The organism is Streptomyces sp. NPDC090741 (genome assembly GCF_044769045.1).
Classification (GTDB): domain Bacteria; phylum Actinomycetota; class Actinomycetes; order Streptomycetales; family Streptomycetaceae; genus Streptomyces.
In genome coordinates this window covers 279755-500584 of sequence record NZ_JBIVXF010000004.1, presented here as the reverse complement: position 1 = coordinate 500584, position 220830 = coordinate 279755, and the positions used below count along the sequence as shown (strand labels likewise).

Genomic DNA, 220830 nt, shown 5'->3' with positions numbered 1-220830 from the left:
GCAGGTGCTGCTCCAGATCTACGACTCGTTCCGCAAGGAGAACGCGGCCGAGGCCGACCTGGCCGATCCGTCCGACCCGTCCGGCGGGGACGACGCGATGCACCCTACGAACTGAACTGTGATCCGGGAGGACCAGCCACCATGGCCATCGCCGATGACCTGAAGAAGACCCTCACCGACCCGACGCCGCTCTACTTCGCCGCCGGCACCGCCGACCTCGCGGTGCAGCAGGCCAAGAAGGTGCCCGGGCTCATCGAGCAGCTGCGCGCCGAGGCCCCCGCGCGCATCGAGGCCGTGAAGAACACCGACCCGAAGATCGTGCAGGACAAGGCGCGCGAGGCGCAGGAGGCGGTCGCCGCCAAGTTCGCCGAGGTGCTGACCGCGATCGACCCGAAGAAGCTCGGGGAGAGCGCGCAGGACCTGGCGCTGCGCGGGGTCGGCGTGGCCGCCGAGTACGCGGTGCGCGCCAAGGAGACGTACGACAAGGTCGCCGAGCACGGCGAGCAGGCCGTACGGACGTGGCGCGGCGAGGTCTCCGAGGAGATCGTCGACATCGCGGTCGCCGTCGAGCCCAAGCAGGAGCGGCAGCCGGAGCAGGAGGCCGCGCAGGAGCCCGCCGTCGCCGACTTCTCGGCCGATGAGAAGCCCGCCGCCCGGCGGAGCGCGGCGCGCAAGAACAACGTGAAGAAGGCCGCCGTCGTCGCCGGCGACGAGAGCTGAAACCGTGACGGCGGGCCGGGCACCAGTACGGTGTCCGGCCCGTTGTTGTTTGCGAAGGCCGCTCTGCCGGTAGCGTGGAGGCAGGCGGCATCAGGCGTGCAAGCGTGAGAAGGCGGTCAGGCGATGTTGATGAACGGGTTCGATAACGGAGTGCTTCCGTTGCTCGGGTTCGCCATGCTGGCGCTCGCCGTCGTGGCCTTCGTCTTCGCGCTGCTGGCGCGTGAGGACGCGTACCGCGCCGCCGACAAGCAGAGCAAGACGTTCTGGCTGGTCATCCTCGGGGTCACCGTGCTGGTGGACTTCTTCCTGGGGATGTTGTTCCTGGAGATCGCCGGCCTCGTGGCCACCATCGTGTTCTTCGTCGACGTACGTCCCGCCCTCAAGCAGGTCTCGGGCGGTGGCCGGGGTGGCCGGCGCAGCGGTGGGAGCAGCAGCGACGGTCCGTACGGCCCGTACAACGGCGGGCGCTGACCCCGTCAGGATTCGTTGCGCGAGAGCAGGACCACGGCCACGTCGTCGGTGAGCTCGCCGCCGTTGAGGCGCCGGGCCTCGGTGACGGAGGCCTCCAGCAGGCCCTCGCCGCTCAGGCCGCGGTCGAGGTGCCGGTTGATCATCTCGACCATCCCGTCCTGCCCCAGCCGCTCCTTGCCCTCGCCGATGCGGCCCTCGATCAGGCCGTCGGTGTAGAGCATCAGGCTCCAGGTGCCGCCCAGCTCGACCTGGCGGCGCGGCCAGCGGGCCTTGGGCAGCAGGCCGAGCGCCGGGCCGCTGTTCTCGTACGGGAGGAGCTGCGCGCGGCGGCCCGGCCGGGATATCAGCGGGGCCGGATGGCCCGCCAGGCACAGGCCGGCGCGGCGGCCGTCGGGAGAGATGTCGACCGTGCACAGGGTCGCGAAGATCTCGTCGCCGGGGCGCTCCACCTCCAGGACCTCCTGGAGGGTCGACAGCAGGTCGTCGCCGCAGAGGCCGGCCAGGGTCAGGGCGCGCCAGGCGATGCGCAGCTCGACGCCGAGGGCGGCCTCGTCGGGGCCGTGACCGCAGACGTCGCCGATCATGGCGTGGACGGTGCCGTCGGGGGTGCGGACGGTGTCGTAGAAGTCCCCGCCGAGGAGGGCGCGGCTGCGGCCGGGGCGGTAGCGGGCGGCGAAGCGGAGATCGGAGCCTTCGAGGAGGGGGTTGGGGAGCAGGCCCCGCTCCAGGCGGGCGTTCTCCTGGGCCCGAAGTTTCGATTCTGCGAGCTTGTACTGGGCGATGTCCGCGCGCTTTCTCTCCACGGCGTAGCGGATCGCCCGGCTCAGCAGGCGGCCGTCGAGCTCGTCGCGGAAGAGGAAGTCCTGCGCGCCGACCCGTACGGCCTCGGCGGCGCGCTCGGCGTCGGCCTCGGCGGTGAGGACGAGGACGGCGTGGCGGGGCGCGATCCGGAGCACCTCGCGGAGGGTGTCCAACTGGTCGACGACGACGGCGGTGCGCGCGCCGCCCGCCGTCGTGGATCCGGTGGCGGGGAGGGAGAGGTCGAGCAGGATGCAGTGCACGTCGTGGGTGAGCAGGCGTGCGGCCTCGGTGAGGTTGCGGGCGGTGCGGAGACGGATGCGGTGCCGGTCGGCGTCGAGGATCTCGGGGACGGTGAGCCCGCCCGCGGGGTCGTCCTCGATCACCAGCAGGGTCAGTGACGCCTGGGGTGCGGTGGCGTGCGCGGCCGGCGGCGGGGTTGCCTGTGGGATCGCCTGCGGGATTGCCTGAGCACTCTCCGTGGCGGGGGTGTCCCTCTGCCGCGGTACGGGTACGGCCATCGTCTCCGGTTCCTTCCCTCCCCCCGAGGGTGCGTCCGGCAGACCTTAGCGGGCGGTGGCCGGGGAGCGGAATGGCGTTCTGGGCCAGGGCCGCTGTCATATGCCGCTATCGCGGGGGAAAGTCCGCCTCACTGGGTGCCCACTGAATGAGAAACGTCACGGCGTCCGTGATCGCAGTCCCGACCAACGAGACGCAACCCGCCCCTCCGGGGTTCCCTCACCGCGGGGCCGAGCCCGTGCTCCGGAGCCGCGCCCCGGCGGGCGGGGCTCCGGGCCCCTTACGGCCGCGGGCAGCGGTTACGCGTCGGGGCGGACCACTGCCTTGATCGGCATCGAGCCGGCTCCGGCCAGGGTGACGTTGCGGCCCGGGCGGGGGGCGTGGATCATCGCGCCGTCGCCGACATACATCCCGACGTGGCTCGCGTCGTCGAAGTAGATGATCAGGTCACCCGGCCGCATGTCCTTGATCGCGACCTTCGGCAGCAGCCGCAGCTGCTCCTGCGAGGTGCGCGGGATGCCCTTGCCCGCCGCCCGCCAGGCCTGCGAGGTGAGGCCGGAGCAGTCGAACGAGTCCGGGCCCTCGGCGCCCCACACGTACGGCTTGCCCATCTGCGCCGTGGCGTACTGGAGCGCCTTCTTCCCCGACTCCGACGCCGAGCTGTTGATCTCCTTCAGCACGCCCGTCGAGAGCCACGCCGTCTGGGCCTTGTACTGGGCTTCCTGCTCCAGCTGGATCAGCCGGGCCTTCTCCTCGGCCTCCAGCTTGCTCTCCAGCGACTCGGCCGATTTGATCTTCTCCTCGATCTGTTTCTTCGAGGCCTCCTGCTTGATCCGGTTGGCTTCGAGCTTGTCCCACTGCGCGCTCGCGTCCTTCGCGTACTGCTGCAAGTCGCTCTGCGTGCGGTTCATTTCGGACAGCAGGACCGTGGTCGCCTTCTCGCCCTGGCGGATCCGGTCCGCCCCGTCGAGGAACTGGCTCGGGCTGTTGCTCAGCGCCAGTTGGGCGCCGGCCGGCATCCCGCCCGAGCGGTACTGGGCGCGCGCGGCGGCCCCCGCGCGGTTCTTCAGCGCCGTGATCCGGTCCTGGCCGGCCACCACCTGCTTCGCGATCTCGACGATCTTGGCGGACTGCGCCTTGGCCTCGCTCTCCGCGAGGTTGTACGCGTCCGTCGCCGTGCCCGCCTGGCGGTACAGCTCGTCGATCTCCTGGCGCACCCGCTCAAGGGACTTGGCGCCGGGCTCGGGCATCGGCGCCGCCTGGGCCACGCCCGTCATGGCCGACACCGCCAGCAGCGCCGTCGCACACAGCAGCGTGAGAGCGGACGCGCCCCTCCATCGCCTGCGCTCCACGGTCCCCATGGTCCCCCCAAGGTGCCCCGAGTCGGATCCGGTATCAGATCTGACTATTCGTCAGTAACTTTGCCCTGCCTTGGGGATGGTGCCACGAGTGGGTGAATTCCAACACCCTCGCGGATGTCGTCCCGATCTTGGCTCTTGTCCTGGCTCGGCCACGGCTACCGGCCCCGGCTACCGGCCCCGGCTATCGGCCGCGGCCCCGCCCAGTCCCCCACACCCATCCCCGACGACTCAACGGGCCACTTCGGCAACCGGTTCCCCGCCCCGCCACATTCACCCCGCCGGGCGCAACGCCTCCCAGCGCACCGTCAGTTCCCCCTGCCGCCACCGCCCCGGCCCGTCCGCCAGCGGCCAGTCCGCGGCCAGCGCCCGCGCCGTCCGGATCCAGCGCTGGCGCGCGCCGTACGAGGCGTACGGGGCCGCCGCCGCCCACGCGCGGTCGAAGTCGCGCAGGAACGCGTGCACCGGCTCCCCCGGCACATTGCGGTGGATGAGCGCCTTCGGCAGCCGCTCCGCCAGATCCGAGGGGCGCTCCAGGGAGCCCAGCCGGGTCGCGAACGTCACCGTGCGGGCCCCCTCGGGCCCCAACGCGACCCACACGTGGCGGCGTCCGATCTCGTCACAGGTGCCCTCGACGAGCAGCCCGTCCGGGGTCAGCCGGGCGCACAGCCGCTCCCACACCGCCGCCACCTGCTCCTCGTCGTACTGGCGCAGTACGTTCGCCGCGCGGATCAGCGTCGGCCGGGCCCCGCCCTCCAGCGGCACCTCGAACCCGCCGTGCCGGAAGCTCAGCCCCTCCCGCTCGTACGGCTTCGCCCCCGCGACCCGCGCCGGCTCGATCTCGATGCCGACCACCCGTACCCGCGGCGCCGCCTCCCGCAGCCGGGCCAGCAGCTCCACCGCCGTCCACGGCGCGGCCCCGTAGCCGAGGTCCACCGCGACCGGGGCCTCCGAGCGCCGCAGCACCGGCCCGTGCGTGGCCGCGATCCAGCGGTCCATCCGGCGCAGCCGGTTCGGATTCGTCGTCCCGCGCGTCACCGTGCCCACGGGGCGGCGCGGGGGCGGGGCGGCGGAGCGGGAGGACATGCGCCGAGCGTAAGCGGAGGCCGCCCACCTGACGGAATCCGCCCCCGGGCAGGCCCTCGACGCAAACGCCGAGGAAAAAGGCGCGCTCCCCCGGAATGCGGGACGCGGCCATCCGGGTTGCACTCCTTGAAGGGCGCCCCGTGCGCTCCTTCCGTCATGCCCTGCACGTGCCCTGTCCGCGTCCCGCCGGTGGTCCGCCCCTCCCACCGCGCGCCGTCCGAGTGTCGTCCGAGCGAGAGGAACTGCTCCCTTGAGCCAGTACGTGTCCCGCCTCGGCGGCAGCATCGGCGGCCGCATCGCCGCCGCCCGCGGCACCCGCCACGACCCGCCGCGGCTGCGCCTGCCGGCCGTCGGCCACCATCGCAAGCCGCGCCGCGTCGCCATGCTCAGCGTGCACACCTCACCGCTGCACCAGCCGGGCACCGGCGACGCCGGCGGCATGAACGTGTACATCGTGGAGCTGGCCAAGCGCCTCGCCGCGATCAACATCGAGGTCGAGATCTTCACCCGCGCCAGCGAGGGCGGCCTGCCGCCCGTGGTCGAGCTGACCCCCGGGGTCCTCGTACGGCACGTGGACGCGGGCCCGTACGAAGGCCTCGCCAAGGAGGAGCTCCCGGCCCAGCTGTGCGCCTTCACCCACGGCGTCATGCAGGCCTGGGCCGGCCACCGGCCCGGCTACTACGACCTCGTCCACTCCCACTACTGGCTCTCCGGCCACGTCGGCTGGCTCGCCGCCGAGCGCTGGGGCGTCCCCCTCGTCCACGCCATGCACACCATGGCCAAGGTCAAGAACGCCGCGCTCGCCTCGGGCGACACGCCCGAGCCCGCCGCCCGCGTCATCGGCGAGACCCAGATCGTGGCCGCCGCCGACCGGCTCATCGCGAACACCACCGAAGAGGCCGACGAACTCGTCCGGCACTACGAGGCCGACCCCGGCAAGGTGGCCGTCGTCCACCCCGGCGTGAACCTCGACCGCTTCACCGTCGGCGACGGCCGGGCCGCCGCCCGCGCCCGCCTCGGCCTGCCGCAGGACGCCGTCATCCCGCTCTTCGCCGGCCGGATCCAGCCGCTCAAGGCCCCCGACATCCTGCTGCGCGCGGTCGCCGAGCTCGTCGACCGCGACCCCTCGCTGCGCCGGAGCCTCTTCGTCCCGGTCGTCGGCGGGCCCAGCGGCAGCGGGCTCGCCAAGCCGGAGGGGCTCCAGAAGCTCGCCGCGAAGCTCGGCATCGCCGACATCGTCCACTTCCACCCGCCGGTCCGCCAGGACGCGCTCGCCGACTGGTTCCGGGCGGCGTCCGTGCTGGTCATGCCCTCGTACAGCGAGTCCTTCGGGCTCGTCGCGATCGAGGCCCAGGCCACCGGCACCCCGGTACTGGCCGCCGAGGTCGGTGGGCTGCCGGTCGCCGTCAACGACGGCGTGACGGGGATCCTCGTACCCGGGCACGACCCGGTGGACTACGCGCGCGAGCTGCGGCGCTTCGTCGACGAGCCGGGGCTCGCGGACCGGATGGGCGCCGAGGCCGCGCGGCACGCGCAGTTCTTCGGCTGGGACACGGCGGCGAGCGGCACGGCGGACGTGTACACCGCGGCGATGCATGATCACCGCCGTCGCGTACGCTCCCACCATGGCTGACACCGCCGCGATCATCGAGAGCACGCTGACCGAGGCCGGACTGGGCTGGGAGAGCCCCGAGCCCGGTTCGTACGTCGTCCAGCTCCCCGGCACGCGCAAGCTGTCCACCACCTGCTCGCTCCGGGCCGGTCGGCACTCGCTGTCGGTCAACGCGTTCGTGATCCGCCACCCGGACGAGAACGAGGCGGGCGTCCACCGCTGGCTACTGGAACGCAACCTCAAGCTGTACGGGATGGCCTACGCGGTCGATCCGCTCGGCGACATCTACCTGACGGCCCGGCTCCCGCTGTCGGTCGTCACCCCGGAGGACCTGGACCGGCTGCTCGGCACGGTCCTGGAGGCGGCGGACGGCGCGTTCAACACGCTGCTGGAGCTGGGCTTCGCGAGCGCGATCCGGCGCGAGTACGAGTGGCGCGTCTCGCGCGGCGAGCCGACCCGCAACCTGGACGCCTTCAAGCACCTGACGCAGCCTTCGCGGACGTCTTCCTAGGCCTCGACGACGGCCGGGGCCGGGGCCGGGACGGTCGGCGCGGCAGACGGTGCGGGTGTCGGTGTCGGTGCCGGTGTCGATGCCAGTGCCGTGACCACGGACCCGGGCTCGCCCTCCGCCAGTCTCCGCATCAGCAGCCAGTAGCCCACCGCCGCCACCGTGCCCAGCAGCGCCACGGACGCCCAGAGCCAGCCCGCCCCCCACCGGTCGATCATGAATCCGGCCATCAGCGGAGCCACCAGCGAGGCCACCGCCCAGGACATCGTGTACATGCCCTGGTAGCGGCCGCGCCCGTGCACCGGGGAGAGCCGGGCGACCAGGCCCATCTGGGTCGGGGAGTTGACGATCTCGGCCAGCGTCCACACGCAGACCGTCAGCCCCAGGCTCCACACCGACCCGGCGAAGGCCGTCAGCCCGAAGCCGTACCCGGCCAGCAGTGCCGAGAGCACCAGCAGCTTCTGCGGGTCGCCCTTCTCCAGGAACCGGGTGACCGGGATCTGCAGCAGCACGATCAGCACCCCGTTGACGGCGATGACCAGACCGTAGTCCCCGGCGGAGAAGCCGCCCGTGCCCATCGCCAGCGGCAGCCCGAACGAGCCCTGCGTGAAGATCAGCGAGATCAGGAACGACAGCCCGACCACGCCCATGAAGCGCCCGTCCCGCAGCACCGTCCCGAGCCCGATCTCCGGCTCCGCGGCCGCCTGCTCCGCGGCGGTCCGCTCCGGCCGCGACTCCGGCAGCTTCACGTACACGAGGACCGCGCAGACCAGCGTCAGCGCCGCCTCGCCGAGGAACCCGGCCAGGTAGCTGTACTCGGCGACGAAGCCCGCCGCCGTCGCCGAGACGGCGAAGCCGAGGTTGATCGCCCAGTAGTTCAGCGCGAAGGCGCGGACCCGGTCCTCCGGCCGCACGATGTCCGCCATCATCGCCTGCACCGCCGGGCGCGAGGCGTTCGAGGTCATGCCGACTAGCAGTGCCACCGCCGCGATCGAGGCCGGGCGCTCCATGAAGCCGAGCAGCGCCACCGAGAACGCCGTCGAGGCCTGGGCCGCCAGCAGCGTGGGGCGTCGGCCGAGGCGGTCGGTCATCACGCCCGCGCCGAGCGAGGAGACGACCCCGCCGAGCCCGTGCAGGGCCACCACCAGTCCCGCGAAGGAGGCCGAATAGCCCCGGTCCACGGTCAGGTACAAGGTCATGAAAGTGGCGACGAAGGCCCCGAGCCTGTTCACCAGGGTGCTGGTCCACAGCCACCAGAACTCGCGGGGGAGGCCGGCCACGCTCTCACGCGCCGCCCGTCTGAGACTGGCAACGGACATGACGGATTCCCCCCGGTGATGTAAGCGTCTCTACTGCTCACCGCACCCTACGGGCGGGGGGTTCGCGAGGGCCACCGGATTGACGCGCACCGTCAATCCGCGGCGGATCCGCCGCCGATCCGGCCGCCGATCCGCGGCCGTGGACGCGCGCGCGAGCGCTCCCGCACGTCCATTAGGCTCGTACGCATGGCCGACGCACCGTACAAGCTGATCCTCCTCCGCCACGGCGAGAGCGAGTGGAACGCGAAGAACCTGTTCACCGGCTGGGTGGACGTCAATCTCAACGAGAAGGGCGAGAAGGAGGCGGTCCGCGGCGGTGAGCTGCTCAAGGACGCCGGCCTGCTCCCCGATGTCGTGCACACCTCGCTCCAGAAGCGCGCGATCCGCACCGCGCAGATGGCGCTCGAGGCCGCCGACCGCCACTGGATCCCGGTCCACCGCTCCTGGCGCCTGAACGAGCGCCACTACGGTGCGCTCCAGGGCAAGGACAAGGCCCAGACCCTCGCCGAGTTCGGCGAGGAGCAGTTCATGCTGTGGCGCCGCTCGTACGACACCCCGCCGCCGGCCCTTGAGGACGGTACGGAGTTCTCCCAGTCCGAGGACCCGCGCTACGCGACCATCCCGCCGGAGCTGCGCCCGAAGACGGAGTGCCTGAAGGACGTCGTCGTCCGCATGCTCCCGTACTGGTACGACGGCATCGTCCCGGACCTCCTCGCGGGCCGCACCGTCCTGGTCGCCGCGCACGGCAACAGCCTCCGCGCGCTGGTCAAGCACCTGGACGGCATCTCCGACGCCGACATCGCGGGCCTGAACATCCCGACCGGCATCCCGCTCGCCTACGAGCTGGACGCCGAGTTCAAGCCCCTCAAGCCGGGCGGCACCTACCTCGACCCGGCCGCCGCGGCTGCCGCCATCGAAGCCGTCAAGAACCAGGGCAAGAAGTAGTCCTCACGCACGAACAGGCCCTCTACCTGCCGGTTTTCGGCGGGTAGGGGGCCTGTTGGCGTTCGGGCGCGGGGCAGGGGGGCGGCGACGGGGCGGGGATCTTGGTCGCTCGGGTGGACCAACCGGTCACCTGCGCGGGCCCATTATCGGTTCGTCAGGGTGCGGAGCGGGGAGGGTGAGGGTCCGATGGGCTCGCGGGCCGACCGGTCCCGCTTTCCCTCGTCCTCCGCGAGAGCTTCGGCTCCCCGCGGGGAAGGAACTCGCTCCGTGAACCAGAAGCCCGTTTCCCAGCGCTCCCGCGCCCCCCGCCGGGTACTCCTCGCCTCCGCCCTGGCGGCGGTGGCCCTCTCCGGCCAGCTGCTCACCATGGCACCCGCCGCACTCGCGTACGACGGCCCCCACGGCGCGGGCGACAGCGAGCGTCCCCACGGCGCCGGCGACAGCGATCGCCCCCACGGCGGGGGCGACGACTGGCCCAAGCCCAAGGAGCCGCAGGCGCCCACCGTCATCCACGGTCTGCGGGACTTCACCGCGGACGGGTTCTTCACGCCGCCCGAGGGCGTCACCTCGGTGCACGTCCAGGCCTGGGGCGCCGGTGGCGGCGGGGGCGGCGGCGGTGGCGGCGCGAGCGCGGCGCTGACGGGCAACGGAGGCCAGGGCGGTGGCGGCGGCTCCGGCGGGTTCACCTGGTGCGTCATCAAGGTGAAGCCCGGCCAGAGCTACACGGTGGACGTGGGCGCCGGCGGCGCGGCCGGCGCCTTCGGTCCCGGCGGGCCCGCCGGTGGCAACAACGGACTGCCGGGCGGCACCGGCGGGACCGGCAGCCCGACCACGCTGACCTCATCGGGCGGCATCCAGCTCAACGCCACGGGCGGCGCCGGCGGTGGCGGCGGTGGCGGCGGCACCGCCACGACGGGGACCCCGGGTACGGGCGGCACCGGCGGCACCGGCACCTGCAGCAGCCTCGACGTGACGAACCGCAGCGGTGCGAACGGCCAGAGCGGCGCCCAGGGCGGCGTGGGCGGGTCCGCCGTCGACGGCATCGTGCAGCTGCCGTCGACGAACACCGGCGCGGGCGGCAACGGCGGTGGCGGCGGTACGGGCGGTACCACCGTCGGCGGCCCCGGCAGCCCCGGTGGCCTGGGCGGCAACGGGTACCTCGTCGTGTTCTGGTAGGTCAGGCCGAGAAGGCCGAGAGGGCTGCGAGAGGCCCCCTGCCCGCGGATCTCCGCGGGCAGGGGGCCTCTCCTTGCTCCTGTGCCGTGCCGGCCCGGTTCGGCCGGATCAGCCTCCGCACTGGCAGGGCGCGCCGGATTGGCAGCCGCAGCCGCAGCCCGAGCCGCAGCCGCAAGCCGCGAGCAGCGGGAGCCGCAGCGGTTCAGGCCGCGGTTGCTGCTGCTCGTGCTCCGGGGTGATGGGGACGGGGGAATCGGGCATGGATCCTCCTCGCAGGCGGCGTGCGTGGCGTCTTACTGCTTCTCAGAGCCTCTTACTGCCTTCGCCCTCATTCATGCCCAGCCGCACCGGCGCGTCAACGGCGCACTGGTGCAGAACGGCTCAGACGCCGTCGACCACCGTCGGCGCCTGCAGCTCGTCCGCGTGCTCGCCCGTCACCAGGTAGACCACGCGCTTGGCCACCGACACCGCGTGGTCCGCGAAGCGCTCGTAGTAGCGGCCCAGCAGGGTGACGTCCACCGCGGTCTCGATGCCGTGCTTCCAGCGGTCGTCCATCAGGTGCTGGAACAGGGTGCGGTGCAGCTGGTCCATCTCGTCGTCGTCCTGCTCCAGCTGGAGGGCCAGGTCGACGTCCTTCGTGATGATGACCTCGGCCGCCTTCGCCATCAGGCGCTGCGCCAGCTGCCCCATCTCCAGGATGGTCGCGTGCAGGTCCCGCGGTACGGCGGTGTCCGGGAAGCGCAGCCGGGCCAGCTTCGCCACGTGCTGGGCCAGGTCGCCCGAGCGCTCCAGGTCGGCCGACATGCGCAGCGAGGTCACCACGATGCGCAGGTCGGTGGCGACAGGCTGCTGGCGGGCCAGCAGCGCGATGGCGCGGGCCTCCAGGTCGTGCTGGAGGTCGTCCACCTTCTGGTCGGCGGCGATGACGCTCTCGGCGAGCTTCAGGTCGGCGTCGAGCATGGACGTCGTGGCCCGCCCGATCGCGGAACCGACGAGCCGGGCCATCTCGACCAGGCCTTCTCCGATCGAGTCCAGTTCCTCGTGGTACGCGTCACGCATGGGTTGTCCCTCTCTTGCCTGCTGCCTCTGCTGCCCGTGTGGGACGGGCCGGGGCGGCCTCGTGCCCCCACGTTGACACGTTGGGGCGCAAACGCGTCCGACTCCGGCATCACAAGTGAATCAGCCCCGTCGCCACGGTGAACTCTGGGCGACGAGTGTTCGAGGTGCCACCCGAACGGCTGTGGAAGTGCCGTCGAGCCTGCTTAACCTTGAGGCATGGACGTGAACGCGGCGGTCGCCGCAGCTGCAGCGATCGCCGGTCTTTGCACCGGTGTGATCGCGATGCTGGCGTTCCGCTGGAGCGAGCGCGACCAGGCCCGCCCCACCCGGAGCTCCATGCGCCCCGACATCAACGCGGTGCTCCCGCCCGGCGTGGACACCGTCCTCTCCGTGCTCCGCTCCTCCGCCGTCGTACTCGACGAGGGTGACGCGGTGGTCAAGGCCAGCTCGGCGGCGTACGCCCTCGGACTGGTACGCGGCGGCAAACTGGCCGTCGAACCCATGCTCCACATGGCCCGCGACACCCGCCGCGACGGGGAAATACGCCAGGTCGAGCTCGACCTGCCCCGGCGCGGCACCGGCCGCGGCGAGGCCCTCGCGGTCTCGGCGCGCGTCGCCCCGCTCGGCTCACGGCTGGTCCTGCTCCTGGTCGAGGACCTCACAGAGGCCCGCCGCATCGAGGCCGTACGGCGCGACTTCGTCGCGAACGTGTCGCACGAGCTGAAGACGCCGGTGGGAGCCATCTCCCTGCTGTCCGAGGCCGTCATGGACGCCGCGGACGACCCCGAGGCGGTCAGCCGCTTCGCCGGCCGCATGCAGATCGAGGCCACCCGCCTGATCAACCTCGTACAGGAGCTCATCGACCTCTCCCGGGTGCAGAACGACGACCCGCTGGAGGACGCGGAGCCCGTACGGGTGGATACGTTGGTGGCGGAGGCCATCGACCGATGCCGCCACACGGCGTCCTCCAAGCAGATCATCATGGCCGCGGGCGGCACCGCCGACCTGCGCGTCTGGGGCAACCGCGGCCAGCTCGCGGCGGCCCTCGGGAACCTGGTCGAGAACGCCGTCAACTACAGCCCCGCCCGCACCCGCGTCGGCATAGCCGGACGCAAGGTCACGGCACCTGGGGGAGACTTGATCGAGATCGCCGTGACCGACCAGGGCATCGGCATCCCGGAAAAGGACCGCGAGCGCATCTTCGAGCGCTTCTACCGCGTGGACCCGGCCCGCTCCCGTGCCACGGGAGGAACCGGCCTCGGCCTTGCGATCGTGAAGCACGTAGCGGCCTCACACGGCGGGGAGGTGTCCGTATGGAGCTCGGAGGGTCAGGGCTCCACGTTCACCCTGCGCCTGCCGGAAGCAGCCGCTCCGGCACCTGCACCCACGGTCGCCCCGGCCGCGGATCCCGCCCCCGCACCAAGCCACCCCACCCCCGCCTGAACCACGCTTCCCAAAGAACCACGCCAGCCATTCCTGCCCCGGAGGTCCTTCCGTGACCCGAGTGCTCGTCGTCGAGGATGAGGAATCCTTCAGCGACGCCCTGTCCTACATGCTCCGCAAGGAGGGCTTCGAGGTCGCGATCGCCGCGACCGGGCCCGACGGGCTCGACGAGTTCGAGCGCAACGGCGCCGACCTCGTCCTCCTCGACCTGATGCTCCCCGGCCTGCCCGGCACGGAGGTCTGCCGGCAGCTGCGCGGCCGCTCCAACGTGCCCGTCATCATGGTGACGGCCAAGGACAGCGAGATCGACAAGGTCGTCGGGCTGGAGATAGGAGCCGACGACTACGTCACCAAGCCCTTCTCCTCGCGGGAGCTGGTCGCCCGCATCCGCGCGGTCCTGCGCCGCCGCGGCGAGCCGGAGGAGGTCACCCCGGCCGCGCTGGAGGCCGGGCCCGTACGGATGGACGTCGACCGCCACGTGGTCACCGTCGCCGGAGCCAAGGTGGACCTCCCGCTGAAGGAGTTCGACCTGCTGGAGATGCTGCTGCGCAACGCGGGCCGCGTGCTGACCCGCATGCAGCTGATCGACCGGGTCTGGGGCGCCGACTACGTCGGTGACACCAAGACCCTGGACGTCCACGTCAAGCGCCTCCGCGCCAAAATCGAGCCGGACCCGGGCGCGCCGCGCTACCTGGTCACGGTCCGCGGCCTGGGCTACAAGTTCGAGCCGTAAACCGCAAACCGCTGCACGCACGGTGCACGCACGGTGCACGCACGTACGAAAGGGCCCCGTCCGCTTCAGCGGACGGGGCCCTTTCGTACGTGGTGCTGCGGGCTCAGTGGCCGGCGCTGTGCGAGGGGGAACCCGACGGGGTGCCCGAGGCCGCGCCCGACGGGGTGCCGGAAGCGGCGCCCGAGGGGGTCGTGGCCGGGGAGCCGGACGGGGCGCCCGAGGCGCTGCCCGACGGCGTGGCGCCGGGGGCGGCGACCGGGGCCTCGGTCGGGCCGTACCCCGCGTACATGCCGGTGGCCGGGACGACGAAGGCGGCGATCTCCACGTCACCCGCGTTGCTCAGCTGGAAGACGACCGGCTGCGCGTTGCCGTTCTGCACGGCCTCGCCGCCCTCGACCACGGCGGAGGCGTTGCCCTTGCCGCCCAGCACCACCGAGCCGCCGGCCGGCACGGTGATCTTGGCCGCGCCCTCGGCGGGCTTCAGGACGACCTTGCCCTTGCCACCCGGGAGGGTGATGGCGTCAACCGTCTGCGGCTTGATGCCGCTGTTGAAGAGCGTCGCGGAGACGACGGCCTTCTTCTCCTTCTCGCCCTGGGTGATCACCAGTGCGTTCTGGATCTTGATGTTGCCCTTGGTGACGGCGGCGTTGTCCGGCTTGATCTGGAGCGTCTCCGCGTCCTTGCCTGCACCGCAAGCGGCCAGCGAGGCGATCGAGAACACGATGGCGGTGGCGGCGAGGGCGCCGCGTCGAAGGCTGCGGCTCACGGCGGCGGCAACTCCTTGGACGTACGGAACGGAAGGGTGGGCAGTCTCGGAGCGGCCGAGGTAAAGCCGCTCTAAGGGTGTGTCAGCGCGCTTAGGTTACCGAGCCGCCGCCCCGCCCCCGCACCCGACCCTCCGCAGCGCACGGGCCGCCCTGCGCCTGCCCCGCGATCTTGCATTCCGCGGCCGTTCACCCCGGCCGTTCACCCCGCCCTTCCGCTCGGCACTTCCCGTGCCGTTCATCTGCCGATCATGTGCCGCCCGCATATCGCCCGCAGGACCCCCGGTGATCAATTCCGGGATTCCTTCGAACGGCCCACGGTGATCAATTCCCGATTGGGCCTGAACCGCTCCGTACGGGTGGTCGCCAGTCGAACGGAGTAGTTCGGTTTCCCGGCTTCGAAACCGGCAAAACGGGACGTACGTCACGCTGACGGGACCCGTGCCCGGGTGTAGCGTGGCCGTTTCGCCCGGTCCGCACAGCGCCTCCGACCTGCGAATACCCCCCTCCGGAAGCCCTTCGCAGCACGTTCCTGTCGCTGTTGTCAAGCCCCGAGATGTGCCCTGACCTGCGAAAACGCCATTCATAACAGTCAGTTCTCGTGTTACCCTGGATAGCCACGGAAGGGGTACCTGTCACATGACGTTCAAGGTTGGCGACACCGTGGTCTATCCCCATCACGGGGCCGCGCTGATCGAGGCCATCGAAACTCGCCAGATCAAAGGCGTGGACAAGACCTACTTGGTGCTCAAGGTCGCCCAGGGCGACCTGACGGTTCGTGTGCCTGCGGACAATGCGGAGTTCGTCGGCGTTCGCGACGTAGTCGGCCAGGACGGGCTGGACCGGGTCTTCGAGGTGCTTCGTGCACCGTATGCCGAAGAGCCGACGAACTGGTCCCGGCGCTACAAGGCAAATCTGGAGAAGCTCGCTTCTGGCGATGTCATCAAGGTCGCCGAAGTGGTGCGTGACCTGTGGCGTCGCGAGCGTGAGCGCGGGCTTTCCGCGGGCGAGAAGCGCATGCTCGCGAAGGCGCGCCAGATCCTGGTGAGCGAGCTCGCGCTCGCGGAGAACACCAACGAGGACAAGGCAGAGGCCCTCCTCGACGAGGTTCTCGCGTCCTGACGCGGGAAATCCTTCACACAGTTGTGCCGCGGTGCCCGATGACATGCCCTCTCCTCCACGGGAGGGCTGTTGCCGGGCGCTGCGGCATGTCTGTACCCACACCTTTTCTGCACTTTTCCCACCGGCGTGCCGGGTCCTGACAGCCTGCCCGACCAGCCTGCTCGACCGGTCGTCACGGAAGGGGCGAGGGCGTCGCACCCGGCACCCTTCAGGCCATACCCATGTCGGCCGAAGTCACAAACCTGGCTCGGAGCTACTGATGTCTGACGAATCGCGCCCCCACCGCACCGCCGCGGTGATCCCGGCCGCCGGCCGGGGGGTACGCCTCGGCCCCGGCGCCCCCAAGGCCCTGCGGGCCATCGGCGGCACCCCCATGCTCATCCACGCCGTCCGCGCGATGGCCCGCTCCCGGGCCGTCTCCCTCGTGGTGGTCGTGGCCCCGTCCGACGGCACCGCCGAGGTGCGCCGGCTCGTCGACGAGCACGCGCTGCCCGACCGGACCGAGATCCTGGTCGTCCCCGGCGGCGAGACCCGCCAGGAATCCGTGAACGCCGGCCTCGCCGCGCTCCCCGCGGACGTCACCTCCGTCCTCATCCACGACGCGGCCCGCCCGCTCGTCCCCGTGGACACCGTCGACTCCGTCATCGAGGCCGTGCGCGAAGGCTCGCCCGCCGTGGTGCCGGCGCTGCCGCTGGCCGACACCGTCAAGGAGGTCGAGCCCGGCAGGCCCGGCGAGGCCGAGCCGGTCGTCGCCACCCCCGAGCGGGCCCGGCTGCGCGCCGTACAGACCCCGCAGGGCTTCGACCTCGCGACCCTCGTACGGGCGCACGAGGCCATCGCCGTCAACGGCGAGGGCGCCACCGACGACGCCGGAATGGTGGAACAGCTCGGCGTCACCGTCATGGTGGTCCCCGGCCACGAAGAGGCCTTCAAGGTCACCCGCCCGCTCGACCTGGTCCTCGCCGAGGCCGTACTCGCCCGCAGGAGGGCCACCGATGCCTACTAGCCCCGCAGGTTCCGCCGCCCCGCCGACCCCGCCCGTCCCGCTGATCCCGCTCGTCGGGATCGGCACCGACGTGCACGCCTTCGAGGCCGGGCGCGAGCTGTGGTGCGCCGGGCTGCTCTGGGAGGGCGAGGACGGACTGGCCGGGCACTCCGACGGCGACGTCGCCGCCCACGCCGCCTGCGACGCCCTCTTCTCCGCCGCCGGCGTCGGCGACCTCGGCGCGCACTTCGGCACCTCCCGCCCCGAGTGGTCCGGCGCCGCCGGCGTCACCCTCCTGGCGGAGGCCGCCCGCATCGTCCGCGCCGAGGGCTTCGAGATCGGCAACATCGCCATCCAGGTGATCGGCGTACGCCCGAAGATCGGCAAGCGGCGCGAAGAAGCACAGAAGACCCTCTCCGCGGCCGCCGGAGCCCCGGTCTCCGTCTCCGGCACCACCACCGACGGCCTCGGCCTCACCGGCCGCGCGGAAGGCCTCGCCGCCATCGCCACCGCACTGGTGTACCGGAAGAATCCGTAGACCGGACGACACCGCTTCCGCAACAAAGCACCCCCGCGCCCCGAAAGGGTCGCGGGGCACTGCTACAGGCCCACTACCCTGGATGCCGTGACTATTCGCCTGTACGACACCAGCGCCCGGCAGATCCGCGACTTCACCCCGCTCGTTCCGGGCTGCGTCTCGATCTACCTCTGTGGCGCCACCGTCCAGGCGGCCCCTCACATCGGGCACATCCGCTCCGGCCTGAACTTCGACATCATGCGGCGCTGGTTCGAGTACCGGGGCCTCGACGTCACCTTCATCCGCAACGTCACCGACATCGACGACAAGATCATCGCGAAGGCCGAGGTCCAGGGCCGCCCCTGGTGGTCCATCGGCTACGACAACGAGCGGGCCTTCAGCGACGGCTACACCGCCCTCGGCTGCCTCCCGGCCACGTACGAGCCGCGCGCCACCGGCCACGTACCCGAGATGATCGAGATGATGCGCGGGCTCATCGAGCGCGGCCACGCGTACGAGGCCGACGGCAGCGTCTACTTCGACGTGCGCTCGTTCCCGGGCTACCTGGAGCTGTCCAACCAGGACATCGACGACCTGCGCCAGCCCACCGAGCAGGGCATCACCGGCAAGCGCGACCCCCGCGACTTCGCCATGTGGAAGGCCACCAAGCCCGGCGAGCCCGACTGGGAGACCCCGTGGGGCCGCGGACGTCCCGGCTGGCACCTCGAATGCTCCGCGATGGCGCACAAGTACCTCGGCAGCGCCTTCGACATCCACGGCGGCGGACTCGACCTGATCTTCCCGCACCACGAGAACGAGATCGCCCAGGCGAAGGCCTTCGGCGACGCGTTCGCGCAGTACTGGGTCCACAACGCCTGGGTCACCATGTCCGGCGAGAAGATGTCGAAGTCGCTGGGCAACTCGGTGCTCGTCTCCGAGATGGTCAAGGCCTGGCGCCCCATCGTCCTGCGCTACTACCTCGGCACCCCGCACTACCGCTCGATGATCGAGTACAGCGAGGAGTCGCTGCGCGAGGCCGAGTCCGCCTTCGCGCGCATCGAGGGCTTCTACCAGCGCGTCATCGAGAAGGCCGGCAAGACCGTCGACCCGGCCTCCGAGGTCCCGCCGGCCTTCGCCGAGGCCATGGACGACGACCTGGGCGTGCCGCAGGCGCTCGCCATCGTCCACACCACGGTCCGCCAGGGAAACAGCGCCCTCGCCGCCGACGACAAGGACGCCGCCATCGCCCGGCTGTCCGAGGTACGGGCCATGCTCGGCGTCCTCGGCCTGGACCCCCTCGACCCGCACTGGGCCGGGGAGTCCGACCGCGGCGAGGATCTCCACGGCGCCGTCGACACCCTCGTACGCCTCGTCCTGGAGCAGCGCGAGTCCGCCCGGGCCCGCAAGGACTGGGCGACCGCCGACGCCATCCGCGACCAGCTCCAGCAGTCGGGCCTGGTCATCGAGGACAGCCCCACGGGACCGCGCTGGTCGCTCGGCCCGCGCTGAGCCCCCGGCACCCGGAGCACTCCGACTGTGCCGCCCGGCGTTCCGGGCGGCACACTCTTCATACGTACATATCGCAGCATCAACGAAAACAGGTAGAGGTCATGGCCGGGAACAGCCAGCGCAGGAACCGCCGCACGTCCAACAAGAAGGGCGCCACGGTCGGCAGCGGTGGCCAGCGGCGCAAGGGCCTGGAGGGCAAGGGCCCCACGCCCAAGGCCGAGGACCGCAAGAAGCACAAGGCGAACCGCATCAGCAACGCCATGGCCCGCCAGGCCGCCAAGCGCCGCCCCGCGCCCCGCCGCGGCGGCCCCAAGGGCACCAGCGAGATGGTCGTCGGCCGCAACCCGGTCTTCGAGGCGCTGCGCGACGGCGTTCCCGCCACCACCCTCTACGTCCAGCAGTTCATCGACAACGACGAGCGCGTCCGCGAGGCCCTCCAGCTCGCCGGCGAGCGCGGCAACATCAACCTGATGGAAGCCCCGCGCCCCGAGCTCGACCGGATGACCAACGGGCTCAACCACCAGGGCCTGGTCCTCCAGGTCCCGCCCTACGAGTACGCGCACCCGGAGGACCTCACGACCGCCGCGTACGACAACGGCGAGGACCCCCTCATCGTCGCCCTCGACGGCGTCACCGACCCCCGCAACCTCGGCGCGATCGTCCGCTCCGTCTCCGCCTTCGGCGGCCACGGCGTGGTCATCCCCGAGCGCCGCGCCGCCGGCATGACCGCCGGTGCCTGGAAGTCCTCGGCCGGCACCGCCGCCCGCACCCCGGTCTCCCGCGTCACCAACCTGACGCGCGCCCTCCAGGACTACAAGAAGGCCGGCATCACCATCGTCGGCCTCGCCGCCGAGGGCACGCACACCGTCAACGACCTCGCCGAGCTCGCGGGCCCGGTCGTCATCGTCGTCGGCTCCGAGGGCAAGGGCCTCGGCCGCCTCGTCGGCGAGAACTGCGACTACCTCGTCCGCATCCCGATGCCGGGCGGCGCCGAGTCGCTCAACGCCGGTGTCGCCGCGGGCGTCGTGCTCTACGAGGCGGCCCGCCGCCGCGCGACGACGCCCCGCACCTGATCCGCGGATCCACGGGTCTGCGGATCCGGGGATCCATTGATCCACTTGGCTCATCGGGCGTGACCCGTGAGCGTGCCACCCCGCCCGTTTCGGGCGGGGTGGCTTGATCTTGACGGGTCTCGGACACATCCCTCCTGTCAAGGCAGTGTCCTAAACACTGATCACTCGGTTAGATGAGTGTGGACACCAGAACGTCAGGGTTCGACGACCAGCCCGCGCTGAGCATGGTCAAGGTGCCGTGCGACCCCGCACAGGTCATCGTCAACCACGCCAGCTTCCGCGTGCGGCTCGCACCGAGCCCGAGCGCGCGTTCCAAGCCCGCGAACGCCCCCGGCCGCGTGCCCGTCCTCGGCGGCGCCGTGGTCGCCGCCGCTGCCGGCGCAGGCCGCCGCCGGGCCCCCGTCGTCTGGAGCGGCAAGTCCGCCCCCGGCGACACCGCCGCCATGGGCGGACTCCTCCAGGCCGTACGCGAACACGGGCGCGGACACGGCGGCTTCGACGACGGGGATGCCGGCGCCACCCAGACCATTCCCCGCGTCGACCTCGCCCGCGACCTCGCCGAGGACACGCTGGCCACGCCGACCGTCATCGGCCAGCGCACGTACGGAGACCCGGACGAGACCCGTCCGCCGGCCTCCGTACGCGACCTCCCGTACGACCCCCGGTACGCGGGCGGCGGGGGACCGTACGACGGCCCCGGCGCCGACTCCCGCCGCGCCTCCTCCGACGCCCGCGGGCAGTCCTCGTACTACCCCGGCCGCCGGATGAACCTCGGCGTCGTGCTGCTCCCGCTGCGCGTCTTCCTCGGCTTCATCTGCATCTACGCCGGCATGGGCAAGCTGTGCGACCCCGTCTACTTCGACGGCGGCGAACGCGGCTCCATGGTCACCTGGCTGCGCACCCTCCACCCCTGGGCACTCGCCGAACCCCTGCGCGACTTCGCCCTCGCCCACCCCGTCGGGGCCGGGCTCAGCGTGGCCTTCCTCCAGGTCATCGTCGGCGTACTGACCGTCCTGGGCCTGTGGCAGCGGTTCGCCGCCTGCATCGGCGCCCTGCTGTCGGCCGCCCTGCTGATGACGGTCAGCTGGAAGACCGTCCCCGCCTACGACGCCCCCGACATCATCTACCTCGCCGCCTGGAGCCCGCTGATCATCGCCGGCGCCCCCGTCTACTCCCTCGACGGGCGCCTCGCCGGCGAGGCCTGGCGGACCCTCGGGCCGCGCTCGGAGATCTGGCGGCTGCGCCGCCGCGTCCTGCGCCGCGGAACCATCATGGCCACCGTCGTCTGCGGACTCACCCTGCTCATCGGCTCGCTGCTCGGCGGCGCCGTCCGCTCCACCACCGTGGTCACCGTCCCCGGACCCGGCCAGGCCCCCAGCAACTACCTGCCCGGTTCCCCGCTCCCGCAGGCCCCGGCCGGCAAGCAGCAGCGGCCGCAGCAGCAGCCCGCCACCCAGCAGCCCTCCAAGGCGGCCGAACCCAGCGCCAGCGCCTCGGCGCCGGCCGCCAAGTCCGGGCGCGGGGCCACCGGTACCACCGCCAAGGAGACCGCGGGCACCGGCTCGCAGTCGCCGACCGCGACCCGCGGCTCCGGCAACGGCCAGAACCCGGGCAGCTCGCCCAAGCAGTCCACCCCGAAGCCGCCGTCCTCCAGCACCGGCAGCGGAGGCGGCAGCGGCGGCGGGGACGCCCCGCCGAAGAAGCCCGGACTGGTCGGCGGCCTCCTCGGCTGACGACGGTACGGAAAGGGGCCCGGCGCGCACACAGCGCGCCGGGCCCCTTTCCGTGCTCTCCGGTGCTCTCCGGTGCTCTCCGGTGCTCTCCGGTGCTCTCCGACGCTCTGCTGTGCGGACGGCCGCGGCCTCAGGAGCCGCTCTGGGCGGCCAACTCCCGTGCCGCCTCGGTGAGGTCCTTCGCCGTGTCGATCGCCCGCCAGTAGGCCCCCTGCGGCAGCGGGAAGCCCGCCAGCCGCCGTTCCCGCGCCAGCCGCGGGAACGTCGTACGCTCGTGGTCGCCCAAATCCGGCAGCAGCGCCGCGAATTCGGGACCGAAGACGTACACGCCCGCATTGATCAGATACGGCGACGGCGGCGACTCGATGAAGTCCAGCACCTGCCCGAACTCGTTGGTCTCCACCGCCCCCCACGGGATCCGCGGCCGGGCCAGCGCCAGCGTCGCCGTCGCCCCCCGCTCGGCGTGGAACTCCGCCATCTCGCGCAGCGAGAACCGCGTCCAGATGTCCCCGTTCGTCGCGTACCAGGGCCGGTCCGGGTACGGCAGATGACGAGCCGCGTACTTCAGCCCGCCGCCGCGCCCCAGCGGCTCCTCCTCCACCACCGTGGTCACCCGCAGCGGCAGGTCCGCCTTCGCCAGCCAGTCCTGGAGCACCTCCGCGAGATGCCCGCACGACACCACGGCGTCCGTCACCCCCTCGGCCGCCAGCCAGGCCAGCTGGTGCCCGATGATCGGCACCCCGGTCCCCGGGATCTCCACCATCGGCTTCGGCCGGTCGTCCGTATACGGACGCAGCCGCGAACCCTGGCCGCCCGCCAGCACGACTGCCTGAACAGGCGCCTGAGCGAGGGAGGCCGGGTACGCGGCCGCGGAAACGGAGGAGCGGGACACGGGGGGTGCGTCGGTCATGGCCGTCAGGTTAGAGGCCCCGGCGCGGGGGAGGACGGCGACGCCCGGCAGCCGTCAGCCCATCGAGGCGACGCCGGTCGCGTACGCGGTGTCGCAGACGGGACGCGCGAAGGACTGCGCCTTCGTCGGGCCGTACACGTCCACGGCGGCACGGCCCAGCGCCCGCGCGATCCCCACGCAGTGGTCGGCCAGCGACGGGCGCCGGTCCACCTCCTGCTGAAGGTGCGTCAGGACGTCGCCCGGGGCCTCGCCCTGCTGGAGCTCGCCCAGCAGCTTGTCGCGCAGCACGTCCTGCGCGGCGCGCGGCTTCGCGGGGACGGACACGTCCTCGGCGGAGGCGGTCAGGATCTGGGAAGGCGTGTTGTCCGCCCAGGGGACCATGGTGACCGCGAGGGTCCCGGACAGGACCAGGACGACGGGCAGGACCAGGGCGAGGGAACGGCCGATACGGCGGGCAGTGTGGGTCACGAGGGCGAGAGTAGCGCTCGGTGAAGATTTGGCGACATTTAGTCACCCGGTCGGGGGATGGTTCGACGTGGCTTTTCGAATTAAGGGTTGACGGGTGGGGCTGAATGGCCCGGTCTGCCCCGGATGGCGCACGCGGACGGGGGCGCCCCCGGGAAGGAGCGCCCCTGTCCGTACTCACTCGCGACCGACTCGCGACTCAGTCGCGCACGGGGTCAGTCGGAGAGCCGCTCGCCCGACGAGGTCGAGAAGACGTGGATCTCGCCGGCCCGCGGCACCACGTGCAGCGTCGAGCCCTTCTCCGGCACCTGGCGGCCGCCCACGCGCACCACGATGTCCTGCGCGCCCTCGGCCTCGGTCGTGCGGCCGTAGACGTAGCCGTCGGCGCCGAGCTCCTCGACGACGTTGACGATGATCGTCAGGCCGCCCTCGGTGCCGATGTCGAAGTGCTCCGGGCGCACGCCGACCGTGACGGTGCGGTCGCCCGCGTCCGCGGCGGCGGACAGTGCCTCGCGCGACACCGGGACCACGCTGTCGCCGAACTTCACGCCGCCGTCGGCGATCGGGACCTCGACCAGGTTCATGGCGGGGGAGCCGATGAAGCCGGCGACGAAGAGGTTGGCCGGGCGGTCGTACATGTTGCGCGGGGTGTCGACCTGCTGGAGCAGACCGTCCTTGAGGACCGCCACGCGGTCGCCCATCGTCATGGCCTCGACCTGGTCGTGGGTGACGTAGACGGTGGTGATCCCGAGGTCGCGCTGGAGCGCCGCGATCTGCGTGCGGGTGGACACGCGGAGCTTGGCGTCGAGGTTCGACAGCGGCTCGTCCATGAGGAACACCTGCGGCTTGCGCACGATGGCACGGCCCATGGCGACGCGCTGGCGCTGGCCGCCGGAGAGCGCCTTCGGCTTGCGGTCGAGGTACTGGGTGAGGTCGAGCATCTTCGCCGCGTCCTCGACCTTCCTGCGGATGGTCGCCTTGTCCTCGCCGGCGATCTTGAGCGCGAAGCCCATGTTGTCGGCGACGGTCATGTGCGGGTAGAGCGCGTAGTTCTGGAACACCATCGCGATGTCCCGGTCCTTGGGCGGCAGGTGCGTGACGTCGCGGTCGCCGATGCGGATGGCGCCGCCGTTGACGTCCTCCAGGCCGGCCAGCATGCGCAGCGAGGTGGACTTTCCGCAGCCGGAGGGCCCGACGAGGACGAGGAACTCGCCGTCCTCGATGTGCAGCTCCAGCTCGTCGACGGCGGGCTTGTCGCCGCCGGGGTACAGCCGGGTCGCCTTGTCGAAGGTGACAGAAGCCATGGTGATGAATCCCTTCTACCGGCAGGAACGTGCCGGACGATCCGAGTGGAAGGTCTAGTCCAGATACGAGGACTCCGCCCGACGCTACCTCCCCGTTCCCCGTCCTGTCAGCACCCCGGCGACCGTGACTTCCGCCTCTGTCGGAGCCGTCTGCTTGGCTGCGCCCATGAACGTCCACGACCTGATCCGCGTCCTGCCCGACATCCCCGCCCTCCGCGCCCGCTGCCGGGCCATGGCGGCACTGGAGTTGCTGATCGGCGGCGACCCGGAGTACGGCTACTTCTCGTACGACCCCGCGTGGGACCCGGGGGTCGAGGCCGCGCTCATGAACAACGGCGCGGGTGACGAGTACGCGGTCCTCTTCACGCCCGACGGGGTCTTCGGCCGGGGGTTCGACCACGAGTCCTGGATGAGCCCTTACACGAACGAGGACATGGAGCTGTGGCCCGGACTCGTGGACACCCTGCCCGAGGTGTTCCGGCCGCTGCTCTCGGAGCCCGCCTTCTGTGACGACGACGTGCAGGTGGCGACCGTGGTGTTCTGGCGGGAGAGTGCCGACACCGCCTGGCGGGCGGGGCCGGTGGAGATCCCCGCGGACACGGACGACGGCACGGGCCACCTCTTCCGCGTCCTGGCGGCGGGCACTGCGGAGGCCTACCGGGAGTTCGCCGAGGGCTACCACGGAACGGTCCTCGACCCGGCGGCGATCCGGCACGTCTGGAACCTCCGCCCCCTCACGGAGACCGTCCTGAAGGCCCTCAATCCGAACCTCACCCTTGCCCGGGCGGCCTCGATGACCGGCCGTATCGGGTACCCCGGGGGCGGGACAACGTGATGGCCCGGGGGATGGGGCGCTGTGTAAAGTGAGGGCGGTTACGCCTCCTTAGCTCAGTCCGGCCAGAGCAACGCACTTGTAATGCGTAGGTCGTCGGTTCGAATCCGACAGGGGGCTCTGCCGGAAGCCCTGCTCAGATCTGTTCTGAGCAGGGCTTCCGCGTTTTAGCGGATCTTGCGGCGGCGCCGGGCGCGAGCCGCACGGGTGCTCTCTGTCTCAGTTCTGGTCTCAGACAGGGGTCCGGGGCCAGGGTCGGGAGTCTGCGCGCGGCCGGGTGCGGGGCCCGGCATGAAGGCCTCACCCATCCGCCGCATCGCCTCGCGGGACAGCTCGGAGCGGCCCTTCACGTACCGGCGCGTCTGACTGATCTGGGTGTGCCGGAGGATCTCCATGATGGTGGGCATGTCCACCCCCAGCTCGTTCAGGATCGTTCCCGCCGTGTGACGGCTCCCGTCGTGCTGGCGTCGGTCGCTGATCCCGGACTCGGCGAGCAGCTTCTTGAATTCCGCCCAGTCGGCTCGCGGGTCCAAAGGCCGCCCGTCCTCGCGGGTGAATACCGCGTCGAACTCCTCCCACAGTTCCCCGGCCGCCCGCCGCTGCTCTGTCTGCCTCGCCTTGTGCTCCAGGAGGTAGGGCAGGAAGGGCGGCGGGATCGGCACAGGGTTCTGGCTCTTCTTCGTCTTGGGCCGGGTGAAGGCCAGGCCTCCTCCCTTCCGCTCGGGGCAGGCACTCGCGTGCCGGCGGCAGGTCTTCGGGCACGGCGCCGGGCAGCCGCGGACGTAGTTCTTGTGCGTCGAGCAGTCGGGCAGGCACGGTTCGAACCGGTGGAGCCGGGCTCCGCAGACGTGAGCGTCCTGGCACCCGTGCTTCCACGTGAGCCGCTGGAGCTGCCAGGCGGGATGGAACAGCCCGTGCTCCAGGTCGACGTAAGACCAGCGCAGGCCCAGGGCCTCACCTTGTCGGAAGCCCATGCCGACCCCGATCGCCCACCGCATGAACGTCGGACGCTTCGCGGCAGCGGCGAGGAAGGCCTTCGATTCGTCCCGCGAGAACGGGTTCGCCTCTGTCTCGTCCACGGACGGGGGGTCCACGAGGGTGGCGACGTTCTCGTTGATGATCCGGCGGCGGTGGGCGATCTTCAGAGCCCGGGAGAGGATCCGGTGCACCTTCAGCACGTGCGAGGCGGCGTGTCCCTCCTCCAGCATGGCCGCGTACATCACCTCCAGGTGCTCCGGAGCGAGCTTGTCGAGCCGGTGCTTGCCGATGCTGGGGACGATGTCGTTGCGGGTCTTGGACCAGTAGTCGTCCAGGGACCGCGGTTTGAGCTTCAGGCTCGCGATCGTGGACAGGTACGTGTCCATCCACTCCGCGACGGTCGGCTTCCGCCCGGCCTTCGTGGCCCGGCCCTCGTCGCGCAGCTTCTCCAGCTCGCGGACCTTCTTTGCGACGGCGGTCTCGGTCTTGGCCCTGCGGTGCCGGCGGTCGGGGCCTCCGTCGGGCTTCACGCCCATCGTGACGCGGCCGTGCCACCACCCGTCGCTGCCCAGGTAGATGGACGACTCCATGTTCGGCTTGCGGGTGCTCATGTACTCCTGTGCTCCTCCATGCGGAAGGCGGCCCCGGGGGATTCCCGGGGCCGCCTCGGATTGCGCTGAGATCAGACGGACTGCGGCTGGAGCTGGGCGGCGAACGTGTCGATGTCGGTCCGGCGGATGCGGCGGGCCCTGCCGACCTTGACGAACGGCAGCTCGCCGGCGGCCATCAGCTCGTAGAGTGTGGAGCGGCCGAGCGAGAGCAGCTCGGCCGCGAACTCCACCGTGCAGAGGACCGGGGCGACGGGCGTGACTGCGGTGGTCATCGAAGTGCCTCCACGGCGATCGGGTGTTGGGGTTCTGCGCCCCACCTGTAGAAATCCGCTACTGCCGCTACCTCCGCTACCGCCCTGGTCAGAGGCTTGATCGAGGTAGCGGATTGGGTAGCGGTAGCGGATAGATGCGCGACCGGCCCGGCCATCGGAGGCCGGGCCGGTAGCGGGAGTTGCTGTTGGGGTAGCGGATGTTTTCGGGCTTCCCGCTACCTCCGCATGGCCTCTGACCTGCGCGGTAGCGGAGGTAGCGGAAGTAGCGGATTCTCAGGGGGTGGGGGGTGGGCAGTACCTCGCCCACGCGTCCGCGAGGTCGGCCGCGTAGTAGCCCTTGAGGACCGCTCCGCCGCTCTTGATGTTGCGGGGCTCGATGGGCTTGTTGTCCCCGGTCATGTACTCGCCGAGCATCTTCGCCAGGCCCCGGGAGGTCAGCGGCTTGCCGCCCATGTCCGCCCACGGCGCTTCTTCCAGCGCGTAGAGGCGGTCCAGTACGGAGATGGTGGGCAGGCGCTCGATCCCGTTCAGGACGTGGTCGCGCAGGTCGGTCAGCAGCCGGATCCCGATGCTGCCCTTGTCGTCCTGCTTGGACGCGGCCACGATCTGCGCGCACGCGGCGCGGGCCCGGGCCGGCCAGTCGCCCCCAGCAGCGTCCGCGACGGCGATGAGCGGCTCCCATACGTCGGCGGGCCGGTCAGTCACCTCGTCGGGCATCTCGGGGAACACGCCGTCGACCAGGTGCCGGACGCTGTCCGCCCATACGGCGAGCCGGTCGCGCAGGGCGTGGCCCTCGGGGGCGTGCAGGCGGCGGCGGAACGGCTGGACGCGCTCATTGCGGGCCCGGCGGCGCATGCGGATGATGACCGACCTGGTCAGGATCGTGTCCGGCAACGAGCCGAGCCCCGCCATGGCGACCACGCAGAAGCTGGGGAACTCCTGGACGGTCTGGTTGGTGCCGTCCCCAACGCACCGCCACATGCCGGCGCCCCGGTGGTGGCCCGCGTTGAGGAACCCGCGCAGGGGCTCGTTGTCCCCGGCCTTGGGGCCGAAGATCGTGTCAACCTCGTCGAAGAGGATCGTGGGACGCGTGTCCAGAGTGGAGACGGCCCGGAACAGGACCGGTGCGGACGCGTTCGCGGCTACGAGCGGCTGGGGGACCAGGGTTTCCACGATCTCCAGCGCGCGGGACTTCCCAGACCCGGGCTCGGGGGAGAGGAACGCGAGGCGCGGGGTGGAGTCGAAGCAGTCCAGCAGGTGCGCGTGCGCGTCCCACAGAGCGACGGCGACATAGGCGGCTTCGGTGGGGAAGACGTTGAAGCGCCGGTGGAAGGCCTCCACCTCGTCCAGCAGGCGGGAGCCGTCCGTGGTCGTCTGGGCGGGCGCGGGCAGGGTCTGGGTGTCGACGGTCATGCGGCCTTCCTCCGGTGTGTGGCGACGCGGTCCAGCGGGCACACGTCGCGGTGATCAGTGTGGAGCTGGATGAGCGCGAGGACCTGTCGCTGCCCAACGGCGGAGCGGTTGTGGCCGCACTCGCACTTCGAGGTGGCGATGGGGACGGCGCCGCGCGGGGCGCAGATGTGCAGGACGGCGACGACGTACCGGCCGTCCGCCGGGCGCGGGTCAGAGCGAAGAGATGAAGGGACGCCTTCGGCGACGACCTTCGGCGCCCCACCGCCGCCCGTGGCCGGGGCCGGTTCGGCGAGGCTGGGGCTGATGGAGGGCTGGGTGAGGCTCTTCAAGGAGGAGCGGGGGCGGCGGTTCATGCCGTCCGCCTCATCGCGTTGCGGGCGATGGACCAGTTCAGACCGGAGCGGATCGTGGTGCGGCACTCGGCAGACGGCAGGCCGGCCGACTCCCCTGCTCCTTGAAGAGCCTCCTCCACCACCTCGCGGGGAAGGTCGCCCGCGGCGATGAACCGCCCCAGAGCCCGGGCGGCCCGCAGCAGGGTCCCGTTGCGCTCACCGGTCGGAGCCGACTCGACCGACGCGGTCTCCGCGTTCAGGGCGGCGGCCGCGTACCGGCCGGTTCGGTGGGTGGTCGCGGGGCGGCCGGTGAGCTGGCGCAGGGCCTGCCGGGGCGCGAGCAGGGAGTACAGCCACGTCGGGAACGGCGCCGGAGCCACCGGGTCGGTGACCTCGTACGCTCCGGCGGCCGTGACACTGCCGGGGGCGACGACGTAGCCGCCCCACGCGCGGGTGTCGATGAGCGGGCCGAGCCTGCCCGCCGAGTTCCCCAGCCTGACCCCATGGGGGGCGGTGAAGTACAGGTGGGATCCGCCGGTGGGCGTCCGCACCGAGAGCGTGGCCGGGAGGGGCTGCCCGGCGCGCTCGCAGAGCGCCTGGAAGGTGTCCGCGCCGTATGGCGCGTCCGAACTGCCCTTGCCCTTCGGTACATCGAGGTCGACCACGACGAGGTGGGAGGGGCCGGTGGCGATGCCGACGTTGAAGGGGAGCCGGTCCCACGCGCGGCGGATCCGGTCGGGGTCGCTGGTGGCCCGGACCTCCCACTTGCGGTGCCCGCCGGCGCAGTCCCCCAGAGCGGGGCAGTGCTCTTCCCCGTGGAGAGCGGGACGCTTCTGCCCGGGGCGGAGCGGGAACACGCTCCAGCCCAGGGCAGCGGCATCGAGCGCGGCCGTCAGCAGCGCGGATGCGGGTTGATGGGTCATTCTGGATTCCTCCAGTGAGAGCTGGAAGAGGGCGGCCCGGACTTTGGCGAGACGGGGCCGCCCTCGTCATGTCAGTGGCGGGTGTGGTCGGTGGCGACGTCGGTCAGGTGCCTGGCCTCGTCGGGCGTGACGTGGCCGTAGCGGACGCTGACGCGGCAACCCGGGTGGGGGCAGCGGATCGTGCGTTTGCCGGTCAGGAGGGCGACCGCGTCGGATACGCGTTCACTCAGGGGGCTCTGGTCCACGGGTGCGCCTTTCAGCGGTTGTTGAGGGTTCCGGTAGCGCGGCCGAAGAGGCCGGTGGCGCTGATGTTCTGGGTGATGTGCTGGACCGGCGCCCCGCCCCGGCCGCCCCTGCCGCGGCCGGTGCGGAGGATCAGGGGTAGGGCGGCGCCGGCGGCGATGAGTGCGACGAGGGCCCAGAGGGCTTCGGCCATGGCGAGGACTCCGGGGGCGGCGTAGGAGATTCCGATTCCGGCGGCGCCGATGCCTCCCCCGACGGTCGGGGCCAACAGGGCGGTGGTCTTGGCCCACGTCGGCACCGTGGCCAGAGGCGCCGGGGCGGGGGCGACCTCGATGGGGGCGGGGTGGGTGTAGGCGAGGGTGCGGGTGCCGTCGGGGAGGGTGACCCAGCTGATGCCTGAGCCAGTGGGCAGCACCGGCACGGGGGCGGCGGGGTGCTGGTTCGGGACGGGGGGCCAGGAGATCGGGACGGGGTGGTGCAGGACCGGTTCGTGGGGCATGACCATGCCTCCGGGGTGTGGGTCGGGCCCGCGCCGTGTGGGTGGCGCGGGCCCGCGGGGCGAGGTGTCAGGGCGTGGTGTCAGGTGGTGTCAGACAGCCGGTGTCAGGGGGTCTGACAGCGGGTTTGCCTAAGGGTTTGGGTGTCAGGGCGCGTGAGGGTGTCAGGTGTCAGGCGGCCATGAGGGAAGGGACGATCCGCCACCGGCCAGTGGCCGAGGTCGGCTCCAGGCGGCCGTCAAGGGCGGCTTCCTTGAGGCGCTCTGAGACCCAGGGCCGGGAGAGGTTGTGGCGGTCGCACCAGTCCATGAAGTCCTTCGGGCCGACGACCATCTGCCCGGTCGTCTCGAAGTCGTCCAGGGCGCGTGCGAAGAGTTCGCGAGCCTCAGCGGGGGACGGTTTACGCCCCGGGGACTCCCACAGCGGGATCTCGTCCCCGTCCTCGGCGTCGGGGAGTTCGGCCGTGGGGTCGATGCCCGCGTCCTCGGGATCGGTCAGCAGGCCGTGGGATTCCACTTCCATACCGGGCCGTTCCGCGTCGGCGGCCAGCCGCGGGGCCGGGCCGCCACCCTCGGCAAGGCGGCCGGTGTAGTTCTGTCCGGCCACCGCCCGCGCCGCGCCGGCAGTGATGGGGTCGGCGGTGGCGCCGTGGCGCTGGGCCCAGGCGGCGAGGGCTTCCATGGTGGGCGTGGCGGTGTGGGGGACCGCGAAGGTGCGGCCCGGGGAGGGGTAGCGGTCCTCGGGGATGCCGGGTGAGACGACGTAGCAGTAGCCGGGCCTGCGGTTGCCCCAGGCACCGGGGTGGGCGCCGGCGTCGATGACCGCGTCGGGGAGGGAGAACCCTTCGTCGCGGGGGTCGCAGCCCAGGGCGATCACGGACGGCAGGGACGCCCGGGTGCTGGTGGACATCTGGTCGTAGGAGGGGCGTTGGAGGGAGACGATCAGGGCGACGCCGGCGGAGCGGGCTTCCTGGGCGATTCCGGTGAACGCGTCGTCCCCCAGCGCGCGGAGGGTGTTCGCGGCCTCTTCCATCCAGGCGACCAGGAACTGCATGCCCTCACAGCCGCAGGGCTGGCCATCGGGGCGGCAGGTGTGGTCGCGGCTGGTCTGCCGTTCGGCGGCTTCGGGGATCCACTGGCGGTAGCTGTGCGCGCCGAGCCAGCGGGTTCGGGCGGGGATGACGGCCTTGATGGCCTCGACCATGACCTCGGTGTCGGGTCCGCCCTCGGCGGCCCAGTCCATGCCGGGCAGCAGCGGCCGGAAGTCCTGGAACATCTTCGGGTCGGACACCCAGAGCAGCACGTCGCGGCGGGAGAGGATCTCCGTCATCAGGTTGAGGGCGGTCTCGCCCTTGCCGGATCCGGTGCCGCCCGCGACCAGGACGTGCGTGCTGTTCCTCTTGGTCTCCGGATCGCCCGGCAGCCACACGACGAGGGGCGAGCCATCGTCATAGCGGCCGATGACCAGCGGCTCCGCGATGCTCCCGCCCAGACTGGACGGGCCGGGCCAGTCCGCGACCTGGGCGAGCATGTCCTCCGGGACGATGACCAGTTCACCGCGGCGCGCGGAGCTGGGGTCGCCCAGGTAGCGGACCGCGGACGTCGGCAGGTCCAGTGCGGACGCAAGTCGCGGCAGGACCTTCGAGACGTCCTCGTTGGTCTGCTCCCCGGCTTCCAGGACCATCTTTGCGGTGACCCGGTTCGGCTCCACCGAGGTCGCCCCGATCTGCGCCCGCGCCAGGCCGACCTTCTCCAGCAGACCTTTGTCGGTGCTGCCGGCCGGGGCGCCGTCGACGTTGCGGCGCAGGATCATGCGGATGTTCCACGACAGGGCGAGCGCCGGGCCGCCCATCAGGTACAGGTCCGGCAGCGGCCCGGTGAGCGGACCGGCCAGGCAGGCGCCGGTCAGCCAGGCGGAGCCCGCGGCCACGGTGATGGCCGAGTGCAGACGACGCTGCTGCCCGGTGGCCTTCCCTGCCCACCAGGTCACCCCGGTCAGGGCGACCGAGGCCAGAGTCAGACCGACCCCGGCGGCCGCACTGCCCTGCCACTGCAGACTGCCGAGCGCACCGGCGAGGCCGAGTCCGCCCGCGGCGAGCCAGGGCGGCAGGTGGGGCTTGGCCCGGTGCAGGACGTACGCGGTGACGCCGGCGCCGTCGGCAGACCCGCGGAGCTGGTCCTCGTACTGCTGCTCAACGCTGTGCTTGTGCTCGACCATCGGAGGGCCCTCCTTTCTAGAGTTGGCCCCAGTCCATGCGCGGCTGCGAGGGACGGCGGGCACGGTGACGGACGCGGTTGATCTCTTCCTCGTACTCCTGCTGGAACAGGGCGTACGTCGCGGCGGCGTTCTTCGCCGCGTCGCGCAGGGCGTCGGCGGCGCGCTGCATCTTCCGGGCGACCTTCGCCGCACGGATCCGCGAGCCGCCGATGCGGCCGTCGGGGTCGGGGACCTGGACGAGGGTGGCCTTGAGGATCTCCGCGCCCATCGCGACCTCGATTGACAGAGCGACCCCGGCGGCGCGGACGCTGTTGCAGTACTGGCGGACCTGCGCCGGGGAGGTGAACTCCGGCGCAGGCAGCAGCGACTGCGACCGGCCCCCGCCCTGCCCACCGGCGGCGGGGGCGGCGTGGCGGCCGCCGTTGTTGCCGCGGCCACCGGCGTTGACGTTCAGGGTGAAGCCGGGGGAGAACGTCTTGTTGTTGACCTTGGTCTGCGAGCCGTTCGCGCCGGCACGCGGCGCGGACCGGGGACGCGGTGTACGGGCCTGCTGCTGCTTGCCGGGTGCCTTCCATCCGGCGCCGTTGGTACCCCAGTTCGTGCCCGAGGTGGTGTTCGCCATCAGCTGCTCTCCTTCTCGGTACCGGAGGTGAGGCGGCGGGCCGCGAGCCAGCTGATCTGCGAGACGAGCGTCAGCACGGCCCAGGCGGCGGACAGGACCCGGTGGGTCGGGGCGAACCACACGGCCGCCGCCAGCCATGCCGCGCAGGCCGTGGCGAAGGCAGCGAACTCGGCCCGCCAGAGCGCGGCATGCCGGGAAGTGGGGCGGCGGCGCAGCTGGGCCCACCACCAGATGCCGACCGGGGCCAGTGCGAGCACGGCGAAAGCCCAGGCCGCGCGGTGCTCGATCAGGTGAACGGCACCGGTCACGGCGAAAAGGGCGGTGGCGATGCCGGTGGGAGCCCACGAGCGGCGGTGCTTCCACACCCACCGACCCACCGCTTGAGCTGCGCGGGAGGTCAGGGTGGGGGAAGGCTCGGAGCTCACGACGAGGATCACCGGCTCCTGTCGGCCGCCACGCTGACGCGGGATGTGGATCGTGGATGCGGCCGAGGGCCGTGTACGACGAGACACAGCAGAACTCCTTATGAGGGGTGGGGAGGTTCAGGCGGCGCGCTGTTCGGAGTCGGGGAAGGCACATGGAATGCACTCGCCGAGCCGTACGGGGATCACATAGCCCGCGTCCCGCCGACAGGTCGGGCAGGTGCGGCGGGCCGTGTTCGCAGCAGCCAGGGCTGCCTGCCGCCCCGCGGTCATCGGCCGGACCGGCAGAGCACGGTCGACGCGGTAGAGGAACGCGATCAGCGGGCCCCGCCGATAGCGGGGCCGTTCCAGCTGCGCGACAACGTCCTGGCCGCCGGGCCGGAGCCCCAGCGAGCGGAGCTGCCTGCGGGTGGCAAGACCGTCCGGAGCCAGCCGCCAGGAGTAGACGGGGAGGCCGGCCATCAGCTGAGAGCCGGGGTGGTGGTGGTTACGTCACGGAGTTCCTGATAGCGCGCGGACGCCCAGCCGACGGACCAGCCGGACAGCTCCGCGGCCACCCGTACGGCGAGTCCGGCGTCGAATGCGGCGCGGACGACCATACGAGCGCGGTCCTCGGAGAGCTTCTCGGCCGGAGGGCCGGCGGACAGCAGCGCGGCGCGTTCACGCTCCAGGCGTTCCTGTTCACGGATCGCTTCACGGCGTTCACGCTCGGCCCGCTCTTGGGCCTCCAGCTCGCGCCGCTGCGCGGCCTGGCGCTCAAGGCGTTCACGCTCGGCCTCGGCCTGTTCACGCTCACGTTCACGGCGTTCACGGGCCTCCTGCTCAGCCCGCTCGGCGGCCTCCACTCGCTCGCGTTCCTCGCGGCGGATCCGGTCCTGCCGGTCGGCTTCCTCGCGGGCCAGCCTCTCCACGTGTTCACGCTGTTCACGGGCGATCGCGGCTTCGTGGTCTCGCTGTTCACGAGCGGCGCGGAGCCGGTTCTCCTCCCGCTCCGCCGCCTTCCGCTCCCGGGCGTCCTGCTCGGCCTTCTTGCGGGCATCGACGGCCAGGACGGCAGCGGTCAGGGCCCGTCGGTAGGCGAGTCCCGCTTCCGCGGTGACGATCAGGAGGAGCGGGGCCACGGAGTGCACGGCGACCCCGACCAGGTCTCCGGCCAGCGCGGATGCGCCGATGTTCAAAGCCAGGGTCATGGCGCCGGTCATCCACCGCAGCGCGACCGGCCACGGTCCGCCGTGCCCGCCGAGGCGGGCCAGGACCGAGTCGAGGCGAACCACGATCACGACCGCCGCGTCGACCACGATGGGCAGGATCGGCGCCGTCCACCGCCACGCGGCGGGGGTGTGCGAGGCCATGAGCGGGGTGACCGTGAGGACGGAGTAGAGCATCGCCCCACCGACGATCAGCCACATGCCCACGGCCAGCGCGCGCTCCGCTGAACGGACGTGAACGTCGTTCATGACGCCCCGCTTTCCAGCGGCCGGACCTTGACGGCGCCCAGGAGGAGGACGCGCACCGGGTGGGGGTGGTACTCCGGTCCGGTGTGCTCGGTCCACTCCCACTCGGCGTCCTCGGTGAGCGTGAACCCGAGGTACGCCAGAGCCGCCTTGCGCGCTTCGACGCTCGGGACCTCGGTGGAGGTAGGCCAGGTGAAGGTGGGCCACTCGCTGACGAGACCGGTCATGGCCACGTACAGCTGCCAGCAGGGGCCGGCCGTCCGTTCCGGCGCGGTGGTACCGCAGCAGCGCAGCGACAGCTGCGCGCCGAAGATCTGCTTGCTCATGCCGCGTCCCCCGGCATGCTCGTGTCGGGGGTGCGGTTGGTCAGGTCACGCCGGGCCGCCAGAACCCGCTTGCGGGCCCGGCGGATCCGGCGGGCGTCGAACTCCGACGCGGGCCGGTCCAGCAGCGCGATCAGGGCGTCGAGGAGGTCGACCTCCGCCAGGATCAGCGGCATCTCGGCCTCGATCGCGTCCAGCTCCGCGTCGGACGGCTCCAAGCCGCCAGGCCATGAGGTAACACGGTTCTGAAGTGCAGCGATGGACTTCACGGGTCTTGCTCCTTCGGTAGAGGAACGGGACCCAACAGCAGCCCCGGGTCTAGCCACCCGGGGCTGCGCTGTGTTGGGGGTGAAGCGGAAGAACTCCGGCTCCCCTCAACCCCGCCCGTACGACGCCGAAGCGCCGGACGGGCGGGGGAGGCAACCGGCCGGGCTACTACGGCCCGGAAGGTTGAAGATCAAGATTCATGTCCACTGTTGAGTTCTCAAGGCACCACCGCTTCCTTCGAGCCGGAGCTCTCCGGGCGCCGAGAGCAGCCCAAAGAAGGCCCCTCTCTGCCTGCTGTCCTAGGACTGCGGGCGTCTGTGGATGACTATGGACGCACAGTCCCAGGACTGTCAACAGTCCTGGGACTGTGTTTGACTGGACCCCATCGAGAGGAGTTCGCGTGGCACCCAAGTGGCGAGAGCTGGCCGACAAGCTGGCCGAACAGATCAGGCGGGGCGACTACACCCCTGGCCAGCAGCTACCGCACATCCGAGACCTGGTGGATGCGGGTGAGGGATCGAAGTCCACCGTTCACGCGGCGTACAAGGCCCTCGAAGCCGAAGGGCTGGTGACCTCTTCGCGGGGCCACGGGACGGTTGTACGGGAGCAGGCGCCGCTGAAGCGGCTCGGCATCGCTCGGTACGACAAGGCGAAGTGGCGGGACGGCGACGAGGTCGCGTTCATCGCGGACCGGGTCGCGTCGGGCCGGGCGTACAAGCGCGGCGAGCAGACGCAGAGCGTCAGCCGGGTGCCGGCGCCTCCACTAGTGGCTGCGGCGCACGGGCTTCCTGAGGGCGCCGAGGTGTACGCGCGGGCCAGGCTCGTGAAGGAAGGCGATCAGCCGACCCACACTCTGACCAGCTACTACCGCCCCGAGCATGTTGAGGGAACGCGGATCGTGGACCCGAGCCCGGGTCCGGCCGGCCGCGGTGGCGGCTTCCGAGTCCTGTACGACGCCGGGTACGAGATCGACCACATGCGTGAGGAGCTGTTCGCGCGCGTCGCGACCTCCGACGAGGCGGCGCTCCTCCAGTTGGCGCCTGGCGAATGGGTGGTTGAACTCCATCGCACCACGTACACGGCGGACGGAACCGTGGTCGAGTTCGCCATCGGCCTGCATTCAGCGACTCGATTCGCCTGGGCCTACGACTTCAAGGTTCCAGACTCGGCCGAGGAGGCGACTCAGTGATTTCGGGCCAAGCCTTGGCAGATGCCCAATGTCTTTGGGACTTTCAGCAGTTGCATCATGTGCCTCAACCCTGCTCGGTAGGCATCGCACTCGGCAGCCACGACTTGGGCGTGGCCGATGTGGCATCAGACCTGTACCACCGCGGGCTGGTGCCTCTCCTCGTGTTCACGGGCGCCACGAGTTTGACCACGCGTGAACGAATGCCGCGAGGCGAGGCGGAACACTACCGAGAGCGGGCATTGGAACGTGGTGTGCCGCCGGATGCCGTGCTCGTTGAGCCAAACGCACGAAACACCGGGGAAAACATCCGGTTCTCCCGAGACCTCCTTGCAGAGCTAGGAATCGCCGTTTCATCGGTGCTGCTAATCAGTAAGCCGTACGAAGAGCGGCGTGCATACGCGACGGCACGGAAACTCTGGCCCGAGGTTGAGATCATCAGCGCTTCCACGTCAATGACGCTCGCGGAGTACGTGGCTTCGATCAAAGATCCGCGACTTGTCCTAGACATGCTCGTGGGAGCCCAACAACGTTTGCTCCTTTATCCGCGGCAAGGATTCATGGTGAGCATGGAAGTGCCCTCAACTGTGAGTGCAGCTTATAGCCGCCTTCTGGCCGCAGGGTTTACGGCCCGTATCATCCCCGAGCCCTGAGAAGGCTATAGACTCGTGTGCACGTAAGGGGTGATCCAGCAAGGACTCCAGCAAGGTCTCGGTGTGGTGCCTAGTTGACCCATATTTCGAGACCGGCGTCGAATTTATCACCCAGAATGCGTCGCGCATTTGCGTGACCTACCGCAATCCCGACACCGGTGAGCTGGCATCGTCGAAGGTTGCCGCCATTCCAGACGGACGTTAGATTCTTCAAGTCTGGATGAATCTCGGAGAATTCCGCATCGATTTCTTCAGCCGACATTAGGTTTAGATTGAGGAGGCGCTCCAGCTCGGATCTATGCCTTTCCATGCCCGGCTGTGAGGTGATGTGACTGTGTAGGACTTTCGAATTCATGGCGCCGACCTGAAACTTGGCAGGGTCGCGGAGGCATGGGATTATGGACGGCAGGCCAAGGTCTCTCTGATCTTCGGCGATTTCGTCGCGCGAAAATCCGTTGCTGAAGAGTGCGGGATAAGCCTGGGAGAGCATTCCGCCCATTGGCATATCGGTAATCTCCATTGAGATGCAACCGGTGTACTGCAGGTGCCAGAGGTCTGCGTCTGTAGCGCGAAGCCCTGCCACAGATGGGGCGACAAAATCAATAAAGCGACCGTACAGCTCATCCAGATTTCTGACATTGTTGAACTGGGTCTTGGTTGCGAACAGCAGGGCGCTGAGAATGGTGAAATGATTTTTGGTGAGCCTAGCTGCGGTTTTGATTGACTCGTTGAGTGTTATTTGCCGGATATTCCTCTCAGTGATTGCCGCTCGATCCACCAATATATCCACTAGGACGGCACCGAGATCTCCATCTCCCGAGCATGCATATTCCTCTTGGGCGTGGAATATGGAACGTTGCATGTCGGGGTCTGATATGGAGCCTATGGCGTCCGGTGCGCGTTCGGACAGCTTCTTGAAGAAGTTATCCGTCAGCTCTTCGGCGCGCTCGCGGGCTGTCGCGCGGGCGATTTCCGAAAGTTCCAAGGCGTTATTTCGGAAAACGTCCAGGGCTATCTGCTTGGCGTCCGCATAGGTTATGCCGCTGAAATGCATGTTTTGTGCCTGGTAGTTTGTGTTGTCATTGCCGGTGCTTTGGATTTGCTTCAACGGATTCTCCCCCGAGGTTCTAATTCCTAGCTTCCGCCGAGCTTATTGTTGTCTCCGATTGTCATGTCGCCTGCGGATTGAATGTTCGTTGACCCAGTTCCGCTCTGCTGGCTCATGCGCACATTTTGAGCCCGGGTTGCCGCTTGGGGTGAGCGTGTCTGCATTACGCCAATGGCGGAAATGCCGAGACCTATAACGGAAATGAACATTCCAATGATTCCGGAAACTGCGTTGGCCTGATTCAGGCCGATTCGTGTGAAATAAATCCCAAGGCCGACGAGAGCGAGCCCTACAACGGATGCAAGGATCCACAGGACCCTCTTGGTTTGCGGAGTCATCAGGCCATTTTGGCCTGATGAGGGGACCTGTGGCTACGGACTTGGCGAATCTGACGTCACGAGAGGTCATGCGGCGGGTGACGAGCAGCCCGTCCAGCCGCCTGTCCTTCAGCGAAGGATGAGATGGGCTCAGTTGTGGGCTCAGTAGTAAGAGAATCCGTACTTGTGTGCGGGTGTCCACGGGTGGCGGGTGGACGGTCTGAGCTGCCATCGTGGGCAGTTGGGCGATGCCTGCGGACAGGCCTGGACCATGATCGGACAACTTGTAATGCGTAGGTCGTCGGTTCGAATCCGACAGGGGGCTCCGTCCCAGGTCAGAGGGTTTCTGATCGAGGGAATCGGATGGAAGTGGAAGGCCCCGGACTCTTGTGGTCCGGGGCCTTTCGCGTGGGCGCGGAGGCGTCAGTGGCGGCCCGAGATGCGGTTGGCCAGGCGGGCCAGGGGGGTTGTGGTCGGGGTGTGGGTCGCCGATTCGAGGCGGTCGGCCTCGCGGTAGGCCGCGTAGAGGGCCTGGACGCCGAGCCAGCGGAAGGGTTCCGGCTCCCAGCGGCGGACGCGGTGGTTGACCCAGGGGAGTGTGGTGAGGTCTGTGGAGCTCCCCAGGACCAGGTCGCGCAGCGTGCGGGCCGCGAGGTTCGAGGTGGCCACGCCCGAGCCGACGTAGCCGCCGGCCCAGCCGAGACCCGTCGTGCGGTCCAGGGTGACCGTCGCGCACCAGTCGCGGGGGACGCCGAGGACGCCCGACCAGGCGTGGGTGATCTCCACTCCCGTGAGGATCGGGAAGAAGGACGTCAGGAGCGCGGTCAGGGAATCGATCGTCGACTGCTGCGTGGTGCCGTCCGTGTCCGTGCGGGAGCCGAAGCGGTACGGGACGCCGCGGCCGCCGATCGCGATGCGGTCGTCCGCGGTGCGCTGGGCGTACATGTAGGCGTGGGCCATGTCGCCGAGGGTGCAGGCGTCCGACCAGCCGATGCGGGACCACACCTCGGGCGGCAGCGGGGCCGTCGCGATCATCGAGGAGTTCATCGGGAGCCATGAGCGCTTCTGGCCCTTGAGGGCGGCGGTGAAGCCCTCGGTGCAGCGCAGCACGTACGGGGCGCGGACGGTGCCGTACGGGGTGATGGCCCGGCGGGGGGCGATTTCGGTGACGGGCGTGGATTCGTGGATGACCACGCCGAGGCGTTCGCAGGCGGCGGCCAGGCCCTTGACCAGCTTGAGGGGGTGGATGCGGGCGCCGTGCGGGGTCCAACTGGAGCCGACGGCGTCGGCGATGTCGATGCGGGCGCGGGTGTCGGTGGCGTCGTAGAGCTCGCGGTCGGTCTCGCCGAAGGCGAGTTCGGCGGCGTGGAAGGCCTTGAGGCGGCTGAGCTGGGCGGGGGTGCGGGCGACTTCGAGGACGCCGCCGCGGTGGATGTCGGCGTCGATGTCCTCCTTGGCGGCGGTGTCGATGACCTCGGTGACGGTCTCGTTCATGGCCTGCTGGAGGCGGAGCGCGGCCTGGCGGCCGTGGAGTTCGGCGTAGCGGTCGCGGCCGGCGATGCCGTTGTAGAGCCAGCCGCCGTTGCGGCCGGAGGCTCCGTAGCCGCAGAACTTCTGCTCCAGGACGGTGACGCGGAGGTCGGGGGCGGCGGTCTTGAGGTAGTAGGCGGTCCACAGGCCGGTGTAGCCGCCGCCGACGATGACGACGTCGGCCGTGGCGTGGCCGGTGAGCGGGGCGCGGGGTGGCTGCTGAGTGGCGGTGCGGTCCGTCGCGTACCAGAAGGAGATGCCGCCGTTGATCGTCATGGGGAGTTGGTACAGGGCGTTCCGGATGGGTGTCCAGGTACCGGATGCCGGGTTTTGGGGCGCGAGAGGTGGCCTTTTGGCTGATGTGGCGGGGGTGCTGGGGTCCGTAGGGTGCCGATGGGGGGTTTTGTCCGTGTTGTGAGAGGTTTGGTCGATGGTGGGCGTACGTAAGGCAGGGCGCGCGGGGCGTGTGGTCGGGGCGGTCGCGGCGGGGCGATGTTCGACGCGGCGGCGTTCGCGCAGGCGCTGAAGGCCGTCGGTATCGGCCCGGCGGACACCCGCTAGGGGCGCGGCCTAGGGTGCTCGCATGATCCGTAGCGCCGTCGTCGAAGACGTTCCCGTCATCCATTCCATGATCCGCGAGCTGGCGGAGTACGAGAAGGTGCCGCACGAGGCGCGGGCCACGCAGGAGCAGTTGCGGGAGGCGCTGTTCGGGATGCGGCCGGCGGCGTTCGCGCACATCGCGGAGACGGAGGACGGGGAGGCCGTCGGGTTCTCGGTCTGGTTCCTGAACTTCTCGACGTGGCGCGGGGTGCACGGGATCTACCTGGAGGACCTGTACGTACGGCCCGGCGCGCGCGGCGGCGGGTACGGGAAGGCGCTGCTGGCGGAGCTGGCGCGGATCTGTGTGGAGCGCGGGTACGAGCGCCTGGAGTGGGCGGTGCTGAAGTGGAACGCGCCGACGATCGCGTTCTACGAGGCCCTGGGCGCACGGCCGCAGGACGAGTGGTCGGTGTACCGGCTGACCGATGAGCCGTTGAAGAGGCTTGGCTCGGCGCAGGGCTGATGCCGCTGCGCCGGGCCGGGGTGCGGCTTCATGCGGTGATCTTGGCCGTGAAGGAGTCGAGGTTGGTGCGGGTGCGCTCGATCTTCTCGGCGAGCGTGAGGGTCTCCTCGTACCGGCCCGCCCGCAGCTTCGGCTGTCGCTTGCCCCGGACGTAGAGGGAGCAGGCGAGGTCGGAGCAGACGTAGATGCCGACGGTGTTGCCCTCGCGGCCGCGGGCCCCGGCGAGGGGCGCGACCAGGAGGGAGACGCCGGAGGCGGCGTGGCCGGTGAGGCAGATCTGGCAGACGCTGGACTTGAGGGCGCTGGTGCGGCTCGTGCCCGGGACGCGCAGGGTGATGCCGACGGGGGTGCCGTCGGCGTCCTGGCGTACGAGGTGGGCGCGCAGCGGTGCGCTGGGGTCGACCCAGCCGAGGAAGTCGAGGTCTTCCCAGGGGAGTTCGCTGAAGTCCAGCGGGAGCTTGAGGCGAGCTGCCTCGCCCTTCGTGCAGTTCACGAAGGACGAACGGATCTGTTTTTCGGTGAGCGGGTCCACGTCGGTGGACGGTACGTGGGGATACGGGCCGCTGTCATCCGATATTACCGGCGGGGGCCCGGTACCCCTCAGGGTTCGAGGACGACCTTGCCGGCGGTGGCGCGGGTTTCCAAAGCGTGGTGGGCGGCGGCCGCTTCGGCGAGCGGGTAGCGCTGGAGGGCGGGCCGGAGCCGGCCGGCGGCGGCTTCGGCGAGGGCGCGGGTTTCGAGCAGACGCAGGGGGTTTTCGCCGCCGGCGCGCTGGAGCATGGCGGGGCCGAGGACGTTCTCGGTGGTGACGGCGCGGGCGGTGAGGCGGGCGCGGTCGGCCTCGGTGAGGGGGATGGGGCCGGCGGACCGGCCGAAGACGAGGTGGCGGCCGCCGGGGGCGAGGAGGTCGAGGGCGGCGCGGGCGGTGGGGCCGCCGACGGAGTCGAAGAGGATTGTGGCGCCGGCCGGGTGGGCTTCGCGTACGGCCTGCGGCCAGTCGGGGGCGGTGTAGTCGAGGGCGAGGTGGGCGCCGTTGGCGGCGGCCAGGGCGGTTTTGGCGGGGCCGCCGGCGAGGGCGACGACGGTGGCGCCGGCGGCCCGGGCGTACTGGACGAGCAGGGTGCCGATGCCGCCGGCGGCGGCGGGGACGAGGGCGGTGGAGCCCGGGCCGAGGTCGGCGAACTGGAGGATCCCGAGGGCGGTGCGGCCGGTGCCGATCATGGCGACGGCCTGGGCGGGGTCGAGGCCGGGCGGTACGGGGTGCAGTCGGTCGGCGTCGGCGACGGCGTACTCGGCGTAGCCTCCGGGCGTCAAACCGAGGTGGACGACGACCTGGCGGCCGAGCCAGGCGGGGTCGGTGCCGGGGCCGAGGGCGTCGACGGTGCCGGCGACCTCGCGGCCGGGGATGGTCGGGAGCTCGGGCAGGGCGTGGACGGGGGACTGCATGCCCTGGCGCAGGGCGGTGTCGAGGAGGTGGACTCCGGCGGCGGCCACGGCGATGCGGACCTGGCCGGGGGCCGGTACGGGGGTCTCGGTGCGCTCGTGGACGAGGTTCTCGGCGGGGCCGAAGGCGTGGAGGCGGATGGCGCGCATGGTGTCCATGCCGACAGGCTCTGACCTCGAGCGCGGTTGAGGTCAAGGCCCCGGCGGGCGTTGTCAGTGGGGCGGGGGACGATGGGGGGATGGCGCGCAAAGAGCAGCAGGGACAGCAGGAGCAGCAGGGGCAGCAGGGGCGGCAGGGGCGGCGGGAGACGGTGAAGGCGGCACGGCTGCCGGAGGTGCGGCTGCCGGAGCTGAGCCTGTGGCAGGGCGGTGAGCTGGAGCCGGACGGGGACTACGACGGGCTGGAGTTCACGGACCTGGATCTGGCGGGGCAGGAGGGCATCGGGGCCCGGTTCATGGACTGCGCGCTGCGGCGGTGCGCGCTGGACGAGACGGGGCTGGGGAAGGCCCGGATCCTGGACTCGGTGCTGGAGGGGGTCCGGGGGGTGGGGACGGACCTGTCCGGGGCTTCGCTGCGGGACGTGGAGCTGGTGGAGGCGCGGCTCGGAGGCGTGCAGTTGCACGGGGCCGTGCTGGAGCGGGTGGTGTTCCGCGGGGGCAAGATCGACTACCTGAACCTGCGGCAGGCGCGGCTCAAGGACGTGGTCTTCGACGGGTGCGTGCTGGTGGAGGCGGACTTCGCGGGCGCGGTCCTGGAGCGGGTGGAGTTCCGCGGGTGCGCGCTGCGGGGGGCCGATTTCACGGGGGCGCGGATGGCGGACGTGGACCTGCGGGGGGCCGCGGAGCTGGACATCGCGCGCGGGGTGGAAGCGCTGTCCGGTGCGGTGATCAGCCCGTCCCAGCTCTTCGACCTGGCCCCGGCCCTGGCGGCCCAGCTGGGCCTGCGCGTGCTGTCGTAACCCCTACGCCGGGACTCGGGGGAAGCGGGACTGGAGGGTCCAGATGACGGGGTTGTCGGCCAGGGTGTCGTGCATGTCGGTCAGGTCCGCGATCAGGTCGTGCAGGAAGTCGCGGGCCTCGCGGCGCAGCAGGCGGTGGCTGAAGGTCAGCGGCTCCTCCTCCGGCGGCATCCAGTCGGCCTCGACGTCCACCCAGCCGAAGCGGCGCTCGAAGAGCATGCGGTCGGTGGACTCGGTGAAGTCGAGTTCGGCGTACTGGCGGTGGGCGGAGCGGCTGCCGCGCGGGTCCTGGTCGAGCTGCTCGACGATGTCGCAGAGCGCCCAGGCGAAGTCCAGTACGGGCACCCATCCCCAGGCTGTGGACACTTCCCGGTCCTTGGTGGTGTCGGCGAGGTAGACGTCCCCGCAGAACAGGTCGTGGCGCAGGGAGTGGACGTCCGCCGAGCGGTAGTCGGTCTGCGGGGAGTCCGGGAAGCGCCGGGAGAGGGAGTAGCCGATGTCGAGCACGTACCCGATGGTGTCACGGGTGCGAGCCGATGGTGTTACCGGTGCGATCCGGCCGCGCCCGCCGGCCGTGCGGCTCTCCCCGTCCCGGCGGTGGCCGTGCGGCCGGGTCAGCGGACGTTGACGGCGGTCCAGGCGGCGGCGACGCGACCGTATTCCACGCTCGCGGGGCCGTAGAGGTCGGCGGCGGCCCTGAGGGTGGCGGTACGGGCGCGGGCGTAGTCGGTGGTGGAGGTCATGTAGGTGCTCAGGGCCCGGTACCAGATGCGGACGGCCTTGTCCTGGCCGATGCCGAGCAGCTTCGAGCCGTCGTAGGTGGGGGAGTCGTAGGAGATCTTGTTGATCTCCTTGGGGCCGCTGCCCTCGGCGAGGAGGTAGAAGAAGTGCCGGGCGGGGCCGGAGGCGGCGTACGGATCCAGGGTGCCGATGTCGCGTGACCAGTAGTCGCGGGAGTGGCCGTCGAGGCTGGGGTGGTCCATGCGGCGCAGGGGGCCGTCGGTGAAGACGCGTTCGCCGATGAAGTAGTCGCCGACGTCGGTGGTGCTGTCGGCGAAGAACTCGATCGCGGTGCCGAGGATGTCGGCCGTGCCTTCGTTGAGCCCGCCAGGCTCGCCGGAGGAGCCGAGGCCGGCGGTGGAGGCGATCACGCCGTGGGTGAGCTCGTGGCCGACGATGTCGAGGGTGGCGAGGGTCTTGCCGGTGGCGGGGTCGTCGCCGTAGTTGGCGCAGAAGCAGCTCGGGTCGAAGAAGGCGTTGGGGTAGTTGCTGCCGTAGTGCACGCGGGAGGTGACGCCGGTGCCGTCGCCGCGGATGCCGTTGCGGCCGAGGACGCCCTTGTAGAAGTCCCAGGTGACGGCGGTGGCGTAGTGGGCGTCCACGCCGGCGGACTGGCGGTCGGCGGGGGTGCCGGTGCCGCCCCAGTCGTTGTCGGGGTCGGTGAAGAGGGTGCCGCCGCCGGTCTGGTTCATGGCGTCGAGGGTGCGCTGGTTGCCGCGGGTGGTGTCGCGGAGCTGGTAGGCGCTGCCGGTGAAGTAGGTGGTGAGGGGGACGGTGCCGGCATGCTGGCTGTGGCCGGTGCCGGTGGCGGCGCCGGGTCCGGTGGCGGCGCCGGGTCCGGGTCCGATTCCCGTTCCGGGTCCGACTCCGAGTCCGGCGCCGACGGCGGCGTACGGGGTCTCGGCCGCGGCCGTCGCCGGTGCCGTCACCGCCGTGGCCGTCAGGACGGCGGCCGTCCCGAGGAGGACGGCGAGGCGGGTGCGGCGAGAGGACGTGGGGTGGGTCACTCGGGCTCCTTCGCGGTGGCCGGGGTGGCGGCGCGAGAGAGCGTGACAGGGCGCGGCACGGCTTTGGCAGGTCTACGACAAGGATTCCCGGGGATCCCGGGACGGTTGTCCGAACACGCCCCGCCCGGTGTCCGGATCCCGCCCCCTACAGGCCCGTTACGGCAGGAGGCGCTGCTCCTTGGCCACCGAGACCGCTCCCGCCCGGGTGTCCACGCCGAGCTTGTCGTAGATGCGGCCCAGGTGGGTCTTGACCGTGGCCTCGCTGATGAACAGGGCCCGGGCGATGTCCCGGTTGCCCAGGCCCCGCGCCAGCTGGCCCAGGATGTCCAGTTCGCGGTCCGTCAGCGTCGGGCGCGAGCCCCGCATGTGGGCCATCACACGGCTCGCCACCGGCGGGGAGAGCGTGGTGCGGCCCGCCGCCGCCGAGTGGATCGCGGCGAACAGCTCCTCCGGGCGCTCCGCCTTCAGCAGGTAGCCCGTGGCGCCCGCCGCGATGGCCCGGGTGACGTCCGCGTCCGTGTCGTACGTCGTCAGGACCAGTACGTGCGGCGGGTCGGTCACCGCCGTGATGCGGCGGGTGGCCTCGACCCCGTCGATGCCCTCGCCCAGCTGGAGGTCCATCAGCACCACGTCCGGGCGCAGTTTCGCGGCCAGGGCCACGGCCTCCTCGCCGCTGCCCGCCTCGCCCAGGACCTCGATGTCGGGCGCGCTGCCGAGCAGCGCCAGCAGGCCGGCGCGGACCACCGCGTGGTCGTCGCAGAGCAGGATCGTGGTCATCGGGGTCGGGCCGGTTCCGGTTCCGGTCGTCATGCGGGGGGCTCCAGGGGGATGGCCGCGGAGAGGACCGTGCCCTCGCCGGGGGTGGATTCGAGGGTCAGGGCGCCGCCGAGCTGGCGGACGCGGGCGCGCATCGCCGGGAGCCCGTGCCCGCGGTCCCCGGCCGCGCCCGCCCCGCGCGGCTCGGTGAAGCCCTCGCCGTCGTCCGCGACGTCCAGGACCACCTGTTCGCCCAGGAAGCTCAGGGTCAGGGCCGCGGTCCGGGCGTGCGCGTGCTCCCTTACGTTGGCCAGCGCGCCCTGCGCGATCCGCAGCAGCGCCGACTGGACCCGGTCCGGGAGCGGGGCCGGCGTGCCCTCCAGGTGGAAGCGGACCTCGATGTCCGGGCCCGCGTCGAGCGCGCGCAGCGCGTCCGCGAGGCCGCCGCCCCCTTCGAGCTCCGGCGGGGCCAGGTCGTGGACCAGGCGCCGCGCCTCCGCCAGCCCGCGCGCCGCGATTGCGGTGGCGGTACGGACGTGCGCGCGGGCGGTGGCCGGGTCGCTGTCCCAGGTGCGGTCCGCGGCCTGGAGCAGCATCTGCTGGCTGGACAGGTGCTGGGCGAGCGTGTCGTGGATCTCCATCGACAGCCGCTGCCGCTCGGCGAGGGTGCCCTCGCGGCGCTCGGTGGCGGCCAGCTCGCGGCGGGTGCGGATCAGGTCGTCGATCAGGGCGCGCTGGGACTCGGCCTGGCGCTCCATGTGGACGAAGACGGCGGTGGCCAGGGCCGCGATCGCGGGCGGGGCCAGCAGCAGGTTCGGGTCGAACTCTCGCGAGAGCTGGAGCTGGGCCGCCACCACGAACACCGTCAGCAGGGCGACCAGGACGATCGCCGCGCGGGGCGGCAGCGTGCGCAGGGCGGTGAAGAAGAGGGGGACGGCGCACCAGGCGAAGCTGGGCGCGAGGACGACCAGGACCACCCAGACCGCCACCACCAGCCCGAGCCAGAGCAGCCGGCGCACCGTGGGCGCGGCCCCGAGCGCGGGGCCGAGTACGTACAGCAGGGCCAGCGTGATGCTGAGGGCGAGGATCCACGGGGTGCTGGGCGAGCCGGGGTGGCGCAGCAGGAAGCGGGCCACCGAGGCGCCGAGGAGCAGGAAGAACGCCGTGTGCATGACGGCTGCCAGGGCCCGCGTGTCCGCCTTCCCGGGCGCACCCGGCACCCCGGGTACCCCCGGCACCCCGGGTACCCCCGGCACCCCGGGTACCCCCGGCACCCCGGGCGCACCCGGCACCCCCGGCGCCTGTGGCGGTACGCGGCTCACGTGGCTCACAGCGGGCTCCCGGGTCGGTGTCTGGCTCCTCCATCGTGCCTGGTCGTACACGATGGCGCCGACCAGCCAATCCGCACCCGTACCCGCTCCGCATCGACCGATCGGTTGACCCCGGGGTCAACCGGTGCGCCAGCTGTCGCGAGCCGGTACGGGGACCGGCCGGGGCCGGGTGCGGCCCCAGGCTTGGAGCAGCAGAACGAGCCGACGTACTCAGCCGACGCACCCAGGAGCAGCAGACATGAACACCCGCACCCGCGTTCTCACCGGTACCGCTCTCGCCGTCGCGCTCGGCGCCGGGACCTTCGGCGCGGTCAGCGCCAGCGCCGCGCAGGCCGAGACCGCCCCGGCCGCCGCTGCCGCCGCCACCGCGAAGAAGGACGGCGGGGCGGACGAGAGGAACTTCACCACCACGACCCACCTCACCGTCGACGCCGCCACCCGCGCCGCCCAGGCCGCGCTGGACGCCGCGCAGAAGGAGAACCAGAAGGTGACGGTCGCGGTCGTGGACCGCAACGGCAACACCATCGTCACCCTGCGCGGCGACGGCGCGGGCCCGCAGTCCTACGAGTCGGCGCAGCGCAAGGCCTTCACCGCCGTGTCCTGGAACGCCCCGACCTCGGTGCTCGCGGGCCGCCTCGCCCAGACCCCGAACCTGAAGGACATCCCCGGCACCCTCTTCCTCGGCGGCGGCACCCCGGTGCAGGCCAAGGGCGCCCCGGTCGCCGGCATCGGCGTGGCCGGCGCCCCGAGCGGCGACCTGGACGAGAAGTACGCCAAGGCCGGCGTCGACTCCCTGGAGAAGTAATCCCCCCGAAGTACGACATCGGGCCCCCATAGGATCGGGCGCGTGGAACACCGCCGCGCACCCTCCCGCCTCGCCGCCGCCCCTGCAGCCGCCGCTGCCGTCCTGCTCGCCCTCACCACGGCGTGTACGGCCGGCACGGTGCAGGGGCGGCCGGGTGCGTCCGGGCTGCGCGATCCGTACTTCCCCAAGGCCGGCAACGGCGGCTACCAGATCGAGCACTACGACCTGGACCTCGACTACGACCCCGCCGACGGGGAGTTGAACGCCACCGCCGTCATCACGGCCCGCGCGGGGCAGGGGCTCAGCTCCTTCAACCTCGACCTCGCGGGCCTGGAGGTCGAGGACGTCACCGTGCAGGGCGAGCGCGCCCGGTACAACCGCACCGGCCGGGAGCTGACGGTGCGTCCTGCCAAGGACCTCAAGAAGGGCGAGGTCTTCCGTACGGAGATCGACTACCGCGGCAAGCCGAAGCCCATCGCGGACGCGGACGGCTCCAAGGAGGGCTGGATCGCCACGGCCGACGGGGCCGTCGGGGTCGGCGAGCCGATCGGGTCGATGGCCTGGTTCCCCGGGAACCACCACCCCAGCGACAAGGCCACCTACGACATCACCCTGACCGTGCCCAAGGGCTACGAGGCGGTCTCGAACGGCGAGTTGACCTCCCGGACCGACACCCCCGGCGGGCAGACGGAATTCGTGTGGCACAGCCCGCAGCCGATGGCGAGCTACCTGGCCACCGCCGCGATCGGGAAGTTCAAGGTGACCACCGGCCGGACCCCCTCCGGGGTCGCCCTGTACGAGGCCGTCGCGCCCGCCGAGGCGGCCGCGAGCGCCCCGGCGCTGGCTCGGCTGCCGGAGATCGTGGAGTGGGGCAGCCGCAGGTTCGGCCCGTACCCCTTCGGCACCGCCGGGGCGATCGTGCTGCCGGCCGAGTCCCTCACGTACGCGCTGGAGACGCAGACCAAACCCGTCTTCTCCGGAGCGCCCGACGAGAATCTCGTCCTGCACGAGACGGCCCACCAGTGGTTCGGCGACTCGGTGTCGCCGAAGTCCTGGAAGGACATGTGGCTCAACGAGGGCTTCGCGACCTACGCCGAATGGCTGTGGTCCGAGGACCACGGCGGCACCACCGCCCAGCAGCACTTCGACGCCTTCCGCACGGGCGACACCGCGGTGGACAAGGAAGCCGACTCCGACTGGGCCGCCTTCCCGCCCGCCGACCCGCCCGGCGCGAAGGACATCTCCGAGACCCCGGTGTACGTCCGGGGCGCGATGGTCCTCCAGCGGATCCGGCAGGAGGTCGGCGACGAGAAGTTCTTCGCCCTGCTGCGCGGCTGGGCCACCGACCACCGGTACGGGAACGCGAGTACGGCCGACTTCACCGCGTACGCGGAGCGGTCGACGGGGCACGACCTGAAGAAGGTCTGGGACGTATGGCTGTACGGGCAGGACCGGCCGACGTAGGCACCGCTACAGCGCCTTGCGCAGCACCGTGCAGTCGCGGCCGTGTTCGCGGTCCTGGGCGTGGCGCAGCGCGGCGTAGCCCCGGGACTGCCAGAACGCCAGGCCGGCGGGGTTGTTGTCGAGTACGGCGAGCCGTACGCCGGTCCGGCCCGCGGCGCGGAAGCGTTCCTCGACGAGGCCTGCGACGGCGCTCCCGTACCCCGCGCGGTGCGCGGTGGCGTCGATGAGCAGCAGGCCGATCCACGGGTCCGGGTCGCCGGAGGCTGGGTCAGGGTGGTGGGCGAGGGTGGCGGCCAGGCCGACCAGCCGGCCGGCGGAGCGGGCCAGGAGCACCTCGGCGCCGTCGTGGGCGAGTTCGTCGGCGAGGGCCGCGGCGACCTGGTCGACCGTGATGCGGTCCGGGTCGGGGAAATCGCCGCTGAGCTCGAAGAAGGCGCGGTTGGTCGCGTAGAGGGCGGCGATCTCGGTCAGGACCGGGCCCGGCAGGGCGCCGTCCACGGGTGCGAGCGGTTGCAGGATCACCTGCCGAACGTAGCGAAGCCCCCTCCCCGGACGGCCGGGAGGGGGCTTCGGCTGCGGCGCTTTCGGCCGGTCGGTCTCAGGCTCGGCCTCGGACGCAGGCTCAGACGTTGACGCCGAAGTCCTGGGCGATGCCGGTCAGGCCGGAGGCGTAACCCTGGCCGACCGCGCGGAACTTCCACTCCGCGCCGTTGCGGTAGAGCTCGCCGAAGACCATGGCGGTCTCGGTGGCCGCGTCCTCGGAGAGGTCGTAGCGGGCGATCTCGGCGCCGCCGGCCTGGTTCACGACGCGGATGTACGCGTTGCGGACCTGGCCGAAGTTCTGGCTGCGGGCGTCGGCGTCGTAGATCGAGACCGGGAAGACGATCTTGTCCACGTCGGCCGCGAGGGTGGCGAGGTTGACGTTGATGGACTCGTCGTCGCCGGAGCCCTCGCCGGTGCGGTTGTCACCGGTGTGGACGATGCTCTGGTCCGGGGTGGACTTGTTGTTGAAGAAGACGAAGTGACCGTCGGAGACGACCTTGCCCATCGGGTTGACCGCGATGGCGGAGGCGTCCAGGTCGAAGTCGACACCGGTCGTCGTACGGACGTCCCAGCCGAGGCCGACCGTGACGGCGCTGAGGCCGGGGGCCTCCTTCGTGAGCGAGACGTTGCCGCCCTTGGACAGGCTTACTGCCATTTTGACTGGTGTCCCTTCCTCTTCGCATGGCCGCGAGATCGTGGCCACGGTACCGCTGACCTACATAACGCGGGGAGGGGGCCGGTAGGTTCCGCGCGGCGAAATACGCGCGGTGAAATACGGGTGACGGGCATCGCGCGGGGCGGGATCATAGGGGGCATGCCTGGTCCCCATGTCATTCGCGGTTCGGTCGTGCTCCCCGAGGCGGAGCTCGCCTGGCGCTTTTCGCGGTCCTCCGGGCCGGGCGGGCAGCATGTGAACACCTCGGACTCGCGGGTGGAGCTGCTGTTCGACGTGGCGGCGACGAAGGCGCTGCCGGACGTCTGGAAGGAGCGGGCGCTGGAGCGGCTCGCGGGCCGGCTGGTGGACGGGGTGCTGACCGTACGGGCCTCCGAGCACCGGTCGCAGTTCCGCAACCGGGAGATGGCGCTGGTCCGGATGGCGTCCGTGCTCGCGGAGGCCACCGCCCCGCCGCCGAAGGCGCGCCGCGCCACGAAGATCCCCCGGGGGATCAACGAACGCCGCCTGCGCGAGAAGAAGGCCCGGGCGGAGACCAAGCGCGGCCGCACCGGCCGCGACTGGTAGCCACTGGCGGCGACTGGCGGCGACTGGCGGTGCAGCCTGGTCCTCAGCCCGCCAGGTGGCGGTAGCGGCCGCGGAAGTACGTGAGCGGCGGGGAGTCCGGGGACGGGAGCGACGCGGTCAGGACGCGGCCGATGACCAAGGTGTGGTCGCCCGCCTCGACGCGGTTCTCCGTACGGCATTCGAGGGTGGCCAGCGCGCCCGTCAGCAGCGGGGCCCCCGAGACCTCGCCGCGCCCGTGGGGCAGGTCCGCGAAGAGCAGCCGGTCGCTGATGCGGTTCTTCATCGAGAAGCGGCTCGCCACCTGCACCTGGTGGTCGGCGAGCACCGAGACCGCCCACAGCGGCTGCTCGGCCAGCAGGTCGTCCATCCGGGAGCCCTCGCGCAGGCTCACCAGCACCAGCGGCGGGTCCAGGGACACGGACATGAAGGCGGTCGCCGTCATGCCGATGTCCTCGCCGGCCGGGCCGGTCGGCGTCAGGGGCGGCTCGTGCGCGGTGATCAGGCACACGCCCGCCGCCAGTCGGGACATCGCGGCCAGGAACTCGTCGTTGCTCACGCCCTCAGAATGAAGGGTGGCGGGGGTCGGCATGGGTACAGGGGTCGTCTTCGGCACGTTCGGAACGCTAGTCTCGCCCTCCCGCGCCGCGCATCGGGCCCGAGTCCGATCCGCGTCCCGGCCCGTCGACCTAGGCCGCCCCGGGCCCGGGCGTATCGTTTGCTCCCGGGAATGCAGGGGAGCGCCTCCAGGTGACACGACCCCCACCGCCCACTTTTAATCATCTCATGTGACTTGAGTCACAGAGGGCAAGATTTGTTGACCCTGTGTACCTGCCGCACAGCTCACTGTGATTCAGTGGACGGGACACCGCAACGAAACGCCGATGACAAACCTGGAGTTGCTGTCGAGGTCTCGGGGAGAGCGAGCAATGGAGACCGAGTCGGAGCCGTACGTCCGTCTTGCGACCCTGCGGCAGCTCCATCAGGTGGTGGCCGAGCTCAATACGGCCAGGAGCCTGGCGGACACCCTGCAGACCGTCGTGGACGGCATCGTCGTGGGCCTCGGCTACGAACTCGCCTGTGTCAACCTCGTACGCCCTGACGGGGATCTCGTCGTCGCCGCCTTCGCGGGCGACCCCGCCGCCGAGGCGCTCATCACCGGCCGCGTCGGCTCCCGCGCCTCCTGGGAGCGCCGTCTGACGATGGGTGAGAGCTGGGACGGGCTCCGCTTCATCCCGCACACCGAGGGCTGGGTCCTCCTGGAGGACGACGTGCCCCAGTGGCACACGGACGGCCCCGACCCGCGCTTCGCGGACGAGTGGCACCCCGAGGACCGGCTCTACGCCCCCATGTATGCGTCCGGCGGGGAACTTCTGGGTGTCATTTCTGTGGACAGACCGCGCAACGGGCGCCGCCCCGGCGCGTGGGGGCGCGAGGCGCTCCAGATGTACGCGTTCCAAGCGGCGATTGCGATCAGCAACGCACGGCTGCGCGCGAACATGCAGCGGGCCCTGGTCCGGCTGGAGCGTGAACAGCAGGCGCTGCGCGCGAGCGAGGAGTCCTTCCGGCAGGCCTTCGAGTACGCGCCCAGCGGCATGGCGATCGCCGAGATGGGCGGGGACCAGCACGGGCGGCTGCTGCGGACCAACGACGCGCTGTGCCGGCTGCTGGGCCGGCCCGCCTCCGTACTGCGCCGGTACTCCTTCTCCGACCTGGTCCACCCGGAGGACATCGGGACCCTGCTGCGGACCTCCGCCGAGGGCGGCCGGGCCGAGCTGAGGCTCGGGCGGCGCGACGGCACGTACGTATGGGTCTCGCTGCGCAACTCCGTCGTCGCGGACGCCGCCGACGGGCCGCGCTTCCTGCTCACGCACGTCGAGGACATCGAGGAGCGCAAGCGCCACGAGCTCCAGCTCGCCCACCGGGCCAGCCACGACTCGCTGACCGGCCTCCCCAACAGCGCCGAGCTGCGCTCCCGCCTCGGCGCGCGGCTGTGCCGCAGGCCGCAGTCGGTCCGCGCGACCGCCGTGGAGGCGCTCGACGCGGCGTACGAGGGGCACGGGGCGAAGGGGGCGCACGGGGCGCACGGCGGCCACGGCGGGCACGGCGGCGGCGGGATCGAGGCCGGTGGTGCCGTCGGGGAGCACGGCTTTCGGCCCGACGCCTACCCCGAGCCCTTCGAGTACCCCGGCGCCCCGGCGGTGCCCGCTCCCGGTGTCCCGGGGGTGCCCGGGCCCGGCGGGCCCGGCGCGGGCCCGGGCCCGTACGACCACCACGTGCACATGGTGGCGCCCGCGACGGACATCGACGACGGGACGAAGGGGCTCGCGGTGCTCTTCTGCGACCTCGACGGGTTCAAGTCGATCAACGACCGGTTCGGGCACCACACGGGTGACGCCGTCCTGATCGAGGTGGCCCGGCGGCTGACGACGGGCGTCAGGGACGGTGACACCGTCGCTCGGCTGGGTGGTGACGAATTCGTCGTCCTCGCGGACGGACTGGGCGCGGCCGACGCCGCCGACCTGGCCGTCCGGCTGCGCAACGCGATCATCCCGCCGATCCGGGTGGACGGCCGCGCGGTCCGTGTGGGCGCGAGTTTCGGGATCGGCTGGGCCAGCTGCGGCATGTCGGCGGACGAGGTGCTGCGCTCCGCCGACCAGCGGATGTACATCGAGAAAAGGTCCCGTTCCAAGGCGCACCGCCGGGCCGGCTGAGGCGATCGGCCGCTCGTGGGTGCACGTGTTCGGGGTAGGCTCCCGTGGGTCGAAAGGAGTGACCTGCGATGACGACGCCCGCGAACCACGGCCCGAACAGTGGGGCGAACAAGCCCGAGGACGACGACCCGTTCGGCTATCTCTACGCGGACGGCCAGGCCGCCGGAGCCGCCCCGCCCCCATCGGGCGGTGGATACGGCTACCCCGGCCCGACGGTCGGTGGCCAGCCCGGCGTGCAGCCCGGTGTCCCCCGTACCTCGTACAACCAGGTGCGCACGGTCGGTGAGCGGACGTACGGCGGCCAGCGCGGCGCCCAGGTTCCGCCCCAGCAGCAGCCGGCCTACCAGGCCCAGTACCAGGCCCCGGAAGCGCTCCAGGCGGGCGGCTACGGGGTTCCGCCGCAGCAGGGGCAGGCCACGGCGGCGATCCCGGCGACGGGCGGCCACGGCGGCGGCGGCGCAGGCGGCCGTTCCAGCCGCAAGGGCATGCTCATCGCGGCGGTCGCGGTGGTCGCCGCGGTCGCGATCGGCATCGGTGCGGCCGTGGCCTTCGGCGACAAGGGCAAGGACAAGAACGGCAAGGACGGCGCGGCGGGCGGGCAGCAGTCCGCGCAGCCGCAGAACTCCTCGTCGGCCCAGCCGAGCCCCTCGCAGTCCCCGGAGGCCCCGCTGCCCAAGGCGGACGCCTCGGGCGCGGGCATGTCCCTCACGGGCGGCGCGCACCTGGAGGCCACGGTCCCGGGTGCGAAGAGCGCGGGCGGCCAGTACGTGGGCGGCTTCAACCAGACCGGTTCGGCGCTGACCTGGACGGTCGACGTCCCGACCGCCGGTGACTACACGCTCTTCGTGAACTACGGCGTGCCCGGTAAGGACGCGAAGGCGACCCTCACGGTCAACGGGCAGAGCCCGACGCAGTCACTGAACCTGTCGAACTTCGCCAAGGCCGAGGCCGGAGCCTGGGACAAGGGGTGGACCCGCACGTTCGCGTGGATCAGCCTGAAGAAGGGCACCAACACGATGAAGATCTCGTGTGAGGCCGGCAACCAGTGCGATGCGGTCTTCGACCAGCTCGACCTGGGCCAGGGCCACGTCAAGCGCTGACCTCCCACCGGCACGCGGGCCCCGCCCGCCGCCGGCCCGGAACGAGTCCGGCCCCACCACGCATGCGGTGGGGCCGGATCCCGTTGTGCCCGTCGGTGCGTCAGCCGCAGTGGACCCAGCCGGTGTTCTCGCTGTGCGTCTTCGCCAGGTAGGCGGAGTTCTTCCAGGCGCCCGTGATGTTGGCGGTGATCTGAACGCATGCGCCGCGGGCGGAGACGTACACCGGGCCCGCGTACTGGGTGTAGGCCCGCTGGCCGTCGCTGTCGACGCCGCCGCTGCTGGACTTCAGGGTGATGCCCATGCCGTCCGAGACGAGGAAGTCGGCGTCACGGCGCAGGATCGCGCAGTTCTTGCCGGTGGAGCTGCTGTAGTACAGGAAGATGACGCCGGCGCCGGTGGCGCCCTGGCTGTCCCCCAGCGGGTAGGCGTCCTGCTGGTAGTAGCCCGCGCCGCAGGATCCGCCCGAGACGGTCTGGGCCTCGGCGGGGACCGCGGCCAGTGCGGAGACGGCCGCCACGCCGGTGCCGATGGCGAGTGCCCTGCGGAGGATTCGGTTCATGTGGTTCAACCTTGCGTCATTCGAAGATCAAATAGTGTGGTGATCTTAACGGCCGGATCGGCGGCCTCCTGCCCGTCGGTCCGTCAAGTGCACGCAGGCAGATGTGTCTTGACGCCGGCTCAGCGGCCCGGACGGGTGTTCCGCGGTCGGGTCGTCAGTTGCCTCCGGTGACGGAGATGGCGTGCCGCAGCTCCTCGTAGGTGCGGGGGTCGAAGTCCCCCGCCGTCGGGGCGTGGACGGTGGCCGCCGAGAGGGCGACCGCGCGGGTCAGGCGGGCCGGCCAGTCCAGGCCCTCCGTGAGGGCCGACAGCAGCCCCGCCACCGCGGAATCGCCGGCTCCGGTCGGGTTGCCCGTCAGGGCGCGCGGCGGGGCCGCCCGCCAGGTGCCCTGGGCCGTGGCCGCCAGCAGTCCGTCGGGGCCGAGGGAGGTCACCACGGCGTGCGCGCCGCGGCGGCGGGCGTCGCGGGTGGCCTGGAGCGGCTCGCGGGAGCCGGTCAGCTCGGCGAGTTCGGCGGCGTTCGGCTTGATCATCTCGGGCCGGGCGGCGACCCCGCGGCGCAGGGCCTCGCCGCTGGTGTCCAGGAGGACCGGGACCCCGGCCGCGCGGGCGGCCCGTACGAGCACCGCGTACGCGCCCACCGGCACGCCCGGCGGGAGGCTGCCGCACAGGGCCACCGCGGCGGCCCCGGCCAGCAGCTCCTCGTAGCGGTCGAGGAACCCGGCCCATTCCGCGGAACCGATCAGCGGGCCCGGCTCGTTGAACTGCGTGGTGTCGCCCGAGGCCGCGTCGACCACGGCCAGGGTGCGCCGGGTGGTGCCCGCGCAGGGGACCAGAGCGTCCGTCACCCGTGGGGCGGCAGCGAGCAGTTCGCGTACGACGGCGCCCGTGCGCCCGCCCGCGAAGCCGGTCGCGGTGACCTCGTGGCCGAGCGCGGCCAGCACCCGGGCGACGTTGAGGCCCTTGCCGCCGGGCCGCTCGGTCACGGCGGTGACCCGGTGCGAGGTGTGCGGAATCAGCTTCGGTACATGGTGGGTGACGTCGAGTGCGGTGTTGAGCGTCACGGTGAGGATCATGGCAGGCCCCGGTCTCGGTATGTGCCGGGATCATGCCAAACAGCAGTACGGGCGGCCCAGTCCCGCGGGCCGCCCGTTTCCCTCCGCACCCGCTCGGACCAGCGGCCTCACCCGCCTCAGACCAGCGGCTCGACGATCCACTCGCCGCGCCGCATGACGCCCTTGACGTCGAACGCGGCGTCCAGGACGACCAGGTCGGCGTACTTGCCCGGCTCCAGCGAGCCGACCTCGCCGTACAGGCCGATCAGCTTGGCGGGATTGGCCGAGATCGCCTGGACCACGGACTCGACGGGCAGCTTGTCCAGGGTCACCGACCGCTTGAACGCGGTGTCCAGGGTCAGCGTGGAGCCGGCGATCGAACCGCCCTCGACGAGGCGGGCCACGCCCTCCTTGACCTCGACCTCCAGCGGCCCCAGGTGGTAGATCCCGTCGCCGAAGCCCGCCGCGTCCATCGCGTCGGTGATCAGCGCCACGCGGTGCGCGCCCGCGTGGTGGAAAGCCAGCTCCAGCATCGCCGGGTGCAGGTGGGTGCCGTCGTTGATCAGCTCGACGGTGACCCGCTCGTCCTCCAGCAGCGCGGCGATCGGGCCGGGGGCGCGGTGCTCCATGCCGGGCATCGCGTTGTAGAGGTGGGTGGCCACGGTCGCGCCCGCGTCGATGGCCTGGCGGGTCTGCTCGTACGTGGAGTCGGTGTGGCCGATCGCGGCGATGACCCCGTGCTCGGCCAGCAGCCGTACGGAGTCCAGCCCGCCCGGGAGCTCGGTGGCGAGGGTGAACATCCGGGCGGCGCCGTGCGCGGCGTCGATCAGCTTGCGGACCTCGGCCGGGTCGGGGTCGCGGAGCAGGTCCTCCTTGTGCGCGCCCTTGCGGCAGGGGTTGATGAACGGCCCCTCGAAGTGGATGCCGGCGATCTCGCCCGCCTGCGTCAGCTCGGCGAGCAGCCCGGCGCGGCGGGCCAGTTCGTCCAGGTCGCCCGTGACGGTGGAGGCGACGAGCGTGGTGGTGCCGTGCTCGCGGTGGGTCCGTACGCCCTTGAGGACCTCCTCGGCGGTGCCGGAGGTGAAGGAGGCGCCGCCTCCGCCGTGGTTGTGCATGTCCACGAAGCCGGGGACGAGCCAGTGTCCGGACAGGTCGACGATCCGCGCGCCCTCGCCGGCGCTGCCGGAGATGCGCTCGCCGTCGACGATGACGCGGCCGCCCGCCACGGTCCCGGTGGGCAGGACCACCCTGGCGCCGGAGAGAACGGTGCTGTGTGCGCTTCCGGACATCAGGCAGGTACCTCCGTGGCGAGTAGGTCCCAGGCGAGCAGCCCTGCGCCCAGGCATCCGGCGGTGTCCCCGAGGGCCGCCGGAACGATGTCGGGCAGCCGCTGGAACGTCACGCGCTCCTCGACGGCCGTCCGTAGTGGTGTGAACAAGGTTTCCCCCGCTTCGGCGAGCCCGCCACCGATGATCAGCGTGCGCGGGTCCAGCAGGGTGATCGCGGTGACCAGGCCGTCGGCGAGGGCGCCGACCGCGGCCAGCCACACCTCGTGGGCGCGCGCGTCGCCGGACTCGACGGCCTTGGCGCAGTCCGCGGCGTCCGCGGACGGGTCGCCGGAGGCGGCCGCCCAGGCGCGGCTGACGGCGGATGCGGAGGCGAGGGTCTCCAGGCAGCCGTACTGGCCGCAGCCGCAGGCGGGGCCGCCGGGGCGGACCACGATGTGGCCGATCTCGCCGGCGTAGCCGTGGGCGCCGGCCTCGATGCGGCCGGCGATGCCGATGGCGCCGGCGATGCCGGTGCCGAGGGGGACGAACAGGAAGCGGTCGGCGCCCCGGCCGGCGCCGATGCGGCCTTCGGCGAGTCCGCCCGTGCGGACGTCGTGGCCCAGGGCCACCGGGATGCCGCCGAGCCGCCTGCTGAGCAGCTCGCGCATCGGTACGTCGCGCCAGCCCAGGTTCGCCGCGTAGACGGCGATCCCGTTCTCGGCGTCGACGATGCCGGGGACGGCGACGCCGGCCGCGCTGGCGGGTACTCCGAAGCGCTCGCGGCCGAGCCCGGAAAGCTCGGCGGCGAACTCCAGGATCGTCTCGACGACGGCGTCGGGGCCCCGGTCGCGGCCGGTGGCGCGGCGCGCTTCGTGCAGCAGGGCGCCGTCGTCGGCGATGAGGGCGGCCTTCATCCCGGTGCCGCCCACATCGAGGGCGATGACGTGTTTCACGGGTTTCACAGGTGACAGTCTCGCGTGCTCGGCGGGGAAAGGTCTAGTCCATTGGAGGGGATTGTTGAGTGGCCATACAAAATCGAAGACCTTGGTCGGGCCGCGAACGGGACACCGTGCGTTCCGGATGTGGACGAGCCGCCAAAGTGGTGTAGACCTTACGTGGATCGTACGTACAACAAGGGGTGGATCGAGAACTGTGAAGGGCCGTTACCTGAGCCTGGCCGCGACCGGCGCCGCGCTGAGCCTGACCGCCGCGGCACTGACGGGCTGCGGAGCCGTGGGGAGTCTCACGGGTGACAACGAGGTGACCCTGCGGGTCGTGGCGGCCGACTACGGGGACAATCCGCAGAACTCCTCGGCGGGCTACTGGAAGGACCTCGCCGCCGGCTTCCAGAAGGACCACCCCGGCGTCAAGGTCGAGGTCAGCGTCTACTCCTGGTCCGAGGTCGACGCCAAGGTCGCGGAGATGGTCAAGGCCGGCAAGGCCCCCGACATCGCGCAGATCGGCGCCTACGCCGACTACGCGGCCGCCGGCAAGCTCTACACGGCGGAGGAGCTGCTCTCCGTCAGCACCGAGGCCGACTTCCTGGCGCCGCTCGCGGACGCCGGCAAGGTCCGGCGGGTCCAGTACGGGATGCCCTTCGTGGCCAGCACCCGCCTGCTCTTCTACAACGAGAAGCTGCTGACGGACGCCGGGGTCATGCCGAAGGACGCCAAGGGCGGCTGGCAGCCGAAGAGCTGGACCGACCTGGAGGCCGCCGCGAAGAAGCTCAAGGCCGCGGGCGTGCCGACGCCGCTCGCGCTGCCGCTGGGCCGCGAGGAGGCGCAGGCCGAGACGATGATGTGGATGCTCGCGGGCGGTGGCGGCTACACCGACAACGAAGAGGCCTACTCGATCGACTCCGCGGACAACATCAAGACGTTCGAGTTCCTGCGCGACAAGATGGTCGGCCAGGGGCTGACCGGACCGCTGGAACCGGCGAAGACCGACCGGCAGGCGGCGTTCGACGCCTTCACGCGGGGCGAGGTCGGCATGCTCAACGGTCACCCCACGCTGCTGAAGCAGGCGGCGGAGAAGGGCGTGAAATTCGGCATGGTGGCCATGCCGACCGCCGACGGGACCGACCACCCGGCGATGGGCGTCGCGGACTGGGTGATGGCCTTCAAGAACGGCCACCGCAAGGAGTCCGGGAAGTTCCTGGACTACCTGTACGAGGCGAAGAACGTGACGGCCTTCACCAACAAGTACGACCTGCTGCCGGTCACGACGACCGGCTACCGGGCGATGGACGCCAGTACGGGCGGCTCGGCCACGCAGCTGAAGACGTTCCTGCAGGCGCTGCCGAACGCGCGGCTCTACCCGGTCGGCAAGAAGTCCTGGGCCGGGGTGAGCGAGGACGTCAAGCAGAACATCGGCAAGAGCGTGCAGCCGGGAGGGCAGCCGGCGAAGGTCCTGGAGGACATCGCGGAGTCGGCGCGCAGGGCGGACGCGCACTGAGGGCGGGCGCCGAGGGGCGTGGTCCGAGCGGCGTGGGCCGAGGGGCGTGGCCCGAGCGGTGTGGCCCGAGGGGCGTGGGCCGGGTGGGTGTGGGCCGGGTGGGTGTCACAGGGCGGCGTTAATCTGGCGGTATGACGGACGACGTGGGGCTGACGGCCACCGAGGCCGCGGTGCTCGCGTACGAGGGACGCACCTGGCCCGGGCCCGGGGCCAAGGAGCGGGCGATACGGGAAGGGCTGGGGCTCACCCCGGTCCGCTACTACCAGCTGCTCAACGTGCTGATGGACGACCCGCGGGCGCTGGCCCACGCCCCCGGCACCGTCAACCGGCTCCGCCGCATCCGCGAGGCCCAGCGGGCCCGGCGCTGAGGGACGGTCACCCCCAGGCCTTCGCCAGGCCCTCGCGCGCCGTAGCCGTGACCCGGCGGGGCCGTTAGGGTCGTCCGTATGGGGAGCCATCCGCACGACTTGCCGATGCCCGTCACCGCTGCCGGACGCGAGGGCCTCGAAGCCCTGCTCCGCGCACCCCGCCGTTCCGTCGTCGCACTCGACTTCGACGGCACCCTCGCCGAGATCGTCCCCGACCCGGACCAGGCCCGGGCCCACCCCAGGGCCGTCCCGGCCCTCTCCGCACTCGCCCCCGAGGTCGACTCGGTGGCCGTGATCACCGGCCGGCCGGCCGGTGTCGCCGTCCGCTACGGGGGCTTCGCCGGTGTCCCCGGGCTGGAGCACCTCGTCGTCCTCGGCCACTACGGCGCCGAGCGCTGGGACGCGGTGACCGGCATCGTCCACGCGCCGGCCGAGCACCCGGGAGTCGCCGCCGTACGGGCCGAGCTGCCCGGGTTCCTGGACTCCATCGGCGCCTGGCGCGGTACCTGGATCGAGGAGAAGGGCCGGGCGCTGGCCGTCCACACCCGGCGCGCGGACGACCCGGCGGCGGCCTTCGCGGCGCTGCGCGAACCCCTGGCCGAACTGGCCGCCCGCCACGGGCTCATGGTGGAGCCGGGCCGGGCGGTCCTGGAGCTGCGTCCGCCGGGCATGGACAAGGGTGTCGCCCTGTCGGAGTTCGTGGCGGAACGGGGCGCGGAGGCGGTCCTGTACGCGGGCGACGACCTCGGCGACCTCGCCGCGTACTCCGCGGTGGAGAAGCGCCGGGCCGACGGTCTGCCCGGGCTGCTGGTGTGCAGCGGCTCCGCCGAGGTCCCGGAGCTCGCCGCCCGGGCGGACCTGGTCCTGCCGGGCCCCGGCGCGGTGGCGGACTTCCTGGCCGTCCTGGCCGAGGCCATCCGCGGCTGACGGGGCCCCGCGGGGCCTTCAGGGCCCCGCACCGCGGCGGCGGTCACGCCTCGCGCAGGGCGTCCAGCTGGGCCGTGAACCAGTCCGTCGGGGGGAGGGCCGTGGCGGCGGCGGCCAGGCGCTTCGTGCGCTCAAGCCGCTCACCCGCCGGCATGGCCAGCGCCGCGTGCAGGGCCTCGGCCGTCGCCGTCACGTCGTACGGGTTCACCGTCAGCGCGTCCTCGCGGAGCTCCCCGTACGCCCCCGCACCCGTCGACAGCACGAGGGCGCACCCCGCGTCCGACACCACCGGGATCTCCTTCGCCACCAGGTTCATCCCGTCCCGTACCGGGTTGACCAGCGCCACGTCCGCCAGCCGGTACGCCGCCAGGGAGCGGGCGAAGTCGTCCTGCACCGACACCAGCACCGGCTGCCAGTCCTCCGTACCGAACTCCTCGTTGATCCGCTCCGCCAGCTCCCGTACCGCCTCCGTGTAGGACCGGTACACCGCCAGGTCCTGCCGGGACGGGTACGCCGACGCCAGGTGCACCACCCGCCCGCGCCACTCGGGGTGCACCGTCAGCAGCTCCCGGTAGGCCAGCAGCCCCCGAATGATGTTCTTCGACAGCTCCGTCCGGTCCACCCGGACGATCGTCTTGCGGTCCCCGGCCTCCGCCCGCAGCGCCGCCAGCTTGTCGTTCACCTCCGGCCGGTGCGCCAGCGCCCGCAGCTCGTCCCCGTCCACGCCCAGCGGGTACACGGCCACGTCCGTGCGCCGGTGCCGCACCGGGCCGCGCGGGACCTTCTCGACGAACCGCTCACCCGTCCCCGGCGGGGAGCACGGCTCGGCCACGCCCCGCTCGTCGTCCAGGTGTGCGCCGGCCATGAAGCTGTCCGCCCACGCCCAGGTGTGGAAGCCCACGATGTCCGCTCCGAGCATCCCCCACACCAGCTGCGAGCGGATGTCGTCGGGGAGCATCTCCAGGAACTCCGGCGAGGCCCACGGGGTGTGCGTGAAGTGGCTGATCTTCAGGTCGGGCCGCAGCTCCCGCAGCTCACCCGGGACCAGCGCCAGGTGGTAGTCCTGCACGAGCACCGCCGCGCCCTCGCCCGCCTCCTCGGCCAGCGCCAGCGCGAAGGCGTGGTTGTACGCGGCGTACGACTGCCACTGCCGCCGGAACCGCGCGTCGAAGACCGGCTCGCGCGGGATGTCGTACAGGTGGTGGTGGGTGAACCACAGCACCGAGTTCGCGATGCCGTTGTACGCGTCGTCGTACGTCGTGGGATCGATGTCCAGCATCCGGACGCCGGGCTCGGAAACGCACCGGCGGACCGCCTCCCGGTCCGCGTCCGACAGCGCCGCGCAGATCCACAGCGCCTCCGGCTGGCGGGCGAGGGCGGCGGAGAGGCCGGAGACGAGTCCGCCCCCGCCGCGCCGGGCCGTGAGGGTGCCGTCGTCGTCGAGTGCGTAGGAGAGCGGGCCGCGGTTCGCTGCAACGAGTACCTGGGAAGCCATGCGGCGAACCTAGCCCGGGGCCCGCCCGCTCAAACGTCAGTTCCCTCACGCCACCCGGCGACCGGAGTACTCCTTGACCCCGGCCATCGGCGGCCGCTCCTCGGTGTCCACGGCGTACGTGCGCGGCGTGAACCCCTCCGGGCCGCGCTCGAACTGCGTCAGCTCCGGCCGTACGAGATGCCCGCGCGAGAGCCGCAGCTGCGCCGTCCGGTAGATCGCCGCGGCCATGCGGCCCAGCGCCCGGCCGTCCTGATGGCGGTGGAGCCGTACGCCCACGTCCACCTGGGCCAGCGCGTCCAGTCCGACGGTGTGCAGCGCGTCCACCAGCAGGCCGAGCTCGACCCCGTACCCGACGGGGAAGGGCAAACGTTCCAGCAGGGCCCGGCGCACGGCGTACTCGCCGCCCAGCGGCTGGACGAAGCCGGCCAGCTGCGGCCAGTGGAGATTGAGGAGCGGACGGGCGACCAGCTCGGTGACCCGGCCGCCCTGGCCCGGAGCGTCCCCGAGCGGGCGGTCGTACATCGCCTTGACGAACTGCACGTCGGGCTCGGTCAGCAGCGGGCCCACGGTTCCGGACACGAAGGCGGAGGAGAAGTCCCGCAGGTCCGCGTCCACGAAGCAGACGACGTCCCCGGTGGTCGCCAGCAGCGAGCGCCACAGCACCTCGCCCTTGCCGTGCACGGCCGGGATCCGCGGCAGGATGTCGTCGCGGTGCACCACCCGGGCGCCGGCCTTGGCGGCCACCTCGGCGGTCCGGTCGGTGGAGCCCGAGTCGATCACGACCAGTTCGTCGACCAGCGGCAGCGGAAGCCCGTCGATCAGATCGCGCCGGATCACCTCGACGATCGCGCCGACCGTCTCCTCCTCGTCGAGCGCGGGCAGGACGACGCTGACCGTGGTGCCCGCCGCCCGCTTGGCGGAAAGCAGCTGGTCGAGCGGTCGGTCGGCCGCGGACCAGGAGCGGTCCGCGAACCAGCGCTCCACCTCTTCCAGCACGTTCAGCACTCCCTGGTCGTCGCTCGCTCCTCGGCGGTTTCGGCCGAAAAGTGATCCATCTCGCGGTTCGGACGGCTGTCTCAACCGCCCGGACCTTCAGTTACAGTCTTGAACAACGCGAAGGACCACCGCATGCCGGGGGTCCCCGCGTACAAACGCCCGGACGCGCCGCAGAGCGCGCGGCCCGGTGCCATACCGCTCATCCAGAGGGGCAGAGGGACACGGCCCGTTGAAGCCCCGGCAACCCTCCAGTCGGTTCTCGCGCTTGCTTGCGGCAGCGAGGTCCCCGGCTAGGGAAGGTGCCAATTCCGTCTCATGGCGAAGTGCGCCATGGGGAAGATGAGGAGAAAGGGCCTCGCCATCATGGCTGCACAGACTGTTGCCACCTCTGTCGATCTCGGACCTGCCACCGGCCTCTCGTGTCGTGAGTGCGGTACCCGATTCGAACTCGGACCCATCTTCGCCTGCGTCGAGTGCTTCGGTCCGCTGGAAGTCGCCTACGACCTTCCCACCGCAGACCCCGAGGCGCTGCGCGCCGCGATCGAGGCCGGCCCGAACAACATCTGGCGCTACGCCCCGCTGCTGCCCGTCCCCGCGGACGTGGCCTCCAAGCCCAGCCTGAACCCCGGCTTCACCAAGCTCGTGGACGCGGCCAACCTGGCCAAGGAGCTCGGCGTCACGGGCAAGCTGTACGTCAAGGACGACTCCGGCAACCCGACGCACTCCTTCAAGGACCGCGTCGTGGCCATCGCCGTCGAGGCCGCCCGCGCCTTCGGATTCACCACCCTGTCCTGCTCCTCCACCGGCAACCTGGCCGGCGCCGTCGGCGCCGCGGCCGCCCGGGCCGGCTTCCGCTCCTGCGTGTTCATCCCGCACGACCTGGAGCAGGGCAAGGTCGTCATGGCCGGTGTGTACGGCGGCGACCTCATCGGCATCGAGGGCAACTACGACGACGTCAACCGCTTCTGCTCCGAGCTCATCGGCGACCCGCTCGGCGAGGGCTGGGGCTTCGTCAACGTCAACCTGCGTCCGTACTACGGCGAGGGCTCCAAGACCCTGGCGTACGAGATCTGCGAGCAGCTCGGCTGGCAGCTGCCCGACCAGATCGTGATCCCGATCGCGTCCGGCTCGCAGCTGACGAAGATCGACAAGGGTCTGCAGGAGCTGATCAAGCTCGGGCTCGTCGAGGACAAGCCGTACAAGATCTTCGGCGCGCAGGCCGAGGGCTGCTCCCCGGTCTCCACCGCCTTCAAGGCCGGCCACGACGTGGTCCGCCCGCAGAAGCCGAACACCATCGCCAAGTCGCTCGCCATCGGCAACCCGGCCGACGGCCCGTACGTCCTGGACATCGCCCGCCGTACGGGCGGCTACGTCGAGGACGTCACCGACGAGCAGGTCGTCGAGGCCATCAAGATCCTCGCGCAGACCGAGGGCATCTTCGCCGAGACCGCGGGCGGCGTGACCGTCGGCGTGACCAAGAAGCTCATCGAGAACGGGCAGCTCGACCCGGCGCTGACCACGGTGGTCCTCAACACCGGTGACGGCCTCAAGACCCTGGAGGCGGTGGCTGCGGACAGCGGGCAGACCGCCACCATCCGCCCGAGCCTGGACGCGTTCCGCGCCGCCGGCCTGGCCTGATCCCCGATCTCCCCCTCGCACCCGGAAAGGCGGTAGCGCCATGAGCGTCAACGTCCGCATCCCCACCATCCTGCGCACCTACACCGGCGGCCAGGCCGAGGTCTCCGCCGAGGGCGCGACCCTCTCCGAGGTCATCGCCTCCCTGGAAGTGAGCCACCCGGGCATCGCCGCCCGCGTCCTGGACGACCAGGGCAAGCTGCGCCGCTTCGTGAACGTCTACGTCAACGACGACGACGTGCGCTTCGAGGGCGGTCTGGACGCGGTGACGCCGGACGGCGCGGGCGTCTCGATCATTCCCGCCGTCGCCGGCGGCTGCTAACACGCGAAAGCCCAGAATTACCCCCTCCGGTAAAAGCGGAGGGGGTAATTCTGCTTGGTTGGGCGCGGTAGAGTTGGGGAAGTCCCCTCCGCCGTTCTTGCCCGCCGCATATGAGCGGGTCGCGTGATGGTTGACATTGAGTCAATGTGCAAGTGCGGTATGGGGCTTTGGCGAGATATGCCGGGTCCGAGTTGCCCGGGAATATGCCAACTTTTCACTCTATTTCAATGTATCCCCGTGTCCAGAATTCTCGTCGGATTGACCTGTTGCAGACAGCAGCGGTGCGGATACATTCAGCCCCGGTCGAGGCGTTCCGGCGCAAGTTCTGACCCGGGACCGCGAAGTGCGGTCCTGCGCAAGGGCCAGTAATAGGGGAGTTAGGCATGGCTCAGGGCACCGTCAAGTGGTTCAACGCGGAGAAGGGCTACGGCTTCATCGCGGTCGACGGTGGTGCGGATGTGTTCGTCCACTACAGCGCCATCCAGATGGACGGGTACCGCACCCTTGAAGAGGGTCAGCGGGTCGAGTTCGAGATCTCGCAGGGCCAGAAGGGTCCGCAGGCGGACATGGTCAAGCTCGCCGTCTAGCCCCGGCGCGATCGACCAGCGACGCATTACGTACGAGGGTCCACATCCTGGAGGAGGGATGTGGACCCTCGACGCATGTCCGGCCTCCGCGCCGGGCGGCGGCCGGGCCGTGCGCCCGAAGCCGCTTGCACTCGGAGGGGTCGAGTGCTAATCATTGGCGTTAGCACTCTCCTGGTGAGAGTGCTACTACACAGGACCGGGTCGGTGAGGCCCGCACGGTCCGGCGGGAAGGAACCGCCGGGCACGCAGGCCGTCCGTCGCGGGCGCGGGCGCGGTCCGGAGCAATCCAACCCTCCCCTCGTACCGACGTGCAGGGGGAACCCCAGTCCTGGAGGACCACTTCAGATGGCCAAGATCATTGCGTTCGACGAGGAGGCCCGGCGCGGTCTCGAGCGCGGGATGAACCAGCTCGCCGACGCCGTCAAGGTCACCCTTGGCCCCAAGGGTCGCAACGTCGTCCTTGAGAAGAAGTGGGGCGCCCCCACGATCACCAACGATGGTGTCTCCATCGCCAAGGAGATCGAGCTCGAGGACCCGTACGAGAAGATCGGCGCCGAGCTGGTCAAGGAAGTCGCCAAGAAGACGGACGACGTCGCGGGCGACGGTACGACCACCGCCACCGTGCTCGCCCAGGCGCTCGTCCGCGAGGGCCTGCGCAACGTGGCCGCCGGCGCCAACCCGATGGCCCTCAAGCGCGGCATCGAGAAGGCCGTCGAGGCCGTCTCCGCCGCCCTGCTGGCGCAGGCCAAGGATGTCGAGACCAAGGAGCAGATCGCTTCCACGGCCTCCATCTCCGCCGCCGACACCCAGATCGGCGAGCTCATCGCCGAGGCCATGGACAAGGTCGGCAAGGAAGGCGTCATCACCGTCGAGGAGTCCCAGACCTTCGGTCTGGAGCTTGAGCTCACCGAGGGCATGCGCTTCGACAAGGGCTACATCTCGGCGTACTTCGCCACCGACATGGAGCGTATGGAGGCGTCGCTCGACGACCCGTACATCCTGATCGTCAACTCGAAGATCGGCTCGGTCAAGGACCTGCTGCCGCTCCTTGAGAAGGTCATGCAGTCCGGCAAGCCGCTGCTGATCATCGCCGAGGACGTCGAGGGCGAGGCCCTGTCGACCCTGGTCGTCAACAAGATCCGCGGCACCTTCCGCTCCGTCGCCGTCAAGGCCCCGGGCTTCGGTGACCGCCGCAAGGCCATGCTCGGCGACATCGCCATCCTCACGGGCGGCACGGTCGTCTCCGAGGAGGTCGGCCTCAAGCTCGAGAACGCGGGCCTGGACCTGCTCGGCCGCGCCCGCAAGGTCGTCATCACCAAGGACGAGACCACGATCGTCGACGGTTCGGGCGACAGCGACCAGGTTCAGGGTCGCGTCAACCAGATCCGCGCCGAGATCGAGAACTCCGACTCGGACTACGACCGCGAGAAGCTCCAGGAGCGCCTCGCGAAGCTGGCCGGCGGCGTGGCCGTCATCAAGGCCGGCGCCGCGACCGAGGTGGAGCTCAAGGAGCGCAAGCACCGCATCGAGGACGCCGTTCGCAACGCGAAGGCGGCCGTCGAGGAGGGCATCGTCGCCGGTGGTGGCGTGGCCCTGCTCCAGGCTTCCTCGGTCTTCGAGAAGCTCGACCTGTCGGGTGACGAGGCGACCGGCGCCAACGCCGTGAAGCTCGCCCTGGAGGCCCCGCTCAAGCAGATCGCCGTCAACGGTGGTCTCGAGGGTGGCGTCGTCGTGGAGAAGGTCCGCAACCTGACCGTCGGCTGGGGCCTGAACGCCGCGACCGGCGAGTACGTGGACATGATCGCCGAGGGCATCATCGACCCGGCGAAGGTCACCCGCTCCGCGCTGCAGAACGCGGCGTCGATCGCGGCCCTCTTCCTCACCACCGAGGCCGTCATCGCCGACAAGCCCGAGAAGGCCGGTGCCCCCGCGGGCGGCGGCATGCCGGGCGGTGACATGGACTTCTGATCGGCCCCTGGCTGATCGGCTGTTCTTCGACCGAGGGCGGCACTCCCCGTACAGGGGGGTGCCGCCCTCGGGCGTTTCCCGTCATCTGGAAGCCGGTGGTGCCGAGGGAGAAGTCGAAGGGCTCGGGGATCTGCAGACGGACGTGAACTCCCCGACCAGCGACAGCGCCGCTCCGTCCGCGTGCCGGCCCTCGCCCTCGAAGGCCGATTCGTCCGCCACGAAGAGGTCGGGCCCGTAGGCGCGCTCCGCTGCCGAGAACCGGAAGAGGAAGGGTGCGGTCTCCACGATGTGACCGTCCTGAGCGTGGGACTCCAGCTGTAGGCGCAGCGCGCGCATGGGGCGGGAGTAGCGCAGCTCGGGCCAGAGCGAAACGATGATCTTCCCTCGGATGAGCTCGGCCTTGAACCCGTCCGGTGTGTCCATCTCCTCGACGGTGCGCAGGAGGTCCTCGAACGCATTCAACGGCACGTGCCTTGCCTATGCCACTCGTCGTGCGACGAAGGTGACCTCTTCGTGGTCCTCGCCCAGGGCGATGTTCAGAGAGGCGTCCAAGGCGTGCGCGAGGCGGCGCAGAAGGGGGAGCGTGGGTACGGCGTCGGCGCCTTCCACGCGGGAGATCTTCGCCTGGGTGAGCCCGGCTCGCTCGGCCAGCTGGGCCTGGGACAGCCCCAACGCCTTGCGCCGGTCGTACACGGCCTTGGCGAAGGCCATGGCCAGGCGGATCTCGGCCCTCTCGGCCTCGACCTCGGCGGGCTCGGTGTACTCGGTCGTGGCCTTCTTCTCACGGGCCAGCTTCCAGCGGGCGTGGTTCATGACGCGTCCCCTTCCTCGCCGCGGATGTACGTCGTGCGGGCCGGGCCGTGCTCCCTTTCGCACACGATACGGGCGGCCACTGCCCGGCTGACTTCGCTCGACTCGTGCATCCGCGTCTTGCGGAAGACGGTGAGGAGCACGATCCTGCGGCCCGGAGCGAACCAGTAGGTGATGCGCGTGGCAACACCGTCCAGCGTGGGCCGCAGCTCGTAGACCCCGTCTCTGAGCGGACGGGCGAAAGGCATGGGGGTGAGGACTCCGTGGACGCTCAGCAGGTCCGCGTACTCCTCGACCTTTCGGTACTGCCTGATCGGCAGTAGTTCGAGCCAGGTTCGCACCTCCGGCTCCACCTCGATCGCATACATGCGGCGACCGTATTATGTCGTTGACGACATGATACGTACCGTGCGGACACCTGACCCCTTCGAATGAGACGGTCCTTCACCATTGACGCGGGGCTTTGGTTGACTGGGGGGATGAGCGAGCTGTTCGTGAAGATCTGTGGTCTGAAGACCGGGCCGGACGTCGACGTGGCCGTGGCGGCCGGGGCCGATGCCGTCGGGTTCGTCTTCGCGCCGGGGAGCCCCCGTACGATCGGCGCCGCCGAGGCGCGGGAGCTCGCGGCGCGGGTACCGGACTCGGTGCTGACCGTCGGGGTGTTCCGGGGGCAGCCGGTCGAGGAGGTGCGGCGGCTGGCCGGGGAGAGCGGCGTACGGGGAGTGCAGCTGCACGGGGACGAGGGCCCGGAGTACTACGAGGCGCTGCGCGCCGAGGGCCGGACCCTGCTGCGGGCCACCGCCGAGCACGTGAAGCGCTGCGGGGAGTACGGGGAGGACCTGCTGCTGCTCGACGCCCCGGACCCCGGCTCCGGCAAGCCGTGGAACTGGGGCTCGGCGGAGTTCACCGCCCCCGAGGGCCGCTGGCTGCTGGCCGGCGGGCTGACCCCGGGGAACGTCCGGGAGGCCGTGGAAACCACCGGCGCCTGGGGCGTGGACGTCTCCAGCGGGGTGGAGCGGGAGCGCGGGGTGAAGGACCCCGACCTGATCCGCGCCTTCATCGAGGCCGCCCGGGGCTGATCTCCCGGCGGGTGGGCCGCCGTCAGGCCGCGCGCCAGAGCGTCATGTCCGCGCTGATCCAGTCGGGCAGGCCGTTCAGCCGTACGACCGACTTGATCTGGATCACGAGCAGCGCGATGTCTCCCGAGGGGTGCCGGACACAGATCTCGGTGCCGGGCGCCGCTGCGGCCAGCGGGAGCGTGTGCTGGGTGGAGGCCTTCGTGAGGAGGCCGCACGTGTCGAGGTTGCCGGTGCCGGGGTCGGCGTACAGCTGGACGAGCACGCTCGTGTCGCTCACCAGCTCACAGCTCTTCTTCTCGCAGTCCAGGCGGATGTCCCCCGTACGGTCCTGCCGTTTGACCGGGTCCGTGATGCCGATCGAGTTCTTCTCGTCCAGCCAGACCTGGGGGTAGGGGACGGGCGCGGGCGGCTTGGAGGCCTTGGGCGTACTCGATGCGGCTCCACCGGCTCCGGTGGCCTTGCCGCCGCTCGCCGGGCCGGGGGACGTGGCCGCGGCCGCGCTCCGTTCGCGTACCCGGTCCGCCGCGTCCATGACCGTCCAGGCCAGCCCTGTCAGCAGGGCTGCCGACGCCGTCACCGCCGCGGTGACGATCAGAGCGGTACGCCGCCTGCGCCCCCGCCGCTCCTGCGGCGTGAGCGGCGTCGTCATCGGCGGCTGCCAGGCCATCGGGGACGGCTGCGGCGGCTGCGGGTCCAGGGCCCGTGTGTGGACCGGGGTGGGGTGCGGTACCGGGGCCGGGACCTCCGGCTCCGGCCCCGCCACCTCCCGCCAGACGGCCGGACCGCCGCCCGCGTCCGCGTCTTTGCCCAGCCGCTGCCTGCACCACGCCACGATCTCCGCCGGGGTGGCGCGATCGTCCGGATCGGCTGCCAGACACCGGGCGATCAGCGGGCGCAGCGACTCCGGCAGCCGGGACAGGTCGGGGTCGGAGTGCACGATCCGGAACAGCACGCTGACGGAGGGGCCGTCTCCGTACAAGGGCTCGCCCAGCGCGGCGAACGCCGCCGTCTGGCCCAGCGCGAAGACATCGGTGGCCGCCGTCGTCTCGCCTGCCAGCGCCTGCTCGGGCGCCATGTACTGGGGCGTGCCGATGGCGCTGCCCGTGGCGGTGGGCGAGGTGGTACCGGACGCCAGCGAGATGCCGAAATCGATGACCCGGGGCCCGTCGGCGGCCAGCAGTACGTTCGACGGCTTCAGATCGCGGTGCACGATCCCCGCACCGTGGATGACCTCCAAGGCCTCGGCCACCCCGGCCACCAGCCACAGCACCGCGGGCACCGGCAGCGGTCCGCGCCGGGCCACGGCCTCCGACAGCGAGGGCCCCGGCACGTACACGGTGGCCAGCCAGGGCGGCGTTCCGTCCGCGTCGGCGTCGATCAGCTCGGCGGTGTACGCACCCCGGACCCGCCGGGCCGCCTCCACCTCCCGGCGGAACCGCCGTCGGAACGCCGGGTCCTCGGCCAGCTCCGGCCGCACCACCTTGATCGCCACGGGGCGGCCGCCCCGGGTGTGCGACAGGTAGACCCGGCCCATGCCGCCCGCACCGAGCCGGGCCGCGAGGCGGTAGCCGGCAACGGTCTGCGGATCGTCCTCCCGCAGGGGCTGGAACACCTCGGTCGCGCTGTTCATCGGCTTCCCCCCGACTCCCCCGATCAACCGATGAGTTGATCGCCCTCACCCTAAGTGGCGGGCAGGGAGGCGGAACGGCCGGGCGCCCGTCAGCCGGCCGAGGCGGTGCCGTCCTCCTCGACGGCCTCGACGCCCGGCAGCGCGTGCAGGGCCGCGACCTGGCCGGGGCTGAGCGGGGCGGCGAAGCCGTGCAGGGCGGAGCGGAACACGTGGACCGGGGTGGCACCGACCAGCTGCGCCACGTCGGCCGGGTCGAGGTCCTTCCGTACGGTGACGATGTACGTGGGGTGGTCGACGGGAGCCGCGTACGGCGCGGGCGCCGGCACGGCGGCTCCGGCCGCCGACACGGGCAGGGCGGAGAAGGCGGCCAGGACGACGGCGGCCACGGGCAGGGCCCGGCTCAGACGGGTGCGCATGGGGCGAGGCCATCACGTGCAACGGCGCAGGTCAACGACGTCTGCGGGGGTGGCGGGAGCCCCGGGGGCGCACCGGCCGTGCGCTCGCTTGTGTGGGGGCGGACCATACGGGTGATCTTGCCGGCGGCCCGTCGGCGGTGCGGGTCGGGACCGCGGGGGCACGGGCTTGACGCCACAGGGGGATAACCCTTTCTGCAGTTTGTGAGACAGGGCGTGTTCACGAGGACACCGGCCGATCGGCCGGGCGGTGGGCGGTGGTTCAGAACGCGCCGCAGTGGCACCCATGGAACGGAAGGCCTCACCCGGTCAGGCGCTCCTCGCCGCGGGGCGGCTCTCTCATGCCGATCCTCCGCGCCCTTCAGGGAGTTCTTTCCATGCGCCTGCTCGCACGCCTGGCCACCGCCGCGCTCCTCACCGTGACCCCGGTCGCGGCCGGTTCGGCCTCCGCCGACACCCCGGAACCGACTCCGGTCCCGCTGCACACCTCGGCGAACGCGGTCCCCGGCAAGTACATCGTGACCCTGGAGAAGGGCGTGGACGCGGCGAAGGCCGCGACGAGGCTGGGCCTGAAGCCGTCGTTCGTCTACACGTCGGCGATGAACGGCTTCGCGGTCCCGCTGACCCCGCTCCAGTTGCAGATCATCCGGGTGAGCCTCGGGGTGAAGTCGGTCGAGGAGGACGCCGCGGTCCAGTCCGTGCCGACGCCGACCAAGACGCCGGGTATGCGGGCGCCGTCCTCGTCGTGGGGCCTGGACCGGATCGACCAGAAGAACCTGCCGCTGGACAACGACTTCACCACCGAGGGCAACGGCGCCGGGGTGACCGCGTACATCCTCGACACCGGCATCGACTACGCCCACACCGAGTTCGGCGGCCGCGCCACCTTCGGCTACGACGCCGTCAACGACGGGCGCCTCGGCCAGGACTGCCAGGGCCACGGCACGCACGTCGCGGGCACGGTAGCCGGCAAGACGTACGGGGTCGCGCGGAAGGCGAACCTGGTCAGCGTCCGCGTCCTGGGCTGTGACGGCAAGGGCACGTGGTCGGGGATCATCGCGGGCATGGACTGGGTGGCCAAGAACGCCAAGAAGCCCGCCGTGATGAACGGCTCCCTGGGCGGGGACAAGTCGGATGCCGTCAACAACGCCGCCAACGCGGTCACCGACAGCGGCGTGCTGCCGGTCATCGCGGCCGGCAACTCCTCCATCGACGCCTGCGGGGTCTCCCCGGCCTCGGCCAGCCGTGTGGTGACGGTGGCGGCGACCACCAAGTACGACCAGGAGACGGACTTCTCCAACTTCGGCAAGTGCGTCTCCATCTACGCGCCGGGCCAGGACATCCTCTCGGCCAAGCTCGGCGGCGGCTCCGTCTCGCTGGACGGCACCTCCATGGCCGCCCCGCACGTAGCCGGAGTGGCGGCCCTCTACGTGGCGAAGCACCCGGAGGCGGAGGCGGACGAGGTCGCGGCCTTCCTCGATGACGAGTCCACCAAGGACGTTCTGACCAGCGTCAGCCCGGCCACCCCCAACAGGCTGCTGTTCACCGGCGGTCTCTGACCGTCAGAGCGCTCTGACGAAGTCGCCCCGGCCCGTGCGCGGCGGCCCGCGAACGGGCCGGGGCATGCCCCGCCGGATCGCGGCTAGGCTGCGGGCCGGGGGGATCATGGACACGCCACCGCCGCTCGTGAAGCGGCTGAGGGACCACGTACGGCTCGCCGCGGCCTGCGCGTTCAGCGCGGTCGCGGTGCTGTACGCCGTCCTGTGTGTGAAGTTGACCGCCGCGGACATGGCCTCCGACCTCGTGTGCGTCGACGGCGGATGCCCGCGCGGGCTGGGCCCGCTGGTGCTGTGGGCCGTGGCCGCCGGGCTCGTCGCGGGCGGCTTGTGGTGGTCGGCCGTGAAGGGACGCGGGTACCGCTCCGGCGTCGGCTGGACCGTGGCCGTCGCCGTTGCGCTCGTCGCGCTGTGGCCCGGCTGGCTCGGATTCTCGTGGCTGCGCGGCCCGCACATGGACCTCTTCTCGTACCAGGTCCCGGAGGGCGGGGCCGCCGGGAAGCCGCTCGGCTCCTGGGCGGGGGACCCGGCCACGGGGTTCGTGATCCGGGGCCGCGCGGACGGTGTGACCGGCTACGACGGGGAGGGCCGCCACGGCTGGGCCCTCCCCGCCCCGGCCGGCGGCGCGGTATGCGCGATGAGCGGAGACACCCCCTCCGGTACCGGCCTGCTGACCTTGACCACCGCGGAGGGCCCGTGCGGCAACCGCCTGGTGGCGGTGGACGTCACGTCCGGCAAGCAGCTCTGGACCAAGGACATTCCGAAACTCGTGGGCAAGCCGTCCGCGGCAGGCTCCCTGGCCGTGACCGCGACCGCGGACGCCGTACTCGCCCACGACCTGGTCACCGGCGCCGAGCTGTGGCGCTCCCCGCTGCCCGCGGGCGCCGTCGCCATGGAGGTCGCCGCCGGCCCCGACCGGGTCCTGCTCCTGGCCCGGACCGACAAGGGTGTCGAGCTCTTCGCGCTCGGCGCCCGCACCGGCGCCGTCGCCTGGCGGTTCGCGATGCCGGTCGGGTACGAATCCCCGCGCATCGTGTCGGCCTCCCCGGCCGCCGCCGTCGGCGACGGGCGCCTGCTGCTGTTCGACGACGCGGGCCGCCCGCGCGCCGAGGCGGAGGCGCCGGCGCCGTACGTCCCGACCACGGGTGAGGCGGAGTGGCTGGTCGCAGGTGACGTGCTGTACGCGTCGGCCCCGGAACGGGAGAAGCGCGAGGTCCTGGCGGCGTTCTCGCTGAAGGACGGCCGCCACCTGTGGACCCGCGCCTTCGACCACGACTGGCGGATCCGCGCGCTGGCCGCCGACCGGACCGGCCGGATCGCCGTGGTCACGGAGGGCGGGTACACCCACCTCTGGCACCTCGACCCGGGCACCGGGAAGCCGACCGGTGAGTCGACGGTCCTGCGAGGCCTCCGGCTGGGCGAGTCGTTCGCCCTCTACGGCAGGACGTTCGTCAACCTCGACGACGACGCCCGCCTCCCGCCGATCTTCGACGTGGCCCCGACGATCGGCTGGTGAGTCAGGCCGCGTAGTCCTTCAGGGGCTCGGTATCCAGGGTGATGCCCACGGGGTCGAGGAGCTTGACCGTTGCGCCGTGCGGGAAGGAAGGGCTCTCGCGGTACGAGCCGCCGCCGGGATCGCTGTGGACGGTCACCGTGCAGTTCTGCCGGTCGATGAGCAGGTAGACCGGGATGCCGGCCGCCACGTACCCGTCGCGCTTCTCTTTGCGGTCGCGCCGGTCGGTGTCGGCGTCGTGGGAGGTCACCTCCAGCACCATCAGGACCCCTGCCGGATCGGCCCACTCGCCCGCACCGGCGAACGTCCCGACGGGCGCCAGAGCTCCATCCACCCGGGCGCGGCCCGTCCGGTACCGCTCGACCTCCAGCCCCCGCTCCTGGTAGAGCCCCAGCTCGGGGCGCTGCTGCATGCACTGTTGCAGCACCCACATGATGATCTCGTCGTGGTCGCCGTCAGGCACGGGCTTGACCTCTAGCTTTCCCTGGATGAACTCAAGGGTCACCGTTTCCGGGGTCGCTAGGGCGATCTGCTCGAACTCCTCGACCGTCATCTGTGGGTGCTCGGCAAAGCTCGGGGTCATGGCGTCGCCTCGTCGACACCATGGTGCCCCGTGAGCCCACCTCCGGATCGACTGAATCGTCATATGCGGCTCCGTTCGGGTGCGGATGACGCATGCGCTAGAGGCATATGACGGAACGCGCCCTCGCGGCGACGCGTAGTTAGCCCGGATGGGTGAGGTCGCTCAGAGGGCGGAGAGGAAGGCTCTCCAAGCGGCCGTGCCGAACACGAGGTGGGCGCCGTCGGGCTGCTTGGAGTCCCGGACGGGGACGAGGGTGGGGTGGCCGTCGGCGACTTCGAGGCAGTCGCCGCCAGTGCCGTCGCTGTAGGTGGACTTGCGCCAAGTGGCCATCTCCAGGCAGTTGCCGCCGTCGCCACCGCTATAGCTGGACTTGTGCCAGGTGACTGCCGACAGATCGTACTCAGGCGTGCTGATCATGTTCGTAATCCTCCGCCACCGATTCGATCAGGGCCAGGGACTTGCGCGGTGACAGCGCGCTGGCCGTAAGGAGATCGTAGGTCAGGGTGTGGCGGGCGACGGTGGCCGGATCGTCGAACAACTGGCCCATCCCGATGCCGTCCACGTAGGCGAGTGGGGGTGCGTCGTCGAAGGACATGAGTTTTAGGGCGCCGTCCAGGCCCGCGTGGAAGCCTGCGCTGAACGGCAGTACCTGCACGATGATTCTGCGCGACCGAATCAGGCTCGCGATGTGGCGCAGGGCCTCGGCCAGGATTGCCGGGTTCTCCCCGGCCCGTCGGAGTGCTGCCTCGTCAAGGACGCACCACAACAGGGGAGTTGTTGGGTCACTGAGTAGGGCGGCCCTGGCCAGCCGGTTCCTGACCAGCTCGTCGATGGTCTCTTCCGTCGCCGTCGGCTGGTACGCGCGGCAGACCTCGCGTGCGTACGCCTCGGTCTGGAGCAGTCCCGGGATGATCTGAGGCGCGTACTCGCGGATGGCCTTCGCCAGAGCCTCGGCCTCGGCCGCCGCCGCGAAGTGGTCCGGGTACTTGGACTTGGCCGCCGCCCCGCAGTTGCGGACGAAGAAGCCGTTCGTGTCGAGGATCTCGTCTATCTGCCGGGCGAATTCGATGTGCATGCGCCGCGTACCCGCTTCGAGCTGGCCGATGAACGAGCCGCTGACGAAGAGAGGTTCGCCGAGCTCGGCCTGGCTGAGGCCGGCGCGTTCGCGGGCCACGCGCAGTTCGGCGCCGAGCAGGGCGCGGGGTGAGGAGGACGGGTCTAGGTTCTTACCTGCCATGGCAACTCTCCTGGCAACACGTGCCGTTGTTGCGGTGTCCGTGTGGAAAGGCTAGCGAGTCCGCCGCCACTCTGTGTGTCGAAGCTGAACACTCAGAGTGGAAAGGTGACATGTCATGGTGCTGTCTCCGCAGGAGCGGATGCAGGCGGCCGAAGAGGCCGTTCGGCAGCTGAAGGAGTCCCTGGCCGGGGTGGGGGTGCTGTTCCCCTCGCTGGGTGTGGAGCGGGTCTCGGCCGCCGGTACGTACGGCCTGCCGCTCGTCGACCTGGGCCGCTGCAACCTGGACACCGCGCTCCGGCTGGCCGCCGTGCTCCACGAGCGGGCCAACCCGTGATCGGGGACGCCGCCGCCGAATGGGGCTTCGAACTCGGATGGAAGCTGCGGGGACTGGAGCACGCCCTGCTCGGCGAAGGGTGGAAGCGCCCGGGCACGGGGCTTTCCGTACGCGTGCGGTGCGAGGAGGGCGACGGGGTATGGACGGCCGTCGGGGTCGACGGGCGGCGGCGGGAGAGCCGTACGGCCGGTACGGAGGCGGAGGCGACCGCCCTGGTCCGGGAGGCGTTCGGGGTGAAGGCGGGGCGGGCGCAGCCGCCCGCGCCGGGCGTGCAGCGGTTCACGCTGATCCACTGGCCGGTGGGGGAGGGCGCGCGGTTCGCGGACGCCCGCTACGAGGGGATCAAGGCGGGGCCGCCGACGGGTTGTGCGGTCGAGGACGTCGGCGGGTACTTCGGGCTGCGGTGCGAGCGGCCGGGTGCGCGGCTGCTGGACGCGGTGGGCGAGCTGTGCGGGGAGATCCGGGCCGAGTACGGGCTGCTCATGACCGACCTCGGGATCGAGAAGCTGTGGGAGTGGTCGGCGGACGGTACGGACGGCTGGGGCGCCGAGATCGTCGGCCAGCTGCTGCTCATGGCCGCCGAGCGGGGCCCGCGCCTCGGCTACGGCGTCGATGACCTGGTCCGCTTCCTGCGGACCGCGGCCGGGTCGTGCCGTGACGGGTCGGGCCCCGCGGGGGTGGTCAGACCTTGACCGTGGCGAGGCGTTTGCCGCAGAGGGCTGTCAGGTCCTCCGGGTCGGAGGTCAGGACGGTGACGGGCCCGGGCGCCGCGAGCGCGGTGGCGGCGAGCATGGCGTCGATGGCGTGCTTGTGCCCGTGCAGTCCGGCTTCGCGGAGCAGATCGGTGGCATGGTGGGCGATCTCTTCCGTGACGGGTTCGACCACCACGCGGGACAGCGCCCACTTCAGTGCCGGCACGTTGATCTGAGGGTGGATCACTTCGACGAGGGTGGCCGTGCTGGTGATGACGCGCACGTCCCGGGCGTGGGCTGCCGCCAGCCAGGCCACGGTTTCACGGTCGCGGGAGACATACTTCGCGAGTCCCTCGCTGTCGAGGACGAGAGTGCCGGCGGGGGTGGCCTTCTGGGGCGTCATGCGGCGCTCCGCCTGTCTTCGGTAACGGCCGGTTCTTCCTCGTGCGTGCGCACGAGGAGGTCGCCCTTCTCCCGGATTTCCTCGGCTGTGATCGGGCCGATCTCCGCCTCGGCGACGGCGATGAGCTCGGCCAGGTTGTCCCGCTCGATCTGGCGGGCCACGGCGGCGGTGACGTAGGCGGACAGGCCCGAGGGGCCGCTGCGGGCGCGAGCGGCCTCGGCGACGTCGCGGGGCATCGAGATCGAGTACTTCTGGGTGGGCTCACTCATGCCACCCATGCTACTTCCGATGCTACCGCCGTGCCCGGCGTGTGGGGTGAGGGAATACATGTGCATAGGCTGCTGGCATATGCGGACTCGTGAAGCGTTCATCGCAGTGTGTTAGCTCGATGGTGTGATCATGCGGCGAGCTTCAGGCGGGGGCCGGGCCGTCCGTGCGCAGGCGGGCGTGGAGGTGTTCGTCGTGCCAGCCGTCCGCGTGGAGGAGGGCTCCGCGCATGGTGCCCTCCAGGGGGAATCCGGCCTTTTCCGCGATGCGGCAGGAGGCCGGGTTGGCCACGGAGTGGGTGATGCGCAGGCGGTGCAGGCCGAGTTCCTCGAAGGCCCAGCGGCTGACCCGGGCCACGGCCCCGGCCATGACACCGCTGCCACGGCCCGCGGGCAGCAGCCAGTACAGGATCTCGCCGCTTCCGCCGGGCAGATCGAGGTCGGCCAGGCCGATCAGGCCGGCGGCCGGGACGCCGGCGGCGGGGGCGACCGCCCAGATCGCGGCCTTCTCGGTCTCCCAGTTGGCGCGGTAGCGCGCGATGCGCTCCTCCGCCCGGGCCTCGGTGAACCGGCCCGTGCGGTTCCAGTGCTGGATGTCCGGGTCCGTGCCGGAGGCGACCAGCGCGGGGGCGTCGTACGGCTCCCAGGGCCGCAGGAGCCAGCCGCCCGGGAGGCCGAGCACGGTCTGGGGCAGCCCGCTCATCCGGCCGGGCGGGACGACGGGGGGTATCTCCATGCCGGAGAGTATGCCGAGGCTCCGGCTCAAGAGCCGAGTGCGTCCTCGATGTTCTGCTGCCAGTACGTGACCGTCAGCGAGCTGTCGTAGTAGACACCCTTGGCCGGCAGGGACGGGGTGGCGGAGGCGCCGCCGCTGCTGTTGGGCGTACGGCCCTGGAAGGCGATCGTGAGCTTCTGTCCGGTCGTTCCGCCCTCGCCGCTGCCGTCGGCCGCCGCCAGCATGGCTCCCGCGTGGCCCGACTGGCCGGGCGCGAGGGACACCACCGCCTGGGGGTGGGTCTCCTTCAGCGGGGCCGGGGCCCACTGCATCTCGTCGAAGCGGAGCACCGGGTAGTACGTCAGGTCGCAGGGCTTCGAGCCGGTGTTCTTCACCGAGATCAGCATGTGGTTGAGCGGACGGGCGACCGGCTGGACGGTCACCTCGGTGTTGGAGCCGTTGCACAGGACGCGGTTGCCCGCGGCGGCGGTTGGGTCCGGCGAGCCGCCCTTCGCGCCTCCGGTGCCTGTGCCTGTGCCCGTGCCGGTACCGGTCTTCGTGGAGCCCGGGGCGGGGGTGCTCGGGGCATTGCTCGTGGTGCCCGTCGGCGAGGGGGTCGCCGGGGTGGAGTCCGAGGCGGTCGCGGCTCCTCCGTCCTTGAGGCCCGTGCCGTTCTGGCACGCGGTGAGGGCGAGCGCGGCGAGGGCGACGACGGCGGCACTCGCGAGACGTCGGGTCGTGCGGGTCGTGCGGGCCGTGCGGGGGATGCGGGGCGCGGTCATGGCTGATTCCCTTTCATATGGCGCGGCAGGGGCGGCCGTCTGTCGAGACCGGCGCCAGGAGCCGTGTGCTTGGATGACCTCAGCCTGTGCGGTGATCCGTCCCAGCCGCGACACCCGAGGGGTGGTCAGGGACGCTGGGATGCTGAAACAGGCTCTGAGCTGCTGAAACAGCCTGTCGCTGGGATGCGGGACGGGACACGGGGTGGGAGGAACAGTGTCGGAAGACACTGCTGATGCCGGGTTCGCCCGGCTGCTGCGAGAGCTGAAGGACCGGTCCGGGCTCAGCTACGGAACGCTCGCCAAGCGGCTCCACATGAGTACGTCGACCCTGCACCGGTACTGCATCGGCGACGTCGTTCCCGCGGACTACGCACCGGTCGAACGGCTCGCCCGCCTCTGCAAGGCAGGGCCCGAGGAACTCGTCGAACTGCACCGGGCCTGGGTGCTGGCGGACGCCAACCGCCCGCGCAAGGGCGGTGAGCCGGGCGCCAGGACACCGAGCGCGGAGGCGCCCGTAGAGACGCTTCCGGCGGATGCGGCGGATGCGGCGGATGCGGCCGAGCCGGCGGATCCGGCCGAGCCGGCGGATGCGGCGGATCCGGCCGCGCCGGCCGAGTCGGCGGATCCGGCCGGTCCTTACGATCCGCCCGCGCCGAAGAGGCGCCGCCGGATCCGCACGGTCGTCCTCGCGGGGATCGCCGTGGCCGTCGTAGCCGCGGCGGTCGCGCTCACCGCGTACCTGCCGACACGAGAGGGCGACGTCCGGGAGCGCCCCGCCGGCGCCGTGTCCCTCGCGGACGGCGGCGGGCAGCGTACGGACGGCGGGACGACGGCGGCGCCCGAGGCGGCACGGTCGGCGGCCTCGCCCTCGGACTCCGTGCCGGCGGCCGGCACCGCCCCCACCGCCCCCGCGGTGAGCCCGTCCCCCGCCGGCCGCGGCGACGACACCGCGTCCGGTACGCCGGTGAAGGTGACCACCCAGCCCTACACCTGGGAAGCACCGTGCGGCCAGCACTACCTCATCGAGAAGCCTCCGGCCCAGGTGGCCCCGCCACCCCTGGAACGGGACGCGCCCGCGTGGGTGGGAGCGGTCGGAGCCGTTTCCGCGGGCGAGCAGTACGTCACGCTGACCCTCCAGGGCTCCGGCAAGGACACCGTGGTCCTGGACAGCCTGACCGTCCGTACGGCGGGCAAGCGTGCGCCGCTCGCCTGGAACGACTACGCCATGGGCTACCCGGGCGTCGGCTGCGGCGCCGGCGTGCCGACGCGCTCCTTCACCGTCGCCCTCGACGCCGTGCGCCCGGCCGTCGTACCCGAGGCGGGGCAGCCGAACTTCCCGTTCAAGGTGAGCGAGTCCGAGCCGGAGGTGTTCTACGTCAAGGCCGACGCCTCCGCGTACGACGTGAGCTGGTACCTGGAGCTCGCCTGGTCCAGCGGGTCCCGCCACGGCACCGTCAGGATCGACAACAGCGGAAAGCCCTTCCGTACCAGCGGTCACAACGGGCGGCCCGGCTACGAGTTCCCCCTCGGCGGCGACGGCTGGGTCAGGGCGGGAACGACTTCCTGACGGGCCGGGCCGCCACGTCGGACGAGGGCGCCGTCAGGTCATGGCCGGTTCCTTGTCGGCGTCCGCGGTCGGGGCGGTGTTCGCCGAGGGCTGCGGGTCGGTGTTGAGGTCCGTCAGCATCTGGCGGGTGAAGCCGAAGAACCAGGTGGCGGCGAAGCCCACCAGGTAGCCGACCGCGAGGCCGCCCGCGTAGACGGCGACGGTGACGCCCGCGCCGGATTCGCCGTCCAGCAGGGGGAACAGGGCCCAGCCCGACGGGCCGATGGCGGTCGAGCCGAAGGCGACGCCCAGCTGGTTGAAGAGCCCGACGAACGCGCCGCCCGCCGCGCCGCCCACGCAGGCGGTGACGAAGGGGCGCCCGAGGGGGAGCGAGACCCCGTAGATCAGCGGCTCGCCGACGCCCAGGAAGCCCGCCGGGAGCGCGGACTTGATGGTCGTCCGCAGGGACCGGTTGCGCGGGAGGCGGCAGTAGACCGCGAGCGCCGCGCCGACCTGGCCCGCGCCCGCCATGGCGAGGATCGGCAGGAGGGCGGTGTGGCCGGTCTGCTCGATGAGGGTGGTGTGGATGGGGATCAGGGCCTGGTGCAGGCCCAGCATCACCAGCGGCAGGAACAGGCCGCCCAGGACCAGCCCGGCGAAGGCGCCGCCGCCCGCGAGCATCCAGGTGGCGAAGGAGCCGATGGCGGTGGCGACCTCACCGGCCAGGAACATCAGGCCGAAGATCGTGACCAGCCCGGAGACCAGGACGGTGAGGGTGGGGGTGACCAGCGCGTCCAGCGACTCCGGAACCCACCTGCGGCACACCTTCTCCACCTGCACGGCGAGGAACGCGGCCGCCAGGGCCCCGAGGACCCCGCCCTGTCCGGGGGAGAGGTGCTGGCCGAAGGCGTCGATCTTCGCCACGCCCGGGAAGACGATGATGGCGGCGACGGCCCCGCCGAGGATCGGCGTACCGCCGAACTCCTTGGCCGTGTTGTAGCCGACGAACACCGCGATCAGCGACATGAACCCGGACGCGATCGCGGCGAGCGCCGGGACGACGGCCGGCAGCCAACCCGTGTTGAGCAGCACGCCGTTCAGGCCCGCGATGATGCCGCAGCCGATGAGCGCCGGGATCAGCGGGACGAAGACGTTCGCGATCCGGCGCAGGAACAGCTTGACCGGGGTGCTGTTGCGGGCCTTCTGCGCCTGCTTCAACGCGGCGCCCTGGGCGGCGAGTTCCTCGGCGGTGACGGCCGTACGCGGTGGGTGCCCGGCCGCGCGGCCCTCCTCGACCAGCGCCTCGAACTCCGGGGTCACCCGGGCGACGGTCCCCGGTCCGAGCACGATCTGGTACGTGTCGTCCTCGACGACGCCCAGCACCGCGGGCAGCGCCCGCAGCCCCTCGTCGTCGACCAGCGAGCGGTCGTGCAGCGCGATGCGCAGCCGGGTCATGCAGTGCGCGACCGAGCTGATGTTGTCCGGGCCGCCGACCAGGGGGAGGATCGCGGCGGCCGTGGCGCGGTTCTTGTCAGTGGACATGTGGTGATCGCCTTGCGTCGGGGAAACGGGGCAGTCAGCAGGGGCATCAGGGGCAGCAGGGGCAGGAGGTGCGGCAGGGGCAGCAGGTCAGCGAGCCGAAGTCAGGGCCAGGGCCAGGGCCTCGCGGAGGTGGCCGCGCGCGGCCGTGAGCAGTCCGGCCGCCGCCGGGCCGTCCACGCCGCCGAGCAGGACGAGCACGGCCTGTTTGACCTCGCCGCCGGTGGCGTCGAGCGCGGCCTCGATCTCCTCGTCGGGCGCGCCGGTGGCCAGTGCCACGATCCTGCGGGACCGCGCGCGCAGCTTCTCGTTGGAGGCGCGCAGGTCGACCATCAGGTTCCCGTACGTCTTGCCGAGCCGGATCATGGTGATGGTCGAGATGAGGTTCAGTACGAGCTTCTGCGCGGTGCCGGCCTTCAGCCGGGTGGACCCGGTCAGCAGCTCGGGCCCGGTGACCACCTCGATGCCGTGCTCGGCGGCCGCGGCGAGCGCCGATCCGGCGTTGCAGGACAGGCCGACGGTGAGCGCGCCGCGCGTACGGGCGTACTCGACGGCGCCGATCGCGTACGGGGTGCGGCCGGAGGCGGAGACGCCGATGACCGTGTCGTCCGGTCCGATGTCCAGCGCGGTGAGGTCCTCGGCGGCCAGCTCCCGGGAGTCCTCGGCGCCTTCGACCGACCGGACCATGGCGCCGGGCCCGCCCGCGATCAGGCCGACGACCTGCGCCGGGTCGGTGTTGAAGGTGGGCGGGCACTCGCTGGCGTCCAGTACGCCCATCCGGCCGGCCGTGCCGGCGCCCGCGTACACGAGCCGCCCGCCGCGGGCCATCCGTACGGCGATGGCGTCGATCGCGGCGGCGATCCCCGGCAGCTGCGCGGCGACGGCGGCCGGGACGGTGGCGTCACCGGCGTTCATGGTGCGGGCGATGTCGAGGGTGGACTGCCGGTCGATCTCGGCCAGTTCGGGGCGGAAGGCCTCGGTGGTCAGGGTGTCGAGCTGGGCGCGGAGTGCGGCGTACGAGCTTTCGGTGTACGAGCTGTCGGTGTACGAGCTGTCGGTGTGCGAGCCGGTCATGGGCGGGGGCTCCTGGCGGATCGGCGGGGGGCGAGCGCCTCGTACGAGGCGGCGAGCGCGGGGGCGGCGGTCTCGTACGTCTGCTGCGCGACGGCGACGAACAGGCAGTCGACGACGAGGAGTTGGCTGGTCCGGCTGGACATGGCGGCCGGGCGCAGCCGGGTCTCGCGGGCGGCGGAGGTGGCCAGTACGAGGTCGGCGTAGTGGGAGACGGGGGCGTTCGGGCGGCCGGTGAGCGCGATGGTGGTGGCGCCGCGCTCGAAGGCCGTACGGAGGGGGTCGATCACGTCGCCGGTGGCGCCGGAGTGGGTGATCGCGACGGCGGCGTCGCCGGGGCGCAGCTGGACGGCGCCGGTGACGGCCAGGTGGGGGTCGCCGTGGGCGTGGGCAACGAGGCCGATGCGCAGGAGCTTCTGGGCCAGGTCCTGGCCGACGAGGGCGGAGGCGCCGACGCCGTAGATGTCGATCCGGCGGGCGGTCGCGAGCGCGGTGACGGCGGCGGCGAGCGCGGTGAGGTCGAGTCCGGCGGCGGTGTCGGCGAGGGTCTGGGCCTCCTCGTGGGCCAGTTTGGCGACGACGTCGGCGATGGGGTCGTCGACGGCTATGTCGGCGGTGACGGCGGGGGCCGCGCCGGACTCCTGCTGCGCGGCGAGCGCGGCGAGGGCCAGGCGCAGGTCGCGGTAGCCGGGGTAGCCGAGGAGGCGGGCGGTGCGGACGACGGTGGCCTCGCTCGTGCCGGTGCGCGCGGCGAGCGCGCTGACGGTGAGGCGGGAGCAGCCGGCGGGGTCGGCGGCGACGGTTTCGGCGACGGCCCGGACGGAGCGGGTCATGGAGGGGCCGAGGCTGCGGACGCGGGCCCGCAGCGGGACGGCGGATGCGGTCGCGCCGCCTTCCACTTCGTCGCTGAAAGTTACTTTCGGGTCGGCGCTCATTCTTGAAATCTATTTTCGGCCCGGGTGGCGGTCAAGGCACCATTCGGTACCGGTGGGGGCGGACCTTCACCACTTGGCCCATACGGGGCCACAATGGGCCCATGGACCACGCGACCCCACTGGAGCAGGCGCTGCACGTCGCCCGTGCACTTGTTCTCGCCGATCTCGCCGCGGGCGAGGTCGCCGACGCCGATGTCGTCTCCCTCGTCGAGGACTCGGTCACGCACCGTCGGTGGTGGGTGGAGCAGTGGCCGGAGGGGGTCGACTACCTTCCCGGACTCGTAGCCCAGGACGTACAGGACGCGCTGCTGGCGAAGTACGGCCGCTGGCCGCTGTGCCCGGTCTGCTCGCACGGCGATCCGCACGCGCTGGACGTGGACCCGGAGTTGGGACCCGATCCGCACTGGGTGTGCGCCAAGGCAGGGGTGAAGGTCGCCGCGGTCGGCGCCCTCGGCCCCGTGTTCGGCGCCGGCCGGTGAGCCGCCGGTGACGCTCTACATCGACCCGCCGACCTGGCCGGGCCACGGCCGCATGTGGTCGCACCTGGTCAGCGACGTCTCGTACGAGGAACTGCACGCCTTCGCGGCGTCGATCGGCTGCCCGGCGAAGGCGTTCGAGCGCGACCACTACGACGTGCCGTCGCACCGCTACGCGGACGCGGTGGGCGCGGGCGCGGTGGAGATCGGCAGCAAGGAGCTCGTACGCCGGCTGACGGACGCGGGCCTGCGCCGCCCGAAGGGGCGGCCGGCGGCGTAGCGGCCGGGCTCGGCGGTGCCCGGCCGGGTCAGGGGTCAGCGGGTGGCGGCCCGTGCGGTGGCTGCGTCCGGTGCCTGCGGGGTCGACGACGCGATCACCCGGGTCGGGGGCTGCGGCGTGCGCGTGTGGAGGCGCAGCGCGATCGCGCCCAGGGCGATGGCCGTCACCGTCATCGCCGCGCCCGCCCAGGCGGTGGCGGCGAAGCCGCGGCCGGCGTCGATCACCGTGCCGCCGAGCCACGGGCCGCCCGTGTTGCCGAGGTTGAACGCCGCCGTGGTGGTGGCTCCGGCCAGGGTCGGGGCCGCGCCCGCCACGTTGAACATGCGGGCGTTGAGCGCCGGCGCCGTGAAGAACGCCGAGACGCCCATCAGGAACGACAGCCCGACGGCCGCCACCGCCGACGACGCGAACAGGGCCAGCGCGACGAGGAAGACCGTCGACGCGGTGATCCCCCACAGCATCACGCCGAACAGGTGCGCGTCGGCGATCCGCCCGCCGATCGTCGTGCCGACGAGCGCGCCGACCCCGAAGAGGCCGAGGATCCACGGCACCCACGCCGCGTCCAGCCCGGCGACCTCCGTCAGCAGCGGCGACAGGTAGCTGAAGGCGCAGAAGACCCCGCCCGCGGCCAGTGCCGTCACGCCGATCGACAGCCACACCTGGCGGTCGCGGTAGATGCGCAGCTCGCGCGCCAGGGTGGGCCGTACGGCGGGCCGCGGGATGTCCGGGATCAGCGCCAGGATGCCGGCGAGGGCGACCGCCGAGGCCGCGCCGACCGACCAGAACGCGGACCGCCAGCCCAGGTGCTCCCCGAGGAAGGCGCCCGCGGGGACGCCGAGGACGTTGGCGATGGACAGGCCGCCGATCATGACGGCCATGGCGCGGGCCCGCTGGTCCTTGTCCACCATCGCGATGGCGACGGCCGCGCCGACCGCCCAGAAGCCGGCGCAGGCGAGCGCGGAGACGATGCGCGAGGCGAAGAGGAGCTCGTACGAGGGGGCCAGCGCGCCCGCGACCTGCCCGAGGCCGAAGAGGCTGATGAGGGCGATGAGGGTGGTGCGGCGCGGGAGCCGCAGGGTGGCGACCGCCAGCAGCGGCGCCCCGACGACCATGCCGATCGCGAAGGCCGATATGAGCAGGCCGGCCTGCGGGATGGTGACGTCCATGTCCTCCGCGACGGGCGGCAGCAGCCCCGAGAGCATGAACTCGCTGGTCCCGAGCGCGAAGACGGACAGGCCGAGGACGTACACGGCGACGGGCATGCGGGGGCGTGCGGCGGCGGAGGGCATGTTCTGCACGAACCGCCACGAAGCGGATCTCATTCCCCGGCGGCGGGATCGGTGACCGGGTCGGCGCTCAGAACAGCGAGCTCGGCGGCCAGGTTGCGGCGGGCCGGGGTCTCCCAGTGCGCGGTGCCGTACGGGGTGCGGAAGAGGCGGGGCAGGCCGAGCAGCTGGCGCAGTACGGCGGCCCTGCCGGTACGGAAGGTCTCCTCGGGCACGAAGCCGTACTCGGCGCGGACGGCGGCGACGTACGCCGCGTACGCGTCGGGCGCGCCCGCGAGCACGGCCAGGTCGGCGTCGCAGAGCACCTCGCCGTTGGTGTCGCCGGGGGCGGGGTCGTGGGTGACGGTGAGCCGGACCAGGCGGGCCACCTCGGCGGTGCGGGCTGCGTCGATGCCGAGCTCGGGCAGGGCGCGCTCGGCGAGGGCGGCGCTGCGCTCCTCGTTCTCGGAGCGGTCGGGGCGGTAGACGGCGTCGTGGAACCAGGCGGCGAGCTCGACGGCGGCGGGGTCGGCGGCGTGCGCGGCCAGTACGTCGATCCGCGCGAGTACGTCGGCCAGGTGAGCGGTGGTGTGGTAGCGGCGCCGGGGCTCGGCCCAGGCGGCGAGGAGCCGGTCGGCGTAGGGGGCGGGGTCGCGATCGGCGGCGGCGCCGGCGGCGGCGGTGGTCGCGTGCCAGCGGGCGCGGAGCGGGGCGGTGTCGGGCGCGGTGTCGGGCGCGGTGTCCATGCGCACATTGTGCGGGTGGCGTGATTGTGCTGGTGGAGGGTGGGCGGAGGCCCGTACTCTGGATATTGGACTAGACCTATTTTCCATACCAGCAGCTTTCCGGAGGAGTGGGGCCCAATGAGCAACCGTGCAGTCCTGGAGGTGATCGCCCTCGACGTGGAGGACGCGGTCGCGGCCCAGGTGGGTGGGGCGGACCGCCTCGAACTGGTCACCGACATGGCCGCCGACGGGCTCACCCCGCCGCGCGAGACCTTCGCGGCGATCAGGGCGGCGGTCGACATCCCGCTGCGCGTGATGCTCCGTACCACCGACGGTTTCGCGGCGGGCCCGGCCGCGGACGTGGAACTGCTGGCCGGGCAGGCGCGGGCGCTGCGGGCGGAGGGGGCGGACGAGTTCGTCCTCGGGTTCCTGGACCGGGCGGGCAGCCCGGACCTGGCCGCGATCGAGGCGGTCGTGGCGGAGCTGGGCGGCTGCAAGTGGACCTTCCACCGGGCCATCGACCGGGCCGCGGACCGGGACCAGCTGCGCAAGGCGCTCGCGGAGCTGCCGGAGTCCGCCGGGCCGGACACGTACCTGACGGCGGGGTCGGCGGCCGGGGTCGACGCCGGGCTGCCGGTGCTGCTGGCCGAGGCGGCGCGGCGGGGCGAGCCGGGGTACACGGCGCAGATCCTGGTGGGCGGCGGGCTGGCGCTGGCCCACCTGCCGGAGCTGCGCGCGGCGGGGATCGACGCGTTCCACATCGGCGGCGCGGCTCGCCCCGACGGCTGGTCGGCCCCGGTCTCCGCGTCGGCGGTGGCCGACTGGCGCGCGGCCCTTTCCTGACGGCCCGCGCCTGGAGGGCCGGCGGGGTGAGCCTGCCGGCGGTCGGGGCGCGGGGGCCGGGGCGGAGCAACCCCCGGCCCTGCCCCGGCGTGGCTCCGGCTACGCCAGCGCCGCCGGCAGCGGATCCGCGTGGAGCAGCGTCAGGCCGGAGACGGCTCGGGTGAGGCAGACGTACAGGCGGCGCAGGCCCGTCCGCTCGTCCGGCTCGCCCGCCACGATCGCGGCGGGCTCGTCCAGGACCACGTAGTCGTACTCCAGGCCCTTCGCCAGCGACGCCGGAACGAGGGTGAGGCGCGACTGCGCCGTCGTCTCCTCGCCGGGCGACAGGTACGCCATCCCGGCCGCCTCCAGCGCCTTCGCCAGTTCCGGGATCCGGGCGTCCGCCGCGATCAGGCCGATCGAGCCCTCGTGGCCGAGCGAGGCGCGGCAGGCGTCGATCACCGAGGCGGTCAGGTCCGACGGGTCCGACGGGTCCGCCGGGTCCGCCGCCCGTGCGACGACCAGCGAGCCCGGCGTCTCACGCACCGAGGAGACCGGGGCCAGCCCCGGCGAGATCGACGGCAGCAGCCGCGAGGCGTACGCGATCACCTCGCGCGGTACGCGGAAGCCCGCCGTCAGCTCCTCCAGCACCGCCTCCGGCTTGCCCAGGTGCGCCAGCGCCTCGTCCCAGCCGCGCGTGGCCCACGGGGTCGTGCCCTGCGCGAGGTCGCCGAGGACCGTCGCGGAGCCGGTCGTACAGCGCCGCCCGACCGCCCGGTACTGCATCGGCGACAGGTCCTGGGCCTCGTCGAGGACGACGTGGCCCAGCGAGTGCGTGCGCTCCACCAGATCGGCCGCCTCGTCGATCAGGACCAGGTCGGCCGCCGACCACTTCGCCGACTTCACGCTGCGGAAGGGCTTCGCCCACAGCAGCAGCTCCTGCTCGTCGTCCGAGAGCACCCCCTGCGCGTGCTCCGCCAGGAACTCCGGGTCGGACAGCAGGCGCAGCACCAGCTTCGCCGGGTCCACGGCCGGCCACATCGCCTTGACCGCCGCCTTCACGGCGGCGCCCCGGGCCACCGCGTCCTGGACGCGGTCGTCCGGCGCCTCGCCCGCCTGCTCCATCCGTACGAGCACGGTGTGCGCGATGCGCTGCGGCAGCGCGTCGCGGGCGGCGCCGTAGCGGATGTCGCGGTCGAGGAGTTCCGCCACGATCTCCTCCAGCTCGTACGTCGGCACCCGCCACCGGCGCGAACCGCGCACCACCATCAGCGGCTCGGCGGGCGGGCTGACGTGCGAGCGGACCGCGCGGCGCAGTACCTCCGCCATGCGGGCGTCGCCCTTGACGACGGCGGTCGCGGCGGCGTCGGTGCCGCGGATCTCCAGGCCGTCGCGGGAGACGAGGTCCTCGACGGTGGCCTGCTTGACCTCCAGCTCGCCGAGGGCCGGGAGGACCTGCTCGATGTAGTGCAGGAAGGAACGGTTCGGCCCGATGACGAGGGTGCCGGTGCGGGCGAGCCGCTCGCGGTGGGCGTACAGCAGGTACGCGACGCGGTGCAGGCCGACCGCCGTCTTCCCGGTGCCGGGGCCGCCCTGCACGCAGACGGAACCGGACAGGCCGGAGCGGACGATCTCGTCCTGCTCGGGCTGGATCGTCGCGACGATGTCGCGCATGGGGCCGACGCGCGGGCGCTCGATCTCCTGCTGGAGCAGCTTGCTTACGGCGGCCGCCTCGGAGGGGTCGGAGAGGTGCTCGTCCTCGTACGCGGTGAGCTCGCCGCCGGTGTAGCCGAAGCGGCGGCGCAGCGCGATGTCCTGCGGGTCGTTCTTGGACGCCCGGTAGAAGGGCTGGGAGACGGGCGCGCGCCAGTCGATCACCATGGGGTCGCCGTCGGCGTCGTGGACGTGGCGGCGGCCGATGTAGAACTGCTCGCCTTCCGCGCCTTCGGCGAGGTCCGCGCCGGGGGCGTGCAGGTAGTTGAGGCGGCCGAAGAAGAGCGGGGTGTGCGCGAGGTCGGCGAGGGCCTTGATCCGGTCGTCGATCTGGGCCTGGAGGACGATCGCGTTGACCCAGTTCGCGGTGACGTCGCGGATGTCGAGGGCCTCGACGTCCGCGCGCATGGCGCGGAGCGCGGCGCGGGAGGCGGTGAGGTGGGCCTGCTCGCGGGCGAGGGGGTGGGTTGCGGCGGTCTCGGAGTCGGCTTCGGGGGCGTGCGCGGACACGGAAATGCCTCCAGCTGCTGATCGGGTACGGAACGATGCCCGCCGGTTTCCGTCCGGCGGGCGGCTCTCCCCGAAACGGCGGCGGGAGGCGGCAAGAGCGGAGATTGTAGTCAGCGGGTGGTCGGGGCGCGAACGGATTTACCGGCGGGAGGTCCCTCCGGAGGGGTAGGCCCGTACGGGTGTCATACCGGGGAGTGTCAGACCTCGGGCAGAGCCACTAGGGGACGGCATGGGCCGGGAGGAGTAGGCGGGAGGGCATGCGGTTCCACCCGTAGACCGATGTGATATCCGGGAAGAAAACGCACCATGGATACATGAGCACCGCAACCTTCACCCCGATCCAGGGCGGCCGCCCTAGCGGCGCCACCGCCACTTCCGACTCCCGCCCCCGCCACCTGGTGGGCAACACCCTGCGCGCCGCGAAAGTCTTCGCGGCTGCGGCCGTCAGCGTGGTCGTCCTGGGCGAGTACGCCGAGGACGCAGGCGTCATACGCCGCTGACCCGCGGCCCCGCTCCGCCTGGCCGGATAGCGGCGGGGCGGCCGCGGTGATCCACTAGGGTCACGCGCGTGACCCGGAGCCTCCATCCCAGCCCCCCGACGTCGCCCCTGGTCGGCGTGCTGGTCACGGGCTCGCTCCTCGTGCTCGGCGTGCTCTGCATCATGGTGCGGATCCCGATTGCCGACGGCCTCGCCGCCGGGTTCGGCGCCGGTTTCAGCGCCGCCGAGTGGCGGCCTCCCGCCGCGTACCCGCCCTTCGCGGCGATCCTGTTCACCCCGGCCGCCTGGCTTCCCGCGGGCGTCCTGAAGGCCGTCTTCGTGCTCGGCAACGCCGGCCTGCTCGCCCTGCTGATCCTGATGTCCTGCCGCCTCGCGGGACTGCGGGCCCGGCCCGGGCCCGTCCTGGCCGCCACCATCGCCGGGCTCTGGGTGGAGCCGCTGTTCCAGAGCCTGCTCGCCGGGCAGATCAACCTGGCGCTGGCCTGCCTGGTCCTGTGGGACCTGCGCCGGCCCCGCGCCGCCCTCGGCAAGGGCTTCGCCCTGGGCACCGCCGCCGGGATCACCCTGACCCCGGCGCTGCTCATCCCGTACCTGCTGCTGACCGGCCGGATCCGGGCCGGGCTGACGGCACTGGGCGCCCTCGCCGGTACCGCCCTGCTCGGGCTGCTGGTCCTCCCGCAGGCCTCCGCCGAGTTCTGGGCCCGGCACCTGCCCGCCTCCGGCCGGGCCCTGCTGCCGGACTGGCCGCACCTGTGGGTCTGGTCCGTCCCGCTGCTCGCCCTCCTGGCCCGGACGGCGGCCTGGACGGCGGCCCGGACGGCGGCCCGGACGGCGGCCCGCCACCGCCCGAAGCCCCCGCCGGACCTCGTCCTGATCCCGGTCCCGGTCCCGGTCCCGGTCCCGGTCCGCAGATCACCCCTCGGGCAGCAGGATGTCCGCGTCGTCGAAGATCCTCAGCACCACGAGCAGCAGCCGCCCCCGCGACACCACGTACTCGGCCACGATCTGTGAGGTGAGCCGGATCTCGCGGTTCTGCTCGCCCGCCCCTATCGGCCGGGACAGCTCGGTGTACGGATCGCGCGCCAGGATCTCCACGGCCTTGTCGAAGGAGGCACGGCGCGCGGGGTCCAGCCCGTCCCGGTCACGTCCCGCAGACTCCGTGTAGAGGACGTCGTAGATCTCCTGGCGCGTCATGCGTCTCTCCTCGCCGGACTTGCGTCTCTTCCTGCGTAGTGCCCGGGCGCCGGACGGTCAGTCCGTCAGTCCGTCAGTCCGTCGGGCCGTCGGTCGTCAGGAGTTCGTCGGCGTCCATGATGCGGTAGGCGTAACCCTGTTCGGCCAGGAAGCGCTGGCGGTGGGCGGCGAAGTCCTGGTCGATCGTGTCGCGCGCGACGACCGAGTAGAACCGGGCCTCGTGGCCGTCCGCCTTCGGGCGCAGCACGCGGCCCAGCCGCTGTGCCTCCTCCTGCCTGGAACCGAAGGTTCCGGACACCTGGATGGCGACGGTCGCCTCCGGCAGGTCGATGGAGAAGTTCGCCACCTTCGAGACGACCAGCACGCTGATCTCGCCCTCGCGGAAGGCGCCGAAGAGCTTCTCCCGCTGCGCGTTGGAGGTCTCGCCCTTGATGACGGGCGCGTCCAGGTGCTCGCCGAGCTCGTCGAGCTGGTCGATGTACTGCCCGATGACCAGCGTCTGCTCGCCCCGGTGCTTGGCGACGAGCGCCTCGGTGACCTTCCGCTTCGTCGCCGTCGTCGCGCAGAAGCGGTACTTCTCCTCCGTCTCGGCGGTCGCGTACGCCAGCCGCTCGCTCTCGGTCAGGTTCACCCGGACCTCGACGCAGTCCGCCGGCGCGATGTAGCCCTGCGCCTCGATCTCCTTCCACGGCGCGTCGAACCGCTTCGGGCCGATCAGCGAGAACACGTCCGACTCGCGGCCGTCCTCCCGGACCAGCGTCGCGGTCAGACCGAGCCGCCGCCGGGCCTGGAGGTCGGCGGTGAACTTGAACACCGGCGCCGGCAGCAGGTGCACCTCGTCGTAGAGGATCAGGCCCCAGTCCCGGGAGTCGAACAGCTCCAGGTGCGGGTAGACGCCCTTCCGCTTCGTCGTCAGGACCTGGTACGTGGCGATGGTGACCGGCCGGATCTCCTTGCGGGTGCCGGAGTACTCGCCGATCTCCTCCTCCGTCAGCGAGGTCCGCTTGACCAGCTCGTGCTTCCACTGGCGGGCCGAGACGGTGTTCGTGACCAGGATCAGCGTCGTCGCCTTGGCCTTCGCCATGGCCCCGGCGCCGACCAGCGTCTTTCCGGCGCCGCAGGGCAGGACGACCACGCCCGAGCCGCCGTGCCAGAAGCCCTCGACGGCCTGCTGCTGGTACGGCCGCAGCGCCCAGCCGTCCTCGACGAGGTCGATGGCGTGCGCCTCGCCGTCGACGTACCCGGCGAGGTCCTCGGCCGGCCAGCCCAGCTTCAGCAGGGTCTGCTTGATCTGCCCGCGCTCGGAGGGGTGCACGGCCACCGTGTCGGGGTCGAGCCGGGCGCCGACGAGCGGGGCGATCCGCTTGGAGCGCAGGATCTCCTCCAGCACGGGCCGGTCGGTGCTGGTCAGGACCAGCCCGTGCACGGGGTGCTTGGAGAGGGTGAGGCGGCCGTAGCGCGCCATGGTCTCGGCGACGTCGACGAGCAGCGCGTGCGGGACCGGGTAGCGGGAGAACTCGACGAGCGCGTCGACGACCTGCTCGGCGTCGTGCCCCGCGGCCCGCGCGTTCCACAGGCCGAGCGGGGTGATCCGGTACGTGTGGATGTGCTCGGGGGCCCGCTCCAGCTCGGCGAAGGGGGCGATGGCCCGCCGCGCCGCCCCGGCGAGCTCGTGGTCGACCTCGAGAAGCAGTGTCTTGTCGCTCTGGACGATGAGAGGCCCGTTCACAAACGTCCCTTTCCTGCGGGGGGTGGCCGTCCGGGCGCGGACGGCCAAACCTCCAGTCTGCCGTATCAGGGGCCCGGTGTCCGGGGCCCTGATCGCCGGAGCCACCCGGGCAGCTGCCGTGTGCGCATTCTCCCGGTCTCGTCGTGGAGCCGCAGGACCTGGGTGAGGAGGTGCTCGTCGCCGGTTTCCCGGAAGGCGGCGGCGGACTCCTGGAACGCGTCCTGCGCCGAGGCCAGGTCGCTGGTGCGCCGTAGGGCGAGGCCGAGGTTGAGCAGGGCCTTCGCCTCGTAGTGGCGCTCGCCCAGCTGCCGGTAGAGGGCGACGGACTCCGTCTGGGCCCGCACCGCATCCTCGTACCGGCCGCTCAGCTCCAGCGCCGTGCCCAGGTTGGTCAGCGTCATCGCCGCGGTGTACGCATCGCCGGCCCTGCGGCTCGTCTCGACCACCGACGTGAGCGGGGCGATCGCTTCCGATGCTTGGCCGGACCGGATCAGGACCAGGCCGAGGTGGCTCTGTGCCAGAGCCGCCATGTGCTCGTCACCCAGCGATTCCAGGATGTCCAAGGCCCTCGTGAGCCGGTCGATCGCCTCCCGGGGGCCGCGTTCGTCGCGGTCCATGGCGAGGGCCAGCCCGCTGTTCGACAGGGCGAGACCCGCGCTGTGCAGGTCCCCGGTCTCCTCGGCTGCTGCCAGTGCCTCTTCATGGGCCTCGACGGCGGCGCCGTATTGCCCCATGTCCCGCAGCACCATCCCCAGGTTGTTGAGCGCGATGCCCTCACCCCTGCGGTCGCCGGCCGTCCGGCAGATGGCGATGTCCTCGGCGAAGGCCTCGGAGGCCTCAGGGAGTCTGCGTAGATCGTGCAGGGCCTTGCCGAGGTTGTTGTACGCCATGCCCCGGGCGCGCGGGTCGGTCTCAGGCGGGTAGCGGTCCAGGGCCTGCCGGAGCATGTCCACGGCCTCCTCCGGCCGGTTCATCTGCTGGTAGGTCAGGCCGAGATTGGTCAGGGTGGCCGCCGCCGAGAAGGGGTCCCCGTTCCGTTCGTGCAGGGCCAGGGCCTCCCGGTACGCGGCCGACGCGTCGTCGAAGCCGCGCAGCTCGCGCCGGGCCGTGCCCAGGTTGTTCAGGATGTCCGCCTCGGTGGCCCGCAGCACCGGATCGTCCGAGGAGCGGACGGCCGCCAGTGCGGCGTCGGCCAGTTCGGCGAACTCGTCGAAGTGCCGGCGCAGGGAGTGGAATTCGAGCAGGCACGACTGCAGGTGGACCAGCGCCGCGGGCCTTCCCAGCCCCGGCGCGGCGAGGGCCGCGGCACGCAGGTTGTGCCGTTCGGCGTCCAGCCAGGCCAGGGCCGCGTCCCGGTCGGGGAAGAGCGGATCGGGCGGGAGTCCGGCGTCCACGTGGGTGTCGGCGGCATGAGCGTTGCTCAGGTAGTGCCGGTACAACCGGTCCGCGGCCGCCTCCCGTTCGTGCGGCTCGTCCTGTGCCCGGCACAGTTCGTCCGCGTACAGGCGCATGAGGTCGTGCATGCGCCAGCGTCCGTACGAGGGCCCGGTCTCGATGAAGTGCCCGCGCGCGAGCGGCAGCAGCAGGTCCTCCGTGTCGTCGGGCGCGGTGCCGGCCAGCCGGGCCACGGCCTCGGTGGCCAGGTCGGGGCCCGGGTTGAGGGTCAGCAGCCGGAAGAGCCGGGCCTGCTCCGGCCCCAGGTGCCGGTACGAGAGGTCGAAGGCCGCACGGACGGCGAGGTCTTCGCGGCTGAGCCGTTCCAGCCGGCGCCGGGCGTCGCCGAGGGCCGTCGCCATCGAGTGCAGCGGCCGGGCGGGGATGTCGGCCAGCAGGGCGCTGACGACGGAGAGCGCAAGGGGCAGCCGACCGCAGAGTGCCGCCAGCTCGGCGGCCGCCGCCGGCTCGTCCGCGACCCGGGTTTCCGCGGGGCCCACGACGCTCCGCAGGTTCCGGCCGATGAGGTCCACCGCTGCCTGCTGCCCGAGGACGGAGAGGTCGAGCACGCGGGCCCCGAGGTCGCTCAGGGTGTGCCGGGAGGTGATCAGCACGGGGATGCCCGGGTCGCCCGGCAGCAGCGGCCGGACCTGGGCGCTGTCCATCGCGTTGTCCAGGACCACCAGGATCCGCCGCCCGTCCGCCGCGTAGGCGGCGAGGACGGACCGGTACAGGGCGGCCCGCTCCTCCACGTCCTCCGGGACGTACTCGTTCGGGACGGCCAGGGCGCGGAGCAGGGAGCCAAGGGCCCGATGTGCGCCTACGCGGCGCCGGTCGTCGTAGCCGAAGAGGTCGATGAAGAGAACGCCGCCCGGCAGCAGGTCCGTCGTGTCGCGTGCGCGGTGAGCCGTCTGGACGGCGAGCTCGGTCTTGCCCACCCCTGGCAGCCCCGCGATCACCTGGCGGGTGGCGGCGGCGGCCGACGACGGGCCGGGCAGGAGCGCCGTGAGTAGCGCTTCTTCCTCCGCCTCCCGGCCCGTGAAGGCGGGGGAAGGGGCGGGCATCCCGGTCAGAGCGGCCGGGATGGTGGCCGGGAGCTGGAGGGTCACGTTGGCGCCCTGCACCACGGCGTTGAAGTACAGCCCGCCGCTGATGTGGTTGCGGATGCCGTGCCTGTCGTCTGATCCGGTCATGGGTCCAACGGTAGGAGCTCGCCCTAGGGTCGGGGGATGGATGATCGGCATTCTTTTGTGCCGGACGGGTTCGAGGTGCCGCTCGGGCTGGACGGGGACGGGTTCCGGCTGGAGCTGTTGGGGGAGCGGCACAATGCGCGCGATCTCGCCGCCTAGAGCGGGAGCATCGCGCACGTGCGGGCCACGCCCGGGTTCCGGGGGCCGGGGTGGCCGCTGGTCGAGGGGATGAGGCGAGGCGAACCTGGTGATCTGGTGCGGCACGCGCGGGACTTCGCGGACCGGAAGGTCATCGGCTGACGCGCCGGAGCGGGTGAGTGTCAGCTCCTGGGTACGGGCGGACCGGGCGCCGCTCGACGCGGTGAACGCCGGAGGGGCCCGGCACTTGTGTGCCGGGCCCCTCCGGTCGGTCTTAGCCGCGTACGGTGCGGCGGCGGGCGCCGAGCCAGGCGGCGGCACCGCCGAGGGCGACGAGGACGGCGGCCAGGCCGGAGTACAGCCCGGTGTTCGAGTCGGCGCCGGTGTGGGCCAGGGAGCCGGTGGCGCCGGTGGCCTTGGTGTTGTTGTTCGCGGCGACGACCGCGGTGGCGGAGGCCGAGGCGGACGGGGACGGGCTGGTGGACGGCTGCGTGGTGGCGGACTTGCTCGGGGTCGGCGCCGGCGAGGGCGTGGTGGTGGCCGGGGCGAACTGGAACTTGGCCTCGGTGCTCGCGAACGGGTAGGTGTTGCCCTCGGCGAGGCCGATCTGCGCACCCAGGGTGACCGTGGTCTCCTTCTTCAGCGTCGACTTCGGGTCGAGCTTGGCCCGCAGGTGCACCTTGCGCTCGCCGGAGGCCTTGCCGAAGCCCTTCGCGATGTCGGGCAGACGGTAGGAGCCGTCCTTCGCCGACAGGTCCTTCCACTGGCCGTCGGTCTGGATCTGGAGCTGGACACCTTCGAGGTCCACGTCCAGGTAGGTGGCCAGCGCCGTGTTGAACTCGCCGTCGCCCGTGGCGCGGTAGCGCAGGTCCATCTCGCGGCACTGGTACTCGCCGGTCTTGTCCTGGCAGGGGTTGACCTGGTCGAACCAGGCCTCCAGCTTGCCGGCCTTGACCGCCGGGTCCGCCTTGAAGGTCAGCGACGGGGAGCCGCCCTCCGCCACCTCGTTCTGGTAGCTCGTGGCGCGCAGCTCGAAGTCACCGTCGTTGGTCGGGTAGTTCTTGCCGAGGCCGATCGTGACCTTCCAGGTCAGGTTCCCGCCCGCCGGGATCTCGAAGCCCTCCGAGGCCCCCTTGCCCGCCGGGTGGAACATGCCCTGCCATTCGCCGTCCTGCTGCCCGATGGAGGACTCGGTCGCCGGCGCGGTCACGCCCTCGACCTTGAAGGTCACGTCGGTCTGCTGGAGCGGGCTCGCGCCGGCCGGCTTGCCGATCATCCACGGGTGGTACGAGTGGGGCTTGTCCGAGGGGTTGGCGACCGTCAGCTCGAAGGTCTCCGTCGCACCGCCGCGGGTCAGCGGGCCGCTCGGCGCCGGGGCACCCATCGTGATCTTCAGCGCGTGCAGGTTCTCGGCGGCCGGGGCGGCGTACGCCGACAGCGGCATCAGGACGGTACCGGCGACGGCGGCGACGACGGCGGTGGCGGCCGCGGAGCGGAGGGTGCGGTGGGTGGCGGTGCGAGCGGACATGGTGGACTCCCCCCAAGGAATCACGAAGGCAGGCGAGCAGCGCAGAGCGGTGGCAGCCGGCGGAACAGACGGAACAGACGGAACAGACGGAACAGACAGAAGAGGCATGCGAGATGCCGCGGCAGAGCGCCGGGGCGGGTGGTGCCGGGTGTCGCTCTCGCGCCGGTTCGTTTTCCTCGGCCGCTGCTGCGATGAACTGATCTTCACACATCGCGGATCGCCAATCCATCTCCCGTGTGTCACCGCTCTGCAACAGGGACCACAGGGGCCCTTCAACCCCTCTGAGCTGCGAAAACGATGCTTCGCATTCCGCTTTTCGCGCCGCGGACCGCTACGCGCCCAGGTGCTCCAGCGACCCCGCCGGATACGGCGTCTCCACCGGCAGCAGCGCCCGCGCCGCCGCCTCGTCGCCGGACCGGACCAGGCCGTGGATCTCCCGGGCCAGCGGGGTCACATCGCGGATGGAGACCGTCCACTCGTCGGCGTACGCGCGCGAGGCCGGCCCGGACAGGCCCAGCTGGAGCGAGCGGTGGGCCAGCGGGTTCAGGTGCAGGTCGCGCTCCGGGTCCCACTGGACGCGGGCGGGGGCGTCGCGCAGGGCCTGCTGCCAGGCCTCGTGGTCGGTGTGCGTGCCGCGTTCGTAGTGGGACAGGCAGGCGCGGCGCAGCGCGTGGTCGAAGCCCTCGCGGGTGATCTCGACGGCCAGCACCGTCTCCTGGTCGGCCTTGGTGGCCCAGCCGCAGCGGTACATCATCCACAGGAACGACGGCTTGATCCACGTCATCCGCTCCCGCTTCCAGGCGGGCGGGAACCGGCCGTCGCGGGCCGCGGGCAGCCCCAGCGCGGGCGCGTACGCCTGGTAGACGGTCACCGTGGTGTCGGTGTGGGCGGCCCTGATCTGCCGATTGTTCTGCGCGTCTTGCATGCGGCAAGGGTGCTCGGTCGCAACCCCTCGCCGCGAGCCGTTTTACAGGTGCTCCTCCGCCAGCTCCGCGACCCCCGTGATGCGGTGCAGGGCGTACGTCCGGACCTCGTCCGCCGTGTGGTCGTAGCCGGTGACGAAGCCGCCCTCCACCCGGACCGGGGCGATGACCCGCTGGCTCGCCGCGCCGTCCGCGTTCACGTACCCGATCCACACCGCCGACCCGGTCATCGCGGCCGCCTGCACCGTGGCCAGGGTCTCCGCCGCGCTCGTACGCGGGAGTTCGCCCGGGACCACGGATGCCGAGGTGGGCTCCTTGCGCACCGCCGTCGCGGCCAGATCGCCCGCGCGGATCGCCCGTACGGCCGCCCCCAGCAGGGTCGCGTCCGGGACCGGCGGCCCGTCCGGCACCGGGACCGGCGCCGACCGCGCCGGCGTCCGGTGGGCGTCGGCCCGCGCCACGACCACGTCCCCGGTCAGCGACTCCGCGGCCGGCGCGTACCCCATCGCCCGCAACCCGTCGAGCAGCGCGCCCGGTTCGGCCTGCGCCGCCAGCACCGTCGGGGCGAGGCGCCGCAACCCCAGCCCGGCGGACCGCCGGTCGGCCAGGATCTCGTTCAGCATGCCGTCGTCGTCGCAGCGCACGTACGAGGAGGCCACCCCGACCCGCAGGTGCCCGTGCCGCCGGGCCACGTCGTCGATCAGGTACGCCAGCGGCTGCGGAACCGGCGTGATGCTGTGCTCGGCGAGGAAGGCGTGCAGGTCGGAGGCGGTCCGCCCGGAGTCCAGGGCCCGCCGTACGGAGCCGGGCGTGAAGCGGTAGACGGTCGCCCCGCCCTTGGACTCCACGTCCGCGAGGACGGCCAGCACATCGCTGAGCGCCCGGCGCAGCGGCCCCGGGGCCACCGCCGTCAGGTCGGCCTGGAGCAGTACGTGGTCCACCGGCTCCGGAAACAGCGGCGCCAGCAGCGGCGCCGGGTCACGGTGCTCCAGCAGCGCGCGGCCGTGCGCCGCGAGCGCGCCGCGGCCGGTCACGCCGAGCACCTCGGCCTCGGTCAGCGTCCACCGCGCGAGGTGGGCGCGCAGCGCGCTCGTCCCCCGTACCGGCCGCTCCCAGCCGAGCCGGGCGAGCAGGGCGCCGGCGTCGGCGGAGCCGCCCTCGGGCAGGGCGGCGAGGAGTTCGAGGACGCGCCGGCGCACCTCGGGGGCGGCGGAGCGGTCGAGTTCGGGGCCCAGCGCGGACAGGGTGCGGCCCTTGGCGTCCTGGTCGCCGACCAGGCCGGCGGTCCGGGTGGCCGGCAGCCAGGCCGCGGCGAGGGCCGACCACCGTTCGGCGGGCGGGAGTTCGACCCAGTCGTCGAAGGCGGGGGTGGGCGCGTACCGCTCGTCCGCCTCCCCGTCGCCGGCCAGCAGCCCGGCCGCGTAGGCGAGTTCGATCCAGAACGCGGCCGCCGGCTCGGTGGCGTCCAGGGTGGCCGCGGTCCGCTTCAGGTCCCGTACGGACAGTCCGCCGGCCCGCAGCACCGGCGGCCCGGCGTGCTCCCAGGACTTCACCAGCTCCTCGACGGCGGCCAGCGCGGCCAGCGCCTGCCCGGCCGCGTTGGCGTCCACAAGCTGTGGACGGTGCTCGCGGTCCGCGGGCACCGCCGGGGCCAGCGGCTCCGTCTCCCGGTGCGCGAGGCCGCCGCGCAGGTGCAGCGCCACCTCGCGGGGCAGTACGACGGTCCGCGCCGACGCCGGCAGCAGCAGCCCGCGGTCGCGCAGCCAGCGCACGGGCGGGGTCGGGTTCGGCGTGACCTCCCCGTACGGAGGCCCCCACACGAGCCGGCCGAGCACCTGGTGGGCCTCCGCGGGGGCCTCGTCCAGCAGCGCCGACATCCGCTCCGGGTCGGTGAACAGCCCGGTCAGCGCCGTCACGGCGGACACCGGGTCGTGCGTGGCGGGCAGCCCGGCGGCCGCCACGATCTCCTGGATCCGCGTCGGCGACATCCCGGCGGTTGCCTCCGCGACGGTCGGCCCGAGGCCGGTCGGGGAGGGCCGGCCGGCGGACGGCGCGAGCAGCTCGCGGGCGGTGCGGACCAGCCGCAGCCGCTCGTCGTCGCCCCATACCAGGGCCTGGTCGCGCAGGGTGGTCACGGCGCGCGGGAGTTCGGCGCGGGCGCCGTTGTCCCCACCCCCGGTGGTGCCGTGCTCGCCGGCCAGCAGCGACTCCAGCACCGGGTACGGGCACGGGTCCGGGGCCACCGCGAGGGCCTCCGCGGTCTGCAGGGCGAACCGGTCGAGCCGGTCCAGCGCGCGCACCACCGATGCCCGGGTGCCGGCCCGGGTGGCCAGCTGCGTCATGTCACCCGGCACCGGGCCGAGCAGGTCCGGGCGTGCGTGCAGCAGAGTGGCGAGCGACGCGTCGTCGCGGGCGCGCAGCGCCTCGGCGAGGGAGCGCGGGGCGCTGCTCGCTGTGGCGCTTCCCGCAGCGCTGCTTGGCTCAGGCACGGTCGCCTCCATGGTCGCGTCGGCCGGTCCCCATCCGGCCAACGGTATCCGCTGAGCCCTCGGCCGCTCCACGGGCGCACGCGCTACCGTTCCGGTGGGTGGTACGGGAGGAGCCGGGCATGGGGATCGAGAGCGACCATCTGGTCTACGAATATCTGAGCCGGGTCGGGGACTTGGCGCAGCGGCGGCAGCTGTCCTCGGGGGACCGGATGCGGCTGGTGGCGGGCTTGCGGGACGAGATCGACCGGCGGCGCGCCAAGTACGAGCCGGAGACCCCGGCGGCCGTACGGCGCATCCTGGAGCGGATCGGTACGCCGGAGGATGTCCTCGACGGCATGGGCGCGTCGCCGGCTCCCCGGACGCGGGCCGCCACCCCCGATCCGGCTCCGTCGGTGCCGACCCAGCGGGGGCCCGGCCGGCTGCGCCGCAAGTCCGTGCCGGAGCCGCGCCAGGCCGACAGCGCGCCCGCGCCGCCGCACCTGGCGGGGCTCGACGAACTCGGCGCCGACGGCGGGGCGGAGCCCGACTGGTGGCGCGTCGCGCCGGGCCCGTTCGGCGCCGGGCCGCAGGTGGAGGGCTTCGCGGGCGGGATCGAGATCCCGGAGCTGTTCAGGAACCCGGTGGAGGAGGAGAAGCCGGAGGCCGCGGCCGGTCCCGCGGGTGCGCCCGCCGCCGGAGGCGGTTCGGCCGTACGGGGCCTCGTACGGTTCCTGAAGCAGCGCCGGCAGGCCACGGCGCAGGCCAAGGCGGCGGCCGGGGCCGCGGCCGATCCGCAGGCGGCGGCCGCCGCCCCGCGCCCGAAGCCGCACGCCTTCCTGCTGCTGTCCGCGGCCGTGCTCGTGGCGGGCGCGGTCACCGGCTCCTGGCTGCTGCTGATCGGCGGTTGGCTGCTCGCGTACGCCTCGCGGGTGCTGGGGCCGGCCGAGCGCAAGGCGGTCGTGTTCGGGCTGCCGGGGGCCGTCTTCGCGGGTGCGGTGGTGTGGCTGTGGGGCCGCCTGGAGGGCCGCTGGGGCGCGCCGCTGACGGACGAGGGGCTGGGCGGGGTCTTCCAGGGCATGTGGCCCTGGCTGGCCCGGGGTGCGGCCGTCGCCTCGGCCCTCTACCTGGCCTGGCGCTCCCGCCGCCGCTGAGGCTTGTGCGGGCGGGCGCTGACATGGCACCAAATTTCACTGTCCGGTAAGGCGAGGCCAAGTCTCTGTTCCCGCCCGTCCGCCCCGGCTCGGCACAATGGGTGCATGAGCTCCGAGACCCCCGCCGTGCCCGCCGTGCCCGCCGTGCCCGCCGCGTCCGCCCAGCTGACGGTCGGCTTCGACCTCGACATGACCCTCATCGACTCCCGCCCCGGAATCAAGGCCGCCTACCAGGCGCTTTCCGCCGAGACGGGTACGTTCATCGATGCCGACGAGGCGGTCACGCGGCTCGGTCCGCCGCTGGACGAGGAGCTCGCGTACTGGTTCCCGGAGGCGGAGATCCCCGCCATGGCCGACCGCTACCGCGAGATCTATCCCACACACGCCATCGAGCCGACCCCGGCGATGCCCGGTGCCCGCGAGGCGATCGAGGCCGTCCAGGCGCTCGGCGGCCGCGCGATCGTCGTCACGGCCAAGCACGAGCCCAACGCCCGGCTGCACCTCGCGCACCTCGGCATCGAGCCGGACGCGGTCGTGGGCCGGCTGTGGGCCGAGGCCAAGGCGGGCGCGCTGCGCGAGTACGGGGCGCAGGTCTACGTCGGCGACCACGTGGGCGACGTACGCGGCGCCCGTACGGCCGGCGCGCTGTCGGTGGCGGTGCCGACCGGCCCGTGCCCCGAGCCGGAACTGCGGGAGGCGGGCGCCGACGTGGTGCTGCCGGACCTCACCGCGCTGCCGCAGTGGCTCGCGGAGTACGTCCGCACGCACGCGGTCTGAGCCGGGGGTCCGATCCGGGGGTCCGATCCGGAGGCCCGAGCCCGCAGGTCCGAGCCCGCAGGTCCGGCCCGAGGGGGCGTCAGGTCTGGGACGCGCGGGCGGCCCGGCGCTGGGCCGCCGCCGAGCGCAGCACGCCCGCCGCCGAGATCGCGAAGCCGACGCCCATCATCATGCACACGGCCCACGCGGACGGCGGGAACGGGGGGATGTGCAGGAACAGCGGGGCCATCGTCACGAGGGTCGCCACGGCGCCCACGATGAACACGATGCCGCCGGCGCGCACCAGGCCGTCGCCGGGCCGCGCTTCATCGCCATGAGGAGTAACAGTCACCCCACCAGGGTAGTTCCCTGGCCGAAGCAGCCGACAGCGCAGCCGAAATGCGAAGAGCCGGCGAAGGACCGGGGAACGTCTTGTCTCCTGTCGATCGCCCACTAGCCTGGATACGGCGGGTCACCATGACCCGCTGCGCTGTTGTCCGGACCCGCCGCGCGGCGTACCGGACCCCGACGAGCACAAGGACAGAGGACGGACGTGCCTACCGGCAAGGTCAAGTGGTTCAACAGTGAGAAGGGCTTCGGCTTTCTCTCCCGCGACGACGGCGGAGACGTCTTCGTCCACTCGTCGGTGCTCCCGGCCGGGGTCGACGCCCTCAAGCCCGGCCAGCGCGTCGAGTTCGGCGTTGTCGCCGGACAGCGCGGTGACCAGGCGCTTTCCGTGACGGTGCTGGACCCGGCGCCCTCGGTCGCGGCCGCTCAGCGCCGCAAGCCCGACGAGCTCGCCTCGATCGTGCAGGACCTCACGACCCTGCTGGAGAACATCACTCCGATGCTGGAGCGCGGCCGCTACCCCGACAAGGTGCACGGCACGAAGATCGCCGGCCTGCTGCGCGCGGTGGCCGACCAGCTCGACGTCTGAGCCCGTACCGAGCCCGTTCGTACGACGGTGCCCCGGCCCTCCGAGAGGGCCGGGGCACCGTCGTACCTGCGTGGAAGCGGCCCGGAAGCGGCCTGAAACGGCCTACGGGAAGTCCAGCGCACCCGGCGCGATGGCCGGTACCAGACCCTCCGCCGCGGCCCGCGTCAACAGCCCGCGCACCGCCGCGTACCCGGAATCGCCCAGGTCGGCGGTGAACTCGTTGACGTACAGCCCGATGTGCTGGTCGGCGACGGCCGGGTCCAGCTCCTGCGCGTGGGCGCGGACGTACGGGCGGGAAGCCTCCGGGTCCTCCCATGCCATCCGGACCGACGTACGGGCCGACTCGGCCAGCGCGCGCAGCGTCTCGGCGCCCAGCGAGCGCTTCGCGATGATCGCGCCGAGCGGGATCGGCAGGCCGGTCGTGTGCTCCCAGTGCTCGCCCATGTCGGCCAGGCAGTGCAGCCCGTAGTCCTGATAGGTGAACCGGGCCTCGTGGATGACCAGTCCGGCGTCGACCCGGCCGTCGCGGACGGCCGGCATGATCTCGTGGAACGGCAGCACGACCACCTTGCCGACGCCCTCGGGCAGCACGTCCGCCGCCCACAGCCGGAACAGCAGGTAGGCGGTGGAGCGTTCGCTGGGCACGGCGACGGTCTTGCCGGCCAGGTCCACCCCCGCTTCACGCGTCAGGACGAGCGGCCCGCAGCCGCGCCCGAGCGCCCCGCCGCACGGCAGCAGTGCGTACTCCTCCAGCACCCACGGCAGCACGGCGTACGACACCTTCAGCACGTCCAGCTCGCCGCGCTCGGCCATGCCGTTGGTGATGTCGATGTCGGCGAAGGTGACGTCGAGGACGGGCGCGCCCGGGACCCGGCCGTGGGCCCAGGCGTCGAAGACGAACGTGTCGTTCGGGCAGGGCGAATAGGCGATGGCGAGCGGTTCGGCGGGCCGTCCGGGCGGCTGTGCAGCGGGCCGTTCAGCGGTGCTCATGGCGTTCTCCCCAGGTGACGAGTACGGGCCCCAGGGCGCGGAATCCGGCGGTGAGCGCGGCCAGCGCGTCCCCGATCCGCCAGGCGTCGCGGTCGCGGGGGCCGACGGCGTTGGACACGGCGCGGACCTCCAGTACGGGCAGCCCGTGGGCGGCGGCCGCCTCGGCGACGCCGAAGCCCTCCATGGCCTCGGCCCCGGCGAGCGGATGCCGGGCGGCGAGCCGGGCCGCGCCCTCGGCGGTGCCGGTGACGGTGGAGACGGTCAGCACGGGCGCGAGCAGCGCCCCGGTGGCCTCGGCGGCGCGGGCGGCGAGCTCGGCGGGCGGCAGGTGGACGCTGTGCCCGAAGCCGAGCTGCTGCACGTCGAGGAAGCCGTCGGGGGTCTCGGCCCCGAGGTCGGCGGCGACGACGGCGTCGGCGACCACGAGGGAGCCGACCGGGGCGGCGGGCGGGAACCCGCCGCCGATGCCGGCGGAGACGACGAGGGAGTACTCGGCCAGCGCGAGGGCGGTGGCCGTGGCGGCCGCGGCGGCGGCCGGCCCCACCCCGCCGACGAGGACGTCGGCGGCGAGACCGGGCAGATCGCGCCGGGAGAGGAGGTATCCGCCGGGTAGGGCGCGCGGCTCCGGCGTCACCGGGTCCGGATGAGGGGTGAGACCGGCGGCGACGGAGTCTGCCTCCGCCGCCACCGCGGTCACGATGAGCGCGCGCACCGTCGGTACGTGGCTACTTGAGCTTGACGTTGTAGGCCCAGACGGCGAGCGGCTTGCCGTCCTCGCCGACCTGGACGATGTTCAGCTTCTTGGAGGACGGGGCCTCGCCCTGGCCGCCGGTGGCGAAGAGGTCGGCGCCCGGGAAGCTGCGGTAGGTGTTGGAGGAGGGCTCGGTGATCGGCTGGCCGTCCAGGACCGCCTGCCACCGCTTGCCGTCCTCGACGACTTCCGGCTCGACGCCGAGACGCAGGGTGTCCCCGCGGCCGTAGTCGATGGTCTTGGCGTCCTTCATGTCGGTGAGGCACTCCTGGACCTTGTCCATGGAGAGCTCCTTGGAGTCGGAGCAGACGGCCTCGGTGGACACCGACGACGTGCCGACCGTCACGGTCGCCAGCGGCGTCGGCTTGTCGCAGGCGGAGAGAAGGAGGAGGCCGGCGGACACGGCTCCGAGGGCCGCGACGCTGCGGCGGCCCCTACCCGAGAAAAGCGGTGCGGTCATGAGCCGAAGGCTATCGGGCCACCCCGCTCCGCCGCCGCACGGGGGTGTCCGTGGCCTGCCGCGCGGCGCGCGGTCGGCCCGGCCGGGCCGGTTTGCCCGGCATGACCCACAAGAAACCCCCGCCGGACACGCCCTACGCCACTCGGGGACGGGGCGAGCCCGAGGGGTGGTGGCGGGGGGCGGAGAGGCGGCCGCGCAGGGCCATCACGGTGCCCGCCGCGACGATCGCCGCGGCCACGGCCATCCCCAGGACCCCGTTCAGCGGCAGCACGATGCCGATCGCGCCGCCCAGCACCCACGCCATCTGGAGCAGCGTCTCCGAACGGGCGAACGCGGACGTCCGTACGGCCTCGGGCACGTCCCGCTGGATCATCGCGTCCAGCGACAGCTTGGCCAGCGCCTGGCAGAAGCCCGCCGTGGCCCCCAGTACGGCCATGAACAGCCCGCTGAAGAACACCGCCGCCAGGATCGCGACCCCCAGGGTCACCGACAGCACCGCCGCGATGATCGTCTCCGGTGCCCGGGCCCGCAGCCACGCACCCGCCGCCGTCCCGCAGGCGTTCCCGACGCCCGCCGAGACGCCCACGATGCCCAGGGAGACCGCCGCGCTCTGTCCGGCGAGCGGGTGCTCGCGCAGCAGGAACGCCAGGAAGAAGATCAGGAACCCGGACAGTGCGCGCATCGAGGCGTTCGCCAGCAGACCGCACAGCACCGACGGGCTCACCGTGCGCAGGCCCGGCTTGCGCGAGTGCGGCTCGTGCGTGGACAGCCGGGCCCGCCGCTCGCCCTTGGCCTCGTCCACCTTGTGCGGAAGCGAGAACGCCGCGAACGTGCCCCAGACGAAGATGGCGCAGGCGCCGTACAGCGGCCACGGCGGCCCGATGACGTGCAGCCCCGCCGCGACGGGCGCCGCCGCGCCGGTGGCGAGCAGGCCCGCCAGGGTGACCCGGGAGTTCGCCTTGACGAGTGAGAAATTCGGCGGGAGCAGCCGCGGCACCACCGCGCTGCGCACCACCCCGTACGCCTTGGACGCGACCAGCACGCCCAGCGCCGCCGGGTAGAGCTCCAGCCCGCCCGTGGCCACCGCGCCCGACATCATCACCGCGAGCAGCGCCCGCGCGAGCATCGCGCAGGCCATCGCGGCCCGCCGGCCGTGCGGCAGCCGGTCCAGCGCCGGGCCGATCACCGGGGCGAGGACGGTGAAGGGGGCCATGGTGATCGCCAGATACAGGGCGACCCGGCCGCGTGCCTCGTCCGTGGGTACCGAGAAGAACACCGTCGAGGCCAGCGCCACTGTGATCATCACATCGCCGGCGCCGTTGATGGCGTGCAGTTCGATCAGCTTGCCGAGACCCGATTCGCCGGCCCCGTGCGCGTGCGTGGCCCGCCGGATCCCGCGCGCCGTACCGGTGAAGGGGCGCCGCAGGGCACGCCCGACGGCCCGGCCGGCCCGCCTGGCCGGTCCCGAGCCGCCGCGGGACGACCGTACGGGTGCCACACCCGCCATAGTGCCCCACGCACCCCTCACGGTCCCGTCCCGGCGCGTTACGGGCACCCGACGGATCGCCGTCGGGAGGTCGTAGGGGCGATGTCGTCACAGGGTCTCGTCCGCGAATCGGACCTTGCATGTGGGCCCAAGGCGTCGAAGGAGGTAGCGTGCGTAGCGCGCCACCGGCGGTTGCTCTCGGCCGCGCGCCTCTTCGCTATCCCGCAGAATGGATGGCAGGTAGGTGCGCCCGAGGCCGATCGGGTGCGGACGTCGACGCGGCCCTCTGGTCCGCTCCGCCCGCACCACGTACGGACAGGACCGACGGGTCGTTCAGGACGACAGTACGGACGGCGCACTCGTGAGACGGCGTAGGAGAGAACGAGACCTGTGAGTGCTGCGACGACGCGAAGCCGTACCCCCGACCGCCTGTGCGCCGAGGCGGTAGACCTCGCCCGCACGGCGGCCGAGGAAGCCGCCGCTCCCTCCGTGGTGGGCGAGCACGTCTCCGCCGTGGCGGAGGGTGACCGGGTCGTCACGCACTTCTTCGAGTGCAAGGACCCCGGCTACCGGGGCTGGCGCTGGGCCGTCACCGTCACGCGTGCCTCCCGCGCCAAGAACGTCACCCTCGACGAAACGGTGCTGCTTCCCGGTGAGGGCGCGCTGCTCGCCCCCGAGTGGGTGCCGTGGAGCGAGCGGCTGCGCCCGGGCGACATGGGCCCCGGCGACCTGCTGCCCACCGACGCCGAGGACCTGCGGCTGGAGCCGGGCTGGTCGGGCGAGGACGCGCCGCCGCCGAACTCGGTCGTCTCCACCGAGATGGCCGAACTGGTCGAGGCCGAGGACGCCGAGGTCACCGACCGCGCCGTGGTCCCCGTACGGGGCTCCATCACCTCCGTCGCCGAGGAGCTCGGCATGCGGCGCGCCCGGGTCCTGTCCCGGTACGGGCTGCACAGCGCCGCCGACCGCTGGGACGAGTCCTTCGGCGCCAAGACCCCGATGGCGCAGGCCGCGCCCGCCTCCTGCGTCTCCTGCGGGTTCCTCGTCGCCATCGGCGGCTCGCTGGGCCAGGCCTTCGGCGTCTGCGCCAACGAGTTCGGCCCGGCCGACGGACACCTCGTCTCGCTCTCGTACGGCTGCGGCGGCCACTCGGAGGCCGCGGTCATGCCGAAGCCGCTGCGCCCGGCGCCGCCGGTGCTCGACTCGATGGCCACGGACGAGTTCCCGCTGCGCCCGGCCCCCGACACGGGCTCGGTCCCCTCGGCGGACCTCCCGGCCGCGGACCTCGGGCACTCGTAGAGCCCGGCCCGCCCCGTAAAGCCCGGCCGGCCCCCCCACCGGCGGCGTACCCTCGCCGCATGGGGGAAGACGGCATGGTGGGGCTGGACGGCCGGGTGACCGGCACGGTGGGCCCCGGGCTCGTGGGCGAGGTGATCGTCCGCATCCGGGGCGGCGCTGAGCACTTCCTCGCCCATCCGGCGCACGGGACGGGCCGGCTGGAGGTCGGGACGGTCGTGACCGTCGTCGAGTACCTGCCGCCGCGCACGGTGTACGTGATGGCGGCGTACGACAACTGAGCCCCGGCGCCACCTGCGGGGATCTGGTTCGTATCAAGATGGCGACAAGAAACCGCCAGCGTCTTCTTAACGGCCCCGCACAGGCGCACACTCGCCCTCGTCAGTGTCGAACGGCACTGCGATAAGGGGGCGTTGCCGATGGCTATCGGCGTCGTGGCGGGAATCGTTCTCGCCGCAATCCTGGCTTTGATCGGCCTGTTCAAGCTCATGTGGCGGGTGGCCGAACCGAACGAGGCACTCGTCATCTCCGGCTCCACGCACCGCACCGAGGGCATCGGCGAGGGCATGGGGTTCCGGATCGTCACCGGGCGCGGAACCCTCGTGGTCCCCGGTGTGCAGGCGGTGCGCAAGCTCTCGCTGGACCTCAACGAGACCCAGCTGAACGTGGACTGCGTGACCCACCAGGGCATCCCGCTGCGGGTGAAGGGCGTCGTGATCTTCAAGATCGGCGACGACTTCGTGTCCATCGCGAACGCGGCACGCCGCTTCCTGGACCAGCAGAAGATGATGCCCGAGCGGGTGCACATCGTCTTCGCCGGCCATCTGCGGTCCATCGTGGGCGGGTTGACGGTCGAGGACATGATCCGCGACCGGGAGAAGCTGACGGGGCAGACCCGGGCGGCCTGCGGTACGGAGATGGAGAAGCTCGGCCTCATCGTCGACTCGCTCCAGATCCACGAGATCGAGGACCCGACCGGCTACATCAAGAACCTGGCGATGCCGCACGCGGCCGCCGTCCAGCGGGACGCGCGCATCGCGCAGGCCGAGGCGAACCGTTTGGCCACCGAGGCCGAGCAGACCGCGTTCGCGCGGATGGCGGAGGCCACCCGCGACAGCGAGATCCTCCAGGCCGGCTACCAGGCCCAGCGCGACAAGGCCGCGGCGACCGCCCGCCAGGCGGGCCCGCTCTCGGAGGCGGCGGCCCGCCAGGAGGTCGTCGTACAGGAGACCCGGGTCGCCGAGCTCGAAGCCCACCGGCGCGAGCAGCAGCTCCAGGCGGACGTACGCAAGCCCGCGGACGCGGCGGCGTACGAGACCCGCACCCGCGCCGAGGCCGAGCGCGACGCCCGCATCTCGGCGGCGCAGGCCAAGGCCAAGGAGACCGAGCTGGCGGCCGCGGCCGAGGCCACGCGCGTCACGACGGCGGCGACCGCGGACGCGGCGGCCACCGAGGCCCGGGGTCTGGCGGCCGCGAAGGCCACCCGGGCGACCGGTGAGGCCGAGGCCGCCGCCACGCAGGCGAAGGGCCTCGCGGTCGCGGCGTCGGCGAAGGCGAAGGGCCTCGCCGAGGCCGACGCCATCAAGGCGCGGGCCGCCGCACTGGCCGAGAACCAGGAGGCGGTCGTCGCCCAGCAGCTCGCCGAGAACTGGCCGGCGATCGTGGAGGCGGGCGCGGGTGCCTTCGGCAACGTGGAGCACATGGTCCTCCTGAACGGCGCGGAGGGCATGTCGGAGATGTTCGCCAAGGCGCTGACCATGGGCGGCACGGGCCTGGGCCTGGCCCGCCAGCTGCTCTCGTCGATGTCCCCGCCGGCCGCCCCGGACACCACCCCGGTGAACGGCAAGACGGCGTCGTCGGCGGCGTCGCCGTCGTCGGCGGCTCACCAGATCCCGATCGCGGACGCGTAACCCGCCCGGCGCGAGCCTGACCCGTCGTCCGGGTTAGGCTCGCGCCCATGAGGCTGTTCGCCGCGTTGATGCCGCCCCAGCAGGCTGTCGAGGAGCTGCGCGAAGCAGTGGCGCCCCTCCGGGACGACCGGCTGCGCTGGACGGGGGAGGCGGGCTGGCACTTCACCCTCGCCTTCATGGGCGAGGTGCGTGAGGAGGTCCTGGCGGACCTGCACGCCCGCCTGGCCCGCGCCGCCCACCGCACCGAACCCTTCGGCCTGCGCATCCACGGCTCCGGGCACTTCGGCGACCGCGCCCTGTGGGTCGGCGCGGCCGGCGGGCTCGACCCGATGCGGATGCTCGCCGAGCGCGCCGACGCCGCCGCCCGCCGGGCCGGGGTGCCGATGGAGCACCACCGCCGCTACACCCCCCACCTCACCCTGGCCCGCAGCCGCACCGGCGCCGACATGCACCCGTACGTCGACGCCCTGGCGGGCTTCGAGGGCGCGCCCTGGCAGGTCGGGGAGCTCAGCCTGGTCCGCAGCAACCTCCCGGCGGGCGGGGTCCCCGGGGAGCAGCCCCGCTACGAGGTGGTCGAGGCCTGGCCCCTGGCCGCCTGACGCCCCTCGGTAGGGGAACCCGGGACGCCCGCGTTACGCTCGACGGGTGGATCCCAAGACCCGAAACCGTGTGATGGCCGGTGTACTCGTGCTGATGTTCGTCGTAGTGGCCGTGGCAGCCGCCGTGGGCCAGTAGCCGCGCCCCGGACGGCAGCCCGTCCGCGCGGGGCCTTGCCTGGAGTGGACTCCAGGCAGTTGGCTTGGGGTTCATGAAGTACACACAGCTCGGACGCACCGGACTCAAGGTCAGCCGACTTGTACTCGGCACGATGAACTTCGGTCCGCAGACAGACGAACCCACCAGCCACTCGATCATGGACGCCGCGCTCGGCGCGGGCCTGAACTTCTTCGACACCGCCAACGTCTACGGCTGGGGCGAGAACAAGGGCCGCACCGAGGAGATCCTCGGCACCTGGTTCGCCCAGGGCGGCGGCCGGCGGGACAAGACCGTGCTGGCCACCAAGGTGTACGCGAACATGGCCGGCGAGGGCGACCCGTGGCCCAACTACGACCGGCTCTCGGCGCTGAACATCCGCCGGGCCGTCGAGGCCAGCCTCAAGCGGCTCCAGACGGACTACATCGACCTCTACCAGTTCCACCACGTCGACCGCCGGACTCCGTTCGAGGAGATCTGGCAGGCCGTCGACGTGCTGATCCAGCAGGGCAAGGTGCTGTACGCCGGGTCGTCGAACTTCCCCGGCTACAAGATCGCGCAGGCCAACGAGACGGCCGCCCGGCGCGGTTCGGTCGGGCTGGTCAGCGAGCAGTGCCTCTACAACCTCGCCGAGCGGCGCGCCGAGATGGAGGTCGTCCCGGCGGCGCAGGAGTACGGGCTCGGGGTCATCCCGTGGTCCCCGCTGAACGGCGGGCTGCTGGGCGGGGTCATCAAGAAGGAGGTCGAGGGCGGCCGCCGCGCCTCCGGCCGGTCCGCGGACGCCCTGGCCAACAGCTCCGTACGGGCGCAGGTGCAGGCGTACGAGGACCTGCTCGACAAGCACGGCCTGGAGCCCGGCGAGACGGCGCTGGCGTGGCTGCTGACCCGGCCCGGGGTGACGGGGCCGATCGTGGGTCCCCGTACGGCGGAGCAGCTGGAGAGCGCGCTGCGGGCGCTGGAGCTGGAGCTGTCGGACGAGGTGCTCTCCGGTCTGGACGAGATCTTCCCCGGCCCGGGGGCCTCGCCGGAGGCCTTCGCCTGGTGATCCGGCCGAGGTGACGGCGCGACCGGTCCGCGCCCCGGTGCGGGGCGCGGACCGGGGCGGGGATCAGTCGCGGGGGAACTCGGAGGTGTCGAGCTTCAGGCCCACCACCGTGTCCGTGAGGTCGATCTCGTCCCCGAAGGCGATCTTCGTCTCCGTGGCGTAGTCCCCGTCCTTGGGCTGGGTGTGGAGCACACAGCGGCGGGTGTAGGGATCGACGATGAGGTACGCGGCCACTTCGGCGGTGGCGTACGCGGCCTTCTTGGGGCCGTAGTCGTTCGCCGCGGTGCCCTTGGAGATCACCTCGGCGACGAATTCCACGTCCTCGTGGCGCCAGTGAGCCGAGTCGTCCTTCGTGGCATCGGTACTGAGCAGCGCGACGTCCGGCGCGAACCCGTTCAGCCGACCCGGGAAGTCGATGCGCACGTCCGAGAGGGCTTTGACTCCCATGCCGAACTCGTCCTCCAGTGCACGGACGATCCTGCGGATGATCTCCCAGTGCGTGTCCCGCTGCGGCGACATGTAGACGGTCCCCTCGACGATCTCGACCTTCAATCCCTCGGGGACGGGCTCAAGCGCCTCGAACATCTGGTCCAAGGCCTGCTCGCTGCTGATGTCGGCCATCTCGATCCTGTCGGTCTCTACGACGGTCATCGTGGCGCTCCTCCCCGCTGCCGCGCAGTCGCGGGCAGCCGCGTAGTACAACGATACGCACGGAGACCGGGTCACGGCGGGAACGCCGGGTACGGCCCTACGGGGTGTCAGAGGGTTCGGTAGGGGCCGCCGATGCCCCAGGCCTGGTGCAGTACCGCCGCGAACTCCCCGGCCAGGCGGTGCTCGCCCGAGGCGTTGGGGTGGGTGCCGTCGTACGTGTCGTGCGCGATCTCGTACGAGGCCGGGCGCGCGGCCAGCAGGATCGGCGAGGCGTCGGTCGACAGGTCGGCGACGGCCTTCGCGAGGAGCTCGTTGAACCGGGCCACCTCGGTCGCGAACGGCGCGTCGGACTCGGCCCGGACGTTCGGGATGACCGGGAGCAGGACCATCCGGATGTCCGGCCGGGCCGCCCGGGCCTCCGCGACGAAGCGGCGGGCGTTGGCCGCGGTCTCCTCGGCGCCGGTGTAGAAGCCGAGGTCGATCAGGCCGAGGGAGACGAGCAGGACGTCGGGCTCGCCGGAGCGGACGGCGGAGCCGATGAGGGGGGCCATGTGCTGCCAGCCCTCGCCCCAGCCGGCGAGGTGGCGGCGGGCGTGCTCCGGGAAGCCGGGGTCGGCGTACGCGTGGCTGGTCGGCTCGTTCGCGCCGGTGTCGAAGAGCGCGGTGCGCGGGCCGACGATCTCGTACGGACCGCCCGGGACGGCACCCAGGTGCTGCCACATCCGGTAGCGCCAGGTGTAGTCGCCGGCGCGTCCGATGGTCATGGAATCGCCGACGAACATGAAACGCATCCGGTCATCATCGCGGATCACGCGCCGGGAGCCCCTGTGATGCCGGACACTCGGGGCGGGCTGGCACGCTTGGGGCATGCGCCTGCTGCCGTTGACCGCCGTCATTGCCCTTGTCGTGCTGCCGGGTTCGGCCGCCGCCGCTGCCGAGTCGGCGCCCGCCGGCGCCTCCGGGTTCACGATCACCGATCCGCGGATCAAGGAGTCGAGCGGGCTGGCGGCGAGCCGGATCCACCCGGGCGTGTACTGGACGCACAACGACAGCGACGACGGCCCGTACGTCTACGCGGTGGACTCGGCGACCGGCAAGACCGTGGCCCGGGTGACGCTGACGGGCATCGGCACCCCGCGCGACGTCGAGGCGATCTCGCTGGGCCCGGACGGGCAGCTGTACGTCGGCGACATCGGGGACAACCTGAACGGGACCTGGGACCACGTCTGGATCTACCGCTTCCCGGAGCCGAAGCAGCTGGCCGATGTCACGGTCGAGGCCGAGCAGTTCACGGTGAAGTACGCGGACGGGGCGCGCAACGCGGAGGCGCTGATGGTGCATCCGGTGACGGGCCGGGTGTACATCGCGAGCAAGAGCGAGGACAAGGGCGGGCTGTACGAGGGGCCGGAGAAGCTGTCGGCTTCGGGGACGAACGTGTTCCGGCGGGTCGCGGACCTGCCGTGGGTGACGGACGGGGCCTTCTCCCCGGACGGCGGCCGACTGACGCTGCGCGGCTACTTCTTCGCGAAGACCTATCCGTGGAAGGACGGGAAGCCGGGGGGCGAGGGCGAGCGGGTGGACGCGCCGTGGCAGGGCCAGGCGGAGTCGGTGACGTACTCGGCGGACGGCTCGACGCTGCTGTTCGGATCGGAGGGGGAGTCGAGCCGGGTGGTGGCGGTCGCGGTGAAGCCGGCGTCCGGTGGTTCCGGTACCCCCGCCCCGGCGAAGCCGGGCGCGACCCCGGCCGCCGGGGCCCCCGGCCCTGCGGGTGAGCAGGGCGGGGGCGGCTTCACGAAGGGCGCGGCCGTCCTGGCCGTGGGCACGGCCCTGGTCTTCGGCGCCAAGCGGCTCTTGCGCCGCAAGCCGCGCGACTGACGACAGGGCCTCAGGCCGCCGTCACCAGCTCGCGGGGGCGGGGCGAGGGCACGAACGTGACCCCGTGGCGGCTCACGCTGAGCCGGAGGTTGCCCACCCGGGACAGGATCACCGCGATCGTCGCGGCGGCGGCCAGGGAGACGAGGCCGCCCGCGGCCATGCCGACCCGGGCCCCGTACGTGTCCGTCACCCAGCCGACGACCGGCGCACCGATCGGGGTGCCGCCCGTGAACACCATCATGTACAGCGCCATCACCCGTCCCCGCATCTCGGGGTCGGTGGCCATCTGGACGCTCGCGTTCGAGGTGACGTTGACCGTCAGCCCGAACATCCCGATCGGCACCAGCAGCACCGCGAACAGCCAGAACCCGGGCGCGAAGGCCGTCACGACCTCCAGTGCGGAGAACAGGACCGCCGCCGCGACCAGCAGCCGCAGCCGCGAGTGCCCGCGCCGGGCCGCCAGCAGCGCACCCGCCAGGGAGCCCGCGGCGATCAGCGTGTTGAAGAACCCGTACGTGCCCGCGTCCCCGTGGAACACGTCGCTGACGAACGCCGACAGCCAGATCGGGAAGTTGAACCCGAAGGTGCCGATGAAGCCCACCAGCACGATCGGCCAGATCAGCTCGGGGCGCCCGGCGACGTACCGCAGACCCTCCCGCAGCTGCCCCTTGGCGCGCGGCCGCGGCTCGACCGGGTGCAGTTCGCGGGTCCGCATCAGCAGCAGGCCGGCGACGGGCGCGGCGAAGGACAGCCCGTTCAGCAGGAAGGCCCAGCCGACGCCTACGGCGGTGATCAGCACACCGGCGATCGCCGGGCCGACCAGCCGCGCGGACTGGAAGTTCGCCGAGTTCAGGCTGACGGCGTTGGCGAGCTGCTCCTTGCCGACCATCTCGGAGACGAACGTCTGCCGTGCGGGGTTGTCCACGACGGTGACGAGGCCGAGCAGGAAGGCCGCGAGGTACACGTGCCAGACCTGGACGTGTCCGGCGAGGGTGAGCGCGGCCAGGGCGACACCGGTCAGGCCCATCAGGGTCTGCGTGGCGATCAGCAGCGGCCGCTTGGGCAGCCGGTCCGCGAGTACGCCCCCGTAGAGGCCGAACACCAGCATCGGCAGGAACTGCAGCGCGATCGTGATGCCGACGGCTGAAGCCGAGCCGGTCAGGGACAGGACCAGCCAGTCCTGGGCGATGCGCTGCATCCAGGTGCCGGTGTTGGACACGGCCTGTCCCGTGGCGAAGAGCCGATAGTTCCGGATCTTCAGCGAGCTGAACATCGAGTTGTTCTTGCCCGTGGAGCGTGTGGAGCGCGCGGCGCGCTCGGTGGTAGTGGTGGATAGATGGCCGGGTGCGGAGTCTGCTCCGGTTCCCGTACTCAAAAGCGTTCGCCTCCTGGCGTCGTTCCTTACAAGTGCGCGAGCTTCTCCAGGACGGGCGCGGCCTCGCGCAGCTTGGCCCATTCGTCCTCGGTGAGCTCGGCCGCGAGCCCGGCCAGGAAGGCGTTCCGCTTGCGACGGCTCTCTTCGAGCATCGCTTCGGCCTCCTCGGTCTGGGTGACCACCTTCTGGCGGCGGTCGTCCGGGTGCGGCTGCAGCCTGACCAGTCCCTTGGCCTCCAGCAGCGCCACGATGCGCGTCATCGACGGCGGCTGGACGTGCTCGCGCCGGGCCAGCTCACCGGGGGTGGCCTGGCCGCAGCGGGCGAGGGTGCCGAGGACCGACATCTCGGTCGGGCTCAGCGATTCGTCGACGCGCTGGTGCTTGAGGCGCCGGCCCAGCCGCATGACGGCGGAGCGGAGGTCGTTCACGGCGGCAGCGTCGTCGCCATGGGTAAGGTCGAGCATCTCTTTAGACTACCTCATTACTCTCTCTAAGGAACGCCACTTAAGCGTGTCACTCGTACGGGTGAGTCGGCGGCGGAAAGTGACACGCGTCCACGTCCTGTGCCACGACCCTTTCGGCATGGGGACACACGTGCTGAGCATGCGCATAGACGGGGAGCTGCTCGACCGCCTCCGGACTCATGCCGCGAAACGCGGAATGAGCGTCCAGGACTATGTCGTCCGGACGCTCATTCGCGATGACTTCGACGAGCGCTTCAAGGCGGCCGTCGACGAGACGGAGAAGTTCTACGGGCTTACGTGAGGCCGAGCGCCGGCATCGCGTAGTAGAAGACGAACACCGCCGACACGACGTACAGGGCCGCCGGGACCTCACGGCCCCGGCCGGTCGCCAGCCGCAGCACGCAGAAGGCGATGAAGCCGAAGCCGATGCCGTTGGTGATCGAGTATGTGAACGGCATCATCACCATGGCCAGGAAGGCCGGGACGGCGATGGTGAAGTCGCTCCAGTCGATGTCCCTGACCGAGCCCGCCAGGATCAGGAAGCCGACCGCCACGAGGGCGGGGGTGGCCGCCTGGGACGGGACCATGGTGGCGAGCGGGGTCAGGAACAGCGCCACGGTGAAGAGGCCGCCGGTCACGACGTTCGCGAGGCCCGTACGGGCGCCTTCGCCGACGCCCGCCGTGGACTCCACGAAGCAGGTGGTGGCCGAGGACGAGGTGGCGCCGCCGGAGGCGACGGCCAGGCCGTCGATGAGCAGCACCTTGTTGATGCCGGGGAAGTTGCCGTCCTTGTCGATCAGCTTGGCCTCGTCGCCGACGCCGAGGATCGTGCCCATCGCGTCGAAGAAGCAGGACAGCAGCACGGTGAAGACGAAGAGGATGCCGGTCAGCATCCCGACCTTGCCGAAGCCGCCGAACAGGCTGACCTGGCCGACGAGCCCGAAGTCGGGCGCGGCCACCGGGTTGCCCGGCCACTCGGGGACGGTCAGGCCCCAGCCCGAGTCGGGCAGCCCGGCGATCAGCTGGACGGCGACGGCGATGACGGTCATGACCACGATGGAGATCAGGATCGCGCCGGGCGTCTTGCGGATCAGCAGGGCGAGGGTCAGCAGGACGCCGACGATGAAGATCAGGACGGGCCAGCCGTGCAGGTGGCCGCCGGTGCCGAGGGTGAGCGGCACGGTGGTGTGCGCGGCGTCCGGGATGCGGGTGACGAAGCCCGAGTCGACCAGGCCGATCAGCATGATGAACAGGCCGATACCGATCGCGATGCCCTTGCGCAGGCCGATCGGGACGGCGTTCATGACCCGCTCGCGCAGGCCGGTCGCGACCAGCAGCATCACGACGAAGCCGGCCAGGACCACCATGCCCATGGCGTCGGGCCAGCTCATGCGCGGGGCGAGCTGGAGGGCGACGACGGTGTTCACGCCGAGGCCGGCGGCGAGCGCGATCGGGACGTTGCCGATGACGCCCATGAGGAGCGTGGTGAAGGCCGCCGTCAGGACGGTGGCGGTCACGAGCTGGCCGCTGTCGAGCTGGTGCCCGTACATGTCCTTCGCGCTGCCCAGGATGATCGGGTTCAGCACGATGATGTAGGCCATCGCGAAGAAGGTGGCGAAACCGCCTCGGACCTCGCGGGCGATCGTGGAGCCGCGCTCGGAGATCTTGAAGTGGCGGTCCACGGCGGACCCGCCGCGGGGGGCGGGGTCCGGGAGGGTGGGCGCGGGGGCGGGGGCCGACGTGCTCATGCGGTCCTCTGGGTCTTCATCGCGGGGGCATTGGGTGATTCATACGAAGAAAATGGGCCAAGCCCACACAGTTTCAGTATGAACACATGAACGAAAGCCCGTCCATCTCCGCGCGTAGACCCTGTTTCGGCGCACCTAGACTTGGGGGCATGGCGAAATGGATTGCGAAGCACGAGGCGCCCGCGCCCCTTGAGGGCCCGATCGTCGCGACCGTCACCGGCGGCACGATCCTGTGGTTCGTCATGTTCCTGGCCCAGCTCCCGTTCTACGGCTGGTTCGCCGACCGGGACCTGCTGTGGTGGGTCTGGTGCTGCGCGGCCGGCGGGTTCCTCGGCCTGATCGGCCTCTGGTACGTCCGGGGCCGCGACGCCGCGCTCAAGCGGCACGCCGCCGCACTGGCCGCGCAGGACGAGGAGAGCGGCACCTCCGACTGAGGGGGCGGGGCAGGGGGACCAGGGGACGATTCGGGTCATCCCGAAGTCGGATCTTCGGACTTCTCGGCGGGTGAAGCGGTAGAACCCCCTTTACCGTCGAAAGCATGACGCAGCGGGCAGACATCGAACCGGGCGGTTCCGAGCCGGGAGCCGGCGGGCCCGGCGGCGCGGCCATCGACGCGGGAGCCGAGCTGGATCCGGTACACCCGGTCCGGCCGCCCGCACCCCGGTTCAAGCCCGCCGGCCTGACCACCGCCGAAGTCGCCGAGCGCGTCGCCCGCGGAGCCGTCAACGACGTGCCCGTGCGCAGCAGCCGCTCCACCGCCGACATCGTCCGCGCCAACGTCTTCACCCGGTTCAACGCCATCATCGGCGTGCTCTGGGTGGTCATGCTCATCGTCGCGCCGTTCCAGGACAGCCTGTTCGGCTACGTGATCATCGCGAACACCGGCATCGGGATCATCCAGGAGATGCGGGCCAAGAAGACCCTGGACGGCCTCGCCGTCATCGGCGAGGCCAAACCGAGCGTCCGCCGCGACGGCCGGACCGCCGAGATCTCCACCTCCGAGATCGTCCTCGACGACGTCATCGAGCTCGGTCCCGGCGACAAGGTCGTCGTCGACGGCTCCGTCGGCGAGGCCGAGGGCCTGGAGATCGACGAGTCCCTGCTCACCGGCGAGGCCGACCCCGTCCTGAAGAAGCGCGGCGACCCCGTCATGTCCGGGTCCTTCGTCGTCGCCGGAGGCGGCGCGTTCACCGCCACCAAGGTCGGCCGCGAGGCCTACGCCGCCCAGTTGGCCGAAGAGGCCACCCGCTTCACGCTCGTCCACTCCGAGCTGCGCTCCGGCATCTCCACCATCCTCAAGTACGTCACCTGGATGATGATCCCGACCTCGATCGGCCTGATCATCAGCCAGCTCGTCGTCAAGGACAACAACCTCAAGGACGCCATCGCCCGCACGGTCGGCGGCATCGTCCCGATGATCCCCGAGGGCCTCGTCCTGCTGACCTCCGTCGCCTTCGCGATCGGCGTCATCCGGCTCGGCCGCCAGCAGTGCCTCGTGCAGGAACTGCCGGCCATCGAGGGCCTCGCCCGCGTCGACGTGGTCTGCCTCGACAAGACCGGCACCCTCACCGAGGGCGGCATGGACGTCACCGAGCTCCGGCCGCTCGGCGGCGCGGAGCCCGCGTACGTCAAGAGGGTGCTCGGCGCGCTCGGCGAGTCCGACCCCCGCCCCAACGCCAGCCTCCAGGCGATCATCGACGCCTACCCGGACAGCGCAGAGTGGCGCTGCACCGAGTCCCTGCCGTTCTCCTCCGCCCGCAAGTACAGCGGCGCCAGCTTCAGCGAGGGCGACGGCGAGAACAACACCTGGCTGCTCGGCGCCCCCGACGTGCTCCTCCCGGCCGGTGACCCGGCCCTCGACGAGATCAACGACCTCAACGAGCAGGGCCTGCGCGTCCTGCTGCTCGCCCGGGCCGCGCGCGAACTCGACGACCCGGCCGTCGGTGCCGGGGTCAAGCCGACCGCCCTGATCGTCCTGGAACAGCGGCTGCGACCCGACGCGGCCGACACCCTGCGCTACTTCGAGGACCAGAAGGTCCACGCGAAGGTCATCTCCGGCGACAACGCGGTCTCGGTGGGCGCGGTGGCCGGCAAGCTGGGCCTGCCGGGAGCCGAGAACACGGTCGACGCGCGCAGGCTGCCGGCCGAGCAGGCCGAGATGGCCAAGGTCCTCGACGAGAACGCCGTCTTCGGGCGGGTCACCCCGCAGCAGAAGCGCGACATGGTCGGCGCGCTGCAGTCCAACGGCCACACGGTCGCGATGACGGGCGACGGCGTCAACGACGTCCTGGCCCTCAAGGACGCCGACATCGGCGTGAGCATGGGCTCGGGCTCGGAGGCCACCCGCGCGGTCGCCCAGATCGTCCTCCTGAACAACAGCTTCTCCACCCTCCCCTCGGTGGTCGCCGAGGGCCGCCGGGTCATCGGCAACATCACCCGCGTCGCCACCCTCTTCCTCACGAAGACCGTCTACTCGGTGCTGCTGGCGATCCTGGTGGTCTGCTTCCAGGTCGAGTACCCCTTCCTGCCCCGCCACCTGACGCTGCTGTCCACCCTCACCATCGGCATCCCGGCCTTCTTCCTGGCCCTGGCGCCGAACAAGGAGCGCGCGAAGCCGCACTTCGTGAAACGGGTGATGCGGTACGCGATCCCGGGCGGTGTGATCGCGGCGGTGGCCACCTTCGTGACGTACATCTTCGCCCGCCACCACTACACGGGCCCGGAGGCCCTCCAGGCCGAGACGAGCGCGGCGACGCTGACGCTGTTCCTCACCTCGATGTGGGTCCTGGTGATCATCGCCCGCCCGTACACGTGGTGGCGGGTGGCCCTGGTCGGCGCGATGGGCGGCGCCTTCCTGATCGTCCTGGTCGTCCCCTGGCTCCAGGACTTCTTCGAGCTGAAGCTGGTGGGCACGGAACTCCCCTGGACCGCGGTCGCCATCGCGGCCGCCGCCTCGGCCCTGATCGAGTTCACCTTCCGCTGGGTCAACCGCAGGTTCCCTGCGTAGGCCGCCGGGCGGCTCGTGACGGGGCCGTCAGTCGAACCAGCGGTCGCGGGCCAGTTCCGGGGTGCGGGAGGGGTCTTCCAGGAGGGCGGCCACCTCGAAGCGGCGGGGCCATTGGGCCGCCGACCAGGCGAGGCCCGCGGCCACGCCCTCCAGGGTGGCGGCGTGCAGGGTGCCGTCCGGGGTGCGGCGCCAGTCGAGTTCCACGCCGCCCGCGATCAGCTCCTCGTGCTCCAGGTAGGTCGCCGGGGTCGAGGGGCCCAGGAGGATCCGTACCGACTCCGGGACCTCGTGCTCCTCGCCCGGCGTCGTGACCTCCGCCGGGACCGTCTCCGAGAGGCGGCGGACCTGGAGCAGCTCCGCCAGGTCGGCCGCGCGGGCCGGGGCCACCGGGAGCAGGGGGAGCCCCTCGGCCAGGGGCAGGAGGTCCGGGGCGTCCGCGATCACGGCGTCCGCCGCGTCGACCACGACGACCTCGCCGTCCACCACCGCGCGCAGCTCGTCCGGGAGCGTGACCTGCTCGGGGTCCAGCTCGGCCAGGGCCCCGTACAGGGCGTGCAGCTGGCGGTCCGACACCTCGCGGTCCGGGTCGGCGAGCCGGCCCAGGAGCTCGGCGGCGCCGCCGGGTTCGTCCAGCAGGGCCGGCACGGTCGTGCGTACGCCGAGCGCCCGCAGGACCTGCTCGTCCCCGAAGCCCGTCGCGTCCGCCGGGGTGTAGAGGCCCGCCAGCAGCGGGTCGCCGCCCGCCGCGCGCAGGCCCGCCGGGCGGCGGCCGTCGAGGACGGGGTGGTCGCGCAGCCACCAGGCGGTGTACGGGCGCACCGACTGCGTGGTGCCGTCCGGCAGCAGCACCCGTACGGGCTGGGTCAGCGCGTCGCGCAGCGGCGGCTGCGCGAGCATGGCCAGGGCCTGGGGCCAGCAGTCGTCGTCGACCAGGTCGAGGTCGCGGACCGCGACGAGTTCCGTGGCCACGGGCGGCAGCGGGGTGTCCGGGAGCTGGTCCAGTACGTCCTCGCACCACACGTCCACCGCGTCCAGCAGCCCCGCGTCGTCCGGCTCGGCGAAGTCCCCGTCGCGCGGCTCCAGTTCGTCCGGGTCGAGGACCACGTCCGTGGCGCGGACCAGCTGGAAGACGGCCAGCACCCCGCAGGCGGTCAGCGGCTGGGCGCCCCACTTCCCGGCCAGCTCGCCGTCCACGTACGGGACTTCGTCCTCGCGGATCACCGAGGCCAGCGGCGAGCCCGGCAGCAGCAGCTCGCCCGCGGGCGTGAGCTCGCCGTCCTCGTCCGGCAGGGCCAGCGCCCCCAGCCACGGCTCGTCGCCCGGCGCCAGGTCGGCGTCCCGGACCAGGCCCAGGACCACCTCCGCCAGCTCGTCGGCGTCGAGGGCGTCCTCGTCCCAGATCTCCCCGGCGTCGAGGGAGGCGGCCACCGCGGCCCGCACCTGCGGGGTCGTCAGAACGGCGCGCGGCGTGGCCGGGAGCGCGCCGAGGCGCTCCAGCAGCGGGTGCGCGGCGTCCGGGTGGGCCACCTTCAGCCCCATCCGGGCCAGGTCCTTCGGGGTGTCCGCGTCGGGCAGCAGTACGTGCCGCGGGCCGATCGTGGTCCGTCCGTCGGCCAGCGGCACCGGCAGGCCCGAGAGCCGGTCCGGATCCACCCCGGCCAGGGTGTCGTACAGCCGGTGCCACCACTCGGGGGTGCGCTCGATGCCCGCGATCCGCTCGATGGCGTCGCCCAGCGGCAGCCGGCCCACGCCCAGCGTGCGCAGTTCGGGCCGGCGCTCCAGCCCGGCGGGCAGCAGGGTCGGCAGCACCTCGGCGAGGACCTGTACGGTGTCGGCGCCCGCGCCCTCCACCACCTCGGCCTCGAAGGGGCGCAGGGCGGAGCGCTCCTCCGCGTGCTCGGCGGGGGCCGCCGGGGCGAGGAACGCCGTACGCGGCAGCCGCTGCAGCACGGCCGCGCGCAGCGCCCCGTCCAGCGGGCCCTTGCCGAGCGGCCCGGGTACGAGGTCCACCAGGGCGGTGCCCACCGGGTCCCAGGCGCCCAGCAGTTCGGCGTAGGCGTCGGCCGCGCGCTCCACCAGGAAGTCGGTCAGCGGACCCGGCGCGGGGTGCCGGCGGGCGGTGTCCAGCGGCAGCGTCGCGATGAGCAGGGCCGGGATGCCCAGCGGCTCGTCGGTCGGAGTCGGCGCGTGCACCACGCTTGCGGTGACCGGGCGTACGGGAGCGCCCTCGGTGTCCACGGGAACGGCCCAGGACACCGTCCAGACCGGCCGCAGCCGCTCCTCCACGGGGCGGTCGGCGAGCAGCGCCCGCTCGATGGGGCCGCTGTGGCGGACGGTGCGCCAACGGCGGGTCTCGCCCATGGCGCCCGCCACTCCGGCGCCTCCCGCCGCGTCCTCGATGACGGTGTACGGGCCCTCGTCGCGGCGGCGGAGCGTACGGGTGCCCTCCTGCGGGGTCTCCACGACGATCTCGGCCAGCCCCGGCAGGGTCAGCAGCAGCGCGTCGTCGATGCCGGCCAGCAGCCGCTGCACCAGGTCCCCGGCGGCGGCGTCGCGCAGCGGGAGGACGACCACGGTGTCGTAGCCCTCGGGGGCGGTGCCCTCGGCGGGCAGCGGCAGCCGCAGCAGCGGGACGTGCCCGTCGCGGCGGCGCAGTTCGTCGCCGAGGCCGGGGCTGCCGTTGGCGGCGTCGCGGGCCAGCTCGCGGGCCTCGGCCAGGGACCAGCGGACACCGCCGTGGCGGCCGAGTACGGCGGGCTCGTCGGACACCGCGAGGACGGCCGCGAAGCCGACGCCGAAGCGGCCCACGGTGTCGGCGGAGCCGCTCGTACCGGTCGACCCCGCGGGCGCCCGCTTCGCGGAGGCCCGCAGGGTGCTCAGCGACTCCACGCCCGTCGCGTCCAGCGGGGCACCGGTGTTGGCGACGGCCAGCACGCCGTGCCCGCCCTCGCCGGAGTGCAGGGTGAGCCGCAGCCGGCCGGGCACCTCGGCCCGGGCCGCGGCGTCGGCGGCGTTCTGCGCCAGCTCGACGACGAGCCGGTCGCGGTAGCCGCCGAGGGCCAGGTCCTCCTCGGCGTTGGCGTCCTCGCGGAAGCGGGCCGGGCCCGCGCCCCAGGAGTCGAGCACCCCGCGCCGCAGCCGGGCCGTGCCGAAGGGGTCCGCGCCGCCCTGGGCCGCCGTCACTCGCACGCTCACGCCGCTGCCTCCATGCTGTCCTGCACCGCACTGCATTCACCGAGTGCCGAATGCCGAGGCCCTGAAGGTATCGCGTGCGGGTCCTGGTGGTCGGGGCGGCCGGGCCCACGGCGGAGCCCCTGGCGACACGGAGTCGCCAGGGGCTCGTACGCTGCCGGTCAGGGCGTGATCAGAGCTGCTCGATCACGTAGTCGATGCACGCGGTCAGCGCCTGCACGTCCGCCGGGTCGATCGCCGGGAACATCGCGATGCGGAGCTGGTTGCGGCCGAGCTTGCGGTACGGCTCGGTGTCCACGATGCCGTTGGCGCGCAGCACCTTGGCGACGGCGGCCGCGTCGATGTCGTCCGAGAAGTCGATCGTGCCGATGACGGCGGAGCGCTTGTCGGCGTCCACGACGAACGGGTTGGCGTACTTCGACGCCTCCGCCCAGCCGTACAGGTGGCGCGCGCTGGCCGCCGTACGGCCGGTGGTGAACTCCAGGCCGCCCTGGCTGTTCATCCACTCCAGCTGCTGGTTCAGCAGGAAGAGGGTGGACAGGGCAGGGGTGTTGTACGTCTGGTTCTTCAGCGAGTTGTCGATCGCCGTCGGCAGCGAGAAGAACTCCGGGATGTGCCGGCTGCCGGAGGCGTGCACGCGCGCCGCCCGCTCCAGGGCCGCCGGGGAGAACGCCGCCAGCCACAGGCCGCCGTCGGAGGCGAAGGACTTCTGCGGGGCGAAGTAGTAGACGTCGCTCTCGGTGATGTCCACCGGCAGACCGCCGGCGCCCGAGGTCGCATCCACCAGTACGAGTGAACCGGCGTCGGCGCCCGCGACGCGCTTGACCGGCGCCGCCACACCCGTCGAGGTCTCGTTGTGCGTGTACGCGTACACGTCGACGCCCGCTTCGGCCACCGGCTCGGGGTGCGTGCCCGGCTCGGAGGAGATCACGGTCGGCTCGTCCAGCCACGGCGCGAGCTTCGCGGCCTTGGCGAACTTGGAGGAGAACTCGCCGAAGGTGAGGTGCTGGGACTTCTGCTCGATGAGCCCGGCGGTCGCGATGTCCCAGAAGGCGGTGGAGCCGCCGTTGCCCAGGATCACCTCGTAGCCCTCGGGGAGGGAGAAGAGGTCCCGGATGCCGTCCCGCACCGAGCCGACCAGGTTCTTGACCGGGGCCTGGCGGTGGGAGGTTCCGAGCAGGGAGGTACCGGTGGCGGCGAGGGCGTCCAGCGCCTCGGTCCGCACCTTGGAGGGGCCCGCGCCGAAGCGTCCGTCGGCGGGCTTGATGTCAGCGGGAATCTGGATCTCGGCCACGAGCGGAGCGTATCCGGTCCCGGTCCACGCCTTGGAGGCGCGTCCACCCGATGAGACGAGTCCGGCCGGTGGCAGGGTGGGGCCGTGACGTCACCCGGGGAACTCGAACGGTCATTGCGGGAGAACCTGCGCGGGGAGGTGGACTTCGGGGCCGCGGCCCGCGCCCTCGCGACGATGGACGCCTCGAACTACCGGCGGGTGCCGGTGGGGGTGGTCGCGCCGCGCGACGCCGAGGACGTCGCGGCCGCGCTGCGGATCTGCGCGGAGGCCGGCGTACCGGTCGTCCCGCGCGGCGGCGGGACCTCGATCGCCGGACAGGCCACGGGCATCGGCGTGGTGCTGGACCTGACCCGGCACATGAACGCCCTGGTGTCGCTGGACCCGGCCGCCCGGACCGCCGTGGTCCAGCCGGGGCTGGTGCTCGACCGGCTGCGCGAGGCGGCCCGCCCGTACGGGCTGACCTTCGGCCCGGACCCCTCCACGCACTCCCGCTGCACGCTGGGCGGGATGATCGGCAACAACGCGTGCGGGGCCCACTCGGTGGCCTGGGGGACCACCGCGGACAACGTGGCGGAGCTGGCGGTCACGGCGTACGGGGGCGCGGCGTACCGGCTCGGGACGGGCTGGACGGGAGCCCCGGCGGGTCTGCGGGAGCTGGTGTCGGGGAACCTGGCGGTGCTCCGTACGGGGATGACGGGAGGTTTCTCGCGGCGGATCTCCGGATACGGCGGGCTGGACTCGCTGCTGCCCGAGCGGGGCGTGGAGGTGGCCCGGGCCTTCTGCGGGAGCGAAGGCACGCTCGGGGTGGTGACCGAGGCCGTCGTACGCCTGGTGGAGGCGCCGCGCGCGCCGGCGCTCGCGGTCCTCGGGTACGCCGACGAGAGCGCGGCGGCGGACGCGGCGGCCGGGCTGCTGGGGTTCGGGCCGCTGACGGTGGAGGGCATGGCGGCCGACCTGGTGGGCTCGGCTCCCGGGCTCCCCCGGGGCGGGGGGTGGCTGTTCGTCGAGATGCGGGACGAGGCGGCGGCGCGGTCGCTCGTACGGGCCGCCGACGCGGTGGACTCGGTCGTGGTCACGGACCCGGCGGGGCAGCGGGCGCTGTGGCGGATCCGCGAGGACGCGGCCGGCACGGCGACGCGGATGCCCGACGGGGGGATGGCGTGGCCGGGCTGGGAGGACTGCGCGGTGCCGCCGGCCCGGCTGGGGGCGTACCTGCGGGAGTTCCGGGCGCTGCTGGCCGGGCACGGACTGCGGGGGACTCCGTACGGGCACTTCGGCGAGGGCTGCGTCCACGTACGGATCGACTTCGACCTGGCGTCGGGGGCGGGGGTGGCGCGCTTCCGGGAGTTCTCCTCGGACCTGGCGGACCTGGTGGTCTCCCACGGCGGCTCGCTCTCCGGGGAGCACGGGGACGGGCAGGCGCGGGCGGAGTTCCTGCCGAGGATGTACGGGGCGGAGGTCATCCGGCTCTTCGGCGCGTACAAGGACGTGTGGGACCCGGCGGGCGGGATGAATCCCGGGATGCTGGTCCGCCCGGCCCGGTCGGACGAGAACCTGCGCTTCGCGGTGCTGCCGGCGACGCCCTTCGCGGGGGAGGTGGCCCGCTGCGTGGGCGTGGCGAAATGCCGGTCGACCGCCGCGGCCGGTCCGCAGGTGATGTGCCCCTCGTACCGGGTCACGGGGGAGGAGCGGCACTCCACGCGCGGCCGGGCGAGGCTGCTGCACGAGATGCTGGCCGGGGAGATCGTGACGGACGGCTGGCGCTCGCGGGAGGTCGCGGAGGCGCTCGACCTCTGCCTGGCCTGCAAGGGCTGTCGCAGCGACTGCCCGGTGGGCGTGGACATGGCGTCGTACAAGGCGGAGTTCCTCCACCGCCACTGGGCGGGCCGCATCCGCCCCCTGTCCCACTACACCCTGGGCGGACTGCCTGCCTGGCTCCGGCTGATCGCCTCGCTGCGGCTGGCACGCGTCGCGAACGCGGCCGCCCGCCGCTTCCCGGTCCCGGGCCTGACGAGGGAACGCGCCCTCCCGCCGCTGGCCGCCGAGCCCTTCACCCGCTGGTGGCGGCGCAGGGTCGGGGCGGCCGCGACACCGCCGGGGCCGCTGCACCCGGGCCCGCCCCCGGCCGCCGCCGGGGGCGGGCCAGGCGGTGGCCACTCGGCAGGGGCCGACCTTTCAGCCCGTCCGGCGCCAGAGGGCCGGGGGGCCGGGGGCGGAGCCCCGACCCCGACCCCGTCCGGTGTCACGCTCTGGCCGGACACGTTCACCGAGTACCTGTCCCCGCAGACCGGCAGGGCGGCCGTCCGGGTCCTGCGGGACGCCGGCCTTGCCGTCTCCCTCCCCCCGAAGGGGGTCTGCTGCGGGCTGACCTACATCTCCACCGGCCGCCTCGACCGCGCCCGTACCGTCCTGCGCCGCACCCTCGACGCCGTGGGAGACGTACGAGGACCCGTAACGGTCCTCGAACCCAGCTGCGCCGCCGCCCTCCGTACCGACCTGCCCGCCCTCCTCCCCGACGACCCGCGCGCGCAGCGCCTCGCGGCAGCCGTCCGCACCTTCGCCGAGACCCTGGAGGAGTGCGCCCCCCGCTGGCAGCCGCCTCGCCTGGACCGCCCCGCCGTCGGCCAGACGCACTGCCACCAGCACGCCGTCCTGGGCGACGCCGCCGACCGCCGGCTCCGCGAGCGGGCCGGCCTCGGCGGCGAGCTCAGTGGCGGCTGCTGCGGCCTCGCCGGGAACTTCGGCTTCGAGCCGGGCCACGAGGAGGTGTCCGCGGCCTGCGCCGGGGAACAGCTGCTTCCCGCCCTGCGAGCGGCCCCGCCCGGGGCCGCGATCCTGGCGGACGGGTTCTCGTGCCGTACGCAGATCGCGCAGATCGCGCAGCTCGCCGGGCTCCCCGGCGGGAGCCGGGCCCACCACCTCGCCGAGCTCCTCGCGGAGGGCCTGGCCGAGGGGCTGGCCGAGGGCCTTGCGGACGGCATGTAAGCCAACACACGCCGCCATGGCCCTTACGCACCCCTTAGTCTGGATTAATGCCCGCAACCTCGCCCAAGTCCGACCACGCCCCGGCGGCCGCCGACCTCACGACGGCCCCGGCACTCCCGACGACCGCCGGCTCCTCCCGTTTCGGCCCCGTCGCGCTGGTCGTCGCCGCGGGCATCTCGGTGCAGTTCGGCGCCGCCCTCGCCGTCATGATCATGCCGGCAGCGGGCGCCGCGGGCGTGGTCACGCTGCGGCTCGCGGCCGCCGCGCTGGTGCTGCTGCTCGTGTGCCGCCCGAAGGTCCGCGGGTACTCGCGTGCCGACTGGGGCACGGTCGTCGCCTTCGGCATCGCCATGGCCGGTATGAACGGGCTCTTCTACCAGTCCATCGACCGGATCCCGCTCGGCCCGGCCGTCACCCTCGAAGTGCTCGGCCCCCTCGTCCTGTCGGTCGTCGTCTCGCGGCGCCTGGTCAGCCTGCTGTGGGCCGGCCTGGCCCTCGGCGGTGTCGTCCTGCTCGCCGGCCACGGCGGCGGCAGCGGCTTCGGCGGCCTCGACCTCCTCGGCGCGGCCTTCGCGCTCGGAGCGGGCGCGATGTGGGCGGCGTACATCGTGTTCAGCGCGCGCACGGGCCGCCGCTTCCCGCAGGCGGACGGGCTGGCCCTGGCCATGGCGGTGGCGGCGGTGCTCTCGCTCCCGCTGGGCGTGATCGAGGCCGGCTCCGCGCTCCTGGTGCCGAGCACGATGGCGCTGGGCCTCGGCGTCGCCGTCCTGTCCTCCGTCCTCCCGTACACCCTGGAGCTCCTGGCGCTGCGCCGCGTCCCCGCCCCGACGTTCGCGATCCTGATGAGCCTGGAGCCGGCGATCGCGGCCACGGCCGGGTTCCTGATCCTGAACCAGGCGATGTCGCCGATCGACGCACTGGCGATCGCCCTGGTCATCGCGGCGAGCATGGGCGCGGTCCGCTCCCAGACCCGACAGGCCGCCGCCTGATGCCGGCGACGGCCGAGGTCGACGCGTACCTGGCGCAGGCCCCGGAGGCCCGCCGTGAGGCGCTGACGCGGCTGCGCGAGCTGTGCCTGGCCGAGCTGACGGGCTTCGAGGAGGTCATGGCGTACGGCATGCCGGCGTACGTACGGGCCGGTGCGGAGGCGGCGGAGATCGCCTGGGCGAACCAGAAGCAGTACATCTCGGTCTACCTGATGCGGACGGACGTACGGGACGTCTTCGCGGACCGCCTGGCCGGACACGACATGGGCAAGGCGTGCCTGCGCTTCCGACGCCCGGAGGCAGTGGACTTCACCCTGCTCCGCGACATCCTGCGCAGCACGGCATCAGCACCCCCGGGCCCCATCTGCACGTAGCCGGCCCCTCCGCCCACCCCGCCGCTTAGCGAAGCTGCTGGGCGTTGACTAAGTTGGTGCCACCCGAGGGAGCAATGGAGGCCGGTCATGCCCGAGACGGCGCGTCAGATCGCCGACGATTTGCGGGCGCGCGTCGACTCCGGTGAGTTCGGCCCTGGTGCTCGCCTCCCCGGGGAGCCGACACTCGTCAAGCAGTACGGCGTGGCGAAGATGACCGCCGCTAACGCGTTGAAGCTTCTGGTCGTGGAAGGGGTGGCCTACGCGCGCCCCGGATCCGGCACCTACGTCCGTGACTTCACGCCGATCCGTCGCGTGGCCACGCGACGATTGTCCCGGTCCCAGTGGTCGTCCGGGAGCTCCGTCTGGGCTGCGGATGTGAGCGATCGGGCGATGGAGGTCATCGACATCGAGGTCTACGAGACGGCGACCGCGCCGCAGTGGGTGACACGCGCTCTCCGCCTCGAACCGGGCGAGTCGGTTCTCGTCCGCGGCCGCCGGTACGTCGTGGACGGATCCCCCGTGCAGCTGGCGACTTCGTACTTCGCCGCCGACCCCGTCCGCAACACCCCGATCACCCAGCCCGACCCGGGCCCCGGCGGCGTCTACGCCCGGCTGGCGGATCTGGGTATGGCCCCAGTCGACTTCACGGAGGAGCTCCGGGCCCGTATGCCGAGTTCGGAGGAGGCCGAACTGCTCGCCCTCCTGCCGGCGACCCCCGTGGTCGAGATCTGCCGGACCGCGATGACGGCAGAGGGCAGGCCGGTCGAGCTGAATCACATGCTGCTGGATGCCGGGTCGTACGTGATGCAGTACGACTTCACCAGCTGACGGCTTCACCGTGCGAGGGCCCACTTCGGTGGGCCCTTTTGCGTGGATCCACTCGCGGGGCACCCCGCACCCACCTTGACCTCTGTAGGGAGATTGAGTGTCTCCGGTCTTCTTCGTGAGGAGTGATCTGGTGTGGGCCAAATCCCTGCGGACACCTCCGGCGTCAAGGCGATGACTGTCGCCGGAGCCGCCCTCGTCGCGCGCGCCCTTGTCCCGTACAACCTGAAGCCCGGCGACGAGGAGATCTTGGTACTTCTCCTCGATCTGACACGGCACGGTGAACGCCTCCGCAGCGACGTCGTCCGCCTGGGGAAGCCGATGTTGCTGCCGCCGCGGTGGAGGATTGGCGCACCCTCACCAGCCGCGGTCCCGACGACTCACCCCTCGCCATCTGGAACCATGTCCGCGCACTGGCCCGGGTCGTCAAGGCCTTCCGCCGCGCCATGGAAATCAGCACGTGACGACTCCGCCCGGCTGTCCGACCGGCCGATGGGTCGGCCCACCACCGTCGTGCCCGGGTTGCGGTGCTCGGCCGTTGCCGATCGGCGGGCCGGAAGGCGGGGTGACGGTCCACGAGCCGGGCTGTCCCAAGAGGGTTCCGGGGCGGGACGTTTAGGACGGTCAGGGGCTCGGCCAGTCCACCGGCGATCCGCGGGGACTCAGGCGTAGCGGGACGTCATCGCCGCGAGCGTGGCGCGGATGCGGGTCCGCAGGGGTGGTGGGGAGAGGATCTCCGCTTCCGCGCCCAGGGCCAGGAACTGTTCCTCCGCCTGGGCGTGCGACTCGATCGGGAGGATCGCCCGGGTCCATCCCGCCAGGTCCGGATCCGGGGTGCCCCCGGCGGCCAGGGCCCGCGCCTGGACCCCCGTCAGCCGCGCCGCACCGCGCGGGGAGAGACGTACCAGCGCCTCCTCCGGACGGAGCCGCGCATGGAACTCCTCCTGCGTCCTGCGCCAGTGCTCCGCCAGCTCGAAGCCCTCCGGCAGCCGGCACTCCCGCGCCGTCTCCCGCACCGACAGGATCTGGTCCACCCGGTAGGTCCGCGGCTCCGCCGCGCCCTCGGGCCGCTGCGCCCCCGCCACCAGGTACCAGCGCCCCGCCTTCAGCACCAGCCCGTACGGCTCCAGCCGGCGGTCCACCTCCTGAGGCTCCTGCCACCGCCGGTAGCGGACCTCGATCACCCGCCCCCGCCACACCGCGTCCGCGACCTGCGCCAGGTACGGGGTCTCCTCGTGCTCCGCGTACCACCCCGGCGCGTCCAGGTGGAACCGCAGCCTCATCCGGTCCGCCTGCTCCCGCAACTCCGCCGGCAGCGCCGCCCGCAGCTTCAGCTGCGCCGCCGACAGGGCGCGCCCCAGCCCGAGTTCCGCCGCGGGCCCCGGCATTCCGGTCAGGAACAGCGCCTCCGCCTCGCCCGTGCTCAGCCCGGTCAGCCGGGTCCGGTAGCCGGCCAGCAGCTGGTAGCCGCCGCTGTGCCCGGCGTCCCCGTACAGCGGGACGCCCGCCGCGGCCAGCGCCTCCGCGTCGCGGTAGACCGTGCGTACGGACACCTCCAGTTCCTCCGCGAGCTCGGCGGCGGTCATCCGTCCCCGGGTCTGGAGCAGCAGCAGGATCGACAGCAAGCGGCTCGACTTCACTGACACAGGATGTCAGTGAAGCGGTCCTACGGTCCTCGCATGAACGACTTCGACTTTCTCCTCGGCACCTGGGACGTCACCAACCGCTGGCGCACCGACTTCCTCGACCCGGACAGCGAGTGGGAGGAGTTCCCGGCCGTGTCCCGGGCTTCCCGCCACTTCGACGGCGCCGCGAACTTCGACGAGATCGAGTTCCCGACCAAGGGTTTCGCCGGTCTGACCCTGCGCCTGTACGACCCGGCGAGCGAGCAGTGGTCGCTGTACTGGGCGAGCCGGCGCACCGGAACCCTCTTCCCGCCGGTCACCGGCCGTTTCGCGGACGGCACCGGTGTCTTCGAGGGCGAGGACACGCACGCCGGCAAGACGGTCCGCGTCCGGTTCGTGTGGTCGGGGACCGCCTCCGCCTCCCCCCGCTGGGAGCAGTTCTTCTCGCTCGACGAGGGCACGAGCTGGATCCACAACTGGACGATGGACCTGCGCCCCCGCCCCCGCCCCTGAGACCGCACGCCCGCCCCGCCGGCCACGGGGGTGCTCGGCGGGGCGGGCGGGGCGGGTGGGGCGGGTGGTGCCGGCGGTGGAGGCATCGCCCGGCCGTCAGCCCAGCGGCAGGTCCAGGTAGGACGGCGTGGCCTCCGGGGAGGTGAAGGCCAGCGTCGAGCGCGGCAGGTTGGCATCCCCGTAGAAGGGGTCGCGGGCGTCGATCACCAGCATCAGCCGGTGCCCGCGCGGGACGTCGTACGCCGTCGCCTGGAGCTCGATGTCGGCGCTGACCAGACTGTCGGGCGCCGAGTCGAGGTCCGTGTACGGGGCGTGCGTGACGATGTGCGCCGCACCGTCGGGCGCCACCGCGAGCAGGTACGCGACGAACGACGAGTCGGGGTTCGCGGCCCGGTACGTGACGCGCAGCCGCGGCGTGCCGCGCAGCCGGGCGGTCTCCGCCTCCGGGTCCGCCGTCCAGACCGCGGCGACGGTGCGGTCGATGTCGCCGGTCCGGTACGCCTTCGGGCGGCCCGCGATCTCGTCGTACCCGGAGCGCACGATCTCGTCGGCGACGCTCGCCGGGGTGTCCACCCCGCACAGCACGCCCGCGCTCCAGCCGGCCTCGGGCCGCTCGGTGAGCTCCCCGCCGCTCACCAGGTGCAGCCGGCGCACCTGTTCGGTGACGGAGTCCCAGGTGGGGCGGGGTTCCAGGGTCTGGCCCCACATGACCTCGCTGAGCACCTGGCCCTCGTCGGCGATGCCGTTCTCGATCCCCCTCAGGTGGTGGTCGAACCAGCGGTGGGCGTTGGTCCAGATCCGGTTGGGCAGGCCGATCATGCCCGTCATCTCGGGCCCGGAGTGGTCGCCGATGGAGAGGTCGAGGCGCTTGGGGCCGGTGAGCTCGTTGAACAGCTTCAGCGTCTGGTTGCCCGGGAAGAGCGTCTCGTGCCAGGCGTGCGAGAAGTAGACGGGAACCTGGCGCCGGTTGAGCTCCTTGATGTGGGTGAACGGCGAACGCTGCTCCGCCCAGCGCAGGGTGCCCTGGATGTCGCGGCCCGCGAGGACGTTCTCGAAAACGCTCTGGGTCTGCGGGCTCAGCCGGGCCTTCGAGGCCGCCTTGAGCAGCGCCTCGACGGCGGCCACGTGCCGGGTCCGGTTCTCGTAGAAGGCCTCGCCGAGGTCGCCCCAGGTGCTGAGCGCGACCACCGCGTCGACGCGCGTGTCGTGCGCGGCGACGAGCTGGCCGATTCCGGAGCCGTACGAGTCCCCCAGGAAGCCGATCTTCGTGACCGGTCCTGCGGTGCGCTCGATGAGATGGTCCAAGGCCCGGCTGCCGTCCGCGACGTCGAGCGGGCCGGCCACGTCGACCTGCCCCTCGGAGCCGGCGAAACCGCGGGCGCTGTAGGCGAGGACGTTGTAGCCGCGGGCCGCGAAGACGCTGGCCTGGACGGCGTACGGGAGCCAGCCGTGGTTCGTCCACGGCGAGGGCATCACGATCACCGGCCGCGGCCGGCCCCCGTTGTGCCGCCACAGCGCGGCGTCGAGCAGGTCCCCGTCGGAGCCGGCGACCTTGACCCGGCCGAAGACGGCGACGGAGCGGGCGTCGGCGACCTCTGCGGCGCGGGCGGGGGCGAGGCCGGTGACGTCCCCGGTCTCCAGGGCGGCGACGAATGCGGTGAGGGCGGTCGCGTCGAGTTCGGGATAGAGCGAGAAAGCGGCTGAGATCACGTCGGTTCATCCTCTTCGTCGAGTGACGTTCGGCGAGTGACTTCTTCGAGTGCCTGCTTCGCGAGTGCCTTCGGCGCGGGGGGACTTCGCGGGGGACGAAGCGTTCAGTATCGAGGCGACATCGGCCGGGTTCCGCCGCTTTCCGGCATACGGCCTGAATCGCCCCCTCCGGGCCCGTGGCGGTCATGCCCGCCGACCAGCGCCGGGCCGGCGTCGAACGCCAAATCGCCTTCCCTCCGCGCCGGTTGGCGGCGGTGGCGCGAAGGGGACGCTCCCCGGCCAAATCATGCAAGCATGCTTGATTGTTTTGCGCCCGGCTGCCAGTCTTCCCCTCACGCCGAAAGGGGAGCCCGCCGTGCTCGATCCGTCAGCTGTCGCCGTCTTCGCCGATCTGCGCGAGGAAGGCCTCGCGCTCGAAACCCTGGTACGGGACCTGCCCGGCTCCGGCTGGGCCGAGCCCACCCCCGCACCCGGCTGGACCATCGCCCACCAGATCGCCCACCTGCACTGGACCGACCGGGCCGCGCTGGTCTCCCTCACCGACCCCGAGGGCTTCGCCGCCCTGGTCGACGAGGCGGTCAAGGCACCCGACTCCTTCGTGGACGAGGGCGCGGCGGAGGGCGCCGCGCTGGCGCCCGCCGAGCTGCTGACCCGCTGGCGGGCCGGGCGCAGCGCCCTCGACGAGGCGCTCGCCGCGGCCTCGCCCGACGCCCGCTTCCCCTGGTACGGGCCGCCGATGAAGGCCGCCTCCATGGCCAGCGCCCGCCTCATGGAGACCTGGGCGCACGGCCAGGACGTCGCCGACGCCCTCGGCGTACGCCGCACCCCGACCGCGCGGCTGCGGCACGTGGCGCGGATCGGCGTACGGGCCCGCGACTACGCGTTCGCGGTACGGGGACTGCCCGCGCCCGCCGGGGAGTTCAGGGTGGAACTCGCGGCGCCGGACGGCGGGGAGCCCTGGACCTACGGGCCGCAGGGCGCGGCGGACCGGATCACCGGCCCGGCACTCGACTTCTGCCTGCTGGTGACCCAGCGGGCCCACCGCGCCGACCTGGCCCTGACGGCCACCGGCCCCGACGCCGACCGCTGGCTGGACATCGCCCAGGCCTTCGCGGGCCCGGCGGGCCCCGGCCGCGCACCGGGGGCGGCGCGATGAGCGGGGGCCGCGGCGCGGGCGCGGGCACCCGGCGGCCGCTGCGCATCGGCAACGCCTCGGGGTTCTACGGGGACCGCTTCAGCGCCTTCGAGGAGATGCTGACCGGCGGGCCGCTGGACGTGCTGACCGGCGACTACCTCGCCGAGCTGACCATGCTGATCCTGGGCCGCGACCGGCTGAAGACCCCGGACCTCGGCTACGCCAAGACCTTCCTGCGGCAGTTGGAGGAGGGCCTGGGCCTCGCGCGCGAGCGGGGCGTACGGATCGTCGCCAACGCGGGCGGCCTGAACCCGGCGGGACTGGCCGACGCGATCCGCCTGCTCGCCGCCAAGGCCGGGCTGCCGGTGTCGGTCGCCCATGTCGAGGGCGACGACCTGATGCCGTTCGCGGAGGGCGCGCTGACCGCGAACGCCTACCTGGGCGGCGCCGGCATCACGGCCTGCCTGCGGGCGGGCGCGGACGTGGTCGTCACCGGCCGGGTCACCGACGCGGCCCTGGTCAGCGGGTCGGCGGCCTGGTGGTTCGACTGGGCCCCGGACGACCACGACAAGCTGGCGGGGGCGGTGGTGGCGGGGCACGTCCTGGAGTGCGGGACCCAGGCCACCGGCGGCAACTACGCCTTCTTCACGGCGCACGACGTCCGCCGACCCGGGTTCCCGCTGGCGGAGATCGCGGAGGACGGCTCGTCGGTGATCACGAAGCATCCGGGCACGGGCGGGGTCGTGACCACCGGCACCGTCACCGCCCAACTCCTCTACGAGACCCAGGGCGTGCGCTACCTCGGCCCGGACGTCACCGCCCGCCTGGACACGGTCCGCCTCTCCGAGGACGGCCCCGACCGCGTCCGCGTCTCGGGCGTGCTGGGCGAACCCCCGCCCCCCACCCTCAAAGTGGGCGTCACCCGCATCGGCGGCTGGCGCAACGAGGTCGTCTTCGTCCTGACCGGCCTGGACATCGAGGCGAAGTCGGCGCTGGTCCGCACGCAGCTGTCCGAGGCCCTGGAGGGCGTGGCCACCGCCGACTGGACCCTTGCCCGCACGGACCACGAGGACGCCGGGACGCAGGAGACGGCGAGCGCGCTCCTGCGCCTGGTGGTCCGCGACCCGTCCCCGGAACGGGTGGGCCGCGCCCTGACCTCGACGGCGATCGAGCTGGCCCTGGGCAGCTATCCCGGCTTCCACGTCACCACCCCACCGGGCCCGGCCCAGCCGTACGGGGTCTTCACATCGACCTCGGCCCCGGCGGACTCGGTCCCCCACGTGGCGGTCCTCCCGGACGGCACCCGCCTGCCGGTGCCCGCTGTCCCTCCAGCCCCTCCGGCGTTCGAGGAGCGGGGTCCGGGGCGGAGCCCCGGTTCGGGACGGGGCGGGGTGGGGGAGAGCCCCGCAGGGCCCACCACCCGCGCCCCCCTCGGAGCGGTGGCCGGGGCCCGCAGCGGCGACAAGGGCGGCGACGCCAACATCGGCGTCTGGGTCGATACCGAGGCCGCCTGGGCATGGCTCGACCGCACGCTCACCGTCGAACTGCTGAAGGAGTTGCTCCCCGAAGCCCGGGCCCTGCCCGTGGCACGCCACACGCTCCCGAACCTCCGCGCCCTGAACTTCACCATCACCGGAATCCTCGGCGCCGGCGTCGCCTCCGCCCACCGCTTCGACCCCCAGGCCAAGGCACTCGGCGAATGGCTCCGCGCCCGCCACCTCGACATCCCGACGCACCTACTGTCCGCCCCGGAGGGGACCGGCCCATGACCCGCCTCCGCACCACCGTCGACCCGCACGCACCCGAGCACGCGCAGGCCCGTACCGCCGCGCTGGAACGCCTCGCCGAGCTGGACGCCGAGCACGCCAAGGCCCTCCTCGGCGGCGGCGAGAAGTACACGGCCCGCCACAAGGACCGCGGCAAGCTCCTCGCCCGCGAGCGCATCGAGCTGCTCCTCGACCCGGACACCCCGTTCCTGGAGCTGTCCCCGCTCGCCGCCTGGGGCAGCGACTACCCCGTCGGCGCCTCCATGGTCACCGGCATCGGCACGGTCGAGGGCGTCGAGTGCCTGGTCACCGCCAACGACCCCACCGTCCGCGGCGGCGCCTCCAACCCCTGGACCCTCAAGAAGGCCCTGCGGGCCAACGAGATCGCCCGGCAGAACAACCTCCCCTGCATCAGCCTCGTCGAGTCCGGCGGCGCCGATCTCTCCTCCCAGAAGGAGATCTTCATCCCGGGCGGCGCGATCTTCCGCGACCTGACCCGGCTCTCTGCCGCCGGCATCCCCACCGTCGCCGTCGTCTTCGGCAACTCCACCGCGGGAGGCGCGTACATCCCGGGGATGTCCGACCACACCATCATGATCAAGGACCGCTCCAAGGTGTTCCTCGGCGGTCCGCCCCTCGTCAAGATGGCCACCGGCGAGGAGAGCGACGACGAGTCCCTCGGCGGGGCCGACATGCACGCCCGCACCTCCGGACTCGCCGACTACTACGCCCTCGACGAGCACGACGCGATCCGCCGGGCCCGCCGCGTCGTCGCCCGCCTGAACCACCGCAAGCCCCACCCCGATCCGCAGCCCGCCGAGGAGCCGAAGTACGACCCGGAAGAACTCCTCGGCATCGTCCCCGCCGACCTCAAGACCCCCTTCGACCCCCGCGAGGTCATCGCCCGCATCGTCGACGGCTCCGACTTCGACGAGTTCAAGCCCCTCTACGGCACCAGCCTGGTCACCGGCTGGGCCACCCTCCACGGCTACCCGGTCGGCATCCTCGCCAACGCCCAGGGCGTGCTGTTCAGCGCCGAGTCGCAGAAGGCCGCCCAGTTCATCCAGCTGGCCAACCAGCGCGACATCCCGCTCCTCTTCCTCCACAACACCACCGGCTACATGGTCGGCAAGGAGTACGAGCAGGGCGGCATCATCAAGCACGGCTCGATGATGATCAACGCGGTCTCCAACTCCCGCGTCCCCCACCTCTCCGTCCTCATCGGCGCCAGCTACGGAGCCGGCCACTACGGCATGTGCGGGCGCGCCTACGAGCCCCGCTTCCTCTTCGCCTGGCCCAGCGCCAAATCCGCCGTCATGGGTCCGGCCCAGCTCGCCGGGGTGCTCTCCATCGTGGCCCGGCAGTCCGCCGCCGCGAAGGGGCAGCCGTACGACGACGAGGCCGACGCCGGGATGCGTGCCTTCGTGGAGGCGCAGATCGAGTCGGAGTCCCTGCCGATGTTCCTGTCCGGGCGGCTGTACGACGACGGCGTCATCGACCCGCGCGACACCCGCACCGTCCTCGGCCTGTGCCTGTCGGCCGTCCACAACGCCCCCGTCGAGGGCGCCCGCGGCGGCTTCGGCGTCTTCCGGATGTGAGCCCGCACATGACCCAGCAGCCCTTGACCCAGCAGCCCCTGACCCCGAGGCCCCTGACCCCGAGGCCCCTGACCTCCCTCCTCGTCGCCAACCGCGGCGAGATCGCCGTACGGATCTTCCGCACCGCCCGCGCCCTCGGCCTCGCCACCGTCGCCGTCCACTCCGCCCCCGACGCGGACGCCCTGCACGTACGGGAGGCCGACGCGGCCGTGCGCCTCCCCGGCGCCGCCCCCGCCGACACCTACCTGCGCGGCGATCTCGTCATCAAGGCCGCCCTCGCCGCCGGCGCGGACGCCGTCCACCCCGGCTACGGGTTCCTCTCCGAGAACGCCGGCTTCGCCCGCGAGGTCCTCGCCGCCGGACTCGCCTGGATCGGCCCGCCGCCCGAGGCCATCGAGGCCATGGCCTCCAAGACCCGGGCCAAGGAGCTGATGCGCGCCGCCGGGGTCCCGCTCCTCGACCCCGTCGACCCCGCGGCCGCCACCGCCGCCGACCTGCCCCTCCTGCTCAAGGCCGCCGCGGGCGGCGGCGGGCGCGGCATGCGCGTCGTACGCGACCTCGACACCCTCAAGGAGTCCCTCGACGGCGCCTGCGCCGAGGCGGCCTCCGCCTTCGGCGACGGGGAGGTCTTCGCAGAGCCCTACGTCGAGCGCGGCCGCCACGTCGAGGTCCAGATCCTCGCCGACTCCCACGGCACCGTCTGGGCGCTCGGCACCCGCGACTGCTCCCTCCAGCGGCGCCACCAGAAGGTCATCGAAGAGGCCCCGGCACCCGCCCTGCCGGACAGCCTGCGCGAGAACCTCCACGCTGCCGCGGTGGCCGCCGCCCGCGCCGTCTCCTACGAGGGCGCGGGCACCGTCGAGTTCCTCGTCGCCGCCGACGGACGCCCGTACTTCCTGGAGATGAACACCCGGCTCCAGGTGGAACACCCCGTCACCGAGGCCGTCTTCGGCCTCGACCTCGTCGCCCTGCAACTGCGCATCGCCGAGGGCGCGGCCCTGCCGCTGACGCCCCCCGAGCCCGCCGGGCACGCCGTCGAGGCACGCCTGTACGCCGAGGATCCCGCCCAGGACTGGCGTCCCCAGACCGGTGTCCTGCACACCCTCGCCGTGCCCGGCGAGGTCCGGGTGGACACCGGCTTCGCCGACGGGGACACCGTCGGCGTCCACTACGACCCGATGCTCGCCAAGGTCGTCGCCCACGCCCCCACCCGGGCCGAGGCCGTCCGCGCCCTCGCCCAGGCCCTGGCCGGAGCCCGGATCCACGGGCTCACCACCAACCGCGAGCTCCTCGTACGCTCCCTGCGGCACCCGGAGTTCGCCGAGGCGCGGCTCGACACCGGGTTCTACGAGCGCCACCTCGGGTCCCTCACCGAAGGCGGCCCGGACGCCGCCCTGGCCGCCGTCGCAGCCGCCCTCGCGGACGCAGCGCCGGCCCCGGACGCCCCGCTCGCCACCCGCCTCGGCGGCTGGCGCAACCTCCGTTCACAGCCGCAGATCCGCCGCTACACCGCGGCCGGTACCGCGTACGAGGTCCGCTACCGGCCCACCCGCAGCGGCCCCCCGGAGCTCGTGGACCACCCCGGCGTTCGAGTCCTGGCCGCCGAGCCCGGCCGCGTCGCCCTCGAAGTCGGGGGCGTCCGCCGGATGTTCCACGTGAAACACAAATCGAACACCGAGGGCGCGGGGGCCGGAGCGGCCGAGACCTACGTCGACTCTCCGCTCGGAGCGCACACCCTCACCCCCGTCCCCCGGTTCGCCGATCCCCAGGACCGCACCGAACCCGGCTCCCTGCTCGCCCCCATGCCCGGCACCGTCGTCCGCGTCGCAGAGGGCCTCGCCCCCGGCGCCGCCGTCACCGCCGGACAGCCCCTGCTCTGGCTGGAGGCCATGAAGATGGAGCACCGCATCGTCTCGCCCGCCTCCGGCACGCTCACCGCGCTCCACGCCGCCCTCGGCCACCAGGTCGAGTTCGGCGCCCTGCTCGCCGTAGTCCAGGAGGAATCGCCAGCATGAGCCCCGCCACCAGCACCGTAGAGACCGAGGAACACAGGGCCCTGCGCGCCGCCGTCGCGGCACTCGGGCAGCGGTACGGACGCGAGTACCTCTCCCGCGTCGCCCGCGAGGGCGGCCACCCCGACGAGCTGTGGGCCGACGCCGCCAAGCTCGGCTACCTCGGCGTTAGCCTCCCCGAGGAGTACGGCGGCGGAGGCGGCGGCATCGCCGAACTCTCCATCGTCCTGGAGGAGCTGGGCGCCGCGGGCTGCCCCCTGCTGATGATGGTCGTCTCGCCCGCCATCTGCGGCACGGTCATCTCCCGCTTCGGCACCGAGGCCCAGAAGCAGGCCTGGCTCCCCGGACTCGCCGACGGCAGCCGCACCATGGCCTTCGGCATCACCGAACCCGACGCCGGCTCCAACTCCCACCGCATCACCACCACCGCCCGCCGCGACGGTGACGAGTGGGTGCTGACCGGGCGCAAGGTCTTCATCTCCGGCGTGGACATCGCCGACGCCACGCTCATCGTGGGTCGCACCGAGGACGCGCGTACGGGCAGCCTCAAGCCCTGCCTGTTCATCGTTCCGCGCGATACCCCCGGCTTCTCGCGCTCCGTCATAGAGATGGAACTCCAGGCGGCGGAGAAGCAGTTCGAACTGGTCCTGGACGAGGTACGGCTGCCGGCCGAGGCCCTCGTGGGCGACGAGGACGCCGGCCTGCTCCAGCTCTTCGCCGGGCTCAACCCCGAGCGCATCATGACCGCCGCCTTCGCCATCGGGATGGGCCGTTACGCCCTCGCCAAGGCCGTCGACTACGCGAAGACCCGCCGGGTCTGGAAGGAGGCGATCGGTGCCCACCAGGCCATCGCCCACCCCCTCGCGGCGGCCCACATCGACCTCGAACTCGCCCGCCTGATGATGCAGAAGGCCGCCCACCTGTACGACGCGGGCGACGACACGGGCGCCGGTGAGGCCGCGAACATGGCCAAGTACGCTGCCGCCGAGGCCTGTGTGAAGGCCGTGGACCAGTCCGTCCACACCCTGGGCGGCAACGGCCTCACCCGCGAATACGGGCTGGCCGCCCTCATCACGGCCTCCCGCGTCTCCCGCATCGCCCCCGTAAGCCGCGAGATGATCCTCAACTTCGTCTCGCACCAGACCCTGGGCCTCCCCAAGTCTTACTAATCTGGGCGACGGGAGCTCCCCGGCCGGGGGTGGGGACGGGGTGGGGTGGTGTCCGGGGCCCCAGCGAGATGATTTCGGCGCTAGGGGGTGTCCTCGAACCGGACGCGCTCAGGCGCCGAACATCGAAGCCCGCCCCGGGCACCACCCCACCCCGGCACCGCCCCCGGCCGCGCCCGACCCCGCCGGCACCGCTCCCGGCACGCCGGGCCGAAGGGGCCGCCCACGATCCGCACAACCTCCGGAGGACATGGCATGACCCGCCCCGTCGGCGCCGCGCGAGCGCTCGGCATCACCACCCTCACGCTCGACTCCCCGGCCAACCGCAACGCGCTCTCCGCGGACCTCGTCGGCGAGCTGCGCGCGGCCCTCGCCGCGGCGGCGGCGGACCCGCAGACGCGGGCGATCGTCCTCACCCACGCCGGCACCACGTTCTGCGCCGGCGCCGACCTGAAGTCCCCCTGCGACCCGGCCGACTTCCTCGCCCTGCTCCGCGAGATCGCCGAGCTCCCCAAGCCGGTCGTGGCCCGCGTCACCGGACACGTCCGGGCCGGCGGCCTCGGGCTCCTCGGCATCTGCGACATCGCCGCCGCCGGGCCCGCCTCCACGTACGCCTTCACCGAGACCCACCTGGGCGTGGTCCCGGCCGTGATCTCCGCGCCGCTGCTCCCGCGCCTGGACCCGCGCGCCGCGGCCCGGTACTTCCTGACCGCCGAGGCCTTCGACGCCGCCGAAGCCGCCCGGATCGGCCTGCTCACCCTGCACGGCGAGGACGTGGACCAGGTCCTCGCCCCGGTGCTCACGGGCCTGCGCAAGGCCGGCCCGGAGGCCCTCGCCGCCACCAAGGAACTGCTCACCGCCCCGGTACGGTCCGTCCTGGCGGCCGACGGCGCCGCGCTCACCGAGCTGTCCGCACACCACTTCGGTTCCGCCGAGGCCCGCGAGGGCATCACCGCCCGCTTCGAACGCCGGGACCCGTCATGGGCCCTGTGACCGGCACGCGGTCCACCGAGGACGACCGGCCCGCGGTCGAGTCCCAGCCCGGCCCCAAGCAGGCCCGCAGCCGCGTCACCCGCCGCCACCTCCTGGAGGCGGCCGTCGCCTGCCTCGCCGAACAGGGCTGGGCCGGCTCCACCGTCGCCGTCGTCGCCGAACGCGCCGGGGTCTCCCGCGGCGCGGCCCAGTACCACTTCCCGACGCGCGAGGACCTGTTCACCGCCGCCGTCGCGTACGTCTCCGAGGAGCGCTCCGCCGCCCTGCGCGACCTCTTCCAGGCCGGCCCCGCCGCCCGCCCCGCCGTGGTCGGGGCCCTCGTCGACCTCTACACCGGAGCCCTCTTCCGCGCCGCCCTCCAGCTGTGGGTCGCCGCCTCCAACGAGGAACAGCTGCGCCCCCAGGTCACCGAACTGGAGGCCCGCGTGGGCCGCGAGACCCACCGCATCGCCGTGGAACTCCTCGGCGCGGACGAGTCCGTACCCGGCGTGCGCGAGACCGTGCAGGGCCTCCTCGACATGGCCCGGGGCCTCGGTCTGGCCAACGTCCTCACCGACGACACGGCCCGCCGCGCCCGCGTGGTCGCCCAGTGGTCCCGGATCCTGGACGCCGCCCTCGGCTGAGGCCGGGAACCCCCGAAACACCGAGGGCGTCGCCTCCCGCGCATACGGGAGGCGACGCCCTGACCGGCGTACGAGGCGTACGAGGCGTACGAGGCGTACGAGGCGTACGAGGAAGACTCAGGCCGTGTCGGCGATGTCGGCGTACCCCTCGATCTCGCGCGGGTCGCGCCGCCCCGGGCCGATGTAGCGCGCCGACGGCCGCACCAGGCGGCCCGTGCGCTTCTGCTCCAGGATGTGCGCCGACCAGCCGGCGGTCCGGGCGCAGGTGAACATCGAGGTGAACATGTGCGCCGGGACCTCCGCGAAGTCCAGCATGATCGCGGCCCAGAACTCCACGTTCGTCGCCAGCACCCGGTCGGGGCGGCGCGCGTGCAGCTCCTCCAGCGCGGCCTTCTCCAGCGCGGCGGCCACCTCGTAGCGCGGCGCGTCCAGCTCCTTGGCGGTACGCCGCAGCACCCGGGCGCGCGGGTCCTCGGCCCGGTACACGCGGTGCCCGAAGCCCATCAGCCGCTCGCCCTTGTCCAGGGCCTTCTTCACGTACGCCACGGCGTCGCCGGTGCGCTCGATCTCCTCGATCATGCCGAGGACGCGGGAGGGCGCACCGCCGTGCAGCGGCCCGGACATGGCGCCGACGGCGCCGGACAGCGCGGCGGCCACGTCCGCACCGGTCGAGGCGATCACGCGCGCGGTGAACGTCGAGGCGTTCATGCCGTGTTCCGCGGCCGAGGTCCAGTACGCGTCGACGGCCTTGACGTGCTTCGGGTCGGGCTCGCCACGCCAGCGGATCATGAACCGCTCGACCACGGACTCGGCCTTGTCGATCTCGCTCTGCGGCACCATCGGCCGGCCCTGCCCGCGCGCGGACTGGGCGACGTACGACAGGGCCATCACGGCGGCGCGCGCGAGGTTGTCGCGGGCGGTCCGCTCGTCGATGTCGAGCAGCGGTTTCAGACCCCACACGGGGGCGAGCATGGCGAGGGCGGACTGCACGTCGACGCGGATGTCGCCGGAGTGCACGGGGATCGGGAAGGGCTCGGCGGCGGGCAGGCCGGGGTTGAACGCCCCGTCGACCAGCAGGCCCCAGACATTGCCGAACGAGACGTGCCCGACGAGATCCTCGATGTCGACCCCGCGGTAGCGGAGCGATCCGCCTTCCTTGTCCGGTTCGGCGATCTCGGTCTCGAACGCGACGACCCCTTCGAGCCCGGGTACGAAGTCGGACATCAGGCGGCTCCTCAGATAGTGCGAACACGCGCGGCTCCCGGCGTGACTCGCGGTCCGGCGCGGTCATCCCCGTTGATGCCCGGCACGGCCGTCGGTCACCCGCATGGGGACCTCCGGACCGGCCCCAAGATTTTGGCTGTTCCGGATGGCAGGCGGAAGCGTGACATACGGCACACTGCCGCGTGCCCTCCTGCGGCAGGATGGCACGCGTGACCGACCAGGACATTGACCCCGCCACGATGCGCAAGCAGTACCGCTCGGAGATCGTCCACGAGGACGGCCTCGCCGAGGACCCCATGCGGCAGTTCGCCGAGTGGTTCCAGCAGGCCGCCGACTCGCACCTCTTCGAACCCAACGCGATGGTCGTCTCGACCGCGACCCCCGACGGCCGCCCCAGTTCCCGCACGGTGCTGCTGAAGCAGTTCGACCGGCGGGGCTTCGTCTTCTACACCAACTACGGCTCGCGCAAGGGCCGCGAGATCGACGCGAACCCGCACGTCGCGCTGCTCTTCCCCTGGCACCCCATCTCCCGCCAGGTCATCGTCACCGGCACGGCCTCGCGGATCGGCCGCGACGAGACGGCGGCGTACTTCCGCTCCCGCCCGCACGGCTCGCAGCTGGGCGCCTGGGCGAGCGAGCAGTCCCGGGTGATCGGCTCCCGCGCCGAGCTGGACCGCCGCTACGCCGAGCTCGCGGAGCGCTACCCCGAGGGCGAGCAGGTACCGGTCCCGCCCGAGTGGGGCGGCATCCGGGTCGTTCCCGACGGGATCGAGTTCTGGCAGGGCCACGAGAACCGCCTCCACGACCGGCTGCACTACGTCCTGGAGGACGGGAAGTGGCGCCTGGAGCGGCTCTGCCCGTAGCGGCCGCCGTCACCCGCGCAGAAACGCGCAGAAACGCAGACGACCCGCGAGCTCGGGTTTCTCTCCTGCAGTGAGAGAAGCCGGCCGGACGTACCGGCGAGCTCGCGGGTCGGGTGACTGCTTGGGATTGGCGCCTGGCTACCCGCCGGGCACCGCACTGGGTGCGTGCGACGACGGGCCCTTAGCCCGCAGCCACCTCACGCGTCCGGTTTCCGTACATTTCGGGAACCACCTCCCTTCTCGTGTACAGCAGAGCCTAGAACCGCTCCCCGAGGTCCTCAAGTGATTTATTTCGGGGCGATTCGGGGAATGCGGTGTGGGCTGCGTCACGTTCCAGTTGAATGATCTGACGTGCCGCACACGCGAACACCTGCAGGGGGTGCCAGGTGAGTGCTTCCGGACGTAGTGAGACCACCGACGATCTGCTCGCAGCGCTGCTCGACGGGATGGACGCAGCCTTGTGCGCGTTCGACGCCGACGGCGTGATCACGCACTGGAACCGCGAGGCCGAGCGGATCCTCGGCTGGAGCGCCGCCGAGGCGGTAGGGCGCAAGGGCTTCGCCGGGTGGGCCGTGCGCGCCGCCGATGCGCAGGACGTGGAGGAGCGGCTCATGGCCGCCCAGGACGTGCCCGGGCGGCAGGTGCACGAGTTCGCGCTGCTGACCAAGGAGGGCGGGCGGGTGCTCGTACGGACCCAGTCCGCCGGGGTGCCGGGGGCGGACGGGAAGCCCGCCGGGGTGTACTGCGCCTTCAGCGAGGTGCACGCCCAGATCGACCTGGAGCGGTCCATCGCGCTGAGCGAGGCGCTGATGGACGACGCCTCCTGGGGTGTCGTCCTCGTCGACGTGGACCTGCGGCCCGCCGTGGTCAACGCGCACGCCGCCCGGGCCTTCGGCTCGGGGCGCACCGCCCTGCTCGGCAGGCCCCTGGGGGAGCTGCTGGCCCAGGGCGTCGAGGAGCTGGAGGGGGCGCTGCAGCACGTGCTCGCCGAGGGGTCGCCGCCGGCGCCCATGGAGCTGTGGGTGTCGGTCCGTACGCCGGAGGGGGTGCGGCGGCGGTGCTGGCGGTCCGGGTTCCTGCGGCTGGGCTCCCCGCTGGCGGAGGAGCCGGTGCCGCTCGGGGTCGGCTGGCTGTTCCAGGACATCACCGAGGCCCGGCAGGCCGCGCTGGACACGGCGCAGCTGCGGTTCCGCGCGGGCCAGCTGCACCGCTCGGGCCGGGCGGCCGCCGAGTGCGAGGACCCGGCCGAGGCGGCCGCCGTACGGCTGGACTTCGCGCTGGCCGGCTTCGCCGAGCACGCGCTGCTCGACGTACTGGAGCAGTCGGGCGACCCGGACCGGCGCAGGCTCGTACGGATGGCGGCGTCGCCGCCGCTGCTGCCGGGGGCGGAGGCGATCCCGGCCCGGTACGCGCCCGGGCACCCGGCGCTCCAGGCGCTGGACCGGATCGGCTCGGTCCGTACGAGCGCTCCGCGCGGGGAGGCGGCCGGGAGCTGGGCACGGGAGCGGCAGTGGCCGCAGGACGCGGCGCACGTGCTGTGCACGGTGCTGCGCAGCCGCGGGCGGACCGTGGGGGCGCTGACCTTCGTACGGGCCGCCTCGCGGGCGGCCTTCGAGCAGGCGGACGCGGCGTACGCGGAGGAGGTGGCGGCCCGGGTGGCGGCCGACCTCGACCTGGCGGCCCGGCCGCGGCCGGGCCGGGACGAGGACACCCCGTAGTGCGCGGGGGTTTCAGTGGCGGAAGAAGATCCGGTCGCCGTACTCCTTGAGGACGCGGCCGTTCCATTCGTGGCCGCCGTCCACGTTGCCCGAGCGCAGCAGCGGGGGCTCCAGGCCGCGGGCGGCGAGCTCGCCGGCCGCCGCCGCCATCACGGCCTGCATGATCGCGCTGGTCACGACGGTGGAGGCGGGCGCGAACGGCGCGTCGATGCCGTCGAGGCTCAGCTCGGCGTCGCCGACCGCGATCTTGCTGTCGAGGACGATGTCGCAGTGGTCCTTGAGGAAGGTGCCGGAGACGTGCCGCGACTTGGTCTCCGTCGCGTACGCCACGGAGGTCACACCGATCACCTTGAGGCCGATGGCGCGGGCGTTCATGGCCATCTCGACCGGCAGCGCGTTGCGCCCGGAGAGGGAGATGATCACGAGGACGTCGCCTTCGGTGGCCGGGCTGCTGTCGAGGACGGCGCCGGCGAGGCCGTCGACGCGCTCCAGGGCGCTGCCCAGAGTGGCCGGCATGACGTCGATCCCGACGGTGCCGGGGACGGCGAGGAAGTTCACCAGCGCGAGCCCGCCGGCCCGGTAGACCACGTCCTGCGCGGGAAGCGAGGAGTGTCCGGCGCCGAAGGCGAAGAGCCGGTTCCCGGCGGCGACGGCCTCGGCGATGACGGCGCAGGCCTCGGCGATGTGCGCGGCCTCCTCGTCCCGCACCCGCTCCAGGAGTCCGATCGCCGCGTCCAGGAACTGACCGGCCAGCTTGCTCTCGCTCATACGCCGATGGCCCTTCCAGAGGTGGGGTTCGTCCGTGTCCGCCGCTCACCGTGCGGTCTGGACCAAGGGCGTGTCAATACGAACGTCAATCCTGGGGCCGGGCCGCCCGGGGATGTCCTGGGCGGGCTTGACGTCCGGCACGGGACGGTTGTCGGCGCGATGCGTCAGAATTGGGTGCAGGGCCAGCGCACGATATCCGAGGGGCACGAATGTCCGGACTGATCGATACCACGGAGATGTATCTCCGCACCATCCTCGAGCTGGAAGAGGAAGGCGTGGTCCCCATGCGCGCCCGCATCGCCGAGCGGCTCGACCAGAGCGGCCCGACGGTGAGCCAGACCGTGGCGCGCATGGAGCGCGACGGCCTGGTGGCCGTGGCGAGCGACCGCCACCTGGAGCTGACGGAGGAGGGGCGGCGGCTGGCGACGCGCGTGATGCGCAAGCACCGGCTCGCGGAATGCCTCCTCGTCGACGTCATCGGCCTGGAGTGGGAGCAGGTGCACGCCGAGGCCTGCCGCTGGGAGCACGTGATGAGCGAAGCGGTGGAGCGGCGGGTGCTGGAGCTGCTGCGCCACCCGACGGAGTCGCCGTACGGGAACCCGATCCCGGGGCTGGAGGAGCTGGGCGAGAAGGCCGAGGCGGACCCGTTCCTGGAGGACGGCATGGTCAGCCTGTCGGAGCTGGATCCGGGTGCGGACGGCAAGACGGTGGTCGTGCGCCGGATCGGGGAGCCGATCCAGACGGACGCCCAGCTGATGTACACGCTGCGGCGGGCGGGCGTGCAGCCCGGCTCGGTGGTCAGCGTGACCGAGTCGCCGGGCGGGGTGCTGGTCGGCAGCGGTGGCGAGGCCGCCGAGCTGGATGCGGATATCGCCTCGCACGTGTTCGTGGCCAAGCGCTGAAGGCTTGCGCGAAGGCCGGCACACGGCACTGCCGGTGGTAGACGGTGGTGGACGGGGGTAGATGTGGGCGGTCCCGGCGCCTTGCGGCGCCGGGACCGGTCCTCCCCTTTGCTGACCTGGAGCCCCGAGCTCTCAAGGTCATCCCCTCGGACCGTCTTCCCCGAGCGGCCCGCCTCCCTGTTGAAAGGATCTCCATCGGCAGTGGCGGCCAATCCTTGAGCAAGGTCACTCGAAAGAGCGGTGTTGAAGACGAGAACCCCGTTTTCGAATACGGGTTCGATAGTCTGGCCGCGAGCGAAGGGGGTGCATCTGCCGTGGTACAGCGCATCGATGTGACAGGGGCCGACGGTGTGCGCCTGGCTGCCTGGGAGTTCCGGGAATCGCCCCCCACCGCGCCCCCGGATCCCGACGTGCCCGGGGTGCTGTTACTCCACGGTCTGATGGGCCGCGCCTTCCACTGGGCGGGCACCGCCCGCTGGCTCTCCGAGCACCGCCGCGTCGTCGCCCTCGACCAGCGCGGCCACGGCCAGAGCGAGCGCCCCGCCGCCGGCCCGGGAGCCTCGACCCCCCTGGGGCGCGACGCGTTCGTGGCCGATGCCGAGGCGGTCATCGAGCAGCTCGGCCTGGGCCCCGTGACGCTGATCGGCCACTCCATGGGCGCCCTCACCGGCTGGCAGCTCGCCGCCCGCCGCCCCGACCTGGTCGAGGCCCTGGTCATCTGCGACATGCGCGCCTCCGCCCTCGGCGAGGCCTCCCAGCAGGAATGGGAGGAATGGTTCCGCCGCTGGCCCCTCCCCTTCCCCACCCAGGACGCCGCCCGCCGCTGGTTCGGCGAGGACGACCCCCGGGTGGAACGCCCCGACCCCGGCCGCGGCTCCTTCTTCGCCGAGGTGATGCACCAGGCCCCCGACGGCTGGCGCCCCCTGTTCTCCCGCCGCCAGATGCTGACCGCCCGCGAGACCTGGGTCCACGACGCGCACTGGGAGGAGCTGGCCCAGGTCCGCTGCCCGACCCTGGTCGTCCGCGGCCTCGACGGCGAGCTGGGCCGCGCCGAGGCCCAGGAGATGGTCCGCGTCCTCCCGGCGGGCCAGTACGCCGAGATCACCGACGCCGGCCACTACCTCCACTACGACCAGCCGGCCGCCTGGCGCGCAGCCCTGGAACCCTTCCTGGACCGGATCAGAAGCGCCGCCCGCTGAGAAACGCGGGAGGGGGTGGCGGGCAGCAGCCCGTCACCCCCTCCCGTACGCGGATCACGTATGCCCGCAGCCCAGTCCTTGCAGCTCAGCCCTTGCTGACCGCCAGCAGGATCTCCGGAAGGGTCCTGGCCACCGTCGGCGCCGCCAGGCGCAGGCCCGCCCACGCCGCGAACGTGCCCCAGGCCGCGCCCAGCGGCAGCAGGATCCAGGTCAGGGACTGCTGGTCCGTCACGTTGAGGAAGACCGTCAGCGCGATCACCGGCGAGCAGATCAGCGCCGACGCCAGCATGCCGCCGAAGATGCCCGCCCAGGCGAGGCCGGCCTGGCCCGGGACGACGTTCTTGAAGGCGCCGTCCGTCGGGATCGAGTACGGGAACCGGGCCGAGGCCAGCGCGCCCGTGCACAGCATCGAACCGAGCAGCGCCAGGGCCACCCCGAGCGCCGCCGGGAACGAGGCCCAGTTGTGCACGAGCGCCGCCGTGGCCGTCGTGAGCGCGACCGTGTACGGGACCGTCACCAGGGCCAGGGCGTACGCGCGGGCCCGCAGCTCCTCGAACGCCTCCCGCGGGGTCGAGATGGTCTGCGCGACCATCCAGAACGCCGAGGTGTCCTGCCCGAACTGGTTGTACATCTGCATGCCGAGCATGCCGGCGCCGAAGCAGGCCAGGTACAGCGAGCCCGTGCCCTGGAGGGCGTTGAAGACCGGCACGATCACGCCGATCGCCAGGGCCGTCACCCACGCCGACTTCGTCTTCGGGTCGCGCACCACGTACCGCAGCGTGCGCTGCATGACCGCGCCCGTCCGCCCGGCCGGCAGGAACGCCCAGACACCGGCGCCCCCCGCCGACTCCCGCTTCCCCGACGGCTTCGCCGCCGCGATCGTCGACCCGTCCGGGGTGACCATCAGCGCGGTCAGGCTCCGCTCCCAGAACCGCAGCAGCAGGACCAGCGCGAGGACGGTCAAGGCCAGCTGGGCCGCGGCCACCCCGTACGCGCCCTCGCTCGCCGAGTCCACCATGCCGACGGCCGTCGCGGGCGGCAGCCACCGCACCACGGCCTCGGCCGGCTCCAGCTGCGCCAGACCGCCCGACTGGAACAGGCGCTGGCTGGCGAAGTTCGCCAGCTGCGCGCCGACCGCGATCAGCAGGCCGCTGAGCAGTGCGAGGTCGCGCCCCTTGCGGCTGGTCAGCAGCCGGACGTTGGCCGTGGCCACCGCGCGGGCCAGCGCGACGCAGCCCAGCACCAGCAGCGGCACGGCCACCACGGCCGCCACGATGCCCGCCGCGCCCCGCGCGACGGCCACCACCGAGCCCACTGCCAGGCAGACCGTGAACAGCGGGCCGATGCCGACCAGCGAGGAGGCCAGCAGGGCCCGTACGAGCGGCCGCGGCCGCAGCGGCAGCATGACCAGCCGGCTCGGGTCGAGCGTCTCGTCCCCACTGGGGAAGAACAGCGGCATGAACGTCCAGCCCAGCGCCAGGATCGCCGCGAGCAGCACGACGACCGTGCCCGCGTGCGCGTTCCCGTGCAGCACGGCCAGGCCGATCATCGCGAGGCAGGCCACCGCCAGCGACAGCGCCAGCGAGGTGAAGTACGCGGCCTTGCGCTTCGACGAGCCCTTGAGCCCGTTGCGGATCAGCGAGAGCTTGAGGCGGACGAAGATCGAGGTCAGGTTGACCGCGGGAGCGGCGGCCGGGGCCGCGGCCGAGGTGTGCCCGGCCGTCGGGGCGGAGGCGGATGCGGCGTTCATCGGGCCGCCTGCCCGCCGAGCCAGTCCAGGGAGTCGCCCGCGTCGCGCCCGCCCGCACCGACCAGCTCCAGGAACGCGGCCTGCAGCGAGGGCGCGTCGCCCCGTACGTCGGCCAGCGGGCCCGCGGCGCGGATCCGGCCGGCGGCCATGACGGCCACCCAGTCGCACAGCGACTCGACCAGCTCCATCACGTGGGAGGAGAAGACGACCGTGGCCCCGGAGGAGGTGTACCGCTCCAGCACCCCGCGGATGGTCTGCGCCGACACCGGGTCCACACCCTCGAACGGCTCGTCCAGGAAGAGGACTTCGGGGTTGTGCAGCAGGGCGGCGGCCAGGCCGATCTTCTTCCGCATGCCCGTCGAGTAGTCCACGACCAGCTTGTGCTGCGAGCCCGCGAGGTCCAGGACGTCCAGCAGCTGCGTGGCCCGCTTGTCCGTCTCCTCGCCCGGCAGCCCCCGCAGCCGGCCCATGTAACCGAGCAGCTCGCGGCCCGACAGCCGCTCGAACAGCCGCAGGCCCTCCGGCAGCACGCCGATCCGCGACTTCACCTCGACCGGATCGCTCCACACGTCGTGACCGGCGACGAGGACCCGCCCCATGTCCGGGCGCAGCAGCCCGGTCACCATCGACAGCGTCGTCGTCTTGCCCGCGCCGTTCGGCCCGACCAGGCCGATGAACTGGCCGGCGGGCAGCTCCAGATCGATCCCCGCGACCGCGACCTGGTCGCCGAAGCGCTTCCACAGGCCTTCGACCCGTACCGCCGCCCGTCCGGCGGTCGGCGCGGGTCGCGCGCCGCCCGGTCCGTCCGTCCCACCCGTCGCAACTGCCTGGTCCGGCATGTGCGCCTGCCTCTCGTCCCGTCCCCGTGGTCTTGCCCTCCTCACGATAGGAGGGCGGGGAGAGGCTGGGCAGTTACTTATGTCACGAGTTTCCGGGCACGAACATCCCGGCCCTGACCTGCGATCCCGGGGATGTGGGTCAGGCGCCCCGCCGGTCCCGGTCCGCCGCCGCCTCGCGCCCGCAGGCGTACGCCAGCGCCGCGATCAGCTCCTCCGTGTCCGGCAGCCACCGGTTGGCCGGGGTGGGCCGGCGCGCCCACTGGACCGAGCCCCGGCCGCCGAAGCGGGTGGGCGGGGCGGCCACGTACTCGCCCTCGCCCCGCGCGGCCAGATCGATCGAGGCCGGCGACCAGCCGAGCTTGCGCACCAGGTCCGGCACCTTCGCCCCGGCGCCCGGAAGGACGAAGAACAGCATCCGGTCGTCGGGCGTCAGGGCGACCGGTCCGAGGGTGCGCTCCATCCGCTCCAGGCGCGCCAGCGCCAGGAACCCGGCCGAGTCCGGCACGTCCAGCGCGTCGAACGTCCGGCCCGTCGGCAGCAGGATCGAGGCCTCGGGCCGCTTCGCCCAGATCCGCCGCACCTGGACCGCGCTGCCCGTGGCCAGCGCCGCCCAGTCCTTCACCGTGGGGTGCGCGCCGGGCGCCGGGCAGTCCTGCGCCCCGCAGGAGCACACCTCCCGCCCGTCCGCGGACTCCAGCCAGGTGCCGGCGAAGACGTCCCAGTGCCGTTCTTCCGTGTACCGCACGGCATGGTCCAGCAGCTGCTCGCCGCGCTGCTTGGGGATGGGTGCGGTCTCCGTGACTCCGATGGTCTCTTCCACGCCCATCACAACTCCCGGGGTCACTCGGGGTTACGGGCGTAAACCGGCCGGTGGGCGGTGCATCGACCCTGCATACGGGGCGCACTGGAGCACGCGTGGGGGCGCGTAGGAGGTCGAGGCGCCGCAGTTGGGTAGCGATACGACGCAGAGCGGATGATTCTCCGCACATCAGGCGGGAAGTGATCATTCCAACGATCACCCGCGGCTACTGGGGGTTTTCATGGCAGCCAGGCCTCTCGTCGCGCGCCAGCCGAATGAACGGCTACAGGCGCTCATCCAGGAAGCCGGGTGCTCGAACGCCGGGCTCGCCCGGCGCGTCAACATGTGCGGGGCCGAACACGGCCTCGATCTCCGCTACGACAAGACATCCGTGGCCCGGTGGCTGCGCGGCCAGCAGCCGCGCGGCCGGGCGCCCGGCATCATCGCCGAGGCGCTGGGGCGAAAACTCGGCCGGACCGTCACCATCGACGAGATCGGAATGGCCAACGGCAAGAACCTCGCCTCCGGCATCGGCCTGCAGTTCTCCCCGACCGTCATCGGCGCCATCGAACAGGTCAGCGAGTTGTGGCGGAGCGACGTCGGCCGCCGCGACTTCCTCTCGGGCTCCAGCGTGGCGGCCTCGGCGCTCGTCGAGCCGAGCCGCGACTGGCTGATCACCGGCGCCGACGCGCAGGTGGCGCGCAGCGGCGGCTCGCGCGTCGGGATGCCGGACGTGGAGGCGGTACGGGCGACGACCGACGCCCTCAAGGACCTCGACCACCGCTTCGGCAGCGGGCACGTGCGGCCCGTCGTCGTGCACTACCTCAACTCCGTGGTGTCCGGGCTGATCGGCGGCTCGTACCGGGAGCCGGTCGGGCGGGCGCTGTTCGCGGCGGTGGCCAGACTGACCGAGCTGGCCGGCTACATGGCGGTGGACACCGGCCAGCCGGGCCTGGCGCAGCGCTACTACATCCAGGCGCTACGACTGGCGCAGGCGGCGGGGGACCGGGCGTACGGGGGCTACGTGCTCGCGGCGTCCATGAGCCACCTCGCTGCGGAACTGGGCAATCCGCGGGAGATCGCGCAGCTCGCGCGGGCTGCGCAGGAGGGGACCCGCGGGCAGGTCACGCCACGGGTGGAGGCGATGTTCTACGCCGCCGAGGCGCGCGGGCACGCGCTGCTGGGCGACACCCGGGCGACGGCGGTGCTGTCCTCGCGGGCGGTGACCGCCCTGGAGCGGGCGGAGCCGGAGTCGGGCGACGACCCGGTGTGGATCCGGCACTTCGACGCGGCGTACCTCGCGGACGAGCTGGCGCACTGCCACCGGGACCTGGGGCAGGCGGACGCGGCGGCCCGGCAGGCGGAGGAGGCGCTGCGGGGGCTCCCGGCGGGCAAGGCGCGGCGCCGGGCGATCGGGCTGCTGCTGCTGGCGGTGGCCCAGGTGCAGCAGCGTGAGGTGGAGCAGGCATGCCAGACGGCCGCGAAGGCGGCCGACCTGCTGTCGGGGCTCCGCTCGAACCGGGGCGCGGAGTACCTGGACGACTTCCGGAGCCGGCTCGCCCCGTACCGCGACGAGCCGGCGGCCCGGGAATTCACCGCCCGGCTGGAGGTGGTGGCCTAGGGACATCCCCTGGGTGGCCTCCTGCGCTGGGGGGTGACCGGGTAGCGTGAGCCGACGATTCGGAATACCGGAGTAGTCGGCGAAGGAGTCCCGGTGACGGAGAGCGGACAGGGCGGCGGCCCGCAGGCGGGTACGCCATGGGGCCCCGACCCGACGTACCCGCAGCCCGCAGACGGCTACCCCCCGCCACCCCGACCGGCGTACGGCTACCCGCCGGCGCCGGCGCCGGGGCAGCCGCATCCGGACCAGGCGCAGCCGGCCCAGCCCGCGTACGGGTATCCGCCCGTGTCGGCCCAGGCGGCGCCCGGGCACGTGGTGGGACCCGGCTACGAGGGACCGGGGGATCCGCACGGGTACGGCTACCCGCCGCTGCCCGAGGCGGTCACCCAGTACATCCCGCCGGTCCCGGCCGGGCCCGCGCACGGTGAGGGCGCGACGCAGTACATCCCGCCGGTCCCGGCCGGGCCCGCGCAGGGCGAAGCCGCCACTCAGTACATTCCGCCCGTACCGGCCGGAACCGGGCCGGACGAGGGTGCGACTCAGTACATTCCGCCCGTACCGGGCGGGGCCGCGCACCATGAGGCCGCCACGCAGTACATCCCGCCCGTCACCGACGGGTTCGACGCGCTGTTCCGTGAGGAGGGCGGCGCCGATGCCGGGCACACGCGGCAGTTGCCCCCCGTGCAGGAGCCGGTGCTCCGGCAGCCGCCGCCGCGGGGGTATCCGCCGCGCGGGCAGCGGCCCGGACCGCCCCAGGCCCAGGCCCAGGTCCAGCAGCAGCCGCAGCAGCCGCAGTACGCCCCGCCCCCGCCTCCGCCCCGGCCGGAGGCGACCCGGCGGGTGCCGGTCTGGGTGATCGCCGCCGTCGTCATCGGCCTGGCCGTCGTCGGGCTCGGCGTCGGCGCGCTGCTCAGCGACGGCAAGAAGCAGAACAACGACCCCGCGGCCGCGGCCGTGACCCCCACCGCCGGAAGCTCGGCCGCTGCGGGCGCCGAGGCGCCCGTGGATCCGGCCCGTTCCCAGGCGGTCCAGCTGGACAAGCTCCTCGCGGACAGCAACGACAGCCGCGCCGCCGTGATCCGCTCCGTCGACGACATCAAGGGCTGCCGCAACCTCGGCCAGGCGGCGTCCGACCTGCGCGACGCCGCCCGCCAGCGCGAGGAGCTCGTCACCCGCCTCCAGGACCTGAAGATGGACCAGCTCCCCGACAACGTGAAGCTGGCCGCCTCGCTCACCAAGGCCTGGCAGTCCTCCGGGGCCGCCGACAACAGCTACGCGGCCTGGGCGGACGACACCGCCGGCGACAAGAAGGGCTGCAAGGACGGGCAGGCCAAGGGCACCGGCAACGCCAACGAGGGCAACAAGGCGAGCGGCGAGGCGACCAGGGCGAAGGAGTCGGCCGCGAGCCTGTGGAACGCGATCGCGGCCAAGTACGGCCTCACCAAGCGGGACAAGTCCCAGCTGTAGTCGCAAGCCGGGCGTTACGCAGCGCGGGGCGCCTGCTCCAGGGTCTCCGTCATGTCCATCGACTGCTCGCCGCCCTGCTGGGCGACCAGCCGGCCCGACTGGACGACCTGGAAGTTGACGCGCCCGTTCACCATGCGCGGGAAGCCGGCGACGGCGCGCATGTCCCCGTAACGCCAGCTCAGGTCCGGGGTCAGCCCGCCGGTCTTGACCGGCTCCCGCTGGTTGAGCATGCGCGACAGCTTGCGCGCCGTGACGTCCTCGTCCGGCTTGAACCGCTTCAGGGTCTCGCTGAGCACCGTGTACGCGATCCAGGTGGTCTGCGTCCCGCTGTCGTCCGGGTCCACGGCGTCGTTGCCGAAGGCGTGGTCGGAGATCACCTTCCGCATCGGCTCCCACAGCGCGTCCGTGGACACCGGGTACCAGCTCGTGACGTACGCGCCCTCGAACGGGCTCTCCCTGCCGCCGGTGCGGTCGACCACGGCCTGGCTGACGCTGCCGAGGACCGAGGAGATCTGCGGGTTCTTGTGCTTGCCGTCCTCGCGCCGGAACGCGTCGAAGAACGTCTCCGTGCGCTCGCCGAGCACGGCGGTCACGCAGCCGCGGTCCTTGCCGCCGGAGGAGTTGGCCAGGGCCTCGCGGGCCTGCGCGATGTAGTCCGCGGAGTCCTCGGCGGCCCGGATGTCGTTGGCCTCGGGCGCCTTGTTGAGCTTCAGGCCGGCGTTGAGCAGGATCGGCATGGAGTCGCCCGCGAGGGTGTCCGGGCGGACGATGGCCACCTGGCTGCACGCCTTGCCCAGCTGGTGTCCGGCGCCGGCGAGGAGGACGGGCTGGCCGCCGTTGACCGGGTAGGAGAGGGTGCTCTGGAACTCCTCGGAGGAGACTCCGTACCCGCCTATGAAGGGGATGCCCTCCGCCTCCAGCGGGGCCATGAAGGCGCGTCCGTGCTGGCTGTACGAGCCGACGACCGCGACGGCCTTCTCGTCGATGGCCTTGCGGGCGCAGTCGGCGGCGCCGTTCGGGGTGTTCTTCTCGTTGCAGGTCAGTACGCGCAGTTTGTGCCCGTTGATCCCGCCCTTGGAATTGACCCAGGCCTCATAGGCCTTGGCCATCCCCGGCATTCCGGGCATATTGGTCGCCTTGGTGTTCTGCGGCGCGAAGGTCATGACCGTGATGGTGCTTCCGGAGCCCCCCGAGCCCCCGGGGAGCATCCCGCATCCGGCGACGAGACAGGTGCCCATCGCCGTTGCCACCAAAGTGCGGGTCAGGGGAGCGGTGCGTCGCCATTCGGTCATGTCCATGCACGCTTCCGCCCCAGGGGTAACTGGAGAGTGAGATGGACACAACGCTGGGTGACGCAAAGGTGAATTGCCGGGGGGCGGATTGCGCACAGGCGCTTCAAGATCGCGCAAGCCGTGAACGTAACATCGCAAGCGTGACATTCGCCCAAGGTTCGAAGAACCCTTCCCGCCGAGGTGGCCGCTCCTCCACCATGGGCGGCATGCCCCTGAACGACATGCCGTGGTGGCGCTGGCGCAGCAACGTGCGCTCGGCGCTCCACATGCTTTCCGACCCGGTCTTCCACGAGGAGACCTGGCTCGCCGGTGTCGAGGGGTACGGGGACGTCACCGACGCCGTGTACCGCCTCGTCGAGGACACGTGGCTCGACAGCTGGTCGGCGGACAAATACGTCGGCACGATATTCCGCGACTCCCAGGAGGCCACGCTCGTGGACCTCGCGGTGCTGCGGGTGCTGCGGATCCTGCACCAGGTCGGGCCCGACGCCCCCGTCTCCGCCTACCTGGAGCACCACGCCTGGCCCGAGGCGGTACGTGCCGCGCGCGAGGCGCACGTACGGCTGGCGACGGCGGACGGGGACGAACCGGACGAGCCGCCGCGGTCGCTGGAAGTGCTGAGGATCCTGACCCGCGCGGCGTGAGCCGCGGGGTGTGAAAGGCTGTGGGGTCATGAGCGACGACCCGCAGGCCCAGGCCCCCCAGCAGTACGTATTGACCCTGTCATGCCCGGACAAGCAGGGCATCGTGCACGCCGTGTCCAGTTACCTGTTCATGACCGGATGCAACATCGAGGACAGCCGGCAGTTCGGCGACCACGACACCGGCCTCTTCTTCATGCGGGTCCACTTCTCCGCCGACGCTCCGGTGACGCTCGACAAGCTGCGGGCCAGCTTCGCCGCGATCGGCGACTCGTTCCGGATGGACTGGCAGCTGCACCGCTCCGACGAGCGCATGCGGATCGTGCTGATGGTGTCGAAGTTCGGGCACTGCCTGAACGACCTGCTGTTCCGTTCCAGCATCGGCGCGCTCCCGGTCGAGATCGCGGCGGTGGTCTCGAACCACACCGACTTCGCCGACCTGGTGCGCTCGTACGGCGTCCCCTTCCATCACATCGCGGTGACGAAGGAGACGAAGGCGGACGCGGAGGCGCAGCTGCTGGCACTGGTCCGGGCCGAGAACGTCGAGCTCGTGGTGCTGGCCCGGTACATGCAGGTGCTGTCGGACACCCTGTGCAAGGAGCTGAGCGGGCGGATCATCAACATCCACCACTCCTTCCTGCCGAGCTTCAAGGGCGCGAAGCCGTACCACCAGGCGCACGCGCGCGGTGTGAAGCTGATCGGTGCCACCGCGCACTACGTGACGGCCGACCTGGACGAGGGCCCGATCATCGAGCAGGAGGTCGAGCGGGTGGGCCACGAGGTGACGCCGGACCAGCTGGTGGCGATCGGGCGCGACGTGGAGTGCCAGGCGCTGGCGCGGGCCGTGAAGTGGCACAGCGAGCACCGTGTGCTCCTGAACGGCACCCGCACGGTCGTCTTCGCGTAGGGGGTGTCCCCCGGGCCCCGGGCCCCGGGGCTCCGCCGGGGCGAACCGGCGGAGCGACTCGGCCTAGAGGTGGCTCAGGGAGGCCGCCGCGAAGAGGACGTCGCGGATGGCCTCGCGGTCGCCGTGCTGGCCCACGGCCGCCTCCTCCGGGGAGATGTGCCCGGCGGCCAGCTGGCAGAACTCGGCGCCGTCCAGCGCGATCTGCGCCACCGTGTGCTCCGGCGACGGCTTCGCCGCCGGGGAGTCCAGGGCGATGTCCCAGCTGCCGCCGCCCGCCCCCTCGATCTCCAGGTGCAGGGTCCGCCCCGGTGCGCCCGCCGCGACCAGGCCGCGGGCCGGGGCCGCCAGGCCCGCCCGGCGCCGGTGGGCCAGCGCGCTCGGCAGCAGCCGCGCCGCCAGGTCGATCATCCGGTTCAGGTGGGGCCCGGACGGCGGGTCGTACGGGTAGTCCACCGCCTCCGCGATGTCCCACGCGTGCACCCAGCACTCGAAGGCCCGCTCCAGGAACGCGTCCTCGAGCGGCAGGGCGAAGGGCCCGTAGTCCACCGACAGTTCCCCGACGCCCCGGCCCGCGAACGACACCGTCCGCACGAGCGTGTGGCCCTGCTCCCGCCACGGCTCGCGGATCCGCCGGGTGATGGGCTGCTCGGCGGAGCTCCAGAAGTGCTCGGTGCGGCCCGTCGCGCCCGACGGCGCCTCCGGGCCCAGCGGGTCGTCCAGGCCCAGCGCCGTCGCGACCAGCCCGTCCACCGTCAGCAGGTGCCCGATCACCCCGGCCACCGTCGTCCGGCGCGACTGCCGCCGCTCCTCCTCGAACCACTTCAGCCGTACGGGGGTCTGCCACTCCGAGTCGCCGAAGTCGCGCAGCAGGGCGTCGAGCCGCGCGGTCTCCGTGTCGTACGGGTTCGCCCACGCCGGCACCGGGATGCGGGCGGGCCGTTTGCCGAGGCAGTCCTCCAGCACCCGCGAGCGCAGCAGCGGCTTGAGGTCCAGGCTGTCCTCGGGGTGCAGCAGGCCCACGGCGTCGCGCAGCCGCAGCGCCTCCTCGGCGCACTGCGCGCACTCGGTGAGGTGGTCCTCGACCGCCTGGGTCTCATCGGCGGAGCAGGCCGCGAGGGCCCACGCGCCGAGCAGGGACTTCAGTACGGCGTGGGTGCGCGGCGGCTGCGGTGGTTCCGGTACGGCGGGCGGCTCGGGCAGCGGCTCCGGTGCGTGCCGCGGATCGAGGTCGTCGGCGGCCCCGCGCGGACCCGGTATGCGCGCCGGACCGCCGCGGCGCTGCTCCTCGTATCCCTCGTCGGGCGGGTCTGCGGGGCCGTTCATCGGGGCGTTCCGTATCCTGGCGGGCCGTATCCGGGCGGAGCGGCGTCCTCCTGGGGGAGGACGTTGGCGGTCGACAGCAGTTGGAGGCCCAGTCGCAGCCGGCGCCGGGCCTCGTCCTCGCTGATGCGGAGGTCGGCGGCGGCCTGCCGGTAGTCGCGGCGCTTGAAGTACGCGAGCTCCAGCGCGGCGCGCAGCGGCGCGGGCATGGACGTGACGATGTAGTCCGCGCGGGCGGCGGCGCTGGCACTGCGCACCTTCTGTTCGAGCTCCTCGCGCGAGCCGCGGCCGAGTTCGGCCTGGCGCAGCCGGGCCACGGCCTGGCCCTGGGTGATCCGGGCGACCCAGGAGCGCATGGAGCCCTGCTTGGGGTCGTAGGCGTCGGGGTTCTCCCAGATGTAGCCGAACACTTCGCGGGTGATCCGGTCCGCCGCCGTCTCGTCGCCGAGGACCCGGTGCGCCAGGCTGTGCACGAGCGAGGCGAAGCGGTCGTACAGCTCTCCGAGCGCGGCGGCCTCGCCGCGGGCGAGGCGCTGCTGCATGCGGCGGTCCCAGCGAGGTGGTACGTCCTTCGGCATAACTGCCCCCAGCCGTGTGTCGACGCCTCGAATGTAGTCGCCAGAGGCGGGTTCGCGCCCGTTTTGGGGGAACGCGGCCCTGGAAGAGCGCTCTGCGTGATAGACGCGGTGCGGGGTGTGAACGGTGGGGCCGGGTGCGGCACATGGGTACAGGTGTGCGCGCCCCGCCACGCTTCCCGTGCGCGGGTTCGATGCGGCCACCTGCTTGCCGACTTCGCTTAACGGGCAGGCCACGTAGGCCTTACGCTCCTGCCTTGTCTTGAACTGAACTCCACCGCACATGTGAAGGCGGAACGCCGCATATGGACAGCGCAGAATACGAGCGCAAGATCGCCGCCCGGTTTGCCACGTTCGACCAGGACGGGAACGGATACATCGACCGCGAGGACTTCAGCGCGGCCGCGAGGGCGGTGCTTGCCGAATTCGGCACCGCCGCGCGGTCGGACAGGGGCCAGGGCCTCTTCGCGGGGGCGGAGGCCTTCTGGCAGGGGATGGCCGGTATCGCGGACGTCGACGGGGACCAGCGGGTGACCCGCGAGGAGTTCATCACGGGGGCGGCGAAGCGGCTGCGGGACAACCCGCAGCGGTTCGCGGAGATCGCGCGGCCGTTCCTGCACGGGGTGATCGCGGTGGCGGACGAGGACGGCCGCGGCACGACCCCGACGGCGGCGGCCCGCGTCCTGCGCGTCCTGGGCACCCCGCCCGAACTGGCCGCGCAGATCGCGACGACCCTGGACGCCGACGCCGACGGCCGCATCACGGAGGACGAGATCCTGACCGCCTTCGCCGCGTACTGCGGAGTCGAAGCCCCGGACGCATAGCCGCAGCCGTGGGCGGCGGCGCCGTCGGCGCTGCGGCTCGCCAAGAGCCCCCGGACACCCCCTAGGCGAAGCGCTCGCGGAGTTTGTACTTCATGACTTTGCGGAGGGCTTCGTTGCGGGGGAGGGCTTCGACCAGTTCCAGTTGTTCCGGGAGCTTGTGGGGGGACAGGCCCTGGGCGCGGAGGTGGGCCGTCAGGTGGGGGAGGGCCAGGGGGGTCGCGCCCGGTGGCTGTTCCACGACCGCGCAGACGCGTTCGCCGCGCTCCGGGTCCGGCAGGCCGATCACGGCCACGTCGCCGATGCCCGGGAGCAGGTGCAGGAGATCCTCGATCTCCTTCGCGGAGATGTTCTCGCCCTTGCGGATGATCACGTCCTTGCTGCGGCCGGTGAGGACGAGGTAGCCGTCCGGTGTCAGGTGGCCGAGGTCGCCGGTGATCAGGTAGCCGTCGGCGTCGAAGACCTCCGCCGGGCGGTCCTCCCGGTTCAGGTAGCCCCGGCAGACCGCCTCGCCGCGCAGCCGGACCTCGCCGTCCGTGTCCAGGGGCAGGGGTTCGCCGCCGGGCGTCGTGATGCGGATCGACATGCCGGCCGGGGGGCGGCCCTCCGTCGCGGCCAGGTGCTCCGGGGTGTCGTCCGGGGCGCCCATGGTGATCATCGGGACCTCGGTCATGCCGTAGCCGTGGGTCAGCTGGCAGCCCAGTTCGCGGACGACCGCGTGGTAGATCTCCGGGGGCTTCGGGGCGCCGCCGCCCGCGAGCAGGCGCAGGGTGGGGATGAGCTTGGACCCCGGGTCCTTGCGCTGCTCCGTCAGGAACATCGAGTAGAAGGCCGTCGAGCCGCCGGCCACCGTGACCCCGTGGCGCCGGTAGCCGGCCAGCGCGTCCGGCATCGCGAACTTCTCGAAGAGGACCGCGGGGAAGCCGTACAGGAGCAGCATCACCAGGTAGTCCGGGCCGCCTATGTGCGCGTACGGGAAGGCGATCGAGCCGACGTCGGCCGGGCCCAGGCGCAGGGCGTGGGCCAGGCAGGAGCCGCCCGCGATCAGTGAGCGGTCGGTGTGCAGGACGCCCTTGGGGTCGGAGGTGGTCCCGGAGGTCCAGTAGATCCAGCGGACGGACGTGCCTTCGGACGGGGGTGCGGGGAGTACGGCGGGGTCCGCGGCCGGGAGGGAGCCGTAGGCCTCGAAGACGCCGCGCGCGCCGAGGCGTTCGGCCATCGCGGTGTGGTCGAAGCCCCGCCGGAGACCAGGGACGGCGAAGAACTCGGCCTTGGACTCGCGCAGCGCGAAGCCCACCTCGCGGTCCCGGTAGAAGGGGATCACCGGGGTCTGGACGGCCCCGATCCGGGCCAGGGCGAGGCAGAGCAGCACCGTCTCGATCCGGGTGGGCAGCTGCCAGGCGACGACGGTGCCGGGGCGTACGCCCATCTCGTACAGCCCCGCCGCGACCTGCTCGGAGCGGTCGCGGAGCTCGGCGAAGGTGAGCTTGCGGTCGTCGGCGGGGTCGTCGGCCGCCTCGATCAGCACGGTGGCGCCGGGGCTCAGCGCGGCCCGCGCCGCGACCAGCTCCCACAGGGTGGGGGAGTGGCCCAGCCGTATCGCCGTGTCCTTGGTGTCCGCCATCCCCAGCCTCCCGTAACTGACGTGCCGTCAGATCCAGCGCAGAGCGTAGGGCTCCGGCGCTTGTCGGTCCAGGGGTGGCGGAGCTAGCTTGGTGGCGAAATCATTTCTGACGATCCATCAGATTCGCGTTCGGATTCAGTCGGGCGTTCATCCGGCTTGCGGCGAGGGGAAACCATGGAACTGCCTCGGATCATCAGCGTCGACGACCACGTCATCGAACCCGCGCACCTCTTCGACGTCTGGCTGCCGGCCAAGTACCGCGACCGCGGGCCCAAGGCGCTCACCGCCGGGATCGGCGAGCTCCAGTACACCGGCGGCAAGTACGTGATCTCCATGGACCCCGACGGCCCGCCGACCGACTGGTGGATCTACGAGGACCTGAAGTTCCCGTACAAGCGCAACATCGCAGCCGTCGGCTTCGACCGCGACGACATGACCCTGGAGGGCATCACCCGCGAGGAGATGCGGCGCGGCTGCTGGGACCCGAAGGCGCGCCTCGCCGACATGGACCTCAACCACGTCGAGGCCTCGCTCTGCTTCCCGACCTTCCCGCGCTTCTGCGGCCAGACCTTCGCGGAGGCCCACGACAAGGAGGTCGCCCTCGCCTGCGTGCGCGCGTACAACGACTGGATGGTCGAGGAGTGGTGCGGCGACAGCGGCGGCCGGCTCATCCCGCTCTGCATCATCCCGCTCTGGGACATCGACCTCGCCGTCGCCGAGATCCGGCGCAACGCCGCCCGCGGGGTGCGCGCCGTGACCTTCTCCGAGATCCCGACGTACCTGGGGCTGCCCTCCATCCACTCCGGCTACTGGGACCCCTTCTTCGCCGTCTGCCAGGAGACGGGCACGGTCGTCAACATGCACATCGGGTCCAGCTCCCAGATGCCCGCCGCCTCGCCCGACGCGCCGCCCGCAGTCCAGGCCTCGCTCAGCTTCAACAACGCCATGGCCTCGATGATGGACTTCCTGTTCAGTGGGGTGCTGGTGAAGTTCCCGACGCTGAAGCTGGCGTACAGCGAGGGCCAGATGGGCTGGATCCCGTACGCCCTCGAACGCGCCGACGACGTCTGGCGGGAGCACCGCGCCTGGGGCGGGGTCCGCGACCTCATCCCCGAGCCGCCGTCCACGTACTACTACCGGCAGATGTTCTGCTGCTTCTTCCGCGACAAGCACGGCATCGCCTCGCTCGACGTCGTCGGCCGCGACAACGCCACCTTCGAGACCGACTATCCGCACGTGGACTCGACGTTCCCGCACACCAAGGAGGTCGCCCTCGACCACGTGAAGGGCCTCGACCGGGAGACCGTCCACAAGCTGATGCGCGGCAACGCCATCCGCATGCTCGGCCTGGACCTCATCTGATGGATCTGACGTACACGCAGGAGGAGCAGGACTTCCGGGCCCGGCTGCGCGAGTGGCTCGGCAAGACCCTGCCCGAGCTGCCCGCCAAGCCGTCCCCCGACGACTGGCCCGGCCGGCGCGCGTACGACTGCGGCTGGCAGCGCAGGCTGTACGACGCCGGGTACGCCGGCCTGCACTGGCCCGTGGACGCGGGCGGGCGCGGGGCCACCCCTACCCAGCACCTGATCTTCCTGGAGGAGACCGAGCGCGCCGGCGCCCCGTACGTCGGCGCCAACTTCGTCGGACTCCTGCACGCAGGCCCGACCATCGCCGCCGAGGGCACGGCCGCGCAGCGGGCGCGCTGGCTGCCGCCCGTACTGCGCGGGGACGAGGTGTGGTGCCAGGGGTTCAGCGAGCCCGACGCGGGCTCCGACCTGGCCGCGCTGCGCACGCGCGCCGTGCGCGACGGCGAGGACTACGTGATCACCGGGTCGAAGATCTGGACCTCGCACGCGGAGGTCGCCGACTGGTGCGAGCTGCTCGTACGGACGGATCCCATCAGCGCGGAGACCCCCAAGCACCGCGGGATCTCCTGGCTGGCCATGCCCATGGACGCGCCCGGGATCACCGTCCGGCCGCTGCGCACCCTCGCCGGATCGACCGAGTTCGCGGAGGTGTTCCTCGACGAGGTCCGGGTGCCCGTCGCGAACCGGGTCGGGGAGGAGAACGACGGCTGGCGCGTCACCATGGTCACCCTCTCCTTCGAGCGGGGGACGGCCTTCGTCGGCGAGGTCGTGGCCTGCCGCCGCACCCTGGGCGAGCTCGCGCGCACCGCGAGGGCGAACGGCCGCTGGGACGATCCGGTGCTGCGGCGCCGGCTCGGGCGGCTGTACGGGGAGTTCGGCGCGCTGTGGCGGCTCACCCAGTGGAACGTCAGCGAGTCCGAGGCCTCGGGCGGGGTGCCGGGCGTCGGCGGTTCCGTCTTCAAGCTCGCCTACTCGCACGCGCGCCAGGAGCTGTACGACACCGTCGCCGAGGTGCTGGGCGCCGACTCCCTCGCGCTGGACGGGGAATGGGCCCTGGACCGGCTCTCGTCCCTCTCGTACACGATCGCGGCGGGCACCTCGCAGATCCAGCGGAACATCGTCGCCGAGCGGATACTCGGCCTCCCGAAGGGCCGGTGAGGGCCGTGGACTTCCGGTTGACGGACGAGCAGCGCGACCTGCGGGCCGGTGTACGGGAGCTGCTGGCGGGCCGGTACGGGCGCGAGGCGCTGCGGGCCTCGGTGGACGCGGGCGGGGCCCTGGACCGGGGGCTGTGGCGGGAGCTCGGCGAGGCCGGGTTCTTCGCGCTGCGGCTCCCGGAGGCGCGGGGCGGGGTCGGGCTGGGGCTGCCCGAGGCGGTCCTCGTCTTCGAGGAGGCGGGCCGGGCGCTGCTGCCGGGGCCGCTGGTCGCCACGCACCTGGCGGCGGGAACGGTCGCGGGGGCGGCGGAGGGGCGGGCGGTGGTCACGGCGTTCGACCTGGGCGGGTCGCTGGTGGCCCACCTCGGCGAGGCGGACGCGGTGCTCGCCGCGCCGTTGCTCCTTTCGGGTGAGCCGGTGCCCTCGGCGGACCCGCTCACCCCGCTGTACCGGGTGGCTTCGCGGGCGGCCGGCGGGGAGGCGTACCGCGACGAGGGCGCGCTGCTGACGGCCGCCCTCCAGGTCGGCAGCGCACTGCGCACGGTGGAGCTGGCGGTGCGGTACGGGCGCGAGCGCGAGCAGTTCGGGCAGCCGATCGGAGCGTTCCAGGCGGTCAAGCACCTGTGCGCGCAGATGCTGGTGCGGGCGGAGGTGGCCCGTACGGCGCTCTACGCGGCGGCGGTGACGGCGGACCCGGCGGAGGTGGCCGGGGCCAAGCTGCTGGCCGACGAGGCCGCCGTACGCAATGCCCGCGACTGCCTCCAGGTGCACGGCGGCATGGGGTTCACGTGGGAGGCGGACGTGCACCTGCACCTCAAGCGGGCCTGGGTGCGCGCCGAGCAGTGGCGGACGGCGGGGGAGGCGGAGGAGCTGCTGGCGGCCGAGCTGGCGGCCGGGCCGGCGGCCGGGCCGGCGGCCGGGCCGGCAGCGGCTTCGACGTAGCTCCCTGTCACGAAACGGGGCGGGACGGGAGCGCGACGGGGCACGGTCGGGACAGCCCGGGACGCATGTCCGATTACAGAGAGTTGATATCGGTTTGTGTCCTTGGCCCGGCTCATTGCGGCCCGGACTCCAGGGCCTGCTCCGGTACGCTCCCGGGAATGCGAGCGGCCCAGCAGCGCGAGCGACGCGCAGTATGCACCACGCCTACTCCTTCGCGCTGGAATATGCCCGAAGCGCTTGTTGTGGTGACTGTATGTCAACCATGCTGCTTCGTAAGGGGATCACACTCGGTGATCCCATCCTGTCGCGAGGCGAAGTGTCCGCCGGTTCGGATGGTGTGAGCGGTGCAGGTGCTTCAGGTACAGCTGGAGGTAGGACCGGACCCCGCCGAGGTCGGCCGGGCCCGCCGCTGGGCGCGGTCCCGGCTGGCGGGGTCGGGCATAGGGGACGACGAACCGCTCGCCGAGACGCTGATCCTGCTGATCTCCGAGCTGGTCACCAACGCGGTCGTGCACACCGGCTGTCCGGCCGTCCTGCGGATGCTCTTCGGGGAGCCGGGCGTACGGGTCGAGGTCGCCGACGCCAGCGCCCGCGGCCCGGCCCGCCGGCAGGCCGCCGGGGACGACACGGGCGGGCGCGGGCTGGAGCTGGTGGACGGACTGGCCGACCGCTGGGGGTGGCAGCGCGAGGGTGCGGGCAAACGGATCTGGTGCGAGATCGACCGCGCCGACAAGCCCGCGGACTGTCGGTCGACGTGGGAACCGCGCGTGTACCTCTAACGAGGTGTTGACGGTTCGTCAACTGTTGATCACCCTTGTACTGAGCGATTCGTCGCGAGGGGACGCCAAGGGCAGACCTTGACGAGTGCGGGTCGTGGGGTGGCGGCTTGCCGTGCCGCGCTCGGGGCGTGCACGACCGTACGCCGCCACCCGCTGGTTCTCGTGCGGCCCTACCGGGGCGGCGTGACCAGGCCCATTTCGTAGGCCTTGATCACCAGTTGCACCCGGTCCCGGGCGTCCAGTTTCGTCAGCAGCCGGGCCACGTGCGATTTCGTCGTCGCCACCGTGATGAACAGGTCCTGCGCGATCTCGCTGTTCGACCGGCCCCGCCCCACCAGGGTCAGCACCTCCTGCTCCCGGCCCGTGATCGCCGGGACGCGCTCGGGGGCGGGCGCCGGGCCCGCGACGAAGTCGGCTATCAGGCGGCGCGTGACGCCCGGCGCGATGAGGGCGTCGCCCGCCGCGACCACGCGGACGGCGGCGAGGATGTCGTCCAGCGCCATGTCCTTCACGGCGAAACCGCTGGCACCGGCGCGCAGCGCCCCGTACACGTGCTCGTCCTCGTCGAAGGTGGTCAGGATCAGCACGCGGGCGCCGGCGGGGTCGACGGCCGTGAGCCGGCGGGTGGCCTCGATGCCGTCCATCTCCGGCATCCGTATGTCCATCACCACCACGTCGGGGGCGAGCTCGGCGCTCATGCGGACCGCCTCGGCGCCGTTCGCGGCCTCGCCCACCACCTCCAGGTCCGGGGTGTCGGCCATCAGGACGCGCAGCCCCGAGCGGACCAGGGGCTGGTCGTCGGCGAGCAGGACGCGGATGCCGCTCATTCCTTCTCCTTCCGTTCCTGCGGTGCGGGTTGCTCCGGCTGTGCCAGGGGGAGGGCCGCCGTGACGCGGAAGCCTCCGCCGTCGCGGGCTCCGGTCTCGAAGCGGCCGTTCAGCAGGGCGATGCGCTCCCGCATGCCCGTGAGGCCGAACCCGGGGCCGGGCGCGGCGCCTTCCGGGAGGCCGCACCCGTCGTCGGTGATCTCCAGGGCCAGTTCGTCCCGTCCGTACGCGATCTCCACCCGGCAGCCGTCGGCGCGCGCGTGCCGGACCACGTTGGTCAGCGCCTCCTGCACGATGCGGAACGCGGCCAGCTCGATGTCGCCGGGCAGCGGCCGTCGCTCCCCCGACCACACCACGTCCACCCGTACGCCCGTATCGCCCGCGGTGGCCGCGGCGAGCCGGTCGACGCCGTCCAGGCCCGGCGCGGGCGCCAGCGACGCGGGCTCCAGTGACGCGGGCTCGCTGCGGCGCAGGGCGACCAGCGTGCGGCGCAGCCCCGCGAGGGTCTCGCGGCTGGTGGCCTCGATGGCCCGGAGCGCCTCGCGGGCCTGTGCGGGCTGCGTCTCGATGACCCGGCTGCCGACACCGGCCTGGATGGCGATGACGCCGATGCTGTGGGCGACCATGTCGTGCAACTCGCGGGCGATGCGCAGCCGCTCGTCGGTCAGGGCCTGTTCGGTGGCCCGGGCCTGCGCCTGCGCGGCGGCCTCGCGGCCGCGCCGTACGGAGTCGCCCATCAGCCAGGCGAGGACGACGATCGGCAGCTGGCTCTGGGTGAGGACGCGGGCGGAGCCGGTCCCCGCGGGCAGAGCGAACTGGGCGGTGAGCAGCAGCAGGACGGTGATGCTCACGGCCGACAGGGTCACCCGGCGCGAGCGGGTGGCCGCGACCGCGCCGAGCGCCACCGCGGCGGGCAGCACCGTGACGAGGGTGAGCTCGGGGCTCTGGCCGAGGAAGAGCACCAGGTACGTGCCGAGGAGCATCAGGGCGAGGGTGGTGAGCGGCGCCCGCCGCACCAGGAGGGCGCCGGTCAGCGCGAAGACGATCGCGAGGAGCGGCCCCACTTCGAAGATCCGGTCCCCGACGCCGAGGGGGACGCGGAACGCGAGGTTCCACAGTACGAGGGTGCCGAGCGCGGCGCCCGTCCAAAGGGCCGCGACCCGCCACCGAAAGGCCGGCCGACCCCCGCCCACCTGCCCTGATGAGATGTCCATGCCGCGACCCTAACGGCCGTCCCGGGTACGGACATCGGCCTGCGGGATGCATCCCGCAGGGGGGTGTGGGGGCCGGTGGTAACGCGGCATTCCGCTTCGAGGACAATTGGGGACGCACTCGACGTTACTGAGCAGTAGGAGCAAGCGCGTTGAACCAGGACAGGCGCCGCCAGGCCGAGGACTTCCTGCAGCCCGACGAGCAGTTGATCGCCGTATGTGCCTGCGAACCGGGTCCGGGCGTGCCGAGCCCGCCGGAGGACCTGCTCGCGCCGCCGGAGCCGGCGGCGCTCGGCCGGCGGATCGAGGAGAAGCTCCCGCGCCCCCTCCAGCAGTTCTTCAAGGCCCGCGCGCACGACGAACGCCGGGACGCCCCGGCGGCGGCCGACCGGCGCCCGGACCCGGCGGATGGCACGGGGATGGAGGGTGGCTGGCAGAGCGCGGCCGGCCGGTTCCTGATCGGCCGGGCCAACGCGCGGGGCTCGGCGACGGACGTCCTCGTCGTGACGGACCGGCGCTGGTTCGGCCTGACGGACGTCTCGCCGCTGTGGCAGTCGACGCCCACGATGAAGCAGTTCTGGGAGGTCCCGCGGTCGGCGGTCACGGTCGTCCGCGCGAACGCGACGGGCCTGCACCAGAAGGGCCGTATGCACATCGAGTTCGCCGACCTCTCCTGGGTCGCCGTAGTGGCCCAGACCCCCGCCGAGGCCCCCGCCTTCGCGGCAGCCGCCGCCCGCTACCGCTGAGTCCCGGCCGGGCCCCGGCTCCGGTCGGGCGCACGCGGGCTCGGGCGGAGCCCGAGGGGCGCCGGGTGCGCCCCCCCCGACGTACCCGAGACCGCGAACACCCAGCGCAACTGGCGGTTCTGCGACAAGTGCTTCGTGATGTTCTGGTACGGCGCGCCCAGCGCCGGCCACTGCCCCACCGGCGACGGCCACCGCATGGCCGGCTACGACTTCGTCCTGCCCTACCTGTAGGCGCCCCGGACCCGGGTTCGGGTCCGGGGCGGGTCCGTTGCCCCGGCCGGCGGGGGGCCGGGGCAACGGTGGGTGTGTCTATTCGGGGCGTTCCGGTGCGGTTGCGGTGATCACGGCGAAGGTGCCGCCCTGGGGGTCGGCGAGGACCGCCATCCGGCCGGCCGCCATGTCGAACGCAGGGGCCTTGACGCTGCCGCCGGCCCGGACCAGGGCCGCCTGGATGCTGTCCACGTCATCGACGTGGAAGTACGGCAGCCAGTGCGGCGGAACCTCGGCCGGCAGCGCGGCGAGGTCCATCATCCCGCCGACCGCGCGACCGCCGACCTTGAACTCCGTGTACCCCTCGGCGCCCGGCATCTGCGACTTCTCCGTGCTGATCGGCAGCACGGCGGAGTAGAACGCGGCGGCGGCGTCGGTGTCGCCGGTGCTCAGCTCGTTCCAGATCAGCGCGCCGTGCTCGTTGACGATGCCCGCCCCCGCGAAGGTGCCGTACTGCCAGAGGCCGACGGCGGCGCCGGTCGGGTCGGTGATGACGGCCATCCGCCCGAGGTCCATGACGTCCATCGGGCCCATCATCACGCTGCCGCCCGCGTCGGTGACCGACTTGAGGGTGGAGTCGATGCCGTCTGTGGCCAGGTACGTGGTCCACACGGTCGGCGGCATCGGGTCCGGCACCGTCCCGTCCGGGTTGGAGGCGCGCATGATCCCGGCCACCGGCTTGCCCTTGAGGGTGCAGACGGAGTAGCCGCCGGTCTCCGCCGGGCCGACCTCGCCCTGCCAGCCGAAGAGGTCGCGGTAGAAGTCGAGGGCGGCCTGCTGGTCGGGGACCATCAGGTCGATCCAGCAGGGGGTGCCGGACATGTAGGGACCGTTCATTTCGGGCACGGAGGCCTCCGGGGCTGGCGACGAGGGGTTGGACGGCCCCTCCCTACCCCGCGCCCGGCGGCCGAATCGGGCTGTACGGCTGAATGCGCTCAGAGGACGGCCACCGGGGCGACCGGGGTGCCCACGCCGCCGACGAAGGGCTCCGCCATGGCCGACAGCAGGAAGCTGTAACGGTTCTCTTCTGCACAGGCTGTGGACAACCTTTCGAGGTTCCAGTTCTGGCCCTGGTGCATGCCCATCTCCACCAGGTCCAGCGCGTGCACCGGCAGCCACAGGTTCTCGATCTCCGGCGGGAAGATCTCGAAGGTCAGGGTGTCATTGGCGACGGCCGCCACGTCCCGCGCGTGGAACCACTCCGGCGTACGGACGGACAGCCCGGGTGAGGGGAAGCCGTAGCCGTGCTTGTCCCCCGCCAGGTAGACCTGGATCTGGCCGGTGCGGACCAGGACGATGTCGCCCGCCCGGACGGTGACCCCGCCGAACTCCTCCGCCTCCGCCAGGTCCTCGGGGGTCACCGGGTGGCTCCCCGGCAGCCGGTCCAGGCCCTTCGCGCGGGCCACGTCCAGCAGGACCCCCCGCGAGACGATGGGGGTGGCCTTGTCGATGCCGCTGAACTCGGCGCGCGCGTGTGCGGTGATCGTGGACGCGGGACGGCCGTTGTAGATGCGGCCCGAGTGCGAGACGTGCGTCAGGGCGTCCCAGTGGGTGGCCGACTGGAGGCCCATCGTCACGGCGTCGTCGCTGCACGCCACCGTGCCCGGCCCGAAGAGCTCCTGGTTGATCTGCACCATCGTGTGCAGCGGGTTGACCCGCCCGGGGATCAGCCCCGCCTGCACCCCGTCCTCCTTCAGGGGGAGCGCAAGGGGGATGCGCAGACCGGTGCGGACCTCGGCGGCAGCCGCCCGCACCACCTCCGCCGTGATCAGGTTCAGGGTGCCGATCTCGTCGTCGGCGCCCCAGCGCCCCCAGTTGTTGATGCGCTTGGCGATGTCGTGGAACTCGGCGGGCAGGGTCATGGCTTCCATCAGCTCCTGGGGTGCGCTGGGGCAACTGAGGCCGACTAGGGCTTGTGCCTTGGCATCTGACTGGTCATAGAATCTAACGGACCGTCAGAAAGCGCGGGAAGGGGTCGGGCGTGGGGAACTTCTTGGCCGGCAAGGTCGTGGCCGTCACCGGCGCGGGCCGGGGCATCGGGCGGGCCGTGGCACTCGCGGCGGCCGCCGAGGGCGCCAAGGTCGTCGTCAACGACTACGGCGTCGGCATCGAGGGCGGGGAGCCGACGAGCGAGATCGCCGACGGCGTGGTGAAGGAGATCCAGGCCGCCGGCGGCGAGGCCGTCGCCGTCGCCGACGACATCTCGACCATGGCGGGCGGCCAGCGCATCGTCGACACCGCCCTCGCCCGGTACGGCCGTATCGACGGCGTCGTGTGCGTCGCCGGCATCCTGCGCGAGCGGATGCTGTTCAACATGTCCGAGGAGGAATGGGACCCGGTCGTCGCCACCCACCTCAAGGGCACCTTCACCGTCTTCCGCGCCGCCTCCGCCGTCATGCGCCGCCAGGGCTCCGGCACCCTCATCGGCTTCACCAGCGGCAACCACCAGGGCTCCGTCGCCCAGGCCAACTACAGCGCCGCCAAGGGCGGGATCATCTCCCTCGTCCGCTCCGCCGCGCTCGGGCTGGCCAAGTACGGGGTCACCGCCAACGCCGTCGCACCCGTCGCCCGTACCCGGATGTCGGCCAACGTGCCCATGGAGCTCAAGGAGATCGGCGAGCCCGAGGACGTCGCGGCGCTCGTCACCTACCTGCTCTCCGACAAGGCCGTCGCCGTCGGCGGCGAGAAGATCACCGGGCAGGTCTACACGATCGCCGGCCCGAAGATCGCAGTCTGGGCGCAGCCGCGCGAGCTGCGCGCCGGCTACGCCGAGGGGTCCTGGACCCCCGAGAAGATCGCCGACTTCCTGCCCGGGACGGTGGGCACCGACCCGATGCCGATGCTCGCGCAGCTGGAGGCCATGGCCAAGGCGGCGGCCGCCAAGGACCGCCCCAACGCGTAGGGAGCCCGGACGACATGGACTTCAGCTTCGGGGCCGGGGACGAGGAGCTGCGCGCCCGCGCCCGCGCATGGCTCACCGGGCACCTGGTGGGTCCGTACGCGGACGCCCTCGGCCTCGGCGGGCCGGGCAGTGAGCACGAGGGGGTCGAAGCCCGCCGCGCGTGGGAGCGCGAGCTGGGCCGGGGTGGCTGGATCGGCCAGGGCTGGGAGCTGCCGTCCGGGGCGTACGGGCAGCAGCGGCTCTCGCTGACCGGCCAGGTCGTCTGGGCCGAGGAGTACGCGGCGCTGCGCGCCCCCGGCCGGGTCGGCCACATCGGCGAGAACCTCCTCGCGCCGACCCTGATCGCGTACGGGACCCAGGAGCAGCGGGACCGCTTCCTGCCGGGCATCGCGCGCGGCGAGGAGCTGTGGTGCCAGGGGTACAGCGAGCCGGGAGCCGGCTCGGACCTCGCGGGGATCCGTACGACGGCGGTACGGGGCGCCGCGGGCGGTCTGCTGCGGGTCACCGGGCAGAAGGTCTGGACCTCGCTGGCCCAGGACGCCGACTGGTGCTTCGTCCTGGCCCGGACCGAGCCCGGCTCGCGGCGCCACCGCGGGCTGTCGTTCCTGCTCGTACGGATGGACCAGCCGGGGCGGGTCGAGGTCCGGCCGATCCGCCAGATGTCGGGGACGAGCGAGTTCAACGAGGTGTTCTTCGACGGGGCGGTGGCGGCGGAGGTCGTCGGCGGGGAGGGCAACGGCTGGACCGTGGCCATGGGGCTGCTCGCCCTGGAACGCGGGGTCTCGACGCTCGTCCAGCAGATCGGGTTCGCGGCGGAGCTGGAGCGGGTGGTGGGGGCGTACGTCTCCTCGGGAGGCGCGCGCGGGGCTTCGGGCGCCGGGGATCCCGTACTGCGCGAGCGCCTCGTACGGCAGTGGGCCGAGCTGCGCACGATGCGCTGGAACGCCCTGCGGACCCTCGGCTCCACCGACGACCCGGGCGCGCCGAGCGTGGCCAAGCTGCTGTGGGGCGGCTGGCACCGCCGGCTCGGCGAGCTGGCGGTGGCGGTCCGCGGAGCCGGGGCCTCGGCCGGGCCGGCGGACTGGGAGCCCGGGACCCCGTACGAACTCGGACTCGACGAGGAGCAGCGCCTGTTCCTGTTCACCCGCGCCGACACGATCTACGGCGGCTCGGACGAGATCCAGCGGAACATCATCGCCGAGCGCGTGCTCGGCCTGCCTAAGGAGTCCAGGTGAGAGGCGTCGTGTTCGACGGCAAGCAGGCCCAGGTGGTCGAGGATCTGGAGATCCGCGATCCGGGGCCGGGGGAGGTGCTGGTCGCGATCACGGCGGCCGGGCTGTGCCACAGCGACCTGTCGGTGATCGACGGGACGATACCGTTCCCGCCGCCGGTGGTCCTGGGGCACGAGGGCGCGGGCGTGGTGGAGGCGGTCGGGTCGGGTGTGACGCATGTGGCGCCGGGCGATCACGTCTCCCTGTCCACCCTCGCGAACTGCGGGGCCTGCGCGGACTGCGACCGGGGCCGGCCGACCATGTGCCGCAAGGCGATCGGGATGCCGGGGCAGCCGTTCTCGCGGGGCGGGAAACCGCTGTTCCAGTTCGCGTCCAACTCGGCCTTCGCCGAGCGGACCATCGTCAAGGCCGTCCAGGCGGTGAAGATCCCGGACGACATCCCGCTGACGTCGGCGGCGCTCATCGGCTGCGGTGTCCTGACCGGCGTGGGGGCCGTACTGAACCGGGCGCGGGTCGACCACGGCGAGTCGGTGGTCGTCATCGGCACGGGCGGCATCGGGCTGAACGTGATCCAGGGCGCGCGGATCGCGGGCGCGGGCACCATCGTGGCGGTGGACGCGAACCCGGCGAAGGAGGCCGTGGCCCGGCAGTTCGGGGCCACGCACTTCATCGACGCGTCGGCCGTCCCCGACTCCTCGGCGGCGGTGCGCGAGATCCTCCCGACGGGCGCGGACCACGCCTTCGAGTGCGTGGGCAACGTCAAGCTGATCCGCCAGGCCATCGACCTGCTGGACCGGCACGGGCAGGCGATCCTGCTCGGGGTCCCGGGGTTCAAGGAGGAGGCGTCGTTCATGGTCTCGTCCATGTACCTGGACAAGACCATCATGGGCTGCCGGTACGGCTCCTCCCGCCCGCAACGGGACATCGCCCTGTACGCGGAGCTCTACCGGCAGGGCAAGCTGCTGCTCGACGAACTCGTCACGGAGACCTACCCGATCGAGGACTTCGCGAAGGCCGTGGACGACGCCCAGCACGGCCGGGTGGCGCGTGGAGTGCTCACGTTCTGAGCCGCCCCGACCTCCTCTGCCCGACCTCCTTTGCCCGGCCGCACGGCCGTAGGACCGTGCGGCCGCGACCCCTCATGTCCACTCTGATCGTGACCGTCGGGCTGGCTTTCCTCGGCTACCTCGCCACCTATGCCAACGGGCTGCGCCTCGCGCAGCGGCAGGCCCGACTGGCCCGGGTGAACCAGCAGTTGAGCGAGTTCTACGGGCCGCTCTTCGCGCTGATGGAGACCAACCGTTCCCCGGCCGCGAGATGCGGGAGTACACGCGGGAGCGGTTCGCCCGGCTGAAGGCCGAGCAGTCCCGGCTGCTGGGGCGCCGGGCCGGTCGCTGAGGCAGGGTTCGGCCGCCGGCCGGTTCAGTCGGCGAGGCGGCCGAAGCGGCCCTTGTGGAAGAGGAGCGGGCCGTCCTCCCCGGCGGCGCCCATGGCCTCTACCCGGCCGACCACGATCAGGTGGTCCCCGCCGGTGTGCACGGCGTGGATGCGGCAGTCGATCCAGGCGGGCACGGCGTCGAGCTGCGGTGACCCCGTCACGGGGGCGGGGGTGTGCGCGACCCCGGCGAACTTGTCGGCGCCGCTGACGGCGAAGGCCCGGCACAGCCCGCCCTGCTCGGCGCCCAGGATGTTGACGCAGAACACCCCGGCGCGGGCGATCCGCGGCCAGGTGGTCGACGTACGGGCCACCATGAACGTCACCAGCGGCGGGTCGAGCGACAGCGAGGCGAAGGACTGGCAGGCGAATCCGGCCGGGCCGTCCTCGCCCGCCCCGGCCGGGGCGGTGATGACGGTGACCCCGCTGGCGAAGTGCCCGAGCACGGCCCGGAACTCGGCGGGGCCGACGGGTGCACGCTCGTCGTCGCCGACGGCCCGCAGATCGGGGCGCGGCAGCGCGTCGACGTGGCCGGCGTCCGGGTCCTGCTCCGGCGGGGCGGAGGTGGGGGAGCCGACTGACCTGAGGTATCGGACGACGGTGGCCGCCATCCCTGCGTGTCCCATCACGTCAACGATTGAAGCTGACGGTCCGTCAGATGGGAAGGGGTGCGGGCGGGTGACTCGGAAATGGGAAGGGTGTGTCGTCCCCATCGATTGAACGTGTTCAACTGCCGGCGATGGCGCTGACGCGGCCCCTGGGCAGCCCGTGGTGGGCGGTGCCCTGGACCGCCGTGATCGCCCTGCTCGTCTGCGGGGTCGGCGCGTTCCTCCAGGAGCGGACCGGGTTCACCGCGTACGAGCCGCCCCGGCTGGAGCGGGACCGGTACGTGGGGCAGCGGATCGGCGACGGGGGCGCGCGAAAGCTGCGGCTGAGCGAGAACGGTGAGGTGGTGGCCGGCACGGCCGAACGGCCGGAGCCGTTCTGCGGCATCGGCGATCCGGACGACCTCCACCCCCGCTACGCCGTCACCCTGCACCGCGTGTAGCGCGGGCCGGGTGGTGCGGGGCCGGGCGGGCCGGGCCGGGGTCGCACTGTTCGCCCGTACGGGTGAATCCATCGCCCCGCCGGGACCCGTACGGCGGACAGCCCCGAGGGAGGTCGGCATCGTGGCCCCCGGCCCGATCCACCCGTCCCCCAGGAGGACTCCCATGCTCGGCACCGACTTCCGTATCGGATCGCCCGTCTGGCTCGACCTCGGCAGCCCCGACACCGACGGCGCCGCCGCGTTCTACGGCGCCGTCTTCGGCTGGCAGTTCGTCTCCGCCGGGCCCGACGCCGGCGGGTACGGGTTCTTCCACGTGGACGGGAAGACCGTCGCCGCGCTCGGGCCGCTCACCGAGGAGGGCGCGCGTTCCGCCTGGATGATCCACTTCAAGGCCGAGGACATCCAGGCCACCGTCTCGGCCGTGCGGTCCGGCGGCGGGAAGATCCGCATGGAGCCCATGGACGTCATGGGCGAGGGCTGGCTCGCGCAGGCCACCGACCCGCAGGGCGCCGAGTTCGCGCTCTGGCAGCCCGGGAAGACCGCCGGGCTGGGGCTGGTCTCCGAGGAGAACACCCTGGTGTGGGCGGAGCTGCACGTACCCGACCCGGCCGCGGCCGTCACCTTCTACAACGGCGTCTTCGGCTGGCGCAGCCAGGACATGGAGGCGCCCGGGATGACGTACCGCGTGCTGAGCCTGAAGGACGGCGACCAGCAGCAGACCTCGTTCGGCGGGATCGCGCCCATGGGCGACGGCGCGGGCGGCGAAGGGGCCGAGAAGCCGCGCTGGGTGCCGTACTTCAACGTCGCGGACGTCGACGCCACCGTCTCCGCGGCGAGCGGGAACGGCGGGTCGGTGCTCATGCCCGCGGCGGACGTGCCCGACGTCGGCCGGATCGCGTGGGCGGCGGACCCGTCCGGCGCCGTGTTCGCCCTGCTGAAGCCGAACCCCCGGATGTGAGCCGCCGGTCGACGGCTACCGTCCGAGGTACTTGGGCGAGCGGCGCTCCACGAAGCTCGCCACGCCCTCGTTCGCGTCGGCGGTGGTCATGTTGATCTCCTGAGCGGTGGCCTCGGCGGCCAGCGCGGCCGCCCGGCCACCGTCCAGGGAGGCGTTGACCAGCTGCTTGGTCAGGGCGAGGGCGCGGGTCGGGCCCTGCGCGAGACGCTCCGCCCACTCCCGGGCGGCGGCCTCCAACTCCTCGCCCGGGACCACCCGGTTGACCAGGCCGAGCCGCTCGGCCTCGGCCGCCGGGACGGCGTCGCCGAAGAACATCAGCTCCTTGGCCTTCTGCGGGCCGACGAGGCGCGGGAGCAGGTACGCGCCGCCGCCGTCGGGGACCAGGCCGCGGCGTACGAACACCTCGATGAAGCGGGCCGATTCGGCGGCGATGACGAGGTCGCAGGCGAGGGCGAGGTGGGCGCCGATGCCGGCGGCCGTGCCGTTGACGGCGGCGAGGACCGGCTTCTCGCAGTCGAGCACGGCGGTGATCAGGCGCTGCGCGCCGAGCCGGATCATGCGGACGACGTCGCCGGCGATGCGCTCGCCGCCGGCGCCGCCCGTTGAGGGTGAGCCGCGGAGGTCTGCGCCCGCGCAGAAGCCCTTGCCGGTGGCGGTGACGACGACGGCCCGCACGTCGGGGTCGGCGGATGCCTCGCCGAGCAGCCCGATGACCCGCTCGCGCTGGTCCCAGGTGACGGCGTTCATGGCCTCCGGCCGGTTGAGGGTGATCCACGAGACGCCGCTCTCGATGCGGTGCAGGACTTCGTCGGTCATGGGTTGAACTCCCGTTCGGTGGTGGTGGGGCGGGTGCGGGTAGCCGCTGCGCGGAGCCGCCTCCCCGCCCCGCCCTTTCTCCGTATCCCGGGGCAGCGGCCCCGGACCCCGCACAGGTGCGGCCCCGTTGTGGGGGCTCCGCCCCCGCGCCCCCGCGCCCCCGCGCCCCCGCGCCCCCGCGCCTCAACAACGCCGACGGGGCTGAAATGGCCCGCGCGGCGGCGGCTCAGCGGCAGATGGCGAGCGCGTCCAGCGCCACCGCCCCCTGCCCCCGCGGAAGCACCATCAGCGGGTTGATGTCCAGTTCCGACAGCACACCCCCCAGCTCCAGCGCCATCCGCTGCACCCGCAGCACGACCTCCACCAGCGCGTCCACGTCCGCCGGCGGCGCCCCCCGCACCCCCTCCAGCAGCGCATGCCCGCGCAGTTCGGTCAGCATCGCCCGCGCCTGGTCCTCGCCGAACGGCGGGACGCGTACCGCCGCGTCGTGCAGGACCTCCACCAGGACCCCGCCCAGGCCCACCGTCACCGTCGGGCCGAAGAGGTCGTCCTGGGTGACGCCGACGACCATCTCGACCCCACGCTCCACCATCTGGCAGACGAGGATGCCGTCCAGCGGGACGTTCTCGTAGCGGGCGATGTCCGTCAGCTCCCGGTACGCGTCCCGGATCTGGCTCGCCGAGGTCAGGCCGATCTTGACCAGGCCCAGCTCCGTCTTGTGCGCGAGCTGCGGTCCCGAGGCCTTCATCACCACCGGGTAGCCGACCAGCCCCGCCGCCCGTACCGCGGCCGCCGCGCTGGTCACGAGCTGCTCGCGGGGGACCCGTATCCCGTACGCCCGCAGCAGCTGCTTCGCCGCGTGCTCGCTGAGCTGCTGGCCCGGGCGCATGAGCGCCTGCGCCTTGCGGTACGAGGGGGACGGGGTCCGCGGCGCGTCCTCGAAGGGGGAGCGGTACGCGGCCGTGAACCGGTGGTGGCCGAGGTAGGCGCGGACGGCGGTGATGCAGTTGCCGAACGTACGGAACGTGGCCACGCGGGAGGAGCCGAGCAGGGTGGTGCGGTAGGCCTCCTCGGTGCCGACCGGAGAGCCCCAGATCACGCAGATGAGCTTGTCCGTGGCTTCCGCCGCGTCCGCCAGGTCCTGGGCGAGCTTGTCGCTCATCGGGGGGAAGGGGCCGGTGATCGGGCAGATCAGCACGCCCACCGCCGGGTCGGCGAGGATGGCGTCGATGATCTTGCGGCCGCGCCAGTCGCCGACCGGGTGACCGCCGTTGTCGACGGGGTTGGAGACGTTCAGGTACGGCGGTATCCACTGGTGCAGCTCGTCCTGCTTGGCCCGGGAGAGGGTGGGCAGGCTGAGCCCGGCCTCGGTCGCCAGGTCGGAGAAGTGGGCTCCGGTGCCACCGGAGATGGAGTACACGACCACCCCGTCGGCCAGCGGTTTGCGGGCCCGGGCGAGGAGGGCGGCGGTGTCCTGGAGCTCGTCCAGCCCGTCGACGCGGATGACGCCGAACTGGCGCATCGCGGCGTCGACGACGGTGTCGGCGCCGGTCAGCTTCCCGGTGTGGGAGGCGGCCATCCGGGCGCCGGTCTCGGTGCGGCCGACTTTGACGGCGACGACGGGGACGCCGTTGCGGGCGGCCCGGTCGGCGGCCAGGAGGAACTGGCGGCCGTCCTTGAGGCCCTCGACGTAGCAGGCGATGGCGCCGACCTCGGGCTGCTCGGCGAAGTAGGAGATGAAGTCGGAGGTTTCGAGGTCGGCCTCGTTGCCCGTGGGGGCCCAGTGGGAGAGCCGGATGCCCAGCTCCTGGAGGGTGTAGACGGGCCGGCCCTGGTGGCCGGACTGGGTGATCAGCGCGATCGCCGGGCCGTCGAGGTCCTCGCGGAACTTCTCGAAGGCGTTGAGGTTGGTGTTGGGGCCGAGGAGGCGCAGGCCCGACCGCCGGACGGCGGCGGCGAGCCGCTCCTGCGCGGCGGCGCCCGCGTCGCCGGTCTCGGCGAAGCCGGAGGCGAAGGCGACGGCGAACTTCACCTTGGCCTCCGCCAGTTCCTCGATCACGGGCAGCGGATCGCCGACGAGGAGGACGGCGAGGTCCACCTGCTCGGGCAGGTCGGCCACGGAGGCGTGGCAGGCCAGCCCGAAGACGGTGGGGCGGGTGGGGTGCACGGGGTGGATCCGGGCGCCGACGCGCTCCGCCCAGGCGATGAGCTGGCGGGTGATGCCGGTGTTCGGTCTGCCTTCGGCGTCGGAGGCGCCGATGACGGCCACGGACCCGGGCCGGAAGAACCGGTCGAGGTCGGGGACATCGGCGTGCAGGGGCCGTCCGCTGACGTCCACCGCGACCGCGTCCGCGGCGGACGGCGCCGCCGTGGAGTGGACGGCCGTCCTGGGGGTCTCCCCGCAGGCCTCGACACGTGCGCGGAAGTCGGTGGTGAAGGTGCCGTGAGTAGATCCAAGCATCGTTCCGCCCGCTCCTGCTCGATGAACCTCAATAACTGACGCGTAGTCAGATTACTGAACTGACGTGCCGTCAGGAACAGTGCTGCGCAGGAAAGCTGGTGGAGGTGGTGTGTGGAACGGTGACAGATACCGCCGGAAAGGGTCCAGGGCGCGTTTTCGGCCGCTCACGGGGTCGGTGAAGCCGGTGAAGTACAGGCCGGGGGCCCGGGCCTGAGCCCGGGCGGTCAGACGAGGGGGTCGACCGGGCGCAGGCCCGTGTCCGGGAGGGGGGTGGCCGGTGGCAGGCCGGTCCGGGGGCCGAGGTGGCGGGAGGCCGCCTTGGCGATCTTCTGTGCATCCAGGGCCATCTCGCGGAACATGCCGCTGATGGGGTTGGTGAAGCCGGTGAAGTACAGGCCCGGAGCCTGCGCGGGGGAGCGGGTGCCGTGCGTACGGGGGCGGCCGCGCCCGTCGAGTACGTCCAGATGCCCGACCAGGCCCTCCAGGCCGCGGCGGTATCCGGTGGCCGCGACCACCGCGTCCGGGGTGATGCGGGAGCCGTCGGCGAGAACCACGTCCGCGCCCTCGAACGAGACCACGGCGGCGACCGGTTCGACCCGGCCCGCGCGGACGGCGTCGATCAGGCCGACGTCCTGGACCGGGACCGCGCCCTCCTTGACCCTGCTGTAGAGGCCGGTGTCGGGGCGGGGGAGTCCGTACGCCGTCAGGTCGGGGACGGAGGCCTTGGCGATGAGCGCGCAGAGCCGGTCCACGAGCCGTACCGGCAGCCGCCGCACCAGGATCCCGCTGCGCTGCGCGGGCCAGCCCGCGGTGGAGCGGCGCACGATGTGCGGGGCGGTGCGCACGGCGAGCCGCACCCGGGCGGCCCCGCCCTCGACCAGGTCGACGGCTATCTCGGCGCCCGTGTTGCCGGTACCGACGACGAGCACGTCCCGGCCCTCGTACGGCGTGGCGTTGCGGTAGTCGCGGGCGTGCAGCAGCTGCCCGGTGTACGTGCCCCGGCCCGGCCAGTCGGGGAGCGCGGGCGTGTGGTTGAACCCGGTGGCGACGACGACGGCCCGGGCGTCGAGCACCCGCCCGCCGGTGGCGTGCAGCAGCCAGCCGTCCCCGCCGGGGGCGGGGTCGATCCGGGTCACCTCGACGCCGGTGACGAGCTCCAGCCCGTGGAACTCGGCGTACTTCTCCAGGTACCGCACCACGTTGTCCCGCGACACCCACCGCCCGAACCGGCGCGGCATGGCCAGCCCGGGGAGGGCGGAGAGCCGGCGGGTGGTGTGCAGGTGGAGCCGGTCGTAGTGCCCCCGCCAGGAGGTGGCGACGGCATCGGACTTCTCGACGACCACCGCGCGCACCCCGCGGGCGCGCAGCGCGGCGGCCGCGGCGAGGCCGCCGGGCCCGGCGCCGATCACGTAGACCGGGCGGGGCTGGGTGGACATGTCGGGGGGTGTGGAGACTCCGGGCATGAGGAGTGAGCGTATCGACACACAGCGTTGATGGGTCTCGGACGAGGAGGGAATCGATTGCGGATCGATCACGGGGCGGTTGGGCGGCGGCCCGAGGGAGAGGGGCGGGCCCGGGACGGCCGCCGGCGGCGCGCCTCACACGGGGTACGTCCGGAACGTGACCTTGGCGCGCTGCTCGTCCGTCCACAGGACGAACGAACCTTCCCGCTGGCTGATGCAGCCGCCTTCGAGGACATCGATGCAGGCCTCCCCGGCCGTCCCGGACGGCAGGGCGGCGCCGAACTGCGACACCGCTTCGGAGCGGGGGGAGGGTTGCGTTCCCCAGGTGCCGCCGTCGGCGAACGCCCACAGGAACACCCCGAACCGGACGAGCGGGGGCCCGGGGCCCGAGAGCAGGGCGAGAGCGATCAGCCGCTTCGTGCTCCGCCGCATCGGTGGTGACGGCGGTACGTGGGCGCCCCAGGCGGGCTGCTGCCCCGTGGTCTGTCGGGCGTCGTGGCTCATCGCGCGGCTCTGCTCGAAATTTCGAACACGCTCAATTTTGGGGACGCCCGCGAAGGGTGGGCGGTTGCGTGTGGTTCCGGTTCGGGGCCTTGCGGGAACGGCGCGGATCCGCTGAACTGACGTACCGTCAGATCTAGGAAGGGGTGGGCCGATGCAGACCATCTGGCTCAGTGGGGCCGAGTGGCTCGCCGTGCTCCGGATAGGGCTCGGCCTGTGGTGGCTGGAGAGCTGGCGGCACAAGGACAAGAAGGGCTGGTTCGAACGCGGCACCGGCATCGCCTGGGCCGCGGACGTCGCCGGCAAGCACCGCTGGCCGTTCGTGAAGGGCGGCTTCGAGAAGGTCGTCCAGCCGCGCCCGCGGCTGATGGCGTACGTCGTCGTCTACGCGGAACTCGCCCTCGGACTGGGGCTGGTACTCGGATTCCTGACCCCGATCGCGCTCGTCGGCGGCCTGCTCCTGAACCTGCTGTATTTGGTGCTGATGATCCACGACTGGGCCGAGCAGGGGCAGAACGCGATGATGGCCCTGATCTCGCTCGTCGCGCTCTTCGCGATGGCCTGGCAGACCTGGTCCCTCGACTCGGCGACGGGACTGTTCCTGTGAGTTCTGTGAGTTCGGCGAGCGCGCGCTACGACCTCCCCGAGACCGACGACTTCACCCGCCCCTACTGGGACGCGGCCGCCGAGGGCCGGCTCCTGCTGCGCCGCTGCGCGGACTGCGGGCGGGCCCACCACTACCCGCGCGAGTTCTGCCCGTACTGCTGGGCCGGCGAGGAGCGGGTGGCCTGGGAGCCCGCGAGCGGCCGCGCCACCCTCTACACGTGGTCGGTGATCCACCGCAACGACCTCCCGCCGTTCGGGACGCGCGTCCCGTACACGGCGGCCGTGGTGGACCTGGCCGAGGGCCCGCGCATGATGACGGAGGTCGTCGACCGCGACCCGGCGGACCTGCGGATCGGCATGCGGCTCCAAGTCGCCTTCCGCGAGGCGGCGGAGGGTGTCCGGGTGGCGGTGTTCCGCCCGGACGCCGCCTGACACAGGCGGCCTTCAGGGCCAGAGCAGCTCGCGGGTCCAGGCGGTGGCGGCGGGCGAGCGGCGGTAGCGGAGCCGGATGTGGCGGCGGGCCGGGTCGCCCTGGAAGAACTCGACTTCGGTCGGGTCGAGTACGTACCGGGTCCAGGTCGGGGCCGAGGCGTCCGGCTCCGCCCCGGCCCGCTCCCAGGCGGCCTCGGAGACGCGCCGCAGCTCGTCCACGCTGTCGAGCACCTCGCTCTGCCGGCCGGTCAGCGCCGCCGCGAGCGCACCCCGCGAGCGGACCGCCAGGTCCGCCCGGCTCTCCTGCGGCCCGCGGGCACTGACCCGGCCGCGGATCCGGATCTGCCGGGCCACGGCCGGCCAGTAGAACCCGAGCGCGGCGTCCGGGTGCCCGGCGAGCTGCCGGCCCTTGGCGCTGGTGGCGTGCGAGGCGAAGTGCCAGCCGTGCCCGTCGGCGTCGTGCAGCATCAGGGTGCGTACGTCGGGCCGCCCATCGGCGTCCACGGTGGCCAGGCTCATCGTGTGCGGCTCCGGCTGCCCGGCCGCGGCGGCGTGCAGGAACCACTCCCGGAACAGCGCCAGCGGCTCGGCGGGCGCGGCGTCCGGATCGAAGCCGGGCAGCGGGCCGTCCCACACCCGCAGCGAGTGCAGGGTGGCGTGGAACTCGTCGCTGCTGCTGGTCTCACTGGTCATACCGCCCATCGAACACCATCGCCGCCGGACGGACCGACGCGGACCCGGCGGTGTCGACCGCCGGGTCCGCGCGGAAGCCAAGGGCCCAGGGAGCCAGTGGCTAGTCGGTGCAGTACCTCTTGAGCGCGGCGTTGAACGCGCTGCTGTAGGCCTGGTCGTGGGCGTCCTTGGCCTCCTTCTTCCCCGCTGCATTGGGCACCAGGCCGTGGAAGTTCTGGTTGTTGTTCAGCTTCGGCTCGGCGTCGCAGGTACCGGCCTGGGCCAGCGCCTTTCCGTCGGTGAAGCCCTCCTTGGCGCCGCGCTGCCGTTCGGCGGTGATCAGCTTCTGGTTGATGGCGTCCTGGGCCTCCTGGCCGCCCAGACAGTTGGCGCTGGCGCCGCTGTTCTGGAAGGCCTTGTACTTGCCGGCCGGTACGTCACCGGAGGTGAACTTGCCGTCGTCGCCGACGGTGGCGGTGCCGCCACCCGCGCCGTCGGTCTGGTCGAGGAAGACCTTGCCCTTGGCCTTGTCGAACCCCTCGCCGCTGACGATCGCCTTCGTCGCGTCGCCGGCTTTCGCTTCGACGAAGCACGCGGCCACGGCGGGTGCGGCGGCCGGTGCGGCCTTCGGGGTCGCGGCCCATCCCGTGGCGGCCGCCCCGATGGCGAGCGAACAGGCCATGAGGGGGGTGAACAGAGTCATGCGGATCCGTTGGTTCATCGTCGTTCCTCACCTGTGGTGCGGGAGGGTGGGAATTCGCACGGCCAACACGGCGAGTGGGCGCACACGGTGGGCGCACGGACTCGTGCCCACGATGCCGGCACAGTGCGCGGGGGCGGGTGCGCTCCACGCGCACGTCCCGATCGGCCCTGGAAGAGTCCGTCCCTTCCATCCTCCCCCGCCCCTGCGGACCTGTCGACCGGGAGCCCCGCCGCCCAGGAATCACCGCCCGGGAGTCACCGCCCGGGAGCCCTGCCGCCCCCGAATCACCGCCCCCGAATCGCCGCGCCAGGATCACCGCCCCAGGATCAGCGTCCCCGACGAGCAGAACCAGCCCCCCGTGCCCGACGCCAGGGCCACCTCCGGGCGCCGGCCCCCCTGTTTGGTGACCTGGCGGTCCGGGCCGGCCTCGCCGCGCAGCTGGCGGACCGCCTCGACCAGCAGGAACAGGCCGCGCATGCCCGGGTGGCAGGCCGAGAGGCCGCCGCCGTCGGTGTTGACCGGCAGTTCCCCGTCCCGCAGGAGGCGGCCCTTCTCCACGAAGGCTCCGCCCTCTCCCTTGGCGCAGAAGCCGAGGTCCTCCAGCGTGACCAGGGTCATGTACGTGAAGGCGTCGTAGATTTGGGCGAGGTCCACGTCCGCCGGGGTGAGGCCGGCGCGGGCGAACGCCGTGCGGCCCGAGACCGCCGCCGGGGACACCGTGAAGTCCTCCCACTCCGACATCGTGGTGTGGGAGACCGACGTGCCCGAACCCAGGATCCAGACCGGCTCCTTCGCCGTGTCCGGTACGTAGTCCTCCGCGGCCAGCAGCACCGCGCAGCCGCCGTCCGAGCGGATGCAGCAGTGCAGCTTCGTGAACGGGTCCGCGATCATCTCGCCGGACAGGACGTCCTCCACCGTGATCGGGTCGCGGAACATCGCGTCCGGGTTGGTCGCCGCGTTCGCCCGCGCCTGGACCGCCACCGAGGCGAGCTGCTCCAGCGTCGTCCCGTACTCGTGCATGTGGCGTCGCGCGGCCATCGCGTACTTCGAGACCAGCGTGTGCCCGTACGGCACCTCGAACTGCAGCGGCCCCCGGGCCCCGAACGACAGGTTCGAGGTGCGCCGGCGCGCCTTGATGTCGGCGCGTGCCGTGGATCCGTACACGAGCAGCACGGCGTTGGCGTGTCCCGCCGCGATCGCGTCCGCCGAGTGCGCCGCCATGACCTCCCAGGTCGCGCCGCCCACCGAGGTGGAGTCGACCCAGGTGGGGCGCAGCCCCAGGTACTCGGCCACCTCGACCGGCGCGAGGGTGCCGAGGCCGGCCGAGGCGAAGCCGTCGATGACGGAGCGGTCCAGGCCGGAGTCGGCCAGGGCGCGGCGGGCGGCCTGCGCGTGCAGGGCGTACGGGGTGGGTCCGTCCACCCGGCCGCAGTCGGAGAGGGCGACGCCGACGACGGCGACCCGGCGGCGTCCGGTTCGGGGTCCGGTTCGCGGTCCGGTCGTGGGTCCAGGCGTGGGTCCAGGCATGCCTCGAACCGTACATCTGACGTAGTGTCAGTTTCTAGGCCGTGCCGCGCGGTCCTCGCGATATCTGCGCGCCCCGCCCCCTGTGCATCTGTCGCCGCCCGCCCTAACATGACGGCCCGTCAGATACGGGAGGAGCCCGACGATGGATGCCGCCTTCACCGCGGAGCAGGACGAGATGCGCCGCACCCTGCGCGAGATCCTGGGCAAACGCTGCGGCCCGGACGAGGTCAAGGCCGCCGCCCGCACCGCCGCCGGACATGACCGAGAGCTCTGGCAGCAGCTCGCGCAGCAGCTCGGCCTGCCCGGCATCGCCGTCGCCGAGGAGTACGGGGGCGTCGGCTGCACCCCCGCCGACCTGGCGCTGGCCTGTGAGGAGACCGGCCGGGCGCTGCTGCCCTCGCCGCTGCTGGCCACCGCCGCGCTCTCCGTACCGCTGATCACCGCCCTCGGCACCGCCGCCCAGCGCTCCGCGCTGCTCCCGGCGCTCGCCGCCGGCGGGCTCACCGCAGCCCTCGCCGTCCCCGGCCCGGCGCTGTCCACCGCCCTCGCGCTGACCGGCGACAACACCCCCGGGGAGTGGGCCGGCGGGGGGCGCGCCGGCGGGGTGCAGGCCCGGCCCGGGGAAGACGGCGGCTGGCGGCTGTACGGGGAGGCCGCCCAGGTGCTCGACGGGCACAGCGCCTCCCTGCTGCTGGTCGCCGCACACGCCGGAGGGTTCGCCCGGAGCCGGACCCTGCTGTTCCTCGTGCGGGAGGACGCGGCCGGACTGGCCCGGTCGCGGCAGACCACCCTGGACGAGACCCGGCCGCAAGGCAGCGTCCAACTCCGCGACACCCCCGCCGAGTTGCTCGGTGCGGACGCCGAGAACGCCACCGACGAGGCAGTCCTCGCCGCGTTGGCGTCCACCGGGCGCACCGCCGCCGCCGTCCTCGCCGCCGAGGCGGTCGGCGCGGCCGGGCAGGCGCTGGCCCGCACGGTGGAGTACGTAGGCCGGCGCGAGCAGTTCGGACGGCCCATCGGCTCGTTCCAGGCGGTCAAACACCGGCTGGCCGACCTCTACGTACACGTCCAGGCGGCCCGCTCGGCGGCCTACTACGCCGCCTGGGACCCGCAGCAGGGCGGCCTCGCCCTCGCGCAGGCCCTGGAGGCCCTGCGGATCACGGCGGGCGAGGCGATCCAGCTGCACGGCGGCATCGGCTTCACCTGGGAGCACGACGCGCACCTGTACTTCAAGCGGGCGGCGGCCGACGAGCTGCTGTTCGGCCCCGTCCACCGGCTGCGGGCGCACGCCGCCCACCGTGCGGGCCTGTTCACCACCCCACAAGAGAAGGTGGCCGTCTGATGGCAGTGGCAGCCGGCGTCAAGCTGATGCAGAAGGTCTCCTCGACCATGCTGTTCGCCAAGATCGCTCCGCACTTCATCCCGGCCATGGACAAGGCGGTGCACAAGCTGACCCGTGGCAAGGTCATCCTCAGCGCCCAGATGCTCCCCGGCGTGATCCTGACCGCCAAGGGCGCCAAGACGGGCGAGCCGCGCACCACGCCGCTCGCCTGCATGCCGGAGGAGGGGGGCGTCAGCTGGCTCCTGATCGGCTCCAACTTCGGCCGCCCCGGACACCCGGCGTGGACCGGCAACCTGCTCAAGCATCCTGACGCGGACGTGAGTTGGAAAGGTCAGGACATCGCCGTACGGGCCCGGCTGCTGGAGGGGGCGGAACGCGCGGCGGCGTGGCAGGCCGTGCTGAGGTTCTGGCCGCCGTACGCGACGTACCAGGCGCGCATCGAGCGCGAGATCCGGCTGTTCCGCCTGGAGCGTCGCTGATCGCGGCGGACGGCCGGTATGAGAGCGGAAGAGGGGTGCGGGGGGAGGGGTGCAGCGCGGGAGGGGGAAACGCGGGCAGGGGCGGGGGCGGGTACGGCGAGGGGCGGGAGGGCGGCGGACCCCGGGCAGGGTCCGCCGTTACTTGGTCGGCTTCTTCCCGGTGATGCCCAGGTGGACGAGCAGCGCCAGGTTCGGCTTGAGCTCGGCCTGCTTGACGCCCCAGGTCTGGAAGCCCTTCTGGTGCGAGGCGACCGCCGCCAGCATCGCGACCAGCGAACCCGCCATCGCCGCCGGGCTGACGTCCTTGTCGACCTTGCCCTTGGCCTGGAGCTCCTTCATCGACTCCGTGAGGGAGTTGGTGACGGAGTTCAGGATCTTCATGCGGATCTTGTAGAAGCGTTTGTCGCCCTCGGCCGCGCCGAGGTCGACGACCCGCAGGATCGCGTCGTTGCGCCGCCAGAAGTCGAGGAATCCCTCGACGAGTTCCTCGGCGGCCTGCCAGCCGGCCTTGCCGACCCAGTTGCGGCCCTCGACGAGCGCCGTCAACTGCGCGCCCTCCGTGGCCATTTCCTCGGCGATCTCCAGGACGGCGCCCTCGACGTCCGGGAAGTACTGGTAGAAGGTCGCGGGGGAGGTGCCGGCCTTGCGGGCGACGTCGATCACCTTGACGTCGCGGTACGGCGAGGAGCTGAGCATCTCGCTGAGGCAGTCGAGCAGCTTCTGCCGCGTCGCCTGACCGCGCCGGCCGGCAACGCGGCCGTCGACGGTGCGTACTTGTCCTGTCATGCCGTCAGCTTACCGAGGGGTGATCTGCGCGCGATTCGGCCGCCTGCAAATGGGGTTACGTGACGCCTGGCCTGGGTGAAGGCCGCGCCCCGGGCCGCTGCGGGTGGTGGTTTCCGGGTGACGGACGTGCCGGTTCCGGGCGGTGGACGTGCCGGTTCCGGGCTCATCCCGCACAGATCCGGTGCGAATTCCGCGCGGGCGAAGCCCCGGCCAAGGCCGGTCCCGGGCCGGTCCCGGGCCGATTTCGGGGCGGATTCCGGGGCCGATTTCGAGGCCGGTCCCCGCCCGTTTCCGGGGCGGATTCGCCCGCACCCACCCCGCCCGCTTCCTCTCGAAATCCCCCGATTAGTCTTATCAACAGGCTGTGGACAAGTTTTCGGGCAGATCATGGCTGGGGGGCATAGAAGGGCACAACGGAAGGAACCGGGCCATGGCCGCATTCGCGGAGGGAACACCCTGCTGGGTGGACGCCTCGCTGCCGGACGTCGAGGCCGGCAAGCGTTTCTACGGTGAGCTCTTCGGGTGGACCTTCGCCGCCGGAGCCGGCCCCGAGTACGGCGGCTACACCCAGGCCTACAGCCGCGGCCGCAACGTCGCCGCCCTCGCCCCCAAACCCGACGGCCGCATGCCGACCGTCTGGGGGATCTACCTCTACACCTCCGACGCCTACGCGTGCGCCGCCCGCATCCGCGCCTCCGGCGGCCAGATGGTCATGGATCCCCAGCCGGTGGGCCCGTACGGCGGCGCCGCGCTGGCCGCCGACCCCGGCGGGGCCGTCTTCGGCCTGTGGCAGCCCGGCACCCACCACGGTTTCGAGGCCCAGCAGGAGCCGTACACGTACTGCTGGAGCGAGGTCTACACCCGCGCCCGCGACGCGGTCGACGTCTTCTACGCCAACGTCTTCGGCTACGTCCCCGAGGACCAGGACGACGCGGGCAGCGGCGTCGAGTACCGCCTGTGGTCCCCGCCCGGCAGCCGGCCCGGGGCCGAGACCGCCGTCATGGGGCGCAGCCTGATCACCGACGCGTTCCCGGAGATCATGCCGGCGCACTTCCTCGTGTACTTCGCCGTCCCGGACGTCGACCAGTCCGTCGCGACGGTGAAGCGGCTCGGCGGCCGGGTCACCGCCGACCCCTTCGACACGCCGCACGGGCGGATCGCGGTCGTCGCCGACAACCAGGGCGCGGTGTTCGCCCTGCTCTCGGAGCCCCGTACGGGTCCGCTCGGTCAGTGACGCCCTCCCGGCTTCCTCCCGGCCCGTCCCCGGACTGTGACGACGCGCCCTGCGCGCGGGCCTGACAGAATCGGGGTTGCGCGACTCCGGGCGGCGCCCGGGGTGAGACGCTGCACGGGGCCGACCGCCGTGCCGGCGCGCGTGCAGGTGGGAACGGGCCCGGCAAAGGCCCGTACGGGGATTGTGAGGCGAGTGGTGGAGCAGCTGACGCAGCACGACCCGAGACGGATCGGCCCCTTCGAGGTGCTGGGACGGCTCGGCGCCGGCGGCATGGGGCTGGTCTATCTCGCGCGGTCGGCATCCGGACGCCGGGTGGCGATCAAGACGGTGCGGACCGAGCTCGCCGAGGACCAGCTGTTCCGGGTGCGCTTCACCCGTGAGGTGGAGGCGGCGCGCGCCGTGTCCGGCTTCTACACCGCGGCCGTGGTCGACGCCGACCCGCGGGCCGCCGTGCCGTGGCTGGCGACCGCGTACGTCCCGGCGCCCTCCCTGGAGGAGATCGTCAACGAGTGCGGGCCGATGCCCGCCCAGGCCGTACGGTGGCTCGCCGCCGGCATCGCCGAGGCCCTTCAGTCCATCCACGGGGCGGGCCTCGTCCACCGCGACCTGAAGCCGTCCAACGTGCTCGTCGTCGAGGACGGCCCGCGCGTGATCGACTTCGGCATCGCGAGCGGCGTCTCCAACACCCGCCTGACCATGACGAACGTCGCCGTCGGCACGCCCGCGTACATGTCGCCCGAGCAGGCGAAGGACTCGCGCAGCGTCAAGGGCGCCAGCGACGTCTTCTCGCTCGGCTCGACGCTCGTCTTCGCCGCGACCGGCCATCCGCCGTACCACGGGGCCAACCCGGTGGAGACGGTGTTCATGCTGCTGCGCGACGAGCCCAACCTGGAGGGGCTCCCGGACGAGCTGCGGCCGCTGATCGCCTCCTGCATGCAGATGGACGCGACCCAGCGCCCGACCCCGGCCGACCTCCAGGCGCAGCTCGCCCCGCACCTCTTCGACGGCGGCGACGACAGCGGTACCGCCTCGGCGTGGCTGCCGGGCCGGGCCGTCGCGATGATCGAGGCCCGGCGCGCCGGGCAGCGTACGGCGGCCGCGCCCGTCCCGGCGCCCGGCCGTTCCCCGGGGCGCGGCTCCGACGCGGCGACGCACCGCCGGGAGCCGCGCGGCGGCGCCGGCGGGCCCGCCGACCCCTGGGTCGACCCGCGCACCGGCCAGGCCCTGCCCCAGCGTCCTCAGCACCCGCCGCGGCCGGTCTCCCCGGCGCCGTCCGGCGAGCCGGTCCGGATCGGGGGCTCCCCGGTGCCGATCGGGCCCGGGCCGCGCGCGGCCGCCGCGGCGCCCGCCGCGCACGCGGCCGCCGCCGACTCGGCGACCGGCTGGGTCCGCCCGCCGGGCGGTGGCGCGGCCGCCTCCCAGGCCCACGTCCCGGCGTCCTCCTCCGCGTCGGCCGTGGTGCCCTCGCCCGGCGCGGGCCCCGACAGCGGCCGCTGGCGGCCCTGGCGCTTCCGTATGTCGAACGAGGTCTGGGGCACCCCGACCGTCGCCGGAGACCTGCTGTACGTGACCTCCTTCGAGGTGCACGCGCTGGACGTGGCCAGCGGCCGGCGCCAGTTCAAGACCCGCGACGTCGCCTGGTCCATGGCCGTCTCGGACGGCCGCATCCACGCCTCCGACGGGCCCTCCCTCTACGCGCTCGACGCCGGCGACGGCTCCGAGCGCTGGCGGCTGAACACCGACGCCTGGGTGTACGCGCTGCGCGCCGACCGGGGCACCGTCGTCACCGCCACGCGCGGGGGCGGCGTACAGGGCTGGGAGGCCTCCAACGGCCAGAAGCTGTGGGAGCTGGCCGGCGCCCAGAGCGACTTCGAGACCCCGGAGGCGGCCCCCGTCCTCCACGAGGGCACGGTGTACGTGTGGCAGGACGCGCGGCTGCGCGCCCTGGACGCCCGCAGCGGCCGCGAGGCCTGGTCGTACCCGGTCGGTGACGCAGCCTCCTGCGGCAACGTCCCGGTACGGGTCACCCCGGCCCCGGACGGCAACGTCTACATCGCCGCCGGCACCCGTGTGCTGTCCGTGGACCGGGCCTCGGGCCGGGTCCGCTGGCACTTCGAGGCCCCGGCGGTCTTCCTGGCCGCCCCGGCGTTCGCGCCCGGCGCGGCGGTCACGGGCGGCGGGGTCTACCTCGCCGACTACCTGGGCACCGTGTACGCGCTCGACGCGGCCACCGGCAACGACCGCTGGCGCATCGCCACCGAGCCGCGGCCGTCCTCGGACCCGGTGCTGGTCGCGAACGGCAACGTCCACCTGGGCTCGGGCAGCGCCCTGTACACGCTCGACGCGGTCACCGGCACCCCGAAGTGGCGCTTCGCCGCGGGCGGCGAGATCACCGGCCCGCCGGCGGTCGCGGACGGCCGGGTGCACTTCGGCTCGGCCGACCACTGCCTGTACACCCTGGACGCGGCGGGCGGCCAGCTGCGCTGGAAGCTGGCCACGGGCGGGGAGATCACGGGCGCCCCGGTGGCCGAGGCGGGCGTGGTCTACGCGTGCAGCAAGGACCGGTGCGTGTACGCCCTGGACGCGGCCAAGGGCACGGGCACCCGTACGGCCGGGTGAGGGTTTTCGGGCCCCTCCGGGTCGCGTGCGGCACCGGGAGTGACAGGATGGACCCCATGAGCAACGTTTACTTCGACATCAACATCGACGGCCAGCCCGCCGGCCGCATCGTCTTCAACCTCTTCGACGAGGCTGTCCCGAAGACGGCCCGGAACTTCCGTGAGCTGGCCACCGGCCAGAACGGCTTCGGCTACGCGGGCTCCGGCTTCCACCGCGTCATCCCGCAGTTCATGCTGCAGGGCGGCGACTTCACCAACCACAACGGCACCGGTGGCAAGAGCATCTACGGCGAGAAGTTCGAGGACGAGAACTTCCAGCTGAAGCACGACCGCCCGTACCTGCTGTCGATGGCGAACGCCGGCCGCAACACCAACGGCTCGCAGTTCTTCATCACCACCGTCGTCACCCCGTGGCTTGACGGCAAGCACGTCGTCTTCGGCGAGGTCGTCGAGGGCTCCGAGCTCGTCGACGCGATCGAGAAGCTCGGCACCCCCTCGGGCTCCACCCGCGGCAAGATCGAGATCGCCGCCTCGGGCGTCGTCGAGGCCTGATCCACCCCGCACCACCGCCGTACCGGCTGGTCGGCCCCGCCCCCTCACCGGGGGTCGGGGCCGCCGCCATGTGGTCATGGCTCGTGGAGCGTCACGGCTCGTCGAGCGTCACAGCTTGAGGAGCACCCCGCGCCAGGTCCATCCGGCGTCGAGGACCGCCTGCCGCAGGGGATCCTTCAGCTGGCCCGTGTCGAAGCTGAAGTCCTCGGTCAGGCTCCGCTTGCCGTCGGGTCCCTTCTCGATCGTCCACCGCTTGGACACCGTGGTCACCTGGCCGCGGCTGTACTCGGCTCCGGTGGCCAGCCTCGGCGTGCCGCCGACCCAGCTGACCTCCAGCTGCTCGTCGAGGGCCCGCACCTCCCGCTTGTCGCCGACCAGACGCATCCTGATCTTGAGGGTGCGCTCCAGCTGGGACCGGAAGAAGAAGGTGTGCCAGGCCGGATCCAGGATCCGCCACTCGGCCACCAGGTCGGCCTTCTCCTCGGGCCGGGCGTTGCGCACGACGTACGCCTTGTCCGGCGCGTTGACCGCGAGCAGCGCCTCCCGGACCTGCGGTGCGGTCCGCGGCGCGACGGAGGAGTCAGGGCGCCGGGTGCCGGTGAGCTTGTTGAAGAGACCCATCGTCAGCCCTCCGTCTTCGTGTCCGGGCGCACCGTGCGCAGGAACGCCTGGAAGTCTCCCAGGACGCTGTCGTGCTGTGCGGCGGTGGCGGTCAGGACCGTCCGGATCATCGCGCGCTTGTGCGGGTCCGCGGTGTCCTGGACGGTCATGTACACCTGCGTCTGGACGAGGTCGCGATGGACCCCGGCGACGACGGCCGACAGGGTCAGGCGCTGCGTCAGGCCCGGTGCGGCGGGGGAGTCGATCGCGCGGCGGCCGGCGACCTCCACGGTCTCCGATATCGCGCGGACCCGCACCACCGACGCGTCGGCGAGCTCCTCCAGCGTCGTCCCGTCCGGCAGGAAGTCGCCGTCGACGGTGATGTTGGCGGTGAACCCGGCATCCGGGTGCGGGTGCAGCGCGATGAACGCCACCTCCGGGGCTCCGACCTCGTCCGGAGGAGCCGCTCGCCAGCCCTCCGGCAGGCTGAACTCGATGGGTACGGGCAGTGTCGTGGGCATTTTCTCGGGCCCTCCTTCCTCGTGTTACTCGGGTTCCTCGGAAACGTACATCAGTCGAACCATCCGCCCACGGTGTCCTTGACCCCGCCCGCGAAGTCCCCGACCGTGTCGGCCGCATCGCCGAAGGCTTCGCCGACCTTGTCGGGGTCGACCGTGAACTCGGCGCCCACGGAACCGCCGACCCCGAGGGCGACGCCCACCTTGCCGCCGATGTGCCACTTGCCGTCTTCGCCCTTGCCGAAGGTCGCCTTGGCCTCCGCGCCCGCGCCGACCCAGCCCTCGGCGGTACCGCCGGCGCCGATCCCGGCGACCTCCCCGCCGCCCGCGGCGGTGGCCTTGCCGCCGGCGAACGCCTTCGCGCCGGCGTTGAAGCCGTCCTTGCCGACACCCGCGCTGACCTGGGCCTCGCCGCCGGCGAAGCCCTCGACGCGCCCGTTGGCGCCGAGGTACCCGTACTCGGCGTTGACGCTCGTCAGCGTACGGACGCCCGCGGACACCTCCGCCTTGCCGCTGAGGCCCTTGTCGGTGAAGCCGTAGCTCGCGGAGCCCCGCGCTCCGATGACGAAGTCGTCGACGCCGGAGAGCTTGAGCCCGCCCATGTTCGTCGATCCCTTCGCGGTCGCGTGGAAGAGGTCGGCGTAGGCCTTGACCTGGCCCTCCTTGCCGTTCTTGACGCCGGTGACGGTGACGCCGGCGGACGGCCCGGTCACCTTGACGGAGTCTTCCTTCGTCTTGACGTCCGCTTCGTCGGGCTGGGCCGCCTTGGCTTCCTTCACGGCCTTGTCGAGGTTGCCCTCGGCGCCGGCGTTGAAGCCGTTGAGCGTCTCGTCGGCCCCCTTGCCGAGGGCGTCCTTGTTGCTGTCGACGACTTCGGCGCTCAGGGCGAGCTTGACGTTCTGGTCGAGCTCGTCGACCGCCTTCACGCGGTCGTCGATGTGCTTCTGCCACTTGGTGACGGCGTCGCTGATCGTCTTCTGGCCGTCGGGGTCGTGGTGGTAGGCGCTGCGTTCGGAGGGCGTGAGCTTGCCCCAGTCGAAGGCGACGTGGCCCTGTTCGGAGACCGTCATGCCGGCGGCTATCGCATCGTCGCGGGCGCTCTCCAGCTTCTTCTTCAGGTCGGCGAACTGGGTGTGCGCGTCCCGCAGCAGGCTCGCGATCGCCTTGGCCTGGGTCTGCGCGGCCGTGTACTCGTACCGGGTCGCCGTGAAGTTCGTCCGGGCGGTCTGCTGGCTGACGCCGTTCCAGGTCTCACCGCCCACGGCGACCTTCTGCACGGTGTTTCCGTAGCGGGTCTCGACCTTCTTCAGCTCGCCCGCCATTTCGTCCCATTTGCCGGCTGCTGTCGTCAGCAGGCCCAGGTCCGTGGTCATGACTTCGTAGTAGGTCAGCACCGGATCCCCTCACAGATTTCACAGCGTCCACACCATCGACTGCGCCGCAAGGAACCGGACATGGTGCGCCTCCCCGTTGGCCGGGTTTGATCATATGCATGGCAACTGTGAGCCCGACAAGCGGTGATAGCGTGGCCCGCCGTTGTCCACGGGAGGGGTTTCGAGCCATGGTGGCTGGACGTCGGATCAGGTTCACCGCGGTGCTGGTCGCCGTCGTGTTCGCGCTCACCGGATTTTCGTCCAGCGGGCACGGCCATGGACACGGCTCGAAGAGCAGCGGCAGCGGCAGCGGCGGAGGCTGCTCCAGCTCGAAGAAGCGGAGCAGCTACAACAGCAACAACAGCACCAACAACAGCAACGGCAGCGGGAAGTCGACCCCCTCGCCGAGCAAGAGCGCCGGCCCGCCCGCACACGCCCAGGTCGTCACCTGCGCCGGCCCCGGCAGCCCGAAGGCCGTCCTCAAGGTGACCTCGGACGTCGACACCACGCGCCTCATCGACGTCCCCGTCGTCTTCCAGGGCGCGTCCGGCGTCGTGGAGCGCACCTCCGTCCGGGTCTCGCTCAAGCCCCGCGAAACCCAGACGGTCACCGCGGCGGTGGTCCAGAAGGACAAGGCGGCCGAGGTCACCAGCTGCGTCCTCGGCACGGTCAACTAGCGCACCCGCGGCTCCGGCGCCGCCGCCCGGCGCCCCGTGAACAGGTCCGCCTGCCGCTCCGGCGGCAGGTTCCCCAGCGAGATCAGCGCCGGAGCCTGCGCCAGCGCCTGCGCCAGCGCGGCCTGCTTCGCCGACCACAGGGCCCGTACGGTGCCCTGTACGGCCTCCGTCGGATAGCCGGCCAGCGTCCGCGCCGCCCGCAGCGCCGCCGGGAGCAGCTCCCCGGGCTCGGCCAGCTCCGAGACCAGACCGATCTCGTACGCCCGCCGCGCGGAGAGCCGTTCCGCCGTCCCCATCAGGGACATCCGGGCGGCCTCCCCGAACGGCATCCGCTGCGCCATGTAGACGGCCTCGTACGCGCTGACCATCCCGTACGTCGTGTGCGGGTCGAAGTACGTCGCGGCCGAGGAGGAGACGATGAACTCCGATTCGCCCAGCAGGTAGAAGGCCCCGCCGCACGCCATGCCGTTGACGGCGGCGACCACCGGCTTCCACAGGTCGCTCGCCTTCGGGCCGATGGCCACCAGCGGGTCGTCCACCGAGTACGGGGAGGACGGCTGCGGGACCTCCACCCCGCGGTCGATGCCCGTGCAGAAGGCCGCCCGCCCGGCGCCGGTCAGCACCACCGCCCGTACGTCGTCCTCGTGCCGGAACTCCCGCCACACCGCGGTTAGTTCGGCGGCCGTCGCCAGGTCGATCGCGTTGTGCCTGCGCTCCCGGTCCAGGGTGACGACCGCGACCCCGCTCGCCTTGTCCCGCTCCACCCGCAGCGTCACGGCTTCTCCAGGACCCAGCGCGGTACGGTCATCCCGTGGACGTGCGTGAACGCCACCTGGACGCGGGCGCCGATGCGCAGCCGGGCCGGGTCCACCGAGTTCAGCGGGGCGTCGGCCGAGGTGACCAGGTTCCCGGCGAGGCGGATGTGCGGGGCGTCGGCGAGCTCCACGAGGATCACGTTGTACGGAGCCTGCGCGGCGTACGCGGGCAGCAGTGGCGGGTGCGGCAGGACGTACGACCAGATCCGGCCCCGGCCGCTCATGGGCCGCCACTCGGAGTCGAACGACTGGCAGTGCGGGCAGCACGGGCGGGGCGGGAAGCGGAGCCGGCCGCAGGCGGTGCAGGCCTGGACGCGGAGTTCGCCCCGGGCCGCGTACTCCCAGAAGGGGGCGCCGTCCTCGTCGGGGACGGGCAGGAGCAGCTCGTCCGCGGAAGCGGAGGTGGTGGTCATGGGGTCAGCTCCTCAGCAGGATCGCGGACGTCGGGACACCCTCGCCCGCCGTCACCAGGCAGGTCGCGGCGTCCGGCACCTGGGCGGTGGAGATCCCCCGGAGCTGCTTGACGCCCTCGTTGATCAGGTTGAAGCCGTGCACGTAGGCCTCGGACAGGCCGCCGCCCCCGGTGTTGATGGGGAGCCGGCCGCCCATCTCCAGGGCCCCGCCCTCGGTGAACGCGGCGCCCTCGCCGCGCCCGCAGAAGCCGTAGCCCTCCAGGGACAGCGGGATGAGAGGGGTGAAGGCGTCGTAGATCTGGGCCACGTCCACGTCCTGCGGCCCGAAGTCGGCCTGCTTCCACAGGTGCCGGGCGGCGGTCCAGGCGGGCCCGGACAGCGGGTCGTCGTTCCAGTAGTTGACCATGCCGTGGTGCTGGGCCGGCAGGCCCTGGGCGACGGAGTGGACGTACACGGGCTTCCGGCGGCAGTCGCGGGCCCGCTCGGCGGAGACGATCACGCAGGCCAGCGCCCCGTCCGTCTCCAGGCAGTTGTCGAAGAGGCAGAGCGGGTCGCTGATGACCCGCGAGGTCATGTACATCTCGCGGGTCAGCGGGCGCTCGTACATCATCGCGGCCGGGTTCTCGTTGGCCCGGTTGCGGCAGGCCATCGCGACGTTGAAGAGGTGGTCGCGGGTGGCCCCGTACTCGTGCATGTAGCGCCGGGCCAGCATCCCGATCTCGTCGGCGGGGCGCAGCAGTCCGAAGGGGCGGGTCCACTGGCCGGGGGTGGGCAGCTGGACCGCGGTGTTCTTCCAGGGGCGCGGGCCGGAGCCGCGTTTGCGCGAGCGCCAGGCGACGCCCACGCTCGCCTGCCCGGTGGCGACGGCGGCCGCGAGGTGGCCGACGGTGGCGCAGGAACCGCCGCCGCCGTAGCCGATCTTGGAGAAGAAGGTGATGTCGCCGGCGCCGATGGCCTTGGCGACCTCGACCTCGTCGGTCTCCTCCATCGTGTACGAGGAGAAGGCGTCGACCTCGCAGGGCGCTATTCCGGCGTCCGCGAGCGCCGCGAGGATGGCGCGGCAGGCCAATTCCTTCTCGGACTCGGGGAGTCGTTTGGCAAAGGCGGTCTGGCCGATCCCGACTATCGCCGTAGCGTCCTTGAGTGTTGCCGCCATCGCCACCTCCGGAGCTGCACCAGTACTGACAGCCGCGAAGGCTACAGCTAATCTGACGGATAGTCAGCTATCGGGAGGGGTGTGCGATGACCGAAGACGCGCGGGGGGATCTGCGCTGGGGCAGCATCGCGGGACTGGTGCGCGCGGCGGCCGCACGGTACGCCGACCGCGAGGCCGTCGTCGACGGGCGCGCGCGCATCAGCTACGCGCAGCTCGGCGAGCGCGTGGAGCGGGCCGCGGCCGCCGCGATCGGCGCCGGGGTCGAGCCGGGGGACCGCGTCGCCGTATGGGCCCCCAACACCCTGGAGTGGATCGTCTCCGCGCTCGGAGCGGTCTCGGCGGGCGCCGTCCTCGTTCCCCTCAACACCCGTTTCAAAGGCACCGAAGCCGCGTACGTCCTGCGGCGCAGCCGGGCCAGGCTCCTGTTCGTCACCGGCACCTTCCTCGGCACCTCGTACGTCGCCTCCCTGCGCCGCGCCGCCGCCGAAGGGGAGGGCCACGGGCCGCTGCCCGGGCTCCCGCACCTCGAACAGGTCGTCGTGCTCGCCGAGGACGCCCCGGACGATTTCCGCACCTGGAAGGAGTTCCTGGCCGGCGGGGACGGGGTCGGCGCCGAGACCGTGCGCGAGCGCGCCGAGTCGATCCGCCCCGACGCCCCCTCCGACATCATCTTCACCTCGGGCACCACGGGCAGCCCCAAGGGCGCCGTCATCACCCACGCCCAGTCGCTGCGCTGCTACGACGTGTGGAGCGAGCTCGCCGGCCTGCGCGAGGGCGACCGCTACCTGATCGTGAACCCCTTCTTCCACACCTTCGGCTACAAGGCCGGCATCATCGCCTGCCTGATGCGCGGCGCCACGATGGTCCCGCAGCCCGTCTTCAACGTGGACACCGTCCTCGCCAACATCGCCGCCGAGCGGATCTCCGTACTCCCCGGCCCGCCCACCCTCCACCAGTCCCTCCTCGACCACCCGCAGCGCGACCACCACGACCTGTCGGCGCTGCGCCTGGTGGTCACCGGCGCCGCCGTCGTCCCGCTCCAGCTCGTGGAGCGGCTCCGCGGCGAGCTGCACATATCCACCGTGCTCACCGCGTACGGGCTCTCCGAGGCCAGCGGCATCGTCACGATGTGCCGCCGCGGCGACCCGGCCGAGGTCATCGCCTCGACCTCGGGACGGGCCATCCCGGACACCGAGGTGAGGGTCGCCGACCAGCACGGGCAGGCCTCGCCCGCCGGCACCGCGGGGGAGGTGTGGGTCCGCGGCCACCACGTCATGCAGGGCTACTTCGAGGACCCGGCCGAGACCGCCGAGGCCGTCACCCCCGAAGGCTGGCTGCGCACCGGCGACGTCGGGGTCCTCGACGCCGAGGGCAACCTGCGCATCACCGACCGGATCAAGGACATGTTCATCGTCGGCGGGTTCAACGCCTACCCGGCCGAGATAGAGCAACTCCTCGGCCTGCACCCGGACATCGCCGACATCGCCGTCGTCGGCGTCCCCGACCCGCGCCTCGGCGAGGTCGGCAAGGCGTACGCGGTGCGCCGCCCGGGCGCCACCCTCACCGCCGACGACCTGATCGCCTGGTCCCGCCGGGAGATGGCCAACTACAAGGTCCCGCGCGAGGTCGAGTTCGTCACCGAACTCCCGCGCAACGCGAGCGGAAAGGTCCTGAAACGGGAACTCCGCGCCCCGAAGTAGGCCGTACGGGGGAAAGCGTCGGCAATTCCTGCCGCAGACCGGAGTCCCATGGCAGGTCCATCCGATAGGTAGCCGGTCGTGATCATCGGCTACCGCAGGACAACGACCGACCGCTGCCGACCCGCCGGCGGGACCGTACCCCCGACATGGGATGAAGGGGGGAGCCCGTGTCGACGAGACGGATCCTCCGAATGAACCGACGCATGATGGAACGCAGGATGCGCGCTGCGCGCGGCTGGTCGCGTGCGCTCCTGCTCGCACTCACCGTGACCCTCACCGCGGCTGCACCGGCCGCCGCCGCAGCGCCCGCCGAACCGCGGCCCAGCGCACCGGCCCCGGCCGGCGTCCCCTCGCCTTCGGGGGGCGAGGGGACGCTGTCGCGGGCCGAGCCGAAGCAGCGCGTGGACGTGAGCGCGTTGCCCCGCCCCAAGCGCACCGCCGAGCCCCAGGTGCGGCCCTACCTCGCGCCTCCCAAGCGGCGGGCGCCCGTGGGACCGATGCGGCAGCCGAGTCTGCCGGTCACCACCGGGCTGTTGACCGCGAAGGGCGCGACGACACCGAAGGCGGCGCCATCCTCGGCCGTGGTGGAGCGGCTGAAGACCTTCCCCACGCTCGGGAACGGCGACAACGACGTCGCGTCCCAAACCGCTCCCTCCGACACCAATCTCGCGGTCGGACCGACGTACATCGTCCAGTTCGTCAACCGCGCCGGCCAGATCTACGACAAGGCCGGCAACGCGGTGGGACCCCCGTTCGACCTGGGCACCTTCTTCGGGTTCGCGGCGGACACGGGCGGTGACCCGCGAGTGCACTACGACGCGGGATCCGGCCGGTTCTTCGCCTCGTACGAGGGGCTCCTGGCCGGCGGAGACGAGAACGACGTCGCGGTCAGCGACACCTCCGACCCCCGAGGACACTGGACCGTCTACAACATCGGCAGCAACACCTCCAACGTGCTGCAGGACCGGCCGCTGCTCGGCTACACCAACGACAAGGTCACGCTGGGCTGGAACAACTTCGACCGCAACCAGCCCGAGCCGCTTCCGTTCCTGGGCGCGGTGAACGTCGTTGTCAACAAAGCGGACCTGCTGGCCGGTGGCACGATCAACTTCACGACGTTCGCGCAGGACACCACCCTGGACGACGCCGTACCGGCCACCTCGCTGTCGGCGATCAACGACCAGCTCTCGATGAAGCACGACGGCACCAACGTGATGGTGACCACGATCACCGGCGTGCCCGGCGTCGGTGCGGTCAACCGCACCGTGAACACCATCGCCATCGGAGCCGCCGACCCGCCGCCGGCAGCGGCCCAGCCGCCCGGTGGGGATGCCACGATCGAGACCAACGACGACCGGATGCTGTCGGTCGCCTGGCAGAACAACCGTCTGTGGGGCGTCTTCAACGTCGGCTGCACCCCCATCGGAGACACCGCGGTCCACGCCTGCCAGCGCTTCATCCAGATCGCGACCGGCGGGACCCAGAGCCTGTCGACCAACCTCAACCTCGGCCTCGTGGGCGGAGACATCTACTACGGCTCGCTGACCCTGAACGACGAGGACGACCTGTTCGCGGGATTCACCGCCTCCTCGTCCACCCTCTTCGCAGGCGGGGTCGCGATCGGAGTGCCGGGCGGCAACTTCCCGTCCACCACATTCGGCGACTTCTACGCCGCGGGCACGCAGGCCTACACGTGCGCCTGCAGTGGCGCCCCCCGCTGGGGCGACTACTCGGGCACCGCACGCGACCCGAGCAACCCCAAGGACGTCTGGACGGTCCAGCAGATCGGAGCCACCGGCAACACCGGGATCTTCGGCGGCGACTGGGGCACCGCGATGGACCGCGTCACGCTGTCCCCGCCGACCGTCACGAGCGTCACCCCGAACCACGCGCCGGAACTGGCGCAGTGCGTGAACACCGTGACCGTGCGCGGCACGGAGTTCCCGACGAGCGGCACCACCGTCGCGTTCGGTTCGGTGGCCGCCACGAACGTGAACGTCACCGGGCCGGAGGAGCTGACCGCGCAGGTGCCCCCGCAGGCACGCGGCACGGTGGACGTCACCGTGACCACGCCCAACGGCACCAGCCCGGTCACCGCCGCCGACCGCTTCACGTACGACCCGGACACCTCCGCGCCGACCGTCTCCGCGAGCACCTCACCGGCACCGAACGGGGCCGGATGGAACACCACCAGCCCGGCCACCGTCAACATCGGCGCCGCTGACGGGTCCTGCGGCTCCGGTATCCAGAAGATCACCTACAGCGCGAGCGGCGCCCAGCCCATCGCATCCACCGTCGTGTCCGGAGCGAATGCGGCCGTTCCGATCACGGTGAACGGCGTCACCACCGTGACGTACACCGCCACCGACAACGCGGGCAACACGTCCGCGCCGCAGACGATCACCGTGCGGCTCGACACGGTGGCGCCGACGATCACCATCGTCCGTCCGGCGGCCGGCACGTACCTGTACCGGCAGTCCGTCACCGCGTCCTACTCGTGCACGGACGCCACCTCCGGGCCGGCGAGCTGCGTCGGTACGGTGCCGGTCGGCAGCCCGATCGACACCTCCACCCTCGGCTCGCACACGTTCACGGTGAACGCCAAGGACGTCGCCACGAACCCGGCCACGAAGAGCGTCAGCTACACCGTTGCGTACCGGATCTGCCTGCTCTACGACCCGGCCCGGCCGGTCCGCCTGCTCGGCCAGGTCGTGATCTCCCTGCGGATCTGCGACGCGAACGGCAACAACCTCTCCAGCTCCGGCATCACCGTGACGGCCACCCGGATCACCGGCCCCGTCACGAGGACCGTCGGAACCCGGATGCTCTACACCCCACTGGCCTCCGGATACAGCCTCCCCGTCAGCACGAATGGCCTGCCCAACGGCAACTACAACCTCGAATTCACCATCAGCGGAGCGGACACCACGACCCACGTGGCGCCCTTCACCCTGCGCTGACCCGCGGTACCCGTCGGCCCGGCCCCCACAGCGGGGGCCGGGCCGATGCGCGTCAGTCCGGCTTGCGGGCCAGGAGGAGGCGCCAGCGGGGGGTGCCGTCCGTGCGGCGGCCGAAGTGGTCCAGGGGGGCGGTCTCCACCGTGAAGCCGGCCGCGCGCAGGTCGGCGCTGACGCCGCCCAGCGGGAAGGTCCGGTAGTACATGACGAACGGCGGCCGCCACACGGCGTTGCGCACCCGCATCGCGGCGTCGAAGCCCGTCACCGCCCACCACGCGGGGGAGGTCGGCGGGATCGGCGCCCCGATCGGGAACGCGAAGAGGCCGCCCGGGCGCAGCGCGGTGTGGACGCCGGAGAAGAGGGCGGGCCGCTCGGCCGGCAGGAAGTGCCCGAAGGCCCCGAAGCTGACGGCCAGGTCGTACGAGTGCGCCAGCTCGGGCGGCAGCGCCCGCGCGTCGGCCCGTACGAGGTCGACGCGCTCGTCGGGATGGGCCCGCGCGGCCCCGGCCAGCATGCCCTCGCTCAGGTCCACCCCGGTCACCCGGCCCCGGCACAGCCGCCGCAGCATCCCGAGCCCGGCGCCGGTCCCGCAGCACACGTCGAGCCCGGCCCCGAAGGACCCCTCCCGCTGGGCGAGCGTCTCCTCGACGGCGTCGAGCATGCGGTCGGGGGTGCGGAACGGGGTCTGGTCGAACTTGGGCGAGAGCAGGTCGTACCCGCGCTCGACGGACGAGAGGGCCTGGACGGCGAGCTCGCGGACGGTGGGTCCCTGTGAGGTGAACACGGGCCCAGCCTAGTGAGACGGCCGGCAGCGGCGCTCCGGAGAAGACCCTGCGGATCACCGAGGCGCTGAGCGCGCCCGGCGGCCCGCACCGGCTCGCGGAGGCGGCCGCGGCCTCCGGCGTGCCCAAGTCCAGCACCTGCCGGATCCTGGCCTCGCTCGTCGAGCAGGGGTACGCCGTCACCGACGGGGAGGGCAGCTACGGCATCGGCCTGCGGCTGCGCTCGGTCGCCGCCGGAGTCTGCACCGAGCGGCCCGAGGGCATCGCCGAGCTGCTGGAGTTCCTGCACAAGGGCACCGGCCAGGCCGTCCACCCGGCGCTGCGGCACGGCACGGCCCTCACGTACATCCGGAAGATCGAGAGCGGCCGGCCCTTCCGGGGCCCCGCCCGCATCGGCATGCGGGCCGCCCTGCACTCCACCGCCATCGGCCCCATGCCCCCTGCCCGGACGCGGGCATGCGACGGCGGCCGCGGTGGCTCCCCCTCCGGGCCACCGCGGCCGCCGTCCTTGTTGTGCTCCCCCGTTGGTCGTGCTCCCCTGGGTCCCCCGTGACCCCAGCGGGCCGTGCTCCCCCGTCGACCACGGCGGGTTCCCCCGAATCCCCCCGTGGCCCCCCCGTGCTCCCCCGTTGCCACCGGTCCCCCGAATCCCCCGTGGAACCGGCCCCCCCGTCCCCCGTTATCCCCCGTGGGACGTCTTACGGACGCGGACCGGACGCGTGGTTGTCCATCGCCACGATGTCCTCGCCCGAAGTCGGCTTCTTCTCCTGCGGCTTGATCTCGATTCCGGAGGCGTGGTTGTCCATCGGCGTGATGTCGACGCCCGGTGCAAGACTGTCGTCGAGCGGCTTGATCTCGATGCCGGACGCGTGATTGTCCATCGGCCTCATGTCGCCGTCGTTCGGCAGGATGTTCTCGTTCGTCGTCATCGGTTCTCCTGATGGATGGGTCGGGCCCGTTCGGCGATTCCCCCGCGGACCGCCGAACGGGTGGTCCTCCAGCCGACTCTCGCGCCCCCCGACGCGGTGAGTCGATGTACCTATCGTGACGGGCGGCGATAAACGAACGATGAATGCCTCGTTCATCCGCCGATCAGCGGGTGATCGGCGGGATATGGGCGCAGCTCAGGCCGCTATCTCCGCGGCCAACAGGGCTTGCACCTCGACCAGTTCCGCCGACTTCAGCTGCTTGAACACGACCTCCGCGTCCCGCCAGCACACCCGCGCCCGGTCCCGCTGCCCCAGCCTGCGCAGCGCCTTGCCCAGCACCGTCAGCACCGTCGCCCGCCGCCACTCCCCGCCGATCCCGCGCAGCGCGATGGCCTGCTCGGCGTGCGCGGCGGCCAGCGTGGGCCGGTGCGCGGCCAGATGGGCCACGGCGAGCCGGAAGTGCGTCACGCCCTCCCACAGCGGCTGCCGGTTGTCGTGGAACAGCGAGAGCGCCTCGGTGAGCTGCTCCTGCGCCTCGCCGAGCCGGCCGGCCTCGGTGAGGGCGATGCCCAGCGCGTAGCGGCCGTTGGCCAGGCGCAGCGTCAGGCCCATCCGGTCGTATATGGCGATGCCCTGCTCGGCGAGGTCGATGGCGCTGGTCAGCCGGCCCAGTTCGACGTGGATCCGCGAGAGGTTGCACAGCGCGCTGGCCTCGCCGATGTGGTTGCCGTCGGCGCGGAAGTTCTCGATGGCCTCCAGCAGGTACCGCTCGCCGTCGGCGTGCCGGCCCTGGTAGAGGGCGATGATCCCGCGGTCGTTGGGCGCCCAGCAGCTGGGCAGCGGGTCGCCGGCCTCGCGGGCGAGGTCCATGGCCTGGCGGGCCTCCTCGTCGGCCTCGCCGAAGCGGCCCGCGACCAGGTGGACGTTGGTGAGGGTGGTCCGGGCCCGGCCCTCCGCGTGCGGGTCCTTCGCGGCGTGCGCGGCGTCGCGCAGGGCCACGGCGGCGGACTCGTACTGCTTGGAGTTGGCACCCGACTCGGCGAGGTCCTTGGCCGCCCACAGCAGGTCGACGGCCCGGCGCAGTACGTCCGCCTGCCCGGTCGTGCGTACGGAGGCCTGCCGGACGCACGCCAGCAGCGGGTCCGCCTCGGCGTACAGCCAGTCCAGGGCGGCGCGCGGCTCGGCGAAGCGCAGCCCGGGGTAGTGGGTGGCGGACAGGTGGGCGGGGAGCCGGTCGCCGGGGCGCTCCACCGCGTACACCGCGGAGGCGGTGGCGAGGTAGAAGTCCAGCAGCCGGTCCAGGGCGGCGTCCCGCCCGGTCGGCGGCTGCTCGTCGCGTTCGGCGCAGGCGCGCGCGTAGAGGCGTACGAGGTCGTGGAAGCGGTAGCGGCCGGGCGCGGCCGATTCGAGGAGGGAGCAGTCCACTAAGGCTTCGAGGAGGTCCTCGGTGTCGTACTCGGGCAGGTCGAGTACGGCGGCCGCGGCGGCCAGTGAGATGTCGGGCCCGTCGGCGAGGCCGAGGAGGCGGAACGCCCGCTGCTGCTCGGGCTCCAGCTGCCCGTAGCCGAGCTCGAAGGTGGCTTTGACGGCGAGGTCGCCGGCCTGGAGCTCGTCGAGGCGGCGGCGCTCGTCGGCCAGCTTCGCGGCGAGTACGGACACGGTCCAGGTGCGGCGGGCGGCCAGCCGGGAGGCGGCGATGCGGATGGCGAGCGGCAGGAACCCGCAGGCACCGACCACGTCGAGGGCGGCCTGGCGTTCGGCGCCGACGCGCTCCGCGCCCACGATCCGGGTGAACAGCTGGAGGGCCTCCTCGGGGCTCATCACGTCGAGGTCGACGAGATGGGCACCGGCGAGGCCCGCCATGCGGACCCGGCTGGTGACGAGCGCCGCGCAGCCGGCGGTGCCCGGCAGCAGCGGGCGGACCTGGGCGGCGTCGCGGGCGTTGTCGAGCAGGACCAGGACGCGGCGGCCGTCGAGCGTGGAGCGGTACAGGGCGGCCCGTTCGGCGGCGGAGTCCGGGATGGCCGTGTCGGGGGTGCCCAGCGCCCGCAGGAAGGAGCCGAGGACGGCGACGGGCTCGGCCGGCCGCGGCTCGGTGCCCTGGAGGTCGGCGTAGAGCTGGCCGTCGGGGAAGTGCGGGCGGGCGGCGTGCGCGACGTGCACGGCGAGGGTGGTCTTGCCGACGCCGCCGATGCCGGCGAGCGCGGAGACGGCCATGACCTGGCCACCGGCGTCGGACAGGATCTCGCCGAGCTCGCTGACGAAGGTGGCTCGGCCGGTGAAGTCGGCGACGGTGGCGGGCAATTGGGCGGGCCTTACGAGTGCGGGCGCGGCGGCCGGGGCCGGGTCCTCGGCGCAGGCGAGTTCGGCGTCCGCGCGCAGGATGCGCTGCTGGAGCGCGGAGAGTTCGGGGCGGGGGTCGACGCCGAGTTCGTCGGCGAGGAGCCGGCGGGTGTCGGCGTACACGGCGAGTGCCTCGGCCTGCCGGCCGCTGCGGTACAGGGCGAGCATGAGGAGCTCGCGCAGCCGTTCGCGCAGCGGGTGGGCGGCGGTGAGGGCGGTGAGCTCGGAGACGGCCTCGGCGTGGTGACCGACCTCCAGGTCGAGGTCGAGGCGGGTCTCCAGCAGCTGGAGGCGCCATTCGGCGAGCCGGGTCCGCTCGGTCTCGGCGTGCGGGCCGGGGACCCCGGCGAGCGGTTCGCCGTCCCACAGGTCGAGGGCGCGGCCGAGCAGCGTACGGGCGAGGATGCGGTCGCCGGCGCCGCGCGCCTGGTCGGCGTCGGCGGCGAGGCCGCGGGCGACGCCGAGGTCGAGGGCGTCGGCGGGGGTGTGGATGGCGTAGCCGCCGGACTCGGTGACGAGCATGCCGGGCGCGAGGACCTTGCGCAGGCGGGAGGCGTACGTACGGATCGTGGCGAGGGCCTGCTGCGGGGGGTCCTCGCCCCAGATGGCGTCGATCAGTTCGGGCGCGGTGGCGGTGCGGCCGCCGCGCAGCAGGAGCGCGGCGAGCAGGGCGCGCTGCTGGGGGGTGCCGGAGGGCAGGGTCTCGCCGCCGCGCCAGGCGCGGATGGGGCCGAGGACGGCGAAGCGGCAGGGGCCGGGTGCGGCGGTGGCGTCGGCGGCGGCCGGGGAGTCGGTGACGGGCGTGCCGGCCGGGGCGCCCGGGGCATGCGTGCCGGCCCGGGCGTCCGGGGCGCGAGTGGTCGTGAAGTCAGGCCGAACCCCGGTCGTGGCGTCCGGCGCGGCAGCGGAGTGGCGCCGGGCTGCCTCGGGGTGGTTCCGCTGGTGCGGGATGGCCGGTATGCCGTCCATCTGTCGTCCCCCCTGCCTTCCGTCGGTGTAAGGGCCAGTCTGCCCTGTCTTGCGCTTACCCGTCAGCCCGTGTCGGACCGATCACTTCCCAACTAGCTGACGGTTCGTCAGATCGGCGCTACCGTAGTCCGCATGGAGACCTTCCCGAAGATCATCTCGGTGGACGACCACACGGTTGAGCCTCCCCACGTCTGGCGGGACCGGCTCCCGTCCAAATACCAGGACACCGGCCCCCGGATCGTCCGCGCGCCCCTGAAGGAAATGACCTTCCTCGGCGGGAAGTTCGCTCCCGTCATGGGAGCCAAGGGCGACGACGGTCCGATCGGCGACTGGTGGGTGTACGAGGACCTGCACCGACCCCTCACCCGCCTCGACACCGCCGTCGGCTACGACCGCGACGAGATCAAGCTCGAAGTCATCACGTACGAGCAGATGCGCCCGGGCTCCTTCTCGGTTCCCGAACGCCTCGCGGACATGGACGTCAATCACGTCCAGTCGGCCCTCTGCTTCCCGACCTTCCCCCGCTTCTGCGGCCAGACCTTCACGGAGGCCAAGGACCGCGAGCTCGGGCTGCTCGGCGTACGGGCCTACAACGACTGGATGGTGGAGGAGTGGTGCGGCCCGGACGCCCGCGGCCGCCTGATCCCGCTCACCCTGATCCCCCTCTGGGACGCCCGGCTGGCCGCCGCCGAGGTGCGCCGCAACGCGGAGCGCGGCGTGCGCGCGGTCGCCTTCTCGGAGATACCGCCGCACTTGGGCCTCCCGTCCGTCCACACGGACGAGTGGGACCCCTTCCTCCAGGCGTGCGACGAGACCGGCACGGTCATCGCGATGCACATCGGCTCCTCCTCGCGCATGCCGTCCACCTCGGCGGACGCGCCGCCCGCGGTCGGCTCCACCATCACCTTCGCCAACTGCTGCTTCTCTATGGTCGACTGGCTGATGAGCGGCAAGTTCGAGCGCTTCCCGAACCTCAAGATCATGTACGCGGAGGGCCAGATCGGCTGGATCCCGTACATCCTGGAGCGCGCGAACGTGGTGTGGGAGGAGAACCGCGCCTGGGGCGGGGTCGCGGACAAGGTGCACCGCCCACCGTCGGAGCTCTTCGCGGAGCACGTCTTCGGCTGCTTCTTCGACGACCCCTTCGGTCTGAAGAACCTGGACTCGATCGGCGTCGCGAACGTCCTCTACGAGACCGACTACCCGCACTCGGACTCGACGTGGCCGAAGTCCCGGGAGGTGGGAGAAGCCCAGATGTCCCACCTGGACCCCGCCGTGGTGGACCGCATCGTCCGCGGCAACGCGATCGACCTGCTGGGCCTGACGCCGGAAGGGCTGTGGCCGGGAGCCTAGGGGGTGTCCCGGGGTCCCCTTGCGGCGAAGGCGAACATCAAGGCATGCTTCGCCGGAGCAAAGTGGGAGGGGCGGTGGCGGTGGACAAGCGGACCGTGGTGACCGGGGTGTTGTGCGCGGTGGCGGCGCTGGGCGCGTCCGCTGTCATGACGAAAGTGGTGCCGGCTGCGGAGGGCCGACCGGAGGCGCACGTCAAGGCGGCGGCCCCGGCGAAGCCCTCGCCGAGCGCGCCTTCGCAATCGCAATCAGTGAAGCAGCCGCAGCTGAACACCTCGGGAACACCCCGGCCGGGGAGCCCCGCCGCCTTCACCGGCGCCCTGTTCGAAGGTGGCGTGCAGGGTGACCACTTCTGCACCGCCACCGTCGTGCACAGCCCGGGCAAGAACATGATCGTCACCGCCGGGCACTGCCTGCTCGCCGGGAAGCCCGATGGCGGGGGAGCGGTCTTCGCACCCGCGTACGCGAACGGCGGGGCCCCGTATGGCGCCTGGACCATCGAAGAGGCCTTCGAGGACCCCCGCTGGTCCGAGGGCTCGGACGACGACTACGACCTCGCCTTCGCACGCCTCGCCCCGGACGCCTCGGGCCGCAACATCGAGGACGTCACCGGCGCCGCGACCCTGGACACCACGGGCCGCTCGGGCGAGGAGATCACCGTCACCGGCTACCCGGCGGACCGCAAGGTCCCGCGTACGTGCACGGCGTCGGCGATCCGCGAGACCCCGGCGGAGCAGCGCTTCGACTGCGCGGACTTTCCGGGCGGCACGAGCGGCAGCGCCTGGCTCGCGAAGGACGGCAAGATCATCGGGATCCTGACGGGCGGTGACACGGACGACGTCTCGACGAGCACGATCCTGGGCGAGTACGCGGCGGCGCTGTACGCGAAGGCGACAACGGCTACGCGCTGAGTCGGCGGGGACGTACTGAGCCGGGCGGTGACCGCGATGCGGTCGGCATGGCCGTAAATAATCGGCCACTCGACCGCTCGAAGGACTGGATCGGTGTCACCTCGCACGGGGCCCGCAAGGGTGGGGGAACGCCGCCGCCCTTCGGTCACGGCCGGGGTCGCAGAGGCTGTGGGCGGACGGCGCCGGACATCTGGCGGCGCCGGGCGCGGGGCCGCCTGCCGTCGGGGGAGTCGGCCCGGGCATCGCCTGTTGGGCCGGAAGGCCGTCGCGCCATCAACCCCCGTGACGTGCGTGATCTGTGCGAACTCTACGGCGTCACCGACCAGTCGTTCGTCGCCTCGCTGATGCGGATGGCGAAGGAGTCGGGCCGGCAGGGCTGGTGGGTCGCCTACGGAGACGTCCCCTGCGGCGTGTTCGTCGGGATGGAGACGGAGGCTGCCTCCATTCACTCGTACGAGCCACTGGTGATGCCCCGTCTGCTGCAGACACCCGCCTACGCCGCGGCGGTCATCGGGGAAACGAATCCTCACATCACGGCCGAGCAGGCCGCCACCCGTCTTGAGGTGCGGCTACGGCGCCAGCATCGCGCCCACCACCCCGCCCGCCTCTTGCGTTTATGGGTCATCCTGGACGAATCGGCGTTACATCGCACCGTCGGCACCGCCGACGTCATGCGCGAACAGCTCGAACATCTGAACTGCATCAGCGCCCAGCCGCACATCACCGTGCAGATCCTCCCGTACGCCGCAGGAGCCCACCCCGGTCTCTCGGGGCAGTTCTCCATCCTCACGTTCGCGGACGGCGACGCGGGGGTCGTGTACCTGGAGCGTTTCACCAGCGATCTCTACCTGGAGAAGCCCGCGGACCGACGCCCCTACCACTTCATGTACGACCACCTCCAAGCCCAAGCACTCGGGCCCGAACAGAGCCGCCGCTTCATCCGCGACACCATCCGGATCTACGTGCGACCCTCGTAAGCGGTGGGCAGCGTCGACGCTCAGCCAGGAGCCCCGCCCTCCCATCCGGCCAGGGCTCCGCAGGCAGCACACGTCGCGCTGCCGACGGGTTCTCGCGGCGGCGCGGCAGGCTCCGGGACTTCCTGTTGGAAGAGCCAGGGGGCAGTCGCGTTCCGGTCCAAGACGTACCTGAAGTGCTGTTGGCGCCTCAGTTCGAGGATGTCCTTGTGTCGCATTCGACCCATCCCCGACGACGCCATTGCGGTCCAGAACGCGCCTAGTACTGCACAGATCAGCACGAGCCTCACCAACATGTCTGCCACAGAGGGTCCCTTCCGGTGACGGTTTCGCGCAACGGGGCCCGCGGTCGAGCCCTCGGCAACATCTCCACATAACGCAGCGGCATATGCGGAGTTATGCCCAGCGCTCTCATTGAAGCCATGTGCAGCACCCTGTCGGGTTGCAGTAATTTCCTATTTCCATGTGTTGGCCCGGCGCCGGGCGGGCCGGCGGGAAAACTGGCGGCCCGACGGCACGGTGTCGCCGCCCCACCCCGGCCTGTCCCTCGTCATCACTGCCCTGAGCTGCGGCGAAACGTGGTTCTGACGGTTCGGCGTGACTGCCGAAGTGATAAAAGGAAACGGTCCGGACTCGTGCGCTCCGCCATCATCACCCGCATGGCTCACACCCGTCCCGGTGCTGGGAGCGTTGGTTGGACTATGACAACAGCAAACCTCAGCGCGATCTTTCAGCGGCGTTCAGATGAGGAGGATCTCCCCGTGCGTCCCGGGGCCGCCCGGATGGGTAAGTGGACATTCACACCGGCTTCATCGGACCGCGCCCAGGGCGAGAACGCGTCTCTGCATCATGAAGGTCTGAAAATCGAGCTGAACAACTCGTCCTCGATCTTCGAGGACTTCCTGGAAGTGATCAGCTCGATCCACCACGAGTTCATTCGGCGGTCGCACGGCGTGGCTGTGTCCGGGATGTGCGCGGACGGCCGTTTGAGGCAGGATTCCCGTGTATGAGTCATATGGTTATCCCGACTGGAACGGCTTCCCGATCCAGCCGGATGTCCGCATGTTTCGGCCGGAGCCGGATCCCGTACAGCACATCGGCCTGGGGTATCCGCCACTTGGGCCGGCCGAGGAGACCGGCGCATGGGATCCGGCGGAGGAGCTCGCCTGTCTGCTTCAGGGAAGCATGGCCGGCGACCAGGCGGAGTCCTTCGACCGGGTCGCCTTCGGCGAAGTAGACGACGCGATGAGCACCACCGGGCTGGTGGCCGGACCGCAGGGCATCGGGCCGCAGGGCATCGGGCCGGCGGAGGCGGAAGCGTCCGGCAGACAGCACCGCCGGACCGCCCGGGCGAAGGCATCGGCCGTGGCCCTGATGCGAACGGGCAGCCTGTGCACAGCCGTGTTGGTCGCGCTCATCGCCGCCCTCGTGAGCATCTTCAGCGGGCTCGCCATCTGCGACGCCCTACGGCACAGCGCCGTACCTCACACCGGCCACGGCGTCGTCAGCTGGTGGCCACTGCTGATCTACGGCCCCTGGATGGTCGCCTCTCTGTCCATCCTCAGGGCGGCCCTGCATCAGCGCCGTGCCGTCCACTCCTGGTCCATCGTCCTGCTGTTCTCGACCCTGGCCACGCTCCTGTGCGTGGCCCAGGCGCCGAGGACGCTCCCCGCCCAGGCCGCGGCGACCCTGCCCGCCATCGCCGCACTCGCCTGCTTCCAACAGCTCGTCCGCCAGATCACGCTCACCCGACCGCCCCGCCAGCGGACTCCGCGGCACCGCAACTCCAGGCCCTCCCCTGCCCCCAGACTCCACTACGGGGCATGACGGTCACGTCCGGGAGGTCTGTCCGACATCGGTCCGCAGCCCGTGCGAGGTTCCGCGCCCGGTGGACGGACGCCGGGTGCGGTCGAGGACGGTGAAGGCCGTGACGACGTCTGCGCCGACAGGGAGGGAGTCGGTGCTACCGCGTACGGCGCCGGGGACGAAGGCGCGACAGTCTCTGACCGCATGGAGAACGTGGTCCTTCCCAGAGCCCGCCGGAGTGATCGTTTACACCTGAGGAACGACAACCGAATCCGATAAGTCACGGGCGGTCCGCAATCCGGTCGCGACGGCCTTCGAGCACCGTCCCGTGCACGCGAATCCCGCCCGGACACCTCACTTACGCCCAATGAGAGAGGACAGCAACCATGGCGTACGAGCCCTCATACGCTGAACGAATCCGGTACAAGCGGATCCAGGACACCGCCTACCAGGCGGGCCTGGACGCCGTCACCAATCTCCAGGCAGCCCTCGCGCTGGCAGGAGTTGCCCTCCCCTCCCTGGCCAACGACGGGCCCCTGGGCTCCCGCGGGTTCGTCCGGCTCGGCGGATGCAGCGTCGCCGTCGCCAACCAGCTCGCCGAGGTGATCGCAGCGGGCGCCCATGCCCTGCAGGAGCAGGGGATGTGAGCACCCGTCCCCCGCTGCGCCCGGAGACATCCGGTTCGCCGCCCACCCGCGGCGTCCCCATACAGACCCACCGCAACTTCCCCACCGCCAGGCAGACTCCAGGAGGTCCTTGCATGAAGTGGCGAGATTCCTCGCACGTACCGAGACCACAGGAGGCGCTCGACCCCTACCGCTTCCCCGGCGTACGGGACTTCGAGCACGCGGAGGACATGGGGGGCGTGGGGGGCGTGGGGGGCGTGGGGGACACCCGCCTCCCGAGCTCCGTGCCGATCCCGGGTCCGGACCCGGAAGAGCGGCCTCGCAGCCGAATCAGCGCAGCACACCACCGGCGCCTCGCCCTGCACGCCGCGCTGACCGCGGCCGGCATCCCACCGGTCGCCGGAGACCTTCACGCCATCGAAGTCGTCTCCGCACTGGACGGCGTCACCAACGCGGCCGTCCGACGATGGATCGCCTGCACCCGATGACTCGCCCCACCGTACGGTCCACACGCGGCCCTAGTTGCCCACCAGACCGAGGTGGACGGGCTCGGCCGGCGCGTCGGCCAGCAGCTCGCCGAGCCGCGGCGGCCACAGGGGCTCCCCGAGCGAGGTCAGGGCCTGCTGCGAGAGCCACCGCCAGTGTGCGTCGGGCGACTCGGGCACGGGATCGCGGCGCGGGCCGCTGGTGACGTAGATGTGCTCGTGCTGCCGTACGGGGATCCCCTGATGGGTGAAGTCGTGCTCCCAGGTGCACAGCAGCCGCTGCGGCACGAGATCGGTCCACCCGGTCTCCTCCCGCAACTCCCGCCGCACGCACTCCTCAGGAGTCTCCCCGGGATCGATCCCCCCACCGGGCGGCAGCCAGTGAATCCCGACCTCGATGTTGTTCTCCCGGAAGAGGAACACCGACCCGGTGGGGGAGAGGACAACAATCCGCGCTGCCTGCCGAGGAGTTCGCATCACCTCAGCGTACGGCGGGAGGGGTCCGGTGTCTGTGTGTGAGGGGTCGGGAGAGGCGGTCGGGGTGCCGGGGTCGGGACCGGTCGACTCGGGGTCGGGAGGGGCGGGGCGGGGGTTTCGGGGGTCGGGCCCCCCTCATTCGGGGTCGGGAGGGGCGGTCGGGGGTTTCGGGGGTCGGGTCCCTGTCGTTCGGGGTCGGTGGTGTGTCTGGGGGCGTCCCGTCAGTCCACTGTCCTTCCGTGTCGGGTCGGTCCGTCAAGGGCGCTCACTTCGTTCGCGTCGCTTCGCGATGGCCTTCGGCCACCCTTGACTGACCGCCCCGCCCCGGAATGCCATAAGACTGCCGGGAAGCCCCCGAAGGAATGGCCGGGAGGTTATCCGACCAGGAGCGGCCCTGTCGGAGATGCCGACCAGGACCTCCCTGTCCATCCGCACCCCGCCCACCAGGACCACCAAGCCCGGCCGGTGACGGGGGCCCGGGGAGGGCCAACCTGCAGCAGACAGCGATGAGATGACGATGTAGGCCCCAGGACGCGTCAGATCGCTACGCGCTCCTCTTGGCATAGCGTCCGGCGACCGTCTGGGGCTGGACATAGGCCGCCCACGACCGGCACGGAAGACCCTTGGCCTGCGACAGCAGGCGGTTTGTCCCTTTTGGCGGCCGATCGGGACCCACAAGCGGCCTTGCCGGAGTGGAAGGTCGAGAAATCCGGCATCAGACTCCCCCACACCCCCTTTCCGCCCCCTCTCGCCCTCTTTTCGGCCCAAAGAGCGTCCAGACAGCCCGCAGACGCCCGAAAACCCGCCCACGGACGTCGTCTGGCGGCCCCCCACGACGTGCAGACGCCGGAAAACCGCCCACCTGCGCCGCGTGGGCGGCCTATGTCCAGCCCCAGACGGTCGCCGGACGCTATACCGAGAGAAGCGCGTAGCGATCCGCCGCGCACCGGGGCCCCATC

At 72.3% G+C, this 220830-nt stretch carries 215 protein-coding genes, 1 tRNA gene, 1 pseudogene and 1 riboswitch (1 of these 218 running past the window's edge); of the genes and pseudogenes, 107 read left to right on the top strand and 110 right to left on the bottom strand.

Features of this window, described 5'->3' with window-relative positions; all coding sequences use genetic code 11:
- The 3 genes from ACIQU4_RS14480 to ACIQU4_RS14470 all read left to right on the top strand — a co-directional run.
- On the top strand, positions 1-115 hold the end of the coding sequence (locus ACIQU4_RS14480; RefSeq protein ID WP_403729426.1) for a helix-turn-helix domain-containing protein. It extends 296 nt beyond the left edge of the window; only the last 115 of its 411 coding nucleotides appear in the window; its start codon lies off the left edge, out of view; the stop codon is at positions 113-115.
- Between the two features lie 26 nt (positions 116-141).
- A complete protein-coding gene (locus ACIQU4_RS14475) occupies positions 142-720 on the top strand; it encodes a hypothetical protein (protein ID WP_403729424.1) in 579 nt (192 codons plus the stop codon).
- Positions 721-843: 123 nt separating this feature from the next.
- Entirely contained in the window at positions 844-1191 is a 348-nt protein-coding gene (locus tag ACIQU4_RS14470) for a DUF2516 family protein (protein WP_366100734.1), read from the top strand.
- Between the two features lie 5 nt (positions 1192-1196).
- Here the strand turns inward: ACIQU4_RS14470 and ACIQU4_RS14465 are convergent, their stop codons facing one another.
- From ACIQU4_RS14465 to ACIQU4_RS14455, 3 genes are all read right to left on the bottom strand, one after another.
- On the bottom strand, positions 1197-2510 hold the full coding sequence (locus ACIQU4_RS14465; protein WP_403729421.1) for a PP2C family protein-serine/threonine phosphatase: 1314 nt from the start codon (positions 2508-2510) through the stop codon (positions 1197-1199).
- Between the two features lie 297 nt (positions 2511-2807).
- The gene (locus tag ACIQU4_RS14460; RefSeq protein ID WP_403729418.1) at positions 2808-3869 is read right to left on the bottom strand and encodes an NlpC/P60 family protein; all 1062 of its coding nucleotides are present in this window, start codon (positions 3867-3869) and stop codon (positions 2808-2810) included.
- A gap of 270 nt (positions 3870-4139) precedes the next feature.
- On the bottom strand, positions 4140-4952 hold the full coding sequence (locus ACIQU4_RS14455; protein WP_403729416.1) for a class I SAM-dependent methyltransferase: 813 nt from the start codon (positions 4950-4952) through the stop codon (positions 4140-4142).
- Between the two features lie 250 nt (positions 4953-5202).
- On the opposite strand from ACIQU4_RS14455, the gene mshA reads away from it, so the two are divergent.
- The gene (gene mshA, locus ACIQU4_RS14450; protein ID WP_403729413.1) at positions 5203-6585 is read left to right on the top strand and encodes a D-inositol-3-phosphate glycosyltransferase; all 1383 of its coding nucleotides are present in this window, start codon (positions 5203-5205) and stop codon (positions 6583-6585) included.
- Positions 6578-7075, top strand: a complete 498-nt coding sequence (locus ACIQU4_RS14445) for a YbjN domain-containing protein (RefSeq protein ID WP_030157055.1) — start codon at positions 6578-6580, stop codon at positions 7073-7075. The genes mshA and ACIQU4_RS14445 overlap by 8 nt, the downstream gene beginning before the upstream one ends.
- On the opposite strand, the gene ACIQU4_RS14440 is transcribed toward ACIQU4_RS14445, so the two are convergent.
- A complete protein-coding gene (locus ACIQU4_RS14440; RefSeq protein ID WP_403729410.1) occupies positions 7072-8391 on the bottom strand; it encodes an MDR family MFS transporter in 1320 nt (439 codons plus the stop codon). The genes ACIQU4_RS14445 and ACIQU4_RS14440 overlap by 4 nt on opposite strands.
- A 186-nt stretch (positions 8392-8577) precedes the next feature.
- Here ACIQU4_RS14440 and ACIQU4_RS14435 point away from each other — a divergent pair, with 186 nt between their 5' ends.
- Both ACIQU4_RS14435 and ACIQU4_RS14430 read left to right on the top strand, forming a co-directional pair.
- Positions 8578-9336 (top strand): phosphoglyceromutase, encoded by a 759-nt coding sequence (locus ACIQU4_RS14435; protein ID WP_030858623.1) that lies wholly within the window; start codon positions 8578-8580, stop codon positions 9334-9336.
- 267 nt (positions 9337-9603) lie between these two features.
- Entirely contained in the window at positions 9604-10512 is a 909-nt protein-coding gene (locus tag ACIQU4_RS14430; protein ID WP_403729407.1) for a hypothetical protein, read from the top strand.
- A gap of 381 nt (positions 10513-10893) precedes the next feature.
- Here the strand turns inward: ACIQU4_RS14430 and phoU are convergent, their stop codons facing one another.
- Positions 10894-11571 (bottom strand): phosphate signaling complex protein PhoU, encoded by a 678-nt coding sequence (gene phoU, locus ACIQU4_RS14425; protein WP_030157050.1) that lies wholly within the window; start codon positions 11569-11571, stop codon positions 10894-10896.
- A gap of 216 nt (positions 11572-11787) precedes the next feature.
- On the opposite strand from phoU, the gene ACIQU4_RS14420 reads away from it, so the two are divergent.
- Together ACIQU4_RS14420 and ACIQU4_RS14415 are read left to right on the top strand one after the other, a co-directional pair.
- The gene (locus tag ACIQU4_RS14420) at positions 11788-13014 is read left to right on the top strand and encodes a sensor histidine kinase (RefSeq protein WP_403729405.1); all 1227 of its coding nucleotides are present in this window, start codon (positions 11788-11790) and stop codon (positions 13012-13014) included.
- 52 nt (positions 13015-13066) lie between these two features.
- Positions 13067-13747: a response regulator transcription factor gene (locus ACIQU4_RS14415; protein ID WP_007265514.1), complete on the top strand. Its 681-nt coding sequence runs from the start codon at positions 13067-13069 to the stop codon at positions 13745-13747.
- Positions 13748-13850: 103 nt separating this feature from the next.
- Here the strand turns inward: ACIQU4_RS14415 and ACIQU4_RS14410 are convergent, their stop codons facing one another.
- The gene (locus tag ACIQU4_RS14410) at positions 13851-14513 is read right to left on the bottom strand and encodes a DUF461 domain-containing protein (RefSeq protein WP_403729402.1); all 663 of its coding nucleotides are present in this window, start codon (positions 14511-14513) and stop codon (positions 13851-13853) included.
- A gap of 637 nt (positions 14514-15150) precedes the next feature.
- On the opposite strand from ACIQU4_RS14410, the gene ACIQU4_RS14405 reads away from it, so the two are divergent.
- The 6 genes from ACIQU4_RS14405 (at position 15151) to ACIQU4_RS14380 (ending at position 21450) form a co-directional block, all read left to right on the top strand.
- Positions 15151-15633, top strand: coding sequence for a CarD family transcriptional regulator (locus tag ACIQU4_RS14405; protein WP_003953493.1), 483 nt, complete (start codon positions 15151-15153; stop codon positions 15631-15633).
- A gap of 259 nt (positions 15634-15892) precedes the next feature.
- Positions 15893-16639, top strand: coding sequence for a 2-C-methyl-D-erythritol 4-phosphate cytidylyltransferase (gene ispD, locus ACIQU4_RS14400; protein ID WP_403729400.1), 747 nt, complete (start codon positions 15893-15895; stop codon positions 16637-16639).
- Positions 16629-17156: a 2-C-methyl-D-erythritol 2,4-cyclodiphosphate synthase gene (gene ispF, locus ACIQU4_RS14395; RefSeq protein WP_403729398.1), complete on the top strand. Its 528-nt coding sequence runs from the start codon at positions 16629-16631 to the stop codon at positions 17154-17156. The genes ispD and ispF overlap by 11 nt, the downstream gene beginning before the upstream one ends.
- Positions 17157-17243: 87 nt before the next feature.
- Positions 17244-18644 (top strand): cysteine--tRNA ligase, encoded by a 1401-nt coding sequence (gene cysS, locus ACIQU4_RS14390; protein WP_403729395.1) that lies wholly within the window; start codon positions 17244-17246, stop codon positions 18642-18644.
- 101 nt (positions 18645-18745) lie between these two features.
- Positions 18746-19717, top strand: a complete 972-nt coding sequence (gene rlmB, locus ACIQU4_RS14385) for a 23S rRNA (guanosine(2251)-2'-O)-methyltransferase RlmB (protein ID WP_403729392.1) — start codon at positions 18746-18748, stop codon at positions 19715-19717.
- A gap of 173 nt (positions 19718-19890) precedes the next feature.
- Positions 19891-21450 (top strand): DoxX family protein, encoded by a 1560-nt coding sequence (locus ACIQU4_RS14380; protein ID WP_403729389.1) that lies wholly within the window; start codon positions 19891-19893, stop codon positions 21448-21450.
- A gap of 130 nt (positions 21451-21580) precedes the next feature.
- Here ACIQU4_RS14380 and ACIQU4_RS14375 read toward each other — a convergent pair whose 3' ends face one another.
- From ACIQU4_RS14375 to ACIQU4_RS14365, 3 genes are all read right to left on the bottom strand, one after another.
- Positions 21581-22360, bottom strand: coding sequence for an NDP-sugar synthase (locus tag ACIQU4_RS14375; RefSeq protein WP_403729386.1), 780 nt, complete (start codon positions 22358-22360; stop codon positions 21581-21583).
- A gap of 54 nt (positions 22361-22414) precedes the next feature.
- On the bottom strand, positions 22415-22828 hold the full coding sequence (locus tag ACIQU4_RS14370; RefSeq protein WP_366100716.1) for a hypothetical protein: 414 nt from the start codon (positions 22826-22828) through the stop codon (positions 22415-22417).
- Positions 22829-23040: 212 nt separating this feature from the next.
- Entirely contained in the window at positions 23041-24129 is a 1089-nt protein-coding gene (locus ACIQU4_RS14365) for an ABC transporter ATP-binding protein (protein ID WP_403729383.1), read from the bottom strand.
- Between the two features lie 166 nt (positions 24130-24295).
- Between ACIQU4_RS14365 and ACIQU4_RS14360 the strand changes: the two genes are divergently transcribed.
- Complete coding sequence (locus ACIQU4_RS14360; RefSeq protein ID WP_403729380.1) at positions 24296-24964, top strand: hypothetical protein; 669 nt, start codon at positions 24296-24298, stop codon at positions 24962-24964.
- A gap of 42 nt (positions 24965-25006) precedes the next feature.
- Positions 25007-25081, top strand: a tRNA-Thr gene (locus ACIQU4_RS14355).
- A 47-nt stretch (positions 25082-25128) separates the two neighbouring features.
- On the opposite strand, the gene ACIQU4_RS14350 is transcribed toward ACIQU4_RS14355, so the two are convergent.
- The 14 genes from ACIQU4_RS14350 to ACIQU4_RS14285 all read right to left on the bottom strand — a co-directional run bounded on the left by ACIQU4_RS14350 (position 25129) and on the right by ACIQU4_RS14285 (position 35537).
- Entirely contained in the window at positions 25129-26550 is a 1422-nt protein-coding gene (locus ACIQU4_RS14350) for a tyrosine-type recombinase/integrase (protein WP_403729378.1), read from the bottom strand.
- Between the two features lie 71 nt (positions 26551-26621).
- Positions 26622-26822: a helix-turn-helix domain-containing protein gene (locus tag ACIQU4_RS14345; protein ID WP_403729375.1), complete on the bottom strand. Its 201-nt coding sequence runs from the start codon at positions 26820-26822 to the stop codon at positions 26622-26624.
- 273 nt (positions 26823-27095) lie between these two features.
- Positions 27096-27677 (bottom strand): DUF3631 domain-containing protein, encoded by a 582-nt coding sequence (locus ACIQU4_RS14340; RefSeq protein ID WP_403729652.1) that lies wholly within the window; start codon positions 27675-27677, stop codon positions 27096-27098.
- 554 nt (positions 27678-28231) lie between these two features.
- On the bottom strand, positions 28232-28588 hold the full coding sequence (locus ACIQU4_RS14335; protein WP_403729373.1) for a hypothetical protein: 357 nt from the start codon (positions 28586-28588) through the stop codon (positions 28232-28234).
- Entirely contained in the window at positions 28585-29490 is a 906-nt protein-coding gene (locus tag ACIQU4_RS14330) for a bifunctional DNA primase/polymerase (protein WP_403729371.1), read from the bottom strand. The genes ACIQU4_RS14335 and ACIQU4_RS14330 overlap by 4 nt, the downstream gene beginning before the upstream one ends.
- Before the next feature lie 71 nt (positions 29491-29561).
- Entirely contained in the window at positions 29562-29735 is a 174-nt protein-coding gene (locus ACIQU4_RS14325; RefSeq protein ID WP_403729368.1) for a hypothetical protein, read from the bottom strand.
- A gap of 11 nt (positions 29736-29746) precedes the next feature.
- The gene (locus ACIQU4_RS14320) at positions 29747-30232 is read right to left on the bottom strand and encodes a hypothetical protein (protein ID WP_403729365.1); all 486 of its coding nucleotides are present in this window, start codon (positions 30230-30232) and stop codon (positions 29747-29749) included.
- A gap of 169 nt (positions 30233-30401) precedes the next feature.
- Positions 30402-32447: a plasmid transfer protein TraB gene (traB, locus tag ACIQU4_RS14315; protein ID WP_403729362.1), complete on the bottom strand. Its 2046-nt coding sequence runs from the start codon at positions 32445-32447 to the stop codon at positions 30402-30404.
- A gap of 16 nt (positions 32448-32463) precedes the next feature.
- Entirely contained in the window at positions 32464-33072 is a 609-nt protein-coding gene (gene traA / locus ACIQU4_RS14310; RefSeq protein WP_403729649.1) for a plasmid transfer protein TraA, read from the bottom strand.
- Entirely contained in the window at positions 33069-33377 is a 309-nt protein-coding gene (locus tag ACIQU4_RS14305; RefSeq protein WP_403729359.1) for a hypothetical protein, read from the bottom strand. Before ACIQU4_RS14305 ends, traA begins: the two co-directional genes overlap by 4 nt.
- Before the next feature lie 234 nt (positions 33378-33611).
- A complete protein-coding gene (locus ACIQU4_RS14300) occupies positions 33612-33953 on the bottom strand; it encodes an RRQRL motif-containing zinc-binding protein (protein ID WP_403729356.1) in 342 nt (113 codons plus the stop codon).
- Entirely contained in the window at positions 33953-34948 is a 996-nt protein-coding gene (locus tag ACIQU4_RS14295; protein WP_403729353.1) for a DUF2637 domain-containing protein, read from the bottom strand. The genes ACIQU4_RS14300 and ACIQU4_RS14295 overlap by 1 nt, the downstream gene beginning before the upstream one ends.
- Positions 34945-35271, bottom strand: a complete 327-nt coding sequence (locus tag ACIQU4_RS14290; RefSeq protein ID WP_403729350.1) for a DUF6303 family protein — start codon at positions 35269-35271, stop codon at positions 34945-34947. The genes ACIQU4_RS14295 and ACIQU4_RS14290 overlap by 4 nt, the downstream gene beginning before the upstream one ends.
- Positions 35268-35537, bottom strand: coding sequence for a DUF6284 family protein (locus ACIQU4_RS14285; RefSeq protein WP_403729347.1), 270 nt, complete (start codon positions 35535-35537; stop codon positions 35268-35270). The genes ACIQU4_RS14290 and ACIQU4_RS14285 overlap by 4 nt, the downstream gene beginning before the upstream one ends.
- A 398-nt stretch (positions 35538-35935) precedes the next feature.
- On the opposite strand from ACIQU4_RS14285, the gene ACIQU4_RS14280 reads away from it, so the two are divergent.
- Both ACIQU4_RS14280 and ACIQU4_RS14275 read left to right on the top strand, forming a co-directional pair.
- Positions 35936-36724, top strand: a complete 789-nt coding sequence (locus ACIQU4_RS14280) for a GntR family transcriptional regulator (RefSeq protein WP_403729344.1) — start codon at positions 35936-35938, stop codon at positions 36722-36724.
- Complete coding sequence (locus ACIQU4_RS14275; RefSeq protein WP_403729342.1) at positions 36721-37374, top strand: YdcF family protein; 654 nt, start codon at positions 36721-36723, stop codon at positions 37372-37374. The genes ACIQU4_RS14280 and ACIQU4_RS14275 overlap by 4 nt, the downstream gene beginning before the upstream one ends.
- A 70-nt stretch (positions 37375-37444) precedes the next feature.
- Here ACIQU4_RS14275 and ACIQU4_RS14270 read toward each other — a convergent pair whose 3' ends face one another.
- Together ACIQU4_RS14270 and ACIQU4_RS14265 are read right to left on the bottom strand one after the other, a co-directional pair.
- Positions 37445-38482, bottom strand: a complete 1038-nt coding sequence (locus ACIQU4_RS14270) for an LPO_1073/Vpar_1526 family protein (RefSeq protein ID WP_403729340.1) — start codon at positions 38480-38482, stop codon at positions 37445-37447.
- 740 nt (positions 38483-39222) lie between these two features.
- Positions 39223-40605 carry an NAD(P)/FAD-dependent oxidoreductase gene (locus ACIQU4_RS14265; protein ID WP_403729338.1) on the bottom strand — a complete coding sequence of 461 codons (1383 nt, stop codon included), beginning with the start codon at positions 40603-40605 and terminating at the stop codon, positions 39223-39225.
- Positions 40606-40912: 307 nt separating this feature from the next.
- On the opposite strand from ACIQU4_RS14265, the gene ACIQU4_RS14260 reads away from it, so the two are divergent.
- The gene (locus ACIQU4_RS14260; protein ID WP_403729335.1) at positions 40913-41392 is read left to right on the top strand and encodes a GNAT family N-acetyltransferase; all 480 of its coding nucleotides are present in this window, start codon (positions 40913-40915) and stop codon (positions 41390-41392) included.
- A gap of 28 nt (positions 41393-41420) precedes the next feature.
- Here ACIQU4_RS14260 and ACIQU4_RS14255 read toward each other — a convergent pair whose 3' ends face one another.
- Together ACIQU4_RS14255 and ACIQU4_RS14250 are read right to left on the bottom strand one after the other, a co-directional pair.
- Entirely contained in the window at positions 41421-41924 is a 504-nt protein-coding gene (locus ACIQU4_RS14255) for an FBP domain-containing protein (RefSeq protein WP_403729332.1), read from the bottom strand.
- 68 nt (positions 41925-41992) lie between these two features.
- A complete protein-coding gene (locus tag ACIQU4_RS14250; RefSeq protein WP_403729646.1) occupies positions 41993-42985 on the bottom strand; it encodes a zinc-binding dehydrogenase in 993 nt (330 codons plus the stop codon).
- A 161-nt stretch (positions 42986-43146) separates the two neighbouring features.
- On the opposite strand from ACIQU4_RS14250, the gene ACIQU4_RS14245 reads away from it, so the two are divergent.
- Positions 43147-43794 carry a pentapeptide repeat-containing protein gene (locus ACIQU4_RS14245; RefSeq protein ID WP_403729643.1) on the top strand — a complete coding sequence of 216 codons (648 nt, stop codon included), beginning with the start codon at positions 43147-43149 and terminating at the stop codon, positions 43792-43794.
- Between the two features lie 3 nt (positions 43795-43797).
- On the opposite strand, the gene ACIQU4_RS14240 is transcribed toward ACIQU4_RS14245, so the two are convergent.
- The 4 genes from ACIQU4_RS14240 to ACIQU4_RS14225 form a co-directional block, all read right to left on the bottom strand.
- Positions 43798-44301: a hypothetical protein gene (locus tag ACIQU4_RS14240; protein ID WP_403729330.1), complete on the bottom strand. Its 504-nt coding sequence runs from the start codon at positions 44299-44301 to the stop codon at positions 43798-43800.
- Between the two features lie 107 nt (positions 44302-44408).
- Positions 44409-45581, bottom strand: coding sequence for a M4 family metallopeptidase (locus ACIQU4_RS14235; RefSeq protein ID WP_403729328.1), 1173 nt, complete (start codon positions 45579-45581; stop codon positions 44409-44411).
- 156 nt (positions 45582-45737) lie between these two features.
- Positions 45738-46391 carry a response regulator transcription factor gene (locus ACIQU4_RS14230; RefSeq protein ID WP_051696226.1) on the bottom strand — a complete coding sequence of 218 codons (654 nt, stop codon included), beginning with the start codon at positions 46389-46391 and terminating at the stop codon, positions 45738-45740.
- Complete coding sequence (locus ACIQU4_RS14225) at positions 46388-47509, bottom strand: sensor histidine kinase (RefSeq protein ID WP_403729641.1); 1122 nt, start codon at positions 47507-47509, stop codon at positions 46388-46390. The genes ACIQU4_RS14230 and ACIQU4_RS14225 overlap by 4 nt, the downstream gene beginning before the upstream one ends.
- A gap of 397 nt (positions 47510-47906) precedes the next feature.
- Between ACIQU4_RS14225 and ACIQU4_RS14220 the strand changes: the two genes are divergently transcribed.
- Positions 47907-48473: a heme-binding protein gene (locus tag ACIQU4_RS14220; protein ID WP_403729325.1), complete on the top strand. Its 567-nt coding sequence runs from the start codon at positions 47907-47909 to the stop codon at positions 48471-48473.
- Between the two features lie 42 nt (positions 48474-48515).
- The gene (locus tag ACIQU4_RS14215; RefSeq protein WP_403729322.1) at positions 48516-49937 is read left to right on the top strand and encodes a M1 family metallopeptidase; all 1422 of its coding nucleotides are present in this window, start codon (positions 48516-48518) and stop codon (positions 49935-49937) included.
- Positions 49938-49943: 6 nt separating this feature from the next.
- Here the strand turns inward: ACIQU4_RS14215 and ACIQU4_RS14210 are convergent, their stop codons facing one another.
- Positions 49944-50459 carry a GNAT family N-acetyltransferase gene (locus ACIQU4_RS14210; RefSeq protein ID WP_403729319.1) on the bottom strand — a complete coding sequence of 172 codons (516 nt, stop codon included), beginning with the start codon at positions 50457-50459 and terminating at the stop codon, positions 49944-49946.
- A gap of 100 nt (positions 50460-50559) precedes the next feature.
- A complete protein-coding gene (locus ACIQU4_RS14205; protein WP_403729316.1) occupies positions 50560-51135 on the bottom strand; it encodes a TerD family protein in 576 nt (191 codons plus the stop codon).
- A gap of 159 nt (positions 51136-51294) precedes the next feature.
- Here ACIQU4_RS14205 and arfB point away from each other — a divergent pair, with 159 nt between their 5' ends.
- Positions 51295-51720 carry an alternative ribosome rescue aminoacyl-tRNA hydrolase ArfB gene (arfB, locus tag ACIQU4_RS14200; protein WP_403729314.1) on the top strand — a complete coding sequence of 142 codons (426 nt, stop codon included), beginning with the start codon at positions 51295-51297 and terminating at the stop codon, positions 51718-51720.
- Between the two features lie 43 nt (positions 51721-51763).
- Here the strand turns inward: arfB and ACIQU4_RS14195 are convergent, their stop codons facing one another.
- Positions 51764-52309, bottom strand: coding sequence for a flavin reductase family protein (locus ACIQU4_RS14195; RefSeq protein WP_403729638.1), 546 nt, complete (start codon positions 52307-52309; stop codon positions 51764-51766).
- Between the two features lie 337 nt (positions 52310-52646).
- Here ACIQU4_RS14195 and cdgB point away from each other — a divergent pair, with 337 nt between their 5' ends.
- Positions 52647-54431 (top strand): diguanylate cyclase CdgB, encoded by a 1785-nt coding sequence (gene cdgB / locus ACIQU4_RS14190; RefSeq protein WP_403729311.1) that lies wholly within the window; start codon positions 52647-52649, stop codon positions 54429-54431.
- Positions 54432-54499: 68 nt separating this feature from the next.
- Positions 54500-55531 carry a CBM35 domain-containing protein gene (locus ACIQU4_RS14185; protein WP_403729308.1) on the top strand — a complete coding sequence of 344 codons (1032 nt, stop codon included), beginning with the start codon at positions 54500-54502 and terminating at the stop codon, positions 55529-55531.
- A 100-nt stretch (positions 55532-55631) separates the two neighbouring features.
- Here the strand turns inward: ACIQU4_RS14185 and ACIQU4_RS14180 are convergent, their stop codons facing one another.
- The 4 genes from ACIQU4_RS14180 to ACIQU4_RS14165 all read right to left on the bottom strand — a co-directional run bounded on the left by ACIQU4_RS14180 (position 55632) and on the right by ACIQU4_RS14165 (position 59365).
- A complete protein-coding gene (locus tag ACIQU4_RS14180) occupies positions 55632-56090 on the bottom strand; it encodes a hypothetical protein (RefSeq protein WP_403729305.1) in 459 nt (152 codons plus the stop codon).
- A gap of 154 nt (positions 56091-56244) precedes the next feature.
- Positions 56245-57165 carry a 1-phosphofructokinase family hexose kinase gene (locus tag ACIQU4_RS14175; RefSeq protein ID WP_403729303.1) on the bottom strand — a complete coding sequence of 307 codons (921 nt, stop codon included), beginning with the start codon at positions 57163-57165 and terminating at the stop codon, positions 56245-56247.
- Between the two features lie 116 nt (positions 57166-57281).
- Positions 57282-58433 carry an N-acetylglucosamine-6-phosphate deacetylase gene (gene nagA, locus ACIQU4_RS14170; RefSeq protein ID WP_403729300.1) on the bottom strand — a complete coding sequence of 384 codons (1152 nt, stop codon included), beginning with the start codon at positions 58431-58433 and terminating at the stop codon, positions 57282-57284.
- Positions 58433-59365, bottom strand: coding sequence for an ROK family protein (locus tag ACIQU4_RS14165; RefSeq protein WP_403729635.1), 933 nt, complete (start codon positions 59363-59365; stop codon positions 58433-58435). The genes nagA and ACIQU4_RS14165 overlap by 1 nt, the downstream gene beginning before the upstream one ends.
- Before the next feature lie 199 nt (positions 59366-59564).
- Between ACIQU4_RS14165 and ACIQU4_RS14160 the strand changes: the two genes are divergently transcribed.
- The 3 genes from ACIQU4_RS14160 (at position 59565) to otsB (ending at position 62161) form a co-directional block, all read left to right on the top strand.
- Positions 59565-60866: an extracellular solute-binding protein gene (locus tag ACIQU4_RS14160; protein ID WP_403729297.1), complete on the top strand. Its 1302-nt coding sequence runs from the start codon at positions 59565-59567 to the stop codon at positions 60864-60866.
- Positions 60867-60997: 131 nt separating this feature from the next.
- Positions 60998-61234 carry a DUF3263 domain-containing protein gene (locus ACIQU4_RS14155; RefSeq protein WP_385588825.1) on the top strand — a complete coding sequence of 79 codons (237 nt, stop codon included), beginning with the start codon at positions 60998-61000 and terminating at the stop codon, positions 61232-61234.
- Between the two features lie 78 nt (positions 61235-61312).
- On the top strand, positions 61313-62161 hold the full coding sequence (gene otsB, locus ACIQU4_RS14150) for a trehalose-phosphatase (RefSeq protein ID WP_403729294.1): 849 nt from the start codon (positions 61313-61315) through the stop codon (positions 62159-62161).
- 43 nt (positions 62162-62204) lie between these two features.
- On the opposite strand, the gene ACIQU4_RS14145 is transcribed toward otsB, so the two are convergent.
- Both ACIQU4_RS14145 and ACIQU4_RS14140 read right to left on the bottom strand, forming a co-directional pair.
- Positions 62205-63656, bottom strand: coding sequence for a trehalose-6-phosphate synthase (locus tag ACIQU4_RS14145; RefSeq protein WP_403729293.1), 1452 nt, complete (start codon positions 63654-63656; stop codon positions 62205-62207).
- Between the two features lie 45 nt (positions 63657-63701).
- A complete protein-coding gene (locus ACIQU4_RS14140; RefSeq protein WP_403729291.1) occupies positions 63702-64652 on the bottom strand; it encodes a glucosyl-3-phosphoglycerate synthase in 951 nt (316 codons plus the stop codon).
- 196 nt (positions 64653-64848) lie between these two features.
- A riboswitch (SAM riboswitch) is annotated at positions 64849-64998 on the top strand.
- A gap of 17 nt (positions 64999-65015) precedes the next feature.
- Here ACIQU4_RS14140 and thrC point away from each other — a divergent pair.
- From thrC to groL, 4 genes are all read left to right on the top strand, one after another.
- A complete protein-coding gene (thrC, locus tag ACIQU4_RS14135; protein ID WP_403729289.1) occupies positions 65016-66290 on the top strand; it encodes a threonine synthase in 1275 nt (424 codons plus the stop codon).
- 40 nt (positions 66291-66330) lie between these two features.
- Entirely contained in the window at positions 66331-66609 is a 279-nt protein-coding gene (locus ACIQU4_RS14130; protein ID WP_403729286.1) for a MoaD/ThiS family protein, read from the top strand.
- Between the two features lie 383 nt (positions 66610-66992).
- Positions 66993-67196 (top strand): cold-shock protein, encoded by a 204-nt coding sequence (locus ACIQU4_RS14125; RefSeq protein ID WP_005315736.1) that lies wholly within the window; start codon positions 66993-66995, stop codon positions 67194-67196.
- Between the two features lie 345 nt (positions 67197-67541).
- Positions 67542-69164: a chaperonin GroEL gene (gene groL, locus ACIQU4_RS14120; protein WP_403729283.1), complete on the top strand. Its 1623-nt coding sequence runs from the start codon at positions 67542-67544 to the stop codon at positions 69162-69164.
- Between the two features lie 81 nt (positions 69165-69245).
- On the opposite strand, the gene ACIQU4_RS14115 is transcribed toward groL, so the two are convergent.
- Genes ACIQU4_RS14115 through ACIQU4_RS14105 form a run of 3 tightly spaced genes read right to left on the bottom strand, consistent with a single transcriptional unit; the run spans position 69246 to position 70342 of the window.
- Entirely contained in the window at positions 69246-69632 is a 387-nt protein-coding gene (locus ACIQU4_RS14115) for a hypothetical protein (protein ID WP_403729281.1), read from the bottom strand.
- 9 nt (positions 69633-69641) lie between these two features.
- On the bottom strand, positions 69642-69977 hold the full coding sequence (locus ACIQU4_RS14110; protein WP_403729278.1) for a helix-turn-helix domain-containing protein: 336 nt from the start codon (positions 69975-69977) through the stop codon (positions 69642-69644).
- The gene (locus tag ACIQU4_RS14105) at positions 69974-70342 is read right to left on the bottom strand and encodes a type II toxin-antitoxin system RelE/ParE family toxin (RefSeq protein ID WP_403729276.1); all 369 of its coding nucleotides are present in this window, start codon (positions 70340-70342) and stop codon (positions 69974-69976) included. The genes ACIQU4_RS14110 and ACIQU4_RS14105 overlap by 4 nt, the downstream gene beginning before the upstream one ends.
- A gap of 111 nt (positions 70343-70453) precedes the next feature.
- Between ACIQU4_RS14105 and ACIQU4_RS14100 the strand changes: the two genes are divergently transcribed.
- Positions 70454-71053: a phosphoribosylanthranilate isomerase gene (locus tag ACIQU4_RS14100; RefSeq protein ID WP_403729274.1), complete on the top strand. Its 600-nt coding sequence runs from the start codon at positions 70454-70456 to the stop codon at positions 71051-71053.
- 22 nt (positions 71054-71075) lie between these two features.
- On the opposite strand, the gene ACIQU4_RS14095 is transcribed toward ACIQU4_RS14100, so the two are convergent.
- Positions 71076-72683, bottom strand: a complete 1608-nt coding sequence (locus ACIQU4_RS14095; RefSeq protein WP_403729271.1) for a serine/threonine-protein kinase — start codon at positions 72681-72683, stop codon at positions 71076-71078.
- Positions 72684-72772: 89 nt separating this feature from the next.
- On the bottom strand, positions 72773-73099 hold the full coding sequence (locus ACIQU4_RS14090) for a protease inhibitor I9 family protein (RefSeq protein ID WP_403729268.1): 327 nt from the start codon (positions 73097-73099) through the stop codon (positions 72773-72775).
- Between the two features lie 374 nt (positions 73100-73473).
- On the opposite strand from ACIQU4_RS14090, the gene ACIQU4_RS14085 reads away from it, so the two are divergent.
- Together ACIQU4_RS14085 and ACIQU4_RS14080 are read left to right on the top strand one after the other, a co-directional pair.
- A complete protein-coding gene (locus ACIQU4_RS14085) occupies positions 73474-74655 on the top strand; it encodes a S8 family peptidase (protein ID WP_403729266.1) in 1182 nt (393 codons plus the stop codon).
- Positions 74656-74761: 106 nt separating this feature from the next.
- Positions 74762-76168 carry a PQQ-binding-like beta-propeller repeat protein gene (locus ACIQU4_RS14080; protein WP_403729263.1) on the top strand — a complete coding sequence of 469 codons (1407 nt, stop codon included), beginning with the start codon at positions 74762-74764 and terminating at the stop codon, positions 76166-76168.
- Position 76169: 1 nt separating this feature from the next.
- On the opposite strand, the gene ACIQU4_RS14075 is transcribed toward ACIQU4_RS14080, so the two are convergent.
- The 3 genes from ACIQU4_RS14075 to ACIQU4_RS14065 form a co-directional block, all read right to left on the bottom strand.
- Positions 76170-76748, bottom strand: a complete 579-nt coding sequence (locus ACIQU4_RS14075) for a Uma2 family endonuclease (RefSeq protein ID WP_403729260.1) — start codon at positions 76746-76748, stop codon at positions 76170-76172.
- A gap of 162 nt (positions 76749-76910) precedes the next feature.
- A complete protein-coding gene (locus ACIQU4_RS14070) occupies positions 76911-77165 on the bottom strand; it encodes a DUF397 domain-containing protein (RefSeq protein WP_403729257.1) in 255 nt (84 codons plus the stop codon).
- A complete protein-coding gene (locus ACIQU4_RS14065; protein WP_403729254.1) occupies positions 77149-77985 on the bottom strand; it encodes a Scr1 family TA system antitoxin-like transcriptional regulator in 837 nt (278 codons plus the stop codon). The genes ACIQU4_RS14070 and ACIQU4_RS14065 overlap by 17 nt, the downstream gene beginning before the upstream one ends.
- A 115-nt stretch (positions 77986-78100) precedes the next feature.
- Between ACIQU4_RS14065 and ACIQU4_RS14060 the strand changes: the two genes are divergently transcribed.
- Entirely contained in the window at positions 78101-78319 is a 219-nt protein-coding gene (locus tag ACIQU4_RS14060; RefSeq protein WP_403729252.1) for a hypothetical protein, read from the top strand.
- Positions 78316-79011, top strand: a complete 696-nt coding sequence (locus tag ACIQU4_RS14055; RefSeq protein WP_403729250.1) for a hypothetical protein — start codon at positions 78316-78318, stop codon at positions 79009-79011. The genes ACIQU4_RS14060 and ACIQU4_RS14055 overlap by 4 nt, the downstream gene beginning before the upstream one ends.
- Here ACIQU4_RS14055 and ACIQU4_RS14050 read toward each other — a convergent pair.
- The 4 genes from ACIQU4_RS14050 to ACIQU4_RS14035 all read right to left on the bottom strand — a co-directional run bounded on the left by ACIQU4_RS14050 (position 79001) and on the right by ACIQU4_RS14035 (position 81177).
- Positions 79001-79414 carry a PIN domain-containing protein gene (locus tag ACIQU4_RS14050; RefSeq protein WP_403729247.1) on the bottom strand — a complete coding sequence of 138 codons (414 nt, stop codon included), beginning with the start codon at positions 79412-79414 and terminating at the stop codon, positions 79001-79003. The genes ACIQU4_RS14055 and ACIQU4_RS14050 overlap by 11 nt on opposite strands.
- A complete protein-coding gene (locus ACIQU4_RS14045; RefSeq protein WP_403729244.1) occupies positions 79411-79683 on the bottom strand; it encodes a CopG family transcriptional regulator in 273 nt (90 codons plus the stop codon). Before ACIQU4_RS14045 ends, ACIQU4_RS14050 begins: the two co-directional genes overlap by 4 nt.
- Positions 79684-79825: 142 nt before the next feature.
- Positions 79826-80416: a GNAT family N-acetyltransferase gene (locus tag ACIQU4_RS14040; protein ID WP_403729242.1), complete on the bottom strand. Its 591-nt coding sequence runs from the start codon at positions 80414-80416 to the stop codon at positions 79826-79828.
- 26 nt (positions 80417-80442) lie between these two features.
- On the bottom strand, positions 80443-81177 hold the full coding sequence (locus tag ACIQU4_RS14035; RefSeq protein WP_403729240.1) for a DUF4232 domain-containing protein: 735 nt from the start codon (positions 81175-81177) through the stop codon (positions 80443-80445).
- A gap of 214 nt (positions 81178-81391) precedes the next feature.
- Between ACIQU4_RS14035 and ACIQU4_RS14030 the strand changes: the two genes are divergently transcribed.
- Positions 81392-82744: a helix-turn-helix domain-containing protein gene (locus ACIQU4_RS14030; RefSeq protein WP_403729239.1), complete on the top strand. Its 1353-nt coding sequence runs from the start codon at positions 81392-81394 to the stop codon at positions 82742-82744.
- A gap of 33 nt (positions 82745-82777) precedes the next feature.
- On the opposite strand, the gene ACIQU4_RS14025 is transcribed toward ACIQU4_RS14030, so the two are convergent.
- The 3 genes from ACIQU4_RS14025 to ACIQU4_RS14015 all read right to left on the bottom strand — a co-directional run bounded on the left by ACIQU4_RS14025 (position 82778) and on the right by ACIQU4_RS14015 (position 86268).
- Complete coding sequence (locus tag ACIQU4_RS14025; protein ID WP_403729237.1) at positions 82778-84265, bottom strand: PTS transporter subunit EIIC; 1488 nt, start codon at positions 84263-84265, stop codon at positions 82778-82780.
- Between the two features lie 87 nt (positions 84266-84352).
- Positions 84353-85336: an N-acetylmuramic acid 6-phosphate etherase gene (gene murQ / locus ACIQU4_RS14020; protein WP_403729235.1), complete on the bottom strand. Its 984-nt coding sequence runs from the start codon at positions 85334-85336 to the stop codon at positions 84353-84355.
- Positions 85333-86268 carry a MurR/RpiR family transcriptional regulator gene (locus tag ACIQU4_RS14015; protein ID WP_403729233.1) on the bottom strand — a complete coding sequence of 312 codons (936 nt, stop codon included), beginning with the start codon at positions 86266-86268 and terminating at the stop codon, positions 85333-85335. The genes murQ and ACIQU4_RS14015 overlap by 4 nt, the downstream gene beginning before the upstream one ends.
- Positions 86269-86369: 101 nt before the next feature.
- Between ACIQU4_RS14015 and ACIQU4_RS14010 the strand changes: the two genes are divergently transcribed.
- Both ACIQU4_RS14010 and ACIQU4_RS14005 read left to right on the top strand, forming a co-directional pair.
- Complete coding sequence (locus tag ACIQU4_RS14010; RefSeq protein ID WP_403729230.1) at positions 86370-86747, top strand: hypothetical protein; 378 nt, start codon at positions 86370-86372, stop codon at positions 86745-86747.
- 7 nt (positions 86748-86754) lie between these two features.
- Positions 86755-87024, top strand: coding sequence for a DUF4031 domain-containing protein (locus ACIQU4_RS14005; RefSeq protein WP_403729227.1), 270 nt, complete (start codon positions 86755-86757; stop codon positions 87022-87024).
- A 35-nt stretch (positions 87025-87059) separates the two neighbouring features.
- Here the strand turns inward: ACIQU4_RS14005 and ACIQU4_RS14000 are convergent, their stop codons facing one another.
- Together ACIQU4_RS14000 and ACIQU4_RS13995 are read right to left on the bottom strand one after the other, a co-directional pair.
- Entirely contained in the window at positions 87060-88286 is a 1227-nt protein-coding gene (locus ACIQU4_RS14000) for a Cmx/CmrA family chloramphenicol efflux MFS transporter (RefSeq protein ID WP_403729632.1), read from the bottom strand.
- A 56-nt stretch (positions 88287-88342) separates the two neighbouring features.
- The gene (locus tag ACIQU4_RS13995) at positions 88343-89035 is read right to left on the bottom strand and encodes a hypothetical protein (protein ID WP_403729225.1); all 693 of its coding nucleotides are present in this window, start codon (positions 89033-89035) and stop codon (positions 88343-88345) included.
- Between the two features lie 117 nt (positions 89036-89152).
- Between ACIQU4_RS13995 and ACIQU4_RS13990 the strand changes: the two genes are divergently transcribed.
- Complete coding sequence (locus ACIQU4_RS13990; protein ID WP_403729223.1) at positions 89153-89857, top strand: copper homeostasis protein CutC; 705 nt, start codon at positions 89153-89155, stop codon at positions 89855-89857.
- 99 nt (positions 89858-89956) lie between these two features.
- Here ACIQU4_RS13990 and ACIQU4_RS13985 read toward each other — a convergent pair whose 3' ends face one another.
- Complete coding sequence (locus tag ACIQU4_RS13985) at positions 89957-92059, bottom strand: HelD family protein (protein WP_403729220.1); 2103 nt, start codon at positions 92057-92059, stop codon at positions 89957-89959.
- Positions 92060-92373: 314 nt separating this feature from the next.
- Here ACIQU4_RS13985 and ACIQU4_RS13980 point away from each other — a divergent pair, with 314 nt between their 5' ends.
- Together ACIQU4_RS13980 and ACIQU4_RS13975 are read left to right on the top strand one after the other, a co-directional pair.
- The gene (locus ACIQU4_RS13980) at positions 92374-92559 is read left to right on the top strand and encodes a hypothetical protein (RefSeq protein WP_403729217.1); all 186 of its coding nucleotides are present in this window, start codon (positions 92374-92376) and stop codon (positions 92557-92559) included.
- A gap of 68 nt (positions 92560-92627) precedes the next feature.
- Positions 92628-93569 (top strand): glycosyltransferase family 87 protein, encoded by a 942-nt coding sequence (locus ACIQU4_RS13975; protein ID WP_403729214.1) that lies wholly within the window; start codon positions 92628-92630, stop codon positions 93567-93569.
- Here the strand turns inward: ACIQU4_RS13975 and ACIQU4_RS13970 are convergent.
- From ACIQU4_RS13970 to ACIQU4_RS13945, 6 genes are all read right to left on the bottom strand, one after another.
- A complete protein-coding gene (locus ACIQU4_RS13970; RefSeq protein ID WP_403729212.1) occupies positions 93471-93752 on the bottom strand; it encodes a hypothetical protein in 282 nt (93 codons plus the stop codon). The two genes, ACIQU4_RS13975 and ACIQU4_RS13970, sit on opposite strands and share 99 nt — an antisense overlap.
- A gap of 73 nt (positions 93753-93825) precedes the next feature.
- Positions 93826-95481, bottom strand: a complete 1656-nt coding sequence (locus ACIQU4_RS13965; RefSeq protein ID WP_403729209.1) for a DNA repair helicase XPB — start codon at positions 95479-95481, stop codon at positions 93826-93828.
- A 65-nt stretch (positions 95482-95546) separates the two neighbouring features.
- Positions 95547-98108 carry a tetratricopeptide repeat protein gene (locus ACIQU4_RS13960; RefSeq protein WP_403729206.1) on the bottom strand — a complete coding sequence of 854 codons (2562 nt, stop codon included), beginning with the start codon at positions 98106-98108 and terminating at the stop codon, positions 95547-95549.
- Between the two features lie 409 nt (positions 98109-98517).
- Complete coding sequence (locus ACIQU4_RS13955; RefSeq protein WP_403729203.1) at positions 98518-99771, bottom strand: hypothetical protein; 1254 nt, start codon at positions 99769-99771, stop codon at positions 98518-98520.
- 331 nt (positions 99772-100102) lie between these two features.
- The gene (locus ACIQU4_RS13950) at positions 100103-100696 is read right to left on the bottom strand and encodes a DUF4291 domain-containing protein (RefSeq protein ID WP_403729200.1); all 594 of its coding nucleotides are present in this window, start codon (positions 100694-100696) and stop codon (positions 100103-100105) included.
- Between the two features lie 42 nt (positions 100697-100738).
- Entirely contained in the window at positions 100739-103195 is a 2457-nt protein-coding gene (locus ACIQU4_RS13945) for a helicase-associated domain-containing protein (protein WP_403729197.1), read from the bottom strand.
- A gap of 107 nt (positions 103196-103302) precedes the next feature.
- Here ACIQU4_RS13945 and ACIQU4_RS13940 point away from each other — a divergent pair, with 107 nt between their 5' ends.
- On the top strand, positions 103303-104313 hold the full coding sequence (locus ACIQU4_RS13940; RefSeq protein ID WP_403729194.1) for a hypothetical protein: 1011 nt from the start codon (positions 103303-103305) through the stop codon (positions 104311-104313).
- A 105-nt stretch (positions 104314-104418) separates the two neighbouring features.
- Positions 104419-105090, top strand: a complete 672-nt coding sequence (locus tag ACIQU4_RS13935) for an HAD family hydrolase (protein WP_403729193.1) — start codon at positions 104419-104421, stop codon at positions 105088-105090.
- Between the two features lie 79 nt (positions 105091-105169).
- Here ACIQU4_RS13935 and ACIQU4_RS13930 read toward each other — a convergent pair whose 3' ends face one another.
- Positions 105170-105421, bottom strand: a complete 252-nt coding sequence (locus tag ACIQU4_RS13930; protein ID WP_403729190.1) for a hypothetical protein — start codon at positions 105419-105421, stop codon at positions 105170-105172.
- Between the two features lie 201 nt (positions 105422-105622).
- Between ACIQU4_RS13930 and ACIQU4_RS13925 the strand changes: the two genes are divergently transcribed.
- Complete coding sequence (locus tag ACIQU4_RS13925; protein WP_030012939.1) at positions 105623-106006, top strand: cold-shock protein; 384 nt, start codon at positions 105623-105625, stop codon at positions 106004-106006.
- A 102-nt stretch (positions 106007-106108) separates the two neighbouring features.
- On the opposite strand, the gene ACIQU4_RS13920 is transcribed toward ACIQU4_RS13925, so the two are convergent.
- From ACIQU4_RS13920 to ACIQU4_RS13905, 4 genes are all read right to left on the bottom strand, one after another.
- A complete protein-coding gene (locus tag ACIQU4_RS13920; protein WP_403729188.1) occupies positions 106109-106996 on the bottom strand; it encodes a 1,4-dihydroxy-6-naphthoate synthase in 888 nt (295 codons plus the stop codon).
- Positions 106983-107708, bottom strand: coding sequence for a futalosine hydrolase (locus tag ACIQU4_RS13915; RefSeq protein WP_403729186.1), 726 nt, complete (start codon positions 107706-107708; stop codon positions 106983-106985). The genes ACIQU4_RS13920 and ACIQU4_RS13915 overlap by 14 nt, the downstream gene beginning before the upstream one ends.
- Positions 107709-107721: 13 nt before the next feature.
- Complete coding sequence (locus ACIQU4_RS13910) at positions 107722-108207, bottom strand: DUF2771 domain-containing protein (RefSeq protein WP_385588897.1); 486 nt, start codon at positions 108205-108207, stop codon at positions 107722-107724.
- Positions 108208-108340: 133 nt separating this feature from the next.
- Positions 108341-109714: an MFS transporter gene (locus tag ACIQU4_RS13905; RefSeq protein WP_403729183.1), complete on the bottom strand. Its 1374-nt coding sequence runs from the start codon at positions 109712-109714 to the stop codon at positions 108341-108343.
- Positions 109715-110083: 369 nt separating this feature from the next.
- Between ACIQU4_RS13905 and ACIQU4_RS13900 the strand changes: the two genes are divergently transcribed.
- The 5 genes from ACIQU4_RS13900 to ACIQU4_RS13880 all read left to right on the top strand — a co-directional run bounded on the left by ACIQU4_RS13900 (position 110084) and on the right by ACIQU4_RS13880 (position 114697).
- Entirely contained in the window at positions 110084-110992 is a 909-nt protein-coding gene (locus tag ACIQU4_RS13900; protein WP_403729180.1) for a DUF3027 domain-containing protein, read from the top strand.
- 59 nt (positions 110993-111051) lie between these two features.
- Positions 111052-111270, top strand: a complete 219-nt coding sequence (locus ACIQU4_RS13895) for a hypothetical protein (protein ID WP_385588903.1) — start codon at positions 111052-111054, stop codon at positions 111268-111270.
- Between the two features lie 138 nt (positions 111271-111408).
- Entirely contained in the window at positions 111409-112899 is a 1491-nt protein-coding gene (locus ACIQU4_RS13890) for a flotillin family protein (RefSeq protein ID WP_403729177.1), read from the top strand.
- Positions 112900-112946: 47 nt separating this feature from the next.
- Positions 112947-113498: an RNA 2',3'-cyclic phosphodiesterase gene (thpR, locus tag ACIQU4_RS13885; RefSeq protein WP_403729175.1), complete on the top strand. Its 552-nt coding sequence runs from the start codon at positions 112947-112949 to the stop codon at positions 113496-113498.
- 209 nt (positions 113499-113707) lie between these two features.
- Entirely contained in the window at positions 113708-114697 is a 990-nt protein-coding gene (locus ACIQU4_RS13880; RefSeq protein WP_403729172.1) for an aldo/keto reductase, read from the top strand.
- 63 nt (positions 114698-114760) lie between these two features.
- Here ACIQU4_RS13880 and ACIQU4_RS13875 read toward each other — a convergent pair whose 3' ends face one another.
- Positions 114761-115348, bottom strand: a complete 588-nt coding sequence (locus ACIQU4_RS13875; RefSeq protein WP_403729169.1) for a Uma2 family endonuclease — start codon at positions 115346-115348, stop codon at positions 114761-114763.
- A 107-nt stretch (positions 115349-115455) separates the two neighbouring features.
- Positions 115456-116139 carry a GDSL-type esterase/lipase family protein gene (locus tag ACIQU4_RS13870; protein ID WP_403729166.1) on the bottom strand — a complete coding sequence of 228 codons (684 nt, stop codon included), beginning with the start codon at positions 116137-116139 and terminating at the stop codon, positions 115456-115458.
- A gap of 76 nt (positions 116140-116215) precedes the next feature.
- Between ACIQU4_RS13870 and ACIQU4_RS13865 the strand changes: the two genes are divergently transcribed.
- Positions 116216-117223, top strand: a complete 1008-nt coding sequence (locus tag ACIQU4_RS13865) for a WD40 repeat domain-containing protein (RefSeq protein ID WP_403729163.1) — start codon at positions 116216-116218, stop codon at positions 117221-117223.
- Between the two features lie 10 nt (positions 117224-117233).
- Here ACIQU4_RS13865 and ACIQU4_RS13860 read toward each other — a convergent pair whose 3' ends face one another.
- Both ACIQU4_RS13860 and ACIQU4_RS13855 read right to left on the bottom strand, forming a co-directional pair.
- Positions 117234-118598, bottom strand: a complete 1365-nt coding sequence (locus tag ACIQU4_RS13860) for an MFS transporter (RefSeq protein ID WP_403729161.1) — start codon at positions 118596-118598, stop codon at positions 117234-117236.
- Between the two features lie 26 nt (positions 118599-118624).
- Entirely contained in the window at positions 118625-119062 is a 438-nt protein-coding gene (locus ACIQU4_RS13855) for a MarR family winged helix-turn-helix transcriptional regulator (protein ID WP_030156888.1), read from the bottom strand.
- A 118-nt stretch (positions 119063-119180) separates the two neighbouring features.
- Here ACIQU4_RS13855 and ACIQU4_RS13850 point away from each other — a divergent pair, with 118 nt between their 5' ends.
- Entirely contained in the window at positions 119181-119363 is a 183-nt protein-coding gene (locus ACIQU4_RS13850) for a hypothetical protein (RefSeq protein ID WP_030156886.1), read from the top strand.
- Here ACIQU4_RS13850 and ACIQU4_RS13845 read toward each other — a convergent pair.
- The gene (locus tag ACIQU4_RS13845) at positions 119356-120810 is read right to left on the bottom strand and encodes an NCS2 family permease (RefSeq protein ID WP_403729158.1); all 1455 of its coding nucleotides are present in this window, start codon (positions 120808-120810) and stop codon (positions 119356-119358) included. The genes ACIQU4_RS13850 and ACIQU4_RS13845 overlap by 8 nt on opposite strands.
- 149 nt (positions 120811-120959) lie before the next feature.
- Between ACIQU4_RS13845 and ACIQU4_RS13840 the strand changes: the two genes are divergently transcribed.
- Together ACIQU4_RS13840 and ACIQU4_RS13835 are read left to right on the top strand one after the other, a co-directional pair.
- Positions 120960-121244 carry a DUF2530 domain-containing protein gene (locus ACIQU4_RS13840; protein WP_403729156.1) on the top strand — a complete coding sequence of 95 codons (285 nt, stop codon included), beginning with the start codon at positions 120960-120962 and terminating at the stop codon, positions 121242-121244.
- 104 nt (positions 121245-121348) lie between these two features.
- Positions 121349-123817, top strand: a complete 2469-nt coding sequence (locus tag ACIQU4_RS13835) for an HAD-IC family P-type ATPase (protein WP_403729154.1) — start codon at positions 121349-121351, stop codon at positions 123815-123817.
- 27 nt (positions 123818-123844) lie between these two features.
- Here the strand turns inward: ACIQU4_RS13835 and ACIQU4_RS13830 are convergent, their stop codons facing one another.
- Together ACIQU4_RS13830 and serC are read right to left on the bottom strand one after the other, a co-directional pair.
- Complete coding sequence (locus tag ACIQU4_RS13830) at positions 123845-127048, bottom strand: sacsin N-terminal ATP-binding-like domain-containing protein (RefSeq protein ID WP_403729151.1); 3204 nt, start codon at positions 127046-127048, stop codon at positions 123845-123847.
- A gap of 133 nt (positions 127049-127181) precedes the next feature.
- On the bottom strand, positions 127182-128303 hold the full coding sequence (gene serC, locus ACIQU4_RS13825) for a phosphoserine transaminase (protein ID WP_403729148.1): 1122 nt from the start codon (positions 128301-128303) through the stop codon (positions 127182-127184).
- Positions 128304-128387: 84 nt separating this feature from the next.
- Here serC and ACIQU4_RS13820 point away from each other — a divergent pair, with 84 nt between their 5' ends.
- The 5 genes and pseudogenes from ACIQU4_RS13820 to ACIQU4_RS13800 all read left to right on the top strand — a co-directional run.
- Positions 128388-131288, top strand: a complete 2901-nt coding sequence (locus ACIQU4_RS13820; protein ID WP_403729146.1) for an FAD-binding and (Fe-S)-binding domain-containing protein — start codon at positions 128388-128390, stop codon at positions 131286-131288.
- A 47-nt stretch (positions 131289-131335) separates the two neighbouring features.
- A complete protein-coding gene (locus ACIQU4_RS13815; RefSeq protein WP_403729143.1) occupies positions 131336-132277 on the top strand; it encodes an EamA family transporter in 942 nt (313 codons plus the stop codon).
- Positions 132277-132648, top strand: coding sequence for an iron chaperone (locus ACIQU4_RS13810; RefSeq protein ID WP_403729140.1), 372 nt, complete (start codon positions 132277-132279; stop codon positions 132646-132648). The genes ACIQU4_RS13815 and ACIQU4_RS13810 overlap by 1 nt, the downstream gene beginning before the upstream one ends.
- Positions 132649-132735: 87 nt before the next feature.
- A complete protein-coding gene (locus ACIQU4_RS13805; protein WP_403729137.1) occupies positions 132736-133476 on the top strand; it encodes a GntR family transcriptional regulator in 741 nt (246 codons plus the stop codon).
- 320 nt (positions 133477-133796) lie between these two features.
- Positions 133797-133937: pseudogene (locus ACIQU4_RS13800) on the top strand (DUF6415 family natural product biosynthesis protein); the annotation flags it as partial.
- Positions 133938-134135: 198 nt separating this feature from the next.
- On the opposite strand, the gene ACIQU4_RS13795 reads toward ACIQU4_RS13800, so the two are convergent.
- Positions 134136-135113 (bottom strand): helix-turn-helix transcriptional regulator, encoded by a 978-nt coding sequence (locus tag ACIQU4_RS13795; RefSeq protein WP_403729135.1) that lies wholly within the window; start codon positions 135111-135113, stop codon positions 134136-134138.
- A 39-nt stretch (positions 135114-135152) separates the two neighbouring features.
- Here ACIQU4_RS13795 and ACIQU4_RS13790 point away from each other — a divergent pair, with 39 nt between their 5' ends.
- A complete protein-coding gene (locus tag ACIQU4_RS13790; RefSeq protein ID WP_403729132.1) occupies positions 135153-135611 on the top strand; it encodes a hypothetical protein in 459 nt (152 codons plus the stop codon).
- Between the two features lie 96 nt (positions 135612-135707).
- On the opposite strand, the gene ACIQU4_RS13785 is transcribed toward ACIQU4_RS13790, so the two are convergent.
- Positions 135708-137321, bottom strand: coding sequence for an alpha/beta fold hydrolase (locus ACIQU4_RS13785; RefSeq protein ID WP_403729129.1), 1614 nt, complete (start codon positions 137319-137321; stop codon positions 135708-135710).
- A gap of 355 nt (positions 137322-137676) precedes the next feature.
- On the opposite strand from ACIQU4_RS13785, the gene ACIQU4_RS13780 reads away from it, so the two are divergent.
- The 7 genes from ACIQU4_RS13780 (at position 137677) to ACIQU4_RS13750 (ending at position 146614) form a co-directional block, all read left to right on the top strand.
- A complete protein-coding gene (locus ACIQU4_RS13780; protein WP_403729126.1) occupies positions 137677-138477 on the top strand; it encodes a TIGR03084 family metal-binding protein in 801 nt (266 codons plus the stop codon).
- The gene (locus ACIQU4_RS13775; RefSeq protein ID WP_403729124.1) at positions 138474-140225 is read left to right on the top strand and encodes an acyclic terpene utilization AtuA family protein; all 1752 of its coding nucleotides are present in this window, start codon (positions 138474-138476) and stop codon (positions 140223-140225) included. The genes ACIQU4_RS13780 and ACIQU4_RS13775 overlap by 4 nt, the downstream gene beginning before the upstream one ends.
- On the top strand, positions 140222-141820 hold the full coding sequence (locus ACIQU4_RS13770) for an acyl-CoA carboxylase subunit beta (RefSeq protein ID WP_403729121.1): 1599 nt from the start codon (positions 140222-140224) through the stop codon (positions 141818-141820). The genes ACIQU4_RS13775 and ACIQU4_RS13770 overlap by 4 nt, the downstream gene beginning before the upstream one ends.
- Positions 141821-141828: 8 nt before the next feature.
- Complete coding sequence (locus tag ACIQU4_RS13765; RefSeq protein WP_403729118.1) at positions 141829-143835, top strand: biotin carboxylase N-terminal domain-containing protein; 2007 nt, start codon at positions 141829-141831, stop codon at positions 143833-143835.
- Positions 143832-145001 (top strand): acyl-CoA dehydrogenase family protein, encoded by a 1170-nt coding sequence (locus ACIQU4_RS13760; protein WP_403729115.1) that lies wholly within the window; start codon positions 143832-143834, stop codon positions 144999-145001. The genes ACIQU4_RS13765 and ACIQU4_RS13760 overlap by 4 nt, the downstream gene beginning before the upstream one ends.
- Before the next feature lie 252 nt (positions 145002-145253).
- On the top strand, positions 145254-145991 hold the full coding sequence (locus tag ACIQU4_RS13755; RefSeq protein ID WP_403729112.1) for an enoyl-CoA hydratase family protein: 738 nt from the start codon (positions 145254-145256) through the stop codon (positions 145989-145991).
- On the top strand, positions 145979-146614 hold the full coding sequence (locus ACIQU4_RS13750) for a TetR/AcrR family transcriptional regulator (protein ID WP_403729109.1): 636 nt from the start codon (positions 145979-145981) through the stop codon (positions 146612-146614). The genes ACIQU4_RS13755 and ACIQU4_RS13750 overlap by 13 nt, the downstream gene beginning before the upstream one ends.
- 117 nt (positions 146615-146731) lie before the next feature.
- On the opposite strand, the gene ACIQU4_RS13745 is transcribed toward ACIQU4_RS13750, so the two are convergent.
- Entirely contained in the window at positions 146732-147838 is a 1107-nt protein-coding gene (locus ACIQU4_RS13745) for a citrate synthase 2 (RefSeq protein ID WP_030156855.1), read from the bottom strand.
- A 200-nt stretch (positions 147839-148038) separates the two neighbouring features.
- On the opposite strand from ACIQU4_RS13745, the gene pdxH reads away from it, so the two are divergent.
- Together pdxH and ACIQU4_RS13735 are read left to right on the top strand one after the other, a co-directional pair.
- Entirely contained in the window at positions 148039-148701 is a 663-nt protein-coding gene (gene pdxH, locus ACIQU4_RS13740) for a pyridoxamine 5'-phosphate oxidase (protein ID WP_403729106.1), read from the top strand.
- Positions 148702-149087: 386 nt separating this feature from the next.
- A complete protein-coding gene (locus ACIQU4_RS13735; protein WP_403729103.1) occupies positions 149088-150419 on the top strand; it encodes a PAS domain-containing protein in 1332 nt (443 codons plus the stop codon).
- A gap of 12 nt (positions 150420-150431) precedes the next feature.
- On the opposite strand, the gene ACIQU4_RS13730 is transcribed toward ACIQU4_RS13735, so the two are convergent.
- A complete protein-coding gene (locus ACIQU4_RS13730) occupies positions 150432-151187 on the bottom strand; it encodes an SIS domain-containing protein (RefSeq protein ID WP_403729101.1) in 756 nt (251 codons plus the stop codon).
- Between the two features lie 209 nt (positions 151188-151396).
- Here ACIQU4_RS13730 and ACIQU4_RS13725 point away from each other — a divergent pair, with 209 nt between their 5' ends.
- Positions 151397-152089 carry a metal-dependent transcriptional regulator gene (locus ACIQU4_RS13725; RefSeq protein WP_403729098.1) on the top strand — a complete coding sequence of 231 codons (693 nt, stop codon included), beginning with the start codon at positions 151397-151399 and terminating at the stop codon, positions 152087-152089.
- Between the two features lie 314 nt (positions 152090-152403).
- Positions 152404-153288 (top strand): alpha/beta fold hydrolase, encoded by an 885-nt coding sequence (locus ACIQU4_RS13720; protein WP_403729095.1) that lies wholly within the window; start codon positions 152404-152406, stop codon positions 153286-153288.
- Between the two features lie 85 nt (positions 153289-153373).
- Here ACIQU4_RS13720 and ACIQU4_RS13715 read toward each other — a convergent pair whose 3' ends face one another.
- The 3 genes from ACIQU4_RS13715 to ACIQU4_RS13705 all read right to left on the bottom strand — a co-directional run bounded on the left by ACIQU4_RS13715 (position 153374) and on the right by ACIQU4_RS13705 (position 156697).
- Positions 153374-155038 (bottom strand): transporter, encoded by a 1665-nt coding sequence (locus ACIQU4_RS13715; protein ID WP_403729092.1) that lies wholly within the window; start codon positions 155036-155038, stop codon positions 153374-153376.
- Positions 155035-155877: an ABC transporter ATP-binding protein gene (locus tag ACIQU4_RS13710; protein ID WP_403729089.1), complete on the bottom strand. Its 843-nt coding sequence runs from the start codon at positions 155875-155877 to the stop codon at positions 155035-155037. The genes ACIQU4_RS13715 and ACIQU4_RS13710 overlap by 4 nt, the downstream gene beginning before the upstream one ends.
- Before the next feature lie 139 nt (positions 155878-156016).
- A complete protein-coding gene (locus ACIQU4_RS13705) occupies positions 156017-156697 on the bottom strand; it encodes a bifunctional DNA primase/polymerase (RefSeq protein ID WP_403729630.1) in 681 nt (226 codons plus the stop codon).
- A 220-nt stretch (positions 156698-156917) separates the two neighbouring features.
- Here ACIQU4_RS13705 and ACIQU4_RS13700 point away from each other — a divergent pair, with 220 nt between their 5' ends.
- Positions 156918-158297, top strand: a complete 1380-nt coding sequence (locus ACIQU4_RS13700) for a transcriptional regulator (RefSeq protein WP_403729087.1) — start codon at positions 156918-156920, stop codon at positions 158295-158297.
- Between the two features lie 93 nt (positions 158298-158390).
- Entirely contained in the window at positions 158391-159764 is a 1374-nt protein-coding gene (locus tag ACIQU4_RS13695) for a hypothetical protein (protein ID WP_403729084.1), read from the top strand.
- Between the two features lie 14 nt (positions 159765-159778).
- Here ACIQU4_RS13695 and ACIQU4_RS13690 read toward each other — a convergent pair whose 3' ends face one another.
- Positions 159779-161056 carry an ABC transporter substrate-binding protein gene (locus ACIQU4_RS13690; protein ID WP_403729627.1) on the bottom strand — a complete coding sequence of 426 codons (1278 nt, stop codon included), beginning with the start codon at positions 161054-161056 and terminating at the stop codon, positions 159779-159781.
- Positions 161057-161253: 197 nt separating this feature from the next.
- On the opposite strand from ACIQU4_RS13690, the gene ACIQU4_RS13685 reads away from it, so the two are divergent.
- Positions 161254-161700 carry a hypothetical protein gene (locus ACIQU4_RS13685; RefSeq protein WP_390908080.1) on the top strand — a complete coding sequence of 149 codons (447 nt, stop codon included), beginning with the start codon at positions 161254-161256 and terminating at the stop codon, positions 161698-161700.
- Between the two features lie 28 nt (positions 161701-161728).
- Positions 161729-162604, top strand: a complete 876-nt coding sequence (gene purU / locus ACIQU4_RS13680; RefSeq protein ID WP_403729082.1) for a formyltetrahydrofolate deformylase — start codon at positions 161729-161731, stop codon at positions 162602-162604.
- 63 nt (positions 162605-162667) lie between these two features.
- On the opposite strand, the gene ACIQU4_RS13675 is transcribed toward purU, so the two are convergent.
- Positions 162668-163927, bottom strand: coding sequence for a maleylpyruvate isomerase N-terminal domain-containing protein (locus tag ACIQU4_RS13675; RefSeq protein ID WP_403729080.1), 1260 nt, complete (start codon positions 163925-163927; stop codon positions 162668-162670).
- On the bottom strand, positions 163924-164502 hold the full coding sequence (locus ACIQU4_RS13670) for a sigma-70 family RNA polymerase sigma factor (protein WP_385590285.1): 579 nt from the start codon (positions 164500-164502) through the stop codon (positions 163924-163926). Before ACIQU4_RS13670 ends, ACIQU4_RS13675 begins: the two co-directional genes overlap by 4 nt.
- Before the next feature lie 302 nt (positions 164503-164804).
- On the opposite strand from ACIQU4_RS13670, the gene ACIQU4_RS13665 reads away from it, so the two are divergent.
- Positions 164805-165323 carry an EF-hand domain-containing protein gene (locus ACIQU4_RS13665; RefSeq protein ID WP_385590287.1) on the top strand — a complete coding sequence of 173 codons (519 nt, stop codon included), beginning with the start codon at positions 164805-164807 and terminating at the stop codon, positions 165321-165323.
- A 61-nt stretch (positions 165324-165384) separates the two neighbouring features.
- On the opposite strand, the gene ACIQU4_RS13660 is transcribed toward ACIQU4_RS13665, so the two are convergent.
- On the bottom strand, positions 165385-166944 hold the full coding sequence (locus tag ACIQU4_RS13660) for a class I adenylate-forming enzyme family protein (RefSeq protein ID WP_403729076.1): 1560 nt from the start codon (positions 166942-166944) through the stop codon (positions 165385-165387).
- A 174-nt stretch (positions 166945-167118) separates the two neighbouring features.
- Between ACIQU4_RS13660 and ACIQU4_RS13655 the strand changes: the two genes are divergently transcribed.
- From ACIQU4_RS13655 to ACIQU4_RS13640, 4 genes are all read left to right on the top strand, one after another.
- On the top strand, positions 167119-168306 hold the full coding sequence (locus tag ACIQU4_RS13655) for an amidohydrolase family protein (RefSeq protein WP_403729074.1): 1188 nt from the start codon (positions 167119-167121) through the stop codon (positions 168304-168306).
- On the top strand, positions 168306-169469 hold the full coding sequence (locus tag ACIQU4_RS13650) for an acyl-CoA dehydrogenase family protein (RefSeq protein WP_403729072.1): 1164 nt from the start codon (positions 168306-168308) through the stop codon (positions 169467-169469). Before ACIQU4_RS13655 ends, ACIQU4_RS13650 begins: the two co-directional genes overlap by 1 nt.
- A 5-nt stretch (positions 169470-169474) precedes the next feature.
- Positions 169475-170410, top strand: coding sequence for an acyl-CoA dehydrogenase family protein (locus ACIQU4_RS13645; RefSeq protein ID WP_403729069.1), 936 nt, complete (start codon positions 169475-169477; stop codon positions 170408-170410).
- 344 nt (positions 170411-170754) lie between these two features.
- The gene (locus tag ACIQU4_RS13640) at positions 170755-171189 is read left to right on the top strand and encodes an ATP-binding protein (protein ID WP_385590297.1); all 435 of its coding nucleotides are present in this window, start codon (positions 170755-170757) and stop codon (positions 171187-171189) included.
- 170 nt (positions 171190-171359) lie between these two features.
- On the opposite strand, the gene ACIQU4_RS13635 is transcribed toward ACIQU4_RS13640, so the two are convergent.
- Together ACIQU4_RS13635 and ACIQU4_RS13630 are read right to left on the bottom strand one after the other, a co-directional pair.
- Positions 171360-172016 carry a response regulator gene (locus ACIQU4_RS13635; RefSeq protein ID WP_403729066.1) on the bottom strand — a complete coding sequence of 219 codons (657 nt, stop codon included), beginning with the start codon at positions 172014-172016 and terminating at the stop codon, positions 171360-171362.
- The gene (locus ACIQU4_RS13630) at positions 172013-173230 is read right to left on the bottom strand and encodes a sensor histidine kinase (protein ID WP_403729064.1); all 1218 of its coding nucleotides are present in this window, start codon (positions 173228-173230) and stop codon (positions 172013-172015) included. The genes ACIQU4_RS13635 and ACIQU4_RS13630 overlap by 4 nt, the downstream gene beginning before the upstream one ends.
- Before the next feature lie 149 nt (positions 173231-173379).
- Between ACIQU4_RS13630 and ACIQU4_RS13625 the strand changes: the two genes are divergently transcribed.
- Complete coding sequence (locus ACIQU4_RS13625) at positions 173380-173973, top strand: hypothetical protein (protein WP_403729061.1); 594 nt, start codon at positions 173380-173382, stop codon at positions 173971-173973.
- A 309-nt stretch (positions 173974-174282) separates the two neighbouring features.
- Here the strand turns inward: ACIQU4_RS13625 and ACIQU4_RS13620 are convergent, their stop codons facing one another.
- Together ACIQU4_RS13620 and ACIQU4_RS13615 are read right to left on the bottom strand one after the other, a co-directional pair.
- A complete protein-coding gene (locus tag ACIQU4_RS13620; RefSeq protein WP_403729623.1) occupies positions 174283-175080 on the bottom strand; it encodes a VOC family protein in 798 nt (265 codons plus the stop codon).
- 98 nt (positions 175081-175178) lie between these two features.
- Positions 175179-176105 carry a cyclase family protein gene (locus tag ACIQU4_RS13615; protein ID WP_403729620.1) on the bottom strand — a complete coding sequence of 309 codons (927 nt, stop codon included), beginning with the start codon at positions 176103-176105 and terminating at the stop codon, positions 175179-175181.
- 119 nt (positions 176106-176224) lie between these two features.
- Between ACIQU4_RS13615 and ACIQU4_RS13610 the strand changes: the two genes are divergently transcribed.
- The 4 genes from ACIQU4_RS13610 (at position 176225) to ACIQU4_RS13595 (ending at position 179731) form a co-directional block, all read left to right on the top strand.
- Complete coding sequence (locus ACIQU4_RS13610; protein WP_403729059.1) at positions 176225-177145, top strand: SDR family NAD(P)-dependent oxidoreductase; 921 nt, start codon at positions 176225-176227, stop codon at positions 177143-177145.
- 14 nt (positions 177146-177159) lie between these two features.
- A complete protein-coding gene (locus tag ACIQU4_RS13605; protein ID WP_403729056.1) occupies positions 177160-178380 on the top strand; it encodes an acyl-CoA dehydrogenase family protein in 1221 nt (406 codons plus the stop codon).
- Entirely contained in the window at positions 178377-179444 is a 1068-nt protein-coding gene (locus tag ACIQU4_RS13600; RefSeq protein ID WP_403729053.1) for a Zn-dependent alcohol dehydrogenase, read from the top strand. Before ACIQU4_RS13605 ends, ACIQU4_RS13600 begins: the two co-directional genes overlap by 4 nt.
- Positions 179445-179533: 89 nt before the next feature.
- Positions 179534-179731 (top strand): hypothetical protein, encoded by a 198-nt coding sequence (locus ACIQU4_RS13595; protein ID WP_403729051.1) that lies wholly within the window; start codon positions 179534-179536, stop codon positions 179729-179731.
- Between the two features lie 68 nt (positions 179732-179799).
- Here the strand turns inward: ACIQU4_RS13595 and ACIQU4_RS13590 are convergent, their stop codons facing one another.
- Complete coding sequence (locus ACIQU4_RS13590; protein ID WP_403729617.1) at positions 179800-180423, bottom strand: flavin reductase family protein; 624 nt, start codon at positions 180421-180423, stop codon at positions 179800-179802.
- Positions 180424-180551: 128 nt separating this feature from the next.
- Between ACIQU4_RS13590 and ACIQU4_RS13585 the strand changes: the two genes are divergently transcribed.
- Together ACIQU4_RS13585 and ACIQU4_RS13580 are read left to right on the top strand one after the other, a co-directional pair.
- A complete protein-coding gene (locus ACIQU4_RS13585; RefSeq protein WP_403729049.1) occupies positions 180552-180860 on the top strand; it encodes a hypothetical protein in 309 nt (102 codons plus the stop codon).
- Positions 180861-181023: 163 nt separating this feature from the next.
- Positions 181024-181818: a VOC family protein gene (locus tag ACIQU4_RS13580; protein WP_403729046.1), complete on the top strand. Its 795-nt coding sequence runs from the start codon at positions 181024-181026 to the stop codon at positions 181816-181818.
- A 15-nt stretch (positions 181819-181833) separates the two neighbouring features.
- Here ACIQU4_RS13580 and ACIQU4_RS13575 read toward each other — a convergent pair whose 3' ends face one another.
- The 4 genes from ACIQU4_RS13575 to ACIQU4_RS13560 form a co-directional block, all read right to left on the bottom strand.
- Positions 181834-182634, bottom strand: coding sequence for an enoyl-CoA hydratase/isomerase family protein (locus ACIQU4_RS13575; RefSeq protein WP_403729043.1), 801 nt, complete (start codon positions 182632-182634; stop codon positions 181834-181836).
- Between the two features lie 226 nt (positions 182635-182860).
- The gene (locus ACIQU4_RS13570) at positions 182861-185095 is read right to left on the bottom strand and encodes an acetate--CoA ligase family protein (protein ID WP_403729040.1); all 2235 of its coding nucleotides are present in this window, start codon (positions 185093-185095) and stop codon (positions 182861-182863) included.
- 224 nt (positions 185096-185319) lie between these two features.
- Positions 185320-186531, bottom strand: coding sequence for a flavin-containing monooxygenase (locus ACIQU4_RS13565; protein WP_403729037.1), 1212 nt, complete (start codon positions 186529-186531; stop codon positions 185320-185322).
- Positions 186532-186693: 162 nt separating this feature from the next.
- Positions 186694-187062: a hypothetical protein gene (locus ACIQU4_RS13560; RefSeq protein WP_403729035.1), complete on the bottom strand. Its 369-nt coding sequence runs from the start codon at positions 187060-187062 to the stop codon at positions 186694-186696.
- Positions 187063-187213: 151 nt separating this feature from the next.
- Here ACIQU4_RS13560 and ACIQU4_RS13555 point away from each other — a divergent pair, with 151 nt between their 5' ends.
- Together ACIQU4_RS13555 and ACIQU4_RS13550 are read left to right on the top strand one after the other, a co-directional pair.
- Positions 187214-187666, top strand: a complete 453-nt coding sequence (locus tag ACIQU4_RS13555) for a DoxX family membrane protein (protein WP_403729032.1) — start codon at positions 187214-187216, stop codon at positions 187664-187666.
- Positions 187663-188097, top strand: coding sequence for a Zn-ribbon domain-containing OB-fold protein (locus ACIQU4_RS13550; protein WP_403729029.1), 435 nt, complete (start codon positions 187663-187665; stop codon positions 188095-188097). Before ACIQU4_RS13555 ends, ACIQU4_RS13550 begins: the two co-directional genes overlap by 4 nt.
- 12 nt (positions 188098-188109) lie before the next feature.
- Here the strand turns inward: ACIQU4_RS13550 and ACIQU4_RS13545 are convergent, their stop codons facing one another.
- The 3 genes from ACIQU4_RS13545 to ACIQU4_RS13535 all read right to left on the bottom strand — a co-directional run bounded on the left by ACIQU4_RS13545 (position 188110) and on the right by ACIQU4_RS13535 (position 190999).
- On the bottom strand, positions 188110-188790 hold the full coding sequence (locus ACIQU4_RS13545) for a pyridoxal 5'-phosphate synthase (RefSeq protein WP_403729026.1): 681 nt from the start codon (positions 188788-188790) through the stop codon (positions 188110-188112).
- Positions 188791-188890: 100 nt separating this feature from the next.
- Positions 188891-189472 (bottom strand): hypothetical protein, encoded by a 582-nt coding sequence (locus ACIQU4_RS13540; protein WP_403729024.1) that lies wholly within the window; start codon positions 189470-189472, stop codon positions 188891-188893.
- A gap of 312 nt (positions 189473-189784) precedes the next feature.
- A complete protein-coding gene (locus tag ACIQU4_RS13535; RefSeq protein ID WP_403729021.1) occupies positions 189785-190999 on the bottom strand; it encodes a thiolase C-terminal domain-containing protein in 1215 nt (404 codons plus the stop codon).
- 142 nt (positions 191000-191141) lie between these two features.
- On the opposite strand from ACIQU4_RS13535, the gene ACIQU4_RS13530 reads away from it, so the two are divergent.
- Together ACIQU4_RS13530 and ACIQU4_RS13525 are read left to right on the top strand one after the other, a co-directional pair.
- Positions 191142-192341 carry an acyl-CoA dehydrogenase family protein gene (locus ACIQU4_RS13530; RefSeq protein WP_403729018.1) on the top strand — a complete coding sequence of 400 codons (1200 nt, stop codon included), beginning with the start codon at positions 191142-191144 and terminating at the stop codon, positions 192339-192341.
- On the top strand, positions 192341-192820 hold the full coding sequence (locus ACIQU4_RS13525; protein ID WP_403729015.1) for a nitroreductase family deazaflavin-dependent oxidoreductase: 480 nt from the start codon (positions 192341-192343) through the stop codon (positions 192818-192820). The genes ACIQU4_RS13530 and ACIQU4_RS13525 overlap by 1 nt, the downstream gene beginning before the upstream one ends.
- Positions 192821-192958: 138 nt before the next feature.
- Here the strand turns inward: ACIQU4_RS13525 and ACIQU4_RS13520 are convergent, their stop codons facing one another.
- Positions 192959-193606: a TetR family transcriptional regulator gene (locus ACIQU4_RS13520; RefSeq protein WP_363178183.1), complete on the bottom strand. Its 648-nt coding sequence runs from the start codon at positions 193604-193606 to the stop codon at positions 192959-192961.
- A 430-nt stretch (positions 193607-194036) separates the two neighbouring features.
- Between ACIQU4_RS13520 and ACIQU4_RS13515 the strand changes: the two genes are divergently transcribed.
- The 3 genes from ACIQU4_RS13515 to ACIQU4_RS13505 all read left to right on the top strand — a co-directional run bounded on the left by ACIQU4_RS13515 (position 194037) and on the right by ACIQU4_RS13505 (position 198010).
- Entirely contained in the window at positions 194037-194840 is an 804-nt protein-coding gene (locus ACIQU4_RS13515; protein WP_403729011.1) for a VOC family protein, read from the top strand.
- A 192-nt stretch (positions 194841-195032) separates the two neighbouring features.
- Positions 195033-197459 (top strand): PQQ-binding-like beta-propeller repeat protein, encoded by a 2427-nt coding sequence (locus ACIQU4_RS13510; RefSeq protein WP_403729009.1) that lies wholly within the window; start codon positions 195033-195035, stop codon positions 197457-197459.
- 56 nt (positions 197460-197515) lie between these two features.
- Positions 197516-198010 (top strand): peptidylprolyl isomerase, encoded by a 495-nt coding sequence (locus ACIQU4_RS13505; protein ID WP_403729007.1) that lies wholly within the window; start codon positions 197516-197518, stop codon positions 198008-198010.
- A 108-nt stretch (positions 198011-198118) separates the two neighbouring features.
- Here the strand turns inward: ACIQU4_RS13505 and ACIQU4_RS13500 are convergent, their stop codons facing one another.
- From ACIQU4_RS13500 to ACIQU4_RS13490, 3 genes are read right to left on the bottom strand one after another with little or no spacing between them, the layout of a single operon-like run.
- Positions 198119-198631, bottom strand: coding sequence for a hypothetical protein (locus ACIQU4_RS13500; protein WP_403729004.1), 513 nt, complete (start codon positions 198629-198631; stop codon positions 198119-198121).
- Between the two features lie 2 nt (positions 198632-198633).
- Entirely contained in the window at positions 198634-199131 is a 498-nt protein-coding gene (locus ACIQU4_RS13495; RefSeq protein WP_403729001.1) for a hypothetical protein, read from the bottom strand.
- A gap of 50 nt (positions 199132-199181) precedes the next feature.
- Positions 199182-200501 (bottom strand): hypothetical protein, encoded by a 1320-nt coding sequence (locus ACIQU4_RS13490; RefSeq protein WP_403728998.1) that lies wholly within the window; start codon positions 200499-200501, stop codon positions 199182-199184.
- Between the two features lie 188 nt (positions 200502-200689).
- Between ACIQU4_RS13490 and ACIQU4_RS13485 the strand changes: the two genes are divergently transcribed.
- On the top strand, positions 200690-201178 hold the full coding sequence (locus tag ACIQU4_RS13485) for a hypothetical protein (RefSeq protein ID WP_403728996.1): 489 nt from the start codon (positions 200690-200692) through the stop codon (positions 201176-201178).
- On the opposite strand, the gene ACIQU4_RS13480 is transcribed toward ACIQU4_RS13485, so the two are convergent.
- The 3 genes from ACIQU4_RS13480 to ACIQU4_RS13470 are packed head-to-tail and all read right to left on the bottom strand — an operon-like array spanning position 201175 to position 203562.
- Positions 201175-201954, bottom strand: coding sequence for an enoyl-CoA hydratase/isomerase family protein (locus ACIQU4_RS13480; RefSeq protein WP_403728993.1), 780 nt, complete (start codon positions 201952-201954; stop codon positions 201175-201177). The two genes, ACIQU4_RS13485 and ACIQU4_RS13480, sit on opposite strands and share 4 nt — an antisense overlap.
- On the bottom strand, positions 201951-202406 hold the full coding sequence (locus tag ACIQU4_RS13475; protein ID WP_403728990.1) for a Zn-ribbon domain-containing OB-fold protein: 456 nt from the start codon (positions 202404-202406) through the stop codon (positions 201951-201953). The genes ACIQU4_RS13480 and ACIQU4_RS13475 overlap by 4 nt, the downstream gene beginning before the upstream one ends.
- A gap of 4 nt (positions 202407-202410) precedes the next feature.
- A complete protein-coding gene (locus ACIQU4_RS13470) occupies positions 202411-203562 on the bottom strand; it encodes a lipid-transfer protein (RefSeq protein WP_403728987.1) in 1152 nt (383 codons plus the stop codon).
- Between the two features lie 86 nt (positions 203563-203648).
- Here ACIQU4_RS13470 and ACIQU4_RS13465 point away from each other — a divergent pair, with 86 nt between their 5' ends.
- A complete protein-coding gene (locus ACIQU4_RS13465; protein WP_403728984.1) occupies positions 203649-205262 on the top strand; it encodes a FadD3 family acyl-CoA ligase in 1614 nt (537 codons plus the stop codon).
- A 218-nt stretch (positions 205263-205480) separates the two neighbouring features.
- The gene (locus ACIQU4_RS13460) at positions 205481-208222 is read left to right on the top strand and encodes an OmpL47-type beta-barrel domain-containing protein (protein ID WP_403728981.1); all 2742 of its coding nucleotides are present in this window, start codon (positions 205481-205483) and stop codon (positions 208220-208222) included.
- A gap of 52 nt (positions 208223-208274) precedes the next feature.
- On the opposite strand, the gene ACIQU4_RS13455 is transcribed toward ACIQU4_RS13460, so the two are convergent.
- Positions 208275-209003 (bottom strand): class I SAM-dependent methyltransferase, encoded by a 729-nt coding sequence (locus ACIQU4_RS13455; protein ID WP_403728978.1) that lies wholly within the window; start codon positions 209001-209003, stop codon positions 208275-208277.
- Between the two features lie 47 nt (positions 209004-209050).
- On the opposite strand from ACIQU4_RS13455, the gene ACIQU4_RS13450 reads away from it, so the two are divergent.
- Positions 209051-209554, top strand: coding sequence for a helix-turn-helix domain-containing protein (locus tag ACIQU4_RS13450; protein ID WP_403729615.1), 504 nt, complete (start codon positions 209051-209053; stop codon positions 209552-209554).
- 145 nt (positions 209555-209699) lie between these two features.
- Here ACIQU4_RS13450 and ACIQU4_RS13445 read toward each other — a convergent pair whose 3' ends face one another.
- Together ACIQU4_RS13445 and ACIQU4_RS13440 are read right to left on the bottom strand one after the other, a co-directional pair.
- On the bottom strand, positions 209700-209930 hold the full coding sequence (locus ACIQU4_RS13445) for a hypothetical protein (protein WP_403728975.1): 231 nt from the start codon (positions 209928-209930) through the stop codon (positions 209700-209702).
- 195 nt (positions 209931-210125) lie between these two features.
- The gene (locus ACIQU4_RS13440) at positions 210126-213242 is read right to left on the bottom strand and encodes a BTAD domain-containing putative transcriptional regulator (RefSeq protein WP_403728972.1); all 3117 of its coding nucleotides are present in this window, start codon (positions 213240-213242) and stop codon (positions 210126-210128) included.
- 132 nt (positions 213243-213374) lie between these two features.
- Between ACIQU4_RS13440 and ACIQU4_RS13435 the strand changes: the two genes are divergently transcribed.
- The 7 genes from ACIQU4_RS13435 to ACIQU4_RS13405 all read left to right on the top strand — a co-directional run bounded on the left by ACIQU4_RS13435 (position 213375) and on the right by ACIQU4_RS13405 (position 219397).
- Positions 213375-214595, top strand: a complete 1221-nt coding sequence (locus tag ACIQU4_RS13435; RefSeq protein WP_403728969.1) for an amidohydrolase family protein — start codon at positions 213375-213377, stop codon at positions 214593-214595.
- Positions 214596-214675: 80 nt separating this feature from the next.
- On the top strand, positions 214676-215503 hold the full coding sequence (locus tag ACIQU4_RS13430) for a trypsin-like serine peptidase (protein WP_403728967.1): 828 nt from the start codon (positions 214676-214678) through the stop codon (positions 215501-215503).
- Positions 215504-215718: 215 nt separating this feature from the next.
- On the top strand, positions 215719-216480 hold the full coding sequence (locus ACIQU4_RS13425; RefSeq protein WP_403729613.1) for a DUF5753 domain-containing protein: 762 nt from the start codon (positions 215719-215721) through the stop codon (positions 216478-216480).
- A 632-nt stretch (positions 216481-217112) separates the two neighbouring features.
- Positions 217113-217487 (top strand): hypothetical protein, encoded by a 375-nt coding sequence (locus ACIQU4_RS13420; RefSeq protein WP_403728965.1) that lies wholly within the window; start codon positions 217113-217115, stop codon positions 217485-217487.
- Positions 217488-217662: 175 nt separating this feature from the next.
- Positions 217663-218304, top strand: a complete 642-nt coding sequence (locus ACIQU4_RS13415; protein ID WP_403728962.1) for a hypothetical protein — start codon at positions 217663-217665, stop codon at positions 218302-218304.
- 365 nt (positions 218305-218669) lie between these two features.
- Positions 218670-218930, top strand: coding sequence for a hypothetical protein (locus ACIQU4_RS13410; RefSeq protein WP_403728959.1), 261 nt, complete (start codon positions 218670-218672; stop codon positions 218928-218930).
- A 113-nt stretch (positions 218931-219043) separates the two neighbouring features.
- The gene (locus ACIQU4_RS13405; RefSeq protein ID WP_403728956.1) at positions 219044-219397 is read left to right on the top strand and encodes a hypothetical protein; all 354 of its coding nucleotides are present in this window, start codon (positions 219044-219046) and stop codon (positions 219395-219397) included.
- Positions 219398-219427: 30 nt separating this feature from the next.
- Here ACIQU4_RS13405 and ACIQU4_RS13400 read toward each other — a convergent pair whose 3' ends face one another.
- Positions 219428-219871: an NUDIX hydrolase gene (locus tag ACIQU4_RS13400; RefSeq protein ID WP_403728953.1), complete on the bottom strand. Its 444-nt coding sequence runs from the start codon at positions 219869-219871 to the stop codon at positions 219428-219430.
- Positions 219872-220830 lie beyond the last annotated feature (959 nt).

Bases quoted from the DNA above. Each gene is read 5' to 3' on its own strand.
- otsB (WP_403729294.1), top strand. From the start codon at position 61,313: ATGGGGAGCCATCCGCACGACTTGCCGATGCCCGTCACCGCTGCCGGA.
- ACIQU4_RS14460 (WP_403729418.1), bottom strand. From the start codon at position 3,869: ATGGGGACCGTGGAGCGCAGGCGATGGAGGGGCGCGTCCGCTCTCACG.
- ACIQU4_RS14320 (WP_403729365.1), bottom strand. From the start codon at position 30,232: ATGCCCCACGAACCGGTCCTGCACCACCCCGTCCCGATCTCCTGGCCC.
- ACIQU4_RS14095 (WP_403729271.1), bottom strand. From the start codon at position 72,683: ATGAACAGCGCGACCGAGGTGTTCCAGCCCCTGCGGGAGGACGATCCG.
- ACIQU4_RS14365 (WP_403729383.1), bottom strand. From the start codon at position 24,129: ATGGCTTCTGTCACCTTCGACAAGGCGACCCGGCTGTACCCCGGCGGC.
- ACIQU4_RS14440 (WP_403729410.1), bottom strand. From the start codon at position 8,391: ATGTCCGTTGCCAGTCTCAGACGGGCGGCGCGTGAGAGCGTGGCCGGC.
- ACIQU4_RS14345 (WP_403729375.1), bottom strand. From the start codon at position 26,822: ATGACCACCGCAGTCACGCCCGTCGCCCCGGTCCTCTGCACGGTGGAG.
- ACIQU4_RS14375 (WP_403729386.1), bottom strand. From the start codon at position 22,360: ATGACCGACGCACCCCCCGTGTCCCGCTCCTCCGTTTCCGCGGCCGCG.
- ACIQU4_RS13970 (WP_403729212.1), bottom strand. From the start codon at position 93,752: ATGACGCGCCAGGAGATCTACGACGTCCTCTACACGGAGTCTGCGGGA.
- ACIQU4_RS13515 (WP_403729011.1), top strand. From the start codon at position 194,037: ATGGCCGCATTCGCGGAGGGAACACCCTGCTGGGTGGACGCCTCGCTG.
- ACIQU4_RS14175 (WP_403729303.1), bottom strand. From the start codon at position 57,165: ATGATCCTCACCGTGACGCTCAACACCGCACTCGACGTCACCCACCAT.
- ACIQU4_RS14065 (WP_403729254.1), bottom strand. From the start codon at position 77,985: ATGGCAGGTAAGAACCTAGACCCGTCCTCCTCACCCCGCGCCCTGCTC.
- ACIQU4_RS13410 (WP_403728959.1), top strand. From the start codon at position 218,670: ATGGCGTACGAGCCCTCATACGCTGAACGAATCCGGTACAAGCGGATC.
- ACIQU4_RS13405 (WP_403728956.1), top strand. From the start codon at position 219,044: ATGAAGTGGCGAGATTCCTCGCACGTACCGAGACCACAGGAGGCGCTC.
- ACIQU4_RS14260 (WP_403729335.1), top strand. From the start codon at position 40,913: ATGATCCGTAGCGCCGTCGTCGAAGACGTTCCCGTCATCCATTCCATG.
- ACIQU4_RS14300 (WP_403729356.1), bottom strand. From the start codon at position 33,953: ATGGCCGGCCTCCCCGTCTACTCCTGGCGGCTGGCTCCGGACGGTCTT.
- ACIQU4_RS13835 (WP_403729154.1), top strand. From the start codon at position 121,349: ATGACGCAGCGGGCAGACATCGAACCGGGCGGTTCCGAGCCGGGAGCC.
- ACIQU4_RS14195 (WP_403729638.1), bottom strand. From the start codon at position 52,309: ATGCCGACCCCCGCCACCCTTCATTCTGAGGGCGTGAGCAACGACGAG.
- ACIQU4_RS14015 (WP_403729233.1), bottom strand. From the start codon at position 86,268: ATGAGCGCCGACCCGAAAGTAACTTTCAGCGACGAAGTGGAAGGCGGC.
- murQ (WP_403729235.1), bottom strand. From the start codon at position 85,336: ATGACCGGCTCGCACACCGACAGCTCGTACACCGACAGCTCGTACACC.
- ACIQU4_RS13575 (WP_403729043.1), bottom strand. From the start codon at position 182,634: ATGACCGACGAAGTCCTGCACCGCATCGAGAGCGGCGTCTCGTGGATC.
- pdxH (WP_403729106.1), top strand. From the start codon at position 148,039: ATGGCACGCGTGACCGACCAGGACATTGACCCCGCCACGATGCGCAAG.
- ACIQU4_RS13950 (WP_403729200.1), bottom strand. From the start codon at position 100,696: ATGCAAGACGCGCAGAACAATCGGCAGATCAGGGCCGCCCACACCGAC.
- nagA (WP_403729300.1), bottom strand. From the start codon at position 58,433: ATGTCCGGAAGCGCACACAGCACCGTTCTCTCCGGCGCCAGGGTGGTC.
- ACIQU4_RS13650 (WP_403729072.1), top strand. From the start codon at position 168,306: ATGGATCTGACGTACACGCAGGAGGAGCAGGACTTCCGGGCCCGGCTG.
- ACIQU4_RS13605 (WP_403729056.1), top strand. From the start codon at position 177,160: ATGGACTTCAGCTTCGGGGCCGGGGACGAGGAGCTGCGCGCCCGCGCC.
- cdgB (WP_403729311.1), top strand. From the start codon at position 52,647: ATGGAGACCGAGTCGGAGCCGTACGTCCGTCTTGCGACCCTGCGGCAG.
- ACIQU4_RS14185 (WP_403729308.1), top strand. From the start codon at position 54,500: ATGACGACGCCCGCGAACCACGGCCCGAACAGTGGGGCGAACAAGCCC.
- ACIQU4_RS14050 (WP_403729247.1), bottom strand. From the start codon at position 79,414: ATGACGCCCCAGAAGGCCACCCCCGCCGGCACTCTCGTCCTCGACAGC.
- ACIQU4_RS13655 (WP_403729074.1), top strand. From the start codon at position 167,119: ATGGAACTGCCTCGGATCATCAGCGTCGACGACCACGTCATCGAACCC.
- ACIQU4_RS13685 (WP_390908080.1), top strand. From the start codon at position 161,254: ATGGGCGGCATGCCCCTGAACGACATGCCGTGGTGGCGCTGGCGCAGC.
- ACIQU4_RS14265 (WP_403729338.1), bottom strand. From the start codon at position 40,605: ATGACGATCAACGGCGGCATCTCCTTCTGGTACGCGACGGACCGCACC.
- ACIQU4_RS13500 (WP_403729004.1), bottom strand. From the start codon at position 198,631: ATGGGTCTCTTCAACAAGCTCACCGGCACCCGGCGCCCTGACTCCTCC.
- ACIQU4_RS14330 (WP_403729371.1), bottom strand. From the start codon at position 29,490: ATGACCCATCAACCCGCATCCGCGCTGCTGACGGCCGCGCTCGATGCC.
- phoU (WP_030157050.1), bottom strand. From the start codon at position 11,571: ATGCGTGACGCGTACCACGAGGAACTGGACTCGATCGGAGAAGGCCTG.
- ACIQU4_RS14080 (WP_403729263.1), top strand. From the start codon at position 74,762: ATGGACACGCCACCGCCGCTCGTGAAGCGGCTGAGGGACCACGTACGG.
- ACIQU4_RS13445 (WP_403728975.1), bottom strand. From the start codon at position 209,930: ATGACGACGAACGAGAACATCCTGCCGAACGACGGCGACATGAGGCCG.
- ACIQU4_RS13520 (WP_363178183.1), bottom strand. From the start codon at position 193,606: ATGACAGGACAAGTACGCACCGTCGACGGCCGCGTTGCCGGCCGGCGC.
- ACIQU4_RS14000 (WP_403729632.1), bottom strand. From the start codon at position 88,286: ATGCCCGTCGCCGTGTACGTCCTCGGCCTGTCCGTCTTCGCGCTCGGG.
- ACIQU4_RS14075 (WP_403729260.1), bottom strand. From the start codon at position 76,748: ATGACCCCGAGCTTTGCCGAGCACCCACAGATGACGGTCGAGGAGTTC.
- ACIQU4_RS13845 (WP_403729158.1), bottom strand. From the start codon at position 120,810: ATGAGCACGTCGGCCCCCGCCCCCGCGCCCACCCTCCCGGACCCCGCC.
- ACIQU4_RS13730 (WP_403729101.1), bottom strand. From the start codon at position 151,187: ATGAGCGAGAGCAAGCTGGCCGGTCAGTTCCTGGACGCGGCGATCGGA.
- ACIQU4_RS13905 (WP_403729183.1), bottom strand. From the start codon at position 109,714: ATGGCGGGTGTGGCACCCGTACGGTCGTCCCGCGGCGGCTCGGGACCG.
- ACIQU4_RS14220 (WP_403729325.1), top strand. From the start codon at position 47,907: ATGAACACCCGCACCCGCGTTCTCACCGGTACCGCTCTCGCCGTCGCG.
- ACIQU4_RS13805 (WP_403729137.1), top strand. From the start codon at position 132,736: ATGCCCGAGACGGCGCGTCAGATCGCCGACGATTTGCGGGCGCGCGTC.
- ACIQU4_RS14380 (WP_403729389.1), top strand. From the start codon at position 19,891: ATGAGTGTGGACACCAGAACGTCAGGGTTCGACGACCAGCCCGCGCTG.
- ACIQU4_RS14035 (WP_403729240.1), bottom strand. From the start codon at position 81,177: ATGACCGCGCCCCGCATCCCCCGCACGGCCCGCACGACCCGCACGACC.
- rlmB (WP_403729392.1), top strand. From the start codon at position 18,746: ATGGCCGGGAACAGCCAGCGCAGGAACCGCCGCACGTCCAACAAGAAG.
- ACIQU4_RS13725 (WP_403729098.1), top strand. From the start codon at position 151,397: ATGTCCGGACTGATCGATACCACGGAGATGTATCTCCGCACCATCCTC.
- ACIQU4_RS14445 (WP_030157055.1), top strand. From the start codon at position 6,578: ATGGCTGACACCGCCGCGATCATCGAGAGCACGCTGACCGAGGCCGGA.
- ACIQU4_RS14205 (WP_403729316.1), bottom strand. From the start codon at position 51,135: ATGGCAGTAAGCCTGTCCAAGGGCGGCAACGTCTCGCTCACGAAGGAG.
- ACIQU4_RS13435 (WP_403728969.1), top strand. From the start codon at position 213,375: ATGGAGACCTTCCCGAAGATCATCTCGGTGGACGACCACACGGTTGAG.
- ACIQU4_RS13765 (WP_403729118.1), top strand. From the start codon at position 141,829: ATGACCCAGCAGCCCTTGACCCAGCAGCCCCTGACCCCGAGGCCCCTG.
- ACIQU4_RS14155 (WP_385588825.1), top strand. From the start codon at position 60,998: ATGACGGACGACGTGGGGCTGACGGCCACCGAGGCCGCGGTGCTCGCG.
- ACIQU4_RS13990 (WP_403729223.1), top strand. From the start codon at position 89,153: ATGAGCAACCGTGCAGTCCTGGAGGTGATCGCCCTCGACGTGGAGGAC.
- ACIQU4_RS13505 (WP_403729007.1), top strand. From the start codon at position 197,516: ATGAGCAACGTTTACTTCGACATCAACATCGACGGCCAGCCCGCCGGC.
- ACIQU4_RS13585 (WP_403729049.1), top strand. From the start codon at position 180,552: ATGGCGCTGACGCGGCCCCTGGGCAGCCCGTGGTGGGCGGTGCCCTGG.
- ACIQU4_RS13570 (WP_403729040.1), bottom strand. From the start codon at position 185,095: ATGCTTGGATCTACTCACGGCACCTTCACCACCGACTTCCGCGCACGT.
- ACIQU4_RS14230 (WP_051696226.1), bottom strand. From the start codon at position 46,391: ATGACGACCGGAACCGGAACCGGCCCGACCCCGATGACCACGATCCTG.
- ACIQU4_RS13535 (WP_403729021.1), bottom strand. From the start codon at position 190,999: ATGCCTGGACCCACGCCTGGACCCACGACCGGACCGCGAACCGGACCC.
- ACIQU4_RS14340 (WP_403729652.1), bottom strand. From the start codon at position 27,677: ATGCGCCGCCGGGCCCGCAATGAGCGCGTCCAGCCGTTCCGCCGCCGC.
- ACIQU4_RS13540 (WP_403729024.1), bottom strand. From the start codon at position 189,472: ATGACTCTGTTCACCCCCCTCATGGCCTGTTCGCTCGCCATCGGGGCG.
- ACIQU4_RS13660 (WP_403729076.1), bottom strand. From the start codon at position 166,944: ATGGCGGACACCAAGGACACGGCGATACGGCTGGGCCACTCCCCCACC.
- ACIQU4_RS14105 (WP_403729276.1), bottom strand. From the start codon at position 70,342: ATGTATGCGATCGAGGTGGAGCCGGAGGTGCGAACCTGGCTCGAACTA.
- ACIQU4_RS14025 (WP_403729237.1), bottom strand. From the start codon at position 84,265: ATGTCCACTGACAAGAACCGCGCCACGGCCGCCGCGATCCTCCCCCTG.
- ACIQU4_RS13895 (WP_385588903.1), top strand. From the start codon at position 111,052: ATGGGGGAAGACGGCATGGTGGGGCTGGACGGCCGGGTGACCGGCACG.
- ACIQU4_RS14040 (WP_403729242.1), bottom strand. From the start codon at position 80,416: ATGGAGATACCCCCCGTCGTCCCGCCCGGCCGGATGAGCGGGCTGCCC.
- ACIQU4_RS13745 (WP_030156855.1), bottom strand. From the start codon at position 147,838: ATGTCCGACTTCGTACCCGGGCTCGAAGGGGTCGTCGCGTTCGAGACC.
- ACIQU4_RS13565 (WP_403729037.1), bottom strand. From the start codon at position 186,531: ATGTCCACCCAGCCCCGCCCGGTCTACGTGATCGGCGCCGGGCCCGGC.
- ACIQU4_RS13400 (WP_403728953.1), bottom strand. From the start codon at position 219,871: ATGCGAACTCCTCGGCAGGCAGCGCGGATTGTTGTCCTCTCCCCCACC.
- ACIQU4_RS13940 (WP_403729194.1), top strand. From the start codon at position 103,303: ATGGGGATCGAGAGCGACCATCTGGTCTACGAATATCTGAGCCGGGTC.
- ACIQU4_RS13560 (WP_403729035.1), bottom strand. From the start codon at position 187,062: ATGAGCCACGACGCCCGACAGACCACGGGGCAGCAGCCCGCCTGGGGC.
- ACIQU4_RS13870 (WP_403729166.1), bottom strand. From the start codon at position 116,139: ATGCGTTTCATGTTCGTCGGCGATTCCATGACCATCGGACGCGCCGGC.
- ACIQU4_RS13935 (WP_403729193.1), top strand. From the start codon at position 104,419: ATGAGCTCCGAGACCCCCGCCGTGCCCGCCGTGCCCGCCGTGCCCGCC.
- ACIQU4_RS13580 (WP_403729046.1), top strand. From the start codon at position 181,024: ATGCTCGGCACCGACTTCCGTATCGGATCGCCCGTCTGGCTCGACCTC.
- ACIQU4_RS14060 (WP_403729252.1), top strand. From the start codon at position 78,101: ATGGTGCTGTCTCCGCAGGAGCGGATGCAGGCGGCCGAAGAGGCCGTT.
- ACIQU4_RS13770 (WP_403729121.1), top strand. From the start codon at position 140,222: ATGACCCGCCTCCGCACCACCGTCGACCCGCACGCACCCGAGCACGCG.
- arfB (WP_403729314.1), top strand. From the start codon at position 51,295: ATGCCTGGTCCCCATGTCATTCGCGGTTCGGTCGTGCTCCCCGAGGCG.
- ACIQU4_RS13875 (WP_403729169.1), bottom strand. From the start codon at position 115,348: ATGACCGTCGTAGAGACCGACAGGATCGAGATGGCCGACATCAGCAGC.
- ACIQU4_RS13440 (WP_403728972.1), bottom strand. From the start codon at position 213,242: ATGGACGGCATACCGGCCATCCCGCACCAGCGGAACCACCCCGAGGCA.
- ACIQU4_RS13525 (WP_403729015.1), top strand. From the start codon at position 192,341: ATGGCAGTGGCAGCCGGCGTCAAGCTGATGCAGAAGGTCTCCTCGACC.
- ACIQU4_RS13470 (WP_403728987.1), bottom strand. From the start codon at position 203,562: ATGGCGGCAACACTCAAGGACGCTACGGCGATAGTCGGGATCGGCCAG.
- ACIQU4_RS13920 (WP_403729188.1), bottom strand. From the start codon at position 106,996: ATGAGCACCGCTGAACGGCCCGCTGCACAGCCGCCCGGACGGCCCGCC.
- ACIQU4_RS13815 (WP_403729143.1), top strand. From the start codon at position 131,336: ATGCCCGCAACCTCGCCCAAGTCCGACCACGCCCCGGCGGCCGCCGAC.
- ACIQU4_RS13840 (WP_403729156.1), top strand. From the start codon at position 120,960: ATGGCGAAATGGATTGCGAAGCACGAGGCGCCCGCGCCCCTTGAGGGC.
- ACIQU4_RS13635 (WP_403729066.1), bottom strand. From the start codon at position 172,016: ATGAGCGGCATCCGCGTCCTGCTCGCCGACGACCAGCCCCTGGTCCGC.
- ACIQU4_RS14085 (WP_403729266.1), top strand. From the start codon at position 73,474: ATGCGCCTGCTCGCACGCCTGGCCACCGCCGCGCTCCTCACCGTGACC.
- ACIQU4_RS13760 (WP_403729115.1), top strand. From the start codon at position 143,832: ATGAGCCCCGCCACCAGCACCGTAGAGACCGAGGAACACAGGGCCCTG.
- thrC (WP_403729289.1), top strand. From the start codon at position 65,016: ATGGCTGCACAGACTGTTGCCACCTCTGTCGATCTCGGACCTGCCACC.
- ACIQU4_RS13665 (WP_385590287.1), top strand. From the start codon at position 164,805: ATGGACAGCGCAGAATACGAGCGCAAGATCGCCGCCCGGTTTGCCACG.
- ACIQU4_RS13960 (WP_403729206.1), bottom strand. From the start codon at position 98,108: ATGACCGGATCAGACGACAGGCACGGCATCCGCAACCACATCAGCGGC.
- ACIQU4_RS14145 (WP_403729293.1), bottom strand. From the start codon at position 63,656: ATGGCTTCCCAGGTACTCGTTGCAGCGAACCGCGGCCCGCTCTCCTAC.
- ACIQU4_RS13630 (WP_403729064.1), bottom strand. From the start codon at position 173,230: ATGGACATCTCATCAGGGCAGGTGGGCGGGGGTCGGCCGGCCTTTCGG.
- ACIQU4_RS13670 (WP_385590285.1), bottom strand. From the start codon at position 164,502: ATGCCGAAGGACGTACCACCTCGCTGGGACCGCCGCATGCAGCAGCGC.
- groL (WP_403729283.1), top strand. From the start codon at position 67,542: ATGGCCAAGATCATTGCGTTCGACGAGGAGGCCCGGCGCGGTCTCGAG.
- ACIQU4_RS13715 (WP_403729092.1), bottom strand. From the start codon at position 155,038: ATGAACGCCGCATCCGCCTCCGCCCCGACGGCCGGGCACACCTCGGCC.
- ACIQU4_RS13475 (WP_403728990.1), bottom strand. From the start codon at position 202,406: ATGACCACCACCTCCGCTTCCGCGGACGAGCTGCTCCTGCCCGTCCCC.
- ACIQU4_RS14100 (WP_403729274.1), top strand. From the start codon at position 70,454: ATGAGCGAGCTGTTCGTGAAGATCTGTGGTCTGAAGACCGGGCCGGAC.
- ACIQU4_RS13485 (WP_403728996.1), top strand. From the start codon at position 200,690: ATGGTGGCTGGACGTCGGATCAGGTTCACCGCGGTGCTGGTCGCCGTC.
- ACIQU4_RS14010 (WP_403729230.1), top strand. From the start codon at position 86,370: ATGGACCACGCGACCCCACTGGAGCAGGCGCTGCACGTCGCCCGTGCA.
- ACIQU4_RS14465 (WP_403729421.1), bottom strand. From the start codon at position 2,510: ATGGCCGTACCCGTACCGCGGCAGAGGGACACCCCCGCCACGGAGAGT.
- ACIQU4_RS13490 (WP_403728998.1), bottom strand. From the start codon at position 200,501: ATGACCACGGACCTGGGCCTGCTGACGACAGCAGCCGGCAAATGGGAC.
- ACIQU4_RS13995 (WP_403729225.1), bottom strand. From the start codon at position 89,035: ATGGACACCGCGCCCGACACCGCGCCCGACACCGCCCCGCTCCGCGCC.
- ACIQU4_RS14360 (WP_403729380.1), top strand. From the start codon at position 24,296: ATGAACGTCCACGACCTGATCCGCGTCCTGCCCGACATCCCCGCCCTC.
- ACIQU4_RS13675 (WP_403729080.1), bottom strand. From the start codon at position 163,927: ATGAACGGCCCCGCAGACCCGCCCGACGAGGGATACGAGGAGCAGCGC.
- ACIQU4_RS13775 (WP_403729124.1), top strand. From the start codon at position 138,474: ATGAGCGGGGGCCGCGGCGCGGGCGCGGGCACCCGGCGGCCGCTGCGC.
- ACIQU4_RS14435 (WP_030858623.1), top strand. From the start codon at position 8,578: ATGGCCGACGCACCGTACAAGCTGATCCTCCTCCGCCACGGCGAGAGC.
- ACIQU4_RS13790 (WP_403729132.1), top strand. From the start codon at position 135,153: ATGAACGACTTCGACTTTCTCCTCGGCACCTGGGACGTCACCAACCGC.
- ACIQU4_RS14090 (WP_403729268.1), bottom strand. From the start codon at position 73,099: ATGCGCACCCGTCTGAGCCGGGCCCTGCCCGTGGCCGCCGTCGTCCTG.
- ACIQU4_RS14350 (WP_403729378.1), bottom strand. From the start codon at position 26,550: ATGAGCACCCGCAAGCCGAACATGGAGTCGTCCATCTACCTGGGCAGC.
- ACIQU4_RS14475 (WP_403729424.1), top strand. From the start codon at position 142: ATGGCCATCGCCGATGACCTGAAGAAGACCCTCACCGACCCGACGCCG.
- ACIQU4_RS13615 (WP_403729620.1), bottom strand. From the start codon at position 176,105: ATGACCCTGCCCGCCGAGTTCCACGACATCGCCAAGCGCATCAACAAC.
- ACIQU4_RS14125 (WP_005315736.1), top strand. From the start codon at position 66,993: ATGGCTCAGGGCACCGTCAAGTGGTTCAACGCGGAGAAGGGCTACGGC.
- ACIQU4_RS13955 (WP_403729203.1), bottom strand. From the start codon at position 99,771: ATGTCCGCTCGCACCGCCACCCACCGCACCCTCCGCTCCGCGGCCGCC.
- ACIQU4_RS14295 (WP_403729353.1), bottom strand. From the start codon at position 34,948: ATGAACGACGTTCACGTCCGTTCAGCGGAGCGCGCGCTGGCCGTGGGC.
- ACIQU4_RS14180 (WP_403729305.1), bottom strand. From the start codon at position 56,090: ATGAACCGAATCCTCCGCAGGGCACTCGCCATCGGCACCGGCGTGGCG.
- ispD (WP_403729400.1), top strand. From the start codon at position 15,893: ATGTCTGACGAATCGCGCCCCCACCGCACCGCCGCGGTGATCCCGGCC.
- ACIQU4_RS13590 (WP_403729617.1), bottom strand. From the start codon at position 180,423: ATGGCGGCCACCGTCGTCCGATACCTCAGGTCAGTCGGCTCCCCCACC.
- ACIQU4_RS14470 (WP_366100734.1), top strand. From the start codon at position 844: ATGTTGATGAACGGGTTCGATAACGGAGTGCTTCCGTTGCTCGGGTTC.
- ACIQU4_RS13880 (WP_403729172.1), top strand. From the start codon at position 113,708: ATGAAGTACACACAGCTCGGACGCACCGGACTCAAGGTCAGCCGACTT.
- ACIQU4_RS14420 (WP_403729405.1), top strand. From the start codon at position 11,788: ATGGACGTGAACGCGGCGGTCGCCGCAGCTGCAGCGATCGCCGGTCTT.
- ACIQU4_RS14070 (WP_403729257.1), bottom strand. From the start codon at position 77,165: ATGATCAGCACGCCTGAGTACGATCTGTCGGCAGTCACCTGGCACAAG.
- ACIQU4_RS13545 (WP_403729026.1), bottom strand. From the start codon at position 188,790: ATGACCAGTGAGACCAGCAGCAGCGACGAGTTCCACGCCACCCTGCAC.
- ACIQU4_RS13710 (WP_403729089.1), bottom strand. From the start codon at position 155,877: ATGCCGGACCAGGCAGTTGCGACGGGTGGGACGGACGGACCGGGCGGC.
- ACIQU4_RS14290 (WP_403729350.1), bottom strand. From the start codon at position 35,271: ATGAGCAAGCAGATCTTCGGCGCGCAGCTGTCGCTGCGCTGCTGCGGT.
- ACIQU4_RS13910 (WP_385588897.1), bottom strand. From the start codon at position 108,207: ATGACCGCACCGCTTTTCTCGGGTAGGGGCCGCCGCAGCGTCGCGGCC.
- ACIQU4_RS13750 (WP_403729109.1), top strand. From the start codon at position 145,979: ATGGGCCCTGTGACCGGCACGCGGTCCACCGAGGACGACCGGCCCGCG.
- ACIQU4_RS13980 (WP_403729217.1), top strand. From the start codon at position 92,374: ATGAGCACCGCAACCTTCACCCCGATCCAGGGCGGCCGCCCTAGCGGC.
- ispF (WP_403729398.1), top strand. From the start codon at position 16,629: ATGCCTACTAGCCCCGCAGGTTCCGCCGCCCCGCCGACCCCGCCCGTC.
- ACIQU4_RS13810 (WP_403729140.1), top strand. From the start codon at position 132,277: ATGCCGGCGACGGCCGAGGTCGACGCGTACCTGGCGCAGGCCCCGGAG.
- ACIQU4_RS13495 (WP_403729001.1), bottom strand. From the start codon at position 199,131: ATGCCCACGACACTGCCCGTACCCATCGAGTTCAGCCTGCCGGAGGGC.
- ACIQU4_RS14405 (WP_003953493.1), top strand. From the start codon at position 15,151: ATGACGTTCAAGGTTGGCGACACCGTGGTCTATCCCCATCACGGGGCC.
- ACIQU4_RS13460 (WP_403728981.1), top strand. From the start codon at position 205,481: ATGCGCGCTGCGCGCGGCTGGTCGCGTGCGCTCCTGCTCGCACTCACC.
- ACIQU4_RS14335 (WP_403729373.1), bottom strand. From the start codon at position 28,588: ATGAACCGCCGCCCCCGCTCCTCCTTGAAGAGCCTCACCCAGCCCTCC.
- thpR (WP_403729175.1), top strand. From the start codon at position 112,947: ATGAGGCTGTTCGCCGCGTTGATGCCGCCCCAGCAGGCTGTCGAGGAG.
- ACIQU4_RS14250 (WP_403729646.1), bottom strand. From the start codon at position 42,985: ATGCGCGCCATCCGCCTCCACGCCTTCGGCCCCGCCGAGAACCTCGTC.
- ACIQU4_RS13855 (WP_030156888.1), bottom strand. From the start codon at position 119,062: ATGCTCGACCTTACCCATGGCGACGACGCTGCCGCCGTGAACGACCTC.
- ACIQU4_RS13890 (WP_403729177.1), top strand. From the start codon at position 111,409: ATGGCTATCGGCGTCGTGGCGGGAATCGTTCTCGCCGCAATCCTGGCT.
- ACIQU4_RS13755 (WP_403729112.1), top strand. From the start codon at position 145,254: ATGACCCGCCCCGTCGGCGCCGCGCGAGCGCTCGGCATCACCACCCTC.
- ACIQU4_RS13465 (WP_403728984.1), top strand. From the start codon at position 203,649: ATGACCGAAGACGCGCGGGGGGATCTGCGCTGGGGCAGCATCGCGGGA.
- ACIQU4_RS13850 (WP_030156886.1), top strand. From the start codon at position 119,181: ATGGGGACACACGTGCTGAGCATGCGCATAGACGGGGAGCTGCTCGAC.
- ACIQU4_RS13830 (WP_403729151.1), bottom strand. From the start codon at position 127,048: ATGCAGTGCGGTGCAGGACAGCATGGAGGCAGCGGCGTGAGCGTGCGA.
- ACIQU4_RS13530 (WP_403729018.1), top strand. From the start codon at position 191,142: ATGGATGCCGCCTTCACCGCGGAGCAGGACGAGATGCGCCGCACCCTG.
- ACIQU4_RS13700 (WP_403729087.1), top strand. From the start codon at position 156,918: ATGGCAGCCAGGCCTCTCGTCGCGCGCCAGCCGAATGAACGGCTACAG.
- ACIQU4_RS14045 (WP_403729244.1), bottom strand. From the start codon at position 79,683: ATGAGTGAGCCCACCCAGAAGTACTCGATCTCGATGCCCCGCGACGTC.
- ACIQU4_RS13415 (WP_403728962.1), top strand. From the start codon at position 217,663: ATGGCCGGCGACCAGGCGGAGTCCTTCGACCGGGTCGCCTTCGGCGAA.
- ACIQU4_RS13620 (WP_403729623.1), bottom strand. From the start codon at position 175,080: ATGAACGGTCCCTACATGTCCGGCACCCCCTGCTGGATCGACCTGATG.
- ACIQU4_RS13865 (WP_403729163.1), top strand. From the start codon at position 116,216: ATGCGCCTGCTGCCGTTGACCGCCGTCATTGCCCTTGTCGTGCTGCCG.
- ACIQU4_RS14110 (WP_403729278.1), bottom strand. From the start codon at position 69,977: ATGAACCACGCCCGCTGGAAGCTGGCCCGTGAGAAGAAGGCCACGACC.
- purU (WP_403729082.1), top strand. From the start codon at position 161,729: ATGAGCGACGACCCGCAGGCCCAGGCCCCCCAGCAGTACGTATTGACC.
- ACIQU4_RS14455 (WP_403729416.1), bottom strand. From the start codon at position 4,952: ATGTCCTCCCGCTCCGCCGCCCCGCCCCCGCGCCGCCCCGTGGGCACG.
- ACIQU4_RS13555 (WP_403729032.1), top strand. From the start codon at position 187,214: ATGCAGACCATCTGGCTCAGTGGGGCCGAGTGGCTCGCCGTGCTCCGG.
- ACIQU4_RS13945 (WP_403729197.1), bottom strand. From the start codon at position 103,195: ATGGAGGCGACCGTGCCTGAGCCAAGCAGCGCTGCGGGAAGCGCCACA.
- ACIQU4_RS14130 (WP_403729286.1), top strand. From the start codon at position 66,331: ATGAGCGTCAACGTCCGCATCCCCACCATCCTGCGCACCTACACCGGC.
- traB (WP_403729362.1), bottom strand. From the start codon at position 32,447: ATGGTCGAGCACAAGCACAGCGTTGAGCAGCAGTACGAGGACCAGCTC.
- ACIQU4_RS14225 (WP_403729641.1), bottom strand. From the start codon at position 47,509: ATGCACACGGCGTTCTTCCTGCTCCTCGGCGCCTCGGTGGCCCGCTTC.
- ACIQU4_RS13690 (WP_403729627.1), bottom strand. From the start codon at position 161,056: ATGACCGAATGGCGACGCACCGCTCCCCTGACCCGCACTTTGGTGGCA.